We start from the raw sequence: 223,057 nt of genomic DNA, 5'->3' as shown, positions 1-223,057 counted from the left end.
TGGCATGGCCGACACGGGCATCGCCGCCGAAGTGCCGTTGAAGGTCATGACGTTCAACGTGCGCGTACCGGTGGACACCGGCATGAATGCCTGGGCGAACCGGCGCGAGCTGATGGTGAAGGTGATCCTGGCGGAGCATCCGGACGTGTTGGGCACGCAGGAGCTGACCGAGGAGCAGGGCGAGTATCTTGCCGCGCATCTGCCGGGCTACGCCTGGTTCGGGCAGGGGCGCGACGGTGGCAGCAAGGGCGAGCACATGGGCGTGTTCTATCGCACGGACCGTTTGCAGGTGGAACGCTCCGGTGATTTCTGGCTTTCAGACACGCCCGACGTGCCCGGCAGCAGGACCTGGGGGCAGCCTTACCCGCGCATGGTCACCTGGGCACGGTTCCGCTTTCGCGAGGGCGGCGGCAGCTTCGCGTATTTCAATACGCATTTCCCGTATCGGCTGGAGGACGTGCATGCGCGGATGCTGAGCGCCGACATGATCCTGAAGCGCATCGCCGGGCTTCCCGCCGCCGAGCGAGTGATCCTCACCGGTGATTTCAATTGCGGGCCGGAGACGCCCGTGCACCAGCAACTGACCCGCACGCTGCAGGACGCGTGGCTGACATCGCCGCACCGCACCGGCCCGGACCGGACCTTCCACAACTTCACCGGCACGCCGGACCGGCGCATCGACTGGATATTGAGTCGCGGGTTCAGGGTTTTGGATGTCCAAACGGTGGACGCGCATGAAGGCCCGCGTTATCCCTCCGACCATTTCCCGGTGGTGGCGCAGTTCGGTCGCTGACGGGCATGGCGCCTTTCTTTTCATAATCTCCACATCGCTCGTGGTGTCTTGTCGCCGTTGCTCATGGGCGGCGCGTGTATGCGCTCCCCGGTGGCCGGCGACGGAACGGTAGCTCCGCCACGTTTGCCGGCATGCCGGATGCGGGACGCGAAGCCGTGCGCAACAGGTGCCGCGCGCCAGGTCTGCTTGACGCCGCTGACAAGGTCCACCGACAAGAAGGGCGTCCATCATGAAGTCGCGTTGTGCATTGCAGGGATCCCTGGCGTATGCCCGTTTCCGTCCATTGGCCGTTGCCTGTGCAGCGGCCCTGCTCGCCATCACCGGCATGGAGAGCGTATCGGCGCAGACAGCGTCCGGTACACCGCCGACGGCGAGCGCCGGCACCACCACACCGGTGCCGCAGAAAGCCGGCGATGCGAACACCGGCGACACCAGCGCCGCGTCCACAAAGCCTGTGAAGAAGCCTGAAAAAACGGTGACCGACATGAGCCAGGTGGTGGTCACCGGCATCAGCGGCAGTATCGCCAGCTCGATGAAGACCAAGGAGGATTCGAACAACATCGTCGAGGCCATCTCGGCGGAGGACATCGGCAAGCTGCCCGACGTCAGCATTGCCGACAGCCTCGCGCGCGTGCCCGGCCTGGCCACCCAGCGCGCCGACGGCCACGCCAACGCCATCTCCATCCGCGGCCTGTCGCCGGATTTCGCGGGCACCACGCTGGATGGGCGCGAGCAGGCCACGGTGGGCGAGAACCGCGGCGTGGAGTACGACCAGTACCCGGCCGAGCTGATCAATGGCGTGACCATCTACAAGACGCCCGATGCCAGCCTGGTCGGACAGGGCCTGTCGGGCACGGTCGACCTGCACACCATCAACCCGCTGGATCTGTCGAAGCGGACGTTCGTGTTCAACCTGCGCGGTGCGCACAACAGCAACGGCTCGATGAATCCCGGCACGGGAACAGGGACCAGTGGCCACCGTGCCAGCTTTTCGTATGTCGACCAGTTCTTCAACCACACCCTGGGTATTGCGCTGGGCGTGTCCGTGGTCGACCAGCCGATCCAGGAGCGGCAGTACCAGGCGTGGTGGTGGAGCGCCAACAACGGCAGCGCCGGCATCGACCAGAACTGGGGTGGCCCGCATACGCCGGGCATGCCGGACAACGTGATCTCGCAGGAAGGCATGCAGCTGCGCGCGCAGTCGCAGAAGCAGACGCGCAATGGCGTGATGGCCGTGGTGGAGTGGGCGCCGAACGACGTGTACTACTCCAAGCTGGACATGTACTACTCCACCTTCAGCAAGCGCCGCTACACCAACGGCGCGCAGTGGTCGAGCAGTCCGTACGACCATGTTTCCTACGACAACGTGCAGACTTCGCCGGGCCAGCCGCTGCCGATCGTCACCTCCGGCACGATCCTCGGCGTGGCGCCGATCCTGCAGAACGAATACACGCACGAGCACGACAAGCTCTATTCCATCGGCTGGAACAACAAGCTGTATCTGGGCGACTGGACCTTGATGGCCGACCTGTCCTCATCCAGCGCGCGGGTGAAATTGCACGACGCCTACCTGTTCAGCGGGCTGGCCGATGGCGCGTTCACCAGCGTGGATTTCGACACGCCGGCCGCATTCGGCTATCCGCATTTCACACCCGGCGTTGATCTGGCCGATCCGGCCACGATGGTGTTCACCGACCCTGGCAGCCCGTGGAGCGATCCGCCCGGCTATGGCTACAACGGCCGCGACGAGTTCGACCACCAGGACGACACCATCCACGCGTTCCGGCTGCAGGCCAGCCATCCGCTGGGCTGGATCTTCAGCGACATGGACGTGGGCCTGGCTTGGTCGGACCGCACCAAGACCAAGCATGCGGACGTCTATTTCGCCTACCTCAACGGCAACGGTTCCACCAGGGAGACGTACCAGGCGCACCTCAGTGCTCCGGTCGACCCGGCGATGCTGTATCGCCCCACGTCGCTGGGCTATGGCGGCATCGACGGCATCCTCAATTACGACGTGCTGGGCGCGTTGTACGGCGGCCAGTTCTATCGCGTGCAGAAGAACGGGCAGGGCGACTGGAGCCGCAACTACACCGTCGAGGAAAAGGTGCCGCTGGCCTACGTGAAGTTCAATCTCGACACGCACCTGGGCAGCGTGCCGCTGCGTGGCAACCTGGGCGTGCAGTTCGTGCGCACCAAGCAGTCGTCGAGGGCGTTGCAGACCAATGGCGATGCGCTGGTGGGAAACATCAGCGACGGCGCCTCGTACAACAACGTGCTGCCCAGCCTGAACCTGGTGGCGGAGATCGGCGAACGCCAATACCTGCGGCTGGGGCTGGCCAAGAGCATGGCGCGCGGTCGCATCGATGACGAGAAGGTGGCGACGTCGGCGCATGTGTCGCAGATCACCAACGGGCCCGGCGCGGGTCAGGTCTTGTGGTCGGGGAGCGGCGGCAATCCGCAGCTGCGCCCTTACGTGGCGGTCGGCACCGACCTGTCCTGGGAGAAGTATTTCGGCAAGGCCAGCTACGTGGCCGCGGCGGTGTTCCACAAGAACCTGCTGAACTACATCTACAAGCAGACCGTTCTGGATTACGACTTTTCCAACTACACCAACGACAACCCCACCCTGGTGCCCACCAGCAACATCGGCTCGTTCACCACGCCGCAGAACGGTACCGGCGGCAAGATGGACGGGCTGGAATTGTCCGGTGCGCTGGAAGGTGGGCTGCTGGCGAGTGCACTGGAAGGGTTTGGCGCACAGGCCAATTTCTCGCTGACCAACAGCTCGATTCCGAAGTCGTCCATCTCGTCCATTCCCGGCGGCCCCAAGACCTTGCCCGGGTTGTCGCGCAAAGTGGCCAACCTGGCACTGTTCTACGAGCGCTACGGCTTCTCGATACGCGTGGCCGAGCGCTACCGCTCATCGTTCACCGGCGAGGCGGTGGCGCTGTTCGATCAGCTGGGCTACACCAAGATCCGGGCCAACCGGCAGACCGACCTGCAATTGGGCTACGTGTTTACCGACGGCAGCCTCAACGGCCTGTCGCTGCTGCTGCAGGTCACCAACCTCACCAATTCGGCGGATTCGACGGTGCAGGTGTCCACCCTGGCCAACAACGCGCCGCTCACCCGCCCGCTGGAATATGACACCTGGGGGCGCACCATCCTGTTCGGCATCAACTACAAGCTGTAGTCTGGAGGGCTTGCACGCGAGTTTTTGACGGGTCGAAATGAGAGTCCCCAACGATCGGTGCCTGATACGGGGGTTCGACCGTCGCGGGTGCCGGAAACATGATGGATGCTGGCGCCAGGCAGCCATCGGCTGTGGTGAGTGCGCTGGCCATGGATGAAAACCAGGGGGTAGGGCGCTGGACGCCGTTCCTGTCGGTGATCCTGCTGACGCTGCTGGCCATGACGGGGCTGCATTGGCCGCGCCCGCCGCTGTTCGCGAACATCACTGCCAGTGTGTTGCAGCCGACTGGCGTGATGGTGCATGTGTGGGTGAGCACCGCCGATCGCCGCCTGCGCCTGGCGCGGCAGTTCGACGTGATGGCTGGTGAAAACGATGCCAGGGCGGCGCCGGCCGATGTGATCATCGACCCCAGCCGCAAGTACCAGACCATGGTCGGTTTTGGCGCGGCGCTGACGGATTCGTCGGCCTGGCTGATCCAGAACGCGATGAGTGCCTCGCAGCGGAGCGCGCTGTTGCAGGAGCTTTTCGGGCCGCCGCCGGGGCTCAACTTCCGGATGCTGCGCGTCACCATCGGCGCGTCGGATTTCTCGCTGCAGCACTACACCCTGGACGACATGCCCGCCGGCGAGATCGACCCCGGTTTGCAGCACTTCAACGTGGTGCCGAACCAGGCCTATCTCATCCCGGCGTTGCAGGAGATCGTGGCGCTGCGGCCCGATGTGCAGATCATCGCCTCGCCGTGGAGCGCACCGGCGTGGATGAAGAGCAGCACCAACCTGATCGGCGGCGCCTTGCTGGAGCAGTACGAATCGGTCTTTGCCGATTACCTGGTGCGTTTCGTCGATGCCTTCCAGGGCTACGGCATTCCCATTTTCGCGCTGACCGTGCAGAACGAGCCGGCGTTTTTGCCATTGACCTATCCGGGGATGGAGGTGTCCACCGCTGCGCGCGCGCGCCTCATCGGCCAGTATCTTGGCCCCGCGCTGGCAGGTCGGAAGAACGCGCCGGTGATTCTGGGCTGGGATCACAACTGGGATACGCCCGGCGAGTCGCTGAGCGTGCTGGCCGACCCCGATGCCCGGCGCCATATGGCTGGCATTGCCTGGCATTGCTATCGCGGCAACCCCAGCGCGCAATCCACCGTGCATGACGCCTACCCGCAAATGGACGCCTATCTCACCGAGTGTTCGGGCGGCGACTGGCCGTCGGCGCGCAAGGGTGAGCTGATGCTGTTTGCGCGCAATATCGTGATGGAGAGCGTGCGCAACTGGGCACGCGGCGTCGTCTACTGGAACCTGGCACTGGACCAGAACCACGGCCCGCACGCCGGCGGCTGCGACGAATGCAAGGGCGTGGTCACCATCGACTCGGCCACCGGCGAGGTCAGCCGCAATGACGAGTATTACGCCTTCGGCCACTTCAGCCGGTTCGTGTTGCCGGGCGCCGCGCGGGTGAAGTCCGGCAACACCAACACCGGCATCCACGAGCTGGCGTTCCAGAATCCGGACGATGGCTCGGTGGTGCTGGTGGCGGTGAACGACAAGACCGAGATCAACCACCTGACCGTAAGCCAGGGCTCGCTCCGCTTCGCGTACGACATGCCGCCGAGCAGCGTCGCGACTTTTGTGTGGCCACCCGCCGCCGCAAACGCTTCCGCGTCGACGGCTTCGGGAGACCGGATGGTTCAAGGCGTGAGGTCGGCCGTTGCCAGGGCACGGCGCTGGTGGCGGGAGATCGATGCCACCAGGCCTTCAGGTCGGTAGGGCAATCAGGGAATCGCGGCGGTAATAACGATCTCGACTTTCCAGCCGGGGCTGGCGAGTTTCGCCTGTACGGTGGCGCGCGCAGGCGTGTTGCCTTGCGGTACCCAGCGACCCCAGGCTTCGTTCATGCCGGCGAAATCGGCCATGTCGGCCAGGAAGATTTCCGCCCGCAGGATGTGGCGCTTGTCGGTTTTGGCTTGCGCCAGCAGGGCGTCGATGGAGGCAAGCACCTGTTCGGTCTGGCCGACGATGTCGGCGCCGGCGTCTTCGGCCACCTGGCCGGCGAGGTATGCCACGCCGTTGTGGACGGTCATTTCGGACATGCGCGGGCCGGTATCGAAACGCTGGATCATGGGGCGGTTTCCTGTGGAGTGGTCGCGCATTGTCACCGGATTGCGTTGCCGGTAGAAGCTCGACGGCAGCCATCGCCGGATGGCCGGTTTGGCCATCCGGCGCGTCGCCGTGCATCACGGCATCTGCGGCAGCTCCTGCGGGCGCAGGTCGAACACCAGCACCTCGGCGTTCCCGCCGTTGCCCAGTTGCAGCGTGCGCGGGTTGCGCAAACGCACACCGTCGCCCGCTTCCAGCTTCACGCCGTTGAGCTCGATGCTGCCGCGGGCCACATGCACGTAGGCATGACGGTTGTCGTCCAGCGTGAGCGTGGCGCTTTCATCGGCGTCGAACAGGCCGGCGTAAACGGACGCGTCCTGCTGGATGCGCAGCGACCCGTCGCGGCCATCCGGCGAAATGATCAGGCGCAACTGGCCGCGCTTGTCGGCCTCTGCGAAGTGGCGCTGTTGGTACACCGGTTCGCCGCCGGCTTTTGCCGGTGCGATCCAGATCTGCAGGAAATGCACGCCCTCATCGTCGGACCCGTTGAACTCGCTGTGGGTCACGCCGCTGCCTGCGCTCATCAACTGCACGTCGCCGGGCTTGATCACCGAGCCGGTGCCCATGCTGTCGCTGTGCGCCAGCGCACCTTCCAGCACGTAGGAAAAGATCTCCATGTCGCGGTGCGGGTGTTTGCCGAAGCCCTGGCCCGGCGCCACGCGGTCCTCGTTGATCACGCGCAGGTCGGAAAAGCCCATCTGCGCGCGATCCATGTAGCTGGCGAACGAGAACGTGTGGCGCGAGCTCAACCAGCCGTGTTCCGCCACGCCGCGGTCGGAAGCCTTGCGTACTTGCATCATGGTGCTCTCCTCGTTGATGGGTGGCAGCGTGGGTCGCCCGCTTCGGCGTGTCACGCAATCAAGTGCGGAAGCGGGCGGTTGCTGCGTCTGGGGTGCGATATTAGAGTCGCCATCCGGTTCAATAAAGATGATGAAGTGCTTAATACTGTCAACTTGAGGGCGACAATTTGAACCAGCTTGAGGACATGCGGATCTTTGTGGAGACCGTCGATGCGCAAAGCTTCACGGCGGCAGGGGACCGGCTGGGGCTATCCAAGCAGTTCGTCAGCAAGCGGGTTGCGGCGCTGGAGAAGCGGCTGGGCGCGCGCTTGCTGGTGCGTTCCACCCGGCGGCTGCGCGCTACCGATCTGGGCCTGGCCTACCACGAGCGCGCCCAGCGCATCCTGGAGGAGGTGGATGCCGCCGAGCAGTTGATCACCAGCCAGACCGCGGCGCCGCGCGGATTGTTGCGGCTGAGCGCGCCGATGACGTTCGCCACGCTGCACCTGGGGGCGGTGATCCCCGCGTTCATGCAGCGTCACCCCGAGGTGGTAATCGAGCTGGAGCTCAACGACCGCGCGGTCGACCTGATCGGCGAGGGCTACGACATGGCCGTGCGCATCGGCACGCTGGCCGACTCCAGCCTGGTTGCGCGTCGCATCGCCGCGGTGCAACTGATCACCTGCGCGAGCCCCGGGTACCTGCGCCGTCACGGCACGCCATCGGCACCCGGCGAACTGGCGTCGCATGCCTGCCTGACCTACGGGCGTGCGCGTCGTGGTGAATGGACGTTCCGCGTGGAGGGGCGCATCCGCAAGGTTTCCGTGAGCGGGCCGATGCGCGCCAACAACGGCGAGATGTTGCGCGACGCAGCGATGGCCGGCCTGGGCATTGTCAGCCTGCCGGATTTCATCGTGGCCGCTGCATTGGCCGATCGCCGGCTGGTGCCCGTGCTGGATAAATTTCGGCCCGAAGGCATCAACGTTCATGTGGTTTACCCGCAGCATCGCCAATCCTCACTGCTGGTGCGTGCCTTCAGCGATTTCCTGGCGGAGCGTTTCAGTGCCACGGGTGCGTGACATGGCAGGACGGCGATGGAGGCGTTCGCCGGGCGGTTGATCCTGGTCAGGGGAAGGCGCGGGGAATTTCCGCATCATGGCGAGCCATTGAACGGCCACCCCTTACGGAGCAGACCATGCAATACCAGCTGTCCACCTGTCATCACGACGCCGCCGCCTTCACCGCCGCGCTGCGCCCGCTCGACCCCAATGTGCAGATTGCCCTGGATGCCCCGCGCGGCCGCCTGGAAGTCCTGGCCAACGCCACCGGCAACCAGGTGCTGGACGTGTTGCGCACCATGGATTGCGACGCCGTGCCGCTGGAAACCGAAGTGCATATCAGCGGTGGCAGCACCTGCTGCGGCAGTTGCGGCTGATTCCAATTGCCCGCCGTCCTGTAGGAGCGGCTTCAGCCGCGACGCTCCCGTCCCAGAGCCAGGGCGTCGCGACCGAAGTCGCTCCTGCATGGCGGTGCGGGTCGACCCGGTGCGCCAGATTCGCCTTCACTCGAATTCCGCAACGCCCCTCGAGGTCGCGCCGCTGTGCAACGACGGGCCCGGCGCAGGCGTGCTCTCATTGAACAGGTCGCCCGTGCCCGCATGCGCAACGACACGATTGCGGCCACTGCCCTTGGCGCGATAAAGCGCCATATCCGCTTCCATGCACAACCGCTGCAAGTCGTGGCCGGACACTTCGGTGGACGCCAGGCCGACGCTGGCGGAAATCGTTATCACGCAGTCGTCGTGTCCCATCGGTGTGGCGCCGATCGCAACCCGGATGCGGTTGGCGATGTCCATGCCCAGATGGCGGGAACATCCGGCAAGCAGGATGCCGAATTCCTCGCCGCCCAGACGGCCAAACAGATCGGCGGGCCGCAGCTCCTGCTGGCAGATCGCCACCGTCTGCTTCAACACGGCATCACCCATGGCGTGACCATGCGTATCGTTGACCTGCTTGAAGTAATCGAGGTCGATGAAAATCAGGCAGGCGTGTTCCGTCTTCTTTTTCATCGCCTGCAACAGGCGGGCCGCTTCGCCGATGAAATGCTGGTGGTTGAAGATGCCGGTGAGGCCGTCGTGATGCGACAGCCGCTTGAAGCGCAGTTGCGAACGCTTTAGGCGATAGAGCCAGGAGGCGATGGATGCGACCAGCAACAGCAGTAGCAGAATGTAGAGCCGGCTGGTTTCCACCGCCTTGGCATCCAGCGCCTGCTGCAGCCGCAGCACCGCGTTCTGCTTGCTGAGCCTCTCGGTTTCCAGCTTCCCGGTCAGCAGGTGCTGCTGCACGGTCTGATAAGCCAGCGCGCGGGCACTGACGTCATCGAGGTAGCCCTTGTCCTGCAGCGCGTAACGCTCGAAATACGACAAGGTAGCGGCGGTGTCGCCGAGCTTCTTCTCTGCCTTGTAAAGCACCTCGTAAATGTCCCTGTTTGCCTCGCTGATTTCATTCGGATTATTGAGCGACAGTGCCGTCAGAGCCGCAGTACGGGCCCCGGCAAGGCGCCCCAACGCGAACAGGGCTTTTGCCCGAAATATGGCGGCCGACTCCATGTGGGCGTAGAACCCGTTGCTCTTGATACCTGGCTCGATTCGGTCGAGGAAGGCGAGAGCCTTCGAGGGCCGCTTCTCCCGCAGGTACGCCTCCACCATGACCAGATGCAGCGTCTCGACGTAGACCGGCTGCCCCGCCGCCCTGCATGTCTCGATGGCTTGATGAAACTCCGGGCTGGACGAAGTGAGCTGGGGGCTGTCGTATCGGATGGTGATCTGCAGCGTGCGAGGAGAGCAGAGGGTCTCGCCGGGGGGAAGCTTGCCTTCAACCATTCGTGCGTATTTCAACGCCAGGTCGCGCTTGTCGGCCAACAGCATCGATTGCGACAGATTGATCAGGACTTGAAAGCGCGCAAGCGGATCCTTGATGTTGGGGAGGTCGGTCGCCAGGCGCTCGGCCAGGGCAAAGGCTTCCTCGTACCGGCGGGTGAAGCCCAGCCCAAGCAGGCGCATTGCTGAAGCTCTGGCGGCCAAGGTGGCATCGCCGGAGTGCTCAGCGACGGCGCGCAGTTGCACGTCGGCCTTGGTGTAGTCGCCCTGGTACCCGGTTTGCCACGCATCGAGATAACGCAGGTGCCATTGCTCGGCAGGGCTGAGGCGAGGCGCTTCGCGGTGGAGCTGCGCCAGCATGCGCATGAATCGCGGGTGATCGCTGGTGCGTGCGTTGTCGGTTTGCGCAAGGAACGCTGCGGGATCGGGTATCGCTGTGCTGGCCCGGGTCGTTCCGACGATCACGCAGATGGCCAGGCCCACGCAGGCGGGCCATGAGCGATAGCGGATCGGCAGAGGAGGCATGGGTATGCGTTGTCCGCGTGCGTCAGGGGTTGCCCTGGTCGGGAATGGGAACCGATGGCGGCTCATGGTCGCCGGGTTCGGTTTCATCCTCCTCGTGCCCGGGCGTATGCGTGACCTGGGGTTGCTTCATCGGCCTGTGCCCGATTTCCGCGTAGAGCGCCGCCCCATCGCCGGATGATGCCGCGGTTGTGAGCGCCTCGGATGCGCCCAGCTGTTGCAGCCGGCCCACCAGCTCGTGCCTCCGCGCATGTCGCAGTGATGCATCGCCGCCAATGGTTGCCAGAAGTTCGATCGTGTTCGACATGTCTCCCCCTGCTTTCGATATTGCCGGGCATCAGCCTCGAATGCATCGTGCGGCGATATCCCGCATCACGCCATGATGGTTTCCCGATCCAGCGCCGCCAGCTGCTCACGCATGGCGAGATAGGGTTTGAGCGGCGCGGCGGGTGGCAGCACCACGGTGTGTTCTGTTGTCAGGTCGGCGGTCGGCAGATCACGCAACGCGATGCGGCGCATTTCCGGCGCCTGAATCGGCAAGGTCGCGGCACGATAAATGATCACTTCGTGATCCAGCGGATAGTCCCGCCTCAGCAGATCCACCAGCACCTGTCGGTAGGCTGAGCCAGTGGAAAATCGCGTCAACGACAAATCGCCTACCAGCCCGACCTGCCACAGCACCAGATAGCCGGTGGGATCGATTCTGCGCTCGTAGAAAAGCAGTTGGCTGGCTTCGAAATGTTGGCATCCGAAACGACCAGGGTCGATGCCCAGGTCGGCATAGAGACAATCCTCGGCGGAAATGCCAGGCTCCATGTGCGCCTCGAAGCCTTCGGCGCGGGCCACCTCGATGACCTTGTGCGGCGACCAGGCGAAGATGCCGGGGTGGCCGTAGAACACGCCGCAGACCCGCTTGCCTGCACGCAGCTCGATCATCATCAACTCGACCCATTGCCGATAGGTCTGCATTCGTGATTTGCCTTCCCCGTAATACGGCTGAAGGCTGCGTACGTCGGCATGCATCCGTTGCAGCCACATTTCCACGGCACCATCGGAAAGCCCCGCAAACACCACATCGGCTTGTGCGATATGGCTGCGTGCCAACGGCGTGAGATGGGAGCCCAGCGTCATGCCCATGCCGACGCACGCCAGACTGCCGCGTCGGGACCCGATCGATGGCGGGTGGGTGGTGATCATCGCTGGATAATAGGACAGTCGAAGCCGAACCGAAGGCCGGATGCGCTTGCGACAACGGCTTGCGATCGGTGCATGGCTCGACCTCCGAACGACGTCATTCCAGCTAGGCGGTGGCTGATCAGCCATGTGGTGCCGGCGATCAGAAGCCATCCCAGTATGGCGGCTCACCAAATGAATTCTTTAGGTGATCGATGAAAAGCTTCGCCTTCGCCGCGTGCGAACGGCCGGGCATGCGCACGGCGTGAATCGCTGATCGGGCCATCTTCGACGGCGTGGGTCGATCGGGAAACAGCACCACCAGTTTCCCGGCACGAACCAGATCCCCCACCAGCCAACTGGCCAGGTGAACGATGCCAATGCCGGCGACGGCGGCGCCCAGCAAGGCTTCGGCGTCGTCGGTGCGCAACGACCCACGCACGGGAAGCGCGGCTTCCCGGTTGATGCCGGAAAAGCACCACCACTCGGGCGGCGGCGTGGAGGCGAAGGTGAGGCAGTTGTGCTCCAGCAGTTGCTCGGGCGTGGCGGGATGACCGCGGCGGGCAAGGTATTCGGGGCTTGCGCAGACCATGCGCCGGGACGGTGCCAGTCGCGTGGCGACCAAGTCGCTGTCGGGCAACGTGCCCATGCGGACGGCCACGTCGACGCGCTGGGTCAGCAGGTCCACGCGCTGGTCGCTGAGGTGCAGGTCGATCTCGATCGCCGGGTAGCGCTTCAGGAACCCGGTCATCGCTGGAATGACGTGCAGCCGGCCGAACGCGGCGGGCGCCGTTACCGTCAACAGGCCGCGCGGGTCGGCCTGCAGATCCGCCAGGCTGTGCCGGGCGTCATCCATTTCCGAAACGATGTGGCGGGCGCGCGGCAGAAACTGCTCGCCGGCATCCGTCAGCACCAGTGCGCGCGAATGCCGCGCCAGCAGCTTCGTGCCCAGCTCGGTTTCCAGCGTGCCGATCTTGCGGGTGATCGAGGACACGGCCACGTCGCGGCGCTTCGCCACGGCGGTGAAGCTGCGTTCGGTGGCCACGTCGATAAAGGTTCTGATGGCGTCGAGCATGGTGCCCCGTGTTGCTGAAAATGCAAACCTGCCTTGCACATTTACTGATTGTAGTGAAATACGCAAATGCCCAACATGGCGCCACCTTCAACCACCAAGGCGAAAACCATGCGTACCCACCTCCGCGGCAACATCCTCCGCGCCACCACCGCAGCCATCCTGCTGGGCCTCACGGCGTCCAGCGCCCTCGCCGCGGCGCCGATGGCCCAGACATCGGCGCCGGGCTATTACCGCTTCATGCTGGGCAATTTCGAGGTCACCGCGCTCAGCGACGGCACGGTGGATCTGCCGGTGGATCAATTGCTGCAGGAGCCGGCCGCGAAAACGGTGGCTGCGCTGAACCACGCCTTCCAGAAGACGCCGCAGGAAACCTCGGACAACGCCTACCTGATCAATACCGGCAAGCGCCTGATCCTGATCGATACCGGCGCCGGCGACCTGTTCGGGCCCACGCTCGGCAAGCTGATGGGCAACCTGAAAGCGTCCGGTTATACCGCTGCGGAGGTCGACGACATTCTGCTGACCCACATGCATCCGGACCACATCGGCGGCCTGGCGAAGAACAGCGTGATCCAGTTTCCCAACGCCATCGTCCATGCGGAGCGTGACGAGGGGAATTACTGGTTGAGCGAGACGAACCTGGCGAAGGCACCAGACGCCTCGAAGGCCTTCTTCAAGGACGCCATGGCCGAGGTCGATCCGTATGTGAAGGCCGGGAAATTCCGGCCGTTCAAGGGCGACGTGGCGTTGCTGCCGGGTGTCAGCTCGTACACCAGCTTCGGGCACACGGCGGGACACACCTCCTACATGATCGAAAGCCAGGGGCAGAAGCTGTTGGTGATGGGCGACCTCATTCACGTCCCCGCCGTCCAGCTCGATCATCCGAACGTGACCATCTCCTTCGACAGCGACCCGAAGGAAGCGGCGGCGTCGCGCATCCGCGTATTCAATGCGATGGCGAAGGACAGGACGCTGGTCGCCGGTGCGCACATCCCGTTCCCCGGCGTTGGCCATCTGCGCAAGGCCGGCACGTCCTATCAGTGGGTGCCGGTCAACTTCAGCCGGATGCGTCCGAACGGGGACTGAGCATCTTCGGGAGTCGGAGTCGAAAAGCAGCGGTTCATCGCTGCTTTTCGCTTTCAGCGGCGCACCGCCAGCACGCCGTCCAGCGCCAGTTGCGCCTTGAAGCCGGCTTTCTCCAGCCGCTTCTCCACTTCGCGCGGTACGTCGCGGCCGCTGGTGAGTTTGTTCGGGCTGCCGGTGTAGTGGAACAGCCGCCCGCCGCGACGCAGCACGCGGGCGAGCTGGTCGTAGAACGCCTGCGAGTAGAGTTCGCCCGCGATGCCGAAGCGCGGTGGGTCGTGCAGCACCGCGTCGACCGAGGCATCGGCGAACTGCGCGATCGCCTGCGATACATCGGCATGCGCCAGCAGCAGGCGGCCGGCGCTGGTATCGGCGTCCGGGTCGGGCGACCACGGGTTCAGCGTGCGCAGCCACAGCACGTCGGCGTTCTTCTCGAACGAATGGATACGCGCCACGCCGGCTTCCAGGCAGCAGGCCGCGAAGTAGCCGAGGCCACCGCAGGTATCGAGCACGACCTTGCCGGCGGGCTCGACCAGGGCCACCTTGCGGCGCGCGTCCTCGAACGGCGACTCCTTCGACGTGGGCAGCATCTTGATGCCGTCGATCTCGAACGTGGGTGCACCCCATTCAGTGGGCACCAGTTTGATCAGCGAACCGGCAAAGCGTGCCACCGGCGCGTAATCGTCACCATCGCGGTAGTAGATGGTGCGGTCTTTCAGCTTGCCGGGGTAGGGATGAAGCTGCCCGCGCCACTCCCAGCCTTGCGCCGACAACCGGGCGTGGTCGCGGGTGAAACCCAGCGTCAGCGAGCCCTGCCACTCGTCTGAGCCCGCGTCGCGCGCCGCGCATAGCGCTTCGGCGACGGGGCGCGTGAGCAGTGGGCCGGAATAATGCGGCACGTGGGGTGATCTCCTTGGTTATCGGGGGCGCGCAGGGCGCCGGCAGGATAGCGTGGAGTGGGGCGGGCTGCTGGTTCATTGCACGCTTGGGGGGAAGATCAAAAGCGGACCCCTTCCCAGCCCTCCCCTGCGAGCAGGGGAGGGAGCTGAGCGTGCGGCTTCCGGCGAAAGGGAAGTTGAAGAGGGGGCGGGCTTGGAGATCATTTCCACGCCCACCCACGCAGTGGAAAGTGCGGGCCTGTACGATGGCCCGCTGTCGATTCTGCCGGCCAGGCCCAGCCCATCAACGTTTTCACCCGTCAACCGATGGATCGCGAGATCCTGCGCCTGGCGCTGCCGGCGTTCGGTGCGCTGGTGGCCGAGCCGCTGTTTCTGCTGGCGGATTCGGCCATGGTCGGGCACCTGGGCGAGGAGCCGCTGGCGGGTCTGGGGCTGGCCGGCGCGATCCTTCAGACGATCATCGGGCTGATGGTTTTCCTGGCCTACAACACCACGCCGGCGGTGGCTCGCTGGCTGGGTGCGGGGGATGGTCGTCGTGCCGTGGCGGTGGGTATCGATGGGCTGTGGTTTGCGCTGGGCCTCGGTATCGTCCTGGCCGGCGCGGGCTGGGTGGCGACCCCGGCGCTGGTGGCGGCGTTCGGTGCGAATGCCGCGGTATCCACGGCGGCGGTCACTTATCTGGGCATATCGATGGCGGGTATTCCGGCCATGCTGCTGGTGTTCGCGGCCAGCGGTTTGCTTCGCGGCCTGCAGGACACCCGCACACCGCTGGTCGTGGCGGGTGTCGGCTTTGCCGTCAATATCGTGCTCAATTTCTGGTTCATTTACGGCCTGGGACAGGGCATCGCCGGTTCCGCGGTCGGTTCGATCGTGGCGCAATGGCTGATGGTGGCGGCTTATCTTGTGGTGGTGAGTAGCCACGCGAGGCGCGAGGGCGCCAGTCTTTGGCCGCGACGCGCCGGCATGCTGCTGGGCGCGACCGCGGGCGGCTGGCTTTTCCTGCGCACGCTGACGATGCGCATCGCGATGGTGCTTGCGGTCTATGTGGCGACTGGGCTGGGTTCGCCGCAACTGGCGGCCTTCCAGATCGTGATGACGTTGTTCGCCACGCTGGCGTTCGCGCTGGATGCGTTGGCGATTGCCGCCCAAGCGCTGGTCGGCCGCCATCTTGGGGCAGGCGACCGCGCCAGTGTGAAGGCCGTGCTGCGCCGATGCCTGGAGTGGGGTGTGCTGGCGGGCCTGTTGTCCGGCGCGCTGGTGGTGATCGGCAATGGGGTGCTGGGTCGCCTGTTCACCAGCGCAGCCAGCGTGCAGGCGCTGCTGCCGCCCAGCCTGGTCATGCTCGGCCTTTCGGTTCCCATCGGCGCCGTGGTGTGGGTGCTGGATGGCGTGCTGATCGGCGCGGGCGACCTTCGCTATCTTGCCGTGGCCGGGGTGATCAATCTGGCGGTCTTCGTGCCGCTGGCCGTCGCCATTCTCGTCATCGCGCCGGTGGGGATGGCAGGGCTTGGCTGGCTCACCGCCGCCTTTGTCTTCGGCTTTCTGGGGGCGCGCTTCGCCACGCTCGGCTGGCGCGTCCGGCATGATCGGTGGATGGTTGTGGGGCCTGATCGATCACGCCGCTAGGCGGCGGAGTTTGTCCACGGCCGGCAACCCTGCCATGGATTCAGTGAATCAGCCTTCGTCAGGCGAAGTCTTGTTCTCGGCATCGGCGGCGGCTTTTTCCGCTTCGCGCGCCTGGCGCTTGCGCGCATCCTTCTCTTCCTGCTGCTTTTTCTTGGCGAGCTCGCGCTGTCGCTTTTCGAATGAATAATTGGGCTTTGCCAAGAGGTATGTCTCCGTTGGAACCGCCAGTGTAATACCGCGGGGCCGATGTGGGGGCGCGGACGTACCGCCTTATCGCGGCATGGATTATTCTCGGCGGCCCATCGACCAGGCATTGCCGCGTCACGCGTCCTGCGTGCCAGGCGAAGAGACGACCATGTCGCAACAAGCATCATTCCCCGGGTTTGCGCAGCCCGTGGCCACCGACCGCCTGTTTCTGGCGATATTCCCGAATCGCGATACCGCCGAAAGGCTCGCCGCCTTCGCGTCCGCACAATGTGCCCGTCACGATTTGCGCGGCAAACCGCTGGCGACTGACCGGTTCCACGTCACGCTGTTCCATCTGGGCGATTCGGTGGGCTTGCGCCTGGATGTGGTCGAGGCGGCCCGTGCCGCGGCGGCGCAGGTCACGGCGGCGCCGTTCGATGTGGTTTTCGACCAGGTCACCAGTTTTGACGCGCACCGGGAAAAGTCGCCATTCGTGCTGACGGCCGATCATGGCAACGAGTCGTTGCACGCTTTTCAGGTCGAGCTTGGCGTGCGCTTGCGCGAGGCCGGGCTGGGCCGCTGCGTAACCACGGGTTTCAGGCCGCACCTTACGCTGGCGTATGACCGTCGGGTGGTCGCTTCCGAAGTGGTGGCCCCGATCGCGTGGCGGGCGGAGGAGTTCGTGCTGGTGCACAGCCTGCTGGGCCAGACGCGTCACATTCCGCTGGCGCATTGGCCGCTCGGATAGTTCAACCGTCGACGCGACATTCCGCGCATCGGTGCGTTCACGTGCGGTAGTCGGCGCGAACCCGGCGACCGATGCCGGTCTGGCGTTGCGCTGGTAGTGCCAACGGTTCTTCACGCAGGCTGCGGCAAGCTCTGATCTCCCCACAGGAGGTCGCTTGCCGATGATCGAAAAACGCTGCTTGATTCTCGCCGCGCTGCTGACTGCCATCGCCGCACCCGCGCTTGCGGACGAGCAGAATGCGGTGCCGGTCGTGCTCGACGTCGCGGCAGTCAACGATGCCGCATTGGCTGCGCCGGTGCGCGCTGGGGACAAGGGTGCTGCCGTATTGCGTGCGCAGATCCTGCTGGAGCGTGCTCGTTTCTCGTCGGGAGAAATCGACGGCGCCTACGGTTCCAACCTGCGCCAGGCGATTGCCGGCTTCCAGGCCAGCCGTGGGCTGGGCGTCACCGGCGAAATGGACGCGCCCACCTGGGCGGCGCTGGATCAGGATCGCGCACCTGCGCTGGTCGAGGTCACCCTTGGCCCCGACGACGTTGCCGGACCGTTCCTCCCGGTGCCTGACGACACGGCGGCGAAGGCGGGGATGGATGCCCTGGGCTACGTCTCGCCGCTGGAGGCGTTGGGCGAGAAATTCCACGCCAGCCCTGTGCTGCTTCAGCAGTTGAACCCCGGCAAGGATTTCAGCCATGCCGGCGAATCGCTGGTGGTACCGAACGTGCAAAGCGCCACGCCACTGCCCGTCGTGGCGAAGGTGGTGGTGGACAAATCCGACGCCACCGTTTCGCTGGTGGATGAGGCGGGCAAGGTCGTGGCGCAGTACCCCGCATCCACCGGCAGCAGGCATGACCCGTTGCCCATCGGCGACTGGAAGATCGAGGGCGTGGCGAAAAACCCTGTCTTCCACTACAACCCCAAGCTGTTCTGGGATGCCGACGCGGGCGATTCCAAGGCCATTCTGCCGGCAGGCCCCAACAATCCGGTGGGCGTGGTGTGGATCGACCTGTCCAAGCCCCACTACGGTATCCACGGCACGCCGGAGCCGTCGAAAGTGGGCAAGACCGAATCGCACGGTTGCATCCGCCTCACCAACTGGAGCGCGCGGGAAGTGGCCCAGGCGGTGAAGCCCGGCATGACCGCCACCTTGAAGAACTGAGATGAAAGTGCTGATCGGTTTTGTGCTGGGCGCGGTGTGCGCCGTGGTGGCCATGCTGAGCCTGGGCGGGCGCAAGGCCATTCCCTTCGTCGTACAGGACAGCCCTCCGCAGGCGATAAGCGCCGCCGCAGCGATGGACGCGCCACTACCGCCGGAGGTGGCCACCGTCCAGCCGCAGGTTGCTGCCCCCCCCGCGATCACCGCAACCACAGCGACCGTGCATGACGAGGCAGCGCCTGCCGCGTCAGCCTCCGTCATCGAAGCGGCGCCCGATACCTCGGGCCTGCTTGCCAGCGCCATCTCCGGTTTGCTGATGCCGGTGGTGGGCATCAAGACCGGCGACCTGGTGGACACCTACACCCAGGCGCGCCAGGTCCGGGGCGTGCATGACGCGATCGACATCATGGCCCCGCGCGGCACGCCGGTGGTGGCGGTGAACGACGGCGAGGTGGTGAAGCTGTTCGACAGCGTGCGCGGCGGGCTTGCCGTCTACCAGTTCGGACCGCAGCAGAAAGTCGTCTACTACTACGCCCATCTGGACCGCTACGCGCCAGGGCTGGCCGAGGGACAGATGCTGCATCGGGGCGATCCGATCGGTTTCGTGGGGAGCACCGGCAACGCCAGCGCCGCTGCGCCGCACCTGCATTTCGAGATCGGCGTACTCGGTCCGGAAAAACACTGGTGGCAAAGCAGGCCGATCAATCCCTACGGCCGGATAATCGGGCCGTAGCGCCGGGGTTGGGTGTCGCCCTCATGCGTCCGTGTTCGGCCTGAATGGTACGGGCGGGCAGCCTGCTGTTTTGTCGATGACGGCCCAACATATGGTTAACCCGTATCCGCTAGACTGCGCCCCATGTCGTTGAAAACCTTCATGTCGGCGCTGATGCTGGCGATCGCCGTGTGTGCGTGCGGCGTCGCGCTGGCGGCGGTGCGGCCAGATGCCGTCGATCAGATCATGCCTTCCGCCGCGATGCCGCTGACCGCGACGCAACGTCTGGCGCGCGAGGCGCCAGCGATCGATCCGCAGGTGCTGTCGCTGGCCCTGGCGGCGGTGCAATGCGCGCGGGCCAGTGGCGTGGGGATGACGGCAAAACGCCTGGCGGTGATCGATTACAGCATGCCGTCGCTGCAGCGTCGGTTGTGGGTGTTCGACCTGCGCAATCATGAGCTTCTGTACCGCGAATGGGTGGCGCACGGCAGCGGCTCGGGCGGCAACCTGCCCACGCATTTTTCGAATGAGGATGGCAGTCACGCATCCAGTGTGGGCCTGTTCGTCACCGGCGCCACCTACACCGGCCGCAACGGCTACTCGTTGCGCATGGATGGGTTGGAGCCGGGTTTCAACGATGCCGCCATGGATCGCGCCATCGTGATGCATGGGGCCGATTACGTGAACGTGGCGGCCGACAAGGCGATGGGTCGATTGGGGCGCAGCTGGGGCTGCCCCGCGCTGCGCAGCGCGGTGGCGCGCCCCATCATCGACGTGATGAAAGACGGCCAATTCGTGTTTGCCTATTACCCCGAACAGGCCTGGCTGGCGCGCTCCGCGTTGCTGCATTGCCCCGCCGCACAGTTGGCCTTGGCGGCAGAACGTTCCAGGCAGTGATGCAGGGCGTTTTTTGCACGGGCTTTTCCGCTGACGCACCGCGGCGGAAGCGCTGACCTGCCGCTGCACGGCGGCCGTGTGCCGCGCTGGCTGGCCGATCGAATGATCCGGCTGGGCGCGCTGATGACGGAGGCGATCGAACGTGCGGGATGGCAACGCGCTCGATTCTCTGCGGCATGGTCGGTTTGGCTGATCGATCGCAAGCCGAAACCCTCGTTCCGTTGATTACAGCCACTGATCAATCGCGGGAGCGCGTGTGCACGGTGCGCGGTTGCGTCTGTTCCACCGGTTCCGGCATTGCCGTCAACTGCTGTAGCCGCAGCGCATCGGGAATGGCGTGGCCATGCGCGGTATTGTCGAAAATGACCCATGCCTCGGCACCATTGGGGGTTTCCTCGCTGACCTGCGTGGCCACGGCGCGCAGCGCGTCGTCGTCGTAGGCGCTGTAGTACGTGCGCGGCGAACCATGCAGGCGCCAGTAGCGCAGCGCGGGTTCGCCCGTGGCGTGACGTGCCGCGGGGCAGGGCGCGGGATCGGCCCCGACGCGGGCCAATCTATATCGCAGCCACAGGTCGTCGGCCGGGCCGGCGAACCAACTGGCGTGGCGCGGCTCGCAGGCCACGCCACCATTCCAGCGAGCACGCAACCGCTTGAAGAAGGCGCCCGCCACGCGGCCGTCGAAAGCCAGGCTGGGCGGCAACTGCAGCAACAGGCAGCCGAGCTTGTCGCCCATGGGCGCCACCTGTGCCAGGAAATCGTCCAGCAGGGGTTCGGCCTTCCGCAACCGTGCGTGGTGGCTGATGGTTCGGGGCATCTTCAGCGTGAAACGGAAATCCGCAGGAACCGTCGCGGCCCAGCGCTCGTAGGTCTGCGGGCGATGCGGGCGGTAAAACGACGAGTTGATTTCCACTGCATCGAAACGGCTCGCGTAACGTTCGAGCAGGCTGGCACCGCTGTCGAACAGCGGTTGCTGCGCGGTGGCTATCGACCAGCCGGCACAGCCAATGCGCAAACCAAGGTGGCGGGTTGAGGTGGGTTCGGCCATGTTTCGCAGTGTGCGTGGCGCGCGTGAAGACGCGGCGATGGTTGCGGGTGCGATACGGGAATGGGCACGCGGCCTCGATCCATTTCCCTTGCCGCCGGGTTTCTTCTATGTTTGCGCATCCTGAACGCCAGAGGCGCGCTGCATGACCGCATTGACGGAGCATCCCGATCACCTGAGGCGCAGCCTGTCGAACCGGCACCTGCAATTGATCGCCATCGGCGGCGCCATTGGCACGGGCTTGTTCATGGGGTCGGGCAAGACCATCAGCCTGGCCGGGCCATCCATCGTGCTGGTCTACCTGATCATCGGCGTGATGTTGTTTTTCGTGATGCGGGCGATGGGCGAGCTGCTGCTCTCGGACCTGCGCTACAAATCGTTCATCGACTTTTCCACCGACCTGCTGGGACCCTGGGCGGGCTTTTTCTGCGGCTGGACTTACTGGTTCTGCTGGATCATCACCGCGATCGCAGACGTGATCGCCATTGCCGCCTATGCCCAATACTGGTTTCCGGGGCTGGCGCCGTGGATTCCCGCCGTGCTGTGCGTGCTGCTGTTGCTGACGCTTAACCTCACCACGGTGCGCTTGTTCGGCGAGATGGAATTCTGGTTCGCGTTGATCAAGATCGTGGCCATCTGCGCATTGATCGTCACGGGCTTTGCGCTGGTGGCGTGGGGCTTCGAGTCGCCGAGCGGCAACAAGGCGACGCTGGCCAATCTGTGGAATGACGGCGGCGTTTTCCCGAAAGGGCTGGGCGGGTTTTTCGCGGGGTTCCAGATCGCGGTGTTCGCCTTCGTGGGCATCGAGTTGGTCGGCACCACCGCCGCCGAAACGGCCGACCCCGAGCGCAATCTGCCCAAGGCAATCAACTCGATTCCCGTGCGCATCATCATTTTCTACGTGATGGCGCTGCTGGCGATCATGGTGGTGACGCCGTGGCATCTGGTGGAGGCGGGCAAGAGCCCGTTCGTGGAACTGTTCGTGCTGGCCGGCGTTCCGGCCGCCGCCAGCCTGATCAATTTCGTGGTGCTGACCTCGGCCACGTCCTCGGCCAACAGCGGCATTTTTTCGACCAGCCGCATGCTTTACGGCCTGGCGCAGGAGGATCATGCGCCGGGCGTTTTTGCGCGACTGTCGCGTGCGGCCGTGCCATCGTTGGGCCTGCTGTTTTCCTGCTTCTGCCTGCTGCTGGGCGCCACCCTGGTCTACGTGATCCCCGACGTGGTCACGGCCTTTACGCTGGTGACCACGCTGGCGGCGGTGCTTTTCATGTTCGTGTGGTCGCTGATTCTTTGTGCGTACATGGCTTACCGCCGCAAGCGACCGCAGCTGCACCAGGCCTCGAAGTACAAGATGCCCGGCGGCGTGGTGATGTGCTGGGTCTGCCTGGCGTTTTTCGCGTTCGTCATCGTGCTGCTGACCTTGCAGACCGATACCCGCGAAGCGCTGCTGGCCAGCCCGATATGGTTTCTGCTGCTGGGTGCCAGCTACGTGTGGAAGCGCCGTCGCGCGGTGCGCGCCAGCTAGGCGAAAACCCATCGCCCCCAACGCCACGGCGGGTCCGTGGCGACAGGCGTTTGTTCCGGACACCACGGCGGGGAAGCGGTTCTTCACGCGCGATCGCCGCCGTATTCATCCCCGCGCGGCTATCCTCGGTACATCCCTGTCATCCGGAGACGCTCATGGCAACGGGTTGGGCCGGCGATGGCGCCGTGCAGGATCAGATCGACGCTACCGTCAACGACGCGGTATCGCGGGCACGCCGGCAACTGCGCAAGGGGCCGGGCCTGATGCGCTGCGAGGAATGCGATGCGGAAATTCCCGAGGCGCGCCGCATGGCCGTGCCCGGCGTGCGCCTGTGTGTGACCTGCCAGGAACTGCACGACAAGGAGCAGGCCAGCGCGGCGATGTTCAACCGCCGTGGCAGCAAGGACAGCCAGTTGCGCTGAACGCGGTGCACCGCTTCGCAGCATGGGAGCTCGCCGCGAACGTTACTTCGCCACCGCTTGCCCGCGCTCCAGCATCTGTTTCGCATGCGCCCGCGTTTCGCGGGTGATCTCCACGCCGCCCAGCATGCGGGCCAGTTCATCGCGACGACCGGCGGCATCCAGCGTCTCGATGTGGGTATAGGTCGAATCGCCCTCGCTGCGCTTGCTGACGCGCAAATGCGCATGGCCCTGGGCAGCCACCTGCGGCAGGTGGGTGACGCACAGCACCTGCCGCTGCATGCCCAGCGCGCGCAGCTTCTGGCCGACCACTTCGGCGACCGCGCCGCCGATACCGCTGTCGACTTCGTCGAACACCATGGTGCCGACGGCGTCGTTGCCCAGGGTGGCCACTTCGATGGCGAGGCTGATGCGCGCCAGCTCGCCGCCGGAGGCCACCTTGCGCAGCGGCCGCGGCGGCTGCCCGGGATTGGCGCTGACCAGCAGCTCGCAGCGCTCCTGGCCCAGTGGGTCCGGGTCGGTGCCGGCGACCGGCTCCAGTTCGATGCGCAGCACGCCACCGGCCATGCCCAGCTCGCTCATCAACGAGCCCACTTCCTGGCCAAGTCGTATGGCCGCGTCGGCGCGCGAGTGGCTGAGTTGTTCGGCGGCCTCGGTGTATTCGCGCTGCAATTGGTGGCGTTGTGCATCGAGCTTGTCCAGCGCATCGCCCGCGCCTTCGAGTTCGGTCAGTTCGGCCTGCATCTGGGCCAGTTTGTCGTGCAGCTCGGCCACGGGCAGCCGGTGTTTGCGTGAGAGTTCGTGCAGGCGGGCGATATGGGTATCGACTTCGGCGTAGCGGTCCGGGTCCAGGTCGACGTCCTGCGCGTAGCGGCCCAGCCCGTCGACGGCCTCGCCCAGCTGGATTTCCGCGTTGTCGAGCAGTTCCAGCAGCGGCGCCAGCCGTTCGTCGAGCGTGGCGAGCTTGCCCAGTTCCACCTGGGCCCGACCCAGCGCCCGGCGCAGCGCGAATTCGCCGTCACCGTCGAGCAGGTCCACCACGCCGGAGGCGCCTTCGGCCAGTCGGCCGGCATTGGCCAGCCGCTTGTGGCTGGTTTCGAGATCGGCCAGCGCGGCGGCGGGCAGGGCCCATTTTTCCAGTTCGCCGATTTCATGGCGCAGCAATTCGATGCGGTGATCGCGGTCTTCACCGCCGCTGAGGCGACGCACCCGGGCACCCAGTTCGCGCCACTGCGTGGCCCGGTCACGCACTTGCGCCAGCAGTGCATCGTGGCCGGCGTAGGCATCGAGCAAGGCCATCTGGTGGTTGCGCGAAAGCAGCGCCTGGTGCTCGTGCTGGCCGTGGATCTCCACCAGCAACTCCGCGATCTCGCCCAGCTGGCGGGCGTTGGCGGGGCGGCCGTTGATCCACGCCCGCGAGCTGCCCTCGGCCCGCAATACGCGGCGAAGCTGGCAGGCGCCGTCCTCGTCCAGATCTTCGCGCTGCAGCCATTCGCGCGCCAGCGGTAGCGATGACAGGTCGAACTCCGCCGCCAGCTCCGCGCGATCACTGCCGGCGCGCACCATGCCGCTGTCGGCGCGGGCGCCAGCCAGCAGCATCAAGGCGTCGACCAGCAGCGACTTGCCGGCGCCGGTTTCGCCACTGACCACGGTCAGGCCGGGGCCGAATGCGATCTCGGCTTTTTCGACGACAGCGAACTGGCGGACATAGAGCGAGGTGAGCATAAGCCAAGCCGTAAGGGGATCGGGCGATTGTAAAGGGAGCCAGCCTGCAAACGACTCCCTTGGGGTCGCTTGCCCGGCCATTCTTGCAATGCGCGGGCGCAGACCTTATTTCTATGCGGTCTCAGGGACTGCAACAGCACATGATCAACCCTTACGGTCACGACCTCGATGCGCGTGCGCGGCGGCTGCTGCGCACGCTGATTGCGCAATACCTCGTCGACGGTGAGCCGGTGGGGTCGCGCACGCTGTCGCGGTCGTCCGGGCTGGACGTGAGTCCGGCGACCATCCGCAACATCATGGCCGACCTGGAGGACGCCGGGCTGGTGGCCTCGCCGCATACCTCGGCCGGCCGCGTGCCCACGCCGCGGGGGCTGCGCCTGTTCGTCGACAGCCTGATCGAACTGCAGCCACTGCCGCACGAGGACATGATCCGCCTGCAGCGCGAGCTGCCGCCTGGGCCGACCACCACGCGCGACCTGCTCGGCAACGTGTCGACCCTGCTGTCGGCGATGACCCGTTTCGCCGGCGTGGTCAGCGTGCCGCGGCAGGCCGATTTCCCGCTGCGCCACATCGATTTCGTGTCGCTGCCGGACGCGCGGGTGCTGGTGATCCTGGTGTTTACCGACAATCAGGTGCAGAACCGCATCGTGCAACTGGCCAAGCCACTGGCCAGCCATGAACTGGAACAGGCGGCCAATTACCTCAACAGCCAGTTTGCCGGTTTGCGGCTGGACGACATCCGCACCCAGCTGCTGATCGAATTGCGCGAGACCAGCAGTGAGCTCAACCGCCTGCTGGCCAGTTCGGTGGAATTGGCCGCCGCGTCCTTCGCGCCGCAGGCGGGCGGTGACGACGTGCTGGTGAGTGGCCAGACCAACCTGATGGCATACTCCGAACTCGCCGATCTGCAGCGTTTGCGTGAGTTGTTCGACGCGTTCCAGCAGAAGAACGAATTGCTGCAATTGATGGAAGTGTGCGCCCGTGCACCGGGTGTGCGGCTGTTCATCGGCGAGGAATCCGGCTTTTCCGCACTGGACGGGTGCAGCGTGGTTACCGCCAGTTACGGCGCGCAGGGGCGCGTATTGGGGGCGGTCGGCGTCATCGGCCCGACCCGGATGGCGTATGAACGGGTGATCCCGGTGGTAAAGGCCACCGCCGGATTGCTCAGTGATGCCTTGAATCGCGCTGCCACGACCTTATAACCGCTGCGGGACGGAGTTTTCCGCGAGTTCACTGACGGCTGGCCGCCACGCCGGCCATGGCCAAGGCTTTGGAGTTTCCTAAATGCACAACAACGACCCGCACGCACCCCACGACGCGCAGGGCGAAAATCCCGATGTCGAGGCCGGCAATCTCGAAATCGAGACGCTGAAACTGCAATTGAGCGAGCAGCAGGCGCTCAATGCCGAATTGCGCGAAGCCAACCTGCGCGATCATGCCGAGTTGGACAACCAGCGCCGCCGCATGCAGCGCGATCTGGACCAGGCGCGCCGTTTCGCCAATGAGAAACTGCTGAACGAGCTGCTGCCGGTTTATGACGGACTGGAGCGCGGCCTGGCGGTGGAAACCGGCGACGTGGCGTCGGTGCGCGAGGGCATCAGCCTCACGTTGAAATCGTTGTTGAAGATCGCCGAGAACAACGGCCTGGTGCAGGTCGATCCATTGGGCCAGACACTGGATCCGGAACGCCACCACGCCGTCAGCATGGTCGACGCTCCGGGCGCGGTGCCGAATACCGTGGTGAACGTGCTGCAGAAGGGTTATGTGCTCAATGACCGGCTGCTGCGGCCCGCGCTGGTCGCGGTGGCCAAGGGCGAATAGCCAGCCAGATCAATCGTCAACACCCCACATCCGGGAATGCAGCCGCCATTGAATCGGCAGGCTGCAACCCCATTCTGAAAACCAGTCGCGGCGGCTGACCGCCGAAAAATTTGGAGCATAGTTATGGGCAAGATCATCGGTATCGACCTGGGCACCACCAACTCGTGTGTGTCGGTCATGGACGGCGGCACCGCCAAGGTCATCGAGAACTCGGAAGGTGACCGCACCACGCCGTCGATCGTCGCTTTCACCAAGGACGGCGAAGTGCTCGTGGGCGCCTCGGCCAAACGCCAGAGCGTGACCAACCCGAAAAATACCTTCTACGCGGTGAAGCGCCTTATCGGCCGCAAATTCTCCGACGCGGAAGTCCAGAAGGATCTGAACGTCGTGCCGTACGGCATCGTGGCCCATGACAATGGCGATGCCTGGGTGCAGACGTCCGACGGCAAGAAAATGGCGCCGCAGGAAATCGCTGCGAAAGTGCTGATGAAGATGAAGAAGACCGCCGAGGATTATCTCGGCGAGTCGATCACCGAGGCCGTGATCACGGTGCCGGCGTACTTCAATGACAGCCAGCGCCAGGCCACCAAGGATGCCGGCAAGATCGCCGGCCTCGAAGTGAAGCGCATCATCAACGAGCCCACCGCGGCCGCGCTGGCCTATGGCCTGGACAAGAGCGGCGGCGACCGCAAGATCGCCGTTTACGATCTGGGCGGCGGCACCTTCGACGTGTCGATCATCGAGATCGCCGAAGTCGACGGCGAGAAGCAGTTCGAAGTGCTGGCCACCAACGGCGACACCTTCCTGGGTGGCGAAGACTTCGACATGCGCGTCATCGACTATCTGGTGGACGAGTTCAACAAGGAGCAGGGCATCGACCTGCGCAAGGACCCGCTGGCGCTGCAGCGCCTGAAGGATGCGGCCGAACGCGCCAAGATCGAGCTGTCCTCCAACCACCAGACCGACGTCAACCTGCCGTACGTCACCGCCGACGCCTCCGGCCCGAAGCACCTCAACATCAAGCTGACCCGGGCCAAGCTGGAGTCGCTGGTGGAAGAGCTGGTCAAGCGCACCATCGAGCCGTGCCGCACTGCGTTGAATGACGCCGGCCTGCGCGTTTCCGACATCAACGACGTGATCCTGGTCGGTGGCCAGACCCGCATGCCGAAGGTGCAGGAAGCGGTGAAGGATTTCTTCGGCAAGGACCCGCGCAAGGACGTCAACCCGGATGAGGCCGTCGCCGTGGGCGCGGCGATCCAGGGCGGCGTGTTGGGCGGTACCGTCAAGGACGTGCTGCTGCTGGACGTCACCCCGCTGTCGCTCGGCATCGAGACGATGGGCGGCGTGATGACCAAGCTGATCGAGAAGAACACCACGGTGCCGACCAAGGCCTCGCAGACCTTCTCCACCGCCGACGACAACCAGACCGCGGTGACCGTGCACGTGTTGCAGGGTGAGCGCGAGCGCGCCAACGTCAACAAGTCGCTGGGCAAGTTCGACCTGCAGGGTATCGACCCCGCGCCGCGCGGCATGCCGCAGATCGAGGTCACGTTCGACATCGACGCCAACGGCATCCTGCATGTGTCGGCCAAGGACAAGAAAACCGGCAAGGAACAGAAGATCGAGATCAAGGCCGGTTCCGGCCTGTCCGATGAAGAAGTCGCGCGGATGGTTGCCGACGCCGAGGCCAACAAGGAGGAGGACCGCAAGTTCCATGAGCTGGTCGCCACCCGCAACAAGGCAGATCAGCTGGTGCACGCCACCCGCAGTGCGCTGAAAGAGCATGGCGGCAAGGTGCCGGCGGATCAGCTCAGCAGCATCGAGGGCGCGCTGTCCGAACTGGAGAAAGCCAAGGACGGTGACGACAAGGCCGCGATCGAATCGAAGATCGAGAAGCTGGAGCAGGCGTCGCAGGCACTGCAGGCTGCCGCGCAGGGTGGCGGTGCGGCCGACGATGGCGCCCAGACGGCTCCGGGCGGTGGTTCCGCCCAGCCCGACGACGTGGTGGATGCCGAGTTCACCGAGGTCAAGGACGACGAAAAGAAGTGATCGTCAGCTAGTCGGCGCCGCCGATTGACGCAGCCCGCGCCGCAGGAATTCCCGCGGTGCGGGCTGTTTGCTGAGAGGGACATGGTTCGCGGTGTGCGGGCCATCGCAAGGTCAACAGGTTGTGGGTAGATGAATGAGCAAGCGTGATTACTACGAGGTCCTGGGTGTCGAGCGCACGGTCGCCGAAGGCGATCTGAAGAAATCCTTTCGCCGCCTGGCGATGAAGTACCACCCGGACCGCTGCCCGGACGATCCGACGGCGCAGGAGAAATTCAAGGAGGCCAAGGAGGCCTACGAAGTGCTGTCGGACGCACAGAAGCGCGCGATGTACGACCAGCACGGCCATGCGGCCTTCGAGGGTGGCATGGGCGGTCGCGGCGGTGCCGGCTTCGGCGATGTGGGCGATATTTTCGGGGACATCTTCGGCGACATCTTTGGCGGTGGCGGCCGTGGCCGTCCGCGACGCGGTTCCGACTTGCGCTACATCATGGAGCTGGATCTGGAGGAGGCCGTCTTCGGCGTCAGTCGCCAGATCGAGATCCCCACCCAGGTCAACTGCCAGCACTGCAATGGCTCGGGTTCGGAAGACGGCAAGGTCAGCCAGTGCAAGACCTGTCGCGGCCATGGCCGCGTACGCATGCAGAACGGCATCTTCTCGATCCAACAGGCGTGCCCGCATTGCGGCGGCACCGGCCAGACGATCGAGAAACTGTGCAAGAAGTGCCACGGCGAAGGCCGCCTGGAAGAGACCCGCACGTTGTCGGTACAGATCCCCGCCGGCGTCGACAACGGCGATCGCATCCGCCTGACCGGGCAGGGCGAAGCCGGCCCCGCCGGATCACCCGCGGGCGACCTGTACGTGGAAGTGCACGTGCGCGAACACGCGATTTTCCAGCGCGAAGGCAACGACCTGTATTGCGAACTGCCGATCCGTTTCTCGCATGCGGCGCTGGGCACTGAACTGCCGGTGCCGACGCTGGAAGGCGAGGTGCCGATCAGCATTCCGCCCGAGACCCAGACCGGCCAGGAGTTCCGCCTGCGCGGTCGCGGCGTCAAGTCCGTACGCAGCGGCCGTCATGGCGACCTCATCTGCAAGGTCGTGGTGGAGACGCCGGTACGATTGACGCGGCAGCAGCGTGAACTGCTGGAACAACTGGAAGCCAGCTTCGACGACGGCGATGGCGAGAAACACATGCCGCGTGCCAAGACCTGGGGCGAGGGCGTGCGCCAGTTCTGGTCGCGGGTAACCTCGTAATCACGTTCATCGCAAGCCGGCGCCGGTGCTGCGCCTCAACTTTTCATTTCATTCATGCCAAGGACGTTCGCCATGACGCCACCGATCCGCCTCGCCCTCAACGGCGCTTCCGGTCGCATGGGCAGTGCGCTGCTCGCGCTGCTTCGCGACGACTCGCGGTTCGAACTGGTGCATGCGGTGGTGGCGCCCGGTTCGGCGGATGATGGGCAGCCGGTGAATGTCCGCCCTGGTGCCGCGTTGCGCTTTGCGCACGACTGGGCCGGCGCGCCGGCGCTGGATGTGATGATCGATTTCAGCGGGCCGGCCGCACTGGATGGCGCGCTCACCCATTGCCTGGCCCACGGCATCGCCCTGGTCAGTGGCACCACCGGCCTCGACGCTGCCATGGAGACCCGATTGGCGCAGGCCGGCGAGCGCATTGCGTTGTTGCGTGCCGCCAATTTCAGCCTGGGTGTGGCGGTGCTGACGCGCTTGCTGCGCGATGCCGCCGCGGCGTTGCCGGATTGGGACCTGGAGATCGTGGAGGCCCATCACAACCGCAAGCAGGATGCGCCCTCGGGCACTGCGCTGGCGCTCGGCCACGCTGCTGCCGACGCGCGCAAGACCACGCTCGATCACGCCGCCGTCTACAGCCGCGAAGGCCAGACCGGTCCGCGCGCCGAAGGCAGCATCGGTTTCGCGGTGGTGCGCGGCGGCGACATCGTGGGTGAGCACACGGCGTTGTTGATCGGCCAGGGCGAGCGGGTGGAGTTGGGCCATCGCGCGACCGATCGCTCGATTTTCGCGCGTGGAGCCTTGCAGGCAGCGTACTGGCTGAGCAGCCGCCCGGCCGGCCATTGGCAGATCGACGACGTGATCGCCTCGCCGCCATAAGATCCTGCAACGGATGACGACCGCAATGAGGTGCCGCGGGCTTGTGCCCTTCCTGCGCTGCCGCTAGGATTCGCGCGTTGTCATTGGGGAGTAGCCAGCCTCGTTTCCCCTGAGGCGTTCGCATCAACAGACTTGGTCGTCGTGTTTCGGCGCCATGGTGCGAACAGCCGCTGATGCCGCCCAGGCGTTGGCGTTGCCCGGCGAGACCTTTGGCCATCGACATGCTTACCCGGCCGGGCGAGCGGTGTCGTTGCGCCATCGGTATTCCGCTCGCCCGGCTTTTCGTTGGTACCCATGCTGCTTACCTGCGTGCTGTTTTTCGGTTCGGCGCTGGCCATCTACCTGGCCTGCGAATACTTCGTCAACGGCGTGGAATGGTTCGGGCGCAAGCTCGACCTGAGTGCGACGGCCACCGGCACGGTGCTGGCGGCCTTCGGTACCGCGTTGCCGGAAAGTGCGGTGACTTTCGTCGCCGTGATATTCGGCAAGACGCCATCGGCGCGTGATATCGGCGTCGGCGCCGCCATGGGCGGGCCGCTGGTGCTGGCCACGATCGCCTATGCCGTCGTCGGCGTGGCGTTGTGGTGCAACCGGCACCGGTTGCGGCGGACCGACCGGATCATCCGGGTCGACCATCAACGCCTTGCGCGCGACCAGTCATGGTTCCTGGCGATCTTTGTGGTCAAGGTGGGCCTGGGATTGGTGGCGTTCGCCTTCAAGCCGGCGCTCGGCGTGCTGTTTCTGGTGGCCTACGCGTTGTACGTGTGGCGGGAAGTGCGCAGCGAAGACAGCGCCCCGGAAGACGAATCCCTCGACCCCCTGAAGTTCCGCCCGCACCATGCCGAGCCGGCCATGCGCTGGGTGGTGGCGCAGACGGTGGCGGCGCTGGCGGTGATCGCGGTGGCGGCGCGTGTGTTTGTCAGTCAACTGGAATCGATCGGCACGGCGTTCGGTCTGCCGCCGCATCTGGTGGCGCTGGTGCTGAGTCCGGTGGCGACCGAATTGCCCGAAACCGTCAACGCGCTGATCTGGGTGCGCCAGGGCAAGGAGCGCCTGGCGTTGGCGAACATTTCCGGTGCCATGATGATCCAGGCCACCATCCCCAGCGCGCTGGCGATATTCGCGACGCCCTGGCTGTTCGATACGCCGCTGATCGTTTCCGGCGCACTGACGGCCGTTGCGATCGTCTACCTGTGGTGGCTGTTCCGGCGCGGCGGGGTGGATGCCCGCTGGCTATGGCCGGTGGGGCTGCTCTATGGCGTATTCGCCGCGTACGTGGCCTGGCATTTCGCCGGCGCATGAGGCCGGCGATAGTGTTCAATCCGGATGCGAGGCGTTGCGATCGCGTCCGGCGCCGAGGCGCGTATCGAGTTTCCCGAAAATTTTCTTGAACATGCGGGAGAACTTTCCACGCCGCGTCTTGCGCTGCTTTTCCTCTTCGCTGGTGAGCCAGGAAACCTGGATCACCCGGCGTTCGCCTTCATAGGGCAGGTGGCCGTGGAATGAATTGTCGCAGCGCTTGAAGGCGGCGAATTCGCCGTACAGCGGCGGCAATTCCGGCGCCACCATCGCGTCGATGTCGTCGATCTTGTGCAGGAACCGCAGGCAGCCGTTGCTGGTATCGGGCCAGCTGTGGTTGAGATAAAGCAGTGCGGTGACCACTTTCGAGCGGCTGTCGGTATGGATGGTGCCGTGGCGCTTGTTCAGCAGCCGGCAAACCGTCACCAGGGTCGGGTATTGCTCCAGCCCGTCGATGCCCAGCCGGCGGCCCACGGCACTGGCGAAAGAGGGCGCCGTCATGTGCTCCACCAGCGCATTGACGGACGGCCCGCAGTCACCCGGGTCATAGGGAAAAAAACCCGCGCTGGGGTAGCGTGGAAAATCGTGCTCCAGATCCCCGCGGGCTTCGTCCGGCAACTGGCCATGGGCCAGCAGGAAGGGGAAAGGCTGTAGATGCACCGTGGTGTCCGGGCGATCAAGACGCGCGGGATCAAGCAGGACAGCGGTGTGCATACGTCATTCAACTCCATGTAATCGCGGCAAGTGTACCCGTGATCACGGCCATGCCGAAGACGTGGATGACGAGTCATTCATGCGTCGTAAGGTGGACAGAACCCCCTGTCGCCACCTATCATTTCCAGCCGCCCCAATACCTTTCTTTCCACTGTTCACAAGCCAGCACCCCCGCGGCTTGCGGACTTTGCTGCATCTAAAAGGCGGATACCATATGCCCATTCCCGCTCTGCTTGCCCTCGAAGACGGCAGCCTGTTTCATGGTCATGCCGCCGGCGCCAACGGTGAAACCGTTGGCGAAGTGGTGTTCAACACGGCGATGACGGGTTACCAGGAGATCCTCACCGATCCCTCCTATGCGCGGCAGATGGTCACCCTGACCTATCCGCACGTGGGCAACACCGGCGTGAACGCCGAAGACGTCGAGTCCGGCAAGGTGCAAGCCGCCGGCCTGATCGTGCGCGACGTGCCGCGTCGCGCCAGTAACTGGCGCTGCAATGAAGGCCTGTCCGATTACCTGAAACGCCACGACGTCGTGGCCATTGCCGGCATCGACACGCGCCGCCTCACCCGCATCCTGCGCGTCAAGGGCGCGCTGTCCGGCTGCATCGTGGCGGGCGAGCAGATCGATGCGGAGGCGGCACTGGCCAGCGCGCGCGGGTTTGCCGGCCTGAACGGCATGGATCTGGCCAAAGTGGTGAGCACGCGTGAATCGTATGTGTGGAACGAAGGCATTTACGATCTCGATCGCACCGCCTTCAACCAGCCGGCCAAGCGTTTCAAGGTCGTCGCCTACGACTTCGGCACCAAGCTCAACATCCTGCGCCTGCTGGCCGAACAGGGTTGCGAAGTGACCGTGGTGCCGGCACAGACACCGGCCGCCGATGTGCTGGCGATGAAACCTGACGGCGTGTTTCTCTCCAACGGCCCCGGCGATCCGGCCGCGTGTGACTACGCCATCGAGGCGACGCGCACGTTCCTGGAGGCGAAGATTCCCCTGTTCGGCATCTGCCTCGGCCATCAGTTGATGGGCCTGGCGCTGGGCGCGCGCACCGTGAAGATGAAGTTCGGCCATCACGGCGCCAATCACCCGGTGAAGGATCTGGACGACGGCCGCGTGCTGATCACCTCACAGAACCACGGCTTCGCCGTTGATCCGGCCACGCTGCCGGCGAACGTCCGTGTCACCCACACCTCGCTGTTCGACGGTTCGCTGCAGGGTTTTGCGCTCACCGATCGTCCCGCGTTCTGTTTCCAGGGCCATCCGGAAGCGAGCCCCGGCCCGCTGGACGTCGGCTATTTGTTCAAGCGGTTTGCCGCACTGATGGAGGAGGCCCGCTGATGGCCAAGCGTACCGATCTCAAGAGCATCCTCGTCATTGGCGCCGGCCCGATCGTGATCGGCCAGGCCTGCGAGTTCGACTACTCCGGCGCCCAGGCATGCAAGGCGCTGAAGGAGGAGGGCTTCCGGGTCATCCTGGTGAACTCCAATCCCGCCACCATCATGACCGACCCGGAAACCGCCGACGCGGTCTACATCGAGCCGATCAACTGGCAGACGGTGGAGCACATCATTGCCAAGGAGCGCCCCGACGCCGTACTGCCCACGATGGGAGGCCAGACGGCCCTCAATTGCGCGCTCGACCTGGCCGATCACGGGGTGCTGGAGAAGTACAACGTCGAGCTGATCGGCGCGCGGCGCGATGCCATCCGCATGGCGGAGGACCGCGAGCTGTTCAAGCAGGCGATGACCGACATCGGGCTGGAAAGCCCGCGCTCCGGCGTGGCCAAGAATTTCGAGCATGCGCTGGAGATCCAGGCCGAACTGGGCTTCCCCGCCATCATCCGGCCCAGCTTCACGCTGGGCGGTTCCGGCGGCGGCATCGCCTACAACAAGGAAGAGTTCGAGGTCATCGTCAAGCGTGGCCTGGAGCTGTCGCCAACGAACGAAGTGCTGATCGACGAATCCCTGCTGGGCTGGAAGGAATTCGAGATGGAAGTGGTTCGCGACACCGCGGACAACTGCATCATCATCTGCGCCATCGAGAACCTCGATCCGATGGGCGTGCACACGGGCGACTCGATCACCGTGGCGCCGGCGCAGACGCTTACCGACAAGGAATACCAGCGCCTGCGTGACGCGTCGATCGCGGTGTTGCGCAAGATCGGCGTGGATACCGGCGGCTCCAACGTGCAGTTCGGCATCAACCCCGATACCGGTCGCGTGGTGGTGATCGAGATGAACCCGCGCGTATCGCGTTCGTCGGCGTTGGCTTCCAAGGCCACCGGCTTCCCGATCGCCAAGGTCGCCGCGAAACTGGCGGTGGGCTATACGCTGGACGAGTTGAAGAACGACATCACCGGTGGCCTGACGCCGGCATCGTTCGAGCCGACCATCGATTACGTGGTCACCAAGATTCCGCGTTTTGCGTTCGAGAAATTCCCGTCGGCGGATGCCCGGCTCACCACCCAGATGAAGTCGGTGGGCGAGGTGATGGCGATCGGCCGTACCTTCCACGAGTCGCTGCAGAAAGCGTTGCGCGGGTTGGAAATCGGCAAGACCGGACTCAACCCGACCGGGCTGGATATCAGCACCGAAGACGGCCTGGCCACGCTGAAGCGTGAATTGCGCGAGCCGCGGCCGGACCGCGTGTTCCATTTGGCCGACGCGTTCCGTGCCGGCCTGTCGCTGGAGGAAGTATTCAACCTCAGCCGGGTCGACCCATGGTTCCTGGCCGCGTTCGAGGACATCGTGCTGACCGAGGGCGAAGTGGCGGCTCAAGGCGTCACCGCACTGGATGCGCCGCGGCTGCGCGAACTGAAGCGGCTCGGTTTCTCCGATGCGCGGCTGGCCGAGCTGCTCGGCTCCGACGAGGCTGCCGTGCGGCATCTGCGCCACACGCTGGGCGTGCGCCCGGTGTACAAGCGCGTGGACTCCTGCGCGGCCGAGTTCGCCACCAGCACTGCCTACATGTATTCGACCTACGAGGAAGAGTGCGAAGCCGAGCCGACCAACCGCGACAAGATCATTGTGCTGGGCGGCGGTCCGAACCGCATCGGGCAGGGCATCGAGTTCGACTATTGCTGCGTGCATGCCTCGCTGGCGCTGCGCGAGGATGGCTATGAAACCATCATGGTCAACTGCAACCCGGAAACCGTGTCCACCGACTACGACACGTCGGATCGCTTGTACTTCGAGCCGCTGACGCTGGAAGACGTGCTGGAAATCGTGGAGCTGGAAAAACCCAAGGGCGTGATCGTGCAGTACGGCGGCCAAACCCCGCTGAAACTGGCGCGTGCGCTGGAAGCGGCGGGCGTGCCGATCATCGGCACCAGCCCGGACAGCATCGACCTGGCCGAGGACCGTGAGCGGTTCCAGCAGATGATCGAGAAGATCGGCCTGAAACAGCCGTCCAATCGCACCGCGCGCAACGCCGACGAGGCGCTGGCGCTGGCGCGCGAGATCGGCTACCCGCTGGTGGTGCGCCCCAGCTACGTGCTGGGTGGCCGCGCAATGGAAGTGGTGCACGACGACGCGGACCTGTCGCGTTACATCCGCGATGCGGTGAAAGTGTCCAACGATTCGCCCGTACTGCTGGACCGTTTCCTCGACCACGCGGTGGAGGTGGATGTCGACGTGATCGCTGACGCCACCGGCCAGGTGCTGATCGGCGGCATCATGGAGCACATCGAGGAGGCCGGCGTGCATTCGGGCGATTCGTCCTGCTCGCTGCCGCCGTATTCGCTGTCGCCGCAGATACAGGATGAGCTGCGCCGCCAGGCCGCGGCGATGGCGCGCGAGCTGAAGGTCGTCGGCCTGATGAACACCCAGTTCGCGATCCAGGGCGACACGGTCTACATCCTTGAAGTGAATCCTCGCGCTTCGCGCACCGTGCCATTCGTGTCCAAGGCCACCGGCGTGCCGCTGGCCAAGATCGCCGCCCGCGTAATGGCTGGCCGCACACTGGCCGAGCTGGGCGCCACGCGTGAGGTGATTCCGGCGTACTACTCGGTGAAGGAAGCGATCTTCCCGTTCCTGAAGTTCCAGAACGTCGATCCGATCCTCGGTCCCGAAATGCGCTCCACCGGTGAGGTGATGGGCGTGGGCCGCAGCTTTGGCGCCGCGTTTGCGCGTGGCCACGAGGCCGCCGGCATCCGCACGCCGCCACGCGGCAAGGTTTTTGTGTCAGTGCGCGATGCCGACAAGGAGCGCCTGCTGCCGGTGGCCAAGGAAGTGCTGGCGCGCGGGTTTACCCTGGTGGCCACGTCGGGTACGGCGAGCTACCTGGCCGAGCATGGCGTGGTTTGCGAGCGCATCAACAAGGTGCTCGAAGGACGCCCGCACATCGTGGACTTGATCAAGAACGGCGAGATCGTCTATATCGTCAATACCACCGAGGGCAAGCAGGCCATCGCCGATTCGTTCTCGATCCGCCGTGAGGCGCTGCAGCGCCGTGTTACGTACTCCACCACCGTGGCAGGCGCACGCGCATTGGTCCACTCGCTGGATTTCCACAGCGATGGCGAAGTGCACAGCCTGCAGGAACTGCACAGGGAGCTGACCAGATGAGTCGCCCACCGATCACCAAAGCGGGCTCGGAACGTTTGCGCACCGAGCTTGAACAACTGAAGTTCGTCGATCGCCCGCGGATCATCGCGGCGATCGCCGAGGCACGCGCGCACGGCGACCTGAAGGAAAACGCCGAGTATCACGCCGCCCGCGAACAGCAGAGCTTCACCGAGGGCCGCATCGGCCAGTTGGAAGGCTTGCTGTCGAACGCCGAGGTCATCGACGTGGCGCAGCTCAAGCCCGGCGAGCGGGTGGTTTTCGGTGCCACCGTGGAGCTGGAAGACGAGGATGCCGGTACGGCGGTGACGTATCAGATCGTGGGCGACCTGGAGGCGGACATCAAACGCCAGATGATTGCCGTGTCGTCACCGATTGCGCGCGCGCTGATCGGGCACAGTGCCGGCGACAGCATCGAGTTCACGGCACCCAACGGCGTGAAGCATTACGAGATCATCAGCGTCCGCTATATCTGAGCGCGTATCTGGTCACATTGGTTCGGCGCCATCGGCGCCGGGCCAGGAACGAGAAAAGGCCGCTTTCGCGGCCCCCGAGATGGAACAAGAAAAGGCCGCTTTCGCGGCCTTTTTCTTCAACTCAACCTTGGCTGAAATCAGCGCTGGCGAGCCTTGAAACGCGGGTTGCTCTTGCAAATCACGAACACCTTGCCGCGACGACGCACAATCTTGCAGTCGCGGTGCCGCGCCTTGGCGGACTTCAAAGAGTTAAGCACCTTCACGGCCGGCTCCTGATACTAAACAATGGACAAGCCAGCAAGTGTAATGGCTTGTCGCGTTTATCACAAGCTGGACACCACCGCGACTTCTGCCACCGTGGCCAGGAATTTCTCCAGTGCCGGGGACTGGTCCTGGATCCGGCTGGCAGCGGCCAACAGCAGGTAGGCGTCGGCATCTTCCAGCGGCACATAGCTCACCCCCGCCAGCCTTACCGTGCGCATGGTGGCGGGTACCAGGGCAAGCCCGAGGCCGGCGGCCACCAGCGCCAGCAAGCCATTGATCTGCTGCGCGTGCTGGTTGATGCGCGGCTTGAACCCGGCCTTGGCGGCCAGCTTCACCAGCCGGTCGTACAAGGTGGCGGCCAGCTCGCGCGGTTGCGTGATGAAGGCATCATCGGCCACTTCGGCCAGCCGCACGCTTTTCCTGGCGGCCAGCGGATGGCCCGACGGCAGCGCCAGCAGGAGCGGTTCGCGGTCGATCACGGTGAGGCGCAGGCTGCGGGCGTCCTTCGTATGTTGCGGTTCGTCACGGACGAAACCCACGTCGATCTGCCCGGCCAGCAACGCGGCGAACTGGGGTTCGCTGTACATCTCATTGAGCTGGATGCGCACGTTCGGCGCGATCTGGCCGTAACGCAGCAAGGCTTGGGGCAGGGCGGGGTGAAACGACACCGATACGGTGTACGCCAGGCGCAGCTGCCCGCTGTAGCCGGCGGCAGCCGCCAGGACGTGACTGCGTGCCTCTTCGGCTTTGGCCAGGATCTGCCGGGCCTCTTCGAGGAAAACCCTGCCGGCCTCGGTCAGCGCCACATTGCGCTTGTCGCGCTCCAGCAACCGAACCCCGAGGTCGCGCTCTAGTGCCTGGATTTGCTGCGAAAGGGGCGGTTGCGAAAGATGCAGCCGAATGGCGGCGCGGGTAAAGCTGAGTTCCTCGGCGACGGCGACGAAGTAGCGCAGCTGGCGGAAATCGAACATATAGCAATACCGACTAAGTGGAGCGCTAAATATATATTGGTTTCTTTATTGCGTCGGTCATAAACTATCTCTGTCCCATCACTTCCTCCCCCTTGGTGATGGTGGCCCTCGCCCCGCAGCGACGCTATCGCGATATCTGGCTCCCCTCCCCCTCGGGCCCATATTGACGCGTCGCATTTGCGGGGCGTTCTTGTTTTTGCGATCCGCCAATGCTGGCGGACCGCGCGGCGGGTCAGAGACGACAGCCCAGCTGCGTGCCTTGCGCAATGGCGCGTTTGGCGTCCAGTTCCGCCGCCACGTCGGCGCCGCCAATGACGTGGACCCGCAGGCCGGCGGCAATCAAGGCATCGGCCAGCGCACGGTTTGGCTCTTGTCCGGCACAGATCACGACGTGGTCGACCGGCAAGACGTGAGATGCGCCGTCGACCGTGATGTGCAGTCCATCGTCATCGAAGCGCTGGTAGCCCACGTTGCCCAGCATGGTGACCTGCTTGGCCTTCAGCGTGGCGCGGTGAACCCAGCCGGTAGTCTTGTTGAGCCGTGCGCCAAGCCGCCCCTGGCTGCGTTGCAGCAGCCAGACCTGTCGCGCGGGTGCCTCGGGCTGGGGTTTCTGCAGGCCGGCACGGTTCTGCAGGCTCATGTCCACGCCCCACTCGCGCGTCCAGCGCACGGTGTCGGTGGTGGGTGAGGGCGGGTGTTCCACCAGGAATTCGGCGACGTCGAAACCGATGCCGCCGGCACCGATGATGGCGACTTTCGCGCCCACCGGGTGATGGCGCGCCAGCACATCGAGATAGCTCAGCACGCGCGGGTCATCGTGGCCAGGGAAATTGACGGCGCGCGGCGTGACGCCGGTGGCTATCACCACGTCGTCGTATCCGGCGTCGCGCAACGAGGTGGCCGTTGCGGTCGTGCCCAGTTGCACGTCGACCCCGGTATCGGCCAGCTGATGTCGGAAATAGCGCAAGGTCTCGTGAAACTCTTCCTTGCCCGGGATCTGTTTGGCGTAGTTGAACTGGCCGCCGATTTCAGTGGCCTGCTCGATCAGCGTCACCGCATGGCCGCGCTCGCCCAGCGTGCTGGCACACGCCATGCCTGCAGGGCCGGCACCGATCACGGCAATGCGTTTGCGCGTGGCAACGGGCTCGGCGCGCAATTCGGTTTCGTAACAGGCGCGGGGGTTCACCAGGCAACTGGCCCGCTTGTTCTGGAACACGTGGTCGAGGCAGGCCTGGTTGCAGGCGATGCACGTATTGATGCGTTCGCTGTGCCCGGCCTTTGCCTTGTTCGCCCAGGCCGGATCGGCCAGCAGCGGCCGCGCCATGGAGACCATGTCCGCTTCGCCAGCGGCAAGAACGCCTTCGGCCACCTCGGGCATGTTGATGCGGTTGGTGGCCACCAGCGGGATCGACACCTCGCCTTTCAGTTTCCTGGTGACCCAGGAGAAACCGGCGCGGGGCACGCTGGTGACGATGGTGGGCACACGCGCTTCATGCCAGCCGATGCCGGTATTGATGATGCTGGCTCCGGCCGCCTCGATGGCCTTGGCCAGCGTCACGATTTCATCCCATTGCTGGCCGCCCTCGACCAGGTCGAGCATCGACAGGCGATAGATGATGATGAAGTCGCGACCGACCGCCTCGCGCGTGCGGCGCACGATTTCGATCGGCAGCCGCATCCGCCGCTCGGCATCGCCGCCCCAGGCATCGTTGCGGTGGTTGGTGCGTTCGGCGATGAACTGGTTGATCAAATAGCCTTCCGAACCCATCACTTCCACGCCGTCGTAGCCGGCTTCCCGCGCCAGCCGTGCGCAACGGACGAAGTCGTCGATGGTGTGCTCGACACCTTGTGGCGACAGCGCGCGGGGTGTGAACGGCGTGATCGGTGATTTGATTTTCGACGGCGCCACCGACAGCGGGTGATAGCCGTAGCGGCCGGCGTGCAGGATCTGCAGGCAGATGCGCCCGCCTTCGGCGTGCACGGCGGTGGTGAGCTTGCGATGCCGCGGTTTGTGCCAGGGCAGGGTCAGTCGACCACCGAAGGGCTTGAGCCAGCCGGCGATGCTGGGGGCGATGCCGCCGGTGACCATCAGGCCTACGCCGCCGCGTGCCCGTTCCGCGAAATAGGCCGCCAGCTTGTCGTAATCGCGAGCCTTGTCTTCGAGCCCGGTGTGCATCGACCCCATCAGGATGCGGTTGGGCAGGACGACATGGCCGAGATCCAGCGGAGCGAACAGGTGCGGGTAATTCATGGTGGTGCCACCTCAAACGGTCGTATGAATGTGCCGGTATCGAGGCGGTAAAAGCAAGGGGCGTAGTCATGTGCGCCGCGGTGAGCGCGGAAATACGGAGGAAGCCGGTGTCCGCGTCGGGCTTCGTGGCGGTGACGGGTTAAACTTCGCGATTCGACGTTACGATCAGGAATTTCCATGCCGCACGCTTCATCCGTTCCCGTGTTGACCATCGACGGGCCGTCCGGATCGGGCAAGGGCACGATCAGCGCGCTGGTGGCGCAGCAACTTGGCTGGCATTTGCTGGATTCCGGCGCGCTGTACCGCGCGGTCGGCTATGCGGCCGGCATGGAAGGGCTGGACCTGTCGGATGTGGAGGCCGTGACGCGCTGCGCGCGGACCACCCGTATCCAGTTCCGGGCGAAGAAGGGCGCCGAGACGCGGGTGATCGTCAACGGGCACGATGCCACCGACGAATTGCGCACCGAAACAGCCGGGGCGGCGGCGTCGGCGATCGCATCGGTGCCATCGGTGCGCGAGGCCCTGGTGTCCCTGCAATTGGGCTTCCGCAAGGCACCCGGGCTGGTGGCGGACGGGCGCGACATGGGCACGGTGATCTTCCCCGATGCCGCGTTCAAGGTTTTCCTCACCGCCAGTGCCGCCGAGCGTGCGAAAAGACGCTATAAGCAGTTGAAAGACAAGGGACTCAGCGTTACACTTTCCGGCCTTCAGCGCGAAATTGAGGCGCGTGACAGCCGCGATGCATCGCGCGCGGTCGCGCCGCTCAAGCCCGCCGCCGATGCGTTGCTGGTGGATACCACCGGCATGGGCATCGACGAGGTCGTCGCGAAAGTACTTGCCGTCGTGCAGCCCTGACCGGTTGCACGGCGGTTTTTGCGCCCCTGCCGCGGCAGGGGATTTTGGCCAACGGTGGCTTGCGACCGGTTCGAAGAACCGCCGAAGACACCCTCAACCGGTGGATCGATGATTTCGTGGCCAACATAGACGCCACAGCCAGCGGTCCTTTCCCACTATGGAATCAACATGACTGAAAGTTTTGCCGAACTGTTTGAACAGAGCCAACAGGCTATCTCCAAGCTGAAGCCCGGCGCCATCGTCACCGGCATCGTTGTGGAAATCCGCAACGACGTCGTCGTGATCAACGCCGGCCTGAAGAGCGAAGGCATCGTCCCGATCGAGCAGTTCAAGGACGAGCAGGGCGTGCTGGAGGTGCAGGTTGGCGACGAGGTGAAGGTTGCCCTCGAAGCCCTGGAAGACGGGTTCGGCGAAACCAAGCTGTCGCGCGAGAAGGCCAAGCGCTCGATGGTGTGGGACGACCTGGAGCAGGCGTTCGACAAGGAAGAAACGATCAAGGGCATGATCTCGGGCAAGGTCAAGGGCGGTTTCACCGTCGACATCAAGGACGTTCGCGCGTTCCTGCCCGGTTCGCTGGTCGACGTGCGCCCGGTGCGCGAGCCGACCTACCTCGAGGGCAAGGAGCTCGAGTTCAAGATCATCAAGCTGGACCGCAAGCGCAACAACGTGGTGGTCAGCCGCCGCGCCGTCGTCGAGACCGAGTTCTCCGAGGAGCGCGAGAAGCTGCTTGAGCGCCTGACCGAGGGTGCCGTCGTCAAGGGTGTGGTGAAGAACCTCACCGATTACGGCGCATTCGTGGACCTGGGTGGCATCGACGGCCTGCTGCACATCACCGACATGGCGTGGAAGCGGGTGCGTCATCCGTCCGAAGTCGTCAACGTCGGCGACGAGCTGGACGTGCGCGTGCTGAAGTACGACAAGGAGCGCAACCGCGTCTCGCTGGGCCTGAAGCAGCTGGGCGACGACCCGTGGGTCGCCATCGCCCGCCGTTACCCGGTCGGCAGCCGCCTGTTCGGCAAGGTCTCCAACGTCACCGATTACGGCTGCTTCGTCGAGATCGAGCCGGGCGTGGAAGGCCTGGTGCACGTGTCCGAGATGGACTGGACCAACAAGAACGTCAACCCGGCCAAGGTGGTTCAGGTCGGTGACGAAACCGAAGTCACCGTGCTGGACGTGGACGAGGAGCGTCGCCGCATCTCGCTGGGTATCAAGCAGACCCGCTCGAACCCGTGGGAAGCCTTCGCCGCCATGCACAAGAAGGGCGACAAGGTCTCCGGCCAGATCAAGTCGATCACCGACTTCGGCGTGTTCATCGGCCTGGACGGCGGCATCGACGGCCTGGTGCACCTGTCCGACATCTCCTGGCAGGTGTCCGGCGAAGATCTCGTGCGCGACTTCAAGAAGGGCGAAGAGATCGAGGCCGTGGTGCTGGCCGTCGATCCGGAGCGTGAGCGCATCTCGCTGGGCATCAAGCAGATGGAGCAGGATCCGTTCGGCCAGTTCATGGCGGCCAATCCGCGCGGCACGATCGTCAACGGCACCGTCAAGGAAGTCGACGCGAAGGGCGCCGTGATCGATCTGGGCGAAGGCGTCGAGGGTTACCTGCGCGCCAACGACATCGCCAAGGAGCGCATCGACGATGCCACCCAGCATCTGAAGGTGGGCGACGCGGTCGAAGCCAAGTTCACCGGCATGGATCGCAAGGGTCGCCAGCTGGCGCTCTCGATTCGCGCCAAGGACGAGGAAGATGCACCCGACGTGGCCGTCGATTACTCGGCAGCTGCAAGCGGTACGACCAAGCTTGGTGCCTTGCTCAAAGAGCAGTTCAACAAGGCTGATTGATCGGCAGCGACATTGCCGAGTTGACGCGGGGCGGCATCACGCCGCCCCGCTGTTTCATGTCACGGACATTGGGGACCATGACCAAATCCGAATTGATAGAAGCGCTGGCAAGACGCCAGACCCATCTTGCGTTCGCGGACGTGGAGATGGCCGTAAAAAGTGTGATCGAACAGATGAGTCACGCGCTGGCCCATGGCGAACGCATCGAAGTACGCGGTTTTGGCAGTTTCGCGTTGCATTACCGTCCGCCAAGGATGGGCCGCAATCCCAAAACGGGTGAAGCGGTTGCGCTCCCCGGCAAGCATGTGCCGCACTTCAAGCCCGGCAAGGAATTGCGCGAACGCGTGAACCTGCAGCTGGAAAGCGCGACGGCCTGAAGCACGGCCACGCGTTGATCAAGGCAGGCGACAGGTGTCGTTCCTGCCTTTCTTTTTTTGATGGCCACCCATCCGCATCATTTGCTGACCCATGCCTGATCGTGCATGCGGCCTGGCTGTGACGACGTCAGTCAATCAGGTAAAGTCCTGCCATGCGATTGCTCGTATTGCTACTCCTCATTGCCTTCCTCGCTGCTGGCGTTTTGCTGGGGGCGCTGAATGCCGACCTCGTCGGTTACGACCTGGGCTTTGCGCGTATCCAGTTGCCCAAGGGCGCCGGCCTGCTGGGGAGTCTGGTCATTGGTTGGCTGCTCGGTGGTCTTACCGCCTGGTTTGGCGTGAGCACCAGCCATCGTCGCCAACAACGCAAGGCAAACAAGAAGCCAGCGGCTGGCGCATGAGCCTCCTGTATCTGCTGGTGATGGCGGTGCCGGCGGCCTTCGCGCTCGGTTGGTGGACCTCGCGCCGGGCAGGCGTGCGTCGCTCGGGCGCAAAGGTCAGCGAACTCTCATCTGATTATTTTCGTGGCCTGAACTACCTGCTCAACGAAGAGCAGGACAAGGCGATCGAGGTGTTCCTCAAACTCGCCGAGTACAACCGCGATACGGTGGAAACCCACCTGGCGCTGGGCAATCTGTTCCGCCGTCGCGGTGAAGTGGATCGCGCCATTCGTTTGCATCAACACCTGGTGTCACGCCCCGGCTTGAATGACGCCATGAAAACGGTGGCCCTGCTGGAGTTGGGCGAGGACTACATGCGGGCCGGGCTGCTTGATCGCGCCGAGGCATTGTTCCGTGACCTGGTGGCGATGGATGCCCACGCGCCGTCGGCGTTGCGTCATCTCATCGCGATCTACCAGCACGAGCGGGATTGGCACAAGGCGATCGAACACGCGCGCCGGCTGGAAACCATGACCGGCGAGGACGAGACGCCGATGATGGCGCAGTTCTATTGCGAGCTCGCCGAGCGTTCACGCCAGCACGGCGCGCGAAACGAGGCGCGCGATTATCTCGCCCAGGCTTTCGCGAGCCAGGCGCAATGCGTGCGCGCCTACATGCTGACCGGCCGCCTGCATTCGGAAGACGGCGCGTACGACGCGGCGGTGGAAGCCTACGAAGCCGCCGTCGAAGCGGATGTGGCGTTTGTGCCGGATATCCTGCCGCCGCTGCTCGACAGCTATGAACGGTCGCGGCAAATGGGCCGTGCGGAGCATTTTCTGCGTGGCCTGCTCGATCGTTATCACGGTGTGTCACCGGTTCTGGCGTTGACGAACTTGTATCGGCAGCGCGACGGCGACCGGCAGGCGGTGGAGTTTCTCACCGCGCAATTGCGCCAGCGGCCGTCGGTGCGCGGGCTGATGACCTTGATCGACGCCACCATGGACAAGATCGACGGTGAAGCCAGGGAGAATTTCCAGATATTGCGCGAGCTGATGCGCAAGCTGCTGGAAGGGCAGGCGATGTATCGCTGCAGCCGTTGTGGTTTCGGCGCCAAAGCCCATCATTGGCAATGCCCCAGCTGCAAGAACTGGAGCACCATCCGGCCCATTCACGGGGTTGCCAATGAATGAGCATGGATTTGTCGTGCCAGGGCTGGCAGCGGGGTGGTTGGTATCGTCATTCGTTCTGACGTCGCTGCTGGTGGGTGCCGCCATTTACTACGCGCGCCGACGCGGCATGTTCGATCAACCCGGCCATCGTCGCTCCCACCGCATTCCGACGCCGCGCGGTGGCGGTATCGGCGTGGTAGTGGCTGTGTTCATCTGCGCTTCCGGAGCACTGCTGACATTATCAAAGCCGATATCCGTGCTTGTTGTGGCGGGAATGGCGGCAGCGTTGTTTCTGGTCGCATTGGTCGGGTGGTGGGATGACCATCGCCCACTGCCGGTATGGCCGCGGTTGGGGACACAGGCGGCCGCCGTCGTTTTGTTTTCCTTCACGCTGATCGCTACAAACTTGTCGTGGTACTGGTTCCCGTTATTGCTGCTGGCGGGTATGTGGAGCATCAACTTGCACAACTTCATGGATGGCATCGATGGCTTGCTTGCGCAGCAAATCGTTTTCGTGGCGGGCGCCCTTGGCTGCCTGGCCTGGTCCGTTGCAGAGCCGGCTCTGGCGATCGGGGCGGGTACGGTCATGACGGCCGGTGTGGGTTTCTGGTTCTACAACCGATCGCCTGCGCGCATTTTCATGGGTGACGTGGGCAGCGGCAGCGCGGGACTGCTGGTGTTTGTTTTTTCCGTCCTGCTGTGGCGCGTTGAACCGTCGCTGGCATGGGCGGCACTGGTGCTTTCGTCGGCGTTTGTCACCGATGCCAGCCTGACCCTCCTCACGAGAATGACGGGCGGACGCTCGTGGCATAGCGCTCACCGTGAACATCTCTATCAATGGATGGTGCGCAGCGGCATGTCGCATGCCGGCGTTGACGCGCGTTACCTGGTCTGGAACCTGTTGATAGCGGCGCCTGCTGCATGGTGGATGGCCAGCCATCCGCAGGCCGCCTTGCCGATTGCTGTCGCGATCTACGCGATTGCGGCGGTGCTCTGGCTGGTCATGAAACGTCGCTGCCTGCAGCGCCCTACCGCAGGAGGTCGCCATGTTGCTGCGTAAGATGGCCGCCTTCATCCATCCGCGTGTCGCCGTGGTGCTGCACGACCTCGCGGCGACGGCGCTGGCCTGGTGGATCAGCAAACTGCTGCGCTATGCGTTGAAGCCGGACGAGATCGTCAGCTTCATGCTGTTCGAGTTTCCCATCGTGTTGCTGGTACAGGGCCTCATCTTCCGTTGGACGGGGTTGTACAAGGGCGTCTGGCGCTTCGCCAGCTTGCCAGACCTGTGGAACATCCTGCGTGCCGTGCTCATGGGTGCGCTGGCGATCGGGCTGTCGCTGTTCCTCTACAACCGTCTGGAAGGCGTCCCGCGGTCGGTACTGTTGATGTATCCGATGGTCCTGGCCGGGTTGCTGGGTGTACCGCGGCTCACCTATCGGTTCTGGAAAGACAGTCGGGATGACTCGCGTCGTGGCGTGTCCATCAAACGGGTCTTGATCGTCGGTGCCGACCGTGCCGGCGAGGTGCTGTCACGTGACCTGCGCCGCGACAGCGGCTACGCCGTGGTGGGTTTCGTGGATGACCGCATGACGTTGCGCGGCGCCAGCATCAATGGCCACCCCGTGCTGGGTGATCTGGAGCAGTTGCCTGACGTGGCGCGGGAAGCGGCGGTGGACATGCTGTTGATCGCCATGCCCGGTGCCTCGACCAACGAGATGCGCCGCGTGGTTGCGCTGTGTGACGCCACCGATTTGCCGTATCGCACCGTGCCACGTCTGGATGACGTCGTGGCCGGTCGCGCGCAGTTCAACGAAATCAAGGACGTGGCGATCGAGGATCTGCTGGGTCGCGACGCGGTGGAGCTGGACTGGACCGCGATCCGCCAGACGCTGACCACACGCCGCGTGCTGGTTACCGGCGGTGGCGGTTCGATCGGTTCCGAATTGTGCCGGCAGCTGGCGAGGCTGGGGGCGCAATCGCTCGTCGTTGTCGACCAGAGCGAATACAACCTGTATCGCATCACCCAGGAATTGCGCGCCGATTTCCCCGAACTCATCCTGGACGGTGTACTGGCCGACTGCGGCGATCGCACCGCCATGCACAAGGTGTTCGTGGAGGCGCAGCCCCAGGTCGTATTCCACGCGGCAGCCTACAAGCATGTGCCGATGTTGCAGACGCAGCTGCGTTCGGCCTTCCGCAACAATGTGCTCGGTACGCGCACGGTGGCCGATCTGGCCAGCGAGACCGGCGTCGAGTGTTTCGTGCTGATCTCCACCGACAAGGCGGTCAACCCGACCAGCGTCATGGGCGCCTGCAAGCGCGTGGCCGAAATCTATTGCCAGAACCTCAATGCCCAGACGTCGACACGCTACATGACCGTGCGGTTTGGCAACGTGCTGGATTCGGCCGGGTCCGTGGTACCGCTTTTCCGCCGCCAGATCCGCGCCGGTGGCCCGGTGACGGTGACCCATCCGGAGATATCGCGTTACTTCATGACCATTCCGGAGGCATGCCAGTTGATCCTGCAGGCGGCAAGCCTCGGCAAGGGCGGCGAGATTTTCGCGCTGGACATGGGCGAGCCGGTTCGCATCCGCGACCTCGCCGAACAGATGATCCGGCTTGCCGGCAAGAAGCCGGGCAGCGAGATTCCCATCGTCTACACGGGGTTGCGCGCCGGCGAGAAGCTGTTCGAGGAATTGTTCCACCCGCTGGAAAACTACAGTGGCACCGCGCACGCCAAGATTTTCCTGGCGCAGCACCGCGAGGTGTCGTGGGAACTGCTGCATGCGCTGCTGAACAAATCCGTCGACGCGGTACGGGATTTCAGGGAGGAAGATCTGCGGCGCTGCGTTTCCAGCCTGCTGCCTTCGTTCCGCTGGAGCGAAGTGGCGCAGCCCGACAACGTGGTGTCCATCCGTCGCAATGAATCAGGAGACAAGTAAGTGAGCAAGCCTCTGCGCAAAGTGGTGTTTCCCGTGGCGGGGCTTGGTACACGCTTTCTTCCGGCGACCAAGGTGGTGGCCAAGGAAATGCTGCCGGTGCTGGACAAACCGCTGATCCAGTACGCGGTGGATGAGGCGGTGGATGCGGGCGCGGACACGTTGATCTTCGTGACCAACCGCTACAAGCACGCGATCGCCGACTACTTCGACAAGGCCTACGAGCTTGAGGCCAAGCTTCACGCCAAGGGCAAGGAGGCGTTGCTGGCGTTGGTGCAGGGGACGTTGCCCAAGAATGTCCGCGCCATCTTTGTCACGCAACCGGAGGCCTTTGGCCTCGGCCATGCCGTGCTTTGTGCCAAACCCGTCGTGGGCGACGAACCGTTTGGCATCGTGCTGCCTGACGATCTGATCTGGAACGGCCAAGGCAAGGGCGCGCTGCGGCAGATGGCCGAGCTGGGCAACGAGCAGCAGGCGGGCGTGATTGCGGTGGAAGAGGTGCCGCACAACGAAACCGACAAATACGGCATCGTCGCGGCAACCGCGATCGATGAGCGCAGCGCGCGCATCGACCACATGGTGGAGAAGCCGAAGCCCGCCGACGCACCCTCGAACCTTGCCGTGGTGGGCCGGTATGTCCTGCCGAGCCGGATTTTCCAGCTGCTTGAACAGACCGTGCCCGGTGCCGGCGGCGAGATCCAGCTGACCGACGCCATCGACGCGCTGCTGAAAGAGCAGGGCAAGGTGCTGGCCTATCGCTTCGAAGGCACCCGTTTCGATTGCGGCAACAAGGCCGGCCTGGTGCGCGCCACCATGCACATGGCAATGCAGGACCCAACGCTGGAGCCGACGGTGCGCTCGTTTCTCGCGGACCTCTGACCGCACGCCAGCGCATGCACGCGCAGCGGTGAGCTGAAACCCGCGCACCATCCTACCCTCGGCACTCGTCGGGTTGCGCGCCCGGGTTGTAGGGTGACGCCATGCCCGACGGCCAGCCAACCTCCTATTACCGCGCCACCGCCACGGCGTATGCGCCGTATCCGACGTTGCATGGCTCGCATGAGGTGAACGTGGTCGTCGTGGGGGGCGGCTACGCGGGGCTGAATACCGCGCTGGGCCTGGCCGAGCGCGACGTGCGCGGAGTGATGTTGCTGGAGCGCGAGCAGGTCGGCTTCGGTGCGTCCGGACGCAACGGCGGTTTCGTTTTTGCCGGTTATTCGCTGGGCGAGCAGAGCCTGCTCGATCAATCGGGTGCGCCGCGTGCCCGCGCATTGTTTGCACTGACCACCGCAGCAGTGCAGCGCATCCGTCAACGTATCGCGCAATACGACATTGCTTGCGACGTGGTGGACGAGGGCGTGATCTGGGCCAACTGGTTTCGCGACCCATCCATCCTGCGTCGACGCCAGCAGTTGCTGACCGATCACTACGACGTGCACTGGAAGGCCTTGTCGCCAACCCAGCTGCGCCAGCTGGTGGACAGCGCGCGGTATCACGGCGGGTTGTACGAATCCGATGCCTTGCATCTGCATCCGCTCAATTACGCGACCGGGTTGGCGCGCGCTGCGGCAAGCCGTGGCGTGGCCCTGCACGAAAACAGCGGTGTACTGCAGGTGCGCCGCGAGGGTTCGAGCTGGCGTGTCGATACGGCGCATGGCAGCGTGCTTGCCGATCAACTGGTGCTGGCGTGTGGCGGTTATCTGGCGGGGCTGGAGGAGTCGATTGATCGCGCAATCCTGCCGATCGCCACCTATGTCATGGTGACCGAGCCGCTGGGTGAACGGCTGCAAACCTGTCTGCGGACCCGGGCGGCGGTGTACGACACCCGGTTTGCGTTCGACTACTATCGTCCGCTGCCCGACACGCGCCTGCTGTGGGGCGGCCGCATCTCGATTCGCGAACGTTCCTCACGCGCCATAGAGCGGCTTCTCACTGCCGACATGCTGCGGGTGTTTCCGCAACTGCGGGGCGCGCGCATCGATTACGCATGGTCTGGCCTGATGAGCTACGCGAGGCACCAGATGCCGCAGATCGGTGGCAATGCGGAAGGTTTGTGGTGGGCGCAGGCGTTCGGCGGGCACGGGTTGGCGCCAACCTGCGCCGCCGGCGAACTGCTTGCCGCCGCCATCGCGCAAGGCGACGAGAGCTGGAAACAATTCCGCGGTTACGGATTGTGCAGCACACATCGCCCTTGGGGCTACCTGGGGGCGCAAACCCATTACTGGTGGCAGCAAAGCCGCGACTGGTTGAAGAGTGGACTGGAACGATGAGCGATACCGAGCAACAAATTGCACGCGCCCCCGGCACCGAAATATCCTGGGCGGACTTCGAGAAGATCGTCATGGTCGCGGGCACGGTCACGCGGGTGGAGGCCTTTCCGGAAGCGCGCAAGCCGGCGTGGAAGGTCTGGGTGGATTTCGGCCCGTACGGCGAGCGCAAAACCAGTGCGCAGATCGTGGCGCTCTACGGCGCCGCGGAGCTGGTGGGCCGGCAAATTGTGGGCGTCATCAATTTCCCCGAGAAGCAGATCGGCCCGTTCCGATCGCAGTTCCTGCTGACCGGTTTTGCGACGGAGCAGGGCGTGGTGATCACCACGCTGGAGAGGCCGGTGCCCAACGGCACGCGAATGGCGTGAACGGCCTCAGTGCCGCGCTTGCCGATCCAGCCACACCAGCAATCCTTGTGCGTTGAGTTCGATATCCATGCCCAGCAGTTCGCACAGCGTCGCGCGGCTGCCGGCCCAGCCATGCGCGGCGGCGTGTTCGGCGTAAAGATCGGTGAGGGCTTCCATCAGGCGCGCTTGCCGGTCGGGCAGCTCGCCTGCCGATCGGGCCAGCGCCACCATGGCGTCGATCCGGCGGTGCAGGTCGTCGGCCAGTTTTTCCACCTGGTCGACGGCGCCGTAGTGGGTGAGATGGATCGCCTCCGGCTGCAGGGCGACCAAACGCCGTAGTGATGCATGCAATGCCTCGGGGTCGAACTGCACCGGCGACGTGGTGGGAATCACGAACGGCCCGTTGGCGGTATCGAATTCGCGATAACTGAGGCCGAACGTATCGCCGCTGAAACAGCGGTTGGAGCGCTCGTCGTAAAGGCACAGGTGGTGCTTCGCGTGGCCCGGTGTATCCAGGCAGCGCAGCGACCGCCCCGCCAGGTCGATCACGTGGTTGTCCGGTGCTTCCACCACGCGCTCGGATGGAACGGGTTGCAGCCGACCGTAGGTCTGCTCCATCACCGCCTCGCCATAGACCGCACTGGCGCCGGCCCAGAGTTGCGCGGGGTCGATCATGTGTCGTGCGCCACGCGGGTGCACGGCCAGGCGTGCGTGGGGCAGTTGCGCCATCAATGCACCGGCGCCGCCGGCATGGTCCAGATGGACGTGGGTAAGGATCAGCCAGTCCACATCGTCCGCCGTGAGGCCTGCCTGGCGTAGCGCGTCGAGCATGCGCGGCACGGCGAAATTCGTGCCGCAATCGACAAACGCGCCGCGCCCGTTTTCCACGATCAGGTAGGCGGCATCGAAACGCGGGCGCACGAAACCGGTGTCGATGGTGTGGATGCCGTGGACGGTCATGGTGCCTCCGGATGCTTGTCGGGGCAGGTTAGCAAGTTGCCGCGCAGGGATCATCCGCCGTGCGTGCAGCGCGTAAACTGTGATGTCATGCAGTCTCGACAGGAGAAGGGTATGACCTCGCCCATGGCGCCCGCGTGGCAGGTGTCGCGCTGGTTCAACAGTGAACCGCTGGCCCTGGCCGACTTGCGCGGAAAGGTCGTGTTGCTGCATGCGTTCCAGATGTTGTGCCCCGCCTGTGCCATGCAGGCGCTGCCGCAGATGCAGCGCGTACGGCGCGCCTTTGCGGATGAGCGCCTTGCCGTCGTGGGGTTGCACACCGTGTTCGAACATCATGACGCGCAGGGGCCGGTTTCGCTGGCGGCCTTCCTGCACGAGTATCGCTACGACTTTCCGGTGGGCGTGGACGCGCATGATGAGGGCGACCCGTTGCCCTGCACGATGCGAAGCTATGCCATGCAAGGTACGCCGACCCTGGTCCTGATCGACGCGGAAGGGTGTTTGCGCCAGCAGCATTTCGGTGTGGCGGATGATCTTGCGCTGGGCGCCAGCATCGGACGGCTTCTGGCCGAATTGCCTGCGGCTGTGGACGCCTGAGTCCCGCGCCCAACGCCCTCGCTTCGGATGAGGTGGTCTGGCCGAACCAGCGCTGTGTGTCGTTGTGCGGGCGTTCCGCCTAACCGGGCAACGATCGTTGTCGCTTGGCGGCGTACATGGTCCGGTCGGCGTGGGCCAGCAGGCTGTCCGCGTCGGTGCCATTGATGGGGAAACAGGCGATGCCAATGCTGACGTCCAGCAGGAACGGGCCATCAGGCAGGCTGAAAGGTTGCGTGAGGCGAGCGCGCAATGAATCGGCTACCTGGCGGGCCGAAGCCGTGTCGTGGCAAGCGGGAAGCAGCGCCACAAACTCGTCGCCGCCGATGCGGGCCAACACGTCGTCGGGGTTGATGCCCTCTTGCAGGCGCACGGCAACGTCGCGCAACAGCTGGTCGCCAGCATCATGCCCGGCGCGATCGTTGGCAAACTTGAAGCCATCCAGGTCGAGGTAAAGCAGCGTGAAGCCATGCTCGGCATGCGCGGCGTGGTTGATGGCTGAGCGGATTTCCGCGCGCAGGCGATCGCGGTTGGCCAGGCCGGTCAGGGAGTCGTGGTTCGCGCGATGTTCCAGTTCGCGCTCCAGGCGCCGCAGCTCGGTCACTTCGCGGCCGACGCCGATACGCACGTGATGGTCGGGCAGCCAGCGTGCGGACCACTGGATGTCCACGTCGTGGCCGTCCTTGTGGATGTAGCGATTGCGAAAGTGGCGCTGCAGTTCGCCTGCCATGACCGCTTCGGCCTGCCTGGCGGTGGCGTCGCGGTCATCGGGATGGACCAGATCGAAGATCAGCCGACCGAGCACCTCGTCGGGCATGTAGCCGAAAATGCGCTGGAAACTGGCATTGACGAACAGGAAACGTCCATCGACATCGACCACGCACACGGCATCGGGCATCAGGTCGAGTACGTCGGCAAGGGGCGGTAACGTCGGAGTCATCAATCTGCGGTGGTGGTGTGTCCGTGGCGACCTGACGTCGCCGTTGCAGGGATATCGAAACTACCAGAATCCTCTTCTGTCGCGGTGAAAGTCGCTTCCGGCGGGTTATCGATGCACATGCATCAGCTCGCATGGGGGAGCTGGGCGAAGGCAGCGGGCGACGCGTTTTCGAACCGCTCCAGCAGCAACTTCACGAAGGCCGAGACGCGCGCGCTCACATGCCGATGCGAGGGGTACAGCGCCCACACCTCCACCGGGTGGGCGGTGAGCACGCCCCAGACGATCAGGCGGCCGGCATCGATGTCGGCCTGTACCAGCGAGCGCGGCATGGCGGCTGCGCCGATGCCGGCGATGACCGCGTCGTGGATCATCGACATCGACGACAGCCGCAATACCGTACGGGTCGCGATGTTGCGCACGCTGCGTGCGCGGCTGAGCTGCCAGGAAGCATCGGCCGGAGTGCGCGAAAGCGTGATGACTGGAACCGTGGCTTCAACTCGTCTTGTCGGCAGAGGCAGCGACGGCGCGGCCACCACCACCATCACGTCGCGCAGGAAGCATCGACCGGACAACTCGGTTGAAGGGTCGGGGTTGGCGCGGATGATCAGGTCGAAATCGTCATCGACGGGATCGACGAAGCGGTCCTCCGCCACCACTTCCAATTGCACCTGTGGATAGGCGAGGGCGTAATCCGCGGCGATACGGCCCAGGCCGCGCTGGCCGAACAGCACCGGCGCACTGACCCGCAATCGGCCACGCGGCGTACTGACGCCGCGTCGCAGCGTATCGCCCACTTCGTCGATGTGTTCCAGCAGCGACTGGGTTTGCTCCTGCAGCTCGCGGCCCTCCATCGTCAGGCGCAGGGTGTGGCCGCCGCGCTCGAACAGACGCACGCCCAGCGCGTCCTCAAGCTGGCGCACGCGGCGTGAAAGCGTGGCCTTGGGGCGGCCGGTGATTCGCGCGGCGCGGCCGAAGCCGCCATGTCGCGCCACGTCGTTGAAATCGGCCAGAGCGAGGAGATCCATGGTGTTTCACCAGTGAGACACGATGTCCAGATTATGCGGCTATCGCGAGTTCCCATGAAACACCACGATGTGGCTCCACATCCACAGATACAGGAGACACCTCATGAACATTCTGGTTACGGGCAGTACCGGCACCATTGGCAGCCTAGTCGTGCAAGGGCTGGCGGCGCAGGGCGCCAGCGTCCACGCGCTGACGCGCAACCCGGACAAAGCATCGCTTCCCGCCGGCGTCACGGCCGTCAAGGGCGACATGACCGACATCCCCTCGATGCGCGCGGCACTGAAACAGGTCGATACGCTGTTTCTGCTCAACGCCGTGGTCGCCGACGAGGTGACCCAGGCGATTGGCACCCTGAGCCTGGCACGCGAGGCGGGTATCGAACGCATCGTCTATCTGTCGGTGCTCAACAGCGATACCTATGCCGACGTGCCGCATTTCACCGGCAAATACACGGTGGAACGGATGATCGAACAGCTCGATTTGCCGGTGACGGTGCTGCGCCCTTCGTACTTCATGCAGAACGATGCCAAGCTCAGGGACGGCTTGTTGCAGGGGCGCTACGGCATGCCGGTGGGCGATGTCGGGATAGCGATGGTTGACGTGCGTGACATTGCCGAGATTGCGGTCGCCGCGCTGCTGCGCCGCGCGAATGCGCCGACGCCGCTGCCGCGCGAGGTGATCGAAATCGTGGGGCCGGATGTATTGACCGGCGATGCGCTGGCGACGCTCTGGTCCGGTGTACTGGGCAAGCCGATAACTTACGCGGGCAATGACCTCGCTGCGTTCGAAGGTTTCATGGCCGGAATCATGCCTTCGTGGTCGGCTTACGACCTGCGCCTGATGCTTGCGCGATTCCATGTCGACGGCATGCTCGGCAAACCGCTCGCAGTGAAAACACTTACGGGGCTGCTTGGCCATCCGCCCCGTCGCTATCGCGATTTCGCTGCCGGGCTGGCACTGGCCTGGCAGGCGGGCTGATCGGTACGTGGCCGTCGGCGGTCATCCGGCGGCCTGGCCCGAGGTCTGGAAAAAGGCTGCCAGCGCGGAGGCTACGGCGGCGGGTTGCTCCTCCGGCATGAAGTGACCGCAGTCGGCGATCCTGACTCCGCGCACGTCGTCGGCGAATGCTCGCAACGGTGCGGCCATATCGGGGATGGAGCCCTGATCCGCACTCAGAGCCAGCACCGGCATCGCAAGTTTCTCCCTGGCAGCGAATGCGCGGTTCTGGCGTGCGGATTCGGGTGTTGCCCGGTAATAGGCCAGGCCGGAACGCAGTCCACCGGGCAGCGTGAAGACGCGCAGGTATTCATCCAGATCCTGCTCGCTGAAAACCGACGGATCAGCCGCCTTTCGACGCAGAAACCAGGCCAGGTATTCGCGCTCGTGGCCGGCGATCAACATCTCGGGTAAATCCGGAATCACATGGAAGGCGAAGTGCCAGGTGCGCCACGCCTGTTCCGGCGCCACCGGCAGGCGATCGGGCAAGGTCACGCCCGGGATACCGGCGTCGAGCAGCGCCAGCGCCTGCACTTCATCGCTGTAGCGTGCGGCCAGCGGGTAGGCGACCCAGGCGCCCACGTCGTGCGCGACCAGACCGTAGCGATTGACCCCGAGCTGCTGCAGCAGCGCCTGCACCTTCCCTGCCAGCGTGTCGGTATCGTAACCACCGTCGGGTCGGTCGGAATCGCCTTGTCCGGGCAGGTCGATCGCGATCACGTCGCGGGTCGATGCCAGGTAGGGCATGACCTTGCGCCATGCGTACCAGCTCTGCGGAAAGCCGGCCAGAAAGACGATGGTGTCGCCCCCTGGCTGCCCGCCGCGGACGTAATGCAACCGAACTCCATCGACGTTTGCGAACCGGTGGGCAAAAAAGTCCGGCGACGGCAACCCGGGCCTCGCGCTCGACGGGGATTCAGGCAACTGTTCTACAGCCTGTGCATGGTGATCTTCTCGGTCTTTCATCATGGATTCCTCTACCAATGTAAAAAGGAAATATTCATTTCCTAATAAGTCAAAAAAATCAATCGAGAACTTTCAGGGCGAGCGAGACCAGCGCGTTCATGTCGTCATGCGACCGCCCGGTCTTGCCGACGACGCGCATGCCCTGGAGGACGCACAGCATCAGTCGACCGGCCGCTGCGCTATCCAGATCCGCGCGGATCGATCCATCTGCCTGGCCATCGCGGATGGTGCGGACGAGCAGTCGCTCATTGCGGGCATAGGCAGCACGCACTCGCCGTGCGGTGTCCGCGTCCATGGTCGCCAGCTCGGTCGCGCTGCCAGCCACCATGCAACCCTGTTTCCCCTCTGATCCGGAGGATGCCGCGGCGTAGAGGCCAAGCAATTCCCTGAGCTGCTCACGCCCGTTGCCTGCATGGCGCAGGGCAAGGTGGCGCATGGCGTCCCTTTCCTCGACATAACGGTCGAAGGCGGCCAGGAATATCCCGCGCTTGTCCTTGAACGCCTTGTAGATACTGCCTGCGACCAGCCCGGTGGCCTGGGTGAGATCGGCGATCGTCGTTGCGTTGTAACCACGCTCGCGAAAAACCCGGACTGCTCCATCCAGGGCTTTGGCCATGTCGAACTCTCGCGGCCGTCCGCGTCCTCGGGGGCGCGTGGCCATGGGCGGATTGGATGGACTCATGTCGCCATTTTGGAATGGATCGTTTCCAAACTCAATGGCGATAGGTATGCGATGGATCCGGGCGGATGTTCACTCTCGAGACATTCACCAACCCACACACTGGAGGGCCTGGTCCCGAGTCATGCAAGTGCACCGTCATACCGGCCCCATTTCGACTGTTCGCAATGCCGCGCGCTGTGCCGCGTTGCTGGCCCTGTTTGTCGCGATGCCTGCGTTCGGCAGCGCGTCGGCCGACCGCGGAAAGCCGCTGAAGATCGACGTCGTTCGCGATCGGCTGACGCTGTCATTGACGCATTACCCGCAGGTGTATCTGCATGGCGAGATCGATGCCGGCGCGCCACAGCGGTTCGCGGCGCTGGTTGCGTCCGGTCGCATCGAAAGGGGTTCGGACATCTATCTCAACGCGCGCGGCGCTGACCGCGCTGCCGGCATGGCGTTGGGCAGGATGTTTCGCGCTGGCGGCATGGCCACGCATCTGGGTACGCCACGGCAGCCGAAGTGGGCGAGCGTCGAGGCCAAGACGGCTATCTGCATGGATGCCTGTCTTTACGCCTATCTCGGTGGCCTGTATCGCTGGGTGCCCAGCGGGCGCGACCGTATCGGATTCAGCTCGCCACAGACGCAGGCCACGCGCCACTCGCCCGATGCCGTCACTTATCTGAAAGCGATGGGGATCAAGGATGAAATGCTTGGCAGCGAGGCGTGGCTGACGGCCGAGAAGATGACCGCTTCCGGCCTGGCCAACAATGGCCGGCTGCCGACGACGGCCACTTATGATTTGTCCAGGCCTGCGCCACGACTGGATTTGCGCCTGGCGGATCGCAAGGGAACGCACCGGCTCACGGTCCAGTGCCAACCGGGCAAGACCACGGTGACGGCGTATGACGAAGTGGGCATCGCGCGTGCGCGGCAAATCGCCTTGCGTGGTGGTAGTTCCTATTTTCAGCTCGGGGACGAAAAGCGGTTGAGCCAGCCACGTGGCGGCGCGCAGGCGATGGGCAACGCGCTGGTGATCCGCCGTGATCTGCCGCCCGCCGATCTGGTGGATCTGATATCGGCGTGGTCGGTCGGCGCATGGGTCGGCGGCCGCAGCGATGCCTTCCGTGATGGCTTCACCATGCCGTTGCAGCCGGTGCGCGCACAGCTCAAGGTTTTCTACTACACCTGCTGGCGCGTTGCGCCATGGCCAGCGCGGCCCAAGAAGGCGCACTGAAAGCTGTTGTCCCGCGAGCGGGACGACAACGCTTGGTGACGTCGTGCTTCAGGCGCGCCGCGGCAATTTCCAGTCCGGCCGGATGAAGTGGCAGGTGTAGCCGGTGGGGAAGTGTTCGAGATAGTCCTGGTGTTCGGGCTCGGCTTCCCAGAAGTCACCCGCGGGCGCCAGCTCGGTCACGACCTTGCCCGGCCACAAACCGGACGCGTCGACGTCGGCCATGGTGTCTTCGGCCACTTCCTTCTGCGCTTCGCTGGTGTAGAAGATGGCCGACCGGTAGCTGGTACCCCGGTCGTTTCCCTGCCGATTGACGGTGCTGGGGTCGTGGATCTGGAAGAAGAACTCCAGCAGGGTGCGGTAGCTGATGACCTGCGGATCGAACACGATCTCGATGGCCTCGGCATGGGTGCCGTGATGGCGATACGTCGCGTTCGGCACGTCGCCGCCGGAATAACCCACGCGGGTGGAGACGACGCCGGGCTGGCGGCGCAGAAGATCCTGCATGCCCCAGAAACAGCCGCCGGCAAGAATGGCGCGATCAGTGGTGGCTGTCATCGAAATCTCCGGTGGTTGGTGTGCGGTTGAAGATGGGGGTGATGCGCGGCTTTGTCGAGTGGTGGAACGACAGGCAGACCCATCCAACGTTTGCCGTGCAACCGCGTCGTTCCTGAGGCAAGCTTTGCCGCCTGGGGGCCGTCGGGCGCCCAACGGGGATCGACACATGGGCAAGGGGCGGTTGGAAGCGTTCAGCGACGGCGTCATCGCGATCATCATCACCATCATGGTGCTGGAGCTGAAAGTGCCTGAAAGCCATGCGCTGGCATCGCTCGCGCCGCTGGCTCCGGTTCTGCTCAGCTACGTGTTGAGCTTCGTGTACGTGGGCATTTACTGGAACAACCATCACCACATGCTCTCGACCGTGCACCGCATATCGGGGCGTGTGCTGTGGGCGAACCTGCACCTGCTGTTCTGGCTGTCGTTGCTTCCATTCACCACGGCCTGGATGGGCGAAAACCACTTCGCCGCGTCGCCGACGGCCGTCTATGGCGTGGTGCTGTTGATGGCGGCGGTCGCCTATTGGCTGCTGCAGCGCACGCTTATCGTGGCTGATGGCCGCGACGCCGTGCTCGCCACGGCGATCGGGTCGGATTGGAAGGGCAAACTGTCGCCACTGCTCTATCTGACGGGCATCGCGTTGACGTTCTGGCGGCCGTGGGCGGGCCAGGCCATGTACGTGTTGGCGGCGTTGTTGTGGCTGATTCCGGATCGCCGCATCGAACGTGCCAGCAACGCCTGAGCGCCAGCTCCCTCCGTGGAGCTGGCGGTGTCACGACGGTGGTGTCATGACTGGCGCCGTGGAACTTCCGCCGATGGTTACAGGAACATGCCGCCCGAGGCCTCGATCCGCTGGCCATTGATCCAGCCATTGGCGGACGTCAGCAACGACGCCACCACTCCGCCGATATCGTCCGCTTCGCCAACCCGACCCAAGGCGGTCTGCGAGGCCACGAAAGCATTCAACTGCGCGTTGTCGCGCACTGCGCCGCCACCAAAATCGGTGGCGATGGCGCCAGGCGCCAGCGTATTCACGGTGATACCGCGCGGGCCCAGTTCCTTGGCCAGGTAGCGCGCGAGTACCTCGATGGCGCCTTTCATCGCCGCATAAGCGGTATAGCCGGGCAGGGTGAATCGCGTCAGGCCGCTGGAGACGTTGAGAATGCGTCCGCCGTCGGCGATCAGCGGCAACAGCTTCTGGGTGAGGAAAAACACGCCCTTGAAGTGCACGTCGACCAGTTCGTCGAACTGCGCTTCCGTCGTTTCGGCAAAGCTGACGTGCCCGCCGGTACCCGCGTTGTTGACGAGAAAGTCGAACTGCTGGCGCTGCCAGCGGCTTTCGAGCACCTCGCCCACCTGTTGGGCGAAGGCATCGAAGCGCCGGCTGTCGGCCATGTCGAGCGCCAGCGCCACTGCCCGCCGGCCCATGGCCTCGACCTGCGCCACGACGGCCTCGGCTTCGGTGCGATTGGTGCGGTAGGTGATGATGACGTCGGTGCCTTGTTCGGCCAATTTCAGTGCGGCGTTCCTGCCCAGGCCGCGACTGCCGCCGGTGATGAGGGCGATGGAAGGTGCGTGGCGAGTCATGGTTGTCTCCGATCAGATGTGGGAGAGGCGACTTTATTGATCGACAGACAAGGGATAAATTGGCATTAATTGATTTGTATGTTTGTCATTTTTGAACAATAGGTGCCTGGTCAGGCCTCGGTACCTCCACGGGAAAGCGCGTGAACAAACTCGATGCGATGCGGATATTCCTGCGGGTGGCGGAAATGGCCAGCTTCACGCGCGCCGCCGAGAGCCTGGCGATGCCCAAGGCCAGCGCGTCCATGGCCGTGCAGCAGTTGGAAAGCCTGCTCGGCACACGGCTGCTGCACCGGACGACGCGCAAGGTCAGCCTGACCCATGACGGCCAGGCCTTCTACGAGCGCAGCAGGGACCTGTTGGGGGACATGGACGAGCTGCAGTCAATGTTCCAGCAAGGTGGTCAATCGCTGCGCGGGCGCTTGCGGGTGGACATGTCCACCGGCATGGCGTGCAACATCGTGATCAGGCGATTGCCGGAATTCCTGCAGGCGCATCCATCGATCGAGTTGGAGTTGAGCAGCACCGATCGCGTGGTCGACCTTGTGCGCGAGGGTTTTGACTGCGTGTTGCGCGCCGGCCCGTTGGCGGAAAACAACCTCGTGGCCCGTCCGCTCGGCAACCTGCGCGTCATCAATTGCGCCAGCCCCGACTATTTGCGCCGCCACGGCACGCCGCAAACGCTGGAGGATCTCTCGGCACATCGGCTGATCCACTACGCATCCACGCTGGGCAACAAACCAGCAGGCTGGGAATATCCCACCGCCACCGGATACGCGTGCCTGCCGATGGAAGGCGTGCTGACGGTCAACAACACCGAGGCCTATACGACGGCCTGCCTGGCCGGGTTGGGGCTGATCCAGTCACCCATTGCAAGCCTGCAACCGTGGATCGAGCAGGGACAACTGGTGGAAGTGCTGCCGCAATTTCCAGCCGAACCGTTGCCGTTGTCGATCCTGTACGCCAACCGCCGCAACCTGCCCAGCAGGGTTCGCGAATTCATGGGGTGGCTGGAAGGTTTGCTGGCGCCTTATCTGCGGTTGTGACGGTCAACGCGTTGCTGGCCCCGGTCCCGACACGCGTTGCTGGCCCTCGCCGATCACGGTCTCTCACGACTCGCGATCGCACACAAATGTGAATTGGTATGGTCCGATGGTGCCCGTGGTATCAATTTATAGGCAAAGTGGTACTGGATTGTGGCAGGCGGCATGACCAGTTTGCCGGGGGGCAGGGGCATCAGTAAGCTTGCCGCTCGCTCGCCTATGAAGCAGACCATGCGCAGAAAACTTGTGGCCGGAAACTGGAAGATGTACGGCAGTCGCTCGATGGCCTCGGACCTGGCTGGCGCCATTGCCGCCAGCATGCCGGCCGACATCGATGTAGCCGTGTTTCCCCCGTATCCATACATCAACACCTTGAGCGAACAACTCGCCGGCACGGCCCTGCAATTGGGTGCGCAGGACGTGAGCGAGCATGAAGGACAGGGCGCCTATACCGGCGAGGTAAGCGCCGCGATGCTGGCGGAAGTCGGCGTGGACTATGTCTTGGTGGGTCATTCGGAGCGCCGCCGCTATCACGGCGAAAGCAACGAATGCGTCGCGCGAAAATTCGCGGCCGCGAGGGCGGGAGGACTCACCCCCATCCTTTGTGTCGGTGAAACCCGCCAGCAGCGTGACAGTGGTGAAACCGAAAACGTCATCGGCGAACAACTCGAAGCGGTCCTGCGACTCAACGGCATTGCGAGTTTCGACACGGCGCTGGTCGGGTACGAACCGGTGTGGGCGATCGGCTCCGGCGAGACGGCAACGCCGCAACAGGCGCAGGACGTTCACGCGTTCATTCGTAGCAAACTCGAAAAAGAAGATGTTACAATCGCCCGTCTGACTAGGCTGCTTTATGGCGGCAGCGTCACCGCGGTCAACGCCGCAAAGCTGTTTGCGCAACCGGACGTCGATGGCGGGTTGGTAGGCGGCGCAGCCTTGACTGCAACCGACTTCCTAGACATCTGCGCCGCGGCGCATCAAGCGCCATAGGTTCCGAGAAATCATGTTCGTCATCTTCAGCGTCTTCTACATCCTGGTCGCGGCGGCAATGACCGTGCTGATCCTGTTGCAAAACGGTCAGGGCGCCAGTGCCGGCTCCGGTTTCGGCGGCGGTGCTTCCGCCACCGTATTCGGTGCGCGCGGTTCGGCCAACTTCCTGACCCGGGCCACCGGTGCGCTCGCCGCGGTGTTTTTTGCCCTCAGCCTGGGCATGGGTGTTTACCTGAACTACAACGGCAACGCTCATCAGGATGCCGTCGATCTTGGCGTGATGTCCGGCGTGGCCACCAAGCCCGCTGAAGCACCCGCCGGCAAGACAGCCGTCAGCTCGGAAGTGCCGCAAGCCACCTCGCCGGCCACGGCCGTACCCGAGGCCACAACGGCTCCCGCCGGCAACCAAGGCGAAATACCGGCTGCACCCCAGCCGAAACCTGCGACAAAACCCTGAAAAGGGCGCGGTAGAAACACACCTGCCCAGGTGGCGGAATTGGTAGACGCACTACCTTGAGGTGGTAGCGACGAGAGTCGTAGGGGTTCGAGTCCCCTCTTGGGCACCATTTGGTACTTTCGCAGCAGACTGCTGCGGAATGGAAAAACCCGCCGCTCGGCGGGTTTTTTTATGCTGCCGCCATCGTCTTTTGGTCAACCGGGGATCCGGATGCCATCGACGGCTTGCAGGCCAGACATTCCCGCACGGTATGCCAGGGCGACCGCTTACATAAGAGGCAAGGGTGGGCGTGGCAAATTTTGGCGATCGATTTACCGCAGCGATGATTGGCGGGGATGCCAGATCACGGTGCGTGGCGTCGGCAGGTGGCTGCCTGTTTTCGTGGGCAGCACCTTCATGGCTTGCAATGATTTGTTCAGCAGCCTAATTTCACTAAGCCTAACCAGGGAGGGGCACGCGGTGATCAATGTCATATTGGTGGACGATCATGAGCTGGTGCGCACCGGCTTCCGGATGATTTTGCAGCAGCAGTCGGACATCTGTATCCAGGGCGAAGCGGGAAATGCGGAAGACGGCTTGCGATTGATTCGCACGCTGAAGCCGGACATCGCGCTGGTGGACGTCCATATGCAGGGCATGAGCGGCATCGAACTTACCGAGCGCGTCAATCGCGCGAAGATGTCGACCCGCATCGTGGTGGTCACCGTCGTTGATGACGCGCGTTTTCCGAAACGGTTGCTGGACGCGGGGGCGCTGGGCTACCTCACCAAGGGATGCAGGGCCGAGGAGCTGGTTACCGCCATTCGCCAGGTCTCGACCGGCAGGCGCTACCTGGCGCCTGCCGTGGCGCAACAGCTGGCGCTGGCGACTCTCGATGGCAGCACCTCGCCATTCGACGCATTGTCCAGCCGCGAGCTGGAGGTGGCAATGATGCTGGTGTGCGGCAAGCCGCTGACCCTGATCGGCGAGCAGCTCAACCTGAGCCCGAAAACCGTGTCGACGTACAAGCAGCGCCTGATGGAAAAGCTGCGGGTGGATCACGTGCTCAACCTGGCACACCTGATGACGGTGCATGGTTTGATCGACAATCCGGGCCACGCCATCGGCGGTTGATCGCAGACGACGTGGCGCAAAAAAAGCCGGGCATTGCCCGGCTTTTTTTGTTTACCCAGCTGTGCCGCGGGTTCAGTCGGCTTGCGGCTGTCCGGCCGGACGATTGGTCTCGGTCATGCTGATGTCGTGGCTTTCGGAAGCAGCACGATTGGCTGACAGCAGGTCACCTTGTTCCGGTGCCGGGATCGCGGGTGCGGGTGACAGCTCCACCACTTTCGGCGCGACCTCCTCGGCGGCGACCGCGATCGTCGGTTTTGGTGTGGGTGCCGGCGTGGAGACGGTGGCGAACGCGACATCCTCACGACGCGGTCCGTTGATCGCAGCTGCCACGGCCGCTACCAGTGGTGTGTGGACACCAGGCGTCGTGACGGTGTTCGTCTTCTCGCTTGCGGCTGCTTCTTGCGCTGGCTGCCTGGCAGGCGCCTGTGCGGGTGCGTCGGCCGATGCGATCGATGTCGGGATGGCAGCAGCCACCGGCGACGCTACCGACGGTGCGACAGGCGATGCCTTGACCACGATATCGGCGTCGTCTGGCGCAGCGGCCGAGTCCGCCATGGGGGCGGGAATCGGCGGGAGCGGCGGCAGCTCGAGTTCGGTGACGGCCGCTGCGGCGGCGACGGGTGCAGCGCGATCCTGCTCCGTGATGTTGCCGGATGCGTTGGCGACGACAGCGGCGGTGGCCGCTACGGTGACGTTGGACGGTTCCACCACGACGCGGCGTGCGGGCTCGTCGGTGGCCGCCGTGTCGACGACTGCCTTTGGCGCGTTCTGCACGGGCGTTGCGGGCTTCGACTTCTCGGCGCCAACATTGCTGGCTGCGTCGTCGCGGTCCTCATCGTCGATGGATGGCGCTTGGGTTTCCGTGCCACCAGCGGCAACCGTCGTTTCGTCGTGCCGGCGCCGACGGCGACCACCACGGCGACCCCGGCGGCGGCGGGACGGGCTGCCATCGGCATCGAGCGATTCTTCGGCTTCCGGGGCGACCGAAGTCACAGCCGGGGCGAGCTGCTTCGCTTCCAGCGCGGCGTCGGCGAGCGGTGCGGCTTCCAGTGGCTCGGCAACGGCTGGGCGCGGCTGGCGCTCGGGCTTGGCCTGCGGCTGGGCGTTGGGGCGCGGGGTGACGGCCGCGGCGCTTTCCGTGGCAGCCGGACGTGGCGGACGCGGTTGGCGGGCCGGGGCGGCATTCTGCGCCGGCTGCGATTGCCGGGGCTGACCGGACTCGCTGTTGCGCTGGCGGTTGCCCTTGGGCTGTTGTGACGAGGAGGATTTGGCAGCTGACGGCGATGCGCCGTCACGGCGGGACTGACGTGCCGGCGTGCCGTTCTGTTGGGCAGGCTGCCCCGAACGGCCGCGGCCGGAACGCTCGTCGCGACGGTTGTTGCGATCGGCGCCGCTGGCCGCGGATTTTTCGGCCGACTTTTCCACCGGCGCCGCTTCCATGCTGCTGCGGAACCAGCCCAGCATGCGCGCCATCAGGCCGCCAGTGGGTGCTGTGGTCGGCGATGGCTTGGCGCGTGCCGTCGATTTGGATGCTGGTGCCGCAGCAACGGGAGCCGGCGCGATTTCCTCGCGGATCGGTGCCGGGCTGGCGGGCATGATGCCGCTGACGGCCGGCTGTTCGCTGCTGCCCAGGGTCTGGCCCATTTTCGGCAATTCGGTGGCAGCGACTGCAGTGAGGCGCTCGTAGCTGGGCTTGCTGTGCTCGCCCATCTCCGCTTCCTTGATGCGCATGATCTCGATGTGCGGCGTTTCCAGCTTGTCGTCGGCCACCACAACCACGTGCACCTTGTGGCGCAGTTCGATCTCCACCACGCTGGCGCGCTTTTCGTTGAGCAGGAAGTTGGCAACGGCCGGCGGCGCCTGCACCAGCACCTGGCCGGTGTTGTCCTTCATCGCGTGCTCTTCGATCAGGCGCAGGGTCGACAGCGACAGCGATTCCACGCCGCGGATGTGGCCATGGCCCTCGCAACGCGGGCAGACGATCTCGCTGGCTTCGCCCAGGCTCGGGCGCAGGCGCTGACGCGACATTTCCAGCAAACCGAAGCGAGAGATGCGACCGATCTGCACGCGCGCGCGGTCGAGCTTCAGCGCCTCCTTCAGGCGGTCTTCCACCTCACGCTGATGGCGCGGGCTGTCCATGTCGATGAAATCGATCACGATCAGGCCACCGGCGTCGCGGATGCGCGCCTGGCGGGCGATTTCCACCGCGGCCTCGCAGTTGGTGTTGAACGCAGTGTCCTCGATGTCGCTGCCCTTGGTCGCCTTCGACGAGTTGATGTCGATGGCGGTGAGCGCCTCGGTCTGGTCGATCACGATCGAACCGCCGGAGGGCAGGCGTACCTGGCGATCGAACGCGCTCTCGATCTGGGTCTCGATCTGGTAGCGGGTGAACAGCGGGGTGTCGTCGCGGTACAGCTTCAGCTTGCGCAGGGCGTTGGGCATGACCTGCTGCATGAAATCGCGGGCATCGTTGTACAGCGATTCCTCGTCGATCAGGATCTCGCCGATGTCGCTGCGCAGGTAGTCGCGCAGGGCGCGGATGAACAGCTTCGATTCCTGGTAGATCAGGAACGGTGCCTTCTGCTTGCTGGCGGCTTCGGAGATCGATTTCCACAGTTGCAGCAGATAATCCAGATCCCACTGCAGTTCTTCGGCGTCGCGGCCGAGGCCGGCGGTGCGCACGATCAGGCCGACATCGTCGGGTACGGTGACGTGCTCCAGCGCTTCCTTCAGTGCCTGCCGGTCTTCACCCTCGATACGGCGCGAGACGCCACCGGCCTTCGGGTTGTTCGGCATCAGCACCATGTAGCGGCCGGCGAGGCTGATGAAGGTGGTCAGGGCGGCGCCCTTGTTGCCGCGCTCTTCCTTCTCGACCTGGACGACGACTTCCTGGCCTTCCTTCAGCAACTCACGGATGTTGGACTTGTGCGGGTCCAGACCGGCGGTGAAGTACTCGCGGGAGATTTCCTTCAGCGGCAGGAAGCCGTGGCGTTCGGCGCCGTACTCGACGAAGCAGGCTTCAAGTGAAGCCTCAACCCGCGTGATGCGGCCCTTGTAAATATTGGATTTTTTCTGTTCCCTGGAGGGGATTTCGATGTCCAGGTCGTACAGGGTCTGGCCATCGACAATGGCCACACGCAACTCTTCACGCTGAGTCGCGTTGATCAACATACGTTTCATGGTGGTTTTCCTCGGCTTGCCGCGCGTCGCGTGCCGCGGTGGCGCCTCAATGGCGGCCTGCCGGGGATCGCGCCGCAGCGGTAAAGCGGCAAAATGACGGCACCGTTCCCGGTGTCGGGGATGATTCGATCTACTTGCGTTGTCGTATCCGATACCACATGGCATCGGACAAACAACAACCCAACCGTTACGATGAAAGGGAGATCGTGGTCGGTGCCGAACGGGCAACCGCCGCCATCCTCGCCGACGTTGCGGGTGGGCCACCTCTCCCGAGCCATGTATCGGCGGGCCAAGTGGACGCCCGCCGAGTATCCTATTTAAGCAGGTTTTTTTCAATGCAAACGGTAACTTCCCCCGATGCACCTCAAGGTGTGCGTCAAGTCGTGGTTGGCCCCGAACGGGATGGCCAGCGTATCGACAATGCGTTGATGACCCTGCTTAAAGGCGTTCCCAAGAGCATGATCTACCGGCTGCTGCGTACCGGCCAGGTGCGCGTCAACGGCAAGCGGGCCAAGCCGGATACGCGTCTCACGGACGGTGATACGCTGCGCATCCCTCCGGTCCGGGTGGCCGAGCGTGAGGAAGGCCGGGCACCAGCCACTGGTCTGGTGGCCTCGGTGGCCGATGCGATCCTGTTCGAAGACAAACACTTTCTGGTGATCGACAAACCGTCCGGCGTGGCCAGCCACGGCGGCAGCGGTGTCAGCCATGGCGCCATTGAACTACTGCGCGCGGCCCGGCCACAGGAACACCTGGAACTGGTGCACCGGCTCGACCGCGATACCAGCGGCGTGTTGGTCTTTGCCCGCACGCGCGCCGGCCTGACCGGCTTGCAGGCGCTGATTCGTGCCGGCGAGGTCACCAAACAATACCTGTGCCTGATGCTCGGGCACCCGTCCAAGGCCAAGTTCGACGTGAATGCGCCGCTGCTGAAGTCGGTGCTGCAAGGGGGCGAGCGGATGGTGCGGGTGGCTGAAAGCGGCAAGCCGTCGCTGACGTTCTTCCGCGAAATGGAGCAGTACCCGGGCGCGCGCCTGATGCAGGCCACGCTGGGCACCGGTCGCACGCACCAGATCCGCGTGCATGCCGCGCATATCGGCCATCCGCTGGCGGGCGACCCGAAATACGGCGACCGGGAGATGAACAAGCGTTTCCGCGAAATGGGCCTGCAGCGCCTGTTCCTGCACGCGGCGCACCTCAGTTTCGAGCTGGACGGGCGCTCGTACAGTTTTTCCACGCCATTGCCGGACGACCTGAAGGCCTTTCTCGACGTGTTGGCCGTCAAGGGCAAGCGGCTGGTCTATACCCGCGACAAGTCGCGTACGGATATCTGATCAGCGCTCAAGCAGCGCCTCGACCCGCGCCGCGCAGATGAAATCGTTCATCGATAGTCCGCCCACATCGTGGGTCGACCACGTCAGCTGGCAGTGGCCGTAGCCGGCCTCGAGATCGGGATGGTGATCTTCCTGGTTGGCCATGAAGCCGACGGCGGCAATGAAGCCCAGCGTGTGGTGGAAGTCGTCAAAGCGGAAATCCTTGGTGATGGCCGTTCCATCGTCGAGGAGTTTCCAGCCGGGCAGTTGCTGCAACAACTCCGCCGTCTGTGACGCGTCTACCGCATCCGCCTTTCCCTTGCGCGGCTGGCAATGCTGCGCGGACAAATGGTTCGCTTTCATGCGCTACTCCGGGGATCCGTGGTGAAGCCATGCAGCGTTGATGTTGCCGCCTGAAAAGTCAAAGCCGCGCGTGCAGGTGGAAACTGGACTAAAATGGTGCTGATTAGCCGCAACAGCGGCGCAAGCTTTGGCGGAGTGGGCATGATCGACATCTCGGAACGCGCACAGCAGCATTTCCTGCGCCTTCTTTCACAACAGGGCATCGACGATTTGAGCATTCGCCTGCGCGTTACGGCGCCAGGCACACCGGCGGCGAACTGCGAGCTGGAGTTCTGCGAGCCGATCGACCTGATCGGCGGCGAATGGACCATCGAGTGCGCCGGTTTCAACTTCCATATCGACGGTGACAGTGCGCGCTGGCTGGACAACGCCACCATCGATTTCGAACCGACCTCCACCGGCGGCCAGCTCAACATCCGTGCGCCGATGATCAAGGGGCATGTGCCAGGCGTGGAAGCCGGCCTGATCGAGCGTGTGCGTTATGTGCTGGAAGCGGAGGTGAACCCGAAGCTGGCGTCACACGGCGGCCGTGTCAGCCTGCTGGAAATCGATGCCGATGGCGTGGTGTTGCTGCAGTTCGGCGGCGGTTGCCACGGTTGCGGCATGGTCGATGTGACGCTGAAGCAGGGTGTGGAAAAGACCTTGCGCGAGCGGGTGCCCGAGATCACCGCCGTACGCGATGCTACCGATCACGCGGGTGGCGAAAAGCCGTATTACCGCAAGCACGAGGGTACATCCGCCGCGGTGTGAGCCAGGTTGACGCTGTTCTGCCCGGAAACAAAAAGCCCGCCGAAGCGGGCTTTTTTCGATCGTGGATCGAGTGGCTCAGTTGTCGCCCTGCAGGTGACCCTTGAGCGTATCCAGCTTGCTCGGCAGGCCGGCGAAGTACGCGGACACATCCGCAATATCCTGGTCGGACAGTGTGGAAACCATGCCCTTCATGATCGGGTTGTTGCGTTGGCCGCTCTTGTATTCGTGCAGCACGTGGGAAAGGTACAGCTGGTACTGACCGGCCAGGCGCGGATATTGCGGATCAACCGCGTTGCCGTCGGTGCCGTGGCAGGCGAAACAGGTAGCGGCCTTTTCCTTGCCATTCGCCGCGTTGCCCGCGTCAGCGGCCAGCAACGATGTGGAGGCGAACGCCAGGACGGCGCCGAATGAAAGCAGAATGCGTGCATGTTTCATGCGGAAGTCCCTGACTTATTTGCTGGCGAGGCTGGAGAGATAGGCGGCGATGTTCTGGATGTCCGTATCGGACAAGCTCTCGGCCTGGGCATCCATCGTGGGATGGACGCGATCGCCACTCTTGTACCCGTGCAGGGCATTGACGATGTATTGCTCATTCTGCCCGGCGATCTTGGGCACCGGATATTGCGGATAAGCATTGGTGTAACCGGGTACGCCATGGCAGCCGGCGCAGGTGTAAACCAGTTTGCGGCCGGCGGCCTTGTCGCCCTCGGCATGTGCGCTGGTGGCGGCAAAAAGAGTGGTCGCCACGGCCAGGCCGAGCAATTGCAGTCGAGTCATCGAATTCGTTCCCACGGGTGCGACGGTGTGGAGTGTATGCAACCGGCCAAGTATAGACGTTGCGTTGACGCGGGGACAACACGAGTACGTCGGTGCCTGCCTGACTGCTCAGACCAGACTCTTGAAAATATGGATGCCGGCGCTGTATTCGCCGATGATCGTGCCCACGCTGACGAGAAAGAAATTCAGCAGCGTGCGGGCGACACGATTTTTCCACCAACCGCTCCAGTGCACGATGTCGTCGCGCAGGGTATCGAAATCGACTACGCGCGGGCGTCGCACCCAGGCCTCGGCCATGGCGCTGATGCCGCCGGCGGGAATGCCGGGGCGGAACGGCTTGATCGGCGCGGCGATGAAAGCCGCCACGATGCTCAGCGGGTGCCCGCCCGCGACCAGTGCGCCGAGCGCGGCGAAGCCCCCGGTGAACAACACCCAGTCACGCAACGCCTGCGCGCCCAGCGCCGTATTACGATGGAAGGCGTAGCCGATGGCGGCAAACACCAGCAACACCAGTGCCACCGCCAACCATTTCGGCCAGCGCGCCTTGGGCGGGGTGGTGGCCAGCGCCGTGACCTTGGCGGAGGGCTCGTCCTGCTGTGTGCGCAACTGCTCGCACAGCCCCTTGAGGTGTCCGGCGCCGATGACCACCAGCACGCGACGCGCCGGGGTTTCCGACGCCGATGAACGCGCCGACTCCTGCCGCAACCGCGCGGCCATGAACGCGTCGCGCTCACCGATCAGGCTGTCGTACAGCGGCTTCGACTCGCTGGCGAATTCGCTGAAGGCGCTCTCCAGCAAATCGCCCTGTTTCAGTTTCTCGATCTCGACCTGCTCGATCTGCTCGCGCTCGAACACGCTGGCCAGCAAGCCGCCGAGCAAGCCGAAGCGCTGCCAGAAACCCACGCTGCGCCAGGCGCGTTTCAGCGTGGTGCCCACCTCGCGGTCGATCAGCCACAGCGGCAACTGGCGTTGTTCGGCGCCATCCATCGCCGCCTTCATTTCCGCGCCGGGCTGGATGCCGGACTGGTCGGCCAGCCGTTTCTGGAAGGTGGACAGCACCAGGCTGGCGGCCACCATGCCGGCCTTGCCCTGGCGGATCACCTTGAACAGATCCATCTGCTTGAACGCTTCGGGATCGCGCATGCCCTGGGCGCGGCTCTCGCAGAGTTCCACGGCGACCGCATCGAAGCTCTCGTGCGCCAGCATCGCCTCGACCGCCTCCATGCTGCTGCGCGATACGTGCGCGGTGCCCAGCACCACGTATTCCACGCCGCCGCGGATCACCCGCTCGACGGGTTGATCCTGCAACGCCAACGGCGCGGATAACGTGGAATCGGTTTCAGGAACACTCATGCGTCAGCAGGCCGGTCGGGGTGAAGTTCAAGCATGGGGATGACCGGCATGCGGAACAAGCGGAGTGAAGTGGCGCCGGCTCAATCACGGAAGCGCTTGAGCAGGTCGGCGTAGGCATCGATGCGGCGGTCGCGCAGGAATGGCCAGATACGGCGCACATGTTCGCTGCGTTGCAGGTCGATGTCGGCCAGCAGCAGCTCGCGCTGGTCGGTGCCCGCCTGTGCCAGGAATTCGCCCTGCGGCCCGGCCACGAAGCTGTTGCCCCAGAACTGGATGCCCGCGCCGACGCCACTCGGGTCGGCCTCGTAACCCGTACGGTTGCACGCCAGCAGCGGCAGGCCGTTGGCCACGGCGTGTCCGCGCTGCACCGTGATCCAGGCGTCGCGCTGGCGATCCTTTTCCGGCTGCTCGTCGGTGGGGTCCCAGCCGATGGCGGTGGGGTAGAGCAGCAGTTCGGCGCCGGCCAGCGCCATCAGGCGCGCCGCTTCGGGATACCACTGATCCCAGCACACCAGTACGCCGAGCCGGCCCACCGAGGTGTCGATCGGATCGAAACCCAGGTCGCCCGGGGTGAAGTAGAACTTTTCGTAGAACGCCGGATCGTCCGGGATGTGCATCTTGCGGTACTTGCCGGCGATCTCGGCGGAGCGGTCGAACACCACCGCCGTGTTGTGATACAGGCCGGCGGCGCGCTTCTCGAACAGCGACGCCACCACCACCAGCTGCAGCTCCTGCGCCAGCTTGCCGATGCGCGCGGTGCCGGGGCCAGGAATGGTTTCGGCCTGGTCGAAGACCTCCACCGATTCGCGCTGGCAGAAATACGGGCCGTTGTGCAGCTCCTGCAGCAACACGAGTTCTGCGCCGGCGCCGGCCGCTTCGCGAAGGCCGGCTTCGATGGCATCGAGGTTGGCGTCGCGGCTGCCGCGGTCGGTTTCCTGCAGCAGCGCGACCTTGAGGGTCTTGCGGGTCATGGGATGTCCTGCCGAATGGGCCAATCGGCTCAGTTTAGCGGGTGGGGGTGATGGCGCCGCCAAGGCCGTCGCATGGGCGGCGAGCCACTTGTCAGTGCGCCACGCCCGCGGGCAATTGCATGGTGATGCAGTGCAGGCTGCCGTTCTGCCAGATCAGCGCCCGGCATGGCACCTGCACCACCTCGCGCCCGGGATGCGCCGTGCCGATGATGCGCGCCGCTTCGTCGTCGGCGTCGTCGCCATAGGCGGGTACCAGCACGGCGCCGTTGACGATCAGGTAATTCGCATAGGACGCGGCGAGCCGGCGGCCTTCGTCGATGATCGGTTGCGCCCACGGCAACGGATACAACTGATATGGACGGCCATCCGCCGTGCGCAGCGCGGCCAGTTCGGCGGCCATGCGTTGCAGTTCGTCGTGGTGCGGGTCGCCGGCGTCGTCGCAGGCCTGGTAGACGATACGGTCGCCGGGTGCGAAGCGGGCGAGGGTGTCGATGTGGGCGTCGGTGTCGTCGCCTTCAAGGTAGCCGTAATCCAGCCACAGCACGCGTTCGGCATGCAGGCCGTCGCGCAGGATCGTGCTCATCTCCTCGCGCGATTGGTCCGGATGCCGCTGCACCAGGCAACGCCAGGTAGTGAGGATCGTGCCGGCGCCATCGCTTTCGATGCCGCCGCCTTCCAGCGCCCAGTCGATGCGCTTGTGCGCGGCATTGCCGAACACGCCGGCGTCGACCAGCCCGGCCACCAGCGCGTCATCCTGCGCGGCGCCGAACTTGCCGCCCCAGCCGGTGAAACGGAAATCGGTGAGCTGAAAATGGTTGCCGGCGGCCAGCGTGATCGGGCCGGAATCGCGCAGCCAGGTGTCGTCGTACGACAGCTCGACGAAGCGGATGCGCGATAGATCGGCGCCCGCGGCGGCGAGCTTTTCCCGTGCGTGCGCCTTCAATGTGGCGTCGGCCACCACGATGATTAGCGACTGGAACCGGGTGACCGCGGCAGCCAGCGCCACGTAGGTCGATTCCACCGCGGCCAGGCGGTCGGCCCAGTCGGTGCCGGCGTGCGGCCAGGCGATCAGTACGGCGGATTGCGGCTCCCATTCCGCCGGCAGGCGTAGTTGGGGGTTGGCGGTCATGTCGGCACTCGCGTTTCGAAGCCCGGCGGGCGAAACGGCAAGTGTAAAGGGAGCGGCACCCATCGCGATGCCGCAAGGCGTTATCCAGCGCTTGTTACTGCACCGCCGCCGGGTTGGTGTTGTTGCCCGCGGGCGTGTTGAGCACCGAGTGGATCACGTGGTTGTGCTCGAAATACACGATGAACTTGGCGTAGTCCCACCGATTGATGACCGGGTGCTTCTTGGTGTCGCCACCGCGTGGCGTCAGCTTGCGCAACGGCGCGCCGTAATCACGTTCGACCTGCGCCATGCTGAGGCCGCGGCCGGGCAGGTTCATGCCCTTTTCCTGCTGCACACGGTGGATCAGCAGGTTGTCACCATGGGTGGTGCGGGATTGGGCGTGGGCCGCGGGCGAGGCCGCAAGACCGGTGAGCGCAGCGAGCATGACGATGATCGGCAAGCCGTTCGTGGACGTGACCATGGATTCCCCTCTCCATACAAGCTGTATGCGGCGTCGTTTTATCAGAACTGCCGATGCTACGCCATGTCCAGCGGCGCCGGGTGCGACGTGATCGGCATTCACCTGCGTGATCGTCGCCCGAATCGGCGGTGGCATGGCTGGGCGGCTATCATGGGCGGCTGTGGCGACCGCACGCCTGCTTCCGGATACCTGCTCATTCCATGATTGCTTTTCGACACTTCGCGCTGCGCCGTGGCAGTCGCCTGCTGCTTTCCGATATCGACCTGGTGATCCAGGCCGGCTGGCGGCTGGGCGTGATCGGCCGCAACGGCTGCGGCAAGTCCAGCCTGTTCGCTGCCTTGCAGGGCAAGCTGGAAAGCGATGCGGGTGAACTCGACATGCCGGCCAAGGTGCGGCTGGCCTCGGTGGACCAGGAAACGCCTGCGCTGCCCGATGCCGCCATCGATTATGTGCTGGGCGGCGACGAGGAACTGGCCGCGGCACTGGCCGCCGAGGCGGATGCCGGCGAGCGCGGCGACATGGAGGCGATGGCAGCCGCCCATCACCGCATCGAGGAATTGCACGGCTACGACGGCCGCGCCCGCGCCGGCAAGTTGATGCACGGGCTGGGCTTTTCACCCGAGACGCACGAGCGCGCGGTGAAGGAGTTCTCCGGCGGCTGGCGCGGCCGCTTGAACCTGGCGCGCGCACTGATGTGCCCGTCCGACCTGCTGCTGCTGGACGAGCCCACCAACCATCTCGATCTCGACGCCGTGCTGTGGCTGGAGGAATGGCTGCGCCGTTACCAGGGCACCTTGCTGATCATCTCGCACGATCGCGAATTCCTCGACGGCGTGATCACCCACACCATGCACCTCGATGGCGGTGGCGCGAAGCTGTACACCGGCAACTACAGCGCGTTCGAACGCCTGCGTGCCGAGCAGTTGCGCCAGCAGCAGATCTCGCACGAGCGCGAGCAGGCCGAGCGCGCGCACCTGCAGTCCTTCGTCGACCGCTTCAAGGCCAAGGCCAGCAAGGCCAAGCAGGCACAGTCGCGCATGAAGCGGCTGGAGAAACTGGCTGGCACCGAAGCGGTGCGCGCCGAGCGGCCTTTCAGCTTCCAGTTCCCCGCACCCGGGCGGTTGCCCGATTCCATGCTGCAACTGGAAGACGTCACCGCAGGCTACGCGGTCGACCCCTCCAGCCGCGAGGGCAACGGCGAAGTTACCCATATCGTGCTGGCCGACGTGCGCTTTTCCATTGAAGCGGGCGAACGGATCGGTCTCCTGGGTCCGAACGGCGCCGGTAAATCCACCCTGGTGAAAACCCTGGTGGGCGAGCTGGAGCCGTTCAGCGGCGAGCGCAAGGCGCACAAGGACCTGAAGATCGGCTACTTCGCCCAGCACACGGTGGAAAGCCTGCGCGAGGGATCGAGCCCGCTCGATCACCTGCAGGACAAGGCGCCGGGCGTGGCCACGCAGGTGATGCGCGATTTCCTGGGCACCTGGAATTTTGCCGGCGACCGCGCCTTCGAATCCGTCGACGGTTTCTCCGGCGGCGAGCGGGCGCGCTTGGCGTTGGCGCTGATCGCGTGGGACAAGCCGAACCTGCTGCTGCTGGACGAGCCCACCAACCATCTCGACCTGGACATGCGCGAGGCGCTGGCCGATGCGTTGGCCGATTTCGACGGTGCGCTGGTGCTGGTATCGCACGACCGCCACCTGCTGGGTCTGGTCTGCGACAGCTTCTGGCGCGTGGCCGATGGCAGCGTGGAAAGCTTCGACGGCGATCTGGACGATTACGCCAAGTGGCTGCGCACCCGGGGCACCGCCAACAAGAAGGCCGCCAAGGCCAGCGCCACCGTCAAGCCGGTGCCAAAAACGCCGGAGGTGTCGCCCGAAGAGCGTCGCCGCCTGGCGGCCGCCCAGCGCGAGGACGAGAAAACCTCACGCCAACGGGTAAATCGCATCGAAACCCGCACCGCCAGCATCGACACCGAGCTGGCCGCGCTGGAAAACCAGCTGGCCGACCCGGCAACCTACAACGGCCCCACCCAGGAATTGATGCGGCTGGGCCAGCGCCAGACGGAGCTGCGCCGCGAGAAAGAAGCGCTGGAAACCGAGTGGCTGGAACTGGTGGAACGATTGGAAGCGTAGGAGTGATGAAGTCGTGAGTGCGAAGCCCGAACGTCCGCTGCACCTGTGGTTGCCCGCACTGCCGCGCTTCGCGCCGGATCATCCGCTGCGCCAGTTGCTGGTTCGCGCCGATCGGCTGGCTGACGGTTCCACCGGGTATCTCGACGGGCTTGGCGATCATTTCCCCGGCGCGGGCTCGCCGTTGCCGGCGGCGGCGTTGACGCGCGATTACCTCAGCGGTGATGCGGCGGGGCATGGCTGGTTGTCGGCCGACCCCGCCTGGGTGCAGCCGGACATCAACGGCGTGCGCCTGCTGGCATGCGGCCAGATGGAGCTGAGCATGGCCGACGCGCAAGCGCTGGCCGCGCCCCTGAAACCCGTGTTCGGCGACGCCGGCATGCTGTTGGAAATCACCGCGCCCGACCGCTGGCACCTGCGGCTGGCCAAGGACAGCCCGTTGCCCACCTTCGCCGCGCCGGAGCAGGCGATGGGCGAGGATCTGGCGCAACACCTGCCGCAAGGTCCGCAAGGCAAGCGCTGGCGCGTGCTGCTCAATGAGGTGCAGATCCTGCTGCACCAGCATCCCTTGAATGCGCAGCGGCGGGCCCAGGGGCTGTCGCCAGTCAACAGCCTGTGGCTGTGGGGTGGCGGCGTGCTGCCGGGTCCGTTGCGCAGCGAATGGGCTGGCGTGGTCAGTGACGACGTGGTGCTCAACGCGCTGGCGGCACGCGCTGGAACCGCGCATCAATCGCGCACGGCCGAGACGGTGGCGGCGGCGGGCAAGGGCTGGCTGATCGACTTGCAGGATCTGCCGGCCGGCGACATCGCCACCAAATGGTGGCCCGCGCTGCAATCGTTGTTGGCGCGTCAGCCGGTGATGCTGCACTTCGCCAGCGGCGAGCGCTGGCAGCGCAAACCCTGGCACCGCTGGCGTTTCTGGCGTGGGGCGGGCGCTTGAGCGCAGTGGCCTCGAGCCCGCTGCAATTGCGTCGCCGCGCCAGTCTGGGCGAAGCCAGCGGCTGGCCCGATTCGGTGCACCCGGTGTTGCAGCGGATCTACGCCGCCCGCGGCGTGTTCGGCCCCGAGCAGGTGGAGCACCGGCTGGCCCGGCTGCTGTCGCCGCAGATGCTGGGCGGCATGGAGCAGGCGGTCGACTTGCTCGTCCAGGCGATCGAAGGCGACTGGAGCATCCTGATCGCCGGCGACTATGACTGCGACGGCGCCACCGGCACCGCCGTGGCGATGCGCGGGTTGCGATTGCTGGGCGCGCGGCATCTCGGCTATGCCGTGCCCAACCGCTTCATCCATGGCTACGGGTTGAGCCCGGCGCTGGTGGCCTCGCTGCAACCCTCGCCGCAATTGATCGTCACCGTGGACAACGGCGTGGCCAGCGTGGCGGGCGTGGCGGCGGCGAAAGCGCGCGGCATCCGCGTCATCGTCACCGACCACCATCTGCCCGGCGAACAACTGCCCGACTGCGACGCGATGGTGAACCCCAACCTGGCCGGCGACGGCTTTCCCAGCAAGGCGCTGGCAGGCGTGGGCGTGATGTTCTACCTGTTGCTGGCGTTGCGCGCGCGGCTGTTTCCGGCCGGCTCGCCCGCGCGTCCCGACCTTTCAGGCCTGCTCGACCTGGTGGCGCTGGGCACGGTGGCTGATCTGGTGCCGCTGGATTTCAACAACCGCGTGCTGGTGGCCGCCGGCTTGCAGCGCATCCGCAGCGGTCAGGCCTGCGCAGGTATCACGGCACTGGTCGAGTCGGGCAAGCGCAGTCTGGCGACGCTGTGCGCCAGCGATCTGGGCTTTGCCGTCGGTCCGCGGTTGAATGCTGCTGGCCGGCTGGAAGACATGCGACTGGGTGTCGAATGCCTGCTCACCGATGATGTGGGACAAGCGCGCCGCCATGCCGAAGAACTCAGCGCGATCAACCAGGAACGGCGCGACCTGCAGGCGTCGATGGTGGCCGAGGCAGAAGTGATGGCCGCCAACATGGCGCACACCGATGCGATCGGGGTGGCGTTGTACGAGCCGTCCTGGCATGCCGGCGTGGTGGGGCTGGTGGCGTCCAAGTTGAAGGATCGCCTGCATCGGCCGGTGATAGCGTTCGCGCCTGCCAGCGAGGAGAACATCGACGACCTGCGCGGCTCGGCCCGCTCGATCGCCGGTTTCCATATCCGCGACGCGCTGGCCGTGATCGACGCGCGCCACCCCGGCCTGATCGAACGCTTCGGCGGTCACGCGATGGCCGCCGGGTTGAGCCTGAAAACCTGCGATTACCCGCGTTTCGCGGCGGCCTTCGACGCGGTCGCGCAGGAGCTGATCGATGCTGAGCGGCTGCAGGCCGTGCTCTTCACCGATGGCGGGCTGCCACCCGGCGCGGCGTCGCTGGCGCTGGCGCGGCAACTGCGTCACGCCGGCCCCTGGGGCCAGGCATTCCCCGAGCCGTTGTTCGACGATGTCTTCGAGTGCATCAGCTGGAAGGTGATGGGCGAGCGCCACCTGCGCCTGCAATTGCGCGACCCGCGCGACGGCGCCCAACACGACGCGGTGATGTTCAACGCCTACCACGGCCATCCGCCGCCGACCTCGCTGCGCGCCGCCTACGAGCTGACCATCAACGACTGGCAGGGTCGGGAATCACCGCGGCTGCTGTTGCGGCATATCGAGCCGGCCTGAATCTCCACGCCAGCCATTGCCCGCTCTTCACAGGCGGTGTTTCACGCTTGCGGCGTCCCACTTCAGGAGAACGCCATGATCAAGCAGATGGAAGGATTGCCCGCCGGCACGCTGGGTTTTCGCGCCCACGGCCGGGTCACCGCCGACGATTACGAGCGCGTGGTCGTACCCGACGTGGAGGCGGCGTTCGCGCTCAACCGCAAATTGCGCTTGCTGTACGTGATCGACGAGGACTTCACCGGGTTCGACCCCGGCGCCATGTGGGACGACGTGAAGATGGGCGCGCGCCATTTCAGTGGCTGGGAGCGGGTGGCCCTGGTGACCGATGTGACCTGGCTGCGCGCCACCGCCAACGCCATGGGTTTCATGATGCCCGGCGAGTTCCGCCTGTTTTCGCTGGCTGACCTGGAGACGGCCAAACGCTGGATCGCCGAATTGCTGCCGGGATGATGTTGCAACGCGGCACTTGCGTATGGACGTCCAATCTGTTCTATTGACCAGCATGCATTTTCAGCCCGCCAGTTTTTTCATCGACGCCGCCGCTCTGGCGCGTCCTGGTGTGCTGGTCGGTCGCAATAATAATCGCGCGAATAATAACGCCAACCATTGGCGGGCCGGCGCGTAGCTGAAGTTTCATCCCATACGCGAAAAGGCCCGCCTAGTGCGGGCCTTTTTGTTTTTGGGCGCGACAGAATCTTGCCGGGCAACCGGCGACACCATCAACCACATTGACGAGAAAGGGGTAGTGGCATGTGTTCGATTTTCGGGATGTTTGATCTGCAGCCGGGCGACGACCTGGGTGCGTTGCGCCGCCAGGCACTGGAGCTGTCGCAGCGCCAGCGCCACCGTGGTCCGGACTGGAGCGGCGTGTTCGTCGATGAAGGCGCGATCCTGGTGCACGAGCGGCTGGCCATCGTCGACCCGACCAGCGGCGCCCAGCCGTTGCGTTCGCGCGACGGCGAGCTGGCGCTGGCAGTCAACGGCGAGATCTACAACCACCGCGAATTGCGCGCCGCCAGCAGCTACGACTTCACCACCGGCTCCGACTGCGAAGTCATCAACGCGCTGTACCGCGAGCAGGCCGCCACCGATGCCGCCGGCGATTTCGTCAACAAGCTCAACGGCATCTTCGCGTTCGCGCTGTGGGATGGCACGGCGAAGCGCTACGTGATCGCCCGCGATCCCATCGGCGTGTGCCCGCTGTACTGGGGTCACGATGCGCAGGGTCGTTTGTGCGTGGCGTCGGAGATGAAGGCATTGGCCACGCTGTGCGCCGACGTGGCGCCGTTCCCGCCTGGCCACGTTTACGACAGCGCCGTCGGCGAATTGCGTCAGTACTACAAGAAGGATTGGCGCGAGTACGCCAACACCCGCGGCCACGACCTGACCCCGGCAGCCTTGCGCGAGGCGTTCGAGCAGGCGGTGCACCGCCAGCTGATGACCGACGTACCCTACGGCGTACTGCTGTCCGGTGGCCTGGATTCGTCGCTGGTCGCCGCCTGCGCCGCGCGCTTCGCCCGTGAGCGGATCGAGGACAACGACCGCAGCGAGGCCTGGTGGCCGCGGCTGCATTCGTTCGCCATCGGCCTGGAAGGCTCGCCCGACCTGGCCGCCGCGCAGATCGCCGCCGACGCGCTGGGCACCGTGCACCACGGCTTCGTCTACACCTTCGCCGAAGGCCTGGATGCGATTCCCGAGGTGATCCGCCACATCGAAACCTACGACGTCACCACCATCCGTGCCGCCACGCCGATGTTCCTGCTGGCGCGCAGGATCAAGGCGATGGGCGTGAAGATGGTGCTGTCGGGCGAGGGCTCGGACGAAATCTTCGGCGGCTACCTGTACTTCCACAAGGCGCCGTCGGCCGAGGCGTTCCACGAGGAGACCGTGCGCAAGCTCGACACCTTGCACAGCTACGACTGCCTGCGCGCCAACAAGTCGATGATGGCCTGGGGCGTGGAAGCGCGCGTGCCGTTCCTGGACCTGGAATTCCTCGACACCGCGATGGGCCTGGACGCGAAGCACAAGATGGCCGGCAACGGCAAGATCGAGAAGCACGTATTGCGCGAGGCGTTCGACGGCGCGCTGCCGAAGGAAATCCTGTGGCGGCAGAAAGAGCAGTTCAGCGACGGCGTGGGCTACGGCTGGATCGACGGCCTGAAGGACCACGCCGAGCAGTCCGTCAGCGATCGCGAATTCGCCGCCGCGGCCGCGCGCTATCCGTTCAACACGCCGGCCACCAAGGAAGCGTATTTCTACCGCCGCATCTTCGAGCAGCACTATCCCAGTGAGGCTTGCGCGGCCACCGTGCCGGGCTGCAAGTCGATCGCCTGCTCGTCGCCGGCAGCCATTGCCTGGGATCCGTCCTTTGCCGCGGCCGCCGACCCGTCCGGTCGTGCGGTCAAGGGCGTGCACGAAAAAGCGCTGGCCTGAGCCGTCAGAGCAGCTCCGCAAGCAGCGAGGCCGTCACGCACCATCCAACGATGGCGAGTGCCGGCCAGCGGGCCCAGGCGAACAGGGCAAAGGCGCTCAACGCGACGATGGCATCCAGCGGGCGCTGTACGGCACCGGTCCACACCGGGTTGTACAGCGCGGCGGCGAGCAGGCCGACCACGGCGGCGTTGACGCCGGCCAGCACGCGCGCGGCATCGTTGCGCGCGGCCAGTGCCTGCCAGAACGGCAATGCCGCGGAAACCAGCAGCAATCCCGGCAGGAAGATCGCCAGCAGACAGACGGCGGCGCCCAGTGCGCCGCTGTGCCCGATGCCGATGCGCTCGCCCAGAAACGCCGCCAGGCTGAACATCGGGCCGGGTACCGCCTGGGCGGCACCGTAGCCGGCGAGGAAGCTGTTTCCATCGAGCCAGCCGGGATCGACCACGGTCTGTTTCAGCAGGGGCAGCACCACGTGGCCGCCGCCGAAGACCAGCGCACCTGTGCGATAGAAACCGGCGGTAATCCGGGCCCACGCCGGTGCTTCGGACCACGGCAACAGCGACAGAAGCAGCAGCGTGGCGAACACGGCCAGCAGCACGATGCCGCTGCGCCGTCCATGCCGCAGCGTCAGCGGCTGACCCGGATGCGCCGTCACCGAGCGGCACAGCCACGGGCCCAGCAGCGCGCCCAGCGCGATCACGATCAATTGCAACCATGCGTTGCCGCCGACTGTCACCAGCAAGGCGGCGAACACGGCGAGCAGCAGGCGCGGCAAGTCTGGCGTGAGCCGGCGCGCCATGCCGAGCAAACCCTGGGCGACCACCGCCACGGCGACCAGTTTCAAGCCGTGGATCGCCGCCTGGCCCGGCGCGCCGGACCAATGCGCGCTCAGCGCGGCGAAGGCAAACATCAACAGGGCCGAGGGCAGCGTGAAGCCGACAAAGGCGGCAACCCCGCCCCAGCCACCGGCTCGCAGCAGGCCGATGGAAAAGCCCAGCTGGCTGCTCGCCGGCCCCGGCAGGAACTGGCACAACGCCAGCATCTGGCCGAAACGCTCGTCATCCAGCCAGCGTCGCCGTTCGACAAATTCGCGATGGAAATAGCCCAAATGGGCGATCGGTCCGCCGAACGAAGTCATGCCCAGCCTGAGAAACGCACTCAGCACTTCCCGGGCAGAGCCGGCCGGCGCGGATGCATCGCTCATGCGCAGTCGAACAGCGCCATGAAGCCGAAGTCCATGTGTAATTGCATGTGACAGTGGAACAACGACAACCCGCGCTGGTCGGCGGTGAAATCGACATCCATGCTCTGGTAGCCACCCAGCATCACCACGTCCTTGACCACGCCCGCGACGGGCTGGCCGGCGATGCGGGTGATCTCGAAGCTGTGCCGGTGCAGGTGCATCGGGTGGATGTCGTCGCTGGCGTTGTGCATGCGCAGCCGATAGCGCTTGCCGTACTGCAGGCGGAACCTCGGCTGCATCGCGCGCATGTCGAACGGCTGGCCGTTGATGGTCCACTGGTTGAAACCATGGAGCGCCGCGTTGCGCTTGGCGAATGTCAGCTCGATGGTCTCGTCGGGAGTGGCTGGTGGTGGCGCATCCGGCGAGGCGAAGCGGCGGTAGTCCCACCAGAACGGCGGCGGCTTGATCCACTGCGGCTTGCCGCCGTGGCCGGCGTACTCGACCACGATGCCCATGCCGCGGTTGCGATCGTCATCGGCGAGGTCGCCGAGTATCCACACGCCCGGATGCGTCATCTCGACGATGGCTGAAATGCGTTCGGCGGTGCCCAGCCACAACACCGGCACCGTGGCCGGGTGCGGCACCGGATTGCCATCCAGCGCCACCACCGTGAACGCGTGACCGGGCAGGGCGAGGCTGCGGATCTCGGTGGCGCTGCCGTTGATGATGTGCAGCAACACGCGCTCGCCGGCGCGTACGCGGATCGGCTCGCCATGGCCGAGCATGCGGCCGTTGATCGAGAACGACTGGTAGCCCACCTCATACCCGTGCGCGGAGCCACCGGCCAGCGACGCCTTCATCGCTGTTTCGCCGCGCTGCTGCAAGATCGGGTCGCGCTTGTCGGGCTGCAGGAAATCCATCGCCATGTCGCCGCCCTTGCTGAAGAACGGATCGAACTCCTTCAGCGTCAGGAACACCTCGCGGTCCCAGGCGCCGGACTCGTGCGGCGGCTCGATGTATACGGGGCCGACCAGGCCGTTGTACTGGCCCAGGTCGAGATCGGTACCGGCGCGCACATGCGTGTGATAGAAGCGCAGCCCCGCCGGACCGGGTACGAAGGCAATCCGGCGCATGCCGTGGGCCGGAATGTACGGCGTGCCTTCCTCGGCCGCGCCATCCACCGCGGCGGGCAGGAATTGCCCGTGCCAGTGCAGTTGCTCGGGCGTGTCGGTGTCGTTGTGGATGTCCACCACCACCGGCTGGCCCTGCTTCAGTCGCAGCAGCGGCCCGGGAAACTGGCCGTTGTAGGTGCGGGTGGGAACGATGTGGTCCGGCGCCAGTTCCACCAGGCTGCGGCCGATGCGCAGCGTGTGGTCGGCGGGGCGAAGTGGTTCAGCTGGTTGCATTGTCAGCGCGTCGTCGGCGTGGAGCAGGCCGGGCGCGGTGCCGGCCAAGGTCAGTCCACCCAGTTTCAGGAACGCCCGGCGGTCGATCGGCATGGCGGACTCCATTCGGAGATAAGCGCGGCCAGTGTAGTGCGTAGGGCGGCGAGGGCGGTGCCTCCTCTGGTATTCTTGCGCGCTTGCCTCCCACCAAGATTTCACGATGATCGAGACCAATCCCATCCATGCGCAGATCGCGGACCTCCGGGACCGGGTCGAGTCGCTTAGGGGGTATCTTTGACTACGCTACAAAAAGCGAACGTCTGGAAGAAGTAACCCGCGAGCTGGAAAGCCCCACCGTGTGGGACGACCCGGCCCGCGCGCAGGAACTGGGCCGCGAGCGCGCCCGCCTGCACACCATCGTCGACGGCATCGACACGCTCACCGCCGGGCTCACCGACGCTGGTGAATTGCTGGAAATGGCCATCGCCGACGAGGACGACGAGACGGCGCAATCGGTCATCACCGATCTGGCGCGGCTCGAGAGCCAGGTCGGCAAGCTGGAATTCCAGCGCATGTTCTCCGGCAAGATGGATGCGATGAATGCGTTCGTCGATATCCAGGCCGGCGCCGGCGGTACCGAGGCGCAGGACTGGGCCGAGATGCTGCTGCGCATGTACCTGCGCTGGTGCGAAAACCGCGGCTGGAAAACCGAGCTGATGGAAGTCTCCGGCGGCGACGTGGCTGGCGTGAAGTCCGCCACCTTCCGCGTCGAGGGCGACTACGCCTACGGCTGGCTGAAGACCGAGATCGGCGTGCACCGCCTGGTGCGCAAGTCTCCGTTCGATTCGGACAACCGCCGCCATACCAGTTTCACCTCGGTGTTCGTGTCGCCCGAAGTCGATGACGACATCGACATCGACATCAACCCGGCGGACCTGCGAACGGACGTCTATCGCTCCTCCGGCGCGGGCGGCCAGCACGTCAACAAGACCGAATCGGCCGTGCGCATCACGCACATCCCCACCAATACCGTGGTCGCCTGCCAGACCGGCCGCAGCCAGCACGCCAACCGCGATACCGCGATGAAGATGCTGGCCGCGAAGCTGTACGAACTGGAAGTGCAGAAGCGCAATGTCGAGAAAGATGCGCTGGAAGCGACCAAGTCGGACATCGGCTGGGGCAGCCAGATCCGCAACTACGTGCTGGACCAGAGCCGCATCAAGGACCTGCGCACCGGCATCGAACGCACCGATACACAGAAAGTGCTCGACGGCGACCTGGACGAATTCATCGAGGCAAGCTTGAAATCGGGCCTCGAAGCCGGCTCCAAACGCAGTGACGCCTGAGTGCCAACGTGTGGGTTCCCCGTATTTGCCCGAATGGGAGTGAAGCCATGAACCGCAAGAAGAACGGCATCCTGCTGGCGATGTGCGCCGGCCTTGCCATGTTCGGCATGACCGCCCACGCGGGCCAGGAAAGCTTCGGCCAGAGCGTCAAGCAGGGCGCGAAATCGGCCGGCCATGGCATCGCCGACGGCGCCCGCGACGTCGGGCACGCCAGCGCCCGCGTGGGCAAGAAAATCGGTCACGGTGCGAAAGAGGCTGGCGTGGGCATCGGCCATGGCGCCAAAGACGCGGGCGTGGCCGTGGGGCACGGTGCGCGCGACGGCTGGAACGCCACCACGCATGCGGTCAAAAAGGTTTTCAGCAAGGGCGACTGACGCGCGCGAGCCGTCATCCGACAACAGTCATCGACAACCAGCCACGCGCCCATCGCGGCGGCTGCCCGGAGCAACAGAGTTTCCATGAGCGCATCGACCGACACCCCGATCACCGACGACAGCAAGCCTGACGAAAGCAGGCCTGACGAAAACAGGCTTATCGCCGAGCGTCGCGAAAAATTGAAGGCGTTGCGCGCGCAGGGCATCGCGTTCCCCAACGATTTCCGGGTGGACAGCTTTGCCGGCGACCTGCAGACCGAGTACGCCGACAAGGACGTCCATACGGCCGAAGCGATCGACGCCCTCGCGCGACGGGTGAAGGTGGCCGGACGCATCCTGCTCAAGCGCGGGCAGGGCAAGGTCAGCTTCGTGCAGATGCAGGACCAGACCGGCCGCATCCAGTTGTTCGTGCACCAGGGCACGCTGGGCGAGGCCTACGAAGCGTTCAAGGGTTGGGACGTGGGCGACATCGTGGGCGCCGAAGGCCTGCTGATGCGCACCAAGACCGGCGAGCTTTCCGTGCGGGTGGATCAGCTGCGCCTGCTGACCAAGAGCCTGCGTCCGCTGCCGGACAAATTCCACGGCCTGGCCGACGTGGAGCAGCGCTACCGCCAGCGCTACGTCGACCTGATCGTCACCGAGGAAGCGCGCCGCACCTTCATCCTGCGCTCGAAGATCATCGGCAGCATGCGCCAGTGGCTGGAAGCGCCCACGCGCCGCTTCATGGAAGTGGAAACGCCGATGATGCACATGATCCCCGGCGGTGCCACCGCGCGGCCGTTCACCACGCATCACAACGCGCTGGATCTGGAGCTGTACCTGCGCGTGGCGCCGGAGCTTTACCTGAAGCGCCTCGTCGTCGGCGGCTTCGATCGCGTCTACGAGATCAACCGCAACTTCCGCAACGAGGGCGTGTCGACCCGGCACAACCCCGAGTTCACCATGCTGGAGCTGTACCAGGCCTACGCCACCTACCACGACATCATGGACCTCACCGAAGGCCTGATCCGCGACATCGCGCAGACCGTGCTGGGCACCACCGCACTGACCTGGGACGGCGCCGACATCGACGTCGGCCCCGCGTTCCGCCGCTGGCGCATGGAAGACGCGGTGCTGGAACTCAACTCCGGGATCAAGCGCGAGGAGCTGCGCGACCGCGAGGCGATGGCGGCGCACGCGAAGCGCGTCGGCGTGCAGGTCAAGCCCGGTTACGGCTGGGGCAAACTGCTGCTGGAAATCTTCGAGAAGACCGTCGAGCACACCCTGATCCAGCCCACCTTCATCACCGACCACCCGGTCGAGGTGTCACCGCTGGCGCGCGAGAGCGACACCGACAAGGGCATCACCGACCGCTTCGAGCTGTTCGTCAACGGCAAGGAACTGGCGAATGGCTTCTCCGAGTTGAACGACCCGGAAGACCAGGCCGCCCGCTTCCAGGCCCAGGTCGACGCCAAGGACGCCGGCGACGACGAAGCCATGCACTTCGATGCCGACTACATCCGCGCACTGGAAGTCGGCCTGCCGCCCACCGGCGGCCTGGGCATCGGCATCGATCGGCTGGTGATGCTGCTGACCGATTCGGCCTCGATCCGCGACGTGCTGCTGTTCCCCTATATGCGCCCCGAGGCCTGACATCGCGCGTGTGTAGGAGCCCACCCTGTGGGCGATGCTTTTAATTCAAGCGTGACGAAAAGCGATCGCCCACAGGGTGGGCTCCTACGCGGAGCGGCCTCGACCTCATCAACCTCAAATGGAGTTCGCCATGTGGTACGCCATCGTCGGCACTGACAATCCCGAATCACTGGCGGGACGCAAGTCTGCGCGCCCGGCCCATATCGCCCGGTTGAAGCAGTTGCAGGACGAAGGCCGCTTGCTGCTGGCCGGCCCGTTTCCCGCCATAGATTCGCCCGAGCCGGGCCCGGCCGGTTTCAGTGGCAGCCTGATCGTGGCCGAGTTCGCCTCGCTGGCGCAGGCGCAGGAATGGGCGGGCGCTGATCCGTACATCGCTGCCGGTGTCTATCGCGAAACCTCGGTCAAGCCGTTCCTCAAGGCGCTGCCGGCAGCATGAACGGGTCGCCGGTCATGGCGCAGATCCGCGCGCGGCTGGATGCGGCCTTTGCACCGACGGCGCTGGAAATCATCGACGAAGGCCACAAGCACGCCGGCCACGCGGGCGAGGGCAAGGGGCATTTCCACGTACGGATCGTCAGTGCCGCCTTTGCCGGCCAACTGCCGTTGAAGCGTCACCGGATGATCTATGCGGCGCTTGAAGGATTGATGGACAACGGCATTCATGCGCTGTCGATCGATGCAAAGACTGAATAAACAAATATATAGAATCTATACTTGAAGCTGTTTGGCACGCCGGAATGCATTGCGGCCACGGCCACCGTTTGGCACAGTGCCCTGTCGCCCGCTGCCATGGGCACCACCCGATGATCCACCGATGACCGCATGCGCCTGAGCACCATCAAACTCGCCGGTTTCAAGTCCTTCGTGGACCCGACCACCCTGCACCTGCCCAGCAACATGATCGGCGTGGTCGGCCCCAACGGCTGCGGCAAATCCAACATCATCGACGCGATCCGCTGGGTGATGGGCGAAAGCGCGGCCAGCCGCCTGCGCGGCGATTCGCTGACCGACGTGATCTTCTCCGGCTCCAACTCGCGCAAGCCGGTGGGGCAGGCCACGGTCGAGCTGATCTTCGACAATGCCGATGGCACCATCCAGGGCGAATACGGCCAGTACGCCGAGATCTCGGTGAAGCGCCAGGTCACCCGCGACGGCCAATCCTCCTATTACCTCAACGGCTCACGCTGCCGCCGGCGCGACATCACCGACCTGTTCCTGGGCACGGGCTTAGGCCCCCGTAGCTACTCGATCATCGAGCAGGGCATGATCAGCCAGATCATCGAGGCGCACCCGGAAGAGCTGCGCACTCATCTGGAGGAAGCAGCCGGCATCTCCAAATACAAGGAGCGCCGCAAGGAAACCGAAAGCCGCATCAAGGCTACCCGCGAAAACCTCGACCGCGTGCGCGACGTACGCGACGAGGTGGACAAGCAGCTCGAACACCTGAACCGCCAGGCCCGTGCCGCCGAGCGCTGGAAGGCGTTGAAGGAAGAGCAGACGCGCAAGGAAGCCGAGCTGCGCGCGCTGGAATACCGCGGCCTGAAAAGCCAGCACGAGGGCGAAGGCGCGGGCCTGTCCGCCGCCGAGATCGAGATCGAGAAGCAGCTGGCCGGCCAGCGCGAGATCGAGGCGCAACTGGAAACCGTGCGCGAGCGTCACACCGATGCCAGTGAGCATCTGAACGCGGTGCAGGCCGACGTCTACAAGGTCGGCGCCGAGATCGCCCGCGTCGAGCAGCAGGTGCACCACAACCGCGAAACCGCCGAGCGCCTGCAGCGCGCCCAGGGCGAGGCCGAGCGCGAACACGCCGAACTGGCGGCCCACATCGCCACCGACCGCGAACAGATTGAAACCCTGCGCATGGCGCTGGCCGAGGGCGAACCAAAACTCGAAGCCCTGCAGCAGATGCAGGACGAAACCGCCGAAGCCCAGCGCAGCACCGAGGCGAAACTGGGCGACTGGCAGCAGCGTTGGGACAGCCATACGCGCAGCGCCGGCGAATCCAACCGCGCCGCCGAAGTGGAGCGCACCAAACTCAATTACCTGGACCGCCAGGCGGTCGACCTGTCGCGCCGTCGCGAGGCGCTGGAAACCGAGCAGAAAGCCACCGACGTGGCCGCGCTGGACGCCGCCGGCGAGCAGCTGCATACCGAGCACGACACCCAGCGCGAACGCGTGGAAACGCTGGGCAGCCTGCTCGACCAGCACAAGACCAGCCACGAAAAGGTGCAGGAGGAAGAGCGCCAGCTGCAGTCCGCCCTGAACGAGGCGCGCCAGCAACTGCAATCCGCCCGCGGTCGTCACGCCTCGCTGGAAGCGCTGCAGAATGCCGCGTTGGGCCAGGAAGAAAGCGCGGCCAGCGGCTGGCTGGCGCGGCTGGGTCTGGACAAGGCGCGCCGCCTTGGCGCCGCGTTGCAAGTGGACAACGGCTGGGAATCGGCCGTCGAAACCGTGCTGGCCGGCTTGCTGGACGGCGTGCTGGTGGATGATCCGCTGGGCCTGGTCTCCGAATTCGACAGCCTGGGCGAAGCCGACCTGGCGCTGCTCAATGCCGTCGACGGCGGGCAGGGCGCCAATGGCACGCTGGCGGCCCGCGTGCGCGGCCCCGCCGCGGCCCTGCAATTGCTGTCCAACGTACAGACGGCCGAAACCCTGGACGAAGCGTGCAACCGTGTGGGCGCGCTGGCACCGCAGCAGTCCATCATCACCCGCGACGGCGATTGGCTGGCGCCGCAATGGGCGCGCGTGCGCCGCGCGCAGGGCAACCAGGTGGGCGTGCTGGCGCGCGAGCGCGACCTGCGCCTGCTCACCGAGCAGATCGCGCTGCTGGAAGGCCAGCTGGAAGAAGCCGCTGGCCAGCTCGATGACCTGCGCACGCGCAAGTTCGAAGCCGAGCGCGCCCGCGACGACGCCCAGCGCGAGCTGTACAACGCGCACCGTCGCCAGTCCGAATTGGCCGGCCAGCTGCAGAGCCACCGCGGCAAGCTGGAAGCCGCCCGCGCCCGCGCCGACAAGGTCAGCGGCGAACTGAACGACCTGGCAGCGCAGATCGACGAGCTGCAAAGCCAGACCCGCGACGCCCGCGCCCGGCTGGACGAATCGGTCGGCCTGATGGGCGACATGGAAGACCAGCGCCGCGAACTGGAAAACGAACGCCGGGCGCTGCTTGAAGCACGCGAGGAAGCGCGCATGAACGCGCGCGAAGCGGCCGACCAGTCGCACTCGCTGGCCCTGTCACTGGAATCCAAGCGCTCATCGCTGGCCTCGCTGGATCAGTCGCTGAGCCGCATGGATGCGCAACTGCGCCAGATCGAATCGCGCCGCGACCAGATCAACGAGCAACTGGCGGCCGGCTCCGACCCGATCGCCGAACTCGAGGCCGAGCGCCAGACCTACCTCGACCAGCGCCTGCTGGTGGACAAGCAATTGGTGGAAGCCCGCCGCGCGCTGGAGGAATGCGACATCGCGTTCCGCCAACTGGAGCAGCAACGCCACCTGGCCGAACAAGGCCTGGCCGCGTTGCGCGAAAGCCTGTCCGAGAAGCGCCTCGCCGCGCAGGCGCTGCACTTGCGCGCCGAACAACTGGCGCAGGCGATCGCCGAGTCCGGCCTGGAGCTGGAAACCCTGCTGGCCGAACTGGCCGAGGATATCGACGCCAACCAGTGGCGCGCGCAGCTCACCGATATCGGCCACAAGATCGCCCGGCTGGAGCCGGTCAACCTGGCCGCGATCCAGGAACATGCCGAGCAGAGCGAGCGCAAGACCTACCTCGACAACCAGCTCGCCGACCTGGTCAGCGCGATGGAGACGCTGGAGGGTGCGATCAAGAAGATCGACCGCGAAACCCGCCAGCGCTTCAAGGAAACCTTCGACAAGGTCAACGCCGGCGTGCAGGAGCTGTTCCCGCGCCTGTTCGGCGGCGGTCACGCGTACCTGGAACTCACCGGCGACGACCTGCTCAACACCGGCGTGTCGATCATGGCGCGCCCGCCGGGCAAACGGCCGTCCAACATCTCGCTGCTCTCCGGCGGCGAGAAGGCGCTCACCGCGGTGGCGCTGGTGTTCTCCATCTTCGGCCTGAACCCCGCGCCGTTCTGCCTGCTCGACGAGGTGGATGCGCCGCTGGACGAGGCCAACGTGGGCCGCTTCTCCTCGATGGTGCGCGAGATGAGCGAGAAGGTGCAGTTCATCTTCATCAGCCACAACAAGGCCACCATGGAAGCGGCATCGCAGTTGTGCGGTGTGACCATGCGCGAGCCGGGCGTTTCGCGCCTGGTGCAGGTCGATCTGGCCGAAGCAGCTAAACTGGCGGGGGCCGCCTGAGGACACATCATGATGACGCTGCAACCCGTGCTCGCCTTTGCCTGGAATCCCGCCGTCGGCATTCCCATGCTGATCGTGGGCCTGATCGTGCTGGCGCTGATCTGGCTGTTCGGCCAGCCGAAGAAGGAGCCCGGCGCGCGTCGCGCGTCCAGCCATCCGAATCCCGGCGAACGGCGCGAGCCCAGCCTGGCCGACGATGCCGCCTTCGATCCCGCGTTCAACATCTCCGGCCCGCGCGGTTCGGGCGCGCAGCAGGGCGAACTCGATATCGGCCTGCGCGAGGAGCTCGAACGGCTGGGCGCCACGTTGTCCGGCGAACGCAACTCCGCCCCGCCGGTGTCGAAACCGCAGCCGAAACTGGCCGACCACGTGGCATCCATCGTCGATGTGCTGCGCGCGCCCAGCCCGCGCGACGAATCCGCGGCAGCGGAGCCGGTCGTCGAAGCTTCCATCACACCCGCACCCGCAGCACCGGTTGCCAGTGCACCCGTGCCGCCGCCAGCCGCCGCTGCACCGCCACCGCGCTCCGAGTTGGGCAAGCGCCCGGCCCAGTTCCCGGTGGAGCGTATCGTGACGCTGTTCGTGGTGGCCCGCGACGGCGGCCATTTCAACGGCTCCGACCTGGTGGTTGCCGCTGAAAAGGCCGGTCTCGAATACGGCGACATGGGCATCTATCACCGCCTGGTGGACGGCAAGCGCGAGCTGGGGCCGATCTTCAGCGTCGCCAACATGCTGAAGCCGGGCAATTTCGACCTGGCCCGACTCGACAACCTGCGCACCCTGGGTGTGAGCTTCTTCATGACCCTGCCGGCGCCGCTCTCCGCACTCGACGCGTGGGACGCCATGCTGCCCACCGCACAACGACTGGCCGAACTGCTCGATGGCCAGGTGCTGGACGAGGAACGCAACGCACTCGGCCGCCAGCGCGTCGCCCACATCCGCGACGAACTGCGCGGATGGGATCGCGAACACGAAGGCCAGGAAATCATCTTCGGCCGCTGAGCACGTACAACCCGTTGTAGGAGCGCACCCTGTGCGCGATGCTCTTGCCCCCCGTCTCCGGAAACATCTGCGGGAGCGACTTCAGTCGCGATGCCTTTTCAGCCTTGATGCATTGACGTCTGTAGGAGCGACTTCAGTCGCGACGCTTTTGCGCTCGAATGCAGCCTTGGAGCAAGAGCTTTCATCTGTCTGCCTACGGCAGCGAGCCACCGTGGACTCGCCCGCGTCACAGCCTCGTCGCCCCTGCCTCACTGCCGCTCGCACAGCGGCCCCAGCCGTTCCCTCTGAGCGCGGGCCCGAGTCGAAGGGACACTCCTGTGCACTTGACCCTAGACCTTGATCAATGGTCTAGACTGTGTGTCATGAACATCCAACCCGCTTCCCTGACCATCGGTGCCGTCGCCAAACGCGTCGGTGTGGCGATCGACACGATCCGTTATTACGAGCGCGAAGGGCTGTTGCCTGAGCCGCAGCGGCGGGCGTCCGGGTATCGCAGTTACGACGAGGGCGCGATCGCGCAGTTGCGCTTTATCCGGCGGGCCAAGGATCTGGGTTTTACGCTGGAGGAGATCCGCGAGCTGCTGGCGTTGTCGGCGGATCGCCAGCGGGGCGTGAAAGCGGTGAAGCGGCGGGCACAGCAGCGGTTGGCTGCGATCGAGCAACGCATTGTCGAGCTGCAGCGCGTGCGCGACGGCCTGGCGCAACTGGTGGCCTCGTGCCCGGGACACGGCAAACCGGAGGATTGCCCGATCCTGCGTGCGTTGGCCGATGACGAGGTGAAGGCATGAGTGCGTCGTGTTGTGGTGGCGCAGCGGCTGCTGCGGAGAAGGATCCGGTCTGCGGCATGACCGTCGACCCGGCGACGGCCAAACACCACGCCGAGCACGAGGGCCACACTTACTACTTCTGCGCAGCCCGTTGCCGCGAGAAGTTCATGGCCGATCCGTCGGCGTATCTGGAAGAGAAAGTGGCTCCCGTGGCGGCGCCCGCGGGCACGATCTACACCTGTCCGATGCATCCGGAAGTGCAGCAGGTCGGCCCGGGTGAATGCCCCAAGTGCGGCATGGCGCTGGAGCCGATGATGCCGAGCCTGGACGAAGACGACGCGGGCGAACTGGACGGCATGGCGCGGCGGTTCTGGATGCTGCTGGCGCTGACCCTGCCCGTGTTTGTCGTGGCGATGGGGCCGCATCTGTTCGGCTGGCACCTGCCGTCGCCGTGGAGTGGCATCACGGCTTGGGTCGAGGCCGTGCTGGCGACGGTGGTGGTGCTGTGGGGTGGGGCGCCGTTCTTCCGGCGCGGGTGGCATTCGCTGAAGCCGTGGCAGCCGAACATGTACACGCTGATCGCGCTGGGTACCGGCGTGGCGTGGGTCTACAGCGCCGTGGCGTTTCTGTGGCCCGGTCTGTTTCCGGCCGGTTTCCGCGACGCGCACGGCCGGGTGGCGGTGTATTTCGAATCCGCGGCGGTAATCGTCACCCTGGTGACCCTGGGCGATTTCCTGGAGCTGCGTGCACGGCGGCGCACGGGGGCAGCGTTGAAGGCCTTGCTGGGATTGGCGCCGAAAAGCGCGCGACGGATTGCCAGCGACGGCGGCGAAAGCGACGTGCCGCTGGACGCGCTCAAGGTGGGCGACGTGCTGCGCGTGCGTCCTGGCGAGAAAGTGCCGGTGGACGGCGTGGTGCTGGAGGGCGAAAGCCACGTCGACGAATCCATGCTCACCGGCGAGCCGATGCCGGTGGTCAAGGCGGCGGGCGATCCGCTGGTCGGCGGCACCGTCAATCAGGATGGCGGCCTGACGATGCGCGCGCAGCGGATCGGCAGCGAAACCATGCTGGCGCAAATCGTGACGCTGGTGGCGCAGGCGCAGCGCAGCAAGGCGCCGTTGCAGCGCGTGGCGGATCGCGTGGCGGCGTGGTTCGTACCGGCGGTGGTGGCGGTCGCGGCGCTGGCGTTTGTCGCCTGGGCGGCCTTCGGGCCCGCGCCGGCATTGACCCATGCGCTGATCGCGGCGGTGTCCGTGTTGATCATTGCGTGCCCTTGCGCGCTGGGGCTCGCCACGCCGATCTCGATCATGGTGGCCAGCGGCCGCGGTGCGCAGCACGGCGTGCTGTTCAAGGACGCCGGCGCCATCGAGACCCTGCGCGATATCGACACGCTGGTGGTGGACAAGACCGGCACCCTGACCCTGGGCAAGCCCGTGCTGACCGAACTGGTGAGTCTGGCGGGGCGGTCGCGCGAACAACTGTTGGCGATGGCAGCGGCGCTGGAGCGTCCCAGCGAACATCCGCTGGCGCGGGCGATTGTGACCGCGGCAGACGGCGAGAACGCGCCGGCGCTCAAGGTCACGGATTTCCGCTCGCTGACCGGCCGTGGCGTCAGCGCCGTGGTCGCCGGGGCCGACTTGTCGGCGGTCGGTCATGCCGCTGCGCTCGGCAACGCAAAACTCATGAGCGAGTTGCGCATCACGGTGGACGAACGTGCGATGGTTCGCGCCGAGACACTGCGTGCCGTCGGTGCCACCGTGATGTTTCTGGCCATCGAAGGCGAGCTCACCGCCTTGCTGGCGGTGGCCGATCGCATCAAGCCCGACACGCCAGCGGCAATCAACGCGTTGCACGCCGCCGGCTTGCACCTGGTCATGCTGACCGGTGACAGCGCCACCACCGCGCGGAAGGTGGCGCGCGAGCTGGGGATCGATGAGGTTCACGCCGAGGTTTCGCCGGCCCGCAAGGCGGAAGTGGTGAATGCATTGCGTGCCGAAGGTCGCCGCGTGGCGATGGCTGGTGACGGCATCAACGACGCGCCCGCGCTGGCGGCGGCCGACATCGGCATCGCCATGGGTAGCGGCACCGACGTGGCGATGGAGAGTGCCGGCGTCACGCTGGTGAAGGGCGAACTGAGTGCGATCGTGCGGGCCCGTGCGCTGTCGCAGGCCACTGTGCGCAATATCCACCAGAACCTGTTTTTCGCCTTCATCTACAACGCCGTCGGCGTGCCCGTGGCGGCGGGCGTGCTGTATCCATGGTTCGGTATCGTGTTGTCACCGATGTTCGCGGCGCTGGCCATGAGCTTGAGTTCGGTATCGGTGGTGAGCAACGCGTTGCGGTTGAGGCGAACGGCGTTGTAATCGGTGGATACCCGTGTATTGAACGCGTGAAGGCGTCTTCATGTCGTGCAGTCGCGAGCGCAACAAGGGGCGGATTAGGTTCTGCGGCGCGGGCGCGGTGTCATGGTTTTGCCGTGGAACGTGAGCTGTGACTATCGTGATTGCCGCGCTCGCACCTTCTTGCACCGAGGAACTCCCATGAAAATATTGATCGTTGCAGGGTTGGTCGTTGCGTCCACGGTGGCGCTGTCGGCGTGCGGCAAGCACGACGACACCGCGAACAACTCCGACACGGTGCCCAGCACCGCGACTACGGCTTATCCACCGACCACACCGGCGGCTCCCGCGCCGGTGCCGATGCCGCCGGCAACCGCATCGTCAGCCCCGACCTATCCACCGCCGGCGACCACCGCAGGCATGGATAACACCCAGCCGCCGACGGCGCGAACCCGCCCGTAAGGCGCACGTTTCGCAACGGATTTGCACGGCGAAGCGAGGCCTGCGCGGACCGCGCTTCGCCTGGCTGCATGTTGGCGTTAGGATCATCCGATCTTCATGCTCGCGGTGCGGACGCTCGCGGGCTGTCACTCAGGAGCAACCATGTCAGACCTCTCGCGTTTCCCGATCGCCAGCCGCTGGCCGGCGCAACATCCCGATCGGATTCAGCTGTATTCGCTGAACACGCCCAATGGCGTAAAGGCGTCCATCATGCTGGAGGAGACAGGCCTGCCGTACGAGCCGCACCTGGTCGACATCACCCGCAACGAAAGCCACACGCCGGAGTTTCTTTCGCTGAACCCCAACGGCAAGATTCCCGCGATCATCGACCCCGATGGCCCGCGCGGCGAGCCACTGGCATTGTTCGAGTCCGGCGCCATCCTGATGTATCTGGCCGACAAGACGGGCAAGTTCATTTCCACCGACCCGGCCCAGCGCTGGCACACGATCCAGTGGGTGTTCTTCCAGATGGCGTCGATCGGCCCGATGTTCGGCCAGGTGGGTTTCTTCAACAAGTTTGCCGGCAAGGAGTATGCCGACAAGCGCCCGCTGCAGCGTTACGTGGATGAGTCCAGGCGCCTGCTCGGTGTGCTGAATGGACGTCTGGACGGCCGTGACTGGATCATGGGCGACGATTACAGCATTGCCGACATCGCCACCGTGGGCTGGGTCAACAACCTGATCACCTTCTACGAGGCGCGCGAGCTGGTCGGTTACGACGCGTTTGCCAGCGTGGGGCGCTGGCTCAATCGGGCGCTGGAACGCCCCGCGGTGCAGCGCGGCCTGAAGATTCCCAGCCGCGGCTGATGGACACCCGTCGGCGGGGCAGTGCCGACACTTGAGTGGCCGCGTCACGGGTTGTCAAACGGATGGTGGTGCCACCACCGTCGTGCATCCGCTCAACTCAGCGGCTGGACTGGGGATGCGGATGCTACGTCGGGGCGACCATGTCCGCACCGCCGGGCAGCTCGCAGGCAGGGTGTCCGCAATGACAGCCGTCAGGCTGATCCGACACCGGTGATTCGACCCGCTTGCGGCAGTGTTCACTGCAATAAGCCTCACCGAGCGGAACGCTGCAATGGCAAGCCGGGTGGGCGCATTGGTGGTTGGCGTTTGCGTTCATCGAGGTGTCCTTGTCATGGTCATGGTGGTGCCGGTGAGCCTGCGGTATTCCCATGGCCTTTGGGGCGGGGCAGGGCGTCGGCCAGATTGCGCAGTGTTCACCGACTGCCCGCAGGCCGGCGCGCTGGTGCGGCGTAACCCGTTGGCGTCATGCGAGCAGAACCCATCGGGCAGTAACAACGCGTGACCTTTTCGTCGAGCAGGCGGCTACATCTGCCAATCGCGGCTCAGGCGTTCCTCCCCGACGCCGCACGGACGATGCGCCGTTGGCGCCATGCCAATAACGGTGGTGTGGAGATGCCATGGACGATGATGCTGAGCACGACGATCGTGATGGCGAAATCCGCCACCAGGGCGGCGGCTTTGCCCTCGATTCCGTGGGCGAGTGCGAATGCCAGGTAGTTCAGGCTGCCAATACCGCGCACGCCAAGCCAGCCAATCAACAACCGACGTGTCCGCGGCAGGCCGCTGCCGATGGTGGCCAGGTAAACGGACAGTGGTCGCACGCCGACAAACAGGACCAGCGCCAACACCGCGCCTTGCGCATGCCAGTAGCGGGCGAAAGCGGCGCCAAGCAAGACGACCAGCCCTGCGGCCATCAGCCGCTCCAGGGTCGCGCCGAAGGAGAGTGCATCCGACATCACCATGCCGGCAGACGTGGCCGGCTCGCTGATCTCGTCCGGCCCCACCCGGTTGGGGTTGATGAGCATCTCGGCAGGTGGGTGCTCGCGTGGCGCCCGGTCGCGATCGAAGCGTGGATGCGGATGTTGCGCGACCACGCGTATTTCGGCGTGGCGCAATCCCAGCCCCGCTGCGAAGGCCGCCAGGAAACTGGACGCAGACAACGCCTGGGCGGCGGCGTAGGCCAGCGCCATCAACCCCACCGCCAGAAAATCGCTGGGGCTGGTGTCCCGGCTGGTGGACTTCAAACGCACGCCGAGCAAGCCGATGGCCCAGCCCAGTGCAAAGCCGACACCCAATCCACCCAGCAGCGGCCAGCCGAAATCGCGCCAAGCCCACGAGCCGAGATCCGTTGTGGAATGCGGACCGTCCAGCAACAGTAGTGCCAGCATCAGGAAGGGTAGTGCGGTGCCGTCGTTCAATCCCGCTTCGCCGGACAACGCCAGGCGCATGGCGTCCCTGTCGCGGGCGTCGTCCACGGCCACCATGCTGGCGAGCACGGGATCCGTAGGCGCGGCAATGGCGCCCAGCAGAAGCGCCAGCGGCCACGGCACGGCGAACATGCAATGGGCCATCACGCATACGCCAAGAACCGTCAGCACCATGGCCGGCAATGCCAGCCGCGCCGCCGTGCGCCACATGGCACCCTTGAAGCCCACCCGCAACTTCAAACCCGCCAGAAAGAGTGACACCACCAGCGCAACTTCGGTCAGCTGTGCCGTGAGCACCGCATGGCCGGCGAAATCCACGTCCAGCAGATCAAGCACCCATGGCCCGGTGATAACGCCCGCCAGCAGGTAAAGGCTGAATGACGTCACTGGCAAACGACGGATCCAGCCAGAAGCCAGGGACATCAGCAACAGCAAGCCGCCAATCAACGCAGACCATGCAGTAAAGCCCATCGGGGATCCTTGCGTGCTGGCGTGCTGCACTACCTCAGGCAGTCGAAAGGCCATCCGCCGAGGGCTTCTGCTGCCCGACGCGCGGGCAGGCCATCGGCGGCTTGCGGCCGCTGACCTCGGCAGTTCGCGGGTCAGTGCGGGGTCGAGACGCGTTCAGCCACCTGTTGTTTCAACGAGCGGGCGTCGGTTGCCTCCAGGTCAGCCTGTGCCACGATGCCGCAAATCGCACCATTCGCGTCGACGATGGGCACCCGGCGAATGCGATGCCTGGCCATCAGCTGGGCACACTCCTCCAGCGTGGCGTCGTCGCGAACCGTCTGCGCCGGCGCGGTCATGCAGCTGTCGACCGTATCGTTCTGCGCATTGCCGCCTACGGCCACGCAGCGCAGCACGATGTCGCGGTCGGTGATCACACCGATCGGGCGCATCTCGCCGTCGGTGACAGGGATCTCGCCCACATCCTGTTCCAGCATCAGCCGGGCGGCATGGGCCAGCGGGGCGTCGGCGGAACACACGCGCGGACGCGGCGTCATGATGCTCTGAACGTTCATGCTTTCTCCTGGCTGCTTCGCAAAAGGCGCGGGTCGCTCGACCACGTCGTGTCTGGCGAGACTGCACGGGGCCCGTTCAACAAAAGGTGTGCGAAGTGTCAAAGCAACCGGCCGATGATCAACGAGGTACCGCTCGCCCGAGATGTGTCGCTGCGTTCTCATCGCGCTGACGTGCTGGAGCGGATGCTTTCGGCTCACCGAACCGGCGCGACCACCATGGGTGACAACGAACACGGGCATCCGCGCACCAACCATCGTGACGAAGGTGCCAGCGCGCGCACCGACGTCGACATGCCAAAGCCATCAAGCCCGTCAGACGGCAAGCAGGCGAGCGCGCAGGAATTGGCAAGCAGGCAGAGTTCGGGCGATGGACAACAGGGCACCGGCGGCATCGCCAGCGGCGAAGCGACCAGCACGCCCAGCCAACGAGGTAGCCAACCGCATCTCGGTAGCCAGCCCGGCCACGCCGGTAACGCGCCAGGTGGGAGCGGTGAGAACGAGGGCGCCAACGAAGATCGCGTCGGCATTCCCTCCGGGCCTGACGAGATCGACGCCGTCGGGGGCGCACGCAAACGCTGATCGAGGATGTTACGGCCTTCTTGCGGCCACGCATCCAGGCCACGGCCATGAAGCACCGCGCGGACGACCGCCAGGTCCACGCCCGGCGGTCGTCGTGCTGCGAAGGGCTACGTCAACCGTCGCCCATGCCCTGGACCGGCTCCGGTGCGCTGCCGGCTTTCACCCGGGCTTCGATCCGCTGGCCGATATCGCTGTCGACGTGTTTCCAGTAATCGAACGCGCGCTCCAGCACGGGGCTGCGCACGCCGGCTAGCAGGCTGCCGGCCACCTGTTCCACGAACTGCGTGCGTTGGGCGTCATTCCACACATCGCGAACCATCGTGCCTGCCTGGCCGAAGTCATCGTCTTCCGCATGCAAGGTGTAGGCGCTGCGGGTCATCTCGCCATCGACCTCCCAGCCATCGGCCACCGGGCCGGTCTGGTCGGACCAGCTGTGGCCACCGCTGTTGGGTGCGTACACCGGCGCGTTGCCCTGGTGCTGATACGCCATCTGGCCGTCGAACATATAGGTGTTCACCGGCACCTTGGGCTGGTTTACCGGCAGTTGGTGGAAGTTGGTGCCGATGCGGTTGCGCTGCGCGTCGGCGTAGGCAAACGCGCGGCCCAGCAGCATCTTGTCCGGCGACAAGCCGATGCCTGGCACCGTGTTGCCGGGGGAGAACGCCGCCTGCTCGATTTGCGCGAAAAAGTTTTCCGGGTTGCGGTTCAACGTTATCGTGCCGACCTTGATCAGCGGGTAATCCTTGTGCGGCCATACCTTGGTCAGGTCGAACGGATTGAAGCGGTAGTTTTTTGCCTCGGCATACGGCATTACCTGCACCGAGAGATCCCACGCGGGGTGCTCGCCGCGGGCGATGGCTTCGAACAGGTCGCGGCGGTGGAAATCCGAGTCCGCCCCGGCCATCGCGGCGGCTTCGGCATTGTTGAAAAACGCCATGCCCTGGCGGGTGTGGAAGTGGTACTTCACCCAGAACTTCTCGCCAGTGGCGTTGATCCACATGTACGTGTGCGAGCCGTAACCGTTCATGTGCCGCCATGTGCGCGGCAGGCCGCGTTCGCCCATGACGTAGGTGACCTGATGCGCGGTTTCCGGGTTGGACGTCCAGAAATCCCACTGCATGTGGTTGTCGCGCAGGCCGGAATCCGGCAGCCGCTTCTGGCTGCGGATGAAATGCGGAAACTTGATCGGGTCGCGCAGGAAGAATACCGGCGTGTTGTTGCCGACCAGGTCGTAGTTGCCCTCGTCGGTATAGAACTTCAGCGAGAAGCCGCGCACGTCGCGCCAGGTATCCGGGCTGCCCGATTCGCCGGCAACGGTGGAGAAGCGCGCCAGCATGTCGGTCTGCGCGCCTTTCCGGAACAGCGCCGCGCGGGTGTAGCGCGAGACATCCTCGGTGATTTCCAGCACGCCGAACGCGCCCGCACCCTTGGCATGCGGTTGCCGTTCGGGAACCTTCTCGCGGTTGAAGTGGGCCAGCTGCTCCAGCAGGTGCACGTCATGCAGCAGGATGGGGCCGTTGGGCCCCAGGGTCAGCGAGTTGCGATCACTGATCGCGGGTGCGCCCGTGCCGGTGGTCGAGCCGGCGGCGGACGAATCATTCCGGGGCGGGTTGCTGGAACTGCTCATGAGTCGCTCCTGGGTCAGTGGGCTTGCCAGTGTGCTCGCCCGATCGTTCGGGTTGTGTCATCAGATCATCGTGCCGCAGACGCCATCACACCAGTAGCCGTGTGAGGCGGCCATTGCACGTTAGGATGATGGCAGGCGCGCAAGCCATGGCGCACAACCAGGGGCAGGTTGCCCCTGCCGAAACGGCGCAGCGGTTTGCCGGCCTTCCCTCAACCACAGGAGATCGCCCATGTCCCGCACCGAAAGCAGCTTTACCACCCGTTCCGGGCACGTGCTGAGCGGCACCGTGGTGCAGCCGGTGGGGCCGGTTCGCGCAGTGGCGTTGTTCGCGCACTGCTTCACCTGCACCCGCGCCAGCCTGGCTGCGGTCAGGATCACCGATGAGCTGGCACGTCTCGGCATTGCCACCTTGCGCTTCGACTTCACCGGGCTGGGATCGAGCGAGGGCGATTTCGCCAGTGTGGGTTTTCCCGGTGACGTGGATGACCTGGTCGACGCGGCCGAGCACCTGGCCGCCACCATCGGTGCGCCGCAGTTGCTGATCGGCCACAGCCTGGGTGGCGCGGCGGTGCTCGCGGCGGCCGCACGCATTCCATCGGCGCGCGCGGTGGCCACCATCGGCGCGCCGTCCGATGTCAGCCATGTGCTGGACAGCATCGACGGCGACCTGCAGGCGATCGAGGCACAGGGCAGCGGCGAAGTGTCCATTGCCGGCCGCCGCTTTCCGTTGAGCGCCGCTTTCGTGCGTTCGGCGCGCGAAGCCGACGTGCTCGCCGCCGTGAAGCAATTGCATCACCCCATCCTGATCGCCCACGCGCCGGGCGATACCGTGGTCAGCATCGACCACGCGCGCCGGTTGTTCGAAGCGGCCCGACACCCCAAGACCTTCCTCAGTCTCGATCAGGCCGGCCACCTGTTGTCGAAAGAGGCCGACGCACGCTACGCGGCGCGCATGATCGCCTGCTGGGCCGACCGCTTCCTCGAAACGGTGCCGGCTGCGGAAGCACTCGAACCGGGCACGGTACGCGTCGCCAACAACGCCTCCGGCCTTGCCGTGGCGATCGATGCGCGCCATCACCAGCTGATCGCGGACGAACCGCGCGAACTCGGCGGCGACGACGCTGGCCCCACACCTTACGATCTGTTGCTGGCCTCACTCGGCGCCTGCACCGCGATGACCCTGCGGATGGTGGCCGGCCGCGAATCGATCCCGCTGGACGAGGTCGAGGTGACGCTTTCGCATCAACGCAACCACGCCAAGGACTGCGATCACTGCGAGCAGGACGATGCGCGCGTGCAGGCCATCTACCGCCGCCTGAAACTGACCGGCAACCTCACCCCCGCACAACGCGACCGCCTGCTCGCCGTCGCCGAAAGATGCCCGGTCCACCGCACGCTCACCGGCAGTCTGCATATCCACGACGAGCTGTTGCCGGGCTGAGGTATCCGGGCATCAACGGCAGGCGCAGGTGAGGGGCGTGCCCGCCGATCGGGCCGCCAGGTGCTGTAGGTGCATACGTATGCACTGTGTGCGTCAGTTCCTGGAACGCACAGCTTGGCGCAGAGCTACCTGACAACTCTGTCAGGGAAGGCTGACATCGACCCTTTTGCCGTTGGTGCACTCTTGCGTCTGTCCTGCAGTTTTGGCGACAGGCCTGCGATCCACGGCATCCGTTGACCGAGGCATTCTTTCGACTCAAACCGAGGCACCTGTCGATGACCGTCCTGTTCGCGATCCGGGAAGATGAGGCTGGCATGTGGCGCATCCATCGCGGGCAGGTCTGCGTGATGAATCGCCTCACCCTGGCGCGAGCCATCACCGAGGCCCGCAAGCTGGCACGGGATCATCACTGGCTGACCGGCTTGACCGCTTCCGTGGATCTGGTCAGCCCGGAAGTTACGACCCGCCTGGGACACTACGCGCACCCCAATGCAGAATCCGACGACGCAGCCGTGGCCTAGGCTTTTGTCCTCGAACGCGCCGACTCGCTGGAGTCACCGCGTGTAACGGCAAGGGGTTTCGGGTTTGGGGTAGGGCGCTACCGCGCGGAGCTGCGACGGAAGGGGCGGTTGGTGGGTATCCGCTTTAGGATGTGACATCCCATCCACGGACCTTCCTCCATGCCCGTACGGCTTTCCTCGACCGGCCTGGTGCTGGATGGCCAGCAGCCGATGCAGAACCTGCTGCGTTTCCTCGACGCCGTCATGCGCGGCATCGGCCAGGTCATGCTGCAGAACAACAGCTACACCGGCTTGCTGTTTCTGCTCGGCATCTTCTGCAACTCGGCGCTGTTTGGCTGCGCGGTGCTGGTCGGCACGGTCGTGAGCACGCTCACCGCCATCCTGCTCGGCGCGAAACCGACGCTGGTGCGCGATGGCATGTTCGGATTCAACGGTGCGCTGGTGGCGATCGCCGTGATCTATTTCCTGCAGCCGGATGCGCTGACCTGGGCTTACGTGATCCTGGCCGCCGCCTGCACCACGGTGCTGATGGCGGCGATGCTGCGCCTGTTCGACGTCTGGAAGATGCCTGTACTCACCGCGCCATTCGTCTTTACCGCGCTGTGCTTCCTGTTGGCGTGCGCTCGCTTTGGCCGATTGCAATCGACCCATGTGTTGCCCACCGCGGGCCTGCCCAAGGCGGCAGCCATCGTCGAGGGCATCGTGACCACCTCGACGGTGCTGGAAGGCCTGTTCAACGGCATCGCGCAGGTGTTCTTCCAGGGCAGCGTGATCACCGGCGTGCTGTTCGCCATCGGCTTGCTGATCAGTTCGCGCCGGGTGTTCATCATCGCCTTGCTGGGCTCCCTGACCGGCCTGCTGGTGGCCTGGGGCATGGGTGCGGCCGAACCGGCCATCCGCTCCGGCGCGTTCGGTTTCAACAGCGTGCTGACCGCGATCGCGCTGGGCGGCGTGTTCTTCGTGCTGGACAAGGCCTCGACCGCCTACACCTTGCTGGCCACCATCGCCACGGCAATCGTGTTCGCCGCCGTCTCCGCCGCGCTGGAACCGCTGGGCATGCCCGCGCTGACGCTGCCATTCGTGCTGGTGGTGTGGCTGTTCGTCCTCGCCGGCCCGATGTTTCCGGGGCTGCGGTTGGCGGGGAATGCGTGAGGCCATTGCGTTGGGGATACCGGTTTTCCGCTGGCTCCACGAAAGAAGAAAAGGGCGTCACGGTGGCGGAGCCTTGATAACGAGCGGGTGAGCTGGTGCGTTGTGACGGTGACCAGCGTTCCAGTTATCGCTAGAACAGCCGTAGTTGCCTACGGGACAACTCAGCCTGTTCCCATTCGGACATCTGTATCACATGGCGCAGCACGTGCTCGGCGATCCGGCCGCGGCGTATCGTGCCGCCAGGTGCGATCAACCATTGTTGCCGGACCCGCCAGCCCGGCCATTGGCCGGTGAAGTCGTGTCGGCCGTCCACCTTGTCGAGCTGCCATTGGAGTATGTCCTTCAAGGGGATACGTCGACCGTTCGGCAGCACCAGGGCATCAGCGTCCAAACGCCAGTTGGCTTCATTCCATCGTCCACGCATGGCAATGTTTCCCCATTTTAGGTCGAGGTGTGGCTGCAGGTGGCCTGGCTTCTCCACATCATTGAATTTCGCATAATGTATATTATGTCAAATTATGAACATGGCCTCCCAGACGCCTCAGCCAGCGCAGCGGCCGGAAATGGGCGTTTTGCTGGATCGATGCCCTGCTTGCGGGCGACGTTCTATTTCGTTGTGCCGTTTCGCGTCTGCGCTGTTCCAACTTTTGTTGGATGCCGTTGGCAAGCCCAATCCGTGCAGCTGGATCGTTTCCCGGCCACGATCCGGACAAATCAGAAATCGAAATCGATGCCGACGAAACCGGTCGTGCCGATTGCCGGGAAGCCGATGTCGTCCATGTACTTCCTGTCGGTGACGTTCTCGACGCTGAGGTTGATGGCCAGTTGCGGGTTGATGCGGTAGTTCACGCGGGCATTCAGGCGGTCGTATTCGGGCATGGTTTCGTTGACGACGTCGCCGCTGTAGCGGCTGGCTTCGAAGCGGTGGCCGGTCCAGAGGTAGTTGAGGTCGAATTGCCAGTGGTCGTTGGGTGCATAAGCGGCGGTGGCGCCGGCCTTGATTCGCGGCCGGCCCAGCAAGGGGCTTTCCGCGTCGATGTCGGTGTAGCTGCCGTGGGCGCCCAAGGTCCATTTCCGGTCGTTGGAGTGCCAGCGGGCGTCGATGTCGACGCCTTTCATTCGGGTGTGGGCGCGGTTGACGTTGCGGAACAGCTCGCTGTCGAAGTCGATCAGGTCCTTGTAGTCGTTCACGAAGTAGCTGAGGTTGAGGACGGTGTTGCTGGCCGTCCATTCGATGCCGGTGTCGCGGGTGGCCGACCGTTCGGGCTGCAAGTCCTTGTTGCCGGTGAGTGGATGGCCCAGGGCGAAGAAGCTTGGCAGCTTGTAGCCGGTGCCGGCGTTGGCGAACCAGCTGACGTTGTCGCTCAGCTGATAGCGGAAACCGCCCTGCACGCTTTGTCGTGTGCCGAAATGGGCATTGCTGTCCGAACGGAGGCTTGCGCCCACGAACAACTTCCCGGTGAGGTAGCTGTTGAGGTTGAGGAAGGCGCTTCGGGTGGAGCGGCTGAGGCGGAAGTCCGTGGGCATCCGCTCGCCGTAGACGAGGTATCCCCTGCTCTCCCCGGCCTCGTGTCTGCCTTCGAAACCGATGTTGGCCCAGGTGCCCTGCTTGTCGCCCAGGGTGTTGATCCACTTGATGTTGGTGCGGGTGAAATCCGTCCGGGCGCCGTTGGGTGGCACGGCGTCGAAAGGGATGATGCCGGGGGAGTCGATGTCCTGATCGCGGTTGAACCATGTCGCGGCGAGTGTGCTGGTCCAGCCGTCGCTGATCGCCCACGCCCATGAGGCGGCCGCGTTCTGGTCGGTGTAGTGGCTTCGATCCAGATCACGGTTGCGCGCAAACAGCGGGCCGCCGCTTTGTTCGGGGAAGGTGGTTTTTTCTCCCTTCGTGTGGCGATAGGTGAAGTCCAGCTGATGCGCGCCGAGAGCCGAGTCGAGTTTTATCAGCGCTTCCCGGTTGTTGGCGCTGCTTCCTTCAATGGGCATGCCGGCGTGCTTGTCCTGCAGTCGCAACACATAGCCGGTGTTGTCCACCGTGCCGGTGCCGCTGAAGCTGCCGGTTCGGTAACCATGCTCGCCGGCGGACAGGGAAAGATGCTGTTGAATGGTCGGCGTGGGTTCGGCGGTGATGATGTGGATGACGCCGGCCAGGGCGTCCGATCCGTAGATGGCGGATTGGGCGCCGCGGATGATCTCCACGCGCTGGATCGAGGCGATGTTGATGTCGTTGACATCGAACGCGCCGCCGCGCGTGTTGGTGGGGTCGTTCATCTCGATGCCATCGACCAGCACCAGGGTGTGATTGGCCTCGGCGCCGCGCAGGCTGATGGTGGTGAGGCCGCCGGGACCGCCTTGCGCCGCGACCCATACGCCGGGTACTTGCCGCAAGGCATCGGCAAGGCTGTGGTTGCTCAGGGCGAGCAGTTGCTGGTGATCGATGACCGTGACGGAGGAGGCGATCTGCTCGGCGGTTACGGGGCTGTAGGTGCCGGTCACGATGACTTCGTCGGTGGCGGCGATGGCCTGGGTGGCCATCAGGCTCACCAGCACCGGCAATAGGCTGAACTTCATGCGTTTACTCGGATGTGGATAGCGGCCACCCGTTCGGCCCGCGGTGAACGTGGTGGCTTGATGTGTGTGGTTCGAAAGCGTTGCCGCATCATGCGCAGCGCGCATGATGCGCAGTCACGGACAGCAGCTCATTGATCCGGATCAGTTGCGCCGACGCCACTCGCCTCAGGTCAATGCGCCGGCTTGGCGAGTTCGCCCTGCAACAGGATCAGCCGCGGCTTCAATGCGGATTTGGCGGGCTTGGCGGTGTTCTGGGCCATGTCTTGAGCGCCCTCATCCGCACCATCCTTTTTCACGAATTCGCCCAGCAGATCCAGCTCGAAGATGCCGGCCACGATGTCCGGGCGCTGGTCGTGGTTGACGTCGGCCAGCGCCAGCGAGACGACGCCGGCGGGCCGGCTGATGATGGCGTGCGGCGTGAAGTTCTGGGTGCCGTCGTTTTCAAACCACACCAGGCTCTGGCGTTGCGGGTCGTCCCAATAGTTGAGCCAGCTGCCGGCCACGACGTCCATGTCGCCATCGCCATCGAGATCGCCGGCATCGGCGATGGCGGTGCCGTAGAAGCGGCCGATGTCGCGGAATTCGAACGTGAGGTTGCCCTTGTTTTCCAGCCATTCCACGCCGTGATACGGCTTGGGATCGGGCTGGTAGTCGAGCGCGTCGCCATTGGTGAACAGGATGTCGGGGTCCTTGTCGCCATCCATGTCGATCACCTTCATGCTGGTCGATCCGAACATGGGGTGCGGCCCGCGGTACAGCGCGGTGTAGGCGAAACTGCCCTGCCCCTTGTTCATGAAGGCCACGACCGCCTCGTGCTGTTGCGCGATAAGGCTCACGAAGTCGATCTTGCCGTCGTTGTCCAGATCGACCGGGGAAAGGTTCAGCGCGCCGGTGACCTTCAGTATCCGGTGCGGCACGAACTTGCCGCCGCCGAGCTTGCCGTCACCAAGATTCTCCAACCACGCCAGTTCGCCCACGTCGCCGCCGCCGAAGATGGCCACGCCGATGTCGAGGTCGCCGTCGTTGTCGATGTCCATCGCGCGCGCATCGGTCACCCGGCCCACCTTGTCCAGCAACACCTGCTTCTCGAATTTCCCCGACGGCAGCTGTCGCAGCAGGACGACTTTTCCGGTCAGCGCCGGTGACGGCGGGAACGTGCCCAGGTCCGCCACGATGATGTCCTTGTATCCGTCGCCATCGATGTCCGCGACATCGGTATGCAAGGGAATGTCGATATCCGCGAGCGCGGTTTCGTGCCAGGCGCGCCCCTTTTTCTGCAAGAGCACCACCTTCTTGCCGGCGCCGTCGCAGATGATGAACCCGGGGGTCGTGTCGTCGTGCAGCGGCGTGGCATTGATGTTGAGGATCAGCGGCACCGCCGATTTTTCCCCCAGCTCCGTCATGCCGAATGTCAGCGGGCTGCCTTCGCGGGTGAAATAGGGAAGCCGCGGCAGGCTCGCCGGGCTGCTGCCCACATACAAGGCGGTGATGTCCCTGACCACGTCTGCGGGGATCGCTTCATGGCCGGCTTTTGAAGCGGCCATGTCCGCCATGCCTTGCACGACGCGCGGCCAGCCGCTCTTCGGCATGACGCTGGGGGACGGGACCTTGTGGCAGCCACTGCAGTAGCGATTCACCGATTCCAGCACCGACTGCACGGTTTTCGGTTGCGTGTCGGTCAGTAGCTGGGCATGCGCCAGTGGTGCGACGGCAAGCATTGCCAACGGCAACCACCTGGATATCAGCGGACGGTTCATTGTTGTTCGGACTCTTGTTTGCGTGTTGTTGTTTCGTAACTGCGAGTGCCTAGTAGCGCTCCCCTCTCCTGCCACCGCAGGTTGCTGCATCGGGTGGCTTCGCTCGTCGATCGCACCATCATGCTATCGGGTTAGCGGTCGGCAGAGCGTCACCCATGAAAGCGCATGCGGCAATCTGCAGCAGCGCGCCTGTCTGTCGACCAAGCCTGCGACAATTTCGCACAGCGACCGACTCGCGCAAGCTGACTTGAATCAAGAATGGTGGCAGGGCTTGCCACCAGCATGCGCGCATCACAGGGAGATGCGCGATGAGTACCACTCGAAAACTCTGGCTGGGCCTTGCGGCCTTGCTGATATCGTCTTTTGCCGTATTGCTGTGGGTTGGCGATGTGGTGCACCAGGAGGCGCCGCCGCTGCCGGCAGCGGTTGTCACCAGCGAAGGCCAAACGCTTTATACCCGCGCCGACCTGCAGGAAGGCCGTCAGGTGTGGCAAAGCATCGGCGGCCAGCAACTGGGTTCGATCTGGGGCCACGGCGCCCTGCTCGCGCCGGACTGGAGCGCCGACTGGCTGCATCGCGAAGCGATGGCGATGCTGGAGCTGCTGGCGCGCGACGAAGGCGCCGCCTCGTTCGCATCCCTCGATGCGGCACAACAGGCCGCATTGAAGGCGCGCATCCAGCCCGAGCTTCGACACAACACCTACGACGCGGCCACCGACACCATTACCGTGTCGCCGCTGCGCGCGCAGGCCATGGCCATCGTTGGCGCGCACTACATGAGCCTGTTCAGCAATGATCCGGCCACCGCCAAGCTGCGCGAAAACTATGCGATGCGCGACAACACCATCGCGGAGATGGAACACCGCCGCATGGTCACCGCGTTCTTCTGGTGGACCAGTTGGGCGGCCGCCGCCGAGCGTCCGGGCAGCACCATCAGCTATACGCAGAACTGGCCGTTCGACCCGGTGGTGGGCAACGTGGCCACGCCGACCAGCTTCATGTGGTCGATCTTCAGCGTGCTGTTCATGATCATGGGCATCGGCCTGCTGGCATGGCACCACGCGCGTCATGTCAGTGATGAACCACTGCCGGCGATTCCCGCGCGCGATCCGTTGGCCGATCTCAAGCCGACGCCGTCGATGAAGGCCACGGCGAAATATTTCTGGACCGTGCTGGCGTTGTTCCTGGCGCAGATCCTGCTGGGCGCCACCACGGCGCACTACCAGGTGGAAGGTCAGGAAGCCTACGGTTTCGCCCTGGCCAACTACCTGCCCTATTCATTGACACGCACCTGGCACACCGAGCTGGCGGTGTTGTGGATCGCCACCGCATGGCTGGCCACGGGCTTGTACATCGCGCCGATGATTTCCGGCTATGAGCCGAAATTCCAGCGCTTCGGGGTGAACTTCCTGTGGGTGTGCCTGCTGGTGATCGTGGTCGGTTCGTTCGCTGGCCAGTGGCTGGCGGTGATGGACAAGCTGGGCCTGGAACACAATTTCTGGTTCGGTCACCAGGGCTGGGAATACACCGACATCGGTCGCTTCTGGCAGATATTCCTGTTCATCGGCCTGCTGCTTTGGGTGTTCCTGGTGGGGCGCGCGTTGTGGCCGGTGATCCGCAGCAAGGGTGAGACCTCCTCGATCGTGGGCCTGCTGTTCCTTTCCACCGTGGCGATCGGCCTGCTCTACGGCGCCGGCCTGATGTGGGGTGAGCACACCCATATCGCGATGGTCGAATACTGGCGCTGGTGGGTGGTGCATCTGTGGGTGGAAGGCTTCTTCGAAGTGTTCGCCACCGCCGTGATCAGCTACCTGTTCCTGAAACTCGGCCTGATCCGTCCGCTTACCGCCACCGTCGGCGTGCTGTTCGCCACCATCGTGTTCATGGCCGGCGGCGTGCTGGGCACGCTGCACCACCTGTACTTCACCGGCACCACCACGGCGGTGATCGCGCTGGGTGCCAGCTTCTCGGTGCTGGAAGTGGTGCCGCTGGCGCTGATCGGGCTGGAGGCCTACGACACCTGGAAGAAGCAGCACGTGGCGCCGTGGATGGCACGCTACCGCTGGCCGATCATGTTCTTCGTGGCGGTGAGCTTCTGGAACCTGGTCGGTGCGGGCATGTTCGGTTTCCTGGTCAACACGCCGCTGGCGCTGTACTACATGCAAGGCCTCAACCTCACTGCCACGCACGGTCATACCGCGCTGTTCGGCGTGTACGGCATGCTCGGCCTGGGGCTGATGCTGTTCTGCCTGCGCGGCATCAAGCCGGCGGCGCAATGGCGCGAAGGCTGGCTGCGTGGTTCATTCTGGTGCCTCAACATCGGCCTCTCGCTGATGGCGCTGTTGACCCTGTTGCCGCTGGGTATCCTGCAACTGAAGGCGGTGCTGGAACACGGCTACTGGTTTGCCCGCTCGGCCGAGTTCATGGATCGCCCGCTGATCCACATGCTGGTGTGGATGCGCGTGCCGGGCGACACCTTGTTCGCGGTGGGCGCGGTGTTGATTGCGGTCTTCGTCGCCTCGCTATGGCTGCTGAAGGACCGCCGCCGGCCGATCGAACCGCTGTTGCAGAAGCGGCCCGTGCTGGTGGCGGTTGAACGCAAGGAGCTTGAGGAGGCGTGAGTTTCCCCGCCGTGTACCGTCGGCGCAGTCTCTTGCACCGCTGTACGGGTGCGAGGTTGTCCGGCGGCGCGGCGGTGATCGGTCCCGCTGCCAGGGAAGATGTCGAACAACGCCGTCATTCCAGCTTTCGCTGGAATGACGGACCGGACGAGGTTGTTCGAGCGCTTCCCGAGAGCGCGATCGGCCATCCCCAGACTCGGAGTATCCCTTTCCATGCTTGAGTTCTACCCCCAGATCAAGGCCGTACACATCCTCTGCGTCCTGCTCAGCGGCGCCTTGTTCGCGCTGCGCGGCACGCTGGTGCTGGCGGGCCGCAACGGTGCTGCGCAATGGGCGCCGGTGCGCTATCTCAGCTACAGCATCGACACCACTTTGCTCACTGCGGCGTTGATGCTGCTGACCATCCTGCCAGGCGCGCTGTTCGCCAATGGCTGGCTCACTACCAAGATGGTGTTGCTGGTGGTCTACGTGGTGCTGGGTACCCTGGCGCTGAAGCGCGCGAACAGCCAACGTGCGCGGACGGTCTGCTTCGTCCTGGCGCTTGCTACCTACATCTTCATGCTGGGCGTGGCGCGCATGCACCACCCGTTGGGTTGGTTGCATGGTTGACATGACGCGGAGCGTGCCGAGTTGAGCTTCCACGACCTGCGCGCATTTCTGGGGCGGCTTGAACGCGAGCGTCTGCTGCAGCGTGTGGACGCGCCGGTGAACCCGCACCTGGAATCCACCGCACTCTCATTGCGTGCCTTGCGCGAAGGCGGCCCTGCCCTGCTGATGACGCAACCGACAGGATCGAACCACGCCCTGCTCGGCAACCTGTTTGGCCATCGTCGACGGATCGAACTGGCACTGGCCGGGCGGCCGCTGGCCTCGCTGCGCGAATTGGGCCAGTTGCTCGCCGCGATCAAGGAGCCGCGCTGGCCATCCAGCCTGCGCCAGGCCTTGTCCACCTGGCCGGAGCTGGCGCAACTCGCCCATGTGGCACCGCGACGGGTTCGCGACGCCGCGTTCGAGGAGGAGACCTTGCGCGGTGCCGACATCGACCTCTCGCATCTGCCGATCCAGCATTGCTGGCCCGGCGACGCCGGCAAGCTGATCACCTTCGGTCTGGTGGTGACGCGCGGCACCGGGAAGCCGCGGCAGAACGTGGCGATCTACCGCCAGCAGGTGATCGGACCGAACCGGGTGATCATGCGCTGGCTGCCGCATCGCGGCGGCGCGCTGGATTACGCCGACTGGCGCGCCGCGCATCCGCAACAACCCTTCCCCGTGCTGGTGGCGATCGGTGCGGACCCGGCCACCCTGCTCGCTGCCGTGGCGCCGGTGCCCGATACCTTGTCCGAGTACGAATTCGCGGGACTGCTGCGCGGTCAACGCACCCAGGTATGGCATAGCGAATTGACGGGGCTCGACGCGCCGGCTGGCGCGGAGATCCTGCTGGAAGGTTTCATCCATCCAGACGACACCGCGCTGGAAGGCCCGTTCGGCGACCACACCGGCTACTACAACGCGCAGGATCATTTCCCGGTATTCACCATCGAACGCATGCGTTTGCGCCGCGATGCGATCTACCACGGCAGCTACATGGGCCGCGCGCCGCACGACGAACCGTCGGTGCTGGCGATGGCCTTGAACGATGTTTTCGTGCCGATCCTGCAGAAGGTGTTTCCCGAGATCGTCGACTTCTTCCTGCCGCCGGAAGCATGCTCGTACCGTATCGCCGTGGTCAGCATCCGCAAGCAGTACGCCGGCCATGCGCGACGCATCATGATGGGCGTGTGGTCGTACCTGCGCCAGTTCACCTACACCAAGTTCGTGATCGTGGTGGATGACGACATCGATGTGCGCGACTGGTCACAGGTGATCTGGGCGGTGTCGACGCGGGTGGACCCGGCGCGCGACGCGATGCTGGTGGAGAACACCCCCATCGACTATCTCGATTTCGCCAGCCCGGTGGCGGGGCTCGGCTCCAAGCTCGGCATTGACGCCACCAACAAATGGCCGTCTGAAACCACGCGCACCTGGAGCCGGCCGATCGTACCGGATGCCGCCGTGGAGGCGCGCGTGGATACGCTGTGGGCGGCATTGCAGGCGACTGTTCCGCCGCGCTGACGCAACGGCCTCACCGCTAGTCCTGCGTATCGGCCGCCGCCGGCTTGTCCCAGCCCGGGTCGTTGAAATAGCGCGGATAGCTGGAGAGCGCTTCGCGCATTTCCGTCACCGACTCGACGTTCTTCGGGTCGGCCTTCAGCGACTGGGCGGCGGCGAGCAAGGGCACCAGGATGCCGTGCAAGGCAGCGTCAGGCTCGGCGCTCAGTTTGCAATTGGCAAACATGAACATCACCGCCTGCTCCACCTCCGTCGCACGATCGACGGCCATCGAATCGCTCATGTGGCCCTTTTCATGGTGGCTCAGCTGGTCGACCGCAACGTGTGCCCGCCGGATGCCTTCGCGCAATGGCGCATCGGGTGTCCAGCGTTGCGCCGGCACCGGCACGGTGTCGTGTGCGGCGCCATGTGCAGCCGCGTGCGCAACATCGCCATGCGCGTGCTGCGGTGTTGCCTGTACCGAAACAGCGAGGCCCAGGCCACAGGCCAAGGCAAGAACCGACTTCACGAGTTTCATGTGGAGTACTCCGGCATGCGGCATGAATGCCGCGGATGAAATGATGCTAGTGCACCAGGCGCGGATGACGGCTGACCCACGTCAATGCCCTCGCCCCGTGGCGGCGCGCGTGTTCAGGAACCGCCGCTGGCATGCAGTGTGGCGCCGTTCCCGTCGCGCACGCTGACATCCACCGCGACACCATGCCGCACGCTTTCGGTTACCACGCAGAAGTTTTCGAACTGCTGCAACAGGCGCTCGATCTGCGCGTAGTCGGCAGCGGTGTCCGGCAATTCGATCACCACGTCGATGTGGGTTACGCGCAGGCGCTTCTGTTCGTTGCGGTCGAGCGTTGCCCGCGCGCGGGTCACGATGGTGCCAGGCGTGTTCTTGTACTTGCGCAGCGAGAACAGCAGGCTGGCACTGAGGCAGTTGGCGACCGCCGCCACCAGCATGCGCGACGGATTGGGGCCGCTGTCGTTGCCCAGGGGCGCCGACTCGTCGGTATGCAACGCCGGAATCGCGGTGTCGTCGAACTCGATCCGGAAAACGTAATCCGACTCCTGGGTCAGGGTCAGCGTGAATGCCTGGGTCTCGCTCATGCTCAAGCTCCTTCGGACGTGGATGTGCCGGACGCCGGGTGACGCTGCAACCATGCGTAATACAGCAGCGGAATGACCAGCAAGGTCAGCGCGGTGGACACCAGGATGCCGAAGATCAGCGACACCGCCAAGCCCTGGAAAATAGGATCATCGATGATGAAGAAGCCGCCGATCATCGCCGCCAGCCCGGTCAACACGATGGGCTTGGCGCGCACCGCGGCGGCATTGACCACCGCCTCGCACAGCGGCTGGCCTGCCGCCAGCGCATGGTTGATGAAGTCGATCAGCAGGATCGAGTTGCGCACGATGATGCCGGCCAGGGCGATCATGCCGATCATCGAGGTAGCCGTGTATTGCGCGCCGATCAGCGCGTGCCCGGGCATCACCCCGATCACGGTCAGCGGGATCGGTGCCATGATGATCAGCGGCACCATGTAACTCTTGAACTGGCCCACCACCAGCAGGTAGATCAACACCAGGCCGACCGCATAGGCCAGGCCCATGTCGCGGAAGGTCTCGTAGGTGATCTGCCATTCGCCGTCCCACTTGATCGCGGCGTGGGTGGTGTCGATGGGCTGGGCGATGAAATGCTGCTGCAGCAGTTGGTCGTCCAGACGCTCGTGGCCCAGTTCGCCCACCAGTGAAAACATGCCGTATAGGGGGCTGTCCGTGTTGCCGGCGTCGTCGCCGGTGACCGTGGCATAAGGCAGCAGGTCCTTGTGATAGATGGCCTGCTCGCGATGGGCCGGCTGCACGCTGACCACTTCGGACAACGGCACCAGCACACCGCTGGCCGCGCGTACGCGCAAGGCCAGCAACTGGCCCAGCGAGGCCTGGTCGCCCGCGCCCAGACGCAGGCGGATCGGCACCGCGTACTTCGCCTGGCCGTCCATCAGATACGTGGCGTCATCGCCGGACAACGCAGTGCGCAGCAGTTGCGCGATCGAGCCCTGATCCAGCCCCAGCCGCGTTGCACGCGCACGATCGACCACCACCACGTCGCGCGGCGCCTCCGCCTCCACGCTGGTGTCCACATCCACGATGTCCGTATCGGCCTTGAACCTGGTCTCCAGCTCGCGTGCCATGCGCCGCACGCCGGCGTAATCCGGGCCATAGATCTCGGCCACGATCGGCGCCATCACCGGCGGACCGGGCGGCACCTCGACCAGCTTCACCGACGCGCCATAGCGCGCGCCCACCGCGACCAGTGTCGGGCGCACGGCGAACGCAATGGCGTGGCTCTGGCGCGAGCGCTCATGCTTGTCGACCAGGTTCACCTGCAGGTCGCCCACGATCGGCCCGCTGCGCAGATAGTACTGGCGCACCAGGCCGTTGAAGGTGATCGGCGCGGCGGTGCCGGCGTAGCCCTGCCAGTCCTTCACCTCGGGCAAGGTCGCCACGGTCTGCGCCAGTTCGCCCAGCAGGCGGTTGGTGCGCTCCAGCGTGCTGCCCTCGGGCATGTCCACCACGATCTGAAACTCGGACTTGTTGTCGAACGGCAGCATCTTCAGCACCACCGCCTTGACCACCACCAGGCCGACCGCCGCCAGCACCAGCACACCCATCGCGGCAAACAGCAGATGCCGTCGGCGCGACGCCCGCTCACCATCGAGGAACGGCAGCATCACGCGATGGAACAACCGGTGCGTGCGGCCACCATCGCCGGCGTGGCTGGCGACGGCCGCGTCCCCGGCCTCGGCATGCCCGCGCAACAGCTTCAGCGCCAGCCACGGCGTCACGATCAGCGCCACCGCCAGCGACAGCACCATGCCGGCCGAGGCGTTGATCGGGATCGGCCGCATGTACGGCCCCATCAGGCCGGACACGAACGCCATCGGCAACAGCGCCGCGATCACCGTGAACGTGGCCAGGATGGTTGCCCCGCCCACTTCGCTCACCGCCTGCGGAATCGCCTCGCGCAGCGTGCGCCCGCCCAGGGCCATGTGCCGGTGGATGTTCTCCACCACCACGATGGCGTCGTCGACCAGGATGCCGATGGCGAAGATCAACGCGAACAGCGATACGCGATTGATGGTGAAGCCCATCGCCCACGAAGCGAACAAGGTCAGCGCCAGGGTGATGATCACGGCGCTGCCCACCACCAGCGCCTCGCGCCAACCCATCGCCAGCAGTACCAGCAACACCACCGACAGCGTGGCGAAGATCAGCTTCTGGATCAGCTTGTTGGCCTTGTCGGTGGCGGTCTGGCCGTAGTCGCGGGTCACCGTGACATGCATGCCGGCCGGAATCACCACGCCTTGCAACGTCTGCACCTGCGCCGCGATGGCGCGGGTGATGTCGGCGGCATTGCTGCCGGGTTTCTTGGCCACCGCAAGGGTCACCGCCGGCGCCTGGCCAGTTGCGGGCCCGGGCTTGCCCGCCGGTGCACCGAACCACGCATAGCTGGCCGGCAGGTCGGCACCTCGATGGACGCGGGCGACATCGGAGAGAAACACCGGCTGGCCGTTCTTCAGGCCGATCACCAGTTGCGATACATCCGCCGCGTCGGCGAGAAAACGCCCGGCCGTCAGCGGTGTGGCGCGGTCGCCGCTGATCCGGTCACCCGCCTCGGTGACCACGTTGGCGGCGCGCAGCACATTCGACAGGTCGCTCACCGCCATGCCGTGGGCCGCCAGCCTGGCCGCATCGAGCTGCACCACCACGGCGCGCTCGGGCGCGCCGATGGTGTAGACATCACGTGTGCCGGGTACGCGCTTGAATTCGGTCTCCAGCGTGTGCGCCACTTCGGCCAGTTGCAGCGGGCCATGGGCCGGGTTGTCGCTCCATAGCGTCAGCGTCATCACCGGCACGTCGTCGATGCCCATCGGCCGCACCAATGGCTGGCCTACGCCGAGGCCGGGCGGCACGAAATCCCGGTTCCGGAACACCTGGTTGTACAGCCGTACGATGGCCGCCTGCCGCGGCACGCCCACCTGGAACTCCACCGTCATCAGCGCCATGCCCGGCCGGCTCACCGAATAGACGTGCTTGACGCCCTCGATCTCCGACAGCTTCTGCTCCAGCGGATAGGCCACCAGATTCTCGACGTCGTGAACATCGGCGCCCGGAAACGGCACCATCACGTTGGCCATGGTCACGTCGATCTGCGGCTCTTCCTCGCGCGGGGTGATCATCACCGCCGCCAGCCCCAGCAGCAGCGCCGCGATCGCCAGGATCGGCGTCAGCGGAGATGCCTGAAACGCGCGCGCAATACGGCCGGAGAAGCCCAGTCGCGGTACGCTCATGGCGTGGTTTCCGCACGATGCGCGACCAGCCAGCGGGCGGCCGCGGCCGGGTCGGTGGCGATGCGCTCACCATCCTCCAACCCGGCCAGCACCTCGACCTTGTCACCGTAACGGTGACCGATGCGCAGCTGACGCAGCGCCACCTCGTGCTCACCCAGCACGTACACGCCCGGCAATTCCCCGCGTTGCACCAGTGCACTGGCCGGCAGCAGCAGGCGCCTGGCCTCGCCGCGGGCAAAGGCGACCCTCACCGTCATGCCCGGATACAGCCCGGTGGTGCCGGCCGGCAACAGCAGGCGCACATTGAAGGTGTGCGTCTGCGGATCGGCATACGGAAACACGCTGACGCTGCTGGCCTTGATGCGGTGTGCGTCCTCGCCATCGAGCAGCACCTGCGCCGCGCCATAGCGGCGGATCGCTTCGACGGCCGCCTGCGGCACCTGCACGTTGACGCGCAGCGCATCCAGCGATTGCAGCGCGATCAACGGCTGCGGCGATGGCGGCCCGGCCTGCACCGCTTCACCCACCTGCACGAAACGGCGGGTGATGATGCCGGCATACGGCGCGCGCACCACCGTATAGTCCAGCGCCTGCCCCACCTGGTCGCGTTGCGCCCGCGCCGCCGCCAGCGCCGCCTGCGCCGCGTCACGCTGGGCACGCTGCTGATCCATCTGCGCGCCGGACACGAAGCCCTTGGCGTAAACCGCCTTGATCCGGTCATACGAGGCCAGCGCTTCGCGGTACGCCGCCTCGGCCGACACCACCTGTGCTTCGGCGGCGCGACGCGAGGACTTCTGTTCCACGTCGGTGAAACGCACCAGCACATCGCCCTTGGACACCACGTCGTTGACGTCGTGGGGCAGTTCGAGCACGCGTGCATTCGTCTGCGCGGTGATGGTGGCCTGGTTCACCGCCTCCACCACGCCATCCCATACCTGCTCGTCATGCACCGATTGGGCGTGCACGACCATGCCGGCGAGCGCGGGTGGCTGGCCGGCATGCTCGGTCGCTGGCTGGCCTTTGCCGCAAGCGGTCAAGGCCACAACAGCTAGCGACATGACGACATGGCGCAGGAGGGGTTTCATCAGGACGGGCTCTTGCTTGGAGGAACGAGGGGAGGCAGGCCTGCGGATGGATCGCTCAGGACTTTTTGCGCAGCGGCAGCATCCGGCGCAGGGTGTCGTCCTGCACGAAGTAGTGGTGGTACAGCGCCGCCGCTGCATGCAGGCCGATGAGGTAGTAGCCCAGGGTGCCGATCGTGCCGTGGAGATCCTCGATGGATTCCGCCAGCGCCTTGTCCGGCCCGATCAGCGCGGGCAGCTCCAGCCCGAAAAACGGGATCGCCTTGCCCGCGGCACTCAGCGTGAGCCAGCCAAGTAGGGGCATCAGGATCAGAAACGCATACAAAGCGCCGTGCATCAGGTGCGCCAGGTGTCGCTGCCACGCCGCTATCTGCGGGTTCATCTGCGGCGACGGCGTGACGAAGCGCACCGCGAGGCGCAGGAACACCAGCGCAAACACCGTCAGGCCCAGCATGAAGTGCCAGGTCTTCAGGTCCGCGCGCAAGTCGCTGCCGCGTGGCGCCAGTTCGTGCAGGTTGATGCAGGCGTAGACGCCGATCAGCAGCGCCAGCATCAGCCAGTGCAGGCTGATCGACAGTGAACCGTAGCGGTGGGTGGTGTTGTTCCAGTTCATCGGCAGTCTCTCGGGCAAAGGGTTTCGGGGCGGTGCTCAGGTTACGGCAAGGGGCTACGGGGATTTTCCGTCGGCTTGAGCCGCTCGATACCAAGCGCCTTCATCACGTATTTCTCGTAGATCGGCTCGGTCTTGCCCACGCGGATCTTGTGCATGAAGTATTTCTCGAACGCCACCTTGGCCACGTGCACCCACTTGCCCTCCCGCGCCCAGGTCACGTTGCGCGGCGGAATCTGCGGAATGGCCACGAATGCCGCACCGCTGTCGCCCATGTCGGCCAGGCACACCGCGTTCCAGGTGGCCTCGGCGGTTGCCGGTTTGCTTTCGATCGCGGACTTGATGTTGGTCACCAGCGCCGTGACCATCGACTCGATCATGAAGCCGGTCTTCGGTGCGCCGGTCGGTACGGGCGTCACCTCCACCGGTGGGATCGCCACGCAGACGCCGGCGGCATAGATGTTGGGGAAGGTCGGGTTGCGCTGGTACTTGTCGATCAGCACGAAGCCGCGCGGATTCACCAGCCCTACCACCCCGAGCACGGCCGCCACACCGGTGAACGCCGGAATCAGCATCGCGTACGCAAAGGGCAAGGCATGCTGCTGCACCGGCTGGCCATGGGCATCGTGTTCGCTGACCAGCATCTGGCTGGGCTCGACCTTGTCGACACGGGCGTTGGTCACCCACTTGATGTGGCGCTCGCGCAGTTGCTTCTCCAGCAGGCCTTTCGAGTCACCCACGCCGCCCAGGCCCATGTGGCCGATATACGGCTCCGGTGTCACGAAGGTCATCGGCACCTTGTCGCGCAGCTTGCGCCGGCGCAGGTCGGTATCCAGCAGGAACGCGAATTCGTACGCCGGGCCAAAACAACTGGCACCTTGCGCTGCACCCACCACGACGGGCCCGGGCGCCTTCAGGAACGCCTCGTAGGCAGCCCAGGCGCGGGTTGCATGCGGCGTCGTGCATACGGATTGGGTGTAGCCATCTTCCGGTCCGAAACCGGGTATCTCGTCGAAGGCCAGGCGTGGTCCGGTCGTGATGACCAGGTAGTCGTAATGCAGTTCGCGCCCATCCTGCAGCCGCACGAGGTTCGCCGCCGGATTCACCGCGCTCGCTGGCGAGTCGAAAAAATCGATGTCGTGCCGGGTCAGCGCCGGGCCGGCGTCGATCTGCACCTCGCCCGGCTTGCGCCAACCGATGCCCACCCAGGGGTTGGACGGCGTGAAGGAGAACTGGCCGCCCTCGCCCACCACCCTGACCCGATGTCCGCCACCCAGCGCATCCTTGATCTCGTACGCCGCGCTCATGCCACCCAAACCCGCACCCATGATGATGACATCACTCATGACAGACTCCTGCTTGGTCGGTGCCCACAGCATGGGCTGGCGCACCTTGCGGGGACTTGATGCTGGTCAATTCGATGGCGGGCGGCAGTCGCGACAAAACATCGCGGCAGCGCTGGCAGCGCGCTGTCAGCGTGCTTCGTCGATGATGCGGGTCAGGGTTTGCTCGACCTCGCCCGCAATCGCTGCAAGTGCGAGGTCGCTGGACAGCATGGCCAGCATCGGCCCCGGCCGGATCATGCCGATCCAGGTCTTGCCACCGTCGGTATAAACCGAAACACGACACGGCAAAGCCATGTTCATCCGCATGTCGGCGGCCAGCACGCCCGCCGCCTGCTTCGGATTGCACACCTCGAAAACCTGGCACTCGCGCTCGAACGCGATGCCCTTGCTGCGCAAGGTCGTGCCCAGATCGTGCACGTGCAGCAAACCAAAACCGTTGCGCGCCACCGCCTCGGTCAGATCGGTTGCCGCCTGTGCCGGCGACTTGGCAGTCTCAACGATGTAATACATGGCTCACTCCGTTCGGACCGATCAAACAATGCGGGAAGGAAAGGCGCAGCCGGGTTTCATGCCCAGCTTCTTCAGCATCAGCGCCAGCGGGCAGAAGCCGGTGAACGATGATTGCAGCAAATTGGCACCCACAAAGACCGACACCCAGATCCAGCCGGGCGCCACGAAATGCGCCAGCGCGATGCCCAGCAGCACAACCGCGCCGGCAAAACCGATGACCATGCGATCGACATTCATGACCCGAGGCTCCTGTGGTGGAAAAGCTTCGCGGCGTGTACGCCCCGGCGGGGCTGGTTCGGCGCGCCTTGAAGTTAGACATTTACTAAATTAGATATAGCTTAATTAGCTATCCATGCTAAAGTCAACCATATGAAACAACCAACGCCATCCATCGCCAGGGCCCGGGCATGAACCTTCCTGCCCACGCGGATATGAATCTCATGCAGTCGCGTTCCGAAGATGCCGCGCGACTGCTCAAGACGCTCGGCAACGCGCAGCGGTTGCGCGTGCTCTGCCTGCTGCTGGAAGCGGAAATGTCGGTGGGACAGATCAACGAACAGTTGCCCGAGCTGAGCCAGTCGGCGCTGTCCCAGCACCTCGCCCGGCTACGCAGCGACAACCTCGTGACGACGCGGCGCGAGTCGCAAACCGTGTGGTATGCGCTGCCACCGGGGCCGGCCCACTCCATCATCGCCGCGCTGTACGAGATCTATTGCATGCCCGATGCCGGCACCCGCAAGCGCAGCAGTCGGAAACGCCGTTGAGCCGGTTCGCGGAGCCCATCGAAAAAGATTTGATGCACGGACACGCGCGGAACTGACCCACGTCAACGCAGCCACGCAAGACAACCGCCACGATGCGCCCCGAATTCACGGTATCGAGGTGCTTATGCAACTGGTCTGTCCTGCCGGCAACCTGCCCGCGCTGCAAGCGGCGATCGATGCCGGCGCCGATGCGGTCTACGCGGGTTTCCGCGACCAGACCAATGCGCGTGCCTTCCCCGGCCTCAACTTCAGCGACGAGGAACTGCGCGCGGGCATTGCCTACGCGCACCAGCGCGGGCGACAGGTGTACCTCGCATTGAACACCTACCCCGACAGCGCGCGGCTGCAGCAGTGGTACACGGCGGTGGACAAGGCGGCGGAGTTCGGTTGCGACGCGATCATCGCGGCCGAGATGGCGGTGCTCGATTACGCCACGCGCAGGCATCCGTCGCTGAAGCGGCATCTGTCCGTGCAGGGTTCGGCCACCACCGCGCCGGCACTGCGTTACGCGCACGAGCGCTTCGGCATCAGCCGCGCGGTGCTGCCGCGGGTGCTGTCGATCCAGCAGGTGGAGCGCCTGTGCGAAGGCTCGCCGGTGCCGATCGAGGTGTTCGCGTTCGGCAGCCTCTGCATCATGGTCGAGGGTCGCTGCCAGCTCTCCAGCTATGTCACCGGCGCCTCGCCGAACCGGCACGGCGTGTGTTCGCCCGCCAGTTTCGTGCGCTGGGAAGAGCACGACGACGGCCGCCGCAGCGTGCGCCTGAACCAGGTGCTGATGGACAAGTTCGAGCCCGCCGAACCGGCCGGCTACCCGACCGTGTGCAAGGGCCGCTTCGACGTCGGCGGCGAGATCTTCCACGCGCTGGAGGAACCCACCAGCCTCAACACGCTGGAGCTGCTGCCGCGCCTGGCGCAGGCCGGCGTCGCCGCCTTGAAGATCGAAGGCCGCCAACGTGGCGTCGCCTATGTGGCATCCGTCACCCGCACCTGGCGCGAGGCGCTGGACCGCCACGGCGCCGCGCCCGCCGCGTGGAAACTGCAGCCGGAGTGGCAATCGTCACTGTCCCGCCACGCCGAGGGTCACCAGACCACGCTCGGCCCCTATCACCGCTCCTGGCATTGAACCGATGACGACGATGAAACTGAGCCTGGGCCCGCTGCAATATTTCTGGCCACGCGAACGCACGCTGGCGTTCTATCGCGAAGCCGCCAGCTGGCCACTGGACATCATCTATCTGGGCGAGACGGTGTGCAGCAAACGCCGCGAGCTGGGCACGCGCGACTGGATTGCGCTGGCCGCGGAGCTGGCCGAAAGCGGCAAGCAGATCGTGCTGTCGTCGCTGGCATTGATCGAGGCCGAGTCCGAACTGGGCGTGCTGCAGCGGCTGATCGACGAAGGCGGCTGCTGGATCGAGGCGAACGACCTCTCCGCCGTGCAGCTGTGCCGCGAGCGGGGGATGCCGTTCGTTGCCGGCCCCACGCTCAACATCTACAACCACCACGCGCTGACCATGCTGATGGACGACGGCCTGCGCCGCTGGGTGCCCGGCGTGGAACAGGGCTACACCCTGCTGCGCGAACTGCGCGACGCGATGCAGACCGAGGAACAACCGATGCCCGAACTCGAGGTGATCGCGTTCGGCCGTCTGCCCCTGGCCTACTCCGCCCGCTGCTTCACCGCCCGTGCCTTGGACGTGGCCAAGGACCAATGCGACTTCCGCTGCATCGAATACCCCGACGGCATGCCGCTGGCCACCCGCGAGGGTCGCCCCTTCCTGCGCATCAACGGCATCCAGATCCAGGGCGAGGAAGTGACCGACCTCGGCCCCGAAATCCTGCAACTGCGTGAACTCGGCGTCGACGTGCTGCGCCTGTATCCCCAGGCCGAAGGCATGGCCGACATCGTGGGCCATTACCACCTCGTCCGCCGCTCACCACTGCCACCACCGCGCATCGGCGCCCGCAATGGCTACTGGCATGGCGAGCCGGGGATGCGGCCGGTGGTGGCTGAGCAGGCTGTGCCTGTCGGCTGAGGTAGCTATCGGAGAACTCGCATTGAACGCGCCATGACAGCGCCACAAGAGACGCTCCGGTCTGGAGGCATTCTTGGGCCGCCGGGCAAAGCTTAACGTCCCATTTGATGCGGTAAGCTACGCTGTGGTTCGACTCCAGCTTTAGGCTCAACAGGGATGGTTGCATGAAAGACGAGAAGGTTTCGCTCGTTGAATCGCTTGCAATGTTCAACGCCCTATCGATCGAAATCAGGTCCAAGATTGACGGCCTTGTAAAACAAGTTCTTTTCCTAAGTGGCGGCGTTCAAGCAATCACCATTGGTGCATTTTTCAGCGGTAAGCCACCTCATTTTCCTGCTCCGGCAACTGAACTACTGCGGTGGGGGTGGCTTTCACTGTCTGTCTGCATCGTTCTTTGTCTGGTCTTCATGCTAGGTCATGTGCTCACCATGATCTGCGTCGGCCTTGAATCCAAGAAGAAGCTTGAACAAGATCGTTCTGGCGCGGAGGTTCTAGTGGCTCCCAAGCCGCTGCGCGTACTTAACTGGGTCGTGGGTCTCTCGGCCTTCGTTTGCTGCGCCGCGGGCATGATTACGATTTCGCTGGCGGCTATGGCTTTAATTGGCGATCCAGCCGGCAGCTAACATTCGTTCAAGGCCGACGACTTCACCGCCGCCTTTACTAACGTCAGCCCAACTGCGCGAAGGGAAACTATGAAGCGGCTTACCATGTTGTTTTTCGCATTGCTGTTCGTGCCCACAACAAGCGCAGCTCAAGATGGCGTGGCTATCCACGGCTTCGATGACATGTCTTGTGGCGCCTGGGTCTCGTCCACCGGAAACGGTCTCGTACGCGCGCAGTATCTATCCTGGTTTCGCGGATTCGTCTCTGGTGTCAACTTTGCCGATTCAAAGCACCAGATTAGCCTCGGCCAAATGCCAACCAACGATACTCTTTCGCTTTACATCGATAAGTATTGTCGCGAGAAACCTCTCGGTTCATTCCCTGGAGCAGCATTTCAGCTGGTCAGAGAGCTTCGCGGCCAACCGTAGCCGCAATACCGGTACCGAACCGAGGTCGGAGACGACTTCCAGACTTCGAAAGCGTGCCTTGGCCTTTTCTCGCTGGGGCTTCGCCGCTCAGCTCCAGCGTAAGCGTCCAATGCCCGCCTTTACCCCAACCGCTGCGTTTCTACTCTCGGCAGCGGCGTTGACGTTTGCGGTTCTCTGTCTGTTGCCCCTGCGTGAGGTCTTTCCGCGCACTGCCGCAAGCACAGTGTTGCTTTGGCTGGTTACGCCTTCGGCCCATGGCTGGCAAACACCCGAGCAGTTCCATCCTTTCCGATCAGCATCACGTCGTAGTGCTGCGGCGCGCCCATTTCCATGCCGGGTGAACCCATCGGCATGCCGGGTGCGGCCAGGCCGCGTGCGTCGGGGTGTTCGGTGAGCAGGCGTTGGATATCTTCCGCGGGGACGTGGCCTTCGATCACGTAGCCGTCGATTTTCGCGGTGTGGCAGGACGCAGCGTCGGCCGGCACGCCCAGACGGGTCTTGACGGCGGCCATGGCCGGCTCCTCGTGCGAGTTGACGGTGTAGCCCTGCGATTCCATGTAGCGAATCCAGTTGACGCAGCAGCCGCAGGAGGGGTCGTGGTGGACCTCGATGGCACTGGACATGGCCACGGCGGCGACGGGTGACAGGGCCGCACCCAGGACAAGGGTACGCAGCAAACGGGGCAAGCGATGTTTCATGGGATCTTCTCGGTCAATGGTGGTAGCAAACAACACGCCATATGGCCGTTGTCAGCTTGCAGTTACCGGTGCGGCATGCAGTTGCACACCCAGCGCGCGCAGAACCTTGAGCACGGTGCCGAAGTTCGGGTTGCCCGTGGGTGACAGCGCGCGGTACAGCGCTTCACGCGCCAATCCGGTGTCGTTGGCAAGTTGGGTCATGCCGCGCGCCCGGGCTACGGTGCCAATGGCTTTGGCAATGAACGCGGTATCGTCGCCGGCTTCCTCGAGCACGGCGTCCAGATAAGCGGCGATGTCCTCGTCGGTCTTGAGGTGTTCGGCAGAATCCCAGGGACGGGTGGTGATCTTGTTCATGACGGATGCCTTCGGTTTTTGCGGGGGCGGTTTCGGGCAAGTAGCGAGGACGGTAGCCCTCACTCCAGGTTCCTGGCTATTTCCTTGGCCTTCGCTATGTCGGCGCTTTGCCTGCTCTTGTCGCCGCCGACCAGCAATACGATGACTTCGCCGGAACGTTCCGTGTAATAGACGCGATAACCTGGGCCGACGTCGACTTTCATTTCGTTGACGTCGCCAGCCAGGGCGCGACACTGGCCTGGGTTGCCGTTCGCAAGTCGATCGATTCGTACTGCAATGCGAGCCTTGGCCTGACGATCCCGTAGCTTGCTGTACCAGCTGTCGAACACGCTGGTTGTGCGGATCGTGGCCATGCATCGATAGTAACTTACAGGTTACAAAAGGGCAAGCTCGTCAGATGGCTGAAGCCTGCCGCGAACTGAGCTCAGAACGCATAACCCAGCACCGTGAAATAGTGGCAGCCCGTGCCGGCGAGTACGAACAGATGCCAGATGAAGTGGCTGTAGCGCAGTCGTTCGTGCAGCAGGAAGAACACCACGCCCAGTGTGTATGCGGCGCCGCCAGCGAACAGCAACGTCAACCCGGCGGCGGGCATGTTTTGCCATAGCGGGCGGATGGCGATCAGGGCCATCCAGCCCATGCCCACGTACAGCGCGGTGGACAGCCGCTCGAAGCGCGCGCCCACCAGCAGTTTGAATACCAGCCCCAGCAAGGCCAGGCTCCAGATCACCGCCAGCAGCGCCAGTCCCCAGCTGTTGCGCAATACGCCGAGCGCGATGGGGGTGTAGGTGCCGGCGATCAGCAGGTAGATGGCGCCGTAGTCGAGGCGTTGCAGCCAGGCCTTGGCACGCACGTGGGAGACCGCGTGATACAGGGTCGAGGCCATGTACAGCAGGATCGCGCTGCCGCCGAACACCGCCGCACCCACCATCGCCGCCGTGCTGCCGATGCGCACCGCGTTGACCACCAGGATCGGCAAACCCACGATCGCCAGCAGCACGCCCAGCCCGTGGCTGATGCTATTGGCGATTTCCTCGCCCATGGTCGAGGGGCGCGATTCGGATGTGGCAGGTGTCGACATGGGCAGGCCTGTGGGTGTGAAAGGTCAACGACTGGACGTTCAGACGTCCATTTCGGGTGCTGCGATGTAGTGGGCGCCGAGGCTTTCATGGCGTTGCAGGGCCGCGTCCAGCAGCGATTGCGCCAGCCGTGCCTGCCAGCCCTGTCCTTGCCATGCCATCAGCTGCAACAGGTAATGGCGCAGCGACTCGGTTCGACGCACCGGCCCGGCGGCTTGCCACAACAGGTCGCGCAGACGGGACAGATCGGTTGCCGCCAGCGCGCTGCCGCGTTCCGCCCAGCGGTGTTCCCCGCGTCCGACGACCGCCGGCGTTGCCGCCAGCACGGCACCGAGACGGCGGCCGCAGAGGATCCCTTCCAGCAGCGAGTTGCTGGCCAGGCGGTTGGCGCCGTGCACGCCGTTGCAGGCCACCTCACCCGCCGCGTACAAGCCGGGCACGCTGGTGCGGCCATCGCCATCCACCACCAGGCCACCCATGTGGAAGTGGGCGGCCGGCGTCACCGGAATCGGTTGTCGGCGAGGGTCGATGCCGTGTTTCAGGCAGGCCGCCAGCACGGTGGGGAAAGCGGTCTCCCACTCGGCCGTGATCGCACTGGCATCGAGCCATACGCGGCCGTCATCGCGCCGGGCCTGCCGCCGGGCCTGCCACACGCGCCGCGCCACCACGTCACGCGGGGCAAGGTCGCCCAGCGGATGCAGGCCTTCCATCAGCAAGCGGCCGCCGGCATCGCGCAGGCGCGCGCCGGCGCCGCGCAAGGCTTCGGTGATCAGCGGCAGGCAATGTGCGCCGGGCACGTCCAGCGCGGTGGGATGGAACTGCACGAACTCCAGGTCGCGTGCACGCGCGCCGGCCGCCATGCCCAGTGCCAACCCGCTGCCATCGGCGCCGGATGGATTGCTGGTGCATGCGAACAGCGCACCGATGCCGCCGGTAGCCAGCACCACCGCCGAGGCCTCGATCACGTGCTGCCTCCCCTGCCCGTCGATGGCGCGCACGCCACACACCGCGCCGTCGCGCAGCAGCAAGGCATCGGCATCGAGCCCACCGCGCCACTGGATATGTGCGGCGCATTGCGCCTTGGCCAGCAAGGCCCGCAACAGCACCGCACCGCTGGCATCGCCACCGGCATGGACGATGCGCGCCACCCGGTGACCGCCCTCGCGGCCCAGTTTCAGCGCACCGCCCGCGTCACGGTCGAACGCCACGCCTTGCGCCTGCAACCAGGCGATCGCCTCGGGCGCCTGCGCGCACAGCCAGCGGACCATGGCCACGTTGTTGTGATGGGCGCCGGCTACCAGCGTGTCCTCGGTGTGCGCCAGCGGGCTGTCGGCCGGATCGAGCGCGGCCGCGATGCCGCCTTGGGCCAGCGCGCTGGCACTGCCGGTGCCGTCGATGGCGCGGCACAACAGGCGCACCGGCGCCGGCGCCGCCGCCAGCGCCGTGGCCAGCCCGGCCACGCCGCCGCCGATCACCACGATGGGTGCGCGCGGATGTTTCACACGCTTTCGCGCCGACCCACCGCCAGCATGCGTTGCAGCGCGGCGCGCGCTCGTGCGCTGACATCGGCGGGAATCTCGATGGCGTGTTGCAGGTCGCGCAGGCAGGCGTAGATGTTCTGCAGGGTGATCCGCTGCATGTGCGGGCACAGGTTGCACGGCTTGATGAACTGCGTGGTGGGAAACTGCACGCGCAGGTTGTCGGCCATGGAGCACTCGGTGATCATCGCCACCCGCGCCGGCTTCTCGCGTTCCAGCCACTTGCCCATCGCCGTGGTGGAGCCGACGAAATCCGCCTCGGCCAGCACCTCGGGCGGGCACTCCGGGTGCGCCACCAGCTTCGCATCGAATTGCTCGCGCGCATGCCGCGCCTGCTGCGCGGTGAACTTCTCGTGCACCTCGCAGCGGCCATGCCACAGCACCAGCTCGACCTTGGTCTGGCCGGCGACGTGGCGACCCAGGAATTCATCGGGCAGGAAGATCACCTTGGGCACGCCCAGCGATTCCACCACCTGCACCGCATTGGCCGAGGTGCAGATGACATCGGACTCCGCCTTCACCGCGGCGGACGTGTTGGCGTAGCTGACCACCGGCACGCCCGGATGCTGCGCACGCAAGGCCAGCACATCGGCGGCGGTGATCGACGAGGCCAGCGAGCAGCCGGCTTCCAGATCCGGAATCAGCACGGTCTTGCCGGGCGCCAGGATCTTCGCGCTCTCGGCCATGAAGTGCACGCCGCACACCACGATCAGCTCCGCATCGCAATCGGCCGCCGCCTGGGCCAGGCCCAGCGAGTCGCCGGTGATGTCGGCCACGCCGTGGAAGATCTCCGGCGACTGGTAGCTGTGCGCCATGATCACCGCGCCGCGCTGCTGTTTCAGCGCGTTGATCGCGTCGATCCACGGCAGGTGCATCGGCACTTCCAGACACGGCAGCAAGGGTTCCAGGCGTTCGACCAATGCTGCGTATTCGAGTGGCAAGTCATCGCGCCAGGCGGGCACGGGCAAGATGTCAGTCACGGTCATGCGTTTCGCCAACAGGGGGAACGGTGGATGTCAGACAGCCTGGCCGCGATGGGCGGCGCGGGCGCTGCGGGCAAATCGCGCGCCCCGGTTCAGCGCGATACGCAAGCCCAGCGGCACCGATTCCCACGACAGCCGTTCGAGCAGATTGCGCGCGGTGAGGCCCAGTTCGGTATCACCGGTAAGCACCAATGCGCGCTGGAAGAACAGCGTGTCGGCATCTTCCAGTCGGCTGGCCAGAAGCAACAGATCGGTGGCACTGCCGCGCACGCTGGCCTCGGGCTCTTCATCGACGACGCCCAGGCGGTCGCCACGCAGGGTCAGCACCCAGCGCAGGCCCAGGTCGGTCACTTCGATGGCGAGTTTGCGCCCACGCATGAAGTCGAGTGAACCGTCGTGTATCGGCGTGGCCAGCACGCGCGCCATGGCCGCCTCCAGCCATGCGCGTTGCCAGCGTTGTGGCACGACGATGCGCAGCACCGGCTGCAAACGCCGTGGTGGTGGCAGCAGGCGCAGCAGTCGCGGCGCGAAGCGTTTGGATGGCTGTGGCAAAAAATTGGCAGTGGGCATGATGGCGCGCATCATCGCCGCGATTCGCAGGGTGTTGCCTTGACCCACATCAACAACGCGGCAAGCATGCGCGCCCTGCGTCAATCGGTGGCGTCGACGATGTGCCCCGCCGCCACGGCCAACGCATGCGCCGCCGGCAATACGTTGTCGACGTAGACGTGTTGCGCTTCCCCCGGATCGAAGTCGGCGTGCTTGCGCTTCTTGACGCCATAGTCGGACAGCACCAGATGCGTATCGGCCACCACACCGGCATTGGCCAGGCAGGCCGAGGCGCATTTCAGCACGCAGCCATCCAGCGCCAGGATGCGGCGGCCGCTTTGCGCGGTGCGCACCAGCCCGGTGACGCCGCCACCGACGCCGGCGATGCAGGACATTTCCGCAACGCCTTCGCGATCCAGTTTCAGCGCAAGATCGTTGGCCATCTGCGCGGCGCTGGAACAGCCCGAGCAGGAATAGACCAGCGGCATTGAAGTACTCATGCGTTGTTCTCCATCGTTGATACCTCTCGACTCGACACGAAACGGCGGGCACGGCGGTGTACGCCACACATCGCCAGCCACACACCCAGCCACGCCAGCACGACCGCCGCGCCGGCAAGCCGTGCCAGCCATGGCGACGGCCACAGCACCACCGCCGGCAACAGCAGCAACGGCACATGCGCCAGCAGCGCCCGGTGCTTGTCGCTGTCCGGCAGCAGCCGTTGCACGCCGGGCACCTGCACGCCGCGACCGCAGTGGCGGTGCAGCTCGATCCAGCCGATGAACGCCACGATCTCCATCGCCATGCACGCCACCAGCAGCGGCAACGCGATACCCACGCCTAGCGCCGCGGCAAGGCGGCCGTTGCCAAGCAGCAGTGCCAGCGATGCCACCAGCAGTACGCTCAGTCCCGCGCGCCAGCCATGCAGCAAGGGGCCGCGTCGCGGTCGCGGCGCACGCCATTGCAACCACATCAGCGCCGCCGCCAGCAGCGCGCCGAACACACCAAGCATCAGCCGCAGGCCAATGTCGTCGCCCTGCTGCAGGCGCCATGCAGCCGCCAGCGGCAGGCCGATCACCACGCCGACCAGCCAGGCCGTCTGGACGGCCGAAGGCAGCGTGCCGGTGCCCTGGAACATCGGCATCACCACGCGCGATACCGTGGCGATCAGCACCACCACCCAACCCAGCACACCCCAACTGGCATGCACGTCGGTCAGCGCCAACGCCGGCCATGTCAACCAGCCGCCCAACGCCAGCGTGAGGCCGCCGCCCAGCAGTGCCGTAAAGACCGCGCCAAACAAGGCCACGACGAAACCCGCCCGCAACAAATGTTGTGCAGCCGCGGTCAGCAAACCGGGCAAGGTCATGCCGGCCAGCAGCAAGAAACTTGCGGGCAACAACACGCCGGCAGCACCCAGCGCAAAGCGCCAGTGATGATGCAGGCCGACCACCAGCAACACGCTGCCGAGATTGAACAAGCCGTGCAGCCACCTGCCCCAGCGCAGCCCGCGCACTTGCACGCCGGCGGCTGCGGGCAGGAACTGCAGCACGCTGCCGAACATCGCGTTGCCAAGCACGCCTAGCGTGAACACATGCACCAGCGCCAGCGTGCCCGGGTTCCAGCGCGAGCGCAGCAGCGCGTCGCCATCGAGGATCAGCAACAGCCCCGCGAACATGCCCCACCACGGCATGCAAAGCAGGAAACGTCGCGGCAAGGCGGGCGCAGGCGCCCGCTCAATCGTCAGCCGGGCCATGCGGATCGGGGCGACGAATCCACACACGCGCACTCTGGTCGGGCAGCAGCTCCGCTTCGGCGTGCAGGCCGCGTTCGGCCAACACCTCCAGCAACGGCAGCGGCATGAACGGGGTGAGCACGCTCAGCGCGCCGCCGGGTGGCAGCGCGTCGGCGGCGGCCAGCGCGCGTTCCATCGGTTCGGGCATGGGCAGCGCGCGCAGGTCGAGTTCGTCGACAGGCGCGGCAACCGGCGAGGCGATAGCGGATCGGTTCGGGGAAAAAGCCATGCCGTCATTGCAACGGCATGACCACGGCCGCGCGCTGATCTGGGTCAACGCAGCAGGGGTTGCCTCCCATGCCATTCCAACTGTAACCACAGCCGCGCATCGTCGCGACCGAAACCATCGGCACGGTAATCGGACACCTTCACCAGCGCACTGAGCCCGTCTGTCAAAGGCGCGGACAGCGACGCATTCCACTCGCTGCCGTAATGCCTGTCGCCGTCCGTGCGATGCGTGGCGCGATAGTCATGCCAGCCCACCACCCAACCGAGCCGCGCCGCAACGCCGTGCTGGCCGAGGTTGCCGTTGAACGCGACGTAGCGATCATCCAGCCCGCCGGTCGGCGTCACGTTGAACTGGTCGGCCCAGCCGTTGAACGCATGCAGCGTCCCCAGCGGCGTTTGCAAGGCGTGGTGACCGTTGCCACCGAGATGCTCCCAGCCCAGCTTCGCGGTGACGCCGTACTGCGTCCACGACGGTTCCGCCAGCCAATACGTGTGGACAAACGATTGCGGGTTGTTGGCGTAATCGCGTTGCTGCGCCGCCTCCAGTGCCCAGCCGAAACCGCCATCGGTCGCGGCGGGCTTGCCGGTCCAGCGCAGGCCCGAGGTCACGCTGGAGGCAGTGGCCACATCGCGGTCGTCATGCAGGTAGGTGTAGCCGGTCCATTGTTGTCTGCCGCGCACGTAACTGGCGTTGAGCAGATGGGTGTCGAGCCGGCGCTCGCGGGCCTGCGGGTTCAACGCGTCGCGACCGGCCACGCGATGCACGCGATCGAGCCAGTCGTAGCGCAGGGTCCAGCCGTTGGCCGGCTGCCATTGCATGCCGATGCCGTCGAAGGTTTGTTCGTGCTGACGCCAGCCGCTGTTGCCCACCCAGCGCTGGTTGTCCAGCAGCAGGCGGCGGCGCCCGGCGGTCACACCGAAAGTGTCACCCTGCCAGGCAAGCCAGGCCTGGTTGAGCTCGCTGCCGCGAGGATCGGTGATGCCGGGATAACGCGTGCGTCCGTTTGCACCGCTGTTGTAGTCGTTGCCCGCGCTGGCCACGCCGGCACCTTCCAGCAGTGCGCTCCAGCCATCGCCGAAACTGGCGCGCAGGCCCAACCGCAGGCGCAGCGTATCGGCGCGTGCGTCACGACTGAAGGCGTCGTTGTCGACCTGCTCGTGGCGGACGCGCATATCCCATTCCAGTTGCAGTGGAGCCGCTGCTGCATCGGTGGTTGCTGCGTGCGCGGGCAACGTCAGCATGCCCACTGCCAGCAGGCAGCTTGCGGAAAGAACCTTGTGTTTCACCTTCATCACCATGCTCCCTTGTGGATGGGGAGCAGTCTCTGCGCGGCGCCAGTGGTGCCGTTTGACCGCCGTCAAATCCGCACGAAAAAAGCGGCCAGCGTGACAACGCGCCACACTACCGCCGTGCGGCATGCATGCCATCGCGAGCGCTGATGACCGCACATTCCGGGGGATATATATTCAACGACATTCAAACGGGATGGCCGCATGAAACAAACCAGGCGTCGATGCCTCGCGCTGCTTTTCGTGCTGCCGATGGCGTGCATCAGCGCTACCGCCTGTGCGGCGGATCTGGTGGTTTCCGCGGCGTCCAGTCTCACCAACGCCTTCCAGGAGGTGGCGCGCGCCTACGAGGCCGTCCATCCCGAAACGCATGTGGTGTTGAACTTTGCCTCGTCCGATACCTTGATGCGCCAGATCGTGCAGGGCGCGCCGGTGGACGTGTTCGCCTCGGCGGACCAGACGGCGATGGATCGTGCGCAGGCACAGGGTGTGCTGAGCGCCGGCAGCCGCGTCGATTTCGCGGCCAACCAGCTGGTGTTGATCGTGCCCTCCTCCAGCCCTGCACGCGTCGACGCGTTGAAGGATCTGTTGGGGCCCATGTTCAAGCGCGTCGCCTGGGGCAACCCCGCCTCGGTGCCGGCGGGACGTTACGCGCGACGCGTCCTCGACGATGCGGGGCTTGCCGGTGCGCTTGAGTCGCGGGCGGTACTGGCGCAGAACGTGCGCCAATGCCTGGACTACGTCCGCCGTGGCGAAGTGGATGCGGGTTTCGTCTATGCCACCGATGCGGCGATGGCGCGCGCGCAGGTGCGGATCGCCTTGCGGCTGGATTCGCCCACGCCGATCACCTATCCCATGGCGATCGTGGCGCAGACCGCGCGTGCGTCCGCAGCGCGATCGTTCCAGCACTTCGTACTTTCCGCTGACGGGCAGGCCCTGTTGGCGAAATACGGTTTCCTGAAACCGCACTGATGGTGCCGGATATCTGGCAGCCGTTGTTGCTGTCGCTGAAAGTGGCGCTGTGGGCGACCGGCCTGAACCTGTTGCTGGGCGTGACCACCGCGTTCGTCCTGTCGCGCTGGCGATCGCGGCTGAGCAATTTGTTCGATGCGATGTTCACTCTGCCGCTGGTGTTGCCGCCGACCGTGCTGGGTTACTACTTGCTGGTGCTGCTGGGCCGGCGCGGCGCGTTCGGCGCGTGGCTGGAGCATTGGGGGATCAACCCCGTGTTCACCTGGCAGGGCGCGGTGATTGCCTCCACCCTGGCCGCGTTTCCGCTGGTGCACAAGGCCGCCAGGGCGGCGTTCGAGAGTGTCGATCCGCAACTGGAAGGCGCGGCGCGGGTGTTGGGTTTGTCGCGGCTGGCGGTGTTCTTCCGGGTCTCGCTGCCGCTGGCATCGCGCGGCATCGTGGCCGGCGCCCTGCTGGCCTTTGCGCGGGCGCTGGGTGAGTTCGGCGCCACCTTGATGATCGCCGGCAACCTGCCCGGGCGCACGCAGACGTTGTCGGTGGCGATCTATTCGGCGATCGAAGCCGGTGACGAAGCCGGCGCCAATACCCTGGTGGTCGTCGCCTCGCTCACCTGCATCGTGGTGCTGTTGCTGGCCGGTCGACTCACCCGGGGGCATGCCCCGCAGCGGGTGGTTTGAGCATGGTGATCGACGTCGACATTCGCCACACGCTGGCTGGCCCGCATCGACCGTTTTCGCTGGACGTGCGGTTTCGCTCGGAGCATGCGCGCATCGTTCTGTACGGACCGTCCGGCTCGGGCAAGAGTCTCACCCTGCGCGCCATCGCGGGACTGATCACGCCCGATCAAGGCCGCATCGTGGTGCATGGCCAGACCTGGTTCGATGCCGACCAACGCATCTGCCTGTCCGCGCCGGCGCGTCGGGTGGGCTATCTGTTTCAGGACTACGCGCTGTTTCCCCATCTCACCGTGGGCCAGAACGTGGCGTTCGGCCTTGGCGCGGGCTGGCGCAATCCGTCGCGTCGTTCCTTGCCCGAGGCGGCGCGGCATTGGCTGGCGGCGTTCGAGCTGGATGACCTCACCGATCGCTATCCCTGGCAGATTTCCGGCGGACAGCAACAGCGCGTGGCATTGGCGCGCGCGCTGGCGCCGGACCCTCAGCTGCTGTTGCTGGACGAACCCTTCGCCGCGCTGGACCCACCGTTGCGCACACGCATGCGCGAACACCTGCTCGCGCTGCAATCGCGGCTGGGCCTGCAGATGTTGATGATTACCCATGACCCGTCCGACGTTGAGGCACTGGGCGAACACGTGCTGGAGATCCGCGAGGGACGCATCCACGCGGACTCGCGAACAGCAGACGTTACGGGCTGAAATCTGGTCCGGTGCTCAGGCGCAGCGGTGTCGCCAGCTCAAGACTGGCGATCTCCACCGGCATGCCGGCAGCGCAGTCGCCGGCCTGCTCATCCAGCACGATCCAGGCATCGGCGTTTGCAAAAGGCTGGATGCGAAACGGCTCCTGTTGATCGACGGGGCGTGCCTGCAGTTGGCCGCGATCGTCCAGCCACAACGTGGCGCGCAGGAAATGGCGCAGCCCGGGTTTGGGGTGCTGCGCCGAAGCCAGCACGGCGCGAAGGGTCGGCTCACTGCCCTGCCCGCACATCGCACGCAGCACGGGTGCCACGAAGAAACGGGCGCCAACGGCCACCGCCATCGGCGTGCCCGGCAAGGCAAGCACCAGTGGGCCGGTGTGCAGGCGCGCGGCGAGCAACGGTTTGCCCGGACGCATCGGGACCTTGTGGAACAGCACCTGCGCGCCAAAGTGGCGTAGCGCCGCAGGCACGAAATCGTATCGGCCCATGGATACCGCACCGGTGCTGATCACCAAGTCGACGCCCGCCTCGACGGCACGCTGCAAGGCTTCCAGGTACGGGTGCACCGTGTCATCGACCGTTTCGCAAGACACCACGTCGGCGCCCGCGCGCCCGAGTGCCGCCGTCAGGTACGGGCCGTTGGAGTTGTGGATCTGGCCATCGCGCAAGGATGCAGTCGGACCGGTCTGCAGTTCCTTGCCCGTGCAGACGATCGCCACGCGCGGACGACGGACTACGGCGACGTGGCCGACACCCAGCGCCGCCAGCAACATGACCTGCGCCGGCTCGATGCATGTCCCCGCGGCCAGCACGTTCGCACCACGCGGCACGTCCGTGCCCATGCGGCGCACGTTCCGATCGTGCGCGATGTCATCGAGCAGCCGGATGCGATGCGGCGTGCCATCGGGCCGCGCCTGCAGCATCTCGGTGCGCTCCACCGCGATCACCGCGTCGAATCCCTGCGGCAGTCGGGCGCCGGTCATGATTTCGCAGACACCCGCTCCCGCGATGTGGCCGACGTCGCCCGCCGCCCGGGAGCCGTGGACGTGATGCTCGGAACCGCCGCGTGAAGATGCGCCCGCCTTCAGCGCGTAGCCGTCCATGGCCGCGTGATCGAACGACGGCAAGGCCAACGGGCTGGTTACCGTATCGGCAAGCACGCGGCCGGTGGCATCGGCGAGCGCGCAGGTTTCCGATGGCAGAATCGACAGCGGCGCGAGCAGGCGTTCGATGGCGTCGCGGTAGGAAATCATGGCCGTCCAAACGTTCCGATCATGCGCATACGGTGCTGTCGCGCAGCGCGTTCAGGCCGCCCACCAGCGAGTACGCTTCGACGCCGCGCTGGCGCAGTTGCCGCGCGGCATGGTGGCTGCGCTTGCCACTGGTGCATACCAGCAGCAGGTCGCTGTGGAAGGGACCGAGCGGATACGTGGCTATCTCGCTGGCGGGGATGCATAGCGACGCGACCGGTAGCGGTGACGCATCGATTTCGTCCGCATCGCGCACGTCGACGATCACGAAGCCACGGACCACCGCATCAGCCAGAGCGTCGAAACGGCGATCGATATCCACCATGGCGGCATCGATTGCCCGTTGTGCCACGACCAGGCAGCCACCGTGCAGGGAGCAGCCGCTGGCCACGTCGACCGGCAGGCGTTGGCGTGTGCCTTCGAGCAGGTCGACCAGTTGCAGTGACGGATCGCCGGCACCAGGCAAACCGAGCAGCAGCTTCAGTGCCTCCATGGCCTGCATGGTGCCGAGCACGCCTGGCACCGGACCCAGTACACCGGTTTCGGCGCAGCTCCCGGCCAGGGCTGGCGAGGGTGACTCGGGCCACAGGCAGCGCAGGCAGGCGTGGCCGGGGAGCGCGCTGACCACTTGCAGCTGGCCCTCGTACTGGTAGACGCTGGCGAGGATCAGGGGCGTGCCGGTGAGCACGGCGGCGTCGTTGGCGAGGTAGCGACTGCCCAGGTCATCGGTACATTCGACCACCAGATCGAACCGCGCGAACACGTCCGCGATGGTGTCCGCACGCAGGGGCTCGGCGAAGGTCTGCACTTTCACCGCAGGATTGAGCGCCACCACCCGGCGCGCCGCGAGATCCACCTTGCGCTGACCGATATCGCGCGCGTCGTACATCACCTGGCGATGCAGGTTGCTGGCCTCCAGCACGTCGCAGTCGACGATCCCCAGCGTGCCCACGCCCGCGCCGGCGAGGTAGCTGATGACCGGGCACCCCAACCCACCCGCACCGATCACCAGCACGCGGGCCGCGGTGAGTTTCGCCTGGCCGGTATCGCCAACGTCGCGCAGCCGGGTCTGGCGCGAATAGTCGGGCGTAAACGTGGATGGCGCGTGTACGTGGCTTTCGTGCGAATGGCCGTCTGGATGGTCGTCTGCTTCGACATGTGCCGCGTGCGTGCAGGCAACCCAGGCGGTGTCGCCCTCGATGTAGTGTTCTTTCTTCCAGATCGGCAGCCGATGCTTGATCTCGTCGATGATGTAGCGGCAGGCCCGGAACGCTTCGTCGCGATGCGCGGCGGACACGCCGATCCACACCGCCAGGTCGCCGATCCGCAGGTCGCCCACGCGGTGCACGCAGTGTGCGGCCAGCACACCGTAGCGTGCCACGGCCTCGTCCACCACGCGTTCGCCTTCGCTGATGGCCAGCTCGGCATAGGCCTCATAGGCCAGGCCGCTGACCTCGCGTCCTTCGTTGTTGTTGCGTACCCAGCCCTCGAACGAGCAGAAGCCGCCGGCGCCGGAATGCTTGAGGGCGTCAAGCAAGGTGGCGACGTCGACGGGTTCGGTGGCGAGCGTGAAGCGCGTCATCCGCCGGCCACCGGTGGAATGAAGACGATGGTGTCGCCGTCGTCGACCGCCCTGCCCCAATCGCTGAAGCGGACATTCACCGCCACCTTGAGCGCGTCGGTGGGCAGCGTGAAACCATGCCGGCCGCACAGTTCGTCGTAAAGGTCGCGCAGCGTGGCCGCCGCGGTATCGATCTGTTCGATGCTGGCGCCCGCCTGCTCGCGCAACTGGGCGTAGTACTGCACGGTGATCCGGCTCATGAAAGCACCTCCAACTGGCGTTGCATCTGTTCGAATTCCTGCGGCGTGTTGATGTTGTCCAGCGTGTTGCCAGGCGGCGGCAGCAAGCGGATGTCGGCCTGGATCAGCACCTTGCGCGGGCAATAGCTGCCGGCCTCATGGCGTTGTTTGAGCCGCTGGTGGATCGGTGGCTCCCACAGCGTGCACAGCGGCTCGGGCAGGCCGTCGAAGCGGCTGGCGAAGGCGGTGGCTTCTTTCGATGTATCGCGTGCGGCGATCAGCGTGCGCAGCGTGGTTTCATCCAGCAATGGCAGGTCGCAGGCGATCACCAGCCAGGCGGCTTCCGGGAAGGCATCGTGCGCCGAAAGGATGCCGGCCACCGGGCCGACCGCGTCGTACGTATCGATCAGTTGCGGCAGGCTGGCACGCAATGGCTCGTCGTGCTGGCTGTCGCGCACCGAAACGAAGGCGCGCTCGGTGAACGCCGTCAGCAACCGCCATGCGCGCAGCAGTTGCGGCTCGCCGCTGTAGTTCAGTTGCGCCTTGTCGCGCCGCATGCGACGGCTGGCACCGCCGCACAGCAACAGGCCGTGGAGTGGCGCGGCGCTCATGTGGATGTTCCCGCGCTGTGGTCGACATCGCGCTTGCCGCCGGTCTTGGCCAGCAGGCGGATCTCGGCGATCACGATGTCGTGCGACAGCGCCTTGCACATGTCGTAGATGGTGAGCGCGGCGACGCTGGCGCCGGTGAGCGCCTCCATCTCCACGCCGGTGCGCCCCTGGCAGGACACGGAGCACGCGATCAATGCGTCGTCGCCCTGCATGGTGATGTCGATGTGGCAGCGGTCCAGCGCCAGCGGATGGCAAAGCGGTATCAGCTGCGCCGTGGCCTTGGCGCCCATCACCCCCGCGATGTTGGCCACGGTGAGCACCGCGCCCTTGGCCGTGACATGCCCGGCGCGATGCAGTTGCGCGGCGACCTCGGGCGGAAACCGCACCCGCGCCTGCGCCTGCGCGGTGCGCCGGGTCACCGCCTTGGCGCCGACATCGACCATCGCCGGCCGGTTTGCGTCATCGACGTGGGAAAGCGTTTGCGCTGCTGCGGTCATGGGCGTCCTCGGACAGGAGTGCGTGGGGGGAAGTCAGCCACCGATGTAGTGCATTTCGATCTTGCGCACGGCGCGTTGGCGGCGCTCCCTGCGTTCCTCGCTGTAACGGTCGTTGCGGCGAAGCCAGGTGTGGCGCAAGCGTTCGCGCAAGGCCTCGTCGTTGCTGCCGTCGCGCAGCAGGCTGCGCAGGTCGGTGCCTTGCGTCGCAAACAGGCAGGTGTAGAGCGAGCCTTCGGACGACAACCGCGCCCTCGAACAATCGCCGCAAAACGGTTCGCTGATCGAGGAGATCACGCCGATCTCGCCCTGCCCGTCGCGGAAGCGGAAGCGTGTGGCCACCTCGCCTTCGCAACGGGGCGGCAGCGGATCCAGTGGCCAGCGCGCGTCGATGGCCGCGATCAGCTCGGCCGATGGCACCACCGCATCGCGGCGCCAGTCGTTGCGGTTGCCGGTGTCCATGTATTCGATCAGGCGCGGCACGATGCCGCTGCCGCGGAAACGCTGCACCAGGTCGAGCACCGTGTGGTCGTTGACGCCGCGTTGCACCACGGTGTTCAACTTGATCCCGCCGGGAAAGCGGGCCGCCTGCGCCGCTTCGATGCCTGCCAGCACCTCGTCCAGTGCGCCACGACCACCGCTCATGCGGTGGAACAACGCCGGGTTCAGCGTATCCAGGCTCACCGTCACCCGGTCCAGCCCGGCCTCGCGCAGCGCCGTGGCATGGCGTCCCAGCAGCACGCCGTTGGTGGTCATGGCCAGGTCGGTGATGCCGTCGATCTGGCGCAAGCGTGCCACCAGCTCGTGCAGCTTCGGGCGCAGCAGCGGTTCGCCGCCGGTCAGTCGCAGCTTGCTGACGCCGAGCGACGCGGCGATGCGGCACAGCCGCTCGATCTCGTCGAAGCTCAACCGTTGCTGGTTGTCCAGGAAGGTGTAGTGGTCGCCATAGATCGACTCGGGCATGCAATAGGTGCAGCGGAAGTTGCAGCGGTCCATCACCGAGATGCGCAGGTCGTGCAGCGGCCGGCCACCCTGATCCCTCAGCGCGGGCGACGCGGGGAAGATATCGGTGCGGGCGAGTGGAACGCTCATGTCACCACCTGTGCAGAACGGCTATGGTCCCGACGGGCGCGGCGCCAGCGGCGGGCGCCAACTCGACCACGCCGTGGGTTTGCGGCAACGAGGAAAAGTCGCCCGAAGTGAGGCTGGGTTGCGGCCGCGCCATGGCCCGGCCGTGGTCGTCGTGCTGCACGTCCACAGGAATGAAACAGGTCAGGGTCGGATGCGTGGCGGCCGCGTCCGCCAGCACGACCTTGACCGGCGGCGCCGCGGTCAGGCCGATGGCGTGCTCCAGCGCCGGCAGCAGGTAACGCACGGCACACACCAGCGCCGACACCGGGTTGCCCGGCAGCGCGAAGATCACCTGCCCCTGTGGCCCGATGCCAAACCACATCGGCTTGCCCGGCCGCTGTGCGATGCCGTGCAGCACTTCCTGCACGCCAAGCGCATGCAACGCGGCCGGCACGAAATCGCGCTGGCCGACCGAGACGCCGCCGCTCAATACCAGCACCTGTCGGGTTGCCAGCAAACCGGCAAGCACCTGCGTGGCGATGTTCAGATCGTCCGGCAGCCAGGTGCGCTCCACGTCGTCGAAGCCTCGCGTCGCCAAAGCCGCGGCCAGGGCGCGGTCGTTGGAGCGACGGATCTGCCCCGGCGCCAGCGCCTGATCGACCTCACGCAATTCGTCGCCGGTAGCGACCATCGTCACCGACGGCCGCTTCGCCACCTCGACCTGGGCCACGCCATTGGCTGCCAGCACGGCGACCTCGGGCGAGCGGATGCGCGTGCCCGATCGCAGCAGGAGTTCGCCTTCGCGACAGTCGGCACCGCGCGGATGGATGAACTGGCCGGGTGTGGGTTCATAACCATCGCTCAGCACGAATCGTTCGCCCTCGCGCCGCGTCTGCTCGATGGGAACCACGCTGTCGCAGCCGCGCGGAAGCATCGCGCCAGTGGTCACTTCGATGCAGGCGGCGGGATCGTCCAGCACCTGCTCGGCCATGCCCGCCAGCGCCAGTCCGGCGCGCCGGAAGCTGCACAAGGTGCCCGTACCGGCAGCGATCGCGATGCCATCCATCATCACCCGGTCGAACGGCGGCTGGTCGCGCTCGGCCTGCACGCTCTGGCGCAACACCCGACCCGTCGCCGCATCCAGCGCCACGTGCTCGGTGCCGAACGACGGCATGTGCGCGTGGATGCGCTGCTCCGCTTCGGCAACGCTCAGCAGGCTCTTCATCAAGCTGCACCGCCGTGCGGCAAGCGCGACGCCTGCCATGCCGCAGCGATCACGTTGACCAGCGGTTTCAGGTGGAAATTACGCTCGGGGCGCAGGATGGTGCGGACGCCGAGTTCGCGCAGCGTCGTCTCGATCACCGGGCCGATGGCGGCGATCGGCATGCGGGTGAGTGCGTGCAGCAGCGTGTTGCGCAGGCCGGCGTCCCTGGCCACGGCGAGCAGCCGGGTGAGCTGGGCCGAGCTGGTGAACGCCACCATGTCCAGTTGCCCGCCGACCAGCTCCTGGATCGCTTGCAGCACCTCGGTGGTGTCGCTGTCCGAGGCGTAACGGTAAGGCGTCACCGGAAACACGATGGCGCCCCGCGCGCGCAAACCGTCGAGCAGCGGTAGGCCTCCATCACCCGGATACAGTTGCAGGCCGAGCCGACGGCCGGTCAGATCCTCGGCGGCAAACGCCTGCAACACACCTTGCGAGGTCGGTTCCGGTGCCGGCAGCCACGGTGCGGGCAGGCCCAGTTCGCGCAGGGCGCGGGTGGGTTTGGGACCGCGGGTGATGGCGCGGCTGCGCTTGAGCGCGGCGATCACCGCATCGCGCCGGCCGATTCTCTCGGCGATGCCGACCAGCCGGTGAATACCGTCGCCGGTCATCCAGATCACGTCGCGAAAGTCCCCGGCCAGCAGTTGCCCGATCCACGCCTCGGCCTCGGTGCTGTCCTCGAGATCGAGGATCTGCACCAGCGGACAGCGGCGCGTGGTGGCGCCCTTTTTCTCCAGCATGCCGGCGAACAGATCCAGCTCGCGGCTTTCCGGCACGAGGATGCGCAACTGGTCGAGCGGTCCGCTGGTCATGCCTGCACTCCGGTCTCGATGACGTTCAACGCCAGCATTTTCTTCAGCTCGGGCAGGCACGAACCGCAGTTGGTGCCGGCGCCCAGCAGCGCGCCGATCTCGGCCGTGCTGGTCAAGCCATGCTCGCGGATGGCGTTGCGGATGCTGGCTTCGCTGACCGACATGCACGAGCAGACGATGTTTCCCGATGTTTGCGGCCCCGCTTCCAGGCCGGCCAGCAGGCCCAGCCGCTTCAATGCATCTAGCGGCTGGCCGAGCAAGGCGCTGGCGGCGTCGGCTTCGGGAAACGTGGCTTGCGGCGCGGCGAAGAACACGCAGGCGTCGAGCTTTCCATCGACCAGGCCGGCGTAGCGGAAGACGGATTTCTTGGGGTCGGCGTAGGAGATCAGCTCGGCCGCGACATCGATCTGCAGCAGGTGGCGAAGCGTCTGTTCGGAATCGATCAGCGCCTGCAATGCGGTGAGGCCGGACAGCTCGTAGCGGAAACCCATGGCGATCGGCGCCTTGCTCCACAGCCCGTCGTCACCCAGCGACAGCTGCCCGTCGCGACGTCGCAGCAGCACGCCACGCCAGGTTTCGCTCAATGCGCTGACCTGCACCGGTGTGCCCTTGAGGTCCGGCTGGCCCGATACCGGATCGGTCAGCGCATGCACCAGCCGGTCGGTGGGGCCGCTGGAGGCGAACTGGTCGGTCCAGTGCATCGGCGCGAACACCTGGCCCTGGCGCAGGCCCGGATCGATCTCCACCCGCAGGCTGGTCTGCCCTTGCGCACTGGTGACCCGCGCCAGGCCACCGTCGACGATGCCACGCAGCATCGCGTCGCGCGGATGCAACGCGAGTCGCGGGCCGGGGCTGTGCGTCATCAGGTGGGGGATGCGCCCGGTGCGGGTCATGGTGTGCCACTGGTCGCGCACGCGACCGGTGTTGAGGATCAGCGGAAAGCCGGCCAGTTTCGCGTCGGCGCGGATCGCCAGCGGCAGCATGCGCGCGCGTCCGTCGGCGGTGGAAAAGCGGCCGCGTGCGAACAGACGCGCGTGGCTGGCGCCCTGCCCTGATGCGGGACACGGCCACTGCACGGGATCGAGCGCCTCGTAGGCGTCATCGTCCAGCGTGGCCAGCGCACCCAGGTCGAGCCGGCGTTGGCCGTTGTTCTCGAACGCGGTGAGCGCGGCATGCTCGCGAAAGATCGCCGCCGGCGTCTCGAACGCAAACGCCTCGGGCCAACCCATGCGCTTTCCGACCTCGGCAAACATCCACCAGTCCGGCCGCGCCTCACCGGGCGCCGCGCGAAAGCGGCGCTGGCGCGAGATGCGGCGTTCCGAGTTGGTCACGGTGCCGTCCTTCTCGGCCCAGCCGGCGGCGGGCAGCACGATGTCGGCCAGCGCCGTGGTGTCGGTGGGCCAGACGTCGGAGACGATCACCAGCGGACAGGCGCGCAAGGCATCGCGCACGAGATCCGCGCGCGGCATGCTGTTGGCCGGGTTGGTGGCGGCGATCCAGATCGCCTTCAGCCGGCCATCGGCGGCGGCCTCGAACAGGCCCACCGCCTTGTAACCGGGCGTGCGGGCCACCTTCGGCGCCTTCCAGAAGCGGCCGACGCGATCCACGCTTTCCGGCTCGAAACCCATGTGCGCGGCCAGCTGGTTTGCCAGTCCGCCGACCTCGCGGCCGCCCATGGCGTTGGGTTGCCCGGTGAGCGAAAACGGTCCCATGCCGGCGCGGCCGATCCGTGCCGTGGCCAGGTGGCAGTTGAGGATGGCGTTGACCTTGTCGGCGCCATTGGCGGACTGGTTCACGCCTTGCGAGTAAAGCGTCATCACGCGCTCGGTGCGCGCAAAGCCGTCGTAGAAACGCAGCACATCGGTGGGGTCGAGATCGGTGGCCGCGGCCACCAGCTCCACCGAGCCGGCTGTGGCGCGGGCAGCGGCGACGGCCTCGTCGAAACCGGCTACATGCTCGCTCACCCAGTCGCGATCGACCTTCCCCGCATCCACCAGATGCACCAGCAAGCCGTTGAACAGCATCACGTCGCCGCCGGGGGCCAGCGGCAGGTGCAGGTCGGCCATGTCGGCGGTGGCGGTGCGGCGCGGGTCGATGTTGATCAACTGCGTGCCGCGCTTCTCGCGCGCGGCCATCAGGCGCTGGTACAGCACGGGATGGCACCACGCCATGTTGCTTCCCACCAACACCACCAGGTCGGCTTCCTCCAGGTCCTCGTAGCAACCCGGCACCACGTCCTCGCCGAACGCACGCACGTGGCCGGCCACGGTGGATGACATGCACAGCCGCGAATTGGTGTCGATGTTGCCCGCGCCGATGAAACCCTTCATCAGCTTGTTGGCGACGTAATAGTCCTCGGTGAGGAACTGGCCGGAGACGTAGAAGCCGATGGCGTCCGGCCCGTGCTCATCACGGATGCGGGTGAACTCGGCGGCGATGCGATCCAGCGCCTCGTCCCAACCGGCAATGCGTCCGCCGATGGTGGGTTGCTGCAGCCGGTCCGGCAGGTTCAACGCATCTTTCAGCGCCGCACCCTTGGAGCACAGCCGCCCGAAATTGGACGGGTGCTCGCGATCGCCGCGCGGCACGCCGCCTTCCACCGTCACGCCGCAGCCCACGCCGCAATAAGGACAGGTGGAGCGGATGGTGCTCACGCGATGGCCTCAACCGCCGGTTCGGGCAGGTAGACGTGGATGTTGCCGTCCACCACGCGCAGCGGTATCGACCCTGCGCTGCCCTCGTCCGGCGCCACGGCTTCGCCGGAGTCCAGCGCGATGCCCCAGTTGTGCAACGGACAGGTGACGGTCTTGCCCGAGACGATGCCTTCGGACAGTGGCCCGCGCTTGTGCGGGCATTCGTCGATGAGTGCAAACACCTCGTCGTCGCGGGTGCGAAACACCGCGATCGGCCGGCCGGCCTGGCGCAGGCACAGGCGGCGGCTGCCGCTGCGCGGGATGCTTTCCAGCGGTCCGATGTTTTTCCAGTCGTGTGCGTTCATGCCAAGGCTCCCGCGAGTTCCGGCAGGGGTTGAAAGGCTTCGGCCGCCGCGCCGCTGGCGCGTTCGTGCCAGGGGTCGATGCGGGCGAAGGTCTGCGAATACAGGAAGCGCTGGCACAACTGCTCGCGTCCTTCGGCGTCCTCCACCAGGCGCCGCTTGACGTAGTCGATGCCAACGCGGGCGATCCATGGCGCGCTGCGTTCCATGTAATGCGCCTCCTCGCGATACAGCTGCATGAAGGCGCCGGCGTATTGCAGCACCTCCTCCTCGGTGGATACGCGCACCAGCAGGTCGGTGACACGCACGTCGACGCCGCCGTTGCCGCCGACCAGGAGGTCGTAGCCCGCGTCGATGCAGATCACGCCCAGGTCCTTGATGCTGGCTTCAGCGCAGTTGCGCGGGCAGCCGGAGACGGCGAACTTCACCTTGTGCGGTGTCCACGAGCCCCAGCACATCTTCTCCAGCTTCACGCCCAGCCCGGTCGAATCCTGCGTGCCGAAGCGGCACCATTCCTTGCCGACGCAGGTCTTCACCGTGCGCAGTCCCTTGGCGTAGGCATGGCCGGAGACCAGGCCGGCCTGGCCCAGGTCGCTCCACACGGCGGGCAGGTCTTCCTTCTTCACGCCCAGCAGGTCGATGCGCTGGCCGCCGGTGACCTTGACCGTGGGGATCTTGAATTTTTCCGCCACGTCGGCGATCGCGTGCAGCTCGGCCGGCGTGGTCAGGCCGCCCCACATGCGCGGCACCACGCTGTAGGTGCCGTCCTTCTGGATGTTCGCGTGCAGGCGCTCGTTGACGAAGCGCGAGTTGGCGTCGTCCTGGTATTCGCCCGGCCATTCGCACAGCAGGTAGTAGTTCAACGCGGGGCGACACTTGTGGCAGCCCTCGGGTTTCTTCCACGCCAGTGCCGTACGCACCGCATCCATGCTCTTGAGCTGCTGCGTACGGATGGCGGCGCGCACTTCGTCGTGATCCGCCTCGGTGCAGTCGCAAACGGTTTTCTTGGTGGCCTTGGCATCCACGCCGGCGGCGTACGCCAGGATCTCCTCGACCTGGCCGGTACACTGCCCGCAGGAGGCCGAGGCCTTGGTGTGCGCGCGCACTTCGGACAGCGTGGTCAGCTTGAGCGTGCGGATCGCCTTGACGATGTCGCCCTTGCACACACCATTGCAGCCGCAGATCTGGGTGTCATCGGGCATGGCCTCGTAATCGACCGCTTGCGCGCCGCCGCTTTCCGCCTCGGCGAAGGCCTTGCCGAATACCAGCCGTTCGCGCAGGGCGGAAACGTCCTCCTTGTCGCGCATCAGTTTCAGGTACCACTGGCCATCGACGACGTGCCCGTACAGCACCACGCCGACCAGTCGTCCATCGCGCAGCACGATCTTCTTGTAGACGCCGCTGGACTCGTCGCGCAGCATGATCTCTTCATCGGACTCGTCCGCCGCCATCAGCGCGCCGGCGGAAAACACTTCCACGCCGGTGATCTTGAGGCTGGTCGACAAGGCCTTGCTGGCGAAGATGGCCGCCTGGTCGCCTGCCAGCCGCGCACCGCACACCTTGGCCTGATCCCAGATCGGCGCCACCAGGCCGAACACCTGTCCCCGATGCTCGACGCACTCGCCCACCGCAAAAATGAGCGGGTCGCTGGTGCGCATGTCGTCGCCCACCACGATGCCGCGGTTGATCTCCAGCCCGGCAGCAACGGCCAGCTCGATGCGCGGACGAATGCCGATCGCCAGCACCACCAGGTCGGCGGGAATCTCGCGCCCGTCTTCCAGCAGAACGCTTTCGGCGTGATCGACACCGGTGATCTCCTTGGTCTGGCCCTCGGTGAAGAAGGCGATGCCCCGACGATCGAGATCACGCTGCAGCAACTGGCCGGCGGCGGCATCGAGCTGGCGTTCCATCAAGGTCGGCATCAGATGGACCAGGGCCACCGACATGCCGCGCTGGCGCAAACCCCACGCCGCCTCCAGCCCCAGCAACCCGCCACCGATGACCACCGCATGCCTGTGCGTGCGCGCAGCCGCCAGCATCTTGTCGACGTCGGCAATGTCGCGGAACGCACACACGCCGGGCAGCTCCAGCCCCGGAATGCGCGGCGCCAATGGCTTGGAGCCGGTCGCGATCAGCAGGCGGTCGTAGGGCACGCAGATGCCATTCGCCGATGTCACCGTGCGCGCATCCCGGTCGATGGCGGTGACCTCGTCGCCGGTGATCAGGCGGATGCCGTTTTCCTCGTACCACTCGCGCGGGTTGATGACGATCTCGTCGAGTTGCTTGTCGCCGGCCAGCACGCTGGACAACATGATGCGGTTGTAATTGACGTGGGGCTCGGCGCCGAAGACGGTGATGCGATAGCGCTTGCCGCCTTCGTGCTTGAGCAGTTCCTCCACCGTGCGCATGGCGGCCATGCCATTGCCGATCACCACCAGTTGCGCGATGGGTGGGATGCGGGCGAGATCGTCGTTGATGTACATGGAGTCGCTCCGGTGGGGTTTGGGAGAGGAGGTGTTGTCGGCCATGGCGTGCATGCTCAGACGCGCACGCCGCTGAGTGCCGCGGCGCCACGCCAGCGCAGCCGCACGCTGGCAATGCCGCCCCAGGCCAGCAGTGCCAGCAGCGCGAAGGTGCCGAAGCCATAGCCGTAGTTGCCGGTGAATTGCCGGGCATAACCCAGCCCCGCGGCCAGGCAGAAGCCGCCGACGCCGCCGGTCATGCCGACCAGGCCGGTGAGCAGGCCGACGTCGCCACGGAAGCGTTGCGGCACCAGCTGGAACACGGCGCCGTTGCCCATGCCAAGCGCCGTCATCGCCAGCGCCAGCGCGGCCAGCGCGCCGAAGGCCGGCTGGTGGCCGAAGGTGATGATCGCCAGCATCAACGCCACAAACGCGTAGACCATGGACAGCGCGCGGGTGCCGCCGATGCGGTCGGCCAGCGCGCCGCCCAGCGGCCGCACGAACGAGCCCACGAAGACGCAGCCCGCCGTGAAGTAACCCGCGGTCACCGCGGACAGGCCGTACTGGTCGTTGAAGTAGATCGGCAGGAACGAGGACAGGCCGACGAAGCCGCCGAAGCTGATGCCGTAGAAAAACATCAGCCACCACGCATCGGGCGTGCGCAGCACGCGCCGGTAATCCGCCAGCGTTTTCGGCGGCGGCGAGTTGGGGCTGTCCCTGGCGAACAGGACGAACGCCAGCAACACCACCAGCAACGGCAAGGCCGCCAGGCCAAGGACATTCCGCCAGCCCACCGCGAGCGCCAGCGCCGGCGCGAACAGCGCCGCGAACACGGTGCCGGAGTTGCCTGCCCCGGCAAGCCCCAACACCACACCTTGGCGTTCCGGGGGATACCAGTACGAAACCATCGGCAAGGCGATGGCGAACGAAGCGCCGGCCACGCCCAGCACGACGCCCAGCGTCAGCATCTGGCCGAACGAATGCAGGCCCAGCCACCACGCCAGCAGCAGTCCCACGATCACCACCAGCTGCATCGCGATGCCGACCCGGCGCGCCTTCCACTGGCCGATCAATACGCCGTTGAGCACCCGCAGCAAGGCACCGGCCAGCACCGGCGTGGCCACCATCAGGCCCTTCTGGTCCGGCTGCAGATGCAGGTCGTTGGCGATCAGCACTGCCAGCGGCGCAAGCAGCACCCAGACGGCGAAGCTGAGATCGAAATACAGGAAGCAAACGGCCAGCGTGGGGAAATGACCGGCCTTGAAGAAAGCTTTGCTCATGGCAATGGCTCGCGGTTTCAGCGCTTGCAGCGCTGCCGGATCTACCGGTTGCGAACCGCCATTAGCTCGCGAGGAATTGCGTTGTCAGTAGCCAGATCAGCCCGCCATTAGGCTGTCTTCCTCGATCGTGCCGGCGGTGTGGGAACCGCGGGTCACGGTTTATGTTGTAGTGCAACAAATCGTCAAAGGCAAGCGTTTCTTACGTGGATTGTCATTTACCTCCACGCTCAACGCGTGGCGTCGTTCTCGTTGTTGCGTGCGCGGATGGGCATCGCACTCTCGCCCAGCGGCGGCAGCGCCTTGGGGTCGAAAACGGTGCCGTCGCAGAACCTATCCGGCGGCATGGGAATCGGCTGCGGCGTGGCATCGAGCGACCACGCCGCCGCGTGTGCGCCCTCCACTTTCCAGTCCGCCCGCGGTACCGATTCGCCTGAAGGCGACAGCGCGGCGCGATACAGGTCCGGCCGATACACGCGCTCGGCCAGGGTGCGCAGGTCGATGCTGTCGTCGATCAACTGCCAGCGCCGCATCTGGCTGAGAAACCACAGGCCCTGCGAGCGCCAGGGGAAGGTCGCCGCACCACGATGGAACACGCAGCCGTTCGACGTCTCGGCGCCGCCGGGCAGGCTTGCCAGGATGGCGTGCGAACCGAGGTTCAGGTAGCGCCGCCGCGACAGCAGCGAGGCGATGTAGGCCGTATTTTCGGCGTCGTCGCAGAAGCGGGATGAACGATGCAGCGCGCGCAGCACGCCGGACAATGCTTCGGGATGCTGGTTCGCCCAGCGCGCGCTCACGGCGAACGCCTTCTCCGGCGCGTTGCTCCATATCTGCTGCGAGCCGGCGATCGAATGGCCCACGCTGTTGCGCCGTGCCACCTCGCCCCACGGTGCGCCTGCACAGAAACCGGAGATCTGCTTTTCTCGCAGCGCTTCCACGGCACGCGACGGTGGCACCACCGCCAGCTTCACGTCGCGGTCCACCTCGATGCCGACGCTGGCCAGCCAGTAGCGGCACAGCAGGTTATGGGTGGAAAACGCATGCACCACGCCCAGCGTGAGTGGCTGCTGGCGCAGGCAGGCGGCCAGTGCGGGCAACGGGTCCAGATCGTCGCTTTCGCCCAGCGCGCGCACCCGTGTCGCCAGCTCGCGCTCCAGCGTGATGGCCACGCCGCCCACGCTGAGCGTGTAGGGAATCAGCATGGGCTGCGCCACGCCGCGCAGGCCCAGTTGCACCGCGAATGCCAGCGGCGGCACGATCACCGCCGCATCCAGCGCGCCGAAGGCCAGCTTGTCGGCGATGTTGGCCCACGAGGGCTCGACTGCCAGCTCCACCTCCACGCCTTCATCGGCAAAGAAGCCGAATTCGTGCGCGGTGACTACCGGCGCGCTGTCGGTAAGGCGCAACATGCCGATGCGCAGCTTCGGCGCCGTGCCGCTGCTCGATGGTGTCGGCGCATTCATGGCTGTCTCCCCTTTCCCTTGTGCGAACCCGTGCCCGCGTCGTGCCGGGTCACGAACGCCGCGACCACCTCGGCAAGTTTCCGGTTCTGGTTCATCGCCGTTTTCTGCAGCCAGCGATACGCTTCCGGTTCGGTCATTCGGCGACCCTGCATCAGCAGCGCCTTGGCCCGCTCCATCAGGCGCCGTTCCTCCAGCCTGGCCTGCGCTTCGGCCAGCTCGCCCTCGACCTTGCGCAGGCGGCGGAACAGCGCGATGGCCGAGGCCATGATCGGCTTGATGTCCTGCAACGGTACGCCGGAGAGGTTGTACGAGCACACGCCGGCGTCGATCGCCTCCTCGGCAAACGCCGGATCGTCGCTGCCGGCAAACATCACGATGGGGTGGCCGGACGACACCAGGCGCAAGTCTTCCAGCGCGTCGCGATCGGGCAACGCCATGTCGACGATGATCAGATCCGGCTTGATGTCCTCCACCGCAGCTATCCGCCCTGCCCCTTCCGGCACCCGCACCACCTGGGCAAAACCGGACTCGCACAGGATCTCCTCGAGCGCGCGCGCACGGCCGGCGTCAGTGTCGATGAGAAGGATTTTCAGGGACATCGGTGGGTGCGATTTCCATCAAGCCGTGATGACGCGTTGAAGCATTCAGCGGTGTTACTGCTCTGCAGCACATGCATCAGCCGGCGACGCGACATTCGTCAAAGTCGGCACGACCATGTTCCAAATCCGGTTCGATCCACCTTGCTGCGTTGCCACATTCATTGATTGATCTGTTATAAGAAAAGTACGGTTCGTGTGCCATTTTGCACACTTGCCTGGCATCCGTATACGGACGTATGGATGGCTAAATGATTTTCTCGAAATGCACCCGAATGCACCAACGCAATCCCCGAATTGGGGATTGCCCCGCCCCGGAGACACGACATGCGCCTGTATCCCCTGTTTGCGGACTTGAACGGCTTGCCGGTACTGGTAGTGGGCGGCGGAAACGTGGCCGAACGCAAGGTTGCCGCCCTGCTCGAGGCCGGTGCCGTGGTCCGTGTTGGTGCACCGCACTTGCTCCCGGCCCTGGCTGAACAGGTGGCCGATGGACGCATCGCGCACATCGGCGGCGACTTCGAGCCGTCGTGGCTGGACGATGTGTGGCTGGTGATCGCCGCCACCGACAACCGTGAACTCAATGCCGAGGTCGCCGCCCACGCCACCGAGCGGCGCATCCTGAGCAACGTGGTGGACGACCCGGCGCTGTCGCGTTTCCAGGTGCCGGCCGTGGTGGATCGGGCACCGCTGACCATCGGCATTTCCACCGCCGGCGCCGCGCCCATGTTCGCCCGCCGCGTACGTGAAACGCTGGAGTCGCACCTGGATCCGGCGATCGGCCCGCTGGTGGCATTGGCGCAACGGCATCGCAAGGCGATTGTCGACGCGTTCCCCGATCTCGCCGCGCGACGCCGGTTTTACGATGCGTTGTATGACGGCCCGGTGCTCCAGCTGCTGCGTCACGCACGACACGCCGAAGCCGAGGCGGCGTTGCTCGATGCGCTGGATCACGGTGCCCCACCCGTACCCGGTTCGGTCGTGCTGGTCGGCGCCGGCCCCGGCGATCCGGGCTTGTTGACGCTAGCCGGGTTGCGCGCGCTCAACCGGGCCGACGTGATCCTGCACGATCAACTGGTCAGCCCCGGGGTCCTGGCGATGACGCGGCGCGATGCCGAGCGCATCGATGTCGGCAAGCGCGGCGGCGGCCGGCACACACCGCAATCGGAGATCAACGCGTTGTTGCTGCGGCATGCCCGCGCCGGGCGTTACGTGGTGCGGCTGAAGGGTGGCGACCCGTTCGTGTTCGGTCGCGGCGGCGAGGAGATGCAGTACCTGCGGCGCCATGGCGTGGCCTGCACGATCGTGCCCGGCGTGACCGCGGCCGTGGCCTGCGCCGCCTACGCGGGCGTCTCCCTCACCCACCGCGAACACGCCCAGTCGGTGCGGCTGCTCACCGCGCACTGCAAGGATTCGATGGACACGCTGGACTGGGCCGCGCTGGCGGACGAGCGGCAGACCCTGGCGGTGTACATGGGCCTCGCCCAGCTCAGCCACCTGACCGAGCGCCTGCTGGCCCATGGTCGCGCGCCGAGTACGCCTTTTGCGCTGATCGAGTACGGCACCCTGCCGCAGCAGCGCGTGCTCCGCGGTGAACTGCATGCCCTGCCCGCGCTGGCATCAATGAACCACATCGAGGCACCCGCCTTGTTGATCATCGGCCAGGTGGCGATGATGGCCGACGAGCTGGGCTGGTTTGGCGAGACGGTCGATACGGCCAATGCCGAACTGGCCGCGTAGCGATGCCGACTGGGCGCATCCGCTCAGTCATCCCAACGCGACACCTCCGGAAAGCCGCAGCGGTAATACCAGTCCAGCACGGGCTCGGGCACCAGGGCCTGCAAGTCGTTTCCCAGCGCGACGTAAGCGTCGAGGACGTCGCGCAACACTTTTTCGGCCCGGCCGTTGCGCTGGTCCAGCGGGATATTGAAGTGCTGGTACTCGATCATCTCCAGCATGCGCGACGACCAGCCGAACAGCAGATCGCTCCACTCATCGAACCGGGCACGGACCCAATCGCGAAGCGGTGCGTGCAAGGTCAGCCCTTCCTGCACGCAGAGCTTGTGCGCCAGCACGCTGACGGGTAAATAGGCGCCGCGGTACCACTCGGTGTGACCGGCAGCCGATCGCGGCACCACCAGTGGCGCCGGTGCGCGGAAATCGGCGAAGGTGGTAATGAACAACCGTTCGATCCGACGCGCATCGCGCAGGCGGTCGGTGTGGATCAGCAGGCCGCGGTCCAGGTCGAAGAATTCAAAAAAGCGCGGATGCAAGGTGCGGAAGCGGTCCACGGGATCGCGCGAGAAGCCGACTTTCAGGATGTCCTCATCGCGGCATGGCAGCACGTAGACATAGGTTCGCCCACGGCTGGTGAAACGGGGAAAGGCAACGTCGTCATTCACGGAAGTCAGGCCGGCAGCACTTGCTTGGGTGTACCGCATTCCCCCGCGCCCGTCGTGGCATGGCGGCAGTGGTTCCATCCGCAGCTAGGGCTGCGGATGGCGAAACATTCAATCGTCGCTGGGAGCCTTGGCCGGAATGAACGGTGAAACGGGATCGCTCGCCGGAAAGGTCTCCTCCAGCGCCTGGTCCTGGTTGTCGCTCTCCCCCTTCTTGCGTGCGGCGCGCTCCGCCTCGGTCTCGGTGTGCTTGGGCAGTTCGTCAGGGCATCCGACGTCTTTGCGGTCGTGTGTGGACATGGTGACTCCTCTGGCGGGAGGCTTCAGCGTGCAGTGCGTGCTGTTAAAAGCGCATGCGTTTTCCGTCTAGACACCGCCGCCGGTCGGGATCATGAATGCGGGGTTTTCACCAGCGGCTCACCGGGGCTCCTGTTGCATGGCGGGAGGCATCGGCGAGCGGAAGGTGATGGGCAAATCGCGTATCGGCATTTCCGGTTGGCGCTATGCGCCGTGGCGCGGGAAGTTCTACCCGGAGTCGCTGGTGCAGCGCGACGAGTTGCACTACGCATCGCGGCAGGTCGCCACCATCGAGATCAACGGCTCGTTCTATTCGTTGCAGCGGCCGGAGAGCTACACGCAATGGCACGACCAGACCCCGCGCGGTTTCGTGTTCGCGGTGAAGGGGCCGCGCTTCATCACCCATGTGCTGCGGTTGCGCGACATCGAACGGCCGCTGGCGAATTTCTTCGCCTCCGGCGTGCTGAACCTGGGGGCGAAACTTGGACCCATGCTCTGGCAATTCCCGCCCAATTTCCGCTACGACAGAAAGCAGTTCGGCGACTTCCTGGCGTTGCTGCCGCGTAACACCCATCAAGCAACCCAACTGGCAACCAGGCACGACAGCCACCTGAAACATCCTGCCGAAAGTTTCCCGGAGGCATCGCACCGCCTGCGCCATGCGGTGGAAATCCGCCACGAGAGTTTCGTCGACCCCGATTTCATTGCCCTGCTCCGCCAGCACGGCGTGGCCCTGGTGGTGGCGGATACGGCCGGCAAGTGGCCGTTGCTGGAAGACGTGACCGCCGGCTTCATGTACCTGCGCCTGCACGGCGACAAGAAGCTCTACGCCAGCGGATACAGCGATGCCGCGCTGGACGACTGGGCTCGCCGCATCCGCGCGTGGCAGCGCGGCGCGCAACCGCGCGGCGCCCGTCGCGCCAGCGGCAAACCGCCGCCCGCGCGCCAATCGCGTGACGTGTACTGCTATTTCGACAACGACATCAAGGTGAAGGCGCCGTTCGACGCCATCAAGTTGCGCGGACGGCTGGACGGCCGTTCATAAGCCCCCAACGGCCGTTAGCCGCAGCCGCACATGCGCATCAAAAGAATGCGTTGGGATTGATCCCGAAGCGGGCGGACAGGTTGCGGATGTGGTGCGCCGTAAGGCTGCGCTGCCCCGCGAGGATTTCGGATACCTCGCTCTGGCGGCCGATTTCCGGCAGCTGAGCCAACTTCAGGCCGTGCTGCTCCATCAGGAAACGCAGCACCTGGGCGCTCTGCGGCGCCGACATCGCGTTGTGCCGCTGGTCGTAGGCGTAGACGAGATCGTTGAGCGTCATGAACAGCAAATGCTGTGGATGCGTCTCCTCCATCGCGCCTTCACTGATCAGCGCATCGGTCAGCTGGATGGACGCCTCATAGTCCTGGTCATCCGCGATGTGGCCGACGTGCGAGATCGCGTGGAAATGGTTCCAGGCGTCAGCAATGGGGGCGATGGCAAGCGGCTGATTCATTCCATTTCCTTGGTCGAGTCGGGGCGAGGGTCAGGACATCGGGCGTTTCACCACGGCGAAGGTAGCACCACTCGGGTAAGCACATCAGCCACGGTCATGCCGATCGGTACAGCCAGCCAGGAAAAGCCCACCGCCGCGGCGGTGGGCAGCAGCGGTTCGATTATCGAAATAGCCAACGCGTTCAAGATGTTGAACGCCACCAAGGGCGGCACCACGCAGCCGGTGCGGAAACCACCTGCGCGGCGACGTGCGCGCTCACGTCGTCGCGGTGGGCTTGTTGAAAGGCAGCGGCGTGGCGGCGGTAGCCACCAGGGCGGCATGGGCGCGTGCCAGCATGTCGCCCTTGCCATCGACCACCAGCAGCACGTGACCGGCGGCAATCTCGTCCTCGAACGTGCGACGCACGGTGTCGGGCTCCTCGGTACCGGTGAGCATGCCCATCCAGCCGCCAACGGCTGCGCCCACCAGCGTCATCGCCGCCACGCCGGCCAAGGTCAGACCCAGCGGTGCGATGGTGACTGCGACGATGCCGGCCAGCAGGCCGCTGGCACCCCCGCCCACCAGACCCTTGACGCCACCTCCCGCGAAATCGCCGCTGGTTTCCTGGAGGTCGTCGGGGATGGCCTGTTGTTCGATCTCGTCGCTGGCGATCAGCGAAATATCTTCCGTCGGAATGCCCGCGCGGCGCAGCGCATTGACCGCGACTTCAGCGGCACGCACGTCGGGCGTGGTGAATACGTGGCGTGTCTTCATATCACCTCCTGCGCAGTCGACGGATGCTGTCGATCTTGGTTGCGCCGCGGTGACCAGTGCGTGATGGGTGGCCGGCTTGCGCCTGCGAATGCACCGCTCAAGGCGTATCCCTCTTGATCATGGCCAAGCCCGCGCCGGGATCGAAGTGGCGACACACGGATACGCCGGCGTCTCCGTCACCACCACCTCGAGCGTGGTGTGCACATGGTCTTCCGGCAAATGGCCGTCCAGAGACTTGCCATCTGTCTGACCAAGTGCCGCCGCTTCGGCTCGCCATCCTTCAGCGCTACGTCACCCGGCAACGCCAGACTTCGCACCGGTTATCCACGCGGATTGCGTCGACAGGTTTTCTTCTCCCACTCGAAGCAACCCGGCACGGCACGCTCGAAAGCGCCGGTCGCGGTGAGGTGCGCCGCACTCACTTCCGGGCGATGGCGAACGACTGCGGGCACGACGTTTCCGATGCCGTGCTCTCAAACCTTTTCCACCGAACCGGTCCGTACGTCGCCGATCATGTCGCCGATGCGCCGTGCCAGCAGTTCGACGGTGAACGGCTTGGTGATCAGTTGCATGCCCGGCTCCAGGAAGCCGTCGGGCACTGCTGCTTCCGAGGCGTAACCGGTCATCAACAGGACCTTCAGGCCTGGCCGCTGCTGGCGCGCCATCCCCGCCATCGCGCGGCCATTCATGCCCGGCAGGCCGATATCCGACACCAGCAGGTCGATCGGCTGGCTGGTGTCGATGATCCGCATGGCCGCTTCCGCATCGACGGCTTCGAGCGCCTGGTAGCCGAGCTGGTGCAGTACTTCGACCACCAGCAGGCGAACCATCTCCTCGTCCTCCACCACCAGCACCACCTCGCCACTGCCTTCCGGATGCGTCGCGTCCGCTGCCGGCGCTGACATGGTGGTCTCGTCATCGGTCGTGCGCGGCAGGTAGAGCGTGATGCGCGTGCCCTGGTCGATATGGCTGTCCAGCTCGCAGTGGCCGTTGGACTGGCGCGCGAAACCGTAGACCATCGACAAACCCAGCCCGGTGCCCTTGCCGCTCGGCTTGGTGGTGAAGAACGGATCGAACGCGCGGCCGGCCACATCCGCCGGCATGCCGGTACCGGTGTCGGAAACCTCGATGCCCACGTACTGGCCGCGGTCGCCGACCTGCCAGGTGCGGGCACGCAGCTGATCGACCTCGACGTTGCGCGTGCGCACCGTCAGCAAGCCGCCATCGGGCATGGCGTCGCGCGCGTTGATGGCGAGGTTGAGCAGCGCGTTCTCCAGCTGGTTGGGGTCGCACAGCGTGGCCCACAGGTCGGCGGCCAGGTCCAGTTCGATGCGGATGTGTTCGCCCATCGTGCGGCGCAGGAACTCCTCCATCGAGGCGATCAACGGGTTGGCCTGCACGCGCCGCGGGTCCAGCGGCTGCCGCCGCGAGAAGGCCAGCATGCGGTGGGTCAGCGCGGCGGCCCGGTTGGCCGAGGTCAGCGCGCCGTTGATGAAGCGGCCGAGGCGCTCGTCGTCGTTGTCGCGCACGCGCATCTCGACCAACTCCAACGCACCGATGATGCCTTGCAACAGGTTGTTGAAGTCGTGCGCGATACCGCTGGTGAGCTGGCCGATGGCGTCCATCTTCTGCGCCTGCCGCAGTTGCGACTCGACCAGGATCTTCTCGCTGAGGTCGCGGATGAAGATGTTGAACCAGTCACCGCTGCTGAGCCGCAGCGCGCTGATCCGGAACTCCACGGTGAAGGTCCTGCCGCCACGGTGCACGGCCTCGAACTGGTCGTCGGCACCGTGCTGCAGCGTGGCGCCGGTCACCGTGGGAAGGGCTTGCAGGAAGCGTTCGCGATCCTTGGTCGCGATGGCCAGCTCGACGAAGTCACGGCCCAGTACCTCCAGCCGATCCCAGCCGAAAAGGCTTTCGGCGCGCGGGTTCCATTCGGTGATACGACCGGACTCGTCCAGTTGCGCAAAGCCGTCCAGTGCGGTGTCGATCACCCCGCGCGCCTGTTGCTCGCTTTCGATCAGGGCCAGTTCGTGCTCGCGCCGTTCGGTGATGTCGCGGGTGATCTTCACGAAGCCGACCAGCTTGCCTTCGTCGATGGTGGTGTGGATCACCACGCTGGCCCAGAAGCGGCTGCCGTCCTTGCGCACGCGCCAGCCCTCGGCGCCGAAAGTGCCGTTGCGTCGTGCTGCCGCAAGTGCGGCCCAGGGCAGGCCTTCGTCGCGATCCTCCGGCGTGTAGAAGGTCGAGAAATGCCGGCCCATGATCTCCGCCGCGGTGTAACCCTTGACGCGTTCGGCGCCTTCGTTCCAGCTGATGATGTTGCCGTCGGGGTCGAGCAGATAGACGGCGTAGTCGGTGGCGTTTTTCACCAGCAGCTCGAAATGACTTTCGCTGCGGTGCAGTTTCATGAACATCTTCTCCACCGTGTTGGTGCGGTGGACCACGCGTTTCTCCAACGTGTTGTTCAAATCCTGCAGTGCCTGCTCGATCTTGCGGTGCTCGGTGATGTCCACCATCAGGTTGACGGCGCCGACCAGCTGGCCGGCCTCGTCGAACAACGGCGTGGGGTAAGCCTTGAACGCCAGGCGCAGGCCGCCGGGCTGTTCGGTGATCGCCTCCTCGCCGTGCAGCGGCCGCGCCTCGCGCAGCGCGGTGGCCATCGGGCCTTCGCTGTGCGGCATCGGCCGACCATCGAGATGGAACAGTTTCCAACTGATCGACCACGGCTCGCCCAGCTTCGGCGTGCGTCCCACGAAGTGGACGGCGGCATCGTTGAAGAACGTGACCCGGCCTTCGGCATCGGTCATGTAGATGGCCACGGGCAACGCCCGCAGCACGCTGCGCCACAGCTGGTCGCGTTGGCGCGCGGCGGCGCTGAAATCATGGCTGCGGCCACCCGCCTGATCGGCGTGGGGAATCATGCCGATCCCGACCGAGGCCTCACCGTCCTCGACGTCCATCATCTGGAAACTGTTGACCACGCCCCACAGCGCGCCATCGTCATTGACCAGTGGAACCACGCTCGCGATGGCGCGGCGCGGCGGGCCATCAGCGGGTTGAATCAGGGCCTCGACGTCACGCAGCGGCTGTTGCTGGCGTCGCACGCACGCCATCGGGCTCTCGGCGGATGGCGCGTCAGGCTGCGATGGAAAGAAACCCTCCCCCGCGGCGCCCTCGCACATGGCGTCGCCCCACAATGCGCGTGCATGCGCATTGCAATCGATGACGGTGCCGCCAAGGTCGCAGACGAAGGCGGCGCCCGGCATCGCCTCCAGCAACGAATGGCCCAGTTCGCAATGTGACGGCGGTTGCGGGCCGGTGCAGCCCTGCGTTGATGCCTGTTTCCCCCTCACGACTGGTCTCCGGAATCACGATGGCTGGATGATAACCGGCGCCGCATCGGCCTCGCCCGGGATCAGGGCGAAGGCGTTGCGGCTGCGGCGGCGTTGAGTGCAGCCGCCAGCGCCGCATCGCCATTCACCAGGTCGGACCAGTACAGCTCCAGTCCTTTGCGGCGGCCCTTCTCCACCAGCTTCAGCCCCTGCGGGTCGATGGTGAGCGTATACGCCGCGTCACCCACGGCAAGCGAACGCTTCAGCGGTCGATCCAGCGGCGTCACGATCGTGCACCTTGCATGTGGCTTGATGGGACGCGTTGTGCATTCATGACTTGCTCCGTCTAGCTCAGCCCGGTATTCAGGGCCGCCCGCCGCGGGCGCCCCCGTTTCGGCCGTCTATGCCGCCGCTTTCGCTTCGCTCTTGAACTGCTTCAGCAGCTCGGCCTTGCGCGTTTCCATCTGCTCACCCAGGGTCTTCAGTTCCGCTGCGCTCATCAGTTTCTTCGCGCGCTTGAACATCTCCTTCTCTTCCTCGTCGGCGTGGTGTTCGACCAGTTCCTTGAGCACCTTGGCACGACCGGAGAATTTCTCGCTGTCCGGAGCCGTACCTTGCAGGTCGGGCAGCACCAGATCGCCGGCGGCGCGGTGTTCCTCCATCGCCTCGAAGTACATCTTGGCATCGTCGGACTTTTCGCCCGCCGCCTTGAATGCGGGATAGAAAATCTCTTCCTCGATGGTGGTGTGCGCCTTCAGCTGCGTGGCGATCTGCGATAGAAGTTCGCCGCGCTTCTTCACCGCGCGTGTGGTCGTCTCGGCCAGTTCGCTCAGCAGGGTGCGAACGGCCTGATGATCCTGGGTGAGCAGTTTGATGGCATCCATAACGTGTCCTGGTGAGGTGGTGGGAGCCATGAGGTTCCCTTACGCCGGATCAAAGCCGCGTCAATCACAACCGCGCCGAAGTGGGCTGCGAACGGGAGAACAAAATTTCCAGCCTGCCGGAGAGGTGTGACTGCTCTCCCATGGTTGCCTCCGGTTCCTGATGATTGGCCGAGGTGTCGCCGTACACATTCACGCCCCGGCGATTCCCCCGGCGCCATGCTTGCGCGCGCTCCAACGTTCCGAAGGGGAACCCGCATGCACAACCCATTGCCCCCGCCGGCGCCTCCGGCGCAAACTGGCCAGGCGTGATTCCCTCCCTCTCCCCGGTACTTGCGGCATTTCTGAGCGGCTGCGTGGCGGCGGCTGCCACGGCGGCAGGCACCTTGCCGGCGCTGTTCGCGCGCACCATCGCGCAACGCACGCAGGACACCATGTTCGGTTTCGGCGCCGGCGTGATGCTGGCGGCCAGCGCTTTCTCGCTGGCCCTGCCCGGCATCCACGCGGCGCAAAGCCATGGCGCCGGGCCGTGGCATGCGGGCGGCATCGTGGCGGCGTCGATCCTGGTCGGCGCGTCGCTGCTGCTGTTGCTGGACCGCGTCGTGCCGCACGAGCATTTCATCAAGGGCCCGGAGGGGCTTTCCTCGCAGCGGATCAAGCGCGCGTGGCTGTTCGTGTTCGCCATCTGCCTGCACAACCTGCCCGAGGGCCTGGCCATCGGCGTGGGCTTTGCCGGCACCGATACGGCACACGGCCTGGCGCTGGCCACCGGCATCGCGATCCAGGACATACCCGAAGGGCTGGTGGTGGCGGTGGCGCTGATGGCCGCCGGCTATGCGCGCGGCTATTCGGTGATGGTGGGCATGGCCTCGGGCCTGATCGAACCGGTGGGTGCGGTGATAGGCGCCGGCGTGGTGGTCGATTTCCCGCTGCTGCTGCCGGTCGGGCTGGGCTTCGCCGCCGGTGCGATGCTGTTCGTGGTGAGCCACGAAATCATCCCCGAGTCACACCGCCAGGGTCACGAGAATTTCGCCACTGGCGGCCTGATGGTCGGTTTCGTGATGATGATGATGCTGGATACGGCCTTCGGTTGATGCTGCCGCGCCCGGGCCGGTTCGCGGCCCGGGCAGGTGGTCGATTTACTTGCGTTTGGTCTTTTTGGCGGATCCCAGATCGACACCGGTACGCGGGTCGGCCTTGGGATCGGACGTGGTGCGCTTGGCCATCCGGTTGAGCGCCTTCTGCTCCTCCGCGGCAAGCGTGACTTCGGGCAGGCCGCTGCCGCCATCCATCGCCAGGAACCGCTCGCGATCGCTGAGGTAGTCGAAGTTGTCGTCACTGTTCCAGGAGCCGCGCATGTCGCCTTCGCCCTGGGAGGTGTTCACGTAGACACTGGCGAATTCAGGCATCCCCGGCAGCTTGCCCGGCGGGAAGTTCGGCTCGATCGAGTACAGCGCCTTCTCGAACGATTTCTGATGCGACATTTCCCGCGTCATCAGAAACCCCAGCGCCTCCTTCACTCCCGGGTCGGCGGTGACGTTGATCAGGCGCTCGTAGACGATCTTGGCGCGCGCCTCGGCGGCGATGTTCGAGCGAAGGTCGGCCGTGGGTTCACCGATGCTGTCGATGTAACCGGCGGTCCACAGCTGGCCGCCTGAATTGGTGAGCGCCGGTCCGCCGCCGTACAGCACCTGGGTGACATGCGAATCGTTGCCGGCTCCTTGCAGCGAGCGGAACAGTTCGGCTTCCTCCTCGACGGCTTCGGCCAGCTTGCCCTTGGCGCCCTTGTTGAGCATGGCCACGATCGTGCCGATGATCTCCAGGTGGCTCAGTTCCTCGGTGGCAATGTCCAGCAGCATGTCCTTGCGCCCTGCATCGTCCTCGGCAAGAGCCTGGGTGAAGTAGCGCATCGCAGCGGCGAGTTCGCCTTGCGGGCCACCGAATTGTTCCAGCATCAGGTTCGCGAGGCCGGGGTTGCACTCGGAAACGCGAACGGAATATTGCAAACGCTTGTTGTGGGCGAACATGGAGCTCTCCTGTGGCAGGTGGGCCTCGAATTACATCGTTGCCTGTTCATCCATGAGTGACCGGTCGCGTGCTGCCGGCAGGCGCCGGCCATGTCGACGAAGGGACCCGACCGATCGCCGGCCGTACTGGAAGGTCCCGGGAACTGTCGGCGAAGCTCGCCGACATCCATGTCGAGGTGGATGCATTGGGAGGATCGCCAGCCTTGCCCATCCAGCATCAATGGCCCGTCAAAAGTACGTGTCATGAACCGTAATCAACCGCGTCCAACGACATGACAGGTGTTGAACATTGCCTAGCCATCGTCGTCACGCGTGCGCTTGTCTACTGATCCGGCACGGCGACTCCCCCTCGCCCCAACCCGGCAGGCGCCCGACGCCTGGCACAAAGGAGAGCAACACATGAGCAATGATCACGACATCAAGGTGTTGAACAGCCTCGTCGAAACCACCCTGGACAGCGCCGAAGGCTATGCCGAAGCGGCGAAGGACGCCAAGAGCACGCAGCTCGTCTCGCTGTTCCAGGGGCGCGCCGGCGAACGCCGCCTGGCCGCCTCGACCCTGCAGCAATGCGTGCGATCGCTGGGTGGCAAGCCCAAGGACGATGGCACGGTGCTCGCATCGGCCCACCGCATGTTTGTGAACCTGCGTACCAGCGTCACTTCAGCGGACAACACCGCCGTTGTCGACGAAGTGGAACGCGGCGAGGACCACATCAAGCACAAGTTCGAGGACGCCATGAACGACAACGAATTGTCGCCACCGGCGATGTCCGCCATCAGTGACGTCTACGTTTCCGTGCGCAATGGTCACGACCAGATGCGCGACCTGAAGAAGATGCTGCACGCGGCCTGATCGATCTCGCGGGAGGGACGGCCCCTGGCCGTCCTTCCCCCAGGGCCCAAACGCTTTCCGCGAGGCCGGTTTCAACCAGGCCATCGCACAAACCCGTCGAGCGACCGCTCCGGGCATGGCGAATCCCCCCCCGGCGTCACCCGCCCACCCAACGCTCCCGCTGGCAAACGCCGCGTTCACTGTCCGTGTGCGATTTCATGCCTACTGCCTGATGAGGGACCCTCATGCGTGTATCGCAATTCGTCGTCGCCGTACGCAAGGCCATCAGCGGTGTCGGTGAAGATGCGCTGTTGACCCGCGCGGCGGCCATCGCGTTCTACTCCGCCCTGTCGTTCGCGCCATTGATCGTGTTGCTGCTGTGGGTGCTGGCCGCGCTTCGTCCGGAGTGGCAGGGGCAGCTCACCGATGGCCTCGCTTCCATGCTGGGCGAGAAGGCCGCGGGCGCCATCACCCTGGTGCTGCAGAACGCGGAATCGCAACCCACGCTGGGCAATATCGCGGGCATCGTCGGTCTGGGCATCACCCTGTTCAGTGCCTCCGTGGTGTTCGCGCAATTTCAGGAGTCGTTGAACGCGATCTGGGATATCGAGGCGAAACCGGGCAAGGCGATCACGGCGTGGCTGTGGGCCCGGGCGCGCGCCATCAGCCTGCTGGTGGGTATCGCCTTCCTGCTGATCGTGTCATTCGTGGTGAGCACCTTGATCCACATTTTCGTGCCCGCCGATTCGCTGGCCTGGATCATTGCCGAGCGGGTCATCTCGCTGCTGGTGTTCATTGCCGCGTTCGGTGCGATGTACCGCGTATTGCCTGATGCCCACATCGCCTGGGCGGACGCGTGGCGTGGCGCGCTGCTGACGACAGTACTGTTCATCGCGGGCAAATACGTGATCGACCTCTATATCCAGCACGCCAGCGTGGGTGGCGCCTACGGCCCGGCCGGCGCGCTGGTGGTGCTGCTTACATGGGTCTATTACGCCGCCATCATCGTGCTGGTGGGTGCCGAACTTACCCACGGCCTGTCCCTGGCCCGCGGCGAACCGGTGAGGCCCCAACCCCAGGCCGACAAGACAGACGACACCCATCCACCAGGCTGAGTCTGCAAGCCCATCGACCATGCTTTCACTGGCGGTATGCAACATCTGCCATCCCCTTCCCCGAGGATGACACGATGAGCGACGACAAGACCCTGCGCACGCCCGCCGACGCCCAGCGCGTGAACGTGGGCGAGGATTACGAAGTGCGGTACTGGACCAACAAGTGGAACGTGACGCCGCAGCAATTGCGCGCCGCCGTCGACAAGGTCGGCGTGATGGCCGATGACGTGGAGCGTGAATTGCGCAGGTAGCGAGGAGCGCCCCCCTTCCGCCCTATCGGGCACCTTCCCCCGCAAGCGGCGGAAGGAAGCTTGCTGTTTCGAGGGCATGACTGTTTCCTTCCCCCGTGCAACGGGGGAAGGTACCCGGCAGGGCGGATGGGCGGCCTTCAGAACCTGAAGCGCGCAAACAGCGACGGACCCGAGAATTTCATGTCCAGGCCGTCATTGAAGTGCTCGCGATGCTGGTGCAGGGAAATCCTGCTGTATCCGTACTCGGCGCCCAGGCCCACGTGCTCCCAGGGAAACCATTCAAACCCTACCGATGCGTTGTAGATATGGCCGCCCAGGCGGCTGCTGTTGCGCTTGACGCCGGAGAGGTCGACGTACATGCGCATGGTGTTGGCAAAGGCATGCCGCCAGCCCAGCTGCAGCATCGGCGCCCAGGCGTTTTCGCTGGAACTGCTCGATGCCTGCACTACTTCGTCGTTGAGCCGCGCTTTGCCGCTGATGCTCGCATGCACGCCGTAGTAGGCCGCACCCAAGCCGATGCCGAAGACGTCGTTGCCACTGCCCATCCACCAGCGATAGGCGGCACTGCCGAAATTGAAATTGAGCTTGCCGCGGGCCGATGCCGAGGCGATGTAGTTGGTGCCGCCGTAGGAGAAATCGCGCGTCATCGATTTGGTGCGGGTGCGTCGGGCGTCGTAATAGTCGAACGAAAAGCCCTGATGGTCGCCGATCAGGAAATCCAGCCTGGCGCGTGGTGTGGTCTTGTGGGAGTCGAAGCCGAGGTCGTTCTCCAGATCCACCGAACCGTAGTGGTCACCGCTCTTGTCGCTGGCGCCAATCACCGTGTCCATGTGCGTGTAATAGCCACCCACCCACAAACTGGCGCGATCGAGTGCTGGCGAGTGTTGGGCCAATGCTGCGGTACTCATCATGGCCAGCGGAAACAACAGCAGGCTGCGAGCGCGACGATGCGCGCAAGTGGAGAAACCTCGATTCATCTTGTTTCGGACTCCGGGGGTGGGGAGTTCGCAATCTAGTCAGCGCGTCGTGTACGCGTTGTTGATGAGCGGCCTCGACAATGAACGGTTGCGCGGTTCATTCATCACGCAGCACAAACCTGGATGGCGACACTGTGTCGTTTGCGCCGCCCATCGTGTGGTGGTCAGCGCGACAAACCGCCGACGCCCCTGCTTTCAGCGCTGCACCAACCTGCGAGGTAATCGATGACCATCTTCAATGGCCCCTCCCTGATGACCCGCTTCGCGGGCAGCGACATGAAGTACGTGCCGCCCGGCCCACCCCCGCCCACGCCAACCGATCCCACCCGACCGGGTGAACCGGCACAGACGCCGCCGGAACCCGAGCTGCCACCCGTCGAACCGCACAACCCTGACCTGCCCGAGCGCCCCCTGCGCGCTGGCAGCCGGCGACTGACGCCGTAAGCGTCAGCGCTCAGGCCGATTTGCGACGCGTGGTTTTTTTGGCCGTCTTTACCGCTGGCTTCTTCTTGCTGGCTGACTTCTTGGCCGCCGCCTTGCGCGGCGCCTTCTTTTCGGCCGTCTTCTTTCCCGCTGCCTTGCTGGCCGGCGTGCGGTGCTTCGTTTCCAGGCTTTTCTGCAGCAAGGCCATGAAGTCGACCACGTTGGTGCTGGCGTTCTCGGGTGCCTCACCTTCATCCTCGGTCGGCGGTGTGACCACGCCCTTGGATTTCATGCGCTTCTCGATCACCGCGCGCAGGCGCTCACGGAATTCGTCGCGGTAATCGCCGGGCGTCCACTCGTCGCTCATCGATTCGATCAGCTGCTCGGCCATTTCCATTTCCTTGGACGTGATGCGGTAGTCCGATACGTCGCCCTCGGGGATCTTGTAGTCGCTGGCGTCCACCAGCTCCTGCGGGTAGCGCAGCAGCATCAGCAGCAGGCCGTTGTCGCGCGGCATAACGGCCGAAAGATATTCGCGGGTGCGGATTACCACCCGCGCAATGCCGATCTTGCCGGTGCGCTTGAGTGTCTCGCGCAACAGCACGTAGCCCTTCTCGGCCTTCTTGCCGGGCACCAGGATGTACGGCTTCTCGTAATACTCCGGCCCGATCGAGCCCGCATCCACGAAGGTTTTCACCTCCACCGCCTCGCGCCCTTCGGAGGATGCCGATTTGATGTCGTCCGGCTCCAGCACCACGTAGCTGCCTTTTTCGTACTCGAACGCCTTGACGATTTCCTTCCACGGCACCTCCTCGCCGGTTTCCGCGTTGACGCGCTCGTAGCGCACCGGTGTGTTGCTGCGGTTGTCCAGCATGCGGAAATGCAGATCCACGCTGCGCTCGCCCGACATCAGCGAGACGGGCACGTTGAGCAATCCGAAGGAGAGGGTTCCGGTCCAGATGGGACGCGCCATGGTGTGTGCTCCGGCGAGGGATTCGCCCACCGACTATGGCCATTGACCCGTGGAGAGGCTGTCAAGTTTTTCACCCCGGATCAACGGGATGCTGGGTAGCGTCGAACGTCCAGCCACCGCACGGGTTTCACCATGGCCACCAGCAAGAACACCCCGCAGAAATCCCGTACCCGCAAGACCGCGGAGAAAGCGCGGGATATCCAGCGCGGCGTGGAACGCAAGGAACAGGACAAGCCTGCCAAATCGGCAAAAGCCGCCAAAAAAAGTGCACCACAAACCGCCGAGCGCAAGAAGCCGGAAAACCCGTTGCCGAAGCAGCATCAAAGCAAGCCCGGCAGCGAGAAGGATCTGGACCCGCGGCCCCAATTCACCGCCCCCACCTATGCCGGCAGCGGCAAGCTGACCGGCATGACCGCCATCGTCACCGGGAGCGACTCGGGCATCGGCCGCGCCGTGGCCGTGCTGTTTGCCCGCGAGGGCGCCGATGTGGCCGTGGTGTATCTGTGCGAGGACGAGGATGCCGCCGAAACCCGCGATTACGTGGAGGCGGAAGGCCAGCGCTGCCTGCTGATCCGTGGCGACGTGAAGGATCCGAAGTTCTGCAAGAGTGCGGTGGAGAAAACGGTGAAGGCGTTCGGCAAGCTGTCGATCCTGGTCAACAACGCCGCATTCCAGCAGCACGCCGAATCCATCGAGGACGTCACCGACGAGCATCTGGACCAGACCCTGCGCACCAACCTGTACGGCTATTTCTACATGGCGCGCGCCGCGTCCCCGCACTTGGGCAGCGGCGATTCGATCATCAACACCGGATCGGAAACCGGCCTGTTCGGCAGCAGCAAGTTGCTGGATTACTCGATGACCAAGGGCGGCATCCATGCATTCACCAAGGCACTGGCGTCCAACCTGGTGTCGCGCGGTATCCGCGTGAACGCGGTGGCGCCGGGCCCGGTGTGGACGCCGTTGAATCCCGCTGACAAACCCGCGGAGAAGGTGAAGGATTTCGGCAAGCACAACCCGATGGGGCGCCCCGCCCAGCCGGAGGAACTGGCGCCCGCCTACGTGTTCCTGGCCGCGCCCTCGTGCGCCAGCTACATCTCCGGCGCGGTGATTCCGGTGATGGGCGGGCCCACCGGCTGACCACCACACCGTTGCCGTTATACGCGACCACTCGCCGGACAGGCACGATGACCGAACTGCAGGAATACCGCCGCAAGCGCGACTTCAGCAAGACCCGCGAACCCGCGCCGGACGCTGCGGTGGCGTCGGAGCGGCGCTCGCTGTTCGTGGTGCAGCTGCATCACGCCAGCCGCCGCCATTTCGATTTCCGGCTGCAGGTGGGCGACGTGCTGAAAAGCTGGGCGGTACCCAAGGGCCCCAGTTACGACCCGGAAGTGAAGCGCCTGGCGGTGGAGGTGGAAGATCATCCGGTGGCCTATGCCACGTTCGAGGGCGATATCGAGCACGGTTATGGCAAAGGCCATGTCGACCAGTTCGACCTGGGTGTGTGGACCACCGAAGGCGACGCCGAAGCGCAGATACAAAAAGGCCACCTGCGTTTCGAGCTGTTCGGCAAGCGGCTCAAGGGTGGCTGGCACCTGGTGCGCAGCGGCCGCAAGGAGCGCCAACCGGCGTGGTTCCTGATCAAGGCCAAGGATGCCTTCGCGGGCGACGTGGAGGCGGACGATCTACTGGACAAGAAGATGATCGCCAGCACCAAAGCCGCCGCGAAAACCCCCGCCACCAGGGCCGCCGCCAGGAAATCCACGGCGCGCAAGAAGGCCATTCCCAGGGGCACGAAGAAAATACCGCGCGCCCGCCTGACGAAAATCGCCGCCGGGTTGGATGGTGCGCGCAAGGCCAAGGCCAGCAATGATTTCTTCAAGCCCGAACTGGCGCGCCTGCGCGACACGGCGCCGGCCGGCGACGACTGGCTGCACGAAGTGAAATGGGATGGCTACCGCATCCTCACGGCGATTGCCGATGGCGAGGTGAAGCTGTGGTCGCGCAATGCCCTGCCCTGGAACGACAAGCTGCCCGACATCGTGCAGGCGCTGGAGTTGCTGGGGCTGCAATCGGCCCAGCTCGATGGCGAACTGGTGGCGCTGGATGCGCAGGGGCGCAGCGATTTCAACGCGCTGCAGAAAACCCTCTCCGGCGAGATGCAATCGCCGCTGGTCTACATGCTGTTCGACATGCCCTACTTCGAGGGCTTCGACCTGTCGCGCGTCGCCCTGCTCGATCGCAAGGATCTGCTGCAACAACTGACGGCACACGCGCCACGCCACCTCGCCTTCAGCACGCATGCCATCGGCAACGGCGAGCAGGCGTTCAAGATGGCCAGCGAGCAGCAACTGGAAGGCATCATCTGCAAGCGCGTGCAGTCCACGTATCACCCGGGCCGGGGCGACGACTGGATCAAGGTGAAGCGGCTGGAAAGCGACGAGTTCGCCGTGGTGGGATACACGCCACCCAAGGGCAGTCGTAGCGGTTTCGGCTCGTTGCTGCTGGCCCGGCCCGATCCCGACACGTCCTCGGGCTGGATCTACGCCGGCCGCGTGGGCAGCGGCTTTTCCGACGAGCAGTTGCGCGCGCTGAGCAAGACCATGGACGAGAAAGGCAGCACGAAACCCACGGTGGCGCTCGCCGGCGTGGACCCGCTGCTGCGCAACGCGCGCTGGATCAAGCCGACCGCTGTCGCCGAGGTGTATTACCGCGGCATCGGCAACCAGAACCTGCTGCGTCAACCGAGCCTGAAAACCATGCGTACCGACAAAAGCCCCGCCGACCTGCTCGATTCCGACCGCGCCATCGGCAAGACCCGCAGCAAGGCGACGAAGAAGGCGGCCAAGGCCAAGCCGCGCGGCGACGTCACCCGATCCGCCGACATCACCATCAGCCACCCCGACCGGGTGGTGTTCGCCGAAGGCAGCATCACCAAGCAGGATGTGGTCGATTACTACACGGCGGTGATGAAGTGGTTCCTGCCCGGCGTGATCGATCGCCCCACGTCGGTCATCCGCTGCCCCGAGGGCGCAGGCAAGGCCTGTTTTTTCCAGAAGCACCTGATGCAGGGTCTGAAGCATGTGGGCAGCGCCAAGCTGAAAGAGGAGTCTGGCGCGCAAGCCGTCTACATCTATCCGCTGGATGCCAGCTCGATCATCGAGCTGGTGCAGTTCGGCGTGCTGGAATTCCACCCCTGGGGCTCGACCGTGGAGAATCCCGACAAGGCCAACCGCGTGGTGTTCGACCTGGATCCCGGCGACAACGTGGCGTGGGAGCGCGTGGTGGCCGCCGCCCGCCTGGTGCGCAAGCTGCTGACGCAGCTGGGCCTGGAATCGTTCCTGCGCACCACCGGCGGCAAGGGCCTGCACGTGGTGGTGCCGCTCAACCCCGGCTGCCCCTGGCCGATGGTGAAAGGCTTTGCGCAGGCATTCGCCTCCACCCTGGCGCAGGCGCATCCGCTGGATTTCGTGGCCACCGCCACCAAGTCGCAGCGCAACGGCAAGATCTACGTGGACTACCTGCGCAACAGCCGCGGCGCCACCAGCGTGGCCTCGTATTCGCTACGCGCCCGTGCCGGTGCGCCGGTGGCCGTGCCGCTGCGCTGGAGCGAACTGGGCAAGCTGAAAAGCGGTCACGATTTCGATATCCATTCCACGCCCAAACGGCTGGCGCGACTGCGCTCGGACCCATGGAAAGGCATCGACGATGTGAAGCAGAACCTGGACAACGTGATGAAGCGCCTCGCCTGATCTACCGATATGGACGTCCATTCAAACCCCCGCCACTGAACGGAGCAGCTCATGCCGGATACGGATCGACCAAAACAACCACCAGGTACCTCGGGCTATCCCGAGCCGCAGCCAAGACCGAAGCACGATCCCGCGCAAATGCCCGACGCAGATACGCCGCACGAGCCGCAGAATGTTCCGGAGAGCAAACCCAATCAGCCCAAGTAAGTGTGCTTGACGGGAGGTTCGAGGGCGCCCTTCGACTTCGGCCCTGCGGGCCTACGCTCAGGGTGATCGGTGGTGAAGCATCAGCGCCTCACACTCCACCGATCACCCTGAGCGTAGCGAAGCGAAGTCGAAGGGCATCCATCGCCAGGAACGATCTACGCGCCACCCACCTCTTCCAGCGCCGCCATGACCGCACCGGAAAACGCGGGAATGTCCTGCGGTTTGCGGCTGGTGATCAGCTGGCCGTCGCGCACCACTTCGCTGTCTTCCCATTGCGCGCCCGCATTCTCCAGGTCCTTGCGCAGCGACGGCCACGAGGTGAGCTTGCGCCCCTTCACCAGGCCCGCGTCGATCAGCGTCCATGGCCCATGGCAGATCGCGGCGATCGGTTTGCCTGATTCGCCAAACCGGACGATGAAGGCAATCGCATCGGGTTCCAGCCGCAGCTTGTCCGGATTCATCACGCCGCCGGGCAATACCAGCGCGTCGTAGTTTTCCGGCCGTGCGTCCTTCAGCGCCACATCCACGTTTACCGGGTCGCCCCAGTTCTTATTGTCCCAGCCCTTGATCTGCGTGGCGCCGCCCGGCGCGATCACGTCGACATGGGCGCCGGCCACTTCCAGCAGGCGTTTGGGTTCGGTCAGTTCGGATTGCTCGAAGCCATCAGTGGCGAGTACGGCAACACGGCGGCCGCTGAGTTTTTCGGATTCGGTCATGGCGTTTTTCCGGGGTGGGGAGAACGCGCAGCTTCGGCCTTTTCGCATGGACGTCGCGTCAAGTTTCTTTGACGGGGCATGCACGAGGGGCTTGCCATGGTGCATGCCGTGACAGGCGCCACGCCTGCACCCGCATCATTCGCTCATCACTCAAGGACGCTGCCATGTCGATGTCACTTCTGCTGATCATCGTGTTGATCATTTTGCTGATTGCCGCGTTGCCCACCTGGCCGTACAGCCGCTCGTGGGGTTATCGCCCGATGGGCGGGTTGGGGATCATCGTGATCATTGTCATCGTGTTGTTGCTGCTTGGCGTTTTCTGACCGGCGGATGCGCCAATGAAGGCCGCCACCCTGGTGTCCGGGCGTGCCGCAGGCACTGCAGGAAACGCCCGGCACCTTCCCTTGGCCAAGCCCGTGGCGGAAATCCCCACGGGCAAGCTGGTGACGTTGCGCCGCAAGGCGAAAACCTGTCGGGCCTGCCCACTGTGGCGCGATGCCACGCAAACCGTATTCGGCGAAGGGCCCGCCTCCGCCAAGGCGATGTTGATTGGCGAACAGCCAGGCCTGCAGGAGGATCAATCGGGCAAACCGTTCGTGGGGCCGGCCGGACATTTGCTCGATCGCGCCCTGGACGAAGCCGGGCTGGATCGCGACACGCTTTACCTCACCAATACCGTCAAGCATTTCAAATACGAAATGCGTGGCAACACCAAATTGCACAAGCGCGCCAACGCCTCCGAACAGGCCGCGTGCCGCATGTGGCTGGCAGCCGAGCTGCTGCGGGTGCAGCCGCGGGTGGTGATCGGGTTGGGCGCGATGGCGGCCCAGACACTGTTCGGCGATGCTTTTCGCATCACCCGCGAGCGCGGGCAATGGCGCGAACTGGGCGAAGATGTACGCGGCATGGCGACCTGGCACCCTTCCGCGGTGCTGCGCATGCCCAAACCCGACCAGCGCCATCAGGCTTACGCGGAACTGGTGGCCGACCTGCGTGACGTGGTCGCCGTGCTGGCGGACATGGCGTGATGTTCGACCTGATCCACAAGCGCAGCAGGAGGCTGTCATGAAAAAGCGCCGCCGATGGATAGGGCTTATCGTGCTGATGGCCGCCCTGGTCACGATCCTGGCGATCGGCTTCTATCGCAGCGTCACCGGCCAGGATACCCATCCCGAGGACAGCAGCTCGCCGACTGAATCGTCCAAACCCTTGTAGGAGCGCACCCTGTGCGCGATCGCTCTTCGTCACGTCACCAAAAGCATTCGCGCACAGGGTGCGCTCCTGCAACAAACTGGGCACCCTGCGCCTAATGGAAATCCCGTGAGCGCGTATCCAGTGCACCGAGCAGCGGGGTGAGATCCTTGAGCCGGTGCGCGATCAGGTGGCTGACGCCATCCACCTGCTCCCACTGCCCTTCCACGGCGAGCAGGCGCGCCTGCAGCAGCGGCAGTCGCTGGGCTTCAGCCACATGACGCCATATCACTACGTTGATCAGCCCATGCTCGTCCTCCAGCGTCACGAAGATGATGCCGCTGGCGGTTTGCGGTTGCTGGCGTGATGTCACCAGGCCGGCCACGCGCACACGGCTGTTGTGGGGTTGCCTGCGTAGTGCCTTTCCATCGATGCAGCGTGCGGCATTCAACCGGCTGCGGATCTGCCGCAGCGGATGCACGCCCAGACTCAGGCCGGTGCGTGCGTAGTCCGCCAGCGTGTCTTCGGCCTGCGTGGGCAATGGCAGGATCACCGCTTGCTCGGTCGGACTTGCGTTGCCGAACAACGGCAGTTGCGGTTCGACCCCGGCCACGGCCCAGCGCGCTCGATGGCGATGGCCGGCCAGCCCTCGCAGGGCCGCCGCATCGGCCAGCAGTTCCTGGTGACGACGATCGAGACCGGCCCGCGAACACAGGTCGGTGATGTCGGTAAAAGGCCGCTGAGCACGCGCGGCCATCAACCGCAGCGCGGCCTTTTCGGAGCATCCACGCACCATGCGCAGGCCCAGGCGGACGGCGCGGGTGCTGGTGTTGCCATGTGGATCGGGCTCCAGCGTGCAATCCCAGTCGCTGAAACGCACATCCACCGGATGTACTGCGATGCGGTGGCGCCGCACGTCCTGCACGATCTGGCTGGGCGCGTAGAAACCCATCGGCAGCGAATTGAGCAAGGCGCAGGCAAACGCCGCCGGGTAATGGCATTTCAGCCAGCACGAGGCATAGACCAGGTTGGCGAAACTGGCTGCGTGCGATTCGGGGAATCCGTAGGAGCCGAAGCCCTTGATCTGCTCGAAGATGCGCGCGGCGAATTCCGCCGTGTAACCGTTCTTCAGCATGCCCCGCATCAGCTTGTCGCGATGCGGCTCCAGCCCGCCGTGACGTTTCCATGCGGCCATCGAGCGGCGCAGCTTGTCGGCCTCGCCATCGGTGAAGTCGGCCGCCACGATGGCCAGTTGCATCACCTGCTCCTGGAACAGCGGCACGCCGAGCGTGCGTTGCAACACCTTCCTGAATTGCGGCGATGGATAGTCGACGGTTTCCTCGCCATTCCGCCGCCGCAGGTACGGATGCACCATGTCGCCCTGGATCGGGCCGGGCCGCACGATCGCCACCTGGATCACCAGGTCGTAGAAAGTCGCCGGCCGATGCCGCGGCAGCATTGCCATCTGCGCCCGGCTTTCGATCTGGAACACGCCGACGGTATCGGCGCGCTGGATCATGGCGTAGGTTGCCGCGTCATTCGGCTCGATGGTGGCGATGGTCTTGACGACGCCATGCTCGCTTTCCAGCAAGCCGAAGCATTTGCGCAGGCAGGTCAGCATGCCCAGCGCCAGGCAGTCGACCTTCAGCATGCGCATGTAATCGAGATCGTCCTTCTCCCACTGGATCACGGTGCGATCAACCATCGCCGCGTTTTCCACGGGCACCATCTCGCTCAGCGAGGTGTTGGAAATCACGAAGCCGCCCACGTGCTGTGACAAATGCCGCGGCATGCCGATCAGTTCGTGGGTGAGTTTCAGCACGCGGCGGATGATCGGGCTGTCCGGATCGAAACCCTGTTCGCGCAGCCGCTCCTCCGCCGAGCTGTCGCCCCAGCCGCGCGCAAAGATATCGCTGAGCTGGTCGACCTGATCCAGCGGCAGGCCCAGCGCCTTGGCCACGTCGCGCACCGCGCTGCGGCCGCGGTAGCAGATCACGGTGGCGGCCAGCGCGGCGCGCTCGCGACCGTATTTTTTGTAGATGTACTGGATCACTTCCTCGCGCCGCTCGTGCTCGAAATCGACGTCGATGTCGGGCGGCTCGTCGCGGTCTTCGCTGATGAAACGCGCCACCAGCAGTTCGTTGACCTCCGGGTCCACCTCGGTCACGCCCAGCGCGAAACACACGGCGGAGTTGGCGGCCGAACCGCGGCCCTGGCAGAGAATTTCTTTGCTGCGCGCGAAGCGGACGATGTCGTGGACGGTGAGGAAAAAGGCTTCGTATTGCTTCGACGCGATCAATGCCAGTTCGTCGTCGATCAGCTTGCGCACCTTGTCGCTGATGCCGTTCGGCCAACGCCACTGGATGCCTTCTTCGGCCAGATGGCGCAGCCAACTGCTTGGCGAGTGGCCTTCAGGTACCAGCTCAGCCGGATAGTCGTAGTGCAGCTCGCTCATGTGGAAGGTGCAACGCTCGGCGATGCGCACGCTTTCCTGCAGCAGGGCATCGGGATAGAGCTCGGCCAACACATCGCATCGGCGCAGGTGTCGTTCGCCATTACGGAAGATCAGCGCGCCCGCCTCGGCGATCGGCACGCGATGGCGGATCGCCGTGAGCGTGTGCTGCAAGGCCAACCGCCGGCGCACGTGCATGTGCACGTCGCCGCTGGCTACCAGCGGCATTCCGAGCGTGTGGCCAAGCGCCTGCAGTTCGCGCAGGCGGGCGGCATCGTCGGGGCCGCGATGCAGTTCCACCGCCAGCCAGGCGCGATCGCCGAAGGTGTCGCGCATCCAGCGGCCGTGCGCGACATCTGGTTGCAGCCCGGGCATCCACAACGCCAGCGTGCCCGGCATGCCGCTTTCCATGTCTGCCCGGGTGAGCCGATACGTGCCCTTTTCCGAAGCGCGGCGGCCGCGCGTGATCAGTCGGCAGAGTTCGACATAGCCCTGCTTGTTCTCGCACAGCAGCACCAGCTTCGGACCATCCTCGAGCTGGAATTCGGCGCCCACGATCAGTTTCAGGTCGAGCTCGGTCGAGGCCTGGTAGGCGCGCACGATGCCGGCCAGCGAGCATTCGTCGGTGATCGCCAGCGCGTGGTAACCACAGGCTTTGGCGCGTTCGAACAACTCGCCGGCCTTCGACGCGCCGCGGCCGAAGGAGAAATCGGACAGGCAATGCAGCTCGGCGTAATCCGTCATGCGAACCAGCCCTGCAGCATCCAGCCCGCCTGCTCGCCCGGCGCGCAGAACGCCCACGCGTACTGGCCCAGCGACGTTTCCACCACGTAGTAATCGCGGCACACCTCGCCACCATCCCACCAACCGGTTTCCAGCCGTTCGGGACCGGCCAGGATGCGCGGCTCGGTGCCGCGCAAGGGAATGGGGCGATCCAACAGCCAGGTGGGGCGTGGTCCAATGCTCTGTAGGAGCGGCTTCAGCCGCGACGCTTTTGAGGCCGAGGCAGATTGAGAAGCATCGCGGCTGAAGCCGCTCCTACAGGGATTTCCCGCAATCGACTGCGCCCGCTCGGGCCGCGGATCGGTGGTGCTGTCCAGTTGATGCACGGCGCGATCGCCCAACCGTGCGCGCAGGCGTTCGCGCAACTGATCGATCGGCAGCGCGTTGGCGGGTCGGTCGTCGAACAGGTCGCGGCCGGCCGGTACGAACGGCGGCAACTCGCGCGCGATGAGCCGCATCGCCAGCACCGGCTCGGGCAGTTGCACCTGATCCAGCCGCCCGCGCGCCAGTTCAAACAGCATGCCAGGTTCGCGCTCCGGCGTGAGCAGGCCCACCGGCACCTCGGTAACCCTGCCGTCACGATGTTCCAGCCGCAGCGTGAACCGTTGCACGCCACCATCGCGCCCCGCCAGATAGGCGGCCAGATCGCCGGTCATGCGACGCAGGGGGAATACCAGCGAGGCGATGTTTTCCACCTCGTGCATCAACTCGATGCGCAGGTCGAAAACGTCGGGCGGACGGTAGGCATCGAGCCCCGCGGGCAGATCGCCGGTCAGCCGATCGAGTGCCTCCAGCAGTTCGGCGCCGAAGCGTCGGCGCAGGCCATCGCGCGGCAGCGCCAGCAATTGCCCCAAGCTGCGGATGCCCATGCCGGGCAAGGCTTCGGCCGCCAGCGCCGGCAGGCGGCTCTTGGCGATAGGCACGCCTTGCAGCGCGCGGCGCATGGCATCGGACGTCAGCACCGCCTGCCCGTCGCTGACGCCGGCCAGCACATACGCGGCGTGCGGCGTGGGCGCAGCGGTGATGCGGTGGCGAAAACCCAGCGCGGCAAGATCCGCGCGCAGCATCGCCTCCAGCCGCGGCCAGGGACCGAACAGGCCCATGCTGCGGCTTACCTCAAGCACGATCGCGTGCGGCAGCAGGCTGACCTCGGAGCTGTAGCGATACGCCACGGCGGCAAGGAAACGGTGCCAGCGATCCACCGCGTCGCGGTCGTACGGCACGGCATCGAAACGGGTCAGCAGGGCCTGCGCGGCACTCAACCGCTGACCCACGTGCAGGCCGGCATCGCGCGCCTCGCGATTGGCGGACACGATGCTGCGCGCGTTGACCGGGCCGCTCACCAGCACCAGCGGCCCGGTCTGGGGGTTACGACGAAGGACGCCGTCCAGCGCCAGGTGCGGCAGCACGATGCAGGCCCACAACATATCCGCCGACCATCAATGCAGGGCGCGGCCGAGCGGCACCGGCTGTGCCGGCACCGACCCGCCACGGCATTTGCGCACCCACACCTGGGCGCGGGGCGCAGCTTCCAGCTCCAGCCGCAGGGCCGCCGGCGACGCGTGCGGCAGGTGCTTGCGATCGCGGAAGGCGAACGCCAGCGCCTGGCCGTGATCCGCCGCCACCTGCAATCGCCGCAGCGTGCGGTCGTCGGCCTGGCGCGGCCACGCCAGCACCGCCGCGCAACTGCCCGAGCGCAGGCATTGCTCCATCGCCCAGGCCACGTCGTTGTCGTCAGCGGCGACGATGTCCACGCGGCGCATGTCCACACCCTGCTGCTGCCAGCCGGCCACGCACGGCAGGTAGGGCGGCGCCACGATCACCACCGTCCGCCCGCCCTGGGTGAGGCGCGCCAGGCTGGGCAGCACCAGCCGCAACTCGCCCACGCCATCGGCGGGCAGCAGGATTTCCGATAGCGCTGCCGGAGGCCAGCCGCCAGCCGGCAGCACATCATCGAGCGCGGCCCAACCGGTGGGCTGCTCGCCCGCCGGCAGCGGCACCGCTCGCCCGCGCCAGACCTGCTGCGCATCCAGCAGCGTGGACAAGGCCACCACGGCGCCCATCAGCTGCCCCTCAGCAGGCCCGCGAACAGACCTTCGATGGCGAAATCCTCGGTGGGATCGGGGTCGATCGGCTGGTAACCCGGGCTGTTCGGCAGCAGCCGGATCACGTCGCCCTGCCAGTACAGCCGCTTGATGGTGAAGCGGTCGCCGCCCACCCGCGCCGCCACCACCTGGCCGTGGCGCGCCACCGGCGTGGCGTGCACGCCCACGATGTCCTGGTCGAGAATGCCTTCGTCGCGCATCGAATCGCCGACCACGCGCACCAGGTAATCGGGCTTCAGCCGGAACAGCCAGCTGGATACGCGCAGCGTGCGCTCCACCCGTGCATCGGAAAACAGCGGCTCGCCGGCGGCGATACGACCCACCAGCGGCAGCTCCATCGTGTCCGCGTCCAGCGGGTCGGTCGAGGTCACCAGGCGGATGCCGCGCGAGCGGTTCGGCTCGATCAACAGCCGCCCTTTCGCCTCCAGCGAGCGCACGTGTTTCAGCACCGCGCTGACGTTGGCCAGGCCCATGGCCTGGCCGATCTCCTCCAGCGTAGGCGCCTGACCGGTGTGGTCGAGGCGGTCGCGGATGAAATCCAGGATGTTGGATTGGCGGGCGGTGAGCTGCAGGGTCATGGCTGGTATCTTTTCACCTTTTGTGGTGAAAATGAAGAAGGGAAAGATGAACGTCGCGGTTCGACCGAGTCTCGCCCTGCGTGATCTCAGCGGATGAGACCGCCCCTTGCTGTCATGCCGCCCTGCCTGCCGAGATCCGCCGATGAATGCCCTGCCCGACCGTTACCACGCCGCCGACGAACTGGTGCTGCGCAGCCCCGGCGATGGCCGTTCGCTGGCGCAGCGGCTCAACAAACGCTACGGCGCGCGCATCACTGGCGCATTCGTATTGCCCGCGCAGGAAGGCCGCTACGCGCCACTGCCGCCCGACCTTCCCCCGGCCCTGGCGCAGGCGCTGCGCAGTCGCGGCGTAAACCAGCTCTACAGCCACCAGGCCGAGGCCTGGACCGCCACCCAAACCGGCGCGCACGTGGCCGTGGCCACGCCCACTGCGTCGGGCAAGTCGCTGTGCTACACGCTGCCGGTGATCAGCGCGGCGATGCAGCAGCATGCCAAGGCGTTGTACCTGTTCCCCACCAAGGCGCTGGCGCAGGACCAGGTGGCCGAGCTGCTGGAGTTGAACAACGCCGGCGAGCTGGGCGTGAAGGCCTTCACGTTCGACGGCGACACGCCCGGCGACGCGCGCCAGGCAATCCGCCTGCATGGCGACATCGTGGTCAGCAACCCGGACATGCTGCACCAGGCGATCCTACCGCATCACACCAAGTGGGCGCAGTTCTTCGAGAACCTGCGTTATGTGGTGATCGACGAGGTGCACACGTATCGCGGCGTGTTCGGCTCGCATGTGGCCAACGTGATCCGCCGGCTGAAACGCGTGTGCGCGTTCTACGGCGTCACCCCGCAATTCATCCTGTGCTCGGCCACCATCGGCAACCCGCAGCAACACGCCGAGGCGCTGATCGAGGACGCCGTCACCGCCATCGTTGAAAGCGGCGCGCCGGCCGGCGAGAAGCACGTGCTGCTGTGGAACCCGCCGGTGGTGAATCCCGACCTGGGCCTGCGCGCCTCGGCACGTTCGCAAACCAACCGTATCGCGCGGCTGGCGATCAAGTCGGGCCTGAAGACGCTGGTGTTCGCCCAGTCGCGCAGCATGGTCGAGGTACTCACCAAATACCTCAAGGACGTGTTCGACCACGACCCGCGCAAGCCACCGCGCATCCGCGCCTACCGCGGCGGCTACCTGCCGAAGGAGCGCCGCGCGGCCGAACGCGACATGCGCGCGGGCAGCGTCGACGGCATCGTCAGCACCTCGGCGCTGGAGCTGGGCGTGGATATCGGCTCGCTGGACGTGGTGGTGTTGAACGGCTACCCCGGTTCCGTCGCCGCCACGTGGCAGCGCTTCGGCCGCGCCGGGCGGCGGCAGCAATCCGCATTGGGCGTGCTGGTGGCCAGCTCCGATCCGCTGGATCAGTACCTGGTGCGGCATCCGGAATTCTTCCAGGGCGCCACGCCCGAGCACGCGCGCATCCAGCCCGATCAGCCGCTGATCCTGCTCGACCACATCCGCTGCGCCGCGTTCGAACTACCGTTCGCGGGCGAGGAAATATTTGGCAACGAGGTGGCCACGCCGTGGCTGGACGTGCTGGGCGAGGAAGGCGTGCTGCATCGCGAGGGTGACCGCTGGGAATGGATCGCCGACAGCTACCCCGCCATCGCGGTATCGCTGCGCTCGGTGGCCGACGGCAATTTCGTGGTGGTCGATCGCACCAACGGCCGTCAGGCCATCATCGCCGAAGTCGATTACAGCGCCGCGCCGGTGACCTTGTACGAAGGCGCCATCCACATGATCCAGTCGGTGCCCTATCAGGTGGAACGGCTGGACTGGGAAGGCCGCAAGGCCTACGTCACGCGCACCGAAGTCGACTACTACACCGACGCCATCGACTACACCAAGCTGAAAGTGCTCGATTGCTTCGACAGCGCCGGCGCCGGCCGCGGCCAGGCGCATCACGGCGAAGTGCACGTGGTGCGCCGCGTGCCCGGCTACAAGAAAATCCGCTTCTACACGCACGAAAACATCGGCTACGGCCCGGTCAACCTGCCCGACCAGGAACTGCACACCACCGCCGTGTGGTGGCAGTTGTCGCAGACGGTGCTGGCCTCGGCGTTCGAGGATCGGCAGCAGGCGCTGGATGGTTTCCTGGGTGCTGCGTACGCATTGCATATCGTGGCCACCGTGGCCGTGATGGCCGAGGCGCGCGACCTGCAGAAATCGGTCGGCAGCGGCGACGGCGCCTGGTTTGTCAGCGCCGACCTCAGCGGTCGCGGGCAGTTGCGCGGCAGCGACGGTCAACCCACCGCGCTGGCGCCCGACGCGCCGTTCACGCCCACCGTCTATCTGTACGACGCCTTCCCCGGCGGCATCGGCCAGAGCGAGCCGCTATTCCAGCGCCGCGAGGATCTGGTGGCCCAGTCGATCACCCTGATCGAACGCTGCGATTGTCGCGCGGGCTGTCCCGGCTGCGTGGGGCCCATACTCGCGGCCGACGAGCACCATGACGAAATGGACGTCCAGACGCCCAAAGCGCTGGCGTTGCGCGTGCTGGCGCTGCTGGTGGCGCTGTGAGTGCCCTGGCCACCAAGCTGCGGCAATTGCGGGCGGATGCGGGGCAAACGTCGTCCATTGCTTCCGCTCGCTCCCCTATTACCGTTCTTCCTGAGCGTAGCGCAGCGAAGTCGAAGGACACGTCGCCGAGCACGCACAAAACCCTCTCCCCCGACCTCCGCCGCCTGCTGCAACGCCACGCCCAACTCAAACGCGGCCCGGCGTACCTGGCATCCAATGACCGCGACGTTCCCGGCATCGAACTGTCCCCCGGCCTGCGCTACACCGAAGCCAACGTCGACTGGCTCGCCCCGCCCGACATCGTCGACGCCGCCTTCGCCCGGATGGAGTCGGTACACCATCGCCGCCTGCTGCATTTCGACACCGAGACCACCGGCCTCGCCGGCGGCACCGGCACCCGTGCCTTCATGATCGGCGCCGCCGACTGGCACGACGGCCGCTTCCGCATCCGCCAACTCACCATCACCAGCATGGCCGCGGAAACCGCCATGCTGCGCACCTTCGCCAGCTGGCTGGCCGACGACACCGTGCTCGTCAGCTACAACGGCAAATGCTACGACTCACCCCTGCTGAAAACCCGCTACCGCCTGGCGCGCCTGCCCGACCCGCTGACCGGGCTGGGCCATCTGGACCTGCTCCACCCCGTGCGCCGGCACTGGAAAGGCCAATGGGAAAACTGCCGCCTGGCCACCGCCGAACGCGAACTGCTCGGCGTGGTGCGCGAAGATGACCTGCCCGGCTCGGAAGCCCCCGCCGCCTGGCTCACCTACCTGCGCGGCGGCTCCGCACGAAACCTGCGGCGGGTGCTGGCCCACAACAACCAGGACCTGAAGAGCCTGGCGGGTGTATTGCTGTACATGGCGCGGCTGCCGCACCAATGAATACGCCGGTGTCCCGCGCGCCTCACGGCAAACTCGATGCGGCCCTCCCCCAACTCACTCCGGAGCCATCCCCATGACAGCGATCAATCACGCAGCCACCTTCCGCCAATTGCATCAGCACGGCTTGCTCCTGCTCGCCAACGCGTGGGACGCGGGCAGCGCCCGGCTGATTGAAAGTCTCGGCGCCAAGGCCATCGCCACCACCAGTGCCGGTGTGGCCTGGGCCAACGGTTACGCCGATGGCAGCCACTTACCCATGCAGCAATCGATCGCCACGATCGCCAATATCGTCCGCGTCATCCGCGTGCCGCTCAGTGTCGATTTCGAGGACGGCTACGCCAGCGATCCCGCGACCGTCGCCGACAACGTCGCCCGCGTGATCGACGCCGGCGCGGTCGGCATCAATATCGAGGATGGCGCCGACAGTCCCGACCTGCTCGCCAGCAAGATCGAGCGGATCAAGCGCATGACGGCCCAGCGCGGCGTCGACCTGTTCGTCAACGCCCGTACGGACGTCTATTTGCGTGGCCTCGCCAGCGATGATCGGCGCGTCGAGGAAACGCTCGCCCGCGCAGCGCGGTATCGCGCGGCCGGCGCCGACAACCTGTTCGTGCCCGGCGTGGTCGATGCCGACGACATCCGCCGCATCGTCGAGAACGCGGGGTTGCCGTTGAATGTGATGAGCCGGCCCGGCCTGCCCGGCGTTCCGGAACTGACCGCCCTGGGCGTGCGGCGGCTGAGTGCCGGAGCGTCGATTTCGATAGCGACCCTGGATTGCGTGGCCGGGCTCACGAGCAGTTTCCTGCACCACGGCGAGGGCAACCCGGTACCCGGCAAGGCGCTGGATTACGGCGCGATCAACAAGCTGTTCGACGGCATCGAGGCCAGGCAACAGTAACGCCGCGCTCGTCGTACGACGCCATGCCCCGGGCGCTGGGTCGCAACCGATCCGGCCGGGCATCTGCAGTGATGGCCGAGCGTTTCAGGCGCCCCGGATCTCCCGTTCGCCCAGCCGATCGCGGTCATGCGGAGCGTCGAACGCGGGGGCCGGGCCGATCGACACGATGCCGTACGGGTTGAGCGTCTTGTGGCTGCGGAAGTAGTGGTGGCGGATGTGGTCCATCCACACGGTATCGGCCACGCCAGGCAGCTGATGGATGTCGCGCAGCAAACCCTCGAGGTTGGGGTAATCGCGAATTCGCTTGCGGTCGCATTTGAAGTGCGTCGCGTACACCGCATCGAAGCGCACCAGTGTGGTCCACAGGCGCAGGTCCGCTTCGGTCAGCGTATTGCCGACCAGGTAGCGGTGTTGCCCCAGGCGCTGCTCGAGTGATTCCAGCGTGGCAAAAAGCGCGGTAACCGCCTCGTCGTAGGCTTCCTGGCTGGTCGCGAAGCCGGCCTTGTAGACGCCGTTGTTGACGTTGTCGTACACGGTCGCGTTGATGGCGTCGATGGCGGCGCGCAGGTCGTCGGGATAGTAATCGCCCGCCCGCGCGCCGATGCCGTCGAAGGCTGTCCCAAGCATGCGGATGATTTCCGACGACTCGTTGTTGACGATGGTTTCGCGCTGCTTGTCCCACAGCGTCGGTACGGTCACCCGGCCGCTGTAGTGCGGGTCAGCTTTCAGGTAAAGCTCGTACAGCTTGTCGAAGCCGTGGAGCCGGTCGCCGGTGGCACCCTCGAAGTCGGTGCGCAGTTCCCACCCGTTTTCCAGCATCAACGGATGCACCACGGATACGTCGATGTGTTTTTCCAGGCCTTTCCACGCCCGCATCACCAGTGCGCGATGCGCCCACGGGCAGGCGTAGGACACGTACAAATGGTAGCGACCGCTTTCCGCCTTGAAACCGTCCTGCCCGGATGGCCCGGCGCTGCCGTCGGCGGTGACCCAGTTGCGGAACCGGCTTGCCGAGCGTTCGAAACGCCCGCCCGTGCTGCTGGTGTCGTACCACTGGTCGTGCCACTTGCCGTCTACCAGCAATCCCATGATGGTCTCCTCATCGCGTGTGCAGGTTGCCACCTGCCGGGCCGAGCCAGGGCGGTGACGCCGCGTACAACTCCTGTACCAGTTGCTTGATCAACACGATGTAAGGCGAGTCGTCATCGCGACGGTGGCTGAGGATGATCGGCGAGGTCGCGTGTTCGTCGGCGATCACGCGGTAATGCAGATCCTTGCGGTGCAGGCTGGCGGTGTACGGAACCACGCAGATACCGGTGGCAGCCGCGGCCAGGCCCAGCGCGATCTGCATCTCGCTGACCTCGTGCACGTTTCCAGGCCGCACCCCGTGGTCCTCCAGCAGGGCCAGCACCTGGTCGGCGAATGAGGGGTGCTGGCCTTTCGGGTAGACGATCAGGTCCTCGTCCGCCAGCTCGGCGATCGCCACCGGCGTATCACTGTCGGCCAGCCGGCTGCCCGGCGCCATGGCGAGCACCAGCCGCTCCTCGCGCAGCACGGTGCGTTCGACCGCCGCGTCGTTGCGGCGGATGCGGCCGAAGCCGACGTCGATACGGCCAGTCTTGAGCGCCTCGATCTGCTGCACCGACATCATCTCCACCAGCTGAATGTCCAGCTCCGGGGCGTGCTTGCGCAGCTCGCGCACCAGCGCGGGGACGCCGCCGTACAGGGTGGAGGCGACGAAGCCAATCGAGAAGACGCGCCGCTGCTGATGCCCCACGCGTTGGGTCGCGACCTTCATCTGCTCTACGCGGCCGAGGATCTGCAGGGCCTGTTCGAGGAACAACTTGCCCGCATCGCTAAGCCGCAACGGACGGCTGGCGCGGGAGATCAGGGTCACGCCCAGTTCCTCCTCCAGCAGCTGGATCTGGCGGCTCAGCGGCGGCTGGGCGATATGCAGCTTTTCGGCGGCGCGGGTGAAGTTGCGCTCGCGGGCGACGGCGATGAAATAGCGCAGCTGACGCAGGTCCATGGCTGATCTACCGTTAAGTTTTCATACCCTGAATGAACTCAGGCGAGGATCGAAGGCCAACGTGGCGCCCGTTTCGGTATGACTATACCTTCAAGGTATTCATGAAGAGTTATTCAGTGTTGGACGGCAAGGGTGCGGACCGCCGATAACCGAATCGTGATGAAACTCTCCCCTGCCCCCGCCATGCATCCTTCCGCCACGATCGAGCGCATCGAGACCGTGCTGCTCGACCTGCCGACCATCCGCCCGCACCGACTGTCGGTGGCCACGATGAACGGCCAGACCCTGATGCTGGTGCGCATCCACTGCTCGGACGGCGCGGTCGGCGTCGGCGAAGGCACCACCATCGGCGGGCTGGCCTACGGCGGCGAGAGCCCCGAGGGAATGAAGCTCGCGGTCGACACCTATTTCGCGCCGTTGCTCAGGGGCGCCGACGCCACCCGCGTGCCGGCGTTGATGGCGCAGTTGGACCGGTCGATCAAGGACAACCGCTTTGCCCGCAGCGCGGTCGAAACCGCCCTGCTCGACGCCCACGGCAAGCGCACCGGCCTGCCGGTGTCGGAGTTGCTGGGCGGCCGTCGCCGCGAGCGCCTGCCGGTGGCGTGGACGCTGGCTTCCGGCGATACCGCGCGCGATATCGAAGAAGCCGAGCGGATGCTCGACCTGCGCCGTCACAACGTGTTCAAGCTGAAGATTGGCGCGCGCACCGTGGCCGAGGATGTCGCCCACGTCGCCGCGATCAAGCGCGCGCTGGGCGACCGCGCCGCGGTGCGGGTCGACGTCAACATGGCCTGGAGCGAATTGCAGGCCGTGCGCGGTATCGCCGCCCTGGCCGATGCCGGCTGCGAACTGGTCGAGCAACCGGTGGCCACCGCCGGCGCATTGGCGCGGCTGGCGCGGCGTTTCCCGGTTGCGCTGATGGCCGACGAATCCCTGCACGGGCCGCGCTCGGCGTTCGAGCTGGCGAAGGTCGCCGGCGCGGACGTGTTCGCGGTGAAGCTGGAGCAATCCGGCGGCGCGTACGCCGCGCAGCACGTTGCCGCGATCGCCGACGCCGCGGGCATCGAACTGTACGGCGGCACCATGCTCGAGGGCGCGGTCGGTACCGTCATCTCGGCCCATGTGTTCGCCACCTTCGCCAACCTGCAGTGGGGCACCGAACTTTTCGGCCCGCTGTTGTTGACCGAGGAAATCCTCACCGAGCCGCTGGACTACAGCGACTTCCAGCTCACCGTACCCGCCGGCCCTGGCCTGGGCATCAGCCTGGACGAGGACCGCGTGCAGTTCTTCCGCCGTGACCGTGCCACGCGCACCGTGAGCCTCGCCAACACCACCAAGGGAGGTTGAGCCATGCTTTTCCAGGTACGAATGGACGTCCAGATTCCCGCCGACCTGCCGGCCGACGTGGCCAACGACATCAAGGCGCGCGAGAAGGCGTACTCGCAGGAGCTGCAGCGCAGCGGCAAGTGGCGCCACATCTGGCGCGTCGTCGGCGAGTATGCCAACTACAGCATTTTCGATGTCGACAGCAACGAGGAACTGCACGAGCTCCTGACCGGGCTGCCGCTGTTCCCTTACATGCGGATCGCGGTGACCCCGCTGTGCCGGCACCCGTCGTCGGTCCGTGAGGATGACCGCCAGGAATAGCAGCGACCGGGGCTTCCGCGAGGAGCCCGGGGCCGCCAACGCAAACTCGAGAGGAGTGGAACCATGAGCGTCAAGATCTTCGAAACCACCGAAGTGCAGGATTTCCTGAAAACCGTCGCCGGGCTGGACAAGCAGGATGGCGATCCGCGCACCAAGCTGATCATCCACCGGCTGATGTCGGACCTGTACAAGGCCATTGACGACCTGGACATCACCCCCGACGAGTACTGGACCGCGGTCGCCTGGTTCAACGCGCTGGGCACCGCCGGACAGGCTGGCCTGATCTCCCCCGGGCTGGGACTGGATCACTTCCTCGACCTGCGCCTGGACGCCAAGGACGCCGCGATCGGCGTGGAGAACCCCACCCCGCGCACCATCGAGGGGCCGCTGTACGTGGCCGGCGCACCGGTCGAGCAGGGTTATGCGCGGCTGGACGACGGCAGCGACACCGACGGCCAGCCGCTGGTCATGCACGGCACCGTATACGACGCCAGCGGCAAGCCGGCACCGGGCGCCAAGGTGGAGGTGTGGCACTGCGACACCCGCGGCTTCTATTCGCATTTCGACCCGACCGGCAAGCAGGCGCCGTTCAACATGCGCCGCACGATCATCGCCGACGAGCGGGGCCAGTACCGCTTCCGCAGCATCCTGCCCTGCGGCTACGGCGTGCCGCCGGGCAGCCCGACGGAAAAGTTGCTGACCGCACTCGGCCGCCACGGCCAGCGTCCGGCGCACATCCACTTCTTCATCAGCGCCGACGGGCATCGCAAGCTGACTACCCAGATCAACCTGGCCGGTGATCCGCTGGTCAACGACGACTTCGCCTACGCCACCCGCGACGAACTCGTGGCCGAGGCGATCGGGCACACCGATGCGGCAGCGATCAAGGCCGCCGGCATGGAGGGCCCGTTCGCCGAGATCGCGTTCGACTTCCGGCTCAGTGCGTTGGTGGACGGGGTCGACAACCAGATCAACGAAGCCCGCGTGCGCGCGGCCGGCTGAGTGAACCTCTCGGCGACTGCACGCCGCCGAGCGGCCACGTCATCCTCCCATGCCCCAAGGGGCGTCATCGGAATACTCCAGGAGACCGCCATGTCCGCAGTGATCGACAAAGCCCGGGATCTCGACCAACTGCTCGCCACGGCCGTGCAGGACGACAAGGACGCGGGCGTGTTCCGCTGCCGCCGTGACATCTTCACCAACGCCGACCTGTTCGAGCTCGAGATGGAGGCCATCTTCGAGAGCAACTGGGTCTACCTGGCGCACGAAAGCCAGATCCCCGAAAACAACGACTACTACACCACGAGCATCGGCCGCCAGCCGGTCATCGTCACCCGCGACAAATCGGGCGAGCTGCATGCGGTGATCAACGCCTGCGCGCACAAGGGCGCGATGCTGTGCCGGCGCAAGCGCGGCAACAAGGGCAGCTTCACCTGCCCCTTCCACGGCTGGACCTTCTCCAACAACGGCAAGCTGCTCAAGGTCAAGGACGCGAAGACGACGCAGTACCCGCCGCAGTTCGACCAGCACGGTTCGCACGACCTGCGACGCGTCGCCCGCTTCCAGAACTACCGTGGCTTCCTGTTTGGCAGCCTCGATCCGGACGTGCAGTCGCTGGAGGATTACCTGGGCGAGACCCGGGTGATCATCGACCAGATCGTCGACCAGTCGCCGGATGGACTGGAGGTGCTGCGCGGCAGCTCGTCCTACGTCTACGAGGGCAACTGGAAGCTGCAGATGGAGAACGGCTGCGACGGCTATCACGTCAGCAGCGTGCACTGGAACTATGCGGCGACCATGAACCGGCGCAACGCGGAAGGCACCAAGGCCGTCGACGCCAACAGCTGGAGCAAGAGCACGGCCGGCGTCTACGGTTTCGAGCACGGCCACATGCTGCTGTGGACGCGCACGATGAATCCGGAGGTGCGGCCGGTGTATGGACGTCGCCACGAGATCGCGGCGCGCGTGGGCGCGGACCGGGCGGACTTCATCGTCAACCAGACCCGCAACCTGTGCCTGTATCCGAACGTGTTCCTGATGGACCAGTTCTCGACCCAGATCCGGGTGATCCGCCCGATCAGCGTCGACCAGACCGAGGTCAGCATCTTCTGCTTCGCGCCCCGGGGCGAGAGCGCCGAGGACCGTGCCATGCGCATCCGCCAGTACGAGGACTTCTTCAACGTCTCGGGCATGGGCACCGCCGACGACATGGAGGAGTTCCGCGCCTGCCAGGCCGGCTACGCCGCCACCTCGGCAGCGTGGAACGACATGAGCCGCGGCGCGCCGCTGTGGATCGACGGCCCCGACGAGAACGCCAGGCGCATGGGCCTCAACCCCTCGCTGTCCGGCGAGCGCAGCGAGGACGAAGGCTTGTTCGTGCGCCAGCACGCGTACTGGGCGAAGGTCATGCGCGACGCGCTGGAACGGCAGCGCAACGAGGTGTCGGCATGAGCTTCGACTACCAGCGGATATGCGCCTTCCTCTACCGCGAAGCGCGCCTGCTCGACGAGCGCCAGTGGGACGAATGGCTGCTGACGTACGCCGAGGACGTGACTTACTGGATGCCGGCATGGGACGACGACGACCAGCTGACCGAGGACCCGCAGTCGCAGATCTCGCTGATCTATTACCCCGACCGCTCGGGCCTGGAGGATCGCGTGTTCCGGATCAAGACCGAGCGCTCCAGCGCGTCCATGCCCGAGCCGCGCACCGGCCACGGCGTGCACAACGTGGAACTGCTGGCAGAGCGCGGCGACGAGGTCGACCTGCGCTACAACTTCCACACCCTCAGCCACCGCTACAAGGTCACCGACCAGTACTTCGGCACCGTGTTCGCCACCCTGCGCAAGGCGGGCGACGGATTCCTGATCAGCCGCAAGAAGATCGTGCTGAAGAACGACTACATCCGCCAGGTCATCGACATCTACCACGTCTGACAGGTGTCGTTGCCTGCGAGGAGGCCACATGAATCACAGCATCGCTTTGAATTTCGAGGACGGAGTCACCCGCTTCATCCAGTGCCGGGAAGGCGAGACGGTGCTCGACGCCGCGTACCGCAGCAGGATCAACCTGCCGATGGACTGCTCGGATGGCGTGTGCGGCACCTGCAAATGCCGCGCCGAGAGCGGCAACTACGACCTGGGCGACGACTACATCGACGACGCCCTGGGCGAGGACGAAAAGGACAACGGCCTGGTGCTGACCTGCCAGATGGTGCCATCGTCGGACTGCGTGATCGCGGTGCCGGCGGACTCCACCGTCTGCAAGACCGGCAACGCGAAGTTCAACGCCACGGTCGCCCGGGTCGAGCAGCACAATGACGCCGCGATCGTGCTGGAGCTCGACGTGGCGGATGACGCGCCGGCGTTCCTGCCGGGCCAGTACGTCAATATCGACGTACCGGGCAGCGGCCAGCACCGCTCCTACAGCTTCAGCTCGGCGCCCGGCGAGCGACGCATCAGCTTCCTGATCAAACGCATCCCCGACGGATTGATGAGCGACTGGGTGGGCAAGGCCCAGCCGGGGCAGGCGCTGGAATTGACCGGGCCACTCGGCAGTTTCTACCTGCGCAAGGTCGACCGGCCATTGCTGTTCCTGGCCGGCGGCACCGGTCTGGCGCCGTTCCTGTCGATGCTGGAAACGCTGGCGCGCACCGGCGCGGACCAGCCGGTGCACATGATCTACGGCGTGACCCGCGACGCCGACCTGGTTCTGGTCGAACAGATCGAGGCCTACGCGGCGAAGCTGCCGAACTTCAACTTCATCACCGTGGTCGCCGAGGGCGCGAGCGCGCATCCGCGCAAGGGTTGGGTCACCCAGCACATGCCGGCCGAGGTGCTGCACGACGGCAACCTCGACGTGTACCTGTGCGGGCCGCCGCCGATGGTCGATGCAGTGCGCAAGCACTTCGATGACTGCGGCGTCACGCCGGCCAGCTTCCACTACGAGAAGTTCACGCCGAACGCACCAGCGCGGGACAAGGCGGCATGAACGCACCGCGCTTCGCCGGCAAGGTCATCGTCGTGACGGGTGCCGCGCAGGGCATCGGCCGCGAGGTTGCCCTGCGCGCGGCGGCCGAGGGCGGCAAGGTCGTGTTCGTGGATCGTGCGGACTTCGTCGGCGAAGTGGCCGCCCGGGCGCAGGGTGAGAGCGCCGCTTTCCATGCGGATCTGGAAACCCACGCCGGCGCCGAGGCGGCGATGGCGTTCGCCGCGGCGACCTTCGGCGGCATCGACATCGTGATCAACAACGTCGGCGGTGCGATCCGCATGCGCCCGTATGCCGAGTTCGAACCGGAGCAGATCGATGCGGAGATCCGTCGTTCGCTGATGCCCACGCTGTACTGCTGCCACGCGGCGCTGCCGCACCTGTTTGCGCGCGGCGGCGGCACCATCGTCAACGTGTCGTCGAACGCGACCCGCGGCATCCACCGCGTGCCGTACTCGGCGGCGAAGGGTGGGATCAACGCGATCACGCAATCGCTGGCAATGGAGCTCGCGCATCGCAACATCCGCGTGGTGGCGACCGCACCGGGCGGGACGGATGCGCCGCCGCGCCGGATACCGCGCAACGCCGTCGACGAGAGCCCGGCCGAACAGGCATGGATGGCCGAGACCGTGGCGCAGGTCGTGGGCTCCAGTTTCCTCAAACGCTATGGAAGCATCGCCGAGCAGGTCGCGCCGATCCTGTTCCTGGCCTCCGACGAGGCGTCCTACATCACCGGCAGCGTATTGCCGGTGGCGGGCGGAGATCTGGGATGAACACCCCGGCATCGCTCCACTCCGCATCGACAGGAGAGACAAGACAGCCATGATCGACAAGACGACCTGGACCCTGCAGTCCGCGGTGGCCGACATCCCCGATGGCGCCAGCGTGATGGTCGGCGGTTTCGGCACCGCCGGCATGCCCGATGAGTTGATCGATGCGCTGATCGCGCATGGCGCGCGCGAGCTGACCATCATCAACAACAACGCCGGCAACGGCGACGCCGGGCTGGCTGCGCTGATCGCCAACAAACGGGTGCGCAAGGTGGTCTGCTCGTTTCCGCGGCAGACCGACTCGTGGCATTTCGACGCCGCCTACAAGGCCGGCGAGATCGAACTCGAATTGGTCCCGCAAGGCAACCTGGCCGCGCGCATCCACGCCGCCGGCAGCGGCCTGGGCGCAATCTTCACCCCCACCGGCTACGGCACCGAACTGGCCGCCGGCAAGGAGACACGCGAGATCGACGGCCGCCACTACGTGCTGGAGTACCCCATCCACGCCGACTTCGCCCTGATCAAGGCTGACCGCGGCGACCGCTGGGGCAACCTCGTCTACCGCAAGACCGCGCGCAACTTCGGCCCGCTGATGGCGATGGCGGCGAAATGCACCATCGCCCAGGTTTCAGAAGTGGTGGCGCTGGGCGAACTCGATCCCGAGTCCGTGGTGACACCCGGCATCTTCGTGCACCGCGTGGTCGCTGCAGGAGGCAAGTCATGAGCCGCTTGAACCGTGAACAGATGGCCGCGCGGGTGGCGCGCGACATCCCCGAGGGCGCCTACGTGAACCTGGGCATCGGCCTGCCGACCCAGGTCGCCAACTACCTGCCGGCGGACAAGGAGATCTTCCTGCAGAGCGAGAACGGCCTGCTCGGCATGGGCCCCGCCCCGGCGCCCGGCGAGGAAGATCCGGACCTGATCAACGCCGGCAAGCAGCCGGTGACGCTGCTCACCGGCGGCTGCTATTTCCACCACGCCGACTCGTTCTCGATGATGCGCGGCGGGCACCTGGACATCTGCGTGCTGGGTGCGTTCCAGGTCTCCCAGCACGGCGACCTGGCCAACTGGAGCACCGGCGCGCCCGACGCCATCCCCGCCGTGGGTGGCGCGATGGATCTGGCGATCGGCGCCAAGCAGGTGTTCGTGCTGATGGAACTGCAGACGCGCAAGGGCGAGAGCAAGCTGGTCGCCGAATGCAGCTACCCGCTGACCGGCCTGCGCTGCGTGTCGCGCATCTACACCGATGTCGGCGTGTTCGCGCTTGGACCCGAAGGTGCGCGCGTAATCGAGCTCGTCGACGGCGTGAACCTCGACGAGGTACGTCAACTGACCGGCCTGCCGCTGGAGATGATCGAATGAACCACGCTTACATCTGCGATGCCGTGCGCACGCCGATCGGCCGCTACGGCGGCATCCTCTCCGCGGTGCGCGCCGATGATCTTGGCGCACTGCCGCTCAAGGCGCTGCTGGAACGCAATCCGGGCCTGGACCCGGCGGCGATCGAGGAAGTGTTCTACGGCTGCGCCAACCAGGCCGGCGAAGACAACCGCAACGTCGCCCGCATGAGCCTGCTGCTCGCTGGGTTGCCGGCTTCGGTGCCGGGCGTGACGCTGAACCGGCTGTGCGCCTCCGGACTGGAGGCCGTCGGCCAGGCGGCGCGCGCGATACATACCGGGGAAATGGAACTGGCGATCGCCGGCGGCGTGGAGTCGATGACCCGCGCGCCGTTCGTCATCGGCAAGGCTGACCGGGCGTACGGGCGCGGCCAGCAGCTCGAGGACACCACCATGGGCTGGCGCTTCGTCAACCCGGCATTGGACGCGCGCTACGGCACCGAAAGCATGCCGCAGACCGGCGACAACGTGGCCGCGGAGCATCGCGTCGACCGCGCCGACCAGGACGCGTTCGCACTGCGCAGCCAGCAACGCGCGGCCGCGGCGCAGGCATCGGGCTTCTTCGCCGAGGAAATCATCCCGGTCACCGTGCCCGGTGCCCGGCGCGGACAGACCGAGCTGGTCGACACCGACGAGCACCCGCGCGCCGACACCACCGCCGACGCATTGGCCAAACTGAAGCCGCTGTTCCCGGGCGGCACCGTCACCGCCGGCAACGCCTCGGGCATCAACGACGGCGCTGCCGCGCTGGTGATTGCCGGCGAAGAAGCGATCCAGCGCTTCGGCTTGCGTCCGCGCGCACGCATCCTCGGCATGGCCGCCGCGGGCGTCGAGCCGCGGGTCATGGGTATCGGCCCGGTCGCGGCCACGCAGAAACTGATGGCACGGCTGGGCCTTCAGATCGGCGACTTCGATGCCATCGAACTCAACGAAGCCTTCGCCAGCCAGTCGCTGGCCGTCATGCGTGCACTCGGCCTGCCCGACGATGCGAAACACGTGAACCCCAACGGTGGTGCGATCGCGCTGGGTCATCCGCTGGGCATGAGCGGCGCGCGGTTGGCGCTGACCCTCGTGCACCAACTGGAAAGGACCGGCGGCAAGCGCGGCCTGGCCACACTGTGCGTCGGCGTCGGCATGGGCCTGGCGCTGGCTGTCGAGCGGGCCTGAGGCACGCGATGGCTTTCCTCAACCTCCCCACCCACCGCCTGCGCTACCGCATCGACGGCGAGCGCGGCCCGTGGCTGACGTTCTGCAACTCGCTTGGCACGGACCTGAACATGTGGGATGCGCAGGTCGGCGTGCTATCCAATACATTCCGCATATTGCGTTACGACCGCCGCGGCCACGGCGCGTCGGGCGCACCGCCCGGCCCCTACTCGATCGCCGATCTCGGCGGCGATGTACTTGCGCTGCTGGATTCACTGGCGATCGGCCGCACGCATTTCTGTGGCCTGTCGATCGGTGGCATGGTCGGCCAGTGGCTGGGCATCCATGCCGGCGACCGCGTGGATCGCCTGGTGGTCTGCGCGACCGCAGCCCGCATCGGTACTCCCGAAAGCTGGCAGACTCGCAGCGAACAAGTTCGCGAGCACGGCCTGGCGCCGCTGATGGAAACCACCGCCGAACGCTGGTTCACCCCTTCCTTCAACGCCTCCCACCCCGCGGTGGTCCGCGACATCCTGCAGCGCTTTGCCGGAACGTCGGTCGACGGCTATCGCGGTTGCTGTGCTGCGCTGGCGGGCACCGACCTGCGAGCGGAACTGGGGCGGATAGAAACACCGCTGCTGGCGATCTCCGGCAATGACGATCCGGTGTGCACCCCGACCGACCTGCAGGCCATAGCTGGCGGCGTGGTCAACGGAAGCCATCTGTCCCTGCCCGGCCGCCATATCGTGAACATCGAATCGGCGCAGGAATTCAACGCCGCGCTGCAGGATTTTCTGGTGTCACCTGACAGCGGGAATATCGACAAATCCCGCGATAGAACCGCAAGTGCCCGGCGCCTTCCGGTGCCGGGCACGTCGTGACGATACGACTCAGCGTGGCCGGTTACGGTCCGGCATGACCTTCGCCAGCCACGCCACTCACATCACTGGGTGTTGGCAAGCTGGCCGCAATCGCCTTGCTTGCAATCGAAATCGACCTTGATGCCACGACCCACGATGACGCCGACATTGAGGTGCTTGACCACGGGCTTGCCGTTTTCCTCCAGCGTTACCGTGTAAACACCCACCGGCAGCGAGCTGAGCATATAGCGGCCTTTTTCGTCCACCTCGACGTGACGCTGCATGCCGTTGGTCGTGCTTTTTGCCCGCACGGTGTCGCCCGCCGGTGCCTTTCCGAAGATGTGGCCCGCGGTGGCCTGCGCCTGGACAGCGACAGATCCCACCATGCCGCAGATGCCGATGACAGCCGTAACCGCCAGGCCACGGAAGGAGACGCGCTGATGGGAACGACGGGGAGAGGGAGAGCTGAAATGGTTCATGGGATTTTCCTTCTTGTTTTCCATGCGTGGGGATGAGCCGCCATGGGGTTGGCAACCAGCTCATGCGGAGTTGAAGTGTCAATCTGCTGCCGATGGAATCACTGTCACCGGAACCAGATCGACGCGCGCAGCGTATGTCGCGCAAACACCTTCCACGAAGGGTCAGAGGTCACGAACAGTACATGACGTATGGGGGAGGACGAAGGCGTTGCTTGACGATATCCACGACTCGCCGGACGATCTGTTGGCGCTTGCCGCGATCACGAAAACAAGAAAGCCACACACATGCGAACGCACGGAACGCTGGTGAAATGGAATGACGATCGTGGCTTCGGTTTCATCGAACCGGCAACAGGTACGGAAGAAGTTTTCGTCCACGTTTCCGCATTCCCGCGCGACGGCATCCGACCACGTATCGGCGAATTCGTATCGTTCGAGATCGACCTTCGAGAGGACGGGAAAAAACGCGCCGTCCGCATCATGCGTCCCGGCAAAAACAACAACACCGTGCGTCGGGCGACACGCGATGTACCGTCGGCGACGAGTCGCTCCGGCGCGTTAACCACGATCCTGGGTTTGCTGACGCTGATCGCCGTCGGCTGGTATGGCTATGCGTCGTTTGCATCGAAAAAGATGGCGCCTGCAGAGCCCATGTTGCCCGCGACACGTGCCCTGCCCGCGTCCACGCCAAGCTTCAACTGTGATGGCCGCACCCGCTGCTCGCAGATGACCTCATGTGCCGAGGCGACCTATTTCCTGAAGCAATGCCCTGGCACGCAGATGGATGGCGATGGCGACGGTGAACCGTGCGAAAGCCAGTGGTGCGGCGCCAGTTGGTCGGATTGATGGCGGCCCGCACCGCCAACGTTCTAGGCGTTGGCGGCGCGAACCACGCGCGCATGCTTGATCCGGCGCAACCAGTCGTAGCCGTTCAATTCGACCGGCATGGTGGTCGCCGCGCGGCGGGACGCCGGTGCAGCGGCGGGAGCCGCTCCATCGAATTCGGAGCGCTTGCCCTGCAACAGATTGGATAGATGACGTTTCATCGAAGTTCTTCCCGGTAAGAGCCGCTGTGACAACGGCGCATGACGTGTTCTCTGTGTGCCCAGATATCGGCGCGAAACCGCTGGAATCAACGATTCGCCACGCGATCAAAGCGTTTCCCGTCGCGAACAAATCGGCGCCGGCATCAACCAGCCCCCTGCTCCGCCCGGTGATCGAAGCGCCACACCGGCAGGGAACGATTGTTCGCATAGCGAAACACTTTGGGCGTGATTTGCGGGGTTTTGCCCGGTCTCGCCGGTGCCCATCTATCGGCACTCACGCACATTCGAGTGCCGCGCCATGCGCAAATCACTATCTTCCAGGCTATTGCCCACGCTGTTGTTGTTCGTCCTCGCGTTCGCGGCGATCGCGTCGCCGGGTGTCCGCGCGGCCACGTTGTACGGCACCGGCTACGCGCGGGTTGGCGTGCCGGACATGGCACAGGCGGTCACGTTCTTCCAGGATGTGCTGGATTGCCGCGTGATCGGTTCGAGCTTCACGAAGAAGCCGGCGACCTCTCGTTTGCTGTCCTGCGATACGGGTTCCATCGTGGAACTGTTCGACAACGGCGACGCCCCCGCGCCGGGCCAGCCCTTGCGGTTCGTCTCCGACGACGTGCGGCATGGCGGCGAGTGGCTGCGACGTGCGGGCGCCACGGTGAATGGTTCGCCGCACCGACTGACCTCCGGTCCACTGGCGGGCCGGATGGTGCTCGATTTCAAGTCGCCGTGGGGCATGCCGCTGCAGTTGCTCGACAGCCATGCCTACAACCCGGTGGACGGAACCCTGGCCACCGTCGCGGCGGATTGATCGCTCGGAGTCTGTGAGGAAAACCACTTCCTGTGGTTTTCCCCTATCGCGCGTCCGGCCATGCATGGCCGGTCCGACAGGTTGAACAAATCCAACCGCTCAGCGGCGGGCGCGAAAGAACTCGCGCAACATGCTGGCCGATTCCTCGGCCAGCAGGCCACCGGCCACCTCGATGCGATGGTTGTGGCGGGCGTCCACCAAGGTGTCGAACATGCTGCCGGCAGCGCCGGTCTTGGGATCGATCGCCGCGTAGATGACGCGACCGAGCCGGGCGTGGATCATCGCCATCGCGCACATCGCGCACGGCTCCAGCGTGACGTACAGCGTGGCGCCGGTCAGGCGGTGATTGGCCAGTTTCTCGCCGGCCGCGCGCATGGCCATCACTTCGGCATGGGCGGTCGGATCGTGCAGGGTGATGTTGCGGTTCCAGCCCAAGCCGACGACCTCGTCTCCCTGCACCAGCACCGCACCCACCGGCACCTCGCCCTCGGCGTCGCGGGCATGCGCCGCCAGCTGCAGGGCATGGCGCATGTGCCGGACGTCGGTCGCCGAAAACGCACTTGGGGTTTCAGGATTTTCGGCAGTCATTTCAATGCATTGTGGTTCATACATGAGAAAGCCGGCAAGTTGCCGGCCTCCCTGGATGCGCGCAAGTGACTGATTTTCCTATTCCCACTCGATCGTGGCAGGCGGCTTGCCGCTGATGTCATAAACAACGCGAGAAACACCACGCAACTCATTGATAATTCTGTTGGAAACCGTGCCAAGAAATGCGTAAGGCAGGTGCGCCCAGTGCGCCGTCATGAAGTCGATGGTTTCCACCGCGCGCAGCGCGATCACCCATTCGTAGGCGCGTGCATCGCCCACCACACCCACCGATTTCACCGGCAGGAACACGGCGAACGCCTGGCTGGTGGTGTCGTACAGGTCGGCCTTGCGCAGCTCGTCGATGAAGATGGCATCGGCCTGCGCCAGCAGTTCGGCGTATTCGCGTTTCACTTCGCCCAGGATGCGCACGCCCAGGCCCGGGCCGGGGAACGGATGGCGATAGACCATCGCGCGCGGCAAGCCCAGTGCCACGCCGATGCGGCGTACTTCGTCCTTGAACAGCTCGCGCAGCGGCTCGACCAGCTTCAGCTTCATGTGCGCCGGCAGGCCGCCGACGTTGTGGTGGCTCTTGATGACGTGGGCCTTGCCGGTCTTGCTGCCGGCCGACTCGATCACGTCGGGGTAGATCGTGCCCTGCGCCAGCCACTTCACCTTGCTGCCGTCTGCGGTGATTTTTGCCGACTCCTCGTCGAAGATCTCGATGAAAAGCCCGCCGATGATCTTGCGCTTGGCTTCGGGATCGGCCACGCCTTCGAGCGCCGTGAAATAGCGATCGGCCGCGTTGACACGGATGACCTTGACGCCCATGTGCTCGGCCATCGTGGCCATCACCTGGTCGCCCTCTTTCCAGCGCAGCAGGCCGGTATCGACGAACACGCAGGTCAGCCGATCGCCGATGGCCTTGTGCAGCAGCGCGGCCACCACCGAGGAATCGACGCCGCCGGACAGGCCCAGCAGGACGTGATCGTCACCGACCTGCTCGCGCACGCGGGCGATCTGGTCATCGATGATGTTGGCTGCCGTCCACAGCGTGGCGCAGCCGCAGATCTCGCTGACGAAGCGCTTCAGCAGGGGCTCGCCCTGCTTGGTATGGGTGACTTCCGGGTGGAACTGCACGCCGTACCAGCGCTTGTCGTCGTTCTCCATCACCGCGACGGGGATGCGCGCGGTGCGGCCGGTGACCACGAAACCGGGCGGCGCCGTGGCAACGTGGTCGCCGTGGCTCATCCACACATCGAGCTTGTGGTCGCCCGGATGGTCGTTGAGACCATTGAACAGGCGGCTGGGCGCGATGATGTCCACGCTGGCGTGACCAAACTCGCGCGCCTCGGCCGCTTCGGTGGCGCCACCCAGTTGCGCAGCCATCGTCTGCATGCCGTAGCAGATGCCTAGGATCGGCACGCCGGCATCGAACACCTGCTGGGGCGCCTTCGGTGCATCGGCCAGCGTGGTGGATTCCGGCCCGCCGGACAGGATGATGCCCTTGGCACCGAACGCGGCGATCTGCGCCGGGTCGTGGTCCCACGCCCAGATCTCGCAATACACCCCGATCTCGCGGATGCGCCGCGCGATCAGCTGCGTGTACTGCGCACCGAAATCGAGGATGAGGATCTTGTCGTCGTGGAGCCGGGATTGGGGATTGGGGATTCGGGATTCGGTCATGACGGCGTTTCAGCAGGGAATCGGGATTCGGGATTCGGGAATGGGAAAAGCGTCAAGCCCGAGCGCTGGCCATGACGCGCAGGGAACCGCTCTACCGATTCCCCATTCCCTATTCCCCATTCCCGGCACACTCAGGAATTCAGCCGATAGTTCGGCGCTTCCTTGGTGATCTGGATGTCGTGCGGATGCGCCTCGGTGACGCCGGCGGAGGTTACTTTCACGAACTGCGCCTTGTTGCGCACGTCTTCGATCGTGGCCGCGCCCAGATAGCCCATCGAGGCACGCAGGCCGCCGATCAGCTGATGGATGATGTTGCGCAGCGGGCCACGATACGGCACGCGGCCTTCGATGCCTTCGGGCACCAGCTTGTCCGCGTCGGCCTCTTCCTGGAAATAGCGGTCCTTCGAACCCAGCGCCATCGCGCCGATCGAGCCCATGCCGCGGTAGCTCTTGTACGAACGGCCCTGGAACAGCTCGACCTCACCGGGTGATTCCTCGGTACCGGCAAACATCGAGCCGAGCATCACGCTGGAGGCGCCGGCAGCGAGCGCCTTGGGAATGTCGCCGGAATAGCGGATGCCGCCATCGGCGATCAACGGGATCTCGTCCTTCAACGCGGTGGCCACCATGTCGATGGCGGTGATCTGCGGCACGCCGACGCCGGCAACCACGCGCGTGGTGCAGATCGAACCCGGGCCAACGCCGACCTTGACGGCATCCACGCCCACGTCGAGCAGCGCTCGCGCCGCCTCGCCGGTGACGATGTTGCCGGCGATGACCTGCACGTTCGGGTAGTTCTTTTTTACCCAGCCCACGCGATCGATCACGCCTTGCGAATGGCCATGCGCGGTGTCCACCACCAGCACGTCCACACCGGCATCCACCAGGGCCGCCACGCGCTGCTCGGTGTCGCCGGATACGCCAACGGCGGCGCCGACCAGCAACGCCTCGTGGTGATCCTTCGCCGCGTTGGGATTGTCGCGGGCTTTCTGGATGTCCTTCACCGTGATCAGCCCGCGCAACTGGAACGCGTCGTTGACCACCAGCACTTTCTCGATGCGGTGCTTGTGCAGCAGCAACAACACTTCGTCCTGGCTGGCGCCTTCGCGCACGGTTACCAGTTTGTCCTCGCGGGTCATAATGTTGCGCACCGGGTCGTCGTGCTTGCGCTCGAAGCGCAGGTCGCGACTGGTGACGATGCCGACCAGCTTGCTGCCCTCGACCACCGGCACGCCGGAGATGTTGTGCGCATGGGTCAGCCGCAACACTTCGCGAATGGACGTCTCGGGGTTCACGGTGATCGGGCTACGGATCACGCCGGCCTCGAATTTCTTCACCAACCGAACTTCGGCCGCCTGCTGCTCGGCCGTCATGTTCTTGTGGATGATGCCGATGCCGCCGTTCTGCGCCATGGTGATGGCGAGACGGGCTTCGGTCACGGTGTCCATCGCGGCCGACACGATGGGAATGTTCAGACGAAGGTCGCGGGTAAACCGGGTGGAGGTGTCGACGTCGCGCGGCAGCACGAGGGAGTGGCCCGGAACCAGGAAAACGTCGTCGTAGGTCAAGGCCTCGGCGAGGATGCGCATGCGAAAAGTCCCGCTGGCAAAGAGGGAATTATACGCGCCCCACCATGCCGCTCGCCAGATGGCTCGCCAACCATCGCGCCTTTTTCAGGCGGATCGCGTGGAAACAGCGCCCGCTTCCGCCGCTTCCAGTGTGTTTTCCAGCAGCGTGGCCACCGTCATCGGACCCACGCCACCAGGCACCGGCGTGATCCAGCTCGCGCGCTCCGCGGCCGCCTTGAAATCCACATCGCCCACCAGCCGACCATCGTCCAGGCGATTGATGCCCACGTCGATCACCACGGCGCCGGGCTTGATCCAGTCGCCCTTCACCAGCCCCGGCTTGCCCACCGCCACCACCAGGATGTCGGCCTGGCGCACGAAGCTTTCCAGGTCTTGCGTGAAACGATGGCAACAGGTCGTGGTGCAACCGGCGATCATCAACTCCAGCACCAACGGGCGCCCCACGTGATTGGACACGCCAACCACCACGGCATGCTGTCCGCGCACGGGGCGATCGGTGTGCCCCAGCAAGGTCATCACGCCCTTGGGTGTGCACGGGCGCAGGCCGAAACGGCGCAATGCCAGGCGGCCCACGTTGATGGCCTGGAAGCCGTCGACATCCTTGGCCGGATCGATCCGGTCGACCATCGCGTCTTCGTCGATGTGCGGCGGCAGCGGCGACTGCACCAGGATGCCGTGCACCTCCGGATCGGCATTGAGCCGGTCGATCAGCGCGAACAAGGCCTCCTGGGTGGTGTCGGCCGGCAGGTCGTGTGCGAACGAGCGAAACCCGACCTGATCGCAGGCCTCGCGCTTCTTGCGCACATACACCAGCGAGCCGGCATCCGTCCCCACCAGGATCACCGCCAGGCCCGGAGGCGGCAAGCCGAGCGCCTTGCGCGCCGCAACGCGCCGGCCGATGCGCCCCAGCAATTCCTGCGCAATACGTTTGCCGTCGAGAATGCGTGCGCTCATGATCGTGCCTGTCGATAAAGGCATGCATTATCGATGCTAGCCGACACGCACACAAACAAAAGGGAGCCTGGATGCCTGCCGAGACCGTGCCGCCCATCGAACTCAACGGCAAGGGTTTGCACCTGCGCCGCTGGCAATCGCGCGATGCCCGGGCGTTGTGTGACGCCGCGCAGAGCTCGCTGTCCACAGTGGGCCGCTGGTTGCCCTGGTGCCACGCCAGTTATTCGCTGGATGATGCGCGCGCGTGGGTCGCTTATTGCGAACAAGGCTGGACGAACGCGGAGGATTTTGCCTTCGCGGTGTTTGACGATCGCAACGGCGAATTGCTCGGCGGCGTCGGGCTCAATCAACGCAACCCGATGCATCGCAGCGCCAACCTGGGTTACTGGGTGCGCCAATCGCGGCAGGGTGAAGGCATCGCGGCGCGTGCCGCATCGCTGGTTGCCCGTTTCGGGTTCGAGCAGTTGGGATTGATCCGGATCGAGATCGTCACCCTGCCTGACAATGGCGCCAGCCAGCGCACTGCGGAAAACATCGGTGCGAAGTTCGAAACCCTGGCCCGCCACCGGTTGTGGGTGCGCGGGCAACCGATGGACGGCGTCGTGCACGCGCTCATTCGCGCGGACATGACGTAAGCGTCGCGGCTCATTTGACGGGTTGGCGCTGCGAGGGCGCCGTGGAGCGGCGCAACCTCAGCGGGTGCGCTTGATCAGGTCGCTGACCCGGCGTCGCGCCTTCTTTTCCTGTTCCTTGGTCAGCACTTTCTTGCGGCCGGCGTACGGATTCTCGCCTTCGCGGAAGGCAATGCGGATCGGCGTGCCTTCCAGCTTGTAGCGCTTGCGGAAGAAGTTTTCCAGGTAACGCTGGTAGGCCGGTGCGATGTGTTTGGTGCGCGTGCCGTGGATCACGATGGTCGGCGGGTTGTTGCCGCCCGGATGCGCGAAACGCAGCTTGGGCGAATGCCCGTGCACCAATGGCGGTTGATAGCTTTCGTACGCCTTTTCCAGCGTCTTGGTGAGGTCGGACGACGCCAGCACCTTGGTCGCTGAGGCATGCGCACGCACCACGGCGCGCATCAACTCGCGCAGGCCCGAACCGTGCAGTGCGGAAATCTGCACCTGCTTGGCCCAGTCGACGAACACCAGCCGGCGATCCAGCGCGCGGCGGCATTCGTCGCGCTGGTATTGATCCATGTCGTCCCACTTGTTGATCGCGATGACCAGCGCCCTGCCCTCGTCCATCGCATAGCCGATGAGGGTGAGGTCCTGGTCGGCCAGGTTTTCGCGGGCGTCGATCATCACCACCACGACCTGCGCCGCGGCGATCGACTGCAGTGTCTTGATGACGCTGAATTTCTCCACCGCCTCCTCGACCCGCGCCTTGCGCCGCACGCCGGCGGTATCGATCAAGGTATAGCGCTTGCCGTCGCGCTCCAGCGGCACGCGGATCGGGTCGCGCGTGGTGCCGGCCACGTCCGACACGATCAGGCGGTCCTCGCCCAGCAGGCGATTGATCAGTGTGGATTTGCCCGCGTTGGGGCGGCCGACGATGGCAACGCGGATGGTGCCGTCCTCGCCGTTGGCATCGGTGGCGTCTTCCTCGTCGGCCGGCAGCAACGGCAGCACGACGCGGATCAGGTCATCGGTGCCGCGATTGTGCGCCGCCGACAATGGCAAGGTGGTGGCGACGCCGAAAGCGGAAAACTCGGCCAGCACGGCCTGCTCGTCGAGCCCGTCGGTCTTGTTGACCACGGCGATGATCGGCTTGCCGCTGCGGCGCAGCTCGCCAAGGATCACGTAATCCTGCGGCAGCAGCCCGTCGCGGGCATCGACCACGAAGACCAGGATGTTGGCTTCCTCGATCGCCAGGCGCACCTGCTTTGCGGTGAGCACATCCATGGCGTCCTCGACGCCCGACAGGCCGCCGGTGTCGACCACCACGAACGGCCGATCGCCACTGCGGCAAATGCCGTAATGGCGGTCCCGGGTAACCCCCGGCATATCGGCCACCAACGCGTCGCGACTGCGCGTCAGTACATTGAAAAGGGTTGATTTACCGACGTTGGGACGACCAACCAGAGCGACGACAGGCAACATGATGGAAGGTCGATTCCCGGATCAGCGTGCGGACAGACGGTAGGCGCCGATGCGGCCTTCCACGTCTTCCACGTAAACGATGTCACCCACCACCAGCGGCTGGGCACGGATGGCTTTCCTGGAGAGCCGCTTGGTGGCCGCGAGCGCACCGTCGCCGGTTTGCAGCCAGTGCACGTAGCCTTCCAGATCACCTACCACCACGTAATTGCCCTGCACGGCAGGGCCGGTGACCCAGCGGTACTTCAGCGCGTCGTTCTTCCAGATATCGGAGCCGCTGTTCTTGTCGAACGCCCAGACCTGCGACTCGTCGTTCACGGCAAAAATGGCGTTGCCATTGATCGCGAGCCCATCCGTCGTCGAAAACTGGTGGGCCCACAGCGGCCGACCGCTGGGGCCGTCGATGGCCACCAGGTTGCCGTGGTAGGCGCTGCCATACAGGGTGGTGCCGTCGAGCAGGATGCCATTGTCGGCGTCATTCAGGCGCTCGATGTCGGTGCGGCCTTCGCCGGTGGAGAGCTTCTGCTCCCACAGCTTTTCGCCGTTGTCCTCGCGCAGCGCCACCAGCTTGCCGTCGTCTGTGCCGAAAAACACCACGCCGTTGGCAGCCAGCAAGGCGCCATTTCCACGCAAACTGAGCAGCGGCACGCTACCCTGGTCGTACACCCAGCGACGTTCGCCGGTGCCGGCATCCAGACCATAAATCCGGCCATCCTGGGTGCGCACCAGCACCAGCCCGCCATTGATCAACGGCGAGGCCAGCACTTCGGAGTTGAGCGTCGCATCCCAGCGCGGGCTGCCGTCCTTGGCGTTGATGCCGTAGACGTGGCCATCCAGCGTGCCTACGGCGAGCAGATCGCCACTGACCGCCGGGCCGCCCGCATAAAACGCGTCCGGGCGCTTCTTGTCGCCCCAACCGAACCAGCCGTGGGTCTTCGAGCTTTTCGACCAGAGCTTCTTGCCGCTGACCGCATCCATCGCCACCAGCTTGCCATCGGTGCTGTCGGCGTAGAGCACGCCGTCGACCACGGTCGGGCGCAGCCGCGCGCCACTGTCGCCGGCGCCTTCACCGACGCTGTTGCTCCACAACTTTTCCACCTGCACCGTCGGCTTGAAATCATCCGGCAGCGGTGTCGGTGGCTGGATGTTTTCCTTCTTGAAGGAATGGCAGCCGGCGATGGCAAACGTCGCCATAATGGCGAGCAGGCCCAGCGAATGTCGTTTCATGGATCCGGATTTCATGCGCCCTGCTTTCCGGCCGCGGCCAGATCATCGAGTTTCATCTGTAAGGCGGCGCGCTGCGGTGCTGCCTCGGTCAGTATCGACAACGCAGCCTGGTAGGCCTTGCGCGCCTCGTCGATACGCCCAAGCTTGACCAGTGCATCGCCGCGGAGTTCCTGGCTCAGGCCCTGATACTGCCCGGCAGGAATGCGGTCGAGCGCCGTCAGCGTGGCCGCGCCATTGTCACGCGCCAACTCGACCCGCGCGATGCGCAATTCGGTCAGCGACTTGAGCGCCTCATCACTGGCATGGCTGGCAGCCCACTGCAGCGAGGCTTCGGCCTTGTCCAGCTGGTTGGCCTCCAGTTGCTGGCGCGCGCGATCGCTCACCGCAAACACGGTGAAAGACGATTTCTCGAAATCCTTCATCATCTTGTCGACAAGCTGATCCGCGGCACTGGTTTTGCCGGAGGCCAGCGCGGTTTGCAGCTGCTGGTAGATTTCCGCCGCCTCGCCCTGGCTGCGCGCCTGATGGCTGCGCCATTGCTGCCAGCCGAAGATACCGACCAGTCCGATCACGATGCCCACGATGATGGAGGCGCCGTTTTCGCGCAGCCACTTCAGTACCAGCTCGCTCTGTTCGTAGTCGTCGTATGCGTCAAATGCCATGCAAAAATCCTTCGGAAGTCCGCGCCCCGCCGGCGTGTTCGGAAGCCGGCGTGGAAGATAAAAGCAAAAAGCCCACCGATACCGCTCGGTACCGGGCGGGCAATGGGCAAGCATAACCGAAATGTGGCACCCGGACGGAGCCGGGCGCGTGGATCAGAGGGCGGTCGGGGTGGCCTTGCCGTCGCGGATTTCAACGCTGAAGTGCGCGACGTTGGCGTGACGGAAATCGTCGAGGCCAACCGGCTGCCCATCGATGGTGGCGCTGGCGCCGGAAACGTTCCCGATGCGCACGTCGAGCGGCTTGTCACTCTGATAGATCTTGTGGCTGCCCGCGGGCAGCAGACCGTATTCCAGCCGTACGCCGGCCGCATCGGTCACTTCGACCCAACTGGCGGAGGTGAGGCTGAGCTCGAGGTTGTGGCCGCCCACACCTGTCTCGACCGCCGCGGGCGGGGCCAGGACAGACGGCTTCTTCGATGCCGCGCTGCTGTCGAGGTTCGGAAAAGCGGCCATCGAGGCAAGCAGGGGTTGTTCCTGCACCGGAGGCGGCAGCGCCACGTGACTGGGCAGCCGGGCTGCGTCATTCACGGCGGATTCCGGGGCATCAACCTGCGCAACCGGCGTCGCATCCAGGGGAGCTAGATGGCTGAGGTCGCGATTGAGCGTGCCGCGCACACCCATCCACACCATCGGTACCACGATGACGGCGGTCAGCACCACATACGTGGCGGCCGTCGCGTAACGGTCGAGCAGAAAACGTGAATGCGAAATGCCGCCGGTGGCCACCAGTGTGGGCTCGGTCTGCTTGATGCGGTCGAGCTCGGTCTGGATCAGCGCCGGATCCATTTCGAGATAATGGCCGTATTTACCGATGTAACCGGCCAGATAGACCTTGGAATCGATGTCCTGATAATCGTCGCGCTCCAGCCGCCGCAACATCCGGACCGGCAATCTGAGTGCGTGGGCGCAGGCTTCGATTTCCAGTCCCCGCGCTTCACGCGCCTCACACAAAAGGGCGCCGAAACTGGGGCTTCCCAGGGTTGCTGCTGAAGCCGGCTCCGCATTTTGGGGAGCATCAAAGACGATCGACTCGCTGGCATCCTGGCCAGGGAAATTGGGTTGCATGGTCATTGGCTGACGTTGTTGTCCAGAGCACGCGCCTGTTCCGAGTCCGGGAAACGGCTTTGCAGACGCTGATTGTAAGTGCGAGCGCCTTCCAGGTCGCCCAGACGAGATTCGATATCGTGACCGAGTTTCAAGGTCGCGGCGTCAGCCGCGCCCAGCCCCTCCCGGCGTTGCAGAAACGCGCGGGCGTGAAAGGCATCATTGCTCAAAAAAAGCAAGTTTGCCAGTTGATATAGTGCCTCGGCGTTCTTGGGGTTACGCACGAGCGCGTCACGAAAGCTCTGTTCCGCACCCTTCGAGTCGCTCATCTGCATCTGGCACACCCCGGCGTTGGTCAGTGCCACATCCGGGGTTTGATAGAAGGGATCGGTAACAGCCTTGCGGAAATAACCGATCGCTTCGCCGCCCCTGCCGGTATGGCAAAGGAAGGCGCCGAGGTTGTTGTTCGGCGCACCCTTGGTCGGATCCAGCGCAACCGCCTTGCGGTAATGCTGCTCGGCTTCGGGAAGCTTGTTGATCCGCTCATACAGCACCGCGATGACGGTGTGCGCGGGCACGTAATCGGGATCGAACTGCAGCGCCTTGGTCAGTTTGCCAAGCGCTTCCTGCAGGTCGCCGTTGGCCATGTAGCGCTGGCCCAGTTCGGTATGTACCCGCGCCGCATCGACGGCCTGTTGGGCCTTGGACGTCTTGGGCATGTGCGCCCCCAACGCACTGCTGTTGGTGTGCGTCGTGACACAGCCCGCCAGGGTCAACGCCAAGGCAACAACCAGGACCCGCTCAGCTCGCATGCAATGTCCCCTCGTCCTGCCGCTTGCGAATATCGGCGCTGCGCCGGGTGCGGTCCGTCACCTGCCCCGCCAACTGCCCGCACGCGGCATCGATGTCGTCACCGCGGGTGCGGCGCAGCATGGTAAGTACGCCGGCGTTGAGCAGCCGCGTCTGGAAATCGTGGATGTCGTTGGCGTCCGAGCGCTGGTACTGGGTGCCCGGGAACGGGTTGAACGGAATGAGATTGACCTTGCAGGTGGGCAATTTGCGCATCAGCTTGATCAGCTGGCGAGCATGCTCGGGCTGGTCGTTGATGCCCTTCATCAAGGTGTATTCAAAGGTGATCGAGGTGCGCGGCTTGCGCGCGATCCAGCGCTGGCACGCCGCCAGCAGCTCGGCGATCGGATAGCGCTTGTTGATCGGCATCAATTCCGTGCGCAACTCGTCATTGGCCGCATGCAGCGATACCGCCAGCGAGACGTCGATCTGCGCCGAAAGCTGGTCGATCAGCGGCACCATGCCCGCCGTGGAAAGCGTCACGCGCTTGGCCGCCAGGCCGAAGCCCAGGTCGTCGCGCATCAGGTGCATCGCCCTGACTACGTTGTCGAAATTGGCCAGCGGCTCGCCCATGCCCATCATCACCACGTTGGTGATGCGGCGGTTCTGGTGGGTGACGTTGCCCAGCTGTTTTGCCGCCACCCAGACCTGGCCGATGATCTCGGCGGTGGACAGGTTGCGGTTGAAACCCTGTGCGCCGGTGGAGCAGAAGCTGCAGTTGAGCGCGCAGCCGATCTGCGAGGACACACACAAGGTGCCGCGCGTCGGCTCGGGGATGTACACCGTCTCGATCGCGTTGCCGGAGTCCATGCCCAGCAGCCACTTGTGCGTGCCGTCGGTAGCCACCTTGTCCAACAGCGTCTTCGGCGCGCCGATGTAGCAGACCTCGGTGAGCTTGGCGCGCAGCGCCTTGCCCACGTCGGTCATGTTTTCGAAGTTGTCTTCCAGATCGTGGTAGATCCACTTCATCACCTGCTCGGCCCGATACGGCTTCTCGCCGATTTGCGTGAAGAAATCACGCAGACCCCGGCGATCGAAGTCGAGCAGATTGACCTTTTCGGGTGGATTGACCACAACCTGGTTCACAACGCATGCCTCACAAACAGGGGATCGCTCAGCGCGACAGGACGTCCGTCGCGGCGAAGAAATACGCGATTTCCACCTTGGCGGTTTCCACGGCGTCGGAGCCATGCACCGCGTTGGCGTCGATGGAATCAGCAAAATCCGCGCGGATCGTGCCCGGCGCCGCTTCCTTCGGATTGGTGGCACCCATCAGGTCGCGATGAGCCAGCACGGCGTTCTCGCCTTCCAGCGCGGTGATCACCACCGGGCCGGAAATCATGAAATCAACCAGAGCCTTGAAGAACGGGCGCTCGCGATGGACCGCGTAGAAGCCTTCGGCCTCCTGGCGCGACAGCTGTTTCATTTTGGCAGCGACGATCTTCAGGCCGGCCTTTTCGAAACGGGCGTAGATCTGGCCGATGACGTTCTTGGCGACGGCATCGGGTTTGATGATGGAAAGGGTGCGCTCCAGCGCCATACGAATCTGCTCCGGTGACGGATAAAAAAGATAAAGAGGGTCGGCCAGAACGGCCGGCGGTGACGTAAACCTTACAAGGATTGAGGGTTTAGCCCCGGAAAGTCTGACAGATTCTAGCTCATACGCAAGTCATATGCAGTTTGCAAGTAGTGAGGCGGTTTGACGTTCGTGAAGTGGGCCGCGTATGCTCAAACGATCGTTTGAACGCCTGTTCACCGCTGACGGATGGAAGCTATCGTGAATCGCTCAAGCTCGACCAAGGACCGCATACTCGGCGCCGCCGAAGTCCTGTTTGCCCAACGCGGTTTCGAAGGCGCGTCATTACGCCAGCTGACCGCCGCTGCCGGCGTGAACCTGGCCGCAGTGAACTACCACTTCGGCTCCAAGGACAAGCTTGTCGAACAGGTCTTCCGGCGCCGGCTGGACACGCTCAACGCACAACGACTCGCTGCACTGGGCAATGCCAGGGAAAGCGGCAACGACCGCCTCGAGGACGTGCTGGACGCGTTTATCCGCCCTGCGCTGAAGCTGTCCCACGAGGATAGCGGCTCGCTCTTCATGCGCGTACTGGCGCGGGCCTTTGCCGAACACGACGACTCGCTGCGCCAGTTCCTGTCCGAGAACTACGGCCACGTGATGCGCCAGTTCACCGCCGAGTTCGCCCGCCTGCTGCCGCATCTCAGCAAGGAGGAGCTGTACTGGCGCATCGACCTGGTCACCGGCGCGCTGACTCACGCCATGTCCGGCTTCGGCATGATCCAGCGCAAGCAGGATGTCAGCGAGGGCGTACATCTCGAACAAACCATCCAGCACCTTATTCGTTTCGCCGTCGCCGGGCTCACCCATCCCTAGAACCGGGTGCGTCAGTCCGGACCTCGCTCGGCACTTCATGTCGGTACTTTCGGAGAAGCCAATGACTACATCCCCCCGCCAATCCCCCTCGACGCCTTCCGCGCTGCGCATCCGCAAGGCCGCCGTGCTGGGCGCCGGTGTCATGGGCGCGCAGATCGCCGCGCACCTGACCAACGCCGGCGTTGAAACCGTGTTGTTCGACCTGCCCGCGAAGGAAGGCCCCAAGAGCGGCATCGCGCTGAAGGCGATTGCCAACCTGGCCAAGCTGTCGCCCGCTCCGCTGGCCGACAAGGCGCTGGCCGCCTCGATCATCCCGGCCAATTACGACGATGACCTCGATCATCTGAAAGATGTCGACCTGGTGATCGAGGCGATCGCCGAACGGATGGACTGGAAGCTCGACCTGTACAAGAAGATCGCCGGTCACCTGTCGAAGACCGCGATCATCGCCTCCAACACCTCCGGCCTCTCGATCAACAAGCTGGCCGAAGCGTTGCCCGAGGAAATGCGCCACCGCTTCAGCGGCGTGCACTTCTTCAACCCGCCGCGCTACATGCATCTGGTCGAACTGATCCCGACCAAACTCACCGACAAGAACGTGCTGGACGGCCTCGAAGCCTTCCTGGTCACCACCGTCGGCAAGGGCGTGGTAATCGCCAAGGACACGCCCAACTTCATCGGCAACCGCATCGGCGTGTTCTCGATGCTCGCCACCATGCATCACACCGAGCAATTCAAGCTCGGCTTCGACACCGTCGACGCGCTGACTGGCCCGGCCGTGGGCCGCCCGAAGAGTGCCACCTACCGCACCGCTGACGTGGTCGGCCTGGACACCATGGCCCACGTCATCAAGACCATGGCCGATACCCTGCCGGACGATCCGTGGCACCAGTACTTCAAGGCGCCGGTGTGGCTGCAGGGCCTGCTCGACAAGGGCGCGCTGGGCCAGAAGACCGGCGGCGGCTTCTACAAGAAGGTCGGCAAGGACATCCAGGTGTTGGATGTGGCCAAGCAGGACTTCCGTCCGTCCGAACAGAATCCGTCCGATGAAGTCGCCGCGATCTTGGGCGTAAAGGACCCGGCCGAGAAGTTCGGCAAGCTGCGCGCCTCCAGCGACCCGCAGGCGCAGTTCCTGTGGGCCAGCTTCCGCGACCTGTTCCACTACACCGCCTATCACCTGGCTGACATCGCCGACACCGCGCGCGACGTGGATTTCGCGATTCGCTGGGGCTACGGTTGGAAGCTCGGCCCGTTCGAGACTTGGCAGGCCGCCGGCTGGCAGCAAATTGCCGAATGGATCAACGAAGACATCAAGGCCGGCAAGGCGATGAGCAACGCGCCCCTGCCCGCCTGGGTCACCGACGGCCGCAAGGGCGTGCACGGCAAGGACGGTTCGTACTCGGCCAGCGCCAACGCCGACAAGCCGCGTTCGCAGCACCCGGTCTACCAGCGCCAGTTGTTCCCCGATCCGATCCTGGGTGAGACGTTCGATACCGGCACCACCGTGTGGGAAAACGACGGCGTGCGCCTGTGGACGCTGGGCGACGACGGCGTCGGCATCATCTCGTTCAAGACCAAGATGAACACCGTCAACGACCACGTGCTTGACGGCATCCAGCACGCGATCAAGCTGGCCGAGGAAAAGCTCAAGGCCGTGGTGATCTGGCAGACCGGCGAACCGTTCTCCGCCGGCGCGGACCTGAAGGGCGCGCTGGGCCTGCTGAAGGACGGCAAGTTCGACGACTTCGAGCACATGGTCGCTAACTTCCAGCGCACCAGCATGGCGATCAAGCACGCCCTGGTGCCGGTCGTGTCCGCCGTGCGCGGCATGGCCTTCGGTGGCGGCTGCGAATTCCAGATGCATTCCGCCCGGACGGTTGCCGCACTCGAAAGCTACATCGGCCTGGTCGAGGCCGGCGTCGGCCTGCTGCCCGCTGGCGGCGGCCTGCATGAGCTGGCCGTGCGCGCGTCCAAGGCGAATCCGGCCGACCCGTTCGAGGAGTTGAAGAAGGTGTTCGAAACCGTGGCGATGGCCAAGGTTTCCCCCAGCGCCATCGAAGCTAAGAACATGGGCCTGCTGCGCGACAGCGACGTGGTCGTGTTCAACGCCTACGAACTGCTGTACGTCGCCAGGAAGGTGGCGCTGTCACTGGCCGAGGCCGGCTACCGCCCACCCCTGCCCGCCCATGTCACTGTCGCCGGCGACGTCGGCACCGCCACGTTCAAGGCCTCGCTGGCCAACCTGCAAGCCGGCTACTTCGCCTCCGAACACGACGTCGACATCGCATCGCGCATCGCCGACACCCTGTGTGGCGGCGTGATCGAGCGCGGCTCGACGGTGGATGAGGAATGGCTGCTGGCACTGGAGCGCAAGCATTTCGTGGAGCTGGCGAAAACGGAGAAAACCCAGGCTCGCATCGCCCACACCATGACCACCGGCAAGCCGCTCAGGAACTGATCACGACCCTCCACACCGTCATCCCGGCGAAAGCCGGGATCCAGCGACTCAAGGCACCACCAAAGGCACTGGGTTCCAGCTTTCGCTGGAATGACGAACAAAAACCAAGACGCGTCGCCGCATCCCTGCGCGACGCCACGGAGCAAATCCCATGACCAAGCAAGTGCAAGACGCCTACATCGTCGCCGCCACCCGCACCCCGGTCGGCAAGGCGCCGCGCGGCGTGTTCCGCAACACCCGCCCGGACGACATGCTCGCCCACGTGATCCGCAGCGTGATGGCGCAATACCCCGACATCGACCCGCACCAGATCGGCGACGTCATCATCGGCTGCGCCATGCCCGAGGCCGAGCAAGGCATGAACGTGGCGCGCATCGGCCTGCTGCTGGCCGGCCTGCCGCACACCGTGCCCGGCGTCACCGTCAACCGCTTCTGCTCCTCCGGTCTGCAATCGGTGGCGATGGCCGCCGACCGCATCCGCCTGGGCCTGGACGACCTGATGCTCGCCGGCGGCACCGAAAGCATGAGCATGGTCCCGATGATGGGCCACAAGGTCGCCATGAACCCGGCGATCTTCCAGGACGAGAACATCGGCATCGCCTACGGCATGGGCATCACCGCCGAGAACGTGGCCAAGCAGTGGAAGGTCAGCCGCGAGCAGCAGGACGCGTTCGCAGTCGAAAGCCACCGCCGAGCCCTGGCCGCCCAGGCCGCCGGCGAATTCAAGGACGAGATCACCCCATTCCAGCTCGACGACCACTACCCGGATCTCGCCAGCCGCGACATCACCACCGACAACCGCGTCATCGACCAGGACGAAGGCCCGCGCGCCGGCACCACCCCGGAAGTGCTGGCCAAACTGCGCACCGTATTCCGCAACGGCCAGTTCGGCGGCACCGTCACCGCAGGCAACTCCAGCCAGATGTCCGACGGCGCCGGCGCCGTGCTGCTCGCCAGCGAAAAAGCCATCAAGCAATACAACCTGCAGCCCCTCGCCCGCTTCGTCGGCTTCTCCGTCGCCGGCGTCCCGCCCGAAGTCATGGGCATCGGCCCGAAGGAAGCCATTCCGAAAGCCCTCGCCCAAACCGGCATCACCCAGGATCAGCTCGACTGGATCGAACTCAATGAAGCCTTCGCCGCCCAGGCGCTGGCCGTGATGGGCGACCTCAAGCTCGACCCCAGCAAGGTCAACCCACTCGGCGGCGCCATCGCACTCGGCCATCCGCTCGGTGCCACCGGCGCGGTGCGTATCGCCACGCTGGTGCACGGCATGCGCCGGAGGAAGCAGAAGTACGGCATGGTGACGATGTGCATCGGCACCGGCATGGGTGCGGCGGGGATTTTCGAGGCACTCTGAAGCTCGTCATTCCGGCAAAGGCCGGAATCGCTTTTCAACAACAGAGCTGATCATCCAGAGACTGGAAACAAGAACGGTGCCGCAGGAACACGGCGCCGTTCTTGTTTATGGCTCTGCCGCTCATGTACGCGGCACAAAGCAGGACTGAACTATCTCGCAGAACCCGGTCAGCTTCGCATTGTCAATTTGATTGGTGGCATAGCAATACAACAAGTGCTGAGGCTTTCTGTGGCTGGCACCAGGTGAGGTAACGCCGAGCACGTCTTCAAGATCTTTCGGTATCGTGATGACCGCGTGCGTAAAGTTGGCGTCCTTCGAATCCGCAATCAGCTGATTGAGTTCCTGATGCTCGTTTGCATTGTTGTCGTCATCGTGCAGCACCGCATGCACAACACCGAGACCGCTCAGTAGATTCATGAAACGGTGAATGTTGTATTTGCCGAGACAGTCCATGACATACGTGCCTTGGGGCAAAGCCAGCTTGCCGTCATCCAGCAACCGGTTAATCAAGGCAGTCTCGCTTGGTCCCTCGACCAGCAAAACATGTTGTGCAAACAGCATTCCCGCCCGGTCAGGATTGAGCCACAAGAAGAATTTCACGGACTCCATCTCAGGTTTTAGGTCATCAGCCTGCATGGTCTTCAGTACGTTGGGATATTTCGCTGCAACGTGCTGGATCGCGTGATTAGCATCAACGATGTTGTTCCATAGCGCCTCGTCAATTTGGAAGGTGGACACGATGCCATCCGCTCGTCGTGCCCGAATGATGGTCGGAATCCGCATGGCATTTCTACTTACGAAGTGCGCTGAATGGGTAGGGCAGACGATTTGCCAATCAGCTGCCTCACTTACCTTGATCAGGTTACGGGCCAGATCTTCCTGTTGAGGCGGATGCAGGAATGCCTCCGGCTCTTCAAAGAGCACTAGATTCAAGGAAGGGGCAAAGTCCTTTGCCTTCTTCGCAACCTTCTGTGGCACGTACTTTGCGCCAAGCTGAATCAGTGAATAGACGAAGTGGCGCTGGAAGCCAGAGCCAAAGTACTCAACGCCTTGCGGCTGTTCATGATGGTTGTCGCGGATGTCCCATCCGAGCAGCGATTTAATGATTTCCGCTGTGGAAGGCGCGGTGAATTTGAGGTTGAAATTCGTCTGCCACGGTGCAAGCAGAGCATTCAAGTCATTTTCGAAGTTCGATAGCGAGCGCTTATCTTCAGTTTCGATTGTGCGAACGCTTGCGGCAAAGGTGGTAACGCTATCCGTCAAGGTCTTGTAAGCGTCGCTCCCTTCCACGACATCCGACATGATGTTGGTGATCAAGTCGCGCAGGGCTGATGGTCCACTGAGTTTGGTGTGTTCATCGACCTTGCTGATTGCCGGGATGTAGATCAGGTCGCCAAACTTGCCGCTCTGAACATTCTTCGCGCCATAGAAGGGTTCATTAGACAGCGTGCCATCAGACTTGTAGCCAAGGATCGAGCCAGCGGCATTCTTGCCGTCATGCAGTTTCTCGTCGGTTTGAAAGAGCTTCCTAACCTTCAGCGTTTTCTTGGCAGTCTTGTATTCATCCTTCAGGGAATCGTGTTCTTGGTCAGCGAGTGCAAACGTCAGTTCTATCCATGACTCCTGATCCGCCGCACCCTTGAGCGGGAAATCCGCTTCCTTCTTGAATTTAAACCCATCTTTCTCGTAGAAGGCCCGGATGCAATCAATGATCGTGCTCTTCCCGGAATTGTTCGCACCCACAACCAGCGTATAGGGATGGAAGTACATCGAAGCGTCGATGATGCCCCGGAAGTTGTGTATCGAGATGTGTATCAGTTTCATACGGCAGTCCCCTACGCATTTCTGTTTTTTCTAACTCATCTCCGGCTAGCAAACCGGATCAGAGCCACTTATCGCCTGCCTTGCTGCGCCCGAAACACCCGCCTCACCTCCGGATCCAGCGCATCCACCTGCCGCTTCTGCTGCAACATCGCCCGCTCCCCTGCCCTCAACTGGCAATTCCGCGACAACGTATCCGCCCCTTCCGACGTGGTTGCCGTCACGTCCTGCAGGTTGACCACCACGCCCAGCGTGTCGCCCAGCGGTTCCAGGGCGAGGCAGATGCGGTCGATGGTGGCCATGCTGCGGTACTGGCCGCCGCCGACCATCACCAGCAGATTGCTGCGGTCGATCCAGACGCTGGATTGCACACCATGCAGCGGGCGCACGGCGGCGCGGGCTGCTTCGTGGTCGATGGGGCGGGAGGGGTCGGGCAGATGCATGGAGCGCATCATGTCCTTGTGCATCGCGCTGACGTGGCCCTGGACCGCGCGCTGGTCGCCGGTCAGGGTGGCGGCTTCGATGCCGGCGAGGTGGCCCACGGTGGCGAGCGGGTTGGTCGCGCCGGCCTGTTGCGGGCGGCGTGTTGACGGTTTTTCCTCGTCGGTCTTGCTGCAGCCGGTAGCGGCAATACAGAAGGCGGCGGCTATCAGCCAGCGTTGCGTGGTCATCCATTCCCCCCGGAACTCCGACTGAGCATAACGCAGCGGCGTGAGGATGCTCAGGCATTTCTGACGAGTACGGGTTCTAGCTTCGTCTTCGGTCGCGCTGACGCTCAATAGCGGCAGACGCAAAACTTGATTCAGGCGCTCAACCGCGTTGCCGCACCGACGATGGAAGATCGTCGGCATGCGCCGCCCACAAGCGGCGCAGTCGCCGTGCCGAGCCCAGGCCGGCGCGTTCGGCCGCCTGTTCCACGTTGTCGCCATTGGCCAGCGCCTGGCGTGCCAAGGCCACGCGCAGGCGCGCGTGGTAGCGGTTGACCGACATGCCGCTGGCCTCGCGGAAGTGCCTCGTGAGGCTGCGCACACTGAGGTGACCGATGTCAGCCAGCCGCGCCAGTGTCCAATCCTGCGCGGGCGTCTTGAGCAATGCATCCTGTACGCGGTGGATGGCCATGTTCATGTGGTTGCGCCCTTCCAGCCACGGCGACAGCGCTGGGTCACCGGCGGCGCGGCGCATGTAGACGGCCATTTCCCGCGCCACGGCAACGGCCAGACGCGGCGAGCCGAGTTTGGCGATCAGGTGCAGCGCGAGATCGATGCCAGCGGTGATGCCGGCGCTGGTGCAGACTTCGCCGTCTTCCACGAACACGCGGCTGTCCAGCACTTCGGCCGCCGGAGCCAGTTGGCGCAGCTCGTCGAGCAGGCTGTGGTGCGTGGTGCAACGCCGTCCGTCAAGCAAGCCGGCGGCGGCCGCCAGCAGCGCGCCGGAACAGACGCAGGCCAGCGATCGGCCGGCGACGGCATGTTGCCGCAACCAGGCCACCGCGGCCTTACCGGGCGCCGATGACAACAACTGCGCGGCGCTGCCGGCGGCGCCGCACACCACGATCAGCACGTGCTCGCCCAGTTCATCCGGCAGCGGTTCGACGCCGGCCAGACCCACACCGAGCGCGGTCGGCGCCGCCGCGCCCGCCGCCACCGGCGCCATCAACCGCACACGCACCGGCAGGCCCATTGCCGCGGCGATGCGAAACGCATCGGCCGCGCCGGCCAGATCCAGCAGGATCAGGTCCGGCGGCAGCACGAAGCACACCTCAGTGATCGGCGAGGACGTCATCGACGGTGCAGATGCGGGCAAAGCGGCCATCCAGAACCAGTTCCGTGCGTTGCTTGATGTCCTGCGCATCGTAGCGAGTGCCGCTGCCGGCGTGGACCATCGGGAAGGTCAGCGTGGCTTCGGTGACGTAGTCGACGGCGAAGCCGAGATCGGAAGCGACCCGCGTGGTGGTTTCGCAACACTGCTCGGTGCGGATGCCACTGACGATCAGTCGCCCAATGCCACGTTCGCGCAGCCAGGCTTCCAGTTGCGTCCCGGTGAACGCGTTGTGCACCTGCTTGCGGAACACCACATCGTGCGCCTCTGGCACCCACGTCATCGGTTTCACCAGGCCCGACGCCTCGGAAAAGTGTGCATCGCCATCCTCGTGCAGGATGCGCACCACTGGCCAGCCGCGCGCGACCGCCGCATCGATCAGCTTCAACAGGTTCTCGCGGAACACCGGCACATCGTCCTCGCGCCAGTACGGCGCATGCAGAAACGATTGCTGCACATCGATGACCAGCAAGGCGGGGTTATCGGACATGGGACGACTCCATCGTTGAGGGAGCCGTCACTCTAGACAGCCGGGCGATAGCCAACGAGCACCGTGCCGGACCGTGAGCGGACGGATCCGGCCAGGTGTGCATCAACGGCGATCACCACTTCGCTTCTGGAAAACGTAGTGACGGCTACATCGACGCCGCGATACGTCCCACCGCCGCCAACACCGTTTTGCGTCCAGCCGGCTCGGCGTGGGAACCCGCGTAATACGCGGTCACCAGCAACGGTTTGCGCCGCGGTGGCCAGATGATGGCCACGTCGTTGGTTTCACCCTGGCTGCCGCTACCGGTCTTGTCGCCGGCCGTCCAGTTTGCGGGAAGGCCGGCGCGGATGGCGTCGAGGCCGGTGGTGCATCCGCGCAGCCATTGAAGCAGCAGGTCCCGCGATCCAGCGGAAAGCCGGTCACCCAGCAAAACGCAATGCAGGTCCGCCAGCATGGCGTCCGGCGTGGCGGTGTCGCGGATGTCGCCGGGGCTGCCCAGGTTGAGCTCGGGTTCGATGCGGTCGAGCCGGGTGGTTTGATCGCCCAGGCTGCGCGCAAATGCGGTGACCGCGGTGGGGCCACCCATGCTGGCGAGCAGGAGATTGGCGGCGGTGTTGTCGCTCAAGGTCACGGCAGCCGCGCAGAGCTCGGCCACGCTCAGGCCCGGCGCGCCTACGTGCTTGCTGGTGACCGGCGCGTAGTCCAACAACACGTCCTTGCCGTAGACCACGCGGCGATCGAGTCGCTCCCTGCCGCTATCCACCCGCGCCAGCACGGCGGCAGCGGCAAGCCACTTGAACGTGCTGCACATCAGGAAGCGCTCGCCCGCGCGATGCTGGATGCGGCGGCCGCTCTGCGTGTCGAGAATGGAAACACCCAGCCGCCCGCCATGCTTGCGCTCCAGGTCGGTGAACTGTGCCGTGGTGTCGTCAACAGACGCCGCCCACGCGAATCCGGGGCGGAGTGCCAGCGCAAATGCGCCCATCAAGGTGCCTTTCAACAAATCGCGACGATGCATGGAATGGCCTTTCAAAGAGGAGATGCAGCGGTTATGGGGTCACCAATGGTGGCTGGCATGACCGCCCATTCACGGCGCAAACCATGGCATTGCCGGGGCAGTGCAACCTGCCCACGATTCCCTTCTCATGATGGTGTGGATGGCGCTTCGACTCCGCCCGCTGCGCGGGCTGCGCTCAGTGCGAACGGTTGGAGGGCGGGCGAGTGGTCATCGCATTGCCAAACGTCGCAAGCAAATTGGCGCGGTCCGCTATTGATCGCTCGAACGGATATGGTCCAGCCCGGCCGGGCTCAGTTCGAACCGTTGACGATCCACCTTGTCGCGATCGGTCTGCACCAGGAGCCCAGCCGCCAGCAAGCGGGCGCTGACGTCGGCGGGCACCATCGCCGCCCTGCCCTCGGCCACCCAGGTGAGATAGTCCAGATCGGTCGGATCGCGTTGTTCTGTCATTGGCACGGGTTCCGTTGCTTTGGTGCATGCAGCTTGCCCGCTGCCTGGCGACGATGGCGTCGACGCATCAATCGGCGGGCGCATTGAATAGGTGCGCCTCGCTTACCGATACACCCAATGGCGTGAAACGACGAAGCTGATGACGGCAAGACACGCCTCGACCGCTGGCTTTGCCAGCCACGCCATCTGCAAGCCGAGTTTCGCCTCCACCAGCGTGACCAGAAGGGTGCTGAGCACGGTCAACGGCAGCCACATGGCCAGGAAGCGCAAAAACCGGTGGGGGCCAAGCCGGGTGGCATCGGGTGTGCCGAACGTGAAGCGGCCATTCGCCCAGAAGCCCAGCAGCGCACCGGTTATGCGCCCAAGAACATTGGCCACCGGCGCCGGCGTGCCGAGCGCCGTCAACACCACGAACACAGCCCAGTCGGCGGTCAGCAGACCGAGCCCGACCATCAAGAAGCTGACTCCCTGTCGCGCCAAACTCATTGAATCTCCCGCTGGATTGCCGTGTGCAGCAGCGAAGTCTCGCGTACTTGGCGCAGGGGTGGAAGCGTGGCGGTGCGTTCCGTCATCGCATGGGGACACGGCAACACGCGTCGACAACCGTCGGAAGCCCTGACGGCAATGCCATCGACGGCGTTCCAGCAGTCGTGGACAAGCTTGCTGAAAGCGCAATTGAACTTTGCGATGAATGGTGTGGTTGCGGCATGTGCAAACGCAGACACTCTGTATGCGCGGCGCCGCTCCACCACCCCACCCATCAAGGCCAACATCATGAAGTTCTACTACCACCCGTCCCCCAACCCCGCCAAGGTCGCCTTGTTTCTCGAAGAGTCGGGGCTTGATTACCAGATGGTGCCGGTCGACACGGCCAGGGGCGAGCAGCACGGTGCCGCCTACCGCGCCATCAACCCCAATGGCAAAACTCCGGCCCTGGTCGATGGCGATGCCGTGGTTTTCGACAGCACGGCGATCCTGCTTTATCTCGCGGTGAAGCACGGCAAATTCCTGCCCGGGAACACGCCGGAAGTTCGCAGCCGGATGTATTCGTGGCTGATGTTCATCGCCACCGGCATCGGTCCGTTCTCCGGCCAGGCGGTGCATTTCAAGCACTTCGCCCCCGAGCCCAAGGCTTACGCGCTCAATCGCTACGACTTCGAGGCACGGCGCCACTGGCGGATCCTCGATGAGCACCTGGCCACCCGCACGTTCATGGTCAACGAGGAATACACCATCGTCGACATGGCCTTGTGGGGTTGGGCGCGCGCCCTGCCCTTCATGTTTGGCGAACAGGGCTGGGTCGACTTTCCCCACGTCAAACGCTTCCTCGACCGCATCAATGCACGCCCGGCCGCCC

215 protein-coding genes, 1 tRNA gene, 1 pseudogene and 1 riboswitch (2 of these 218 only partly in view) are annotated in these 223,057 nt (G+C 65.2%); of the genes and pseudogenes, 107 read left to right on the top strand and 110 right to left on the bottom strand.

What is annotated here, in order from left to right:
- The 3 genes from ACFPK0_RS09625 to ACFPK0_RS09615 all read left to right on the top strand — a co-directional run.
- Positions 1 to 793: the 3' portion of an endonuclease/exonuclease/phosphatase family protein gene (locus tag ACFPK0_RS09625; protein WP_377340121.1), read on the top strand. 47 nt of this gene lie to the left of the window's left edge; the window shows 793 of its 840 coding nt (coding positions 48-840); its start codon lies beyond the left edge, outside the window; the stop codon is at positions 791 to 793.
- A gap of 229 nt (positions 794 to 1,022) precedes the next feature.
- A complete protein-coding gene (locus tag ACFPK0_RS09620) occupies positions 1,023 to 3,989 on the top strand; it encodes a TonB-dependent receptor (protein WP_377340117.1) in 2,967 nt (988 codons plus the stop codon).
- Between the two features lie 149 nt (positions 3,990 to 4,138).
- Complete coding sequence (locus ACFPK0_RS09615; RefSeq protein WP_377340320.1) at positions 4,139 to 5,752, top strand: glycoside hydrolase family 30 protein; 1,614 nt, start codon at positions 4,139 to 4,141, stop codon at positions 5,750 to 5,752.
- Positions 5,753 to 5,757: 5 nt separating this feature from the next.
- Here the strand turns inward: ACFPK0_RS09615 and ACFPK0_RS09610 are convergent, their stop codons facing one another.
- Together ACFPK0_RS09610 and ACFPK0_RS09605 are read right to left on the bottom strand one after the other, a co-directional pair.
- Complete coding sequence (locus tag ACFPK0_RS09610) at positions 5,758 to 6,105, bottom strand: RidA family protein (protein WP_377340114.1); 348 nt, start codon at positions 6,103 to 6,105, stop codon at positions 5,758 to 5,760.
- Positions 6,106 to 6,219: 114 nt separating this feature from the next.
- A complete protein-coding gene (locus tag ACFPK0_RS09605) occupies positions 6,220 to 6,942 on the bottom strand; it encodes a pirin family protein (RefSeq protein WP_056078699.1) in 723 nt (240 codons plus the stop codon).
- Between the two features lie 167 nt (positions 6,943 to 7,109).
- Between ACFPK0_RS09605 and ACFPK0_RS09600 the strand changes: the two genes are divergently transcribed.
- Together ACFPK0_RS09600 and ACFPK0_RS09595 are read left to right on the top strand one after the other, a co-directional pair.
- Positions 7,110 to 8,000 (top strand): LysR family transcriptional regulator, encoded by an 891-nt coding sequence (locus ACFPK0_RS09600; protein ID WP_377340111.1) that lies wholly within the window; start codon positions 7,110 to 7,112, stop codon positions 7,998 to 8,000.
- A 116-nt stretch (positions 8,001 to 8,116) separates the two neighbouring features.
- Positions 8,117 to 8,356, top strand: a complete 240-nt coding sequence (locus ACFPK0_RS09595) for a hypothetical protein (RefSeq protein ID WP_056078704.1) — start codon at positions 8,117 to 8,119, stop codon at positions 8,354 to 8,356.
- A gap of 126 nt (positions 8,357 to 8,482) precedes the next feature.
- On the opposite strand, the gene ACFPK0_RS09590 is transcribed toward ACFPK0_RS09595, so the two are convergent.
- The 4 genes from ACFPK0_RS09590 to ACFPK0_RS09575 form a co-directional block, all read right to left on the bottom strand.
- Positions 8,483 to 10,324, bottom strand: a complete 1,842-nt coding sequence (locus ACFPK0_RS09590) for a tetratricopeptide repeat-containing diguanylate cyclase (protein ID WP_377340109.1) — start codon at positions 10,322 to 10,324, stop codon at positions 8,483 to 8,485.
- Between the two features lie 22 nt (positions 10,325 to 10,346).
- On the bottom strand, positions 10,347 to 10,628 hold the full coding sequence (locus ACFPK0_RS09585) for a hypothetical protein (protein WP_056078706.1): 282 nt from the start codon (positions 10,626 to 10,628) through the stop codon (positions 10,347 to 10,349).
- 65 nt (positions 10,629 to 10,693) lie between these two features.
- Complete coding sequence (locus tag ACFPK0_RS09580) at positions 10,694 to 11,518, bottom strand: SAM-dependent methyltransferase (RefSeq protein ID WP_056078710.1); 825 nt, start codon at positions 11,516 to 11,518, stop codon at positions 10,694 to 10,696.
- Positions 11,519 to 11,657: 139 nt separating this feature from the next.
- Positions 11,658 to 12,569: a LysR family transcriptional regulator gene (locus ACFPK0_RS09575; RefSeq protein WP_056078713.1), complete on the bottom strand. Its 912-nt coding sequence runs from the start codon at positions 12,567 to 12,569 to the stop codon at positions 11,658 to 11,660.
- A gap of 108 nt (positions 12,570 to 12,677) precedes the next feature.
- Here ACFPK0_RS09575 and ACFPK0_RS09570 point away from each other — a divergent pair, with 108 nt between their 5' ends.
- The gene (locus ACFPK0_RS09570) at positions 12,678 to 13,655 is read left to right on the top strand and encodes an MBL fold metallo-hydrolase (protein WP_377340106.1); all 978 of its coding nucleotides are present in this window, start codon (positions 12,678 to 12,680) and stop codon (positions 13,653 to 13,655) included.
- A 53-nt stretch (positions 13,656 to 13,708) separates the two neighbouring features.
- Here the strand turns inward: ACFPK0_RS09570 and ACFPK0_RS09565 are convergent, their stop codons facing one another.
- Entirely contained in the window at positions 13,709 to 14,551 is an 843-nt protein-coding gene (locus tag ACFPK0_RS09565) for a class I SAM-dependent methyltransferase (protein WP_377340104.1), read from the bottom strand.
- 306 nt (positions 14,552 to 14,857) lie between these two features.
- Between ACFPK0_RS09565 and ACFPK0_RS09560 the strand changes: the two genes are divergently transcribed.
- On the top strand, positions 14,858 to 16,177 hold the full coding sequence (locus ACFPK0_RS09560; RefSeq protein WP_056078718.1) for an MATE family efflux transporter: 1,320 nt from the start codon (positions 14,858 to 14,860) through the stop codon (positions 16,175 to 16,177).
- A 48-nt stretch (positions 16,178 to 16,225) separates the two neighbouring features.
- Here ACFPK0_RS09560 and ACFPK0_RS09555 read toward each other — a convergent pair whose 3' ends face one another.
- On the bottom strand, positions 16,226 to 16,378 hold the full coding sequence (locus ACFPK0_RS09555; protein WP_200945319.1) for a hypothetical protein: 153 nt from the start codon (positions 16,376 to 16,378) through the stop codon (positions 16,226 to 16,228).
- 154 nt (positions 16,379 to 16,532) lie between these two features.
- Here ACFPK0_RS09555 and ACFPK0_RS09550 point away from each other — a divergent pair, with 154 nt between their 5' ends.
- From ACFPK0_RS09550 to ACFPK0_RS09535, 4 genes are all read left to right on the top strand, one after another.
- Positions 16,533 to 17,111 (top strand): 2'-5' RNA ligase family protein, encoded by a 579-nt coding sequence (locus ACFPK0_RS09550; protein WP_377340101.1) that lies wholly within the window; start codon positions 16,533 to 16,535, stop codon positions 17,109 to 17,111.
- Positions 17,112 to 17,271: 160 nt separating this feature from the next.
- Positions 17,272 to 18,264: a L,D-transpeptidase family protein gene (locus ACFPK0_RS09545; RefSeq protein WP_377340099.1), complete on the top strand. Its 993-nt coding sequence runs from the start codon at positions 17,272 to 17,274 to the stop codon at positions 18,262 to 18,264.
- A gap of 1 nt (position 18,265) precedes the next feature.
- Positions 18,266 to 18,994, top strand: coding sequence for a M23 family metallopeptidase (locus ACFPK0_RS09540; protein WP_377340097.1), 729 nt, complete (start codon positions 18,266 to 18,268; stop codon positions 18,992 to 18,994).
- A 141-nt stretch (positions 18,995 to 19,135) separates the two neighbouring features.
- A complete protein-coding gene (locus ACFPK0_RS09535; RefSeq protein WP_377340318.1) occupies positions 19,136 to 19,870 on the top strand; it encodes a murein L,D-transpeptidase catalytic domain family protein in 735 nt (244 codons plus the stop codon).
- Between the two features lie 238 nt (positions 19,871 to 20,108).
- On the opposite strand, the gene ACFPK0_RS09530 is transcribed toward ACFPK0_RS09535, so the two are convergent.
- Positions 20,109 to 20,915, bottom strand: a complete 807-nt coding sequence (locus tag ACFPK0_RS09530) for a DUF72 domain-containing protein (protein WP_377340094.1) — start codon at positions 20,913 to 20,915, stop codon at positions 20,109 to 20,111.
- Between the two features lie 142 nt (positions 20,916 to 21,057).
- Here ACFPK0_RS09530 and cycA point away from each other — a divergent pair, with 142 nt between their 5' ends.
- Positions 21,058 to 22,440, top strand: a complete 1,383-nt coding sequence (gene cycA, locus ACFPK0_RS09525) for a D-serine/D-alanine/glycine transporter (protein WP_377340092.1) — start codon at positions 21,058 to 21,060, stop codon at positions 22,438 to 22,440.
- Positions 22,441 to 22,595: 155 nt separating this feature from the next.
- Positions 22,596 to 22,862, top strand: coding sequence for a DksA/TraR family C4-type zinc finger protein (locus ACFPK0_RS09520; protein WP_056078733.1), 267 nt, complete (start codon positions 22,596 to 22,598; stop codon positions 22,860 to 22,862).
- Positions 22,863 to 22,904: 42 nt separating this feature from the next.
- Here ACFPK0_RS09520 and recN read toward each other — a convergent pair whose 3' ends face one another.
- Positions 22,905 to 24,584 (bottom strand): DNA repair protein RecN, encoded by a 1,680-nt coding sequence (recN, locus tag ACFPK0_RS09515; RefSeq protein WP_377340090.1) that lies wholly within the window; start codon positions 24,582 to 24,584, stop codon positions 22,905 to 22,907.
- A 140-nt stretch (positions 24,585 to 24,724) separates the two neighbouring features.
- On the opposite strand from recN, the gene hrcA reads away from it, so the two are divergent.
- The 6 genes from hrcA to ACFPK0_RS09485 all read left to right on the top strand — a co-directional run bounded on the left by hrcA (position 24,725) and on the right by ACFPK0_RS09485 (position 31,884).
- Positions 24,725 to 25,786, top strand: a complete 1,062-nt coding sequence (gene hrcA / locus ACFPK0_RS09510) for a heat-inducible transcriptional repressor HrcA (protein ID WP_056078738.1) — start codon at positions 24,725 to 24,727, stop codon at positions 25,784 to 25,786.
- Positions 25,787 to 25,868: 82 nt separating this feature from the next.
- Positions 25,869 to 26,405: a nucleotide exchange factor GrpE gene (grpE, locus tag ACFPK0_RS09505; RefSeq protein WP_056603305.1), complete on the top strand. Its 537-nt coding sequence runs from the start codon at positions 25,869 to 25,871 to the stop codon at positions 26,403 to 26,405.
- Positions 26,406 to 26,528: 123 nt separating this feature from the next.
- On the top strand, positions 26,529 to 28,454 hold the full coding sequence (dnaK, locus tag ACFPK0_RS09500) for a molecular chaperone DnaK (RefSeq protein ID WP_056078745.1): 1,926 nt from the start codon (positions 26,529 to 26,531) through the stop codon (positions 28,452 to 28,454).
- Positions 28,455 to 28,587: 133 nt separating this feature from the next.
- A complete protein-coding gene (gene dnaJ, locus ACFPK0_RS09495) occupies positions 28,588 to 29,709 on the top strand; it encodes a molecular chaperone DnaJ (protein WP_056078748.1) in 1,122 nt (373 codons plus the stop codon).
- A 72-nt stretch (positions 29,710 to 29,781) separates the two neighbouring features.
- Positions 29,782 to 30,582, top strand: coding sequence for a 4-hydroxy-tetrahydrodipicolinate reductase (gene dapB, locus ACFPK0_RS09490; RefSeq protein ID WP_377340085.1), 801 nt, complete (start codon positions 29,782 to 29,784; stop codon positions 30,580 to 30,582).
- 73 nt (positions 30,583 to 30,655) lie between these two features.
- A riboswitch (yybP-ykoY riboswitch) is annotated at positions 30,656 to 30,811 on the top strand.
- A gap of 65 nt (positions 30,812 to 30,876) precedes the next feature.
- On the top strand, positions 30,877 to 31,884 hold the full coding sequence (locus ACFPK0_RS09485) for a sodium:calcium antiporter (RefSeq protein WP_056078753.1): 1,008 nt from the start codon (positions 30,877 to 30,879) through the stop codon (positions 31,882 to 31,884).
- 15 nt (positions 31,885 to 31,899) lie between these two features.
- Here the strand turns inward: ACFPK0_RS09485 and ACFPK0_RS09480 are convergent, their stop codons facing one another.
- Complete coding sequence (locus tag ACFPK0_RS09480; protein ID WP_056078756.1) at positions 31,900 to 32,595, bottom strand: 2OG-Fe(II) oxygenase; 696 nt, start codon at positions 32,593 to 32,595, stop codon at positions 31,900 to 31,902.
- A gap of 214 nt (positions 32,596 to 32,809) precedes the next feature.
- Here ACFPK0_RS09480 and carA point away from each other — a divergent pair, with 214 nt between their 5' ends.
- The 3 genes from carA to greA are packed head-to-tail and all read left to right on the top strand — an operon-like array spanning position 32,810 to position 37,637.
- Positions 32,810 to 33,937, top strand: a complete 1,128-nt coding sequence (gene carA, locus ACFPK0_RS09475; protein WP_377340081.1) for a glutamine-hydrolyzing carbamoyl-phosphate synthase small subunit — start codon at positions 32,810 to 32,812, stop codon at positions 33,935 to 33,937.
- Positions 33,937 to 37,164: a carbamoyl-phosphate synthase large subunit gene (carB, locus tag ACFPK0_RS09470; RefSeq protein ID WP_377340079.1), complete on the top strand. Its 3,228-nt coding sequence runs from the start codon at positions 33,937 to 33,939 to the stop codon at positions 37,162 to 37,164. The genes carA and carB overlap by 1 nt, the downstream gene beginning before the upstream one ends.
- Positions 37,161 to 37,637, top strand: a complete 477-nt coding sequence (greA, locus tag ACFPK0_RS09465) for a transcription elongation factor GreA (protein WP_056078765.1) — start codon at positions 37,161 to 37,163, stop codon at positions 37,635 to 37,637. The genes carB and greA overlap by 4 nt, the downstream gene beginning before the upstream one ends.
- Positions 37,638 to 37,774: 137 nt before the next feature.
- Here greA and ykgO read toward each other — a convergent pair whose 3' ends face one another.
- From ykgO to ACFPK0_RS09450, 3 genes are all read right to left on the bottom strand, one after another.
- Entirely contained in the window at positions 37,775 to 37,900 is a 126-nt protein-coding gene (ykgO, locus tag ACFPK0_RS09460) for a type B 50S ribosomal protein L36 (protein WP_007080705.1), read from the bottom strand.
- A gap of 60 nt (positions 37,901 to 37,960) precedes the next feature.
- Positions 37,961 to 38,872 carry a LysR substrate-binding domain-containing protein gene (locus ACFPK0_RS09455; protein ID WP_007080706.1) on the bottom strand — a complete coding sequence of 304 codons (912 nt, stop codon included), beginning with the start codon at positions 38,870 to 38,872 and terminating at the stop codon, positions 37,961 to 37,963.
- A 232-nt stretch (positions 38,873 to 39,104) separates the two neighbouring features.
- The gene (locus ACFPK0_RS09450; RefSeq protein WP_056078769.1) at positions 39,105 to 41,123 is read right to left on the bottom strand and encodes an NADPH-dependent 2,4-dienoyl-CoA reductase; all 2,019 of its coding nucleotides are present in this window, start codon (positions 41,121 to 41,123) and stop codon (positions 39,105 to 39,107) included.
- 177 nt (positions 41,124 to 41,300) lie between these two features.
- Here ACFPK0_RS09450 and cmk point away from each other — a divergent pair, with 177 nt between their 5' ends.
- The 10 genes from cmk to ACFPK0_RS09400 all read left to right on the top strand — a co-directional run bounded on the left by cmk (position 41,301) and on the right by ACFPK0_RS09400 (position 51,320).
- Entirely contained in the window at positions 41,301 to 41,978 is a 678-nt protein-coding gene (gene cmk / locus ACFPK0_RS09445) for a (d)CMP kinase (RefSeq protein ID WP_377340076.1), read from the top strand.
- 168 nt (positions 41,979 to 42,146) lie between these two features.
- Positions 42,147 to 43,820, top strand: a complete 1,674-nt coding sequence (rpsA, locus tag ACFPK0_RS09440) for a 30S ribosomal protein S1 (protein ID WP_007080709.1) — start codon at positions 42,147 to 42,149, stop codon at positions 43,818 to 43,820.
- 77 nt (positions 43,821 to 43,897) lie between these two features.
- Entirely contained in the window at positions 43,898 to 44,197 is a 300-nt protein-coding gene (locus ACFPK0_RS09435) for an integration host factor subunit beta (RefSeq protein WP_007080710.1), read from the top strand.
- 152 nt (positions 44,198 to 44,349) lie between these two features.
- Positions 44,350 to 44,598, top strand: coding sequence for a LapA family protein (locus ACFPK0_RS09430; RefSeq protein ID WP_056078774.1), 249 nt, complete (start codon positions 44,350 to 44,352; stop codon positions 44,596 to 44,598).
- On the top strand, positions 44,595 to 45,767 hold the full coding sequence (lapB, locus tag ACFPK0_RS09425; RefSeq protein WP_056603323.1) for a lipopolysaccharide assembly protein LapB: 1,173 nt from the start codon (positions 44,595 to 44,597) through the stop codon (positions 45,765 to 45,767). The genes ACFPK0_RS09430 and lapB overlap by 4 nt, the downstream gene beginning before the upstream one ends.
- Entirely contained in the window at positions 45,760 to 46,806 is a 1,047-nt protein-coding gene (locus ACFPK0_RS09420; RefSeq protein ID WP_056078780.1) for a glycosyltransferase family 4 protein, read from the top strand. Before lapB ends, ACFPK0_RS09420 begins: the two co-directional genes overlap by 8 nt.
- Entirely contained in the window at positions 46,793 to 48,688 is a 1,896-nt protein-coding gene (locus ACFPK0_RS09415) for a polysaccharide biosynthesis protein (RefSeq protein ID WP_056078784.1), read from the top strand. Before ACFPK0_RS09420 ends, ACFPK0_RS09415 begins: the two co-directional genes overlap by 14 nt.
- Positions 48,689 to 49,564 carry a UTP--glucose-1-phosphate uridylyltransferase GalU gene (gene galU, locus ACFPK0_RS09410; protein WP_377340071.1) on the top strand — a complete coding sequence of 292 codons (876 nt, stop codon included), beginning with the start codon at positions 48,689 to 48,691 and terminating at the stop codon, positions 49,562 to 49,564.
- Between the two features lie 101 nt (positions 49,565 to 49,665).
- Positions 49,666 to 50,955 carry an NAD(P)/FAD-dependent oxidoreductase gene (locus ACFPK0_RS09405; protein ID WP_377340069.1) on the top strand — a complete coding sequence of 430 codons (1,290 nt, stop codon included), beginning with the start codon at positions 49,666 to 49,668 and terminating at the stop codon, positions 50,953 to 50,955.
- Entirely contained in the window at positions 50,952 to 51,320 is a 369-nt protein-coding gene (locus ACFPK0_RS09400) for a tRNA-binding protein (RefSeq protein ID WP_056603329.1), read from the top strand. The genes ACFPK0_RS09405 and ACFPK0_RS09400 overlap by 4 nt, the downstream gene beginning before the upstream one ends.
- A 6-nt stretch (positions 51,321 to 51,326) precedes the next feature.
- On the opposite strand, the gene ACFPK0_RS09395 is transcribed toward ACFPK0_RS09400, so the two are convergent.
- Positions 51,327 to 52,259, bottom strand: a complete 933-nt coding sequence (locus tag ACFPK0_RS09395) for an MBL fold metallo-hydrolase (RefSeq protein ID WP_377340067.1) — start codon at positions 52,257 to 52,259, stop codon at positions 51,327 to 51,329.
- 111 nt (positions 52,260 to 52,370) lie between these two features.
- Between ACFPK0_RS09395 and ACFPK0_RS09390 the strand changes: the two genes are divergently transcribed.
- Positions 52,371 to 52,853 carry a TlpA disulfide reductase family protein gene (locus ACFPK0_RS09390; protein ID WP_377340065.1) on the top strand — a complete coding sequence of 161 codons (483 nt, stop codon included), beginning with the start codon at positions 52,371 to 52,373 and terminating at the stop codon, positions 52,851 to 52,853.
- 79 nt (positions 52,854 to 52,932) lie between these two features.
- On the opposite strand, the gene ACFPK0_RS09385 is transcribed toward ACFPK0_RS09390, so the two are convergent.
- On the bottom strand, positions 52,933 to 53,790 hold the full coding sequence (locus ACFPK0_RS09385; protein WP_377340063.1) for a diguanylate cyclase domain-containing protein: 858 nt from the start codon (positions 53,788 to 53,790) through the stop codon (positions 52,933 to 52,935).
- A gap of 122 nt (positions 53,791 to 53,912) precedes the next feature.
- Positions 53,913 to 54,815, bottom strand: a complete 903-nt coding sequence (locus ACFPK0_RS09380) for a LysR family transcriptional regulator (RefSeq protein ID WP_056603342.1) — start codon at positions 54,813 to 54,815, stop codon at positions 53,913 to 53,915.
- 103 nt (positions 54,816 to 54,918) lie between these two features.
- On the opposite strand from ACFPK0_RS09380, the gene ACFPK0_RS09375 reads away from it, so the two are divergent.
- Positions 54,919 to 55,794: an NmrA/HSCARG family protein gene (locus ACFPK0_RS09375; protein WP_056603345.1), complete on the top strand. Its 876-nt coding sequence runs from the start codon at positions 54,919 to 54,921 to the stop codon at positions 55,792 to 55,794.
- A 21-nt stretch (positions 55,795 to 55,815) separates the two neighbouring features.
- On the opposite strand, the gene ACFPK0_RS09370 is transcribed toward ACFPK0_RS09375, so the two are convergent.
- Together ACFPK0_RS09370 and ACFPK0_RS09365 are read right to left on the bottom strand one after the other, a co-directional pair.
- Positions 55,816 to 56,649 (bottom strand): alpha/beta fold hydrolase, encoded by an 834-nt coding sequence (locus ACFPK0_RS09370; RefSeq protein ID WP_377340060.1) that lies wholly within the window; start codon positions 56,647 to 56,649, stop codon positions 55,816 to 55,818.
- A 187-nt stretch (positions 56,650 to 56,836) separates the two neighbouring features.
- Positions 56,837 to 57,394, bottom strand: coding sequence for a TetR/AcrR family transcriptional regulator (locus ACFPK0_RS09365; protein ID WP_377340058.1), 558 nt, complete (start codon positions 57,392 to 57,394; stop codon positions 56,837 to 56,839).
- A 64-nt stretch (positions 57,395 to 57,458) separates the two neighbouring features.
- Between ACFPK0_RS09365 and ACFPK0_RS09360 the strand changes: the two genes are divergently transcribed.
- Positions 57,459 to 58,673 (top strand): hypothetical protein, encoded by a 1,215-nt coding sequence (locus ACFPK0_RS09360; protein ID WP_377340056.1) that lies wholly within the window; start codon positions 57,459 to 57,461, stop codon positions 58,671 to 58,673.
- A 48-nt stretch (positions 58,674 to 58,721) separates the two neighbouring features.
- On the opposite strand, the gene msrA is transcribed toward ACFPK0_RS09360, so the two are convergent.
- Complete coding sequence (gene msrA, locus ACFPK0_RS09355) at positions 58,722 to 59,228, bottom strand: peptide-methionine (S)-S-oxide reductase MsrA (protein ID WP_377340054.1); 507 nt, start codon at positions 59,226 to 59,228, stop codon at positions 58,722 to 58,724.
- A 166-nt stretch (positions 59,229 to 59,394) separates the two neighbouring features.
- Here msrA and ACFPK0_RS09350 point away from each other — a divergent pair, with 166 nt between their 5' ends.
- On the top strand, positions 59,395 to 59,970 hold the full coding sequence (locus ACFPK0_RS09350) for a TMEM175 family protein (RefSeq protein WP_056078812.1): 576 nt from the start codon (positions 59,395 to 59,397) through the stop codon (positions 59,968 to 59,970).
- A gap of 77 nt (positions 59,971 to 60,047) precedes the next feature.
- Here the strand turns inward: ACFPK0_RS09350 and ACFPK0_RS09345 are convergent, their stop codons facing one another.
- A complete protein-coding gene (locus ACFPK0_RS09345; protein WP_056078815.1) occupies positions 60,048 to 60,815 on the bottom strand; it encodes an SDR family NAD(P)-dependent oxidoreductase in 768 nt (255 codons plus the stop codon).
- 140 nt (positions 60,816 to 60,955) lie between these two features.
- On the opposite strand from ACFPK0_RS09345, the gene ACFPK0_RS09340 reads away from it, so the two are divergent.
- The 5 genes from ACFPK0_RS09340 to ACFPK0_RS09320 all read left to right on the top strand — a co-directional run bounded on the left by ACFPK0_RS09340 (position 60,956) and on the right by ACFPK0_RS09320 (position 64,415).
- Positions 60,956 to 61,858 carry a LysR family transcriptional regulator gene (locus ACFPK0_RS09340; protein ID WP_377340049.1) on the top strand — a complete coding sequence of 301 codons (903 nt, stop codon included), beginning with the start codon at positions 60,956 to 60,958 and terminating at the stop codon, positions 61,856 to 61,858.
- A gap of 228 nt (positions 61,859 to 62,086) precedes the next feature.
- Entirely contained in the window at positions 62,087 to 62,845 is a 759-nt protein-coding gene (gene tpiA / locus ACFPK0_RS09335) for a triose-phosphate isomerase (RefSeq protein WP_377340315.1), read from the top strand.
- Between the two features lie 13 nt (positions 62,846 to 62,858).
- The gene (gene secG, locus ACFPK0_RS09330; protein WP_377340047.1) at positions 62,859 to 63,302 is read left to right on the top strand and encodes a preprotein translocase subunit SecG; all 444 of its coding nucleotides are present in this window, start codon (positions 62,859 to 62,861) and stop codon (positions 63,300 to 63,302) included.
- 24 nt (positions 63,303 to 63,326) lie between these two features.
- Positions 63,327 to 63,411, top strand: a tRNA-Leu gene (locus ACFPK0_RS09325).
- Between the two features lie 350 nt (positions 63,412 to 63,761).
- The gene (locus ACFPK0_RS09320) at positions 63,762 to 64,415 is read left to right on the top strand and encodes a response regulator (protein WP_056078824.1); all 654 of its coding nucleotides are present in this window, start codon (positions 63,762 to 63,764) and stop codon (positions 64,413 to 64,415) included.
- Positions 64,416 to 64,487: 72 nt separating this feature from the next.
- On the opposite strand, the gene ACFPK0_RS09315 is transcribed toward ACFPK0_RS09320, so the two are convergent.
- Complete coding sequence (locus ACFPK0_RS09315) at positions 64,488 to 67,595, bottom strand: Rne/Rng family ribonuclease (protein ID WP_377340045.1); 3,108 nt, start codon at positions 67,593 to 67,595, stop codon at positions 64,488 to 64,490.
- Positions 67,596 to 67,930: 335 nt separating this feature from the next.
- On the opposite strand from ACFPK0_RS09315, the gene ACFPK0_RS09310 reads away from it, so the two are divergent.
- Positions 67,931 to 68,929, top strand: a complete 999-nt coding sequence (locus ACFPK0_RS09310; RefSeq protein WP_377340312.1) for an RluA family pseudouridine synthase — start codon at positions 67,931 to 67,933, stop codon at positions 68,927 to 68,929.
- Here ACFPK0_RS09310 and ACFPK0_RS09305 read toward each other — a convergent pair whose 3' ends face one another.
- Positions 68,930 to 69,271: a 4a-hydroxytetrahydrobiopterin dehydratase gene (locus tag ACFPK0_RS09305; RefSeq protein ID WP_056078830.1), complete on the bottom strand. Its 342-nt coding sequence runs from the start codon at positions 69,269 to 69,271 to the stop codon at positions 68,930 to 68,932.
- Between the two features lie 141 nt (positions 69,272 to 69,412).
- On the opposite strand from ACFPK0_RS09305, the gene ACFPK0_RS09300 reads away from it, so the two are divergent.
- Entirely contained in the window at positions 69,413 to 70,021 is a 609-nt protein-coding gene (locus ACFPK0_RS09300; RefSeq protein WP_056078833.1) for an NfuA family Fe-S biogenesis protein, read from the top strand.
- A 75-nt stretch (positions 70,022 to 70,096) separates the two neighbouring features.
- Here the strand turns inward: ACFPK0_RS09300 and ACFPK0_RS09295 are convergent, their stop codons facing one another.
- From ACFPK0_RS09295 to ACFPK0_RS09270, 6 genes are all read right to left on the bottom strand, one after another.
- Positions 70,097 to 70,456: a c-type cytochrome gene (locus tag ACFPK0_RS09295; RefSeq protein WP_056078836.1), complete on the bottom strand. Its 360-nt coding sequence runs from the start codon at positions 70,454 to 70,456 to the stop codon at positions 70,097 to 70,099.
- A gap of 15 nt (positions 70,457 to 70,471) precedes the next feature.
- A complete protein-coding gene (locus ACFPK0_RS09290) occupies positions 70,472 to 70,798 on the bottom strand; it encodes a c-type cytochrome (RefSeq protein WP_007080738.1) in 327 nt (108 codons plus the stop codon).
- A gap of 108 nt (positions 70,799 to 70,906) precedes the next feature.
- A complete protein-coding gene (locus ACFPK0_RS09285; RefSeq protein ID WP_377340041.1) occupies positions 70,907 to 72,151 on the bottom strand; it encodes a TraB/GumN family protein in 1,245 nt (414 codons plus the stop codon).
- Between the two features lie 80 nt (positions 72,152 to 72,231).
- Positions 72,232 to 73,122 carry a carbon-nitrogen hydrolase gene (locus ACFPK0_RS09280; protein WP_056078842.1) on the bottom strand — a complete coding sequence of 297 codons (891 nt, stop codon included), beginning with the start codon at positions 73,120 to 73,122 and terminating at the stop codon, positions 72,232 to 72,234.
- A gap of 91 nt (positions 73,123 to 73,213) precedes the next feature.
- On the bottom strand, positions 73,214 to 74,251 hold the full coding sequence (locus ACFPK0_RS09275) for an agmatine deiminase family protein (protein WP_377340039.1): 1,038 nt from the start codon (positions 74,249 to 74,251) through the stop codon (positions 73,214 to 73,216).
- A gap of 94 nt (positions 74,252 to 74,345) precedes the next feature.
- Positions 74,346 to 74,711, bottom strand: a complete 366-nt coding sequence (locus tag ACFPK0_RS09270; protein ID WP_377340037.1) for a hypothetical protein — start codon at positions 74,709 to 74,711, stop codon at positions 74,346 to 74,348.
- A gap of 200 nt (positions 74,712 to 74,911) precedes the next feature.
- On the opposite strand from ACFPK0_RS09270, the gene ACFPK0_RS09265 reads away from it, so the two are divergent.
- From ACFPK0_RS09265 to ACFPK0_RS09250, 4 genes are all read left to right on the top strand, one after another.
- Entirely contained in the window at positions 74,912 to 76,846 is a 1,935-nt protein-coding gene (locus ACFPK0_RS09265; protein ID WP_377340035.1) for an ABC-F family ATP-binding cassette domain-containing protein, read from the top strand.
- Positions 76,847 to 76,859: 13 nt separating this feature from the next.
- The gene (locus ACFPK0_RS09260; RefSeq protein WP_377340033.1) at positions 76,860 to 77,783 is read left to right on the top strand and encodes a phosphoglycerate mutase; all 924 of its coding nucleotides are present in this window, start codon (positions 76,860 to 76,862) and stop codon (positions 77,781 to 77,783) included.
- Entirely contained in the window at positions 77,780 to 79,501 is a 1,722-nt protein-coding gene (gene recJ / locus ACFPK0_RS09255) for a single-stranded-DNA-specific exonuclease RecJ (protein WP_377340031.1), read from the top strand. The genes ACFPK0_RS09260 and recJ overlap by 4 nt, the downstream gene beginning before the upstream one ends.
- A gap of 75 nt (positions 79,502 to 79,576) precedes the next feature.
- Positions 79,577 to 79,951, top strand: coding sequence for a SpoIIAA family protein (locus ACFPK0_RS09250; protein ID WP_377340028.1), 375 nt, complete (start codon positions 79,577 to 79,579; stop codon positions 79,949 to 79,951).
- A 40-nt stretch (positions 79,952 to 79,991) separates the two neighbouring features.
- Here the strand turns inward: ACFPK0_RS09250 and ACFPK0_RS09245 are convergent, their stop codons facing one another.
- On the bottom strand, positions 79,992 to 80,138 hold the full coding sequence (locus ACFPK0_RS09245) for a hypothetical protein (RefSeq protein ID WP_377340026.1): 147 nt from the start codon (positions 80,136 to 80,138) through the stop codon (positions 79,992 to 79,994).
- Between the two features lie 113 nt (positions 80,139 to 80,251).
- Between ACFPK0_RS09245 and asnB the strand changes: the two genes are divergently transcribed.
- Positions 80,252 to 81,934: an asparagine synthase B gene (gene asnB, locus ACFPK0_RS09240; protein ID WP_377340022.1), complete on the top strand. Its 1,683-nt coding sequence runs from the start codon at positions 80,252 to 80,254 to the stop codon at positions 81,932 to 81,934.
- Between the two features lie 4 nt (positions 81,935 to 81,938).
- On the opposite strand, the gene chrA is transcribed toward asnB, so the two are convergent.
- Positions 81,939 to 83,138, bottom strand: a complete 1,200-nt coding sequence (gene chrA / locus ACFPK0_RS09235; protein WP_377340020.1) for a chromate efflux transporter — start codon at positions 83,136 to 83,138, stop codon at positions 81,939 to 81,941.
- Positions 83,135 to 84,616, bottom strand: a complete 1,482-nt coding sequence (locus tag ACFPK0_RS09230) for a multicopper oxidase family protein (protein ID WP_377340017.1) — start codon at positions 84,614 to 84,616, stop codon at positions 83,135 to 83,137. The genes chrA and ACFPK0_RS09230 overlap by 4 nt, the downstream gene beginning before the upstream one ends.
- Positions 84,617 to 84,722: 106 nt before the next feature.
- On the opposite strand from ACFPK0_RS09230, the gene prfB reads away from it, so the two are divergent.
- The 11 genes from prfB (at position 84,723) to ACFPK0_RS09175 (ending at position 97,593) form a co-directional block, all read left to right on the top strand.
- Positions 84,723 to 85,848 (top strand): peptide chain release factor 2 gene (gene prfB / locus ACFPK0_RS09225; RefSeq protein ID WP_156458319.1). Its coding sequence is split into 2 segments (ribosomal slippage): positions 84,723 to 84,797 and positions 84,799 to 85,848, totalling 1,125 coding nucleotides; the frame shifts between segments, so codons are not numbered across the junction.
- Positions 85,849 to 85,895: 47 nt separating this feature from the next.
- Positions 85,896 to 86,222, top strand: a complete 327-nt coding sequence (locus tag ACFPK0_RS09220; RefSeq protein ID WP_377340015.1) for a hypothetical protein — start codon at positions 85,896 to 85,898, stop codon at positions 86,220 to 86,222.
- 84 nt (positions 86,223 to 86,306) lie between these two features.
- Positions 86,307 to 87,854: a lysine--tRNA ligase gene (lysS, locus tag ACFPK0_RS09215; RefSeq protein ID WP_377340013.1), complete on the top strand. Its 1,548-nt coding sequence runs from the start codon at positions 86,307 to 86,309 to the stop codon at positions 87,852 to 87,854.
- 130 nt (positions 87,855 to 87,984) lie between these two features.
- Positions 87,985 to 88,290, top strand: coding sequence for a YciI family protein (locus tag ACFPK0_RS09210; RefSeq protein WP_007080751.1), 306 nt, complete (start codon positions 87,985 to 87,987; stop codon positions 88,288 to 88,290).
- Entirely contained in the window at positions 88,287 to 88,547 is a 261-nt protein-coding gene (locus ACFPK0_RS09205) for a BolA family protein (protein ID WP_377340011.1), read from the top strand. The genes ACFPK0_RS09210 and ACFPK0_RS09205 overlap by 4 nt, the downstream gene beginning before the upstream one ends.
- Before the next feature lie 129 nt (positions 88,548 to 88,676).
- On the top strand, positions 88,677 to 92,177 hold the full coding sequence (smc, locus tag ACFPK0_RS09200) for a chromosome segregation protein SMC (RefSeq protein ID WP_377340009.1): 3,501 nt from the start codon (positions 88,677 to 88,679) through the stop codon (positions 92,175 to 92,177).
- 12 nt (positions 92,178 to 92,189) lie between these two features.
- Positions 92,190 to 93,179, top strand: coding sequence for a cell division protein ZipA (gene zipA, locus ACFPK0_RS09195; RefSeq protein ID WP_377340310.1), 990 nt, complete (start codon positions 92,190 to 92,192; stop codon positions 93,177 to 93,179).
- A gap of 362 nt (positions 93,180 to 93,541) precedes the next feature.
- Positions 93,542 to 93,967, top strand: coding sequence for a MerR family transcriptional regulator (locus tag ACFPK0_RS09190; protein ID WP_056078875.1), 426 nt, complete (start codon positions 93,542 to 93,544; stop codon positions 93,965 to 93,967).
- A complete protein-coding gene (locus ACFPK0_RS09185; RefSeq protein ID WP_377340006.1) occupies positions 93,964 to 96,309 on the top strand; it encodes a heavy metal translocating P-type ATPase in 2,346 nt (781 codons plus the stop codon). Before ACFPK0_RS09190 ends, ACFPK0_RS09185 begins: the two co-directional genes overlap by 4 nt.
- Positions 96,310 to 96,486: 177 nt before the next feature.
- The gene (locus tag ACFPK0_RS09180) at positions 96,487 to 96,747 is read left to right on the top strand and encodes a hypothetical protein (protein ID WP_377340004.1); all 261 of its coding nucleotides are present in this window, start codon (positions 96,487 to 96,489) and stop codon (positions 96,745 to 96,747) included.
- A 141-nt stretch (positions 96,748 to 96,888) separates the two neighbouring features.
- Positions 96,889 to 97,593 carry a glutathione S-transferase N-terminal domain-containing protein gene (locus ACFPK0_RS09175; protein ID WP_056603408.1) on the top strand — a complete coding sequence of 235 codons (705 nt, stop codon included), beginning with the start codon at positions 96,889 to 96,891 and terminating at the stop codon, positions 97,591 to 97,593.
- A gap of 542 nt (positions 97,594 to 98,135) precedes the next feature.
- On the opposite strand, the gene ACFPK0_RS09170 is transcribed toward ACFPK0_RS09175, so the two are convergent.
- Positions 98,136 to 99,491, bottom strand: a complete 1,356-nt coding sequence (locus ACFPK0_RS09170) for a cation:proton antiporter domain-containing protein (protein ID WP_377340002.1) — start codon at positions 99,489 to 99,491, stop codon at positions 98,136 to 98,138.
- 131 nt (positions 99,492 to 99,622) lie between these two features.
- Entirely contained in the window at positions 99,623 to 100,042 is a 420-nt protein-coding gene (locus ACFPK0_RS09165; RefSeq protein WP_056078886.1) for a CBS domain-containing protein, read from the bottom strand.
- A 114-nt stretch (positions 100,043 to 100,156) separates the two neighbouring features.
- On the opposite strand from ACFPK0_RS09165, the gene ACFPK0_RS09160 reads away from it, so the two are divergent.
- Positions 100,157 to 100,621, top strand: coding sequence for a hypothetical protein (locus tag ACFPK0_RS09160; RefSeq protein WP_377339999.1), 465 nt, complete (start codon positions 100,157 to 100,159; stop codon positions 100,619 to 100,621).
- A gap of 112 nt (positions 100,622 to 100,733) precedes the next feature.
- On the opposite strand, the gene ACFPK0_RS09155 is transcribed toward ACFPK0_RS09160, so the two are convergent.
- On the bottom strand, positions 100,734 to 102,248 hold the full coding sequence (locus ACFPK0_RS09155; protein WP_377339997.1) for a catalase: 1,515 nt from the start codon (positions 102,246 to 102,248) through the stop codon (positions 100,734 to 100,736).
- A 229-nt stretch (positions 102,249 to 102,477) separates the two neighbouring features.
- On the opposite strand from ACFPK0_RS09155, the gene ACFPK0_RS09150 reads away from it, so the two are divergent.
- From ACFPK0_RS09150 to ACFPK0_RS09140, 3 genes are all read left to right on the top strand, one after another.
- Positions 102,478 to 103,689: a bifunctional alpha/beta hydrolase/OsmC family protein gene (locus tag ACFPK0_RS09150; RefSeq protein WP_377339995.1), complete on the top strand. Its 1,212-nt coding sequence runs from the start codon at positions 102,478 to 102,480 to the stop codon at positions 103,687 to 103,689.
- A 275-nt stretch (positions 103,690 to 103,964) separates the two neighbouring features.
- Positions 103,965 to 104,210 (top strand): hypothetical protein, encoded by a 246-nt coding sequence (locus ACFPK0_RS09145; RefSeq protein ID WP_056078896.1) that lies wholly within the window; start codon positions 103,965 to 103,967, stop codon positions 104,208 to 104,210.
- A 159-nt stretch (positions 104,211 to 104,369) separates the two neighbouring features.
- Complete coding sequence (locus tag ACFPK0_RS09140; protein WP_377339993.1) at positions 104,370 to 105,362, top strand: urea transporter; 993 nt, start codon at positions 104,370 to 104,372, stop codon at positions 105,360 to 105,362.
- Between the two features lie 130 nt (positions 105,363 to 105,492).
- On the opposite strand, the gene ACFPK0_RS09135 is transcribed toward ACFPK0_RS09140, so the two are convergent.
- The 3 genes from ACFPK0_RS09135 to ACFPK0_RS09125 form a co-directional block, all read right to left on the bottom strand.
- Entirely contained in the window at positions 105,493 to 105,786 is a 294-nt protein-coding gene (locus ACFPK0_RS09135) for a hypothetical protein (protein WP_377339991.1), read from the bottom strand.
- A gap of 290 nt (positions 105,787 to 106,076) precedes the next feature.
- A complete protein-coding gene (locus ACFPK0_RS09130; protein ID WP_377339989.1) occupies positions 106,077 to 107,933 on the bottom strand; it encodes a TonB-dependent receptor plug domain-containing protein in 1,857 nt (618 codons plus the stop codon).
- A 170-nt stretch (positions 107,934 to 108,103) separates the two neighbouring features.
- Positions 108,104 to 109,651 (bottom strand): FG-GAP repeat domain-containing protein, encoded by a 1,548-nt coding sequence (locus tag ACFPK0_RS09125; RefSeq protein WP_377340308.1) that lies wholly within the window; start codon positions 109,649 to 109,651, stop codon positions 108,104 to 108,106.
- A 347-nt stretch (positions 109,652 to 109,998) separates the two neighbouring features.
- Here ACFPK0_RS09125 and ACFPK0_RS09120 point away from each other — a divergent pair, with 347 nt between their 5' ends.
- From ACFPK0_RS09120 to ACFPK0_RS09110, 3 genes are all read left to right on the top strand, one after another.
- Positions 109,999 to 112,311 (top strand): nitric-oxide reductase large subunit, encoded by a 2,313-nt coding sequence (locus tag ACFPK0_RS09120; protein WP_377339987.1) that lies wholly within the window; start codon positions 109,999 to 110,001, stop codon positions 112,309 to 112,311.
- 213 nt (positions 112,312 to 112,524) lie between these two features.
- Positions 112,525 to 112,920 (top strand): SirB2 family protein, encoded by a 396-nt coding sequence (locus ACFPK0_RS09115; RefSeq protein WP_056078926.1) that lies wholly within the window; start codon positions 112,525 to 112,527, stop codon positions 112,918 to 112,920.
- A 21-nt stretch (positions 112,921 to 112,941) separates the two neighbouring features.
- Positions 112,942 to 114,423: a UbiD family decarboxylase gene (locus ACFPK0_RS09110; protein WP_377339985.1), complete on the top strand. Its 1,482-nt coding sequence runs from the start codon at positions 112,942 to 112,944 to the stop codon at positions 114,421 to 114,423.
- 16 nt (positions 114,424 to 114,439) lie between these two features.
- Here the strand turns inward: ACFPK0_RS09110 and ACFPK0_RS09105 are convergent, their stop codons facing one another.
- The 8 genes from ACFPK0_RS09105 to ACFPK0_RS09070 form a co-directional block, all read right to left on the bottom strand.
- Positions 114,440 to 114,937 carry a hypothetical protein gene (locus ACFPK0_RS09105; RefSeq protein ID WP_056603538.1) on the bottom strand — a complete coding sequence of 166 codons (498 nt, stop codon included), beginning with the start codon at positions 114,935 to 114,937 and terminating at the stop codon, positions 114,440 to 114,442.
- A gap of 113 nt (positions 114,938 to 115,050) precedes the next feature.
- The gene (locus ACFPK0_RS09100) at positions 115,051 to 115,518 is read right to left on the bottom strand and encodes an OsmC family protein (protein WP_377339982.1); all 468 of its coding nucleotides are present in this window, start codon (positions 115,516 to 115,518) and stop codon (positions 115,051 to 115,053) included.
- 2 nt (positions 115,519 to 115,520) lie between these two features.
- Entirely contained in the window at positions 115,521 to 118,763 is a 3,243-nt protein-coding gene (locus ACFPK0_RS09095; protein WP_377339979.1) for an efflux RND transporter permease subunit, read from the bottom strand.
- Positions 118,760 to 119,848, bottom strand: coding sequence for an efflux RND transporter periplasmic adaptor subunit (locus ACFPK0_RS09090; RefSeq protein ID WP_377339977.1), 1,089 nt, complete (start codon positions 119,846 to 119,848; stop codon positions 118,760 to 118,762). Before ACFPK0_RS09090 ends, ACFPK0_RS09095 begins: the two co-directional genes overlap by 4 nt.
- Before the next feature lie 55 nt (positions 119,849 to 119,903).
- On the bottom strand, positions 119,904 to 120,458 hold the full coding sequence (locus ACFPK0_RS09085; protein ID WP_056603552.1) for a cytochrome b: 555 nt from the start codon (positions 120,456 to 120,458) through the stop codon (positions 119,904 to 119,906).
- A gap of 41 nt (positions 120,459 to 120,499) precedes the next feature.
- Entirely contained in the window at positions 120,500 to 121,801 is a 1,302-nt protein-coding gene (locus ACFPK0_RS09080; RefSeq protein ID WP_377339974.1) for an NAD(P)/FAD-dependent oxidoreductase, read from the bottom strand.
- Between the two features lie 126 nt (positions 121,802 to 121,927).
- The gene (locus ACFPK0_RS09075; RefSeq protein WP_056603559.1) at positions 121,928 to 122,311 is read right to left on the bottom strand and encodes a DUF302 domain-containing protein; all 384 of its coding nucleotides are present in this window, start codon (positions 122,309 to 122,311) and stop codon (positions 121,928 to 121,930) included.
- A 21-nt stretch (positions 122,312 to 122,332) separates the two neighbouring features.
- A complete protein-coding gene (locus ACFPK0_RS09070) occupies positions 122,333 to 122,548 on the bottom strand; it encodes a YgaP family membrane protein (RefSeq protein WP_056603562.1) in 216 nt (71 codons plus the stop codon).
- Between the two features lie 203 nt (positions 122,549 to 122,751).
- On the opposite strand from ACFPK0_RS09070, the gene ACFPK0_RS09065 reads away from it, so the two are divergent.
- The 5 genes from ACFPK0_RS09065 to ACFPK0_RS09045 all read left to right on the top strand — a co-directional run bounded on the left by ACFPK0_RS09065 (position 122,752) and on the right by ACFPK0_RS09045 (position 126,139).
- On the top strand, positions 122,752 to 123,075 hold the full coding sequence (locus ACFPK0_RS09065) for an ArsR/SmtB family transcription factor (protein WP_235578622.1): 324 nt from the start codon (positions 122,752 to 122,754) through the stop codon (positions 123,073 to 123,075).
- Between the two features lie 124 nt (positions 123,076 to 123,199).
- On the top strand, positions 123,200 to 124,198 hold the full coding sequence (gene ubiU / locus ACFPK0_RS09060; protein ID WP_377339971.1) for a ubiquinone anaerobic biosynthesis protein UbiU: 999 nt from the start codon (positions 123,200 to 123,202) through the stop codon (positions 124,196 to 124,198).
- A 13-nt stretch (positions 124,199 to 124,211) separates the two neighbouring features.
- Positions 124,212 to 125,108, top strand: coding sequence for a U32 family peptidase (locus ACFPK0_RS09055; RefSeq protein ID WP_377339969.1), 897 nt, complete (start codon positions 124,212 to 124,214; stop codon positions 125,106 to 125,108).
- Positions 125,109 to 125,272: 164 nt separating this feature from the next.
- A complete protein-coding gene (locus ACFPK0_RS09050; RefSeq protein WP_377339967.1) occupies positions 125,273 to 125,731 on the top strand; it encodes a hypothetical protein in 459 nt (152 codons plus the stop codon).
- Between the two features lie 69 nt (positions 125,732 to 125,800).
- Entirely contained in the window at positions 125,801 to 126,139 is a 339-nt protein-coding gene (locus ACFPK0_RS09045; RefSeq protein WP_377339965.1) for a hypothetical protein, read from the top strand.
- 239 nt (positions 126,140 to 126,378) lie between these two features.
- Here ACFPK0_RS09045 and ACFPK0_RS09040 read toward each other — a convergent pair whose 3' ends face one another.
- From ACFPK0_RS09040 to ACFPK0_RS08990, 11 genes are all read right to left on the bottom strand, one after another.
- On the bottom strand, positions 126,379 to 126,837 hold the full coding sequence (locus ACFPK0_RS09040) for a DUF411 domain-containing protein (RefSeq protein ID WP_377339963.1): 459 nt from the start codon (positions 126,835 to 126,837) through the stop codon (positions 126,379 to 126,381).
- 51 nt (positions 126,838 to 126,888) lie between these two features.
- Positions 126,889 to 127,191, bottom strand: a complete 303-nt coding sequence (locus ACFPK0_RS09035) for an addiction module antidote protein (protein WP_377339960.1) — start codon at positions 127,189 to 127,191, stop codon at positions 126,889 to 126,891.
- Positions 127,192 to 127,250: 59 nt separating this feature from the next.
- Positions 127,251 to 127,544 (bottom strand): type II toxin-antitoxin system RelE/ParE family toxin, encoded by a 294-nt coding sequence (locus tag ACFPK0_RS09030; RefSeq protein WP_377339958.1) that lies wholly within the window; start codon positions 127,542 to 127,544, stop codon positions 127,251 to 127,253.
- A gap of 71 nt (positions 127,545 to 127,615) precedes the next feature.
- Positions 127,616 to 128,272, bottom strand: coding sequence for a PAQR family membrane homeostasis protein TrhA (trhA, locus tag ACFPK0_RS09025; RefSeq protein WP_056603574.1), 657 nt, complete (start codon positions 128,270 to 128,272; stop codon positions 127,616 to 127,618).
- Between the two features lie 39 nt (positions 128,273 to 128,311).
- Entirely contained in the window at positions 128,312 to 129,772 is a 1,461-nt protein-coding gene (gene nadB / locus ACFPK0_RS09020; protein WP_377339956.1) for an L-aspartate oxidase, read from the bottom strand.
- Complete coding sequence (gene nadA / locus ACFPK0_RS09015; RefSeq protein ID WP_377339954.1) at positions 129,769 to 130,794, bottom strand: quinolinate synthase NadA; 1,026 nt, start codon at positions 130,792 to 130,794, stop codon at positions 129,769 to 129,771. The genes nadB and nadA overlap by 4 nt, the downstream gene beginning before the upstream one ends.
- Before the next feature lie 30 nt (positions 130,795 to 130,824).
- The gene (gene ubiT / locus ACFPK0_RS09010) at positions 130,825 to 131,361 is read right to left on the bottom strand and encodes a ubiquinone anaerobic biosynthesis accessory factor UbiT (RefSeq protein ID WP_377339952.1); all 537 of its coding nucleotides are present in this window, start codon (positions 131,359 to 131,361) and stop codon (positions 130,825 to 130,827) included.
- 80 nt (positions 131,362 to 131,441) lie between these two features.
- Positions 131,442 to 131,840 carry a putative zinc-binding protein gene (locus ACFPK0_RS09005; protein WP_377339950.1) on the bottom strand — a complete coding sequence of 133 codons (399 nt, stop codon included), beginning with the start codon at positions 131,838 to 131,840 and terminating at the stop codon, positions 131,442 to 131,444.
- A complete protein-coding gene (locus ACFPK0_RS09000; RefSeq protein WP_377339948.1) occupies positions 131,837 to 133,096 on the bottom strand; it encodes a hypothetical protein in 1,260 nt (419 codons plus the stop codon). The genes ACFPK0_RS09005 and ACFPK0_RS09000 overlap by 4 nt, the downstream gene beginning before the upstream one ends.
- A complete protein-coding gene (locus ACFPK0_RS08995) occupies positions 133,077 to 133,364 on the bottom strand; it encodes a DUF2249 domain-containing protein (RefSeq protein ID WP_377339945.1) in 288 nt (95 codons plus the stop codon). The genes ACFPK0_RS09000 and ACFPK0_RS08995 overlap by 20 nt, the downstream gene beginning before the upstream one ends.
- A gap of 44 nt (positions 133,365 to 133,408) precedes the next feature.
- Positions 133,409 to 134,656, bottom strand: coding sequence for an alginate export family protein (locus ACFPK0_RS08990; protein WP_377339942.1), 1,248 nt, complete (start codon positions 134,654 to 134,656; stop codon positions 133,409 to 133,411).
- A 201-nt stretch (positions 134,657 to 134,857) separates the two neighbouring features.
- Between ACFPK0_RS08990 and modA the strand changes: the two genes are divergently transcribed.
- From modA to ACFPK0_RS08975, 3 genes are read left to right on the top strand one after another with little or no spacing between them, the layout of a single operon-like run.
- On the top strand, positions 134,858 to 135,625 hold the full coding sequence (gene modA, locus ACFPK0_RS08985) for a molybdate ABC transporter substrate-binding protein (RefSeq protein ID WP_377339940.1): 768 nt from the start codon (positions 134,858 to 134,860) through the stop codon (positions 135,623 to 135,625).
- Complete coding sequence (modB, locus tag ACFPK0_RS08980) at positions 135,625 to 136,302, top strand: molybdate ABC transporter permease subunit (protein ID WP_377339937.1); 678 nt, start codon at positions 135,625 to 135,627, stop codon at positions 136,300 to 136,302. Before modA ends, modB begins: the two co-directional genes overlap by 1 nt.
- Positions 136,303 to 136,304: 2 nt before the next feature.
- Positions 136,305 to 136,997 carry an ABC transporter ATP-binding protein gene (locus ACFPK0_RS08975; RefSeq protein WP_377339935.1) on the top strand — a complete coding sequence of 231 codons (693 nt, stop codon included), beginning with the start codon at positions 136,305 to 136,307 and terminating at the stop codon, positions 136,995 to 136,997.
- Here the strand turns inward: ACFPK0_RS08975 and ACFPK0_RS08970 are convergent.
- The 15 genes and pseudogenes from ACFPK0_RS08970 to ACFPK0_RS08900 form a co-directional block, all read right to left on the bottom strand.
- Positions 136,987 to 138,249 (bottom strand): molybdopterin molybdotransferase MoeA, encoded by a 1,263-nt coding sequence (locus ACFPK0_RS08970; RefSeq protein ID WP_377339932.1) that lies wholly within the window; start codon positions 138,247 to 138,249, stop codon positions 136,987 to 136,989. The genes ACFPK0_RS08975 and ACFPK0_RS08970 overlap by 11 nt on opposite strands.
- Before the next feature lie 19 nt (positions 138,250 to 138,268).
- Positions 138,269 to 139,447 (bottom strand): ThiF family adenylyltransferase, encoded by a 1,179-nt coding sequence (locus ACFPK0_RS08965; protein ID WP_377340306.1) that lies wholly within the window; start codon positions 139,445 to 139,447, stop codon positions 138,269 to 138,271.
- Positions 139,424 to 139,828: pseudogene (locus ACFPK0_RS08960) on the bottom strand (molybdenum cofactor biosynthesis protein MoaE); the annotation flags it as partial. The pseudogene ACFPK0_RS08960 and the gene ACFPK0_RS08965, both read right to left, overlap by 24 nt.
- Positions 139,825 to 140,067, bottom strand: a complete 243-nt coding sequence (locus ACFPK0_RS08955) for a MoaD/ThiS family protein (RefSeq protein ID WP_007080896.1) — start codon at positions 140,065 to 140,067, stop codon at positions 139,825 to 139,827. The gene ACFPK0_RS08955 and the pseudogene ACFPK0_RS08960, both read right to left, overlap by 4 nt.
- The gene (locus ACFPK0_RS08950; protein ID WP_377339930.1) at positions 140,064 to 140,657 is read right to left on the bottom strand and encodes an NTP transferase domain-containing protein; all 594 of its coding nucleotides are present in this window, start codon (positions 140,655 to 140,657) and stop codon (positions 140,064 to 140,066) included. Before ACFPK0_RS08950 ends, ACFPK0_RS08955 begins: the two co-directional genes overlap by 4 nt.
- On the bottom strand, positions 140,654 to 141,154 hold the full coding sequence (moaC, locus tag ACFPK0_RS08945; protein WP_377339928.1) for a cyclic pyranopterin monophosphate synthase MoaC: 501 nt from the start codon (positions 141,152 to 141,154) through the stop codon (positions 140,654 to 140,656). Before moaC ends, ACFPK0_RS08950 begins: the two co-directional genes overlap by 4 nt.
- A gap of 33 nt (positions 141,155 to 141,187) precedes the next feature.
- Entirely contained in the window at positions 141,188 to 142,243 is a 1,056-nt protein-coding gene (gene moaA / locus ACFPK0_RS08940) for a GTP 3',8-cyclase MoaA (protein ID WP_377339926.1), read from the bottom strand.
- A gap of 1 nt (position 142,244) precedes the next feature.
- Positions 142,245 to 143,447 carry a molybdopterin molybdotransferase MoeA gene (locus ACFPK0_RS08935; RefSeq protein ID WP_377339924.1) on the bottom strand — a complete coding sequence of 401 codons (1,203 nt, stop codon included), beginning with the start codon at positions 143,445 to 143,447 and terminating at the stop codon, positions 142,245 to 142,247.
- Entirely contained in the window at positions 143,447 to 144,295 is an 849-nt protein-coding gene (locus ACFPK0_RS08930) for a uroporphyrinogen-III synthase (RefSeq protein WP_377339922.1), read from the bottom strand. Before ACFPK0_RS08930 ends, ACFPK0_RS08935 begins: the two co-directional genes overlap by 1 nt.
- On the bottom strand, positions 144,292 to 146,949 hold the full coding sequence (locus ACFPK0_RS08925; protein ID WP_377339920.1) for a molybdopterin-dependent oxidoreductase: 2,658 nt from the start codon (positions 146,947 to 146,949) through the stop codon (positions 144,292 to 144,294). The genes ACFPK0_RS08930 and ACFPK0_RS08925 overlap by 4 nt, the downstream gene beginning before the upstream one ends.
- Complete coding sequence (gene nirD / locus ACFPK0_RS08920) at positions 146,946 to 147,293, bottom strand: nitrite reductase small subunit NirD (RefSeq protein WP_377339918.1); 348 nt, start codon at positions 147,291 to 147,293, stop codon at positions 146,946 to 146,948. Before nirD ends, ACFPK0_RS08925 begins: the two co-directional genes overlap by 4 nt.
- Positions 147,290 to 149,773, bottom strand: coding sequence for a nitrite reductase large subunit NirB (gene nirB / locus ACFPK0_RS08915; protein ID WP_377339916.1), 2,484 nt, complete (start codon positions 149,771 to 149,773; stop codon positions 147,290 to 147,292). The genes nirD and nirB overlap by 4 nt, the downstream gene beginning before the upstream one ends.
- A gap of 56 nt (positions 149,774 to 149,829) precedes the next feature.
- Positions 149,830 to 151,032, bottom strand: coding sequence for a nitrate/nitrite transporter (locus ACFPK0_RS08910; RefSeq protein ID WP_377339914.1), 1,203 nt, complete (start codon positions 151,030 to 151,032; stop codon positions 149,830 to 149,832).
- Positions 151,033 to 151,259: 227 nt separating this feature from the next.
- The gene (locus ACFPK0_RS08905; RefSeq protein WP_377339912.1) at positions 151,260 to 152,492 is read right to left on the bottom strand and encodes a CmpA/NrtA family ABC transporter substrate-binding protein; all 1,233 of its coding nucleotides are present in this window, start codon (positions 152,490 to 152,492) and stop codon (positions 151,260 to 151,262) included.
- Entirely contained in the window at positions 152,489 to 153,091 is a 603-nt protein-coding gene (locus ACFPK0_RS08900; RefSeq protein ID WP_377339910.1) for an ANTAR domain-containing response regulator, read from the bottom strand. Before ACFPK0_RS08900 ends, ACFPK0_RS08905 begins: the two co-directional genes overlap by 4 nt.
- Positions 153,092 to 153,415: 324 nt before the next feature.
- On the opposite strand from ACFPK0_RS08900, the gene cysG reads away from it, so the two are divergent.
- Positions 153,416 to 154,828 carry a siroheme synthase CysG gene (cysG, locus tag ACFPK0_RS08895; protein ID WP_377339908.1) on the top strand — a complete coding sequence of 471 codons (1,413 nt, stop codon included), beginning with the start codon at positions 153,416 to 153,418 and terminating at the stop codon, positions 154,826 to 154,828.
- A 23-nt stretch (positions 154,829 to 154,851) separates the two neighbouring features.
- Here cysG and ACFPK0_RS08890 read toward each other — a convergent pair whose 3' ends face one another.
- Together ACFPK0_RS08890 and ACFPK0_RS08885 are read right to left on the bottom strand one after the other, a co-directional pair.
- Positions 154,852 to 155,490, bottom strand: a complete 639-nt coding sequence (locus ACFPK0_RS08890; protein ID WP_162247404.1) for a GIY-YIG nuclease family protein — start codon at positions 155,488 to 155,490, stop codon at positions 154,852 to 154,854.
- Between the two features lie 108 nt (positions 155,491 to 155,598).
- On the bottom strand, positions 155,599 to 155,787 hold the full coding sequence (locus ACFPK0_RS08885) for a hypothetical protein (RefSeq protein WP_377339906.1): 189 nt from the start codon (positions 155,785 to 155,787) through the stop codon (positions 155,599 to 155,601).
- A gap of 166 nt (positions 155,788 to 155,953) precedes the next feature.
- Here ACFPK0_RS08885 and ACFPK0_RS08880 point away from each other — a divergent pair, with 166 nt between their 5' ends.
- A complete protein-coding gene (locus ACFPK0_RS08880) occupies positions 155,954 to 156,829 on the top strand; it encodes a DUF72 domain-containing protein (protein WP_056605131.1) in 876 nt (291 codons plus the stop codon).
- 37 nt (positions 156,830 to 156,866) lie between these two features.
- Here ACFPK0_RS08880 and ACFPK0_RS08875 read toward each other — a convergent pair whose 3' ends face one another.
- The 6 genes from ACFPK0_RS08875 to ACFPK0_RS08850 all read right to left on the bottom strand — a co-directional run bounded on the left by ACFPK0_RS08875 (position 156,867) and on the right by ACFPK0_RS08850 (position 162,252).
- Positions 156,867 to 157,280 carry a helix-turn-helix domain-containing protein gene (locus ACFPK0_RS08875; protein ID WP_056603646.1) on the bottom strand — a complete coding sequence of 138 codons (414 nt, stop codon included), beginning with the start codon at positions 157,278 to 157,280 and terminating at the stop codon, positions 156,867 to 156,869.
- Positions 157,281 to 157,327: 47 nt separating this feature from the next.
- The gene (locus ACFPK0_RS08870) at positions 157,328 to 157,483 is read right to left on the bottom strand and encodes a hypothetical protein (protein WP_156458933.1); all 156 of its coding nucleotides are present in this window, start codon (positions 157,481 to 157,483) and stop codon (positions 157,328 to 157,330) included.
- A 52-nt stretch (positions 157,484 to 157,535) separates the two neighbouring features.
- A complete protein-coding gene (locus ACFPK0_RS08865) occupies positions 157,536 to 158,033 on the bottom strand; it encodes a hypothetical protein (RefSeq protein ID WP_056079018.1) in 498 nt (165 codons plus the stop codon).
- A 473-nt stretch (positions 158,034 to 158,506) separates the two neighbouring features.
- The gene (locus ACFPK0_RS08860; protein ID WP_377339903.1) at positions 158,507 to 161,389 is read right to left on the bottom strand and encodes a PAS domain S-box protein; all 2,883 of its coding nucleotides are present in this window, start codon (positions 161,387 to 161,389) and stop codon (positions 158,507 to 158,509) included.
- A gap of 62 nt (positions 161,390 to 161,451) precedes the next feature.
- On the bottom strand, positions 161,452 to 161,655 hold the full coding sequence (locus ACFPK0_RS08855; protein ID WP_056079021.1) for a hypothetical protein: 204 nt from the start codon (positions 161,653 to 161,655) through the stop codon (positions 161,452 to 161,454).
- A 114-nt stretch (positions 161,656 to 161,769) separates the two neighbouring features.
- Complete coding sequence (locus ACFPK0_RS08850) at positions 161,770 to 162,252, bottom strand: hemerythrin domain-containing protein (protein ID WP_056079024.1); 483 nt, start codon at positions 162,250 to 162,252, stop codon at positions 161,770 to 161,772.
- Between the two features lie 353 nt (positions 162,253 to 162,605).
- On the opposite strand from ACFPK0_RS08850, the gene ACFPK0_RS08845 reads away from it, so the two are divergent.
- Entirely contained in the window at positions 162,606 to 163,343 is a 738-nt protein-coding gene (locus tag ACFPK0_RS08845; protein WP_377339901.1) for a ZIP family metal transporter, read from the top strand.
- A 45-nt stretch (positions 163,344 to 163,388) separates the two neighbouring features.
- On the opposite strand, the gene ACFPK0_RS08840 is transcribed toward ACFPK0_RS08845, so the two are convergent.
- Positions 163,389 to 164,276 carry a manganese catalase family protein gene (locus ACFPK0_RS08840; RefSeq protein WP_056603685.1) on the bottom strand — a complete coding sequence of 296 codons (888 nt, stop codon included), beginning with the start codon at positions 164,274 to 164,276 and terminating at the stop codon, positions 163,389 to 163,391.
- A 399-nt stretch (positions 164,277 to 164,675) separates the two neighbouring features.
- On the opposite strand from ACFPK0_RS08840, the gene ACFPK0_RS08835 reads away from it, so the two are divergent.
- From ACFPK0_RS08835 to ACFPK0_RS08825, 3 genes are all read left to right on the top strand, one after another.
- On the top strand, positions 164,676 to 165,128 hold the full coding sequence (locus ACFPK0_RS08835) for a PA2169 family four-helix-bundle protein (RefSeq protein ID WP_377339898.1): 453 nt from the start codon (positions 164,676 to 164,678) through the stop codon (positions 165,126 to 165,128).
- Positions 165,129 to 165,352: 224 nt separating this feature from the next.
- A complete protein-coding gene (locus ACFPK0_RS08830) occupies positions 165,353 to 166,222 on the top strand; it encodes a YihY/virulence factor BrkB family protein (protein WP_056079037.1) in 870 nt (289 codons plus the stop codon).
- A gap of 74 nt (positions 166,223 to 166,296) precedes the next feature.
- A complete protein-coding gene (locus ACFPK0_RS08825; RefSeq protein ID WP_082520106.1) occupies positions 166,297 to 166,473 on the top strand; it encodes a DUF3606 domain-containing protein in 177 nt (58 codons plus the stop codon).
- A 137-nt stretch (positions 166,474 to 166,610) separates the two neighbouring features.
- Here ACFPK0_RS08825 and ACFPK0_RS08820 read toward each other — a convergent pair whose 3' ends face one another.
- The gene (locus tag ACFPK0_RS08820; RefSeq protein WP_377339896.1) at positions 166,611 to 167,450 is read right to left on the bottom strand and encodes an autotransporter outer membrane beta-barrel domain-containing protein; all 840 of its coding nucleotides are present in this window, start codon (positions 167,448 to 167,450) and stop codon (positions 166,611 to 166,613) included.
- Between the two features lie 225 nt (positions 167,451 to 167,675).
- On the opposite strand from ACFPK0_RS08820, the gene ACFPK0_RS08815 reads away from it, so the two are divergent.
- The gene (locus ACFPK0_RS08815) at positions 167,676 to 167,894 is read left to right on the top strand and encodes a hypothetical protein (RefSeq protein WP_377339893.1); all 219 of its coding nucleotides are present in this window, start codon (positions 167,676 to 167,678) and stop codon (positions 167,892 to 167,894) included.
- Between the two features lie 10 nt (positions 167,895 to 167,904).
- Here the strand turns inward: ACFPK0_RS08815 and ku are convergent, their stop codons facing one another.
- Positions 167,905 to 168,846, bottom strand: coding sequence for a non-homologous end joining protein Ku (gene ku, locus ACFPK0_RS08810; protein ID WP_377339891.1), 942 nt, complete (start codon positions 168,844 to 168,846; stop codon positions 167,905 to 167,907).
- A 132-nt stretch (positions 168,847 to 168,978) separates the two neighbouring features.
- Here ku and ACFPK0_RS08805 point away from each other — a divergent pair, with 132 nt between their 5' ends.
- Positions 168,979 to 169,986: an SDR family oxidoreductase gene (locus tag ACFPK0_RS08805; RefSeq protein WP_377339888.1), complete on the top strand. Its 1,008-nt coding sequence runs from the start codon at positions 168,979 to 168,981 to the stop codon at positions 169,984 to 169,986.
- A gap of 47 nt (positions 169,987 to 170,033) precedes the next feature.
- On the top strand, positions 170,034 to 172,601 hold the full coding sequence (gene ligD / locus ACFPK0_RS08800; RefSeq protein WP_377339886.1) for a DNA ligase D: 2,568 nt from the start codon (positions 170,034 to 170,036) through the stop codon (positions 172,599 to 172,601).
- Positions 172,602 to 172,963: 362 nt separating this feature from the next.
- Here the strand turns inward: ligD and ACFPK0_RS08795 are convergent, their stop codons facing one another.
- Positions 172,964 to 173,524, bottom strand: coding sequence for a type 1 glutamine amidotransferase domain-containing protein (locus ACFPK0_RS08795; protein ID WP_377339883.1), 561 nt, complete (start codon positions 173,522 to 173,524; stop codon positions 172,964 to 172,966).
- 164 nt (positions 173,525 to 173,688) lie between these two features.
- Between ACFPK0_RS08795 and ACFPK0_RS08790 the strand changes: the two genes are divergently transcribed.
- Genes ACFPK0_RS08790 through ACFPK0_RS08780 form a run of 3 tightly spaced genes read left to right on the top strand, consistent with a single transcriptional unit; the run spans position 173,689 to position 174,739 of the window.
- Positions 173,689 to 173,847 (top strand): DUF3309 family protein, encoded by a 159-nt coding sequence (locus ACFPK0_RS08790; RefSeq protein WP_082520107.1) that lies wholly within the window; start codon positions 173,689 to 173,691, stop codon positions 173,845 to 173,847.
- A gap of 15 nt (positions 173,848 to 173,862) precedes the next feature.
- Entirely contained in the window at positions 173,863 to 174,552 is a 690-nt protein-coding gene (locus tag ACFPK0_RS08785) for a UdgX family uracil-DNA binding protein (protein ID WP_377339879.1), read from the top strand.
- 37 nt (positions 174,553 to 174,589) lie between these two features.
- Positions 174,590 to 174,739 (top strand): hypothetical protein, encoded by a 150-nt coding sequence (locus tag ACFPK0_RS08780; RefSeq protein WP_156458326.1) that lies wholly within the window; start codon positions 174,590 to 174,592, stop codon positions 174,737 to 174,739.
- Positions 174,740 to 174,830: 91 nt separating this feature from the next.
- Here ACFPK0_RS08780 and ACFPK0_RS08775 read toward each other — a convergent pair whose 3' ends face one another.
- Genes ACFPK0_RS08775 through lexA form a run of 4 tightly spaced genes read right to left on the bottom strand, consistent with a single transcriptional unit; the run spans position 174,831 to position 180,633 of the window.
- Complete coding sequence (locus tag ACFPK0_RS08775; RefSeq protein WP_377339877.1) at positions 174,831 to 177,911, bottom strand: error-prone DNA polymerase; 3,081 nt, start codon at positions 177,909 to 177,911, stop codon at positions 174,831 to 174,833.
- The gene (locus ACFPK0_RS08770) at positions 177,908 to 179,377 is read right to left on the bottom strand and encodes a Y-family DNA polymerase (protein WP_377339875.1); all 1,470 of its coding nucleotides are present in this window, start codon (positions 179,375 to 179,377) and stop codon (positions 177,908 to 177,910) included. Before ACFPK0_RS08770 ends, ACFPK0_RS08775 begins: the two co-directional genes overlap by 4 nt.
- A 12-nt stretch (positions 179,378 to 179,389) precedes the next feature.
- On the bottom strand, positions 179,390 to 180,013 hold the full coding sequence (gene imuA, locus ACFPK0_RS08765; RefSeq protein ID WP_377339873.1) for a translesion DNA synthesis-associated protein ImuA: 624 nt from the start codon (positions 180,011 to 180,013) through the stop codon (positions 179,390 to 179,392).
- The gene (lexA, locus tag ACFPK0_RS08760; RefSeq protein ID WP_377339871.1) at positions 180,013 to 180,633 is read right to left on the bottom strand and encodes a transcriptional repressor LexA; all 621 of its coding nucleotides are present in this window, start codon (positions 180,631 to 180,633) and stop codon (positions 180,013 to 180,015) included. The genes imuA and lexA overlap by 1 nt, the downstream gene beginning before the upstream one ends.
- A gap of 142 nt (positions 180,634 to 180,775) precedes the next feature.
- Between lexA and ACFPK0_RS08755 the strand changes: the two genes are divergently transcribed.
- The 3 genes from ACFPK0_RS08755 (at position 180,776) to ACFPK0_RS08745 (ending at position 184,978) form a co-directional block, all read left to right on the top strand.
- Positions 180,776 to 183,199 (top strand): DEAD/DEAH box helicase, encoded by a 2,424-nt coding sequence (locus tag ACFPK0_RS08755; RefSeq protein ID WP_377339869.1) that lies wholly within the window; start codon positions 180,776 to 180,778, stop codon positions 183,197 to 183,199.
- Positions 183,196 to 184,080 (top strand): ribonuclease H-like domain-containing protein, encoded by an 885-nt coding sequence (locus ACFPK0_RS08750; RefSeq protein ID WP_377339867.1) that lies wholly within the window; start codon positions 183,196 to 183,198, stop codon positions 184,078 to 184,080. Before ACFPK0_RS08755 ends, ACFPK0_RS08750 begins: the two co-directional genes overlap by 4 nt.
- A gap of 73 nt (positions 184,081 to 184,153) precedes the next feature.
- Positions 184,154 to 184,978, top strand: coding sequence for an isocitrate lyase/PEP mutase family protein (locus tag ACFPK0_RS08745; protein ID WP_377339865.1), 825 nt, complete (start codon positions 184,154 to 184,156; stop codon positions 184,976 to 184,978).
- Positions 184,979 to 185,062: 84 nt separating this feature from the next.
- On the opposite strand, the gene ACFPK0_RS08740 is transcribed toward ACFPK0_RS08745, so the two are convergent.
- Entirely contained in the window at positions 185,063 to 186,067 is a 1,005-nt protein-coding gene (locus ACFPK0_RS08740; RefSeq protein ID WP_377339863.1) for a glutathione S-transferase family protein, read from the bottom strand.
- A gap of 10 nt (positions 186,068 to 186,077) precedes the next feature.
- On the bottom strand, positions 186,078 to 187,007 hold the full coding sequence (locus ACFPK0_RS08735; protein WP_377339861.1) for a LysR family transcriptional regulator: 930 nt from the start codon (positions 187,005 to 187,007) through the stop codon (positions 186,078 to 186,080).
- A gap of 159 nt (positions 187,008 to 187,166) precedes the next feature.
- On the opposite strand from ACFPK0_RS08735, the gene ACFPK0_RS08730 reads away from it, so the two are divergent.
- The 11 genes from ACFPK0_RS08730 (at position 187,167) to pcaD (ending at position 196,835) form a co-directional block, all read left to right on the top strand.
- Complete coding sequence (locus ACFPK0_RS08730) at positions 187,167 to 188,354, top strand: muconate/chloromuconate family cycloisomerase (protein WP_377339858.1); 1,188 nt, start codon at positions 187,167 to 187,169, stop codon at positions 188,352 to 188,354.
- Positions 188,355 to 188,357: 3 nt separating this feature from the next.
- Entirely contained in the window at positions 188,358 to 188,654 is a 297-nt protein-coding gene (catC, locus tag ACFPK0_RS08725; protein WP_056079082.1) for a muconolactone Delta-isomerase, read from the top strand.
- Between the two features lie 63 nt (positions 188,655 to 188,717).
- Positions 188,718 to 189,656 (top strand): catechol 1,2-dioxygenase, encoded by a 939-nt coding sequence (gene catA / locus ACFPK0_RS08720; protein ID WP_377339856.1) that lies wholly within the window; start codon positions 188,718 to 188,720, stop codon positions 189,654 to 189,656.
- Between the two features lie 90 nt (positions 189,657 to 189,746).
- The gene (locus ACFPK0_RS08715; RefSeq protein WP_377339854.1) at positions 189,747 to 191,105 is read left to right on the top strand and encodes an SRPBCC family protein; all 1,359 of its coding nucleotides are present in this window, start codon (positions 189,747 to 189,749) and stop codon (positions 191,103 to 191,105) included.
- Positions 191,102 to 191,590: a benzoate 1,2-dioxygenase small subunit gene (gene benB, locus ACFPK0_RS08710; RefSeq protein ID WP_056603740.1), complete on the top strand. Its 489-nt coding sequence runs from the start codon at positions 191,102 to 191,104 to the stop codon at positions 191,588 to 191,590. Before ACFPK0_RS08715 ends, benB begins: the two co-directional genes overlap by 4 nt.
- Before the next feature lie 28 nt (positions 191,591 to 191,618).
- The gene (gene benC / locus ACFPK0_RS08705; protein ID WP_377339851.1) at positions 191,619 to 192,644 is read left to right on the top strand and encodes a benzoate 1,2-dioxygenase electron transfer component BenC; all 1,026 of its coding nucleotides are present in this window, start codon (positions 191,619 to 191,621) and stop codon (positions 192,642 to 192,644) included.
- Positions 192,641 to 193,414, top strand: a complete 774-nt coding sequence (gene benD / locus ACFPK0_RS08700) for a benzoate diol dehydrogenase BenD (RefSeq protein ID WP_377339849.1) — start codon at positions 192,641 to 192,643, stop codon at positions 193,412 to 193,414. The genes benC and benD overlap by 4 nt, the downstream gene beginning before the upstream one ends.
- A gap of 49 nt (positions 193,415 to 193,463) precedes the next feature.
- Complete coding sequence (locus ACFPK0_RS08695; RefSeq protein ID WP_056603747.1) at positions 193,464 to 194,135, top strand: 3-oxoacid CoA-transferase subunit A; 672 nt, start codon at positions 193,464 to 193,466, stop codon at positions 194,133 to 194,135.
- Entirely contained in the window at positions 194,132 to 194,773 is a 642-nt protein-coding gene (locus tag ACFPK0_RS08690; protein WP_377339846.1) for a 3-oxoacid CoA-transferase subunit B, read from the top strand. The genes ACFPK0_RS08695 and ACFPK0_RS08690 overlap by 4 nt, the downstream gene beginning before the upstream one ends.
- Positions 194,770 to 195,975 (top strand): 3-oxoadipyl-CoA thiolase, encoded by a 1,206-nt coding sequence (gene pcaF / locus ACFPK0_RS08685; protein ID WP_377339844.1) that lies wholly within the window; start codon positions 194,770 to 194,772, stop codon positions 195,973 to 195,975. The genes ACFPK0_RS08690 and pcaF overlap by 4 nt, the downstream gene beginning before the upstream one ends.
- 8 nt (positions 195,976 to 195,983) lie before the next feature.
- The gene (gene pcaD / locus ACFPK0_RS08680) at positions 195,984 to 196,835 is read left to right on the top strand and encodes a 3-oxoadipate enol-lactonase (protein ID WP_377339843.1); all 852 of its coding nucleotides are present in this window, start codon (positions 195,984 to 195,986) and stop codon (positions 196,833 to 196,835) included.
- A gap of 62 nt (positions 196,836 to 196,897) precedes the next feature.
- On the opposite strand, the gene ACFPK0_RS08675 is transcribed toward pcaD, so the two are convergent.
- Entirely contained in the window at positions 196,898 to 197,293 is a 396-nt protein-coding gene (locus tag ACFPK0_RS08675; protein WP_377339842.1) for a carboxypeptidase-like regulatory domain-containing protein, read from the bottom strand.
- A gap of 306 nt (positions 197,294 to 197,599) precedes the next feature.
- Between ACFPK0_RS08675 and ACFPK0_RS08670 the strand changes: the two genes are divergently transcribed.
- Positions 197,600 to 198,139: a cold shock domain-containing protein gene (locus ACFPK0_RS08670; protein WP_377339841.1), complete on the top strand. Its 540-nt coding sequence runs from the start codon at positions 197,600 to 197,602 to the stop codon at positions 198,137 to 198,139.
- Positions 198,140 to 198,162: 23 nt separating this feature from the next.
- On the opposite strand, the gene ACFPK0_RS08665 is transcribed toward ACFPK0_RS08670, so the two are convergent.
- Entirely contained in the window at positions 198,163 to 198,339 is a 177-nt protein-coding gene (locus ACFPK0_RS08665) for a hypothetical protein (RefSeq protein ID WP_377339840.1), read from the bottom strand.
- A gap of 298 nt (positions 198,340 to 198,637) precedes the next feature.
- Here ACFPK0_RS08665 and ACFPK0_RS08660 point away from each other — a divergent pair, with 298 nt between their 5' ends.
- Positions 198,638 to 199,147, top strand: a complete 510-nt coding sequence (locus ACFPK0_RS08660; RefSeq protein ID WP_377339839.1) for a VOC family protein — start codon at positions 198,638 to 198,640, stop codon at positions 199,145 to 199,147.
- Positions 199,148 to 199,246: 99 nt separating this feature from the next.
- Here ACFPK0_RS08660 and tadA read toward each other — a convergent pair whose 3' ends face one another.
- The 4 genes from tadA to folD all read right to left on the bottom strand — a co-directional run bounded on the left by tadA (position 199,247) and on the right by folD (position 203,961).
- Positions 199,247 to 199,735, bottom strand: coding sequence for a tRNA adenosine(34) deaminase TadA (tadA, locus tag ACFPK0_RS08655; protein ID WP_377339837.1), 489 nt, complete (start codon positions 199,733 to 199,735; stop codon positions 199,247 to 199,249).
- A 78-nt stretch (positions 199,736 to 199,813) separates the two neighbouring features.
- A complete protein-coding gene (guaA, locus tag ACFPK0_RS08650; protein WP_056079117.1) occupies positions 199,814 to 201,418 on the bottom strand; it encodes a glutamine-hydrolyzing GMP synthase in 1,605 nt (534 codons plus the stop codon).
- A gap of 131 nt (positions 201,419 to 201,549) precedes the next feature.
- Positions 201,550 to 203,007: an IMP dehydrogenase gene (guaB, locus tag ACFPK0_RS08645; protein ID WP_056079120.1), complete on the bottom strand. Its 1,458-nt coding sequence runs from the start codon at positions 203,005 to 203,007 to the stop codon at positions 201,550 to 201,552.
- Between the two features lie 84 nt (positions 203,008 to 203,091).
- Positions 203,092 to 203,961: a bifunctional methylenetetrahydrofolate dehydrogenase/methenyltetrahydrofolate cyclohydrolase FolD gene (gene folD / locus ACFPK0_RS08640; protein WP_007080973.1), complete on the bottom strand. Its 870-nt coding sequence runs from the start codon at positions 203,959 to 203,961 to the stop codon at positions 203,092 to 203,094.
- A gap of 71 nt (positions 203,962 to 204,032) precedes the next feature.
- Here folD and ACFPK0_RS08635 point away from each other — a divergent pair, with 71 nt between their 5' ends.
- Positions 204,033 to 204,596, top strand: coding sequence for a GNAT family N-acetyltransferase (locus ACFPK0_RS08635; protein ID WP_377339836.1), 564 nt, complete (start codon positions 204,033 to 204,035; stop codon positions 204,594 to 204,596).
- Between the two features lie 57 nt (positions 204,597 to 204,653).
- Here ACFPK0_RS08635 and der read toward each other — a convergent pair whose 3' ends face one another.
- The 7 genes from der to ndk form a co-directional block, all read right to left on the bottom strand.
- Positions 204,654 to 206,057, bottom strand: a complete 1,404-nt coding sequence (gene der / locus ACFPK0_RS08630; RefSeq protein WP_377339834.1) for a ribosome biogenesis GTPase Der — start codon at positions 206,055 to 206,057, stop codon at positions 204,654 to 204,656.
- Between the two features lie 21 nt (positions 206,058 to 206,078).
- Complete coding sequence (gene bamB / locus ACFPK0_RS08625; protein ID WP_377339832.1) at positions 206,079 to 207,281, bottom strand: outer membrane protein assembly factor BamB; 1,203 nt, start codon at positions 207,279 to 207,281, stop codon at positions 206,079 to 206,081.
- An 11-nt stretch (positions 207,282 to 207,292) separates the two neighbouring features.
- Positions 207,293 to 207,943 (bottom strand): YfgM family protein, encoded by a 651-nt coding sequence (locus ACFPK0_RS08620; RefSeq protein ID WP_056079130.1) that lies wholly within the window; start codon positions 207,941 to 207,943, stop codon positions 207,293 to 207,295.
- Between the two features lie 153 nt (positions 207,944 to 208,096).
- On the bottom strand, positions 208,097 to 209,068 hold the full coding sequence (locus ACFPK0_RS08615) for a helix-turn-helix domain-containing protein (RefSeq protein ID WP_377339829.1): 972 nt from the start codon (positions 209,066 to 209,068) through the stop codon (positions 208,097 to 208,099).
- A gap of 2 nt (positions 209,069 to 209,070) precedes the next feature.
- A complete protein-coding gene (pilW, locus tag ACFPK0_RS08610; protein WP_235577506.1) occupies positions 209,071 to 209,829 on the bottom strand; it encodes a type IV pilus biogenesis/stability protein PilW in 759 nt (252 codons plus the stop codon).
- Positions 209,830 to 209,848: 19 nt separating this feature from the next.
- Complete coding sequence (gene rlmN / locus ACFPK0_RS08605) at positions 209,849 to 210,982, bottom strand: dual-specificity RNA methyltransferase RlmN (RefSeq protein ID WP_377339826.1); 1,134 nt, start codon at positions 210,980 to 210,982, stop codon at positions 209,849 to 209,851.
- 28 nt (positions 210,983 to 211,010) lie between these two features.
- Positions 211,011 to 211,436: a nucleoside-diphosphate kinase gene (gene ndk / locus ACFPK0_RS08600; protein ID WP_056079141.1), complete on the bottom strand. Its 426-nt coding sequence runs from the start codon at positions 211,434 to 211,436 to the stop codon at positions 211,011 to 211,013.
- A gap of 225 nt (positions 211,437 to 211,661) precedes the next feature.
- Between ndk and ACFPK0_RS08595 the strand changes: the two genes are divergently transcribed.
- The 3 genes from ACFPK0_RS08595 (at position 211,662) to ACFPK0_RS08585 (ending at position 216,103) form a co-directional block, all read left to right on the top strand.
- Positions 211,662 to 212,288 (top strand): TetR/AcrR family transcriptional regulator, encoded by a 627-nt coding sequence (locus ACFPK0_RS08595; RefSeq protein ID WP_056079143.1) that lies wholly within the window; start codon positions 211,662 to 211,664, stop codon positions 212,286 to 212,288.
- Between the two features lie 61 nt (positions 212,289 to 212,349).
- Complete coding sequence (locus ACFPK0_RS08590; protein ID WP_377339823.1) at positions 212,350 to 214,746, top strand: 3-hydroxyacyl-CoA dehydrogenase/enoyl-CoA hydratase family protein; 2,397 nt, start codon at positions 212,350 to 212,352, stop codon at positions 214,744 to 214,746.
- Between the two features lie 151 nt (positions 214,747 to 214,897).
- Positions 214,898 to 216,103: an acetyl-CoA C-acyltransferase gene (locus ACFPK0_RS08585; RefSeq protein ID WP_377339820.1), complete on the top strand. Its 1,206-nt coding sequence runs from the start codon at positions 214,898 to 214,900 to the stop codon at positions 216,101 to 216,103.
- A gap of 120 nt (positions 216,104 to 216,223) precedes the next feature.
- On the opposite strand, the gene ACFPK0_RS08580 is transcribed toward ACFPK0_RS08585, so the two are convergent.
- The 7 genes from ACFPK0_RS08580 to ACFPK0_RS08550 form a co-directional block, all read right to left on the bottom strand.
- A complete protein-coding gene (locus ACFPK0_RS08580) occupies positions 216,224 to 217,927 on the bottom strand; it encodes an ATP-dependent nuclease (protein ID WP_377339817.1) in 1,704 nt (567 codons plus the stop codon).
- Between the two features lie 68 nt (positions 217,928 to 217,995).
- A complete protein-coding gene (locus ACFPK0_RS08575) occupies positions 217,996 to 218,775 on the bottom strand; it encodes a hypothetical protein (protein ID WP_377339815.1) in 780 nt (259 codons plus the stop codon).
- Entirely contained in the window at positions 218,735 to 219,736 is a 1,002-nt protein-coding gene (locus ACFPK0_RS08570) for a GlxA family transcriptional regulator (protein ID WP_377339813.1), read from the bottom strand. The genes ACFPK0_RS08575 and ACFPK0_RS08570 overlap by 41 nt, the downstream gene beginning before the upstream one ends.
- Positions 219,684 to 220,232, bottom strand: coding sequence for a cysteine hydrolase family protein (locus tag ACFPK0_RS08565; RefSeq protein ID WP_377339810.1), 549 nt, complete (start codon positions 220,230 to 220,232; stop codon positions 219,684 to 219,686). Before ACFPK0_RS08565 ends, ACFPK0_RS08570 begins: the two co-directional genes overlap by 53 nt.
- 145 nt (positions 220,233 to 220,377) lie before the next feature.
- Positions 220,378 to 221,250 carry a class A beta-lactamase gene (gene bla / locus ACFPK0_RS08560; RefSeq protein WP_377339808.1) on the bottom strand — a complete coding sequence of 291 codons (873 nt, stop codon included), beginning with the start codon at positions 221,248 to 221,250 and terminating at the stop codon, positions 220,378 to 220,380.
- 249 nt (positions 221,251 to 221,499) lie between these two features.
- Positions 221,500 to 221,700 (bottom strand): hypothetical protein, encoded by a 201-nt coding sequence (locus ACFPK0_RS08555; protein WP_056079173.1) that lies wholly within the window; start codon positions 221,698 to 221,700, stop codon positions 221,500 to 221,502.
- A gap of 102 nt (positions 221,701 to 221,802) precedes the next feature.
- Positions 221,803 to 222,186: a GtrA family protein gene (locus ACFPK0_RS08550; protein ID WP_056079176.1), complete on the bottom strand. Its 384-nt coding sequence runs from the start codon at positions 222,184 to 222,186 to the stop codon at positions 221,803 to 221,805.
- A 288-nt stretch (positions 222,187 to 222,474) separates the two neighbouring features.
- Here ACFPK0_RS08550 and ACFPK0_RS08545 point away from each other — a divergent pair, with 288 nt between their 5' ends.
- Positions 222,475 to 223,057 carry the 5' portion of a glutathione S-transferase family protein gene (locus tag ACFPK0_RS08545; protein ID WP_200946337.1) on the top strand. It continues 113 nt past the right edge of the window, so only the first 583 of its 696 coding nucleotides appear in the window; the start codon lies at positions 222,475 to 222,477; its stop codon lies beyond the right edge, outside the window.

Source organism: Rhodanobacter ginsenosidimutans (assembly GCF_042655685.1).
GTDB lineage: Bacteria > Pseudomonadota > Gammaproteobacteria > Xanthomonadales > Rhodanobacteraceae > Rhodanobacter > Rhodanobacter ginsenosidimutans.
Note: the sequence above shows the minus strand (reverse complement) of the source record. Positions and strands in the feature narration are given on the sequence as shown.

Excerpts from the sequence above, each read along its gene's own strand:
- ACFPK0_RS09620 (WP_377340117.1), top strand. The coding sequence starts at position 1,023 with ATGAAGTCGCGTTGTGCATTGCAGGGATCCCTGGCGTATGCCCGTTTC.
- ACFPK0_RS09615 (WP_377340320.1), top strand. The coding sequence starts at position 4,139 with ATGGATGAAAACCAGGGGGTAGGGCGCTGGACGCCGTTCCTGTCGGTG.
- ACFPK0_RS09610 (WP_377340114.1), bottom strand. The coding sequence starts at position 6,105 with ATGATCCAGCGTTTCGATACCGGCCCGCGCATGTCCGAAATGACCGTC.
- ACFPK0_RS09605 (WP_056078699.1), bottom strand. The coding sequence starts at position 6,942 with ATGATGCAAGTACGCAAGGCTTCCGACCGCGGCGTGGCGGAACACGGC.
- ACFPK0_RS09595 (WP_056078704.1), top strand. The coding sequence starts at position 8,117 with ATGCAATACCAGCTGTCCACCTGTCATCACGACGCCGCCGCCTTCACC.
- ACFPK0_RS09590 (WP_377340109.1), bottom strand. The coding sequence starts at position 10,324 with ATGCCTCCTCTGCCGATCCGCTATCGCTCATGGCCCGCCTGCGTGGGC.
- ACFPK0_RS09585 (WP_056078706.1), bottom strand. The coding sequence starts at position 10,628 with ATGTCGAACACGATCGAACTTCTGGCAACCATTGGCGGCGATGCATCA.
- ACFPK0_RS09580 (WP_056078710.1), bottom strand. The coding sequence starts at position 11,518 with ATGATCACCACCCACCCGCCATCGATCGGGTCCCGACGCGGCAGTCTG.
- ACFPK0_RS09575 (WP_056078713.1), bottom strand. The coding sequence starts at position 12,569 with ATGCTCGACGCCATCAGAACCTTTATCGACGTGGCCACCGAACGCAGC.
- ACFPK0_RS09570 (WP_377340106.1), top strand. The coding sequence starts at position 12,678 with ATGCGTACCCACCTCCGCGGCAACATCCTCCGCGCCACCACCGCAGCC.
- ACFPK0_RS09560 (WP_056078718.1), top strand. The coding sequence starts at position 14,858 with ATGGATCGCGAGATCCTGCGCCTGGCGCTGCCGGCGTTCGGTGCGCTG.
- ACFPK0_RS09550 (WP_377340101.1), top strand. The coding sequence starts at position 16,533 with ATGTCGCAACAAGCATCATTCCCCGGGTTTGCGCAGCCCGTGGCCACC.
- ACFPK0_RS09545 (WP_377340099.1), top strand. The coding sequence starts at position 17,272 with ATGATCGAAAAACGCTGCTTGATTCTCGCCGCGCTGCTGACTGCCATC.
- ACFPK0_RS09540 (WP_377340097.1), top strand. The coding sequence starts at position 18,266 with ATGAAAGTGCTGATCGGTTTTGTGCTGGGCGCGGTGTGCGCCGTGGTG.
- ACFPK0_RS09535 (WP_377340318.1), top strand. The coding sequence starts at position 19,136 with ATGTCGGCGCTGATGCTGGCGATCGCCGTGTGTGCGTGCGGCGTCGCG.
- ACFPK0_RS09530 (WP_377340094.1), bottom strand. The coding sequence starts at position 20,915 with ATGGCCGAACCCACCTCAACCCGCCACCTTGGTTTGCGCATTGGCTGT.
- cycA (WP_377340092.1), top strand. The coding sequence starts at position 21,058 with ATGACCGCATTGACGGAGCATCCCGATCACCTGAGGCGCAGCCTGTCG.
- ACFPK0_RS09520 (WP_056078733.1), top strand. The coding sequence starts at position 22,596 with ATGGCAACGGGTTGGGCCGGCGATGGCGCCGTGCAGGATCAGATCGAC.
- recN (WP_377340090.1), bottom strand. The coding sequence starts at position 24,584 with ATGCTCACCTCGCTCTATGTCCGCCAGTTCGCTGTCGTCGAAAAAGCC.
- hrcA (WP_056078738.1), top strand. The coding sequence starts at position 24,725 with ATGATCAACCCTTACGGTCACGACCTCGATGCGCGTGCGCGGCGGCTG.
- grpE (WP_056603305.1), top strand. The coding sequence starts at position 25,869 with ATGCACAACAACGACCCGCACGCACCCCACGACGCGCAGGGCGAAAAT.
- dnaK (WP_056078745.1), top strand. The coding sequence starts at position 26,529 with ATGGGCAAGATCATCGGTATCGACCTGGGCACCACCAACTCGTGTGTG.
- dnaJ (WP_056078748.1), top strand. The coding sequence starts at position 28,588 with ATGAGCAAGCGTGATTACTACGAGGTCCTGGGTGTCGAGCGCACGGTC.
- dapB (WP_377340085.1), top strand. The coding sequence starts at position 29,782 with ATGACGCCACCGATCCGCCTCGCCCTCAACGGCGCTTCCGGTCGCATG.
- ACFPK0_RS09485 (WP_056078753.1), top strand. The coding sequence starts at position 30,877 with ATGCTGCTTACCTGCGTGCTGTTTTTCGGTTCGGCGCTGGCCATCTAC.
- ACFPK0_RS09480 (WP_056078756.1), bottom strand. The coding sequence starts at position 32,595 with ATGCACACCGCTGTCCTGCTTGATCCCGCGCGTCTTGATCGCCCGGAC.
- carA (WP_377340081.1), top strand. The coding sequence starts at position 32,810 with ATGCCCATTCCCGCTCTGCTTGCCCTCGAAGACGGCAGCCTGTTTCAT.
- carB (WP_377340079.1), top strand. The coding sequence starts at position 33,937 with ATGGCCAAGCGTACCGATCTCAAGAGCATCCTCGTCATTGGCGCCGGC.
- greA (WP_056078765.1), top strand. The coding sequence starts at position 37,161 with ATGAGTCGCCCACCGATCACCAAAGCGGGCTCGGAACGTTTGCGCACC.
- ACFPK0_RS09455 (WP_007080706.1), bottom strand. The coding sequence starts at position 38,872 with ATGTTCGATTTCCGCCAGCTGCGCTACTTCGTCGCCGTCGCCGAGGAA.
- ACFPK0_RS09450 (WP_056078769.1), bottom strand. The coding sequence starts at position 41,123 with ATGAATTACCCGCACCTGTTCGCTCCGCTGGATCTCGGCCATGTCGTC.
- cmk (WP_377340076.1), top strand. The coding sequence starts at position 41,301 with ATGCCGCACGCTTCATCCGTTCCCGTGTTGACCATCGACGGGCCGTCC.
- rpsA (WP_007080709.1), top strand. The coding sequence starts at position 42,147 with ATGACTGAAAGTTTTGCCGAACTGTTTGAACAGAGCCAACAGGCTATC.
- ACFPK0_RS09435 (WP_007080710.1), top strand. The coding sequence starts at position 43,898 with ATGACCAAATCCGAATTGATAGAAGCGCTGGCAAGACGCCAGACCCAT.
- ACFPK0_RS09430 (WP_056078774.1), top strand. The coding sequence starts at position 44,350 with ATGCGATTGCTCGTATTGCTACTCCTCATTGCCTTCCTCGCTGCTGGC.
- lapB (WP_056603323.1), top strand. The coding sequence starts at position 44,595 with ATGAGCCTCCTGTATCTGCTGGTGATGGCGGTGCCGGCGGCCTTCGCG.
- ACFPK0_RS09420 (WP_056078780.1), top strand. The coding sequence starts at position 45,760 with ATGAATGAGCATGGATTTGTCGTGCCAGGGCTGGCAGCGGGGTGGTTG.
- ACFPK0_RS09415 (WP_056078784.1), top strand. The coding sequence starts at position 46,793 with ATGTTGCTGCGTAAGATGGCCGCCTTCATCCATCCGCGTGTCGCCGTG.
- ACFPK0_RS09405 (WP_377340069.1), top strand. The coding sequence starts at position 49,666 with ATGCCCGACGGCCAGCCAACCTCCTATTACCGCGCCACCGCCACGGCG.
- ACFPK0_RS09400 (WP_056603329.1), top strand. The coding sequence starts at position 50,952 with ATGAGCGATACCGAGCAACAAATTGCACGCGCCCCCGGCACCGAAATA.
- ACFPK0_RS09395 (WP_377340067.1), bottom strand. The coding sequence starts at position 52,259 with ATGACCGTCCACGGCATCCACACCATCGACACCGGTTTCGTGCGCCCG.
- ACFPK0_RS09390 (WP_377340065.1), top strand. The coding sequence starts at position 52,371 with ATGACCTCGCCCATGGCGCCCGCGTGGCAGGTGTCGCGCTGGTTCAAC.
- ACFPK0_RS09385 (WP_377340063.1), bottom strand. The coding sequence starts at position 53,790 with ATGACTCCGACGTTACCGCCCCTTGCCGACGTACTCGACCTGATGCCC.
- ACFPK0_RS09380 (WP_056603342.1), bottom strand. The coding sequence starts at position 54,815 with ATGGATCTCCTCGCTCTGGCCGATTTCAACGACGTGGCGCGACATGGC.
- ACFPK0_RS09375 (WP_056603345.1), top strand. The coding sequence starts at position 54,919 with ATGAACATTCTGGTTACGGGCAGTACCGGCACCATTGGCAGCCTAGTC.
- ACFPK0_RS09365 (WP_377340058.1), bottom strand. The coding sequence starts at position 57,394 with ATGGCCAAAGCCCTGGATGGAGCAGTCCGGGTTTTTCGCGAGCGTGGT.
- ACFPK0_RS09360 (WP_377340056.1), top strand. The coding sequence starts at position 57,459 with ATGTCGCCATTTTGGAATGGATCGTTTCCAAACTCAATGGCGATAGGT.
- msrA (WP_377340054.1), bottom strand. The coding sequence starts at position 59,228 with ATGACAGCCACCACTGATCGCGCCATTCTTGCCGGCGGCTGTTTCTGG.
- ACFPK0_RS09350 (WP_056078812.1), top strand. The coding sequence starts at position 59,395 with ATGGGCAAGGGGCGGTTGGAAGCGTTCAGCGACGGCGTCATCGCGATC.
- ACFPK0_RS09345 (WP_056078815.1), bottom strand. The coding sequence starts at position 60,815 with ATGACTCGCCACGCACCTTCCATCGCCCTCATCACCGGCGGCAGTCGC.
- tpiA (WP_377340315.1), top strand. The coding sequence starts at position 62,087 with ATGCGCAGAAAACTTGTGGCCGGAAACTGGAAGATGTACGGCAGTCGC.
- secG (WP_377340047.1), top strand. The coding sequence starts at position 62,859 with ATGTTCGTCATCTTCAGCGTCTTCTACATCCTGGTCGCGGCGGCAATG.
- ACFPK0_RS09315 (WP_377340045.1), bottom strand. The coding sequence starts at position 67,595 with ATGAAACGTATGTTGATCAACGCGACTCAGCGTGAAGAGTTGCGTGTG.
- ACFPK0_RS09310 (WP_377340312.1), top strand. The coding sequence starts at position 67,931 with ATGCAAACGGTAACTTCCCCCGATGCACCTCAAGGTGTGCGTCAAGTC.
- ACFPK0_RS09305 (WP_056078830.1), bottom strand. The coding sequence starts at position 69,271 with ATGAAAGCGAACCATTTGTCCGCGCAGCATTGCCAGCCGCGCAAGGGA.
- ACFPK0_RS09300 (WP_056078833.1), top strand. The coding sequence starts at position 69,413 with ATGATCGACATCTCGGAACGCGCACAGCAGCATTTCCTGCGCCTTCTT.
- ACFPK0_RS09295 (WP_056078836.1), bottom strand. The coding sequence starts at position 70,456 with ATGAAACATGCACGCATTCTGCTTTCATTCGGCGCCGTCCTGGCGTTC.
- ACFPK0_RS09290 (WP_007080738.1), bottom strand. The coding sequence starts at position 70,798 with ATGACTCGACTGCAATTGCTCGGCCTGGCCGTGGCGACCACTCTTTTT.
- ACFPK0_RS09285 (WP_377340041.1), bottom strand. The coding sequence starts at position 72,151 with ATGAGTGTTCCTGAAACCGATTCCACGTTATCCGCGCCGTTGGCGTTG.
- ACFPK0_RS09280 (WP_056078842.1), bottom strand. The coding sequence starts at position 73,122 with ATGACCCGCAAGACCCTCAAGGTCGCGCTGCTGCAGGAAACCGACCGC.
- ACFPK0_RS09275 (WP_377340039.1), bottom strand. The coding sequence starts at position 74,251 with ATGACCGCCAACCCCCAACTACGCCTGCCGGCGGAATGGGAGCCGCAA.
- ACFPK0_RS09270 (WP_377340037.1), bottom strand. The coding sequence starts at position 74,711 with ATGGTCACGTCCACGAACGGCTTGCCGATCATCGTCATGCTCGCTGCG.
- ACFPK0_RS09265 (WP_377340035.1), top strand. The coding sequence starts at position 74,912 with ATGATTGCTTTTCGACACTTCGCGCTGCGCCGTGGCAGTCGCCTGCTG.
- ACFPK0_RS09250 (WP_377340028.1), top strand. The coding sequence starts at position 79,577 with ATGATCAAGCAGATGGAAGGATTGCCCGCCGGCACGCTGGGTTTTCGC.
- ACFPK0_RS09245 (WP_377340026.1), bottom strand. The coding sequence starts at position 80,138 with ATGAAACTTCAGCTACGCGCCGGCCCGCCAATGGTTGGCGTTATTATT.
- asnB (WP_377340022.1), top strand. The coding sequence starts at position 80,252 with ATGTGTTCGATTTTCGGGATGTTTGATCTGCAGCCGGGCGACGACCTG.
- chrA (WP_377340020.1), bottom strand. The coding sequence starts at position 83,138 with ATGAGCGATGCATCCGCGCCGGCCGGCTCTGCCCGGGAAGTGCTGAGT.
- ACFPK0_RS09230 (WP_377340017.1), bottom strand. The coding sequence starts at position 84,616 with ATGCCGATCGACCGCCGGGCGTTCCTGAAACTGGGTGGACTGACCTTG.
- ACFPK0_RS09220 (WP_377340015.1), top strand. The coding sequence starts at position 85,896 with ATGAACCGCAAGAAGAACGGCATCCTGCTGGCGATGTGCGCCGGCCTT.
- lysS (WP_377340013.1), top strand. The coding sequence starts at position 86,307 with ATGAGCGCATCGACCGACACCCCGATCACCGACGACAGCAAGCCTGAC.
- ACFPK0_RS09210 (WP_007080751.1), top strand. The coding sequence starts at position 87,985 with ATGTGGTACGCCATCGTCGGCACTGACAATCCCGAATCACTGGCGGGA.
- ACFPK0_RS09205 (WP_377340011.1), top strand. The coding sequence starts at position 88,287 with ATGAACGGGTCGCCGGTCATGGCGCAGATCCGCGCGCGGCTGGATGCG.
- smc (WP_377340009.1), top strand. The coding sequence starts at position 88,677 with ATGCGCCTGAGCACCATCAAACTCGCCGGTTTCAAGTCCTTCGTGGAC.
- zipA (WP_377340310.1), top strand. The coding sequence starts at position 92,190 with ATGACGCTGCAACCCGTGCTCGCCTTTGCCTGGAATCCCGCCGTCGGC.
- ACFPK0_RS09190 (WP_056078875.1), top strand. The coding sequence starts at position 93,542 with ATGAACATCCAACCCGCTTCCCTGACCATCGGTGCCGTCGCCAAACGC.
- ACFPK0_RS09185 (WP_377340006.1), top strand. The coding sequence starts at position 93,964 with ATGAGTGCGTCGTGTTGTGGTGGCGCAGCGGCTGCTGCGGAGAAGGAT.
- ACFPK0_RS09180 (WP_377340004.1), top strand. The coding sequence starts at position 96,487 with ATGAAAATATTGATCGTTGCAGGGTTGGTCGTTGCGTCCACGGTGGCG.
- ACFPK0_RS09175 (WP_056603408.1), top strand. The coding sequence starts at position 96,889 with ATGTCAGACCTCTCGCGTTTCCCGATCGCCAGCCGCTGGCCGGCGCAA.
- ACFPK0_RS09170 (WP_377340002.1), bottom strand. The coding sequence starts at position 99,491 with ATGGGCTTTACTGCATGGTCTGCGTTGATTGGCGGCTTGCTGTTGCTG.
- ACFPK0_RS09165 (WP_056078886.1), bottom strand. The coding sequence starts at position 100,042 with ATGAACGTTCAGAGCATCATGACGCCGCGTCCGCGCGTGTGTTCCGCC.
- ACFPK0_RS09160 (WP_377339999.1), top strand. The coding sequence starts at position 100,157 with ATGATCAACGAGGTACCGCTCGCCCGAGATGTGTCGCTGCGTTCTCAT.
- ACFPK0_RS09155 (WP_377339997.1), bottom strand. The coding sequence starts at position 102,248 with ATGAGCAGTTCCAGCAACCCGCCCCGGAATGATTCGTCCGCCGCCGGC.
- ACFPK0_RS09150 (WP_377339995.1), top strand. The coding sequence starts at position 102,478 with ATGTCCCGCACCGAAAGCAGCTTTACCACCCGTTCCGGGCACGTGCTG.
- ACFPK0_RS09145 (WP_056078896.1), top strand. The coding sequence starts at position 103,965 with ATGACCGTCCTGTTCGCGATCCGGGAAGATGAGGCTGGCATGTGGCGC.
- ACFPK0_RS09140 (WP_377339993.1), top strand. The coding sequence starts at position 104,370 with ATGCCCGTACGGCTTTCCTCGACCGGCCTGGTGCTGGATGGCCAGCAG.
- ACFPK0_RS09135 (WP_377339991.1), bottom strand. The coding sequence starts at position 105,786 with ATGCGTGGACGATGGAATGAAGCCAACTGGCGTTTGGACGCTGATGCC.
- ACFPK0_RS09130 (WP_377339989.1), bottom strand. The coding sequence starts at position 107,933 with ATGAAGTTCAGCCTATTGCCGGTGCTGGTGAGCCTGATGGCCACCCAG.
- ACFPK0_RS09125 (WP_377340308.1), bottom strand. The coding sequence starts at position 109,651 with ATGCTTGCCGTCGCACCACTGGCGCATGCCCAGCTACTGACCGACACG.
- ACFPK0_RS09120 (WP_377339987.1), top strand. The coding sequence starts at position 109,999 with ATGAGTACCACTCGAAAACTCTGGCTGGGCCTTGCGGCCTTGCTGATA.
- ACFPK0_RS09115 (WP_056078926.1), top strand. The coding sequence starts at position 112,525 with ATGCTTGAGTTCTACCCCCAGATCAAGGCCGTACACATCCTCTGCGTC.
- ACFPK0_RS09105 (WP_056603538.1), bottom strand. The coding sequence starts at position 114,937 with ATGAAACTCGTGAAGTCGGTTCTTGCCTTGGCCTGTGGCCTGGGCCTC.
- ACFPK0_RS09100 (WP_377339982.1), bottom strand. The coding sequence starts at position 115,518 with ATGAGCGAGACCCAGGCATTCACGCTGACCCTGACCCAGGAGTCGGAT.
- ACFPK0_RS09095 (WP_377339979.1), bottom strand. The coding sequence starts at position 118,763 with ATGAGCGTACCGCGACTGGGCTTCTCCGGCCGTATTGCGCGCGCGTTT.
- ACFPK0_RS09090 (WP_377339977.1), bottom strand. The coding sequence starts at position 119,848 with ATGAAACCCCTCCTGCGCCATGTCGTCATGTCGCTAGCTGTTGTGGCC.
- ACFPK0_RS09085 (WP_056603552.1), bottom strand. The coding sequence starts at position 120,458 with ATGAACTGGAACAACACCACCCACCGCTACGGTTCACTGTCGATCAGC.
- ACFPK0_RS09080 (WP_377339974.1), bottom strand. The coding sequence starts at position 121,801 with ATGAGTGATGTCATCATCATGGGTGCGGGTTTGGGTGGCATGAGCGCG.
- ACFPK0_RS09075 (WP_056603559.1), bottom strand. The coding sequence starts at position 122,311 with ATGTATTACATCGTTGAGACTGCCAAGTCGCCGGCACAGGCGGCAACC.
- ACFPK0_RS09070 (WP_056603562.1), bottom strand. The coding sequence starts at position 122,548 with ATGAATGTCGATCGCATGGTCATCGGTTTTGCCGGCGCGGTTGTGCTG.
- ACFPK0_RS09065 (WP_235578622.1), top strand. The coding sequence starts at position 122,752 with ATGCAGTCGCGTTCCGAAGATGCCGCGCGACTGCTCAAGACGCTCGGC.
- ubiU (WP_377339971.1), top strand. The coding sequence starts at position 123,200 with ATGCAACTGGTCTGTCCTGCCGGCAACCTGCCCGCGCTGCAAGCGGCG.
- ACFPK0_RS09055 (WP_377339969.1), top strand. The coding sequence starts at position 124,212 with ATGAAACTGAGCCTGGGCCCGCTGCAATATTTCTGGCCACGCGAACGC.
- ACFPK0_RS09050 (WP_377339967.1), top strand. The coding sequence starts at position 125,273 with ATGAAAGACGAGAAGGTTTCGCTCGTTGAATCGCTTGCAATGTTCAAC.
- ACFPK0_RS09045 (WP_377339965.1), top strand. The coding sequence starts at position 125,801 with ATGAAGCGGCTTACCATGTTGTTTTTCGCATTGCTGTTCGTGCCCACA.
- ACFPK0_RS09040 (WP_377339963.1), bottom strand. The coding sequence starts at position 126,837 with ATGAAACATCGCTTGCCCCGTTTGCTGCGTACCCTTGTCCTGGGTGCG.
- ACFPK0_RS09035 (WP_377339960.1), bottom strand. The coding sequence starts at position 127,191 with ATGAACAAGATCACCACCCGTCCCTGGGATTCTGCCGAACACCTCAAG.
- ACFPK0_RS09030 (WP_377339958.1), bottom strand. The coding sequence starts at position 127,544 with ATGGCCACGATCCGCACAACCAGCGTGTTCGACAGCTGGTACAGCAAG.
- trhA (WP_056603574.1), bottom strand. The coding sequence starts at position 128,272 with ATGTCGACACCTGCCACATCCGAATCGCGCCCCTCGACCATGGGCGAG.
- nadA (WP_377339954.1), bottom strand. The coding sequence starts at position 130,794 with ATGACCGTGACTGACATCTTGCCCGTGCCCGCCTGGCGCGATGACTTG.
- ubiT (WP_377339952.1), bottom strand. The coding sequence starts at position 131,361 with ATGCCCACTGCCAATTTTTTGCCACAGCCATCCAAACGCTTCGCGCCG.
- ACFPK0_RS09005 (WP_377339950.1), bottom strand. The coding sequence starts at position 131,840 with ATGAGTACTTCAATGCCGCTGGTCTATTCCTGCTCGGGCTGTTCCAGC.
- ACFPK0_RS09000 (WP_377339948.1), bottom strand. The coding sequence starts at position 133,096 with ATGGCCCGGCTGACGATTGAGCGGGCGCCTGCGCCCGCCTTGCCGCGA.
- ACFPK0_RS08995 (WP_377339945.1), bottom strand. The coding sequence starts at position 133,364 with ATGGCTTTTTCCCCGAACCGATCCGCTATCGCCTCGCCGGTTGCCGCG.
- ACFPK0_RS08990 (WP_377339942.1), bottom strand. The coding sequence starts at position 134,656 with ATGAAGGTGAAACACAAGGTTCTTTCCGCAAGCTGCCTGCTGGCAGTG.
- modA (WP_377339940.1), top strand. The coding sequence starts at position 134,858 with ATGAAACAAACCAGGCGTCGATGCCTCGCGCTGCTTTTCGTGCTGCCG.
- modB (WP_377339937.1), top strand. The coding sequence starts at position 135,625 with ATGGTGCCGGATATCTGGCAGCCGTTGTTGCTGTCGCTGAAAGTGGCG.
- ACFPK0_RS08975 (WP_377339935.1), top strand. The coding sequence starts at position 136,305 with ATGGTGATCGACGTCGACATTCGCCACACGCTGGCTGGCCCGCATCGA.
- ACFPK0_RS08970 (WP_377339932.1), bottom strand. The coding sequence starts at position 138,249 with ATGATTTCCTACCGCGACGCCATCGAACGCCTGCTCGCGCCGCTGTCG.
- ACFPK0_RS08955 (WP_007080896.1), bottom strand. The coding sequence starts at position 140,067 with ATGAGCCGGATCACCGTGCAGTACTACGCCCAGTTGCGCGAGCAGGCG.
- ACFPK0_RS08950 (WP_377339930.1), bottom strand. The coding sequence starts at position 140,657 with ATGAGCGCCGCGCCACTCCACGGCCTGTTGCTGTGCGGCGGTGCCAGC.
- moaC (WP_377339928.1), bottom strand. The coding sequence starts at position 141,154 with ATGACCGCAGCAGCGCAAACGCTTTCCCACGTCGATGACGCAAACCGG.
- moaA (WP_377339926.1), bottom strand. The coding sequence starts at position 142,243 with ATGAGCGTTCCACTCGCCCGCACCGATATCTTCCCCGCGTCGCCCGCG.
- ACFPK0_RS08935 (WP_377339924.1), bottom strand. The coding sequence starts at position 143,447 with ATGAAGAGCCTGCTGAGCGTTGCCGAAGCGGAGCAGCGCATCCACGCG.
- ACFPK0_RS08930 (WP_377339922.1), bottom strand. The coding sequence starts at position 144,295 with ATGACCAGCGGACCGCTCGACCAGTTGCGCATCCTCGTGCCGGAAAGC.
- nirD (WP_377339918.1), bottom strand. The coding sequence starts at position 147,293 with ATGAACGCACACGACTGGAAAAACATCGGACCGCTGGAAAGCATCCCG.
- nirB (WP_377339916.1), bottom strand. The coding sequence starts at position 149,773 with ATGTACATCAACGACGATCTCGCCCGCATCCCACCCATCGCGCAACTG.
- ACFPK0_RS08910 (WP_377339914.1), bottom strand. The coding sequence starts at position 151,032 with ATGAGCAAAGCTTTCTTCAAGGCCGGTCATTTCCCCACGCTGGCCGTT.
- ACFPK0_RS08905 (WP_377339912.1), bottom strand. The coding sequence starts at position 152,492 with ATGAATGCGCCGACACCATCGAGCAGCGGCACGGCGCCGAAGCTGCGC.
- ACFPK0_RS08900 (WP_377339910.1), bottom strand. The coding sequence starts at position 153,091 with ATGTCCCTGAAAATCCTTCTCATCGACACTGACGCCGGCCGTGCGCGC.
- cysG (WP_377339908.1), top strand. The coding sequence starts at position 153,416 with ATGCGCCTGTATCCCCTGTTTGCGGACTTGAACGGCTTGCCGGTACTG.
- ACFPK0_RS08885 (WP_377339906.1), bottom strand. The coding sequence starts at position 155,787 with ATGTCCACACACGACCGCAAAGACGTCGGATGCCCTGACGAACTGCCC.
- ACFPK0_RS08880 (WP_056605131.1), top strand. The coding sequence starts at position 155,954 with ATGGGCAAATCGCGTATCGGCATTTCCGGTTGGCGCTATGCGCCGTGG.
- ACFPK0_RS08875 (WP_056603646.1), bottom strand. The coding sequence starts at position 157,280 with ATGAATCAGCCGCTTGCCATCGCCCCCATTGCTGACGCCTGGAACCAT.
- ACFPK0_RS08865 (WP_056079018.1), bottom strand. The coding sequence starts at position 158,033 with ATGAAGACACGCCACGTATTCACCACGCCCGACGTGCGTGCCGCTGAA.
- ACFPK0_RS08850 (WP_056079024.1), bottom strand. The coding sequence starts at position 162,252 with ATGGATGCCATCAAACTGCTCACCCAGGATCATCAGGCCGTTCGCACC.
- ACFPK0_RS08840 (WP_056603685.1), bottom strand. The coding sequence starts at position 164,276 with ATGTTCGCCCACAACAAGCGTTTGCAATATTCCGTTCGCGTTTCCGAG.
- ACFPK0_RS08835 (WP_377339898.1), top strand. The coding sequence starts at position 164,676 with ATGAGCAATGATCACGACATCAAGGTGTTGAACAGCCTCGTCGAAACC.
- ACFPK0_RS08830 (WP_056079037.1), top strand. The coding sequence starts at position 165,353 with ATGCGTGTATCGCAATTCGTCGTCGCCGTACGCAAGGCCATCAGCGGT.
- ACFPK0_RS08825 (WP_082520106.1), top strand. The coding sequence starts at position 166,297 with ATGAGCGACGACAAGACCCTGCGCACGCCCGCCGACGCCCAGCGCGTG.
- ACFPK0_RS08820 (WP_377339896.1), bottom strand. The coding sequence starts at position 167,450 with ATGAATCGAGGTTTCTCCACTTGCGCGCATCGTCGCGCTCGCAGCCTG.
- ACFPK0_RS08815 (WP_377339893.1), top strand. The coding sequence starts at position 167,676 with ATGACCATCTTCAATGGCCCCTCCCTGATGACCCGCTTCGCGGGCAGC.
- ku (WP_377339891.1), bottom strand. The coding sequence starts at position 168,846 with ATGGCGCGTCCCATCTGGACCGGAACCCTCTCCTTCGGATTGCTCAAC.
- ACFPK0_RS08805 (WP_377339888.1), top strand. The coding sequence starts at position 168,979 with ATGGCCACCAGCAAGAACACCCCGCAGAAATCCCGTACCCGCAAGACC.
- ligD (WP_377339886.1), top strand. The coding sequence starts at position 170,034 with ATGACCGAACTGCAGGAATACCGCCGCAAGCGCGACTTCAGCAAGACC.
- ACFPK0_RS08795 (WP_377339883.1), bottom strand. The coding sequence starts at position 173,524 with ATGACCGAATCCGAAAAACTCAGCGGCCGCCGTGTTGCCGTACTCGCC.
- ACFPK0_RS08790 (WP_082520107.1), top strand. The coding sequence starts at position 173,689 with ATGTCGATGTCACTTCTGCTGATCATCGTGTTGATCATTTTGCTGATT.
- ACFPK0_RS08785 (WP_377339879.1), top strand. The coding sequence starts at position 173,863 with ATGAAGGCCGCCACCCTGGTGTCCGGGCGTGCCGCAGGCACTGCAGGA.
- ACFPK0_RS08780 (WP_156458326.1), top strand. The coding sequence starts at position 174,590 with ATGAAAAAGCGCCGCCGATGGATAGGGCTTATCGTGCTGATGGCCGCC.
- ACFPK0_RS08775 (WP_377339877.1), bottom strand. The coding sequence starts at position 177,911 with ATGACGGATTACGCCGAGCTGCATTGCCTGTCCGATTTCTCCTTCGGC.
- ACFPK0_RS08770 (WP_377339875.1), bottom strand. The coding sequence starts at position 179,377 with ATGTTGTGGGCCTGCATCGTGCTGCCGCACCTGGCGCTGGACGGCGTC.
- imuA (WP_377339873.1), bottom strand. The coding sequence starts at position 180,013 with ATGGGCGCCGTGGTGGCCTTGTCCACGCTGCTGGATGCGCAGCAGGTC.
- lexA (WP_377339871.1), bottom strand. The coding sequence starts at position 180,633 with ATGACCCTGCAGCTCACCGCCCGCCAATCCAACATCCTGGATTTCATC.
- ACFPK0_RS08755 (WP_377339869.1), top strand. The coding sequence starts at position 180,776 with ATGAATGCCCTGCCCGACCGTTACCACGCCGCCGACGAACTGGTGCTG.
- ACFPK0_RS08745 (WP_377339865.1), top strand. The coding sequence starts at position 184,154 with ATGACAGCGATCAATCACGCAGCCACCTTCCGCCAATTGCATCAGCAC.
- ACFPK0_RS08740 (WP_377339863.1), bottom strand. The coding sequence starts at position 186,067 with ATGGGATTGCTGGTAGACGGCAAGTGGCACGACCAGTGGTACGACACC.
- ACFPK0_RS08735 (WP_377339861.1), bottom strand. The coding sequence starts at position 187,007 with ATGGACCTGCGTCAGCTGCGCTATTTCATCGCCGTCGCCCGCGAGCGC.
- ACFPK0_RS08730 (WP_377339858.1), top strand. The coding sequence starts at position 187,167 with ATGAAACTCTCCCCTGCCCCCGCCATGCATCCTTCCGCCACGATCGAG.
- catC (WP_056079082.1), top strand. The coding sequence starts at position 188,358 with ATGCTTTTCCAGGTACGAATGGACGTCCAGATTCCCGCCGACCTGCCG.
- catA (WP_377339856.1), top strand. The coding sequence starts at position 188,718 with ATGAGCGTCAAGATCTTCGAAACCACCGAAGTGCAGGATTTCCTGAAA.
- ACFPK0_RS08715 (WP_377339854.1), top strand. The coding sequence starts at position 189,747 with ATGTCCGCAGTGATCGACAAAGCCCGGGATCTCGACCAACTGCTCGCC.
- benB (WP_056603740.1), top strand. The coding sequence starts at position 191,102 with ATGAGCTTCGACTACCAGCGGATATGCGCCTTCCTCTACCGCGAAGCG.
- benC (WP_377339851.1), top strand. The coding sequence starts at position 191,619 with ATGAATCACAGCATCGCTTTGAATTTCGAGGACGGAGTCACCCGCTTC.
- benD (WP_377339849.1), top strand. The coding sequence starts at position 192,641 with ATGAACGCACCGCGCTTCGCCGGCAAGGTCATCGTCGTGACGGGTGCC.
- ACFPK0_RS08695 (WP_056603747.1), top strand. The coding sequence starts at position 193,464 with ATGATCGACAAGACGACCTGGACCCTGCAGTCCGCGGTGGCCGACATC.
- ACFPK0_RS08690 (WP_377339846.1), top strand. The coding sequence starts at position 194,132 with ATGAGCCGCTTGAACCGTGAACAGATGGCCGCGCGGGTGGCGCGCGAC.
- pcaF (WP_377339844.1), top strand. The coding sequence starts at position 194,770 with ATGAACCACGCTTACATCTGCGATGCCGTGCGCACGCCGATCGGCCGC.
- pcaD (WP_377339843.1), top strand. The coding sequence starts at position 195,984 with ATGGCTTTCCTCAACCTCCCCACCCACCGCCTGCGCTACCGCATCGAC.
- ACFPK0_RS08675 (WP_377339842.1), bottom strand. The coding sequence starts at position 197,293 with ATGAACCATTTCAGCTCTCCCTCTCCCCGTCGTTCCCATCAGCGCGTC.
- ACFPK0_RS08665 (WP_377339840.1), bottom strand. The coding sequence starts at position 198,339 with ATGAAACGTCATCTATCCAATCTGTTGCAGGGCAAGCGCTCCGAATTC.
- ACFPK0_RS08660 (WP_377339839.1), top strand. The coding sequence starts at position 198,638 with ATGCGCAAATCACTATCTTCCAGGCTATTGCCCACGCTGTTGTTGTTC.
- tadA (WP_377339837.1), bottom strand. The coding sequence starts at position 199,735 with ATGACTGCCGAAAATCCTGAAACCCCAAGTGCGTTTTCGGCGACCGAC.
- guaA (WP_056079117.1), bottom strand. The coding sequence starts at position 201,418 with ATGACCGAATCCCGAATCCCCAATCCCCAATCCCGGCTCCACGACGAC.
- guaB (WP_056079120.1), bottom strand. The coding sequence starts at position 203,007 with ATGCGCATCCTCGCCGAGGCCTTGACCTACGACGACGTTTTCCTGGTT.
- folD (WP_007080973.1), bottom strand. The coding sequence starts at position 203,961 with ATGAGCGCACGCATTCTCGACGGCAAACGTATTGCGCAGGAATTGCTG.
- ACFPK0_RS08635 (WP_377339836.1), top strand. The coding sequence starts at position 204,033 with ATGCCTGCCGAGACCGTGCCGCCCATCGAACTCAACGGCAAGGGTTTG.
- der (WP_377339834.1), bottom strand. The coding sequence starts at position 206,057 with ATGTTGCCTGTCGTCGCTCTGGTTGGTCGTCCCAACGTCGGTAAATCA.
- bamB (WP_377339832.1), bottom strand. The coding sequence starts at position 207,281 with ATGAAACGACATTCGCTGGGCCTGCTCGCCATTATGGCGACGTTTGCC.
- ACFPK0_RS08620 (WP_056079130.1), bottom strand. The coding sequence starts at position 207,943 with ATGGCATTTGACGCATACGACGACTACGAACAGAGCGAGCTGGTACTG.
- ACFPK0_RS08615 (WP_377339829.1), bottom strand. The coding sequence starts at position 209,068 with ATGCAACCCAATTTCCCTGGCCAGGATGCCAGCGAGTCGATCGTCTTT.
- ndk (WP_056079141.1), bottom strand. The coding sequence starts at position 211,436 with ATGGCGCTGGAGCGCACCCTTTCCATCATCAAACCCGATGCCGTCGCC.
- ACFPK0_RS08595 (WP_056079143.1), top strand. The coding sequence starts at position 211,662 with ATGGAAGCTATCGTGAATCGCTCAAGCTCGACCAAGGACCGCATACTC.
- ACFPK0_RS08590 (WP_377339823.1), top strand. The coding sequence starts at position 212,350 with ATGACTACATCCCCCCGCCAATCCCCCTCGACGCCTTCCGCGCTGCGC.
- ACFPK0_RS08585 (WP_377339820.1), top strand. The coding sequence starts at position 214,898 with ATGACCAAGCAAGTGCAAGACGCCTACATCGTCGCCGCCACCCGCACC.
- ACFPK0_RS08580 (WP_377339817.1), bottom strand. The coding sequence starts at position 217,927 with ATGAAACTGATACACATCTCGATACACAACTTCCGGGGCATCATCGAC.
- ACFPK0_RS08575 (WP_377339815.1), bottom strand. The coding sequence starts at position 218,775 with ATGCCGACGATCTTCCATCGTCGGTGCGGCAACGCGGTTGAGCGCCTG.
- ACFPK0_RS08570 (WP_377339813.1), bottom strand. The coding sequence starts at position 219,736 with ATGGCCGCTTTGCCCGCATCTGCACCGTCGATGACGTCCTCGCCGATC.
- ACFPK0_RS08565 (WP_377339810.1), bottom strand. The coding sequence starts at position 220,232 with ATGTCCGATAACCCCGCCTTGCTGGTCATCGATGTGCAGCAATCGTTT.
- bla (WP_377339808.1), bottom strand. The coding sequence starts at position 221,250 with ATGCATCGTCGCGATTTGTTGAAAGGCACCTTGATGGGCGCATTTGCG.
- ACFPK0_RS08555 (WP_056079173.1), bottom strand. The coding sequence starts at position 221,700 with ATGACAGAACAACGCGATCCGACCGATCTGGACTATCTCACCTGGGTG.
- ACFPK0_RS08550 (WP_056079176.1), bottom strand. The coding sequence starts at position 222,186 with ATGAGTTTGGCGCGACAGGGAGTCAGCTTCTTGATGGTCGGGCTCGGT.